Source organism: Cyclobacterium sp. SOCE241, from assembly GCF_056867545.1.
In genome coordinates this window covers 1,557,128-1,787,813 of the sequence record NZ_CP149779.1, presented here as the reverse complement: position 1 = coordinate 1,787,813, position 230,686 = coordinate 1,557,128, and the positions used below count along the sequence as shown (strand labels likewise).

General features: G+C 37.5%; 194 protein-coding genes, 29 pseudogenes and 1 riboswitch (2 of these 224 cut by a window edge). Of the genes and pseudogenes, 146 read left to right on the top strand and 77 right to left on the bottom strand.

The features are described 5' to 3' along the window. The 5 genes and pseudogenes from WG932_RS08725 to WG932_RS08705 form a co-directional block, all read right to left on the bottom strand. Positions 1-1,086: the 5' portion of a PQQ-dependent sugar dehydrogenase gene (locus WG932_RS08725; RefSeq protein ID WP_149392781.1), read on the bottom strand. It extends 42 nt beyond the left edge of the window; 1,086 of the gene's 1,128 nt are visible here — the first part of the coding sequence; the start codon lies at positions 1,084-1,086; its stop codon lies off the left edge, out of view. 84 nt (positions 1,087-1,170) lie between these two features. Continuing rightward, a pseudogene (locus WG932_RS08720) lies at positions 1,171-3,612 on the bottom strand (ligase-associated DNA damage response DEXH box helicase). A 513-nt stretch (positions 3,613-4,125) separates the two neighbouring features. Further along, positions 4,126-4,467, bottom strand: a complete 342-nt coding sequence (locus WG932_RS08715; RefSeq protein ID WP_339675307.1) for a zinc ribbon domain-containing protein YjdM — start codon at positions 4,465-4,467, stop codon at positions 4,126-4,128. A gap of 438 nt (positions 4,468-4,905) precedes the next feature. Further along, on the bottom strand, positions 4,906-6,012 hold the full coding sequence (locus WG932_RS08710) for a PepSY-associated TM helix domain-containing protein (RefSeq protein ID WP_483087669.1): 1,107 nt from the start codon (positions 6,010-6,012) through the stop codon (positions 4,906-4,908). A 187-nt stretch (positions 6,013-6,199) separates the two neighbouring features. Continuing rightward, positions 6,200-7,201 (bottom strand): 3-keto-disaccharide hydrolase, encoded by a 1,002-nt coding sequence (locus WG932_RS08705; protein WP_483087668.1) that lies wholly within the window; start codon positions 7,199-7,201, stop codon positions 6,200-6,202. A gap of 300 nt (positions 7,202-7,501) precedes the next feature. Between WG932_RS08705 and WG932_RS08700 the strand changes: the two genes are divergently transcribed. The 11 genes from WG932_RS08700 to WG932_RS08650 all read left to right on the top strand — a co-directional run bounded on the left by WG932_RS08700 (position 7,502) and on the right by WG932_RS08650 (position 17,740). Continuing rightward, positions 7,502-8,830, top strand: coding sequence for a Gfo/Idh/MocA family protein (locus WG932_RS08700; RefSeq protein ID WP_483087667.1), 1,329 nt, complete (start codon positions 7,502-7,504; stop codon positions 8,828-8,830). 251 nt (positions 8,831-9,081) lie between these two features. Beyond that, positions 9,082-9,648, top strand: coding sequence for an RNA polymerase sigma factor (locus WG932_RS08695; protein ID WP_014022808.1), 567 nt, complete (start codon positions 9,082-9,084; stop codon positions 9,646-9,648). A gap of 129 nt (positions 9,649-9,777) precedes the next feature. Continuing rightward, on the top strand, positions 9,778-10,725 hold the full coding sequence (locus tag WG932_RS08690) for a FecR family protein (protein WP_483087666.1): 948 nt from the start codon (positions 9,778-9,780) through the stop codon (positions 10,723-10,725). A gap of 113 nt (positions 10,726-10,838) precedes the next feature. Further along, a complete protein-coding gene (locus WG932_RS08685) occupies positions 10,839-11,924 on the top strand; it encodes a TonB-dependent receptor plug domain-containing protein (protein ID WP_483087665.1) in 1,086 nt (361 codons plus the stop codon). Between the two features lie 11 nt (positions 11,925-11,935). After that, positions 11,936-12,931 (top strand): hypothetical protein, encoded by a 996-nt coding sequence (locus WG932_RS08680; protein ID WP_483087664.1) that lies wholly within the window; start codon positions 11,936-11,938, stop codon positions 12,929-12,931. Continuing rightward, complete coding sequence (locus tag WG932_RS08675) at positions 12,901-14,001, top strand: TonB-dependent receptor domain-containing protein (protein ID WP_483087663.1); 1,101 nt, start codon at positions 12,901-12,903, stop codon at positions 13,999-14,001. The genes WG932_RS08680 and WG932_RS08675 overlap by 31 nt, the downstream gene beginning before the upstream one ends. Further along, positions 13,998-14,297 carry a hypothetical protein gene (locus tag WG932_RS08670; RefSeq protein ID WP_483087662.1) on the top strand — a complete coding sequence of 100 codons (300 nt, stop codon included), beginning with the start codon at positions 13,998-14,000 and terminating at the stop codon, positions 14,295-14,297. The genes WG932_RS08675 and WG932_RS08670 overlap by 4 nt, the downstream gene beginning before the upstream one ends. Positions 14,298-14,342: 45 nt before the next feature. Continuing rightward, positions 14,343-15,821, top strand: coding sequence for a RagB/SusD family nutrient uptake outer membrane protein (locus WG932_RS08665; protein WP_483087661.1), 1,479 nt, complete (start codon positions 14,343-14,345; stop codon positions 15,819-15,821). Between the two features lie 26 nt (positions 15,822-15,847). Next, positions 15,848-16,798: a sulfatase-like hydrolase/transferase gene (locus WG932_RS08660; protein WP_483087660.1), complete on the top strand. Its 951-nt coding sequence runs from the start codon at positions 15,848-15,850 to the stop codon at positions 16,796-16,798. A gap of 8 nt (positions 16,799-16,806) precedes the next feature. Continuing rightward, a complete protein-coding gene (locus WG932_RS08655; RefSeq protein ID WP_483087659.1) occupies positions 16,807-17,184 on the top strand; it encodes a hypothetical protein in 378 nt (125 codons plus the stop codon). A gap of 181 nt (positions 17,185-17,365) precedes the next feature. Next, positions 17,366-17,740: a DUF3703 domain-containing protein gene (locus tag WG932_RS08650; RefSeq protein ID WP_483088605.1), complete on the top strand. Its 375-nt coding sequence runs from the start codon at positions 17,366-17,368 to the stop codon at positions 17,738-17,740. A 287-nt stretch (positions 17,741-18,027) separates the two neighbouring features. On the opposite strand, the gene WG932_RS08645 is transcribed toward WG932_RS08650, so the two are convergent. After that, positions 18,028-19,617, bottom strand: coding sequence for a protein adenylyltransferase SelO (locus tag WG932_RS08645; RefSeq protein ID WP_483087658.1), 1,590 nt, complete (start codon positions 19,615-19,617; stop codon positions 18,028-18,030). A 226-nt stretch (positions 19,618-19,843) separates the two neighbouring features. Here WG932_RS08645 and WG932_RS08640 point away from each other — a divergent pair, with 226 nt between their 5' ends. The 9 genes from WG932_RS08640 to WG932_RS08600 all read left to right on the top strand — a co-directional run bounded on the left by WG932_RS08640 (position 19,844) and on the right by WG932_RS08600 (position 28,655). Next, positions 19,844-20,440 (top strand): RNA polymerase sigma factor, encoded by a 597-nt coding sequence (locus tag WG932_RS08640; RefSeq protein ID WP_483087657.1) that lies wholly within the window; start codon positions 19,844-19,846, stop codon positions 20,438-20,440. Positions 20,441-20,703: 263 nt separating this feature from the next. Further along, positions 20,704-21,762: a FecR family protein gene (locus WG932_RS08635; protein WP_483087656.1), complete on the top strand. Its 1,059-nt coding sequence runs from the start codon at positions 20,704-20,706 to the stop codon at positions 21,760-21,762. 151 nt (positions 21,763-21,913) lie between these two features. Continuing rightward, positions 21,914-22,249, top strand: a complete 336-nt coding sequence (locus WG932_RS08630) for a hypothetical protein (RefSeq protein WP_483087655.1) — start codon at positions 21,914-21,916, stop codon at positions 22,247-22,249. Next, entirely contained in the window at positions 22,201-22,785 is a 585-nt protein-coding gene (locus WG932_RS08625; RefSeq protein WP_483087654.1) for a carboxypeptidase-like regulatory domain-containing protein, read from the top strand. Before WG932_RS08630 ends, WG932_RS08625 begins: the two co-directional genes overlap by 49 nt. 5 nt (positions 22,786-22,790) lie before the next feature. Beyond that, positions 22,791-25,355, top strand: a complete 2,565-nt coding sequence (locus WG932_RS08620) for a SusC/RagA family TonB-linked outer membrane protein (protein WP_483087653.1) — start codon at positions 22,791-22,793, stop codon at positions 25,353-25,355. Between the two features lie 18 nt (positions 25,356-25,373). Further along, the gene (locus tag WG932_RS08615; RefSeq protein WP_483087652.1) at positions 25,374-25,889 is read left to right on the top strand and encodes a hypothetical protein; all 516 of its coding nucleotides are present in this window, start codon (positions 25,374-25,376) and stop codon (positions 25,887-25,889) included. Continuing rightward, a complete protein-coding gene (locus WG932_RS08610; protein WP_483087651.1) occupies positions 25,882-27,054 on the top strand; it encodes a RagB/SusD family nutrient uptake outer membrane protein in 1,173 nt (390 codons plus the stop codon). Before WG932_RS08615 ends, WG932_RS08610 begins: the two co-directional genes overlap by 8 nt. Positions 27,055-27,330: 276 nt before the next feature. Continuing rightward, a complete protein-coding gene (locus WG932_RS08605) occupies positions 27,331-28,422 on the top strand; it encodes a sulfatase-like hydrolase/transferase (protein ID WP_483087650.1) in 1,092 nt (363 codons plus the stop codon). An 11-nt stretch (positions 28,423-28,433) separates the two neighbouring features. Next, the gene (locus WG932_RS08600) at positions 28,434-28,655 is read left to right on the top strand and encodes a sulfatase/phosphatase domain-containing protein (protein ID WP_483087649.1); all 222 of its coding nucleotides are present in this window, start codon (positions 28,434-28,436) and stop codon (positions 28,653-28,655) included. 120 nt (positions 28,656-28,775) lie between these two features. Here the strand turns inward: WG932_RS08600 and WG932_RS08595 are convergent, their stop codons facing one another. From WG932_RS08595 to WG932_RS08540, 12 genes and pseudogenes are all read right to left on the bottom strand, one after another. Then, positions 28,776-29,180, bottom strand: a complete 405-nt coding sequence (locus WG932_RS08595) for a response regulator (RefSeq protein ID WP_014022795.1) — start codon at positions 29,178-29,180, stop codon at positions 28,776-28,778. Next, positions 29,146-30,897, bottom strand: coding sequence for a sensor histidine kinase (locus tag WG932_RS08590; RefSeq protein ID WP_483087648.1), 1,752 nt, complete (start codon positions 30,895-30,897; stop codon positions 29,146-29,148). Before WG932_RS08590 ends, WG932_RS08595 begins: the two co-directional genes overlap by 35 nt. Further along, positions 30,888-31,163: a hypothetical protein gene (locus tag WG932_RS08585; RefSeq protein ID WP_483087647.1), complete on the bottom strand. Its 276-nt coding sequence runs from the start codon at positions 31,161-31,163 to the stop codon at positions 30,888-30,890. The genes WG932_RS08590 and WG932_RS08585 overlap by 10 nt, the downstream gene beginning before the upstream one ends. A 478-nt stretch (positions 31,164-31,641) precedes the next feature. Beyond that, positions 31,642-31,767, bottom strand: coding sequence for a hypothetical protein (locus WG932_RS08580; RefSeq protein ID WP_483087646.1), 126 nt, complete (start codon positions 31,765-31,767; stop codon positions 31,642-31,644). A gap of 5 nt (positions 31,768-31,772) precedes the next feature. Beyond that, positions 31,773-32,045: a response regulator gene (locus WG932_RS08575; RefSeq protein WP_483087645.1), complete on the bottom strand. Its 273-nt coding sequence runs from the start codon at positions 32,043-32,045 to the stop codon at positions 31,773-31,775. Next, entirely contained in the window at positions 32,038-32,268 is a 231-nt protein-coding gene (locus WG932_RS08570) for a sensor histidine kinase (protein ID WP_483087644.1), read from the bottom strand. The genes WG932_RS08575 and WG932_RS08570 overlap by 8 nt, the downstream gene beginning before the upstream one ends. Continuing rightward, positions 32,225-33,763: a sensor histidine kinase gene (locus tag WG932_RS08565; protein ID WP_483087643.1), complete on the bottom strand. Its 1,539-nt coding sequence runs from the start codon at positions 33,761-33,763 to the stop codon at positions 32,225-32,227. Before WG932_RS08565 ends, WG932_RS08570 begins: the two co-directional genes overlap by 44 nt. Before the next feature lie 972 nt (positions 33,764-34,735). Beyond that, a pseudogene (locus WG932_RS08560) lies at positions 34,736-36,201 on the bottom strand (potassium/proton antiporter). A 290-nt stretch (positions 36,202-36,491) separates the two neighbouring features. Next, positions 36,492-37,603, bottom strand: a pseudogene (locus tag WG932_RS08555) (Gfo/Idh/MocA family protein). Positions 37,604-37,643: 40 nt separating this feature from the next. Further along, on the bottom strand, positions 37,644-38,084 hold the full coding sequence (locus WG932_RS08550; RefSeq protein ID WP_483087642.1) for a sugar phosphate isomerase/epimerase family protein: 441 nt from the start codon (positions 38,082-38,084) through the stop codon (positions 37,644-37,646). 40 nt (positions 38,085-38,124) lie between these two features. Continuing rightward, positions 38,125-38,502, bottom strand: coding sequence for a sugar phosphate isomerase/epimerase family protein (locus WG932_RS08545; RefSeq protein WP_483087641.1), 378 nt, complete (start codon positions 38,500-38,502; stop codon positions 38,125-38,127). Positions 38,503-38,523: 21 nt separating this feature from the next. Beyond that, positions 38,524-42,016 (bottom strand): annotated as a pseudogene (locus WG932_RS08540) (PVC-type heme-binding CxxCH protein). Between the two features lie 153 nt (positions 42,017-42,169). Between WG932_RS08540 and WG932_RS08535 the strand changes: the two are divergent. Continuing rightward, on the top strand, positions 42,170-42,646 hold the full coding sequence (locus WG932_RS08535; protein WP_483087640.1) for a cupin domain-containing protein: 477 nt from the start codon (positions 42,170-42,172) through the stop codon (positions 42,644-42,646). Further along, complete coding sequence (locus WG932_RS08530) at positions 42,607-43,047, top strand: helix-turn-helix domain-containing protein (RefSeq protein WP_483087639.1); 441 nt, start codon at positions 42,607-42,609, stop codon at positions 43,045-43,047. The genes WG932_RS08535 and WG932_RS08530 overlap by 40 nt, the downstream gene beginning before the upstream one ends. A gap of 83 nt (positions 43,048-43,130) precedes the next feature. Here the strand turns inward: WG932_RS08530 and WG932_RS08525 are convergent. The 6 genes and pseudogenes from WG932_RS08525 to WG932_RS08500 form a co-directional block, all read right to left on the bottom strand. Continuing rightward, positions 43,131-43,531, bottom strand: a pseudogene (locus WG932_RS08525) (GlcG/HbpS family heme-binding protein). A gap of 117 nt (positions 43,532-43,648) precedes the next feature. After that, positions 43,649-44,623, bottom strand: coding sequence for an NAD(P)-dependent alcohol dehydrogenase (locus WG932_RS08520; protein ID WP_149392802.1), 975 nt, complete (start codon positions 44,621-44,623; stop codon positions 43,649-43,651). 690 nt (positions 44,624-45,313) lie between these two features. Further along, positions 45,314-46,270, bottom strand: coding sequence for a DUF4625 domain-containing protein (locus WG932_RS08515; protein WP_014022783.1), 957 nt, complete (start codon positions 46,268-46,270; stop codon positions 45,314-45,316). 93 nt (positions 46,271-46,363) lie between these two features. Then, complete coding sequence (locus WG932_RS08510) at positions 46,364-48,742, bottom strand: TonB-dependent receptor (RefSeq protein WP_483087638.1); 2,379 nt, start codon at positions 48,740-48,742, stop codon at positions 46,364-46,366. A 96-nt stretch (positions 48,743-48,838) separates the two neighbouring features. After that, positions 48,839-49,051 (bottom strand): DUF3820 family protein, encoded by a 213-nt coding sequence (locus tag WG932_RS08505; RefSeq protein WP_014022781.1) that lies wholly within the window; start codon positions 49,049-49,051, stop codon positions 48,839-48,841. Between the two features lie 12 nt (positions 49,052-49,063). Continuing rightward, a pseudogene (locus WG932_RS08500) lies at positions 49,064-49,494 on the bottom strand (hypothetical protein). 304 nt (positions 49,495-49,798) lie between these two features. Here WG932_RS08500 and WG932_RS08495 point away from each other — a divergent pair. Both WG932_RS08495 and WG932_RS08490 read left to right on the top strand, forming a co-directional pair. Then, positions 49,799-51,079, top strand: coding sequence for an MFS transporter (locus tag WG932_RS08495; protein ID WP_014022779.1), 1,281 nt, complete (start codon positions 49,799-49,801; stop codon positions 51,077-51,079). A gap of 116 nt (positions 51,080-51,195) precedes the next feature. Beyond that, entirely contained in the window at positions 51,196-51,417 is a 222-nt protein-coding gene (locus tag WG932_RS08490; protein WP_149392804.1) for a hypothetical protein, read from the top strand. 68 nt (positions 51,418-51,485) lie between these two features. On the opposite strand, the pseudogene argH reads toward WG932_RS08490, so the two are convergent. The 8 genes and pseudogenes from argH to WG932_RS08450 all read right to left on the bottom strand — a co-directional run. After that, a pseudogene (gene argH / locus WG932_RS08485) lies at positions 51,486-52,747 on the bottom strand (argininosuccinate lyase); the annotation flags it as partial. Further along, positions 52,744-53,828: pseudogene (locus WG932_RS08480) on the bottom strand (M20 family metallo-hydrolase). The pseudogenes WG932_RS08480 and argH, both read right to left, overlap by 4 nt. A 42-nt stretch (positions 53,829-53,870) precedes the next feature. Then, positions 53,871-54,656 (bottom strand): acetylglutamate kinase, encoded by a 786-nt coding sequence (gene argB / locus WG932_RS08475; RefSeq protein WP_014022775.1) that lies wholly within the window; start codon positions 54,654-54,656, stop codon positions 53,871-53,873. Positions 54,657-54,668: 12 nt separating this feature from the next. Beyond that, positions 54,669-55,610, bottom strand: a complete 942-nt coding sequence (locus WG932_RS08470) for a Rossmann-fold NAD(P)-binding domain-containing protein (protein ID WP_483087637.1) — start codon at positions 55,608-55,610, stop codon at positions 54,669-54,671. Positions 55,611-55,617: 7 nt separating this feature from the next. Beyond that, entirely contained in the window at positions 55,618-56,763 is a 1,146-nt protein-coding gene (locus WG932_RS08465) for an aspartate aminotransferase family protein (RefSeq protein WP_149392807.1), read from the bottom strand. 52 nt (positions 56,764-56,815) lie between these two features. Continuing rightward, positions 56,816-57,782: pseudogene (gene argC / locus WG932_RS08460) on the bottom strand (N-acetyl-gamma-glutamyl-phosphate reductase). Then, positions 57,769-58,974: an argininosuccinate synthase gene (gene argG, locus WG932_RS08455; RefSeq protein WP_149392809.1), complete on the bottom strand. Its 1,206-nt coding sequence runs from the start codon at positions 58,972-58,974 to the stop codon at positions 57,769-57,771. Before argG ends, argC begins: the two are co-directional and overlap by 14 nt. Positions 58,975-59,030: 56 nt before the next feature. Beyond that, positions 59,031-59,720, bottom strand: coding sequence for an N-acetyltransferase (locus tag WG932_RS08450; protein ID WP_014022770.1), 690 nt, complete (start codon positions 59,718-59,720; stop codon positions 59,031-59,033). 556 nt (positions 59,721-60,276) lie between these two features. On the opposite strand from WG932_RS08450, the gene WG932_RS08445 reads away from it, so the two are divergent. The 6 genes from WG932_RS08445 to WG932_RS08420 are packed head-to-tail and all read left to right on the top strand — an operon-like array spanning position 60,277 to position 64,648. After that, the gene (locus tag WG932_RS08445; RefSeq protein WP_483087636.1) at positions 60,277-60,999 is read left to right on the top strand and encodes an ATP-grasp domain-containing protein; all 723 of its coding nucleotides are present in this window, start codon (positions 60,277-60,279) and stop codon (positions 60,997-60,999) included. Further along, positions 60,996-61,496 (top strand): hypothetical protein, encoded by a 501-nt coding sequence (locus WG932_RS08440; RefSeq protein ID WP_483087635.1) that lies wholly within the window; start codon positions 60,996-60,998, stop codon positions 61,494-61,496. Before WG932_RS08445 ends, WG932_RS08440 begins: the two co-directional genes overlap by 4 nt. Positions 61,497-61,504: 8 nt before the next feature. Further along, entirely contained in the window at positions 61,505-63,499 is a 1,995-nt protein-coding gene (locus WG932_RS08435; protein WP_483087634.1) for a hypothetical protein, read from the top strand. Continuing rightward, a complete protein-coding gene (locus tag WG932_RS08430; RefSeq protein ID WP_483087633.1) occupies positions 63,493-63,867 on the top strand; it encodes an alanine racemase in 375 nt (124 codons plus the stop codon). Before WG932_RS08435 ends, WG932_RS08430 begins: the two co-directional genes overlap by 7 nt. Then, the gene (locus WG932_RS08425) at positions 63,831-64,133 is read left to right on the top strand and encodes an alanine racemase (RefSeq protein WP_483087632.1); all 303 of its coding nucleotides are present in this window, start codon (positions 63,831-63,833) and stop codon (positions 64,131-64,133) included. Before WG932_RS08430 ends, WG932_RS08425 begins: the two co-directional genes overlap by 37 nt. Continuing rightward, positions 64,130-64,648, top strand: coding sequence for an alanine racemase C-terminal domain-containing protein (locus tag WG932_RS08420; protein WP_483087631.1), 519 nt, complete (start codon positions 64,130-64,132; stop codon positions 64,646-64,648). Before WG932_RS08425 ends, WG932_RS08420 begins: the two co-directional genes overlap by 4 nt. An 18-nt stretch (positions 64,649-64,666) precedes the next feature. Here the strand turns inward: WG932_RS08420 and WG932_RS08415 are convergent, their stop codons facing one another. The 7 genes and pseudogenes from WG932_RS08415 to WG932_RS08385 form a co-directional block, all read right to left on the bottom strand. Further along, the gene (locus WG932_RS08415; RefSeq protein WP_483087630.1) at positions 64,667-65,323 is read right to left on the bottom strand and encodes a PA14 domain-containing protein; all 657 of its coding nucleotides are present in this window, start codon (positions 65,321-65,323) and stop codon (positions 64,667-64,669) included. A 146-nt stretch (positions 65,324-65,469) separates the two neighbouring features. Continuing rightward, on the bottom strand, positions 65,470-65,709 hold the full coding sequence (locus WG932_RS08410; protein WP_483088604.1) for a sulfatase-like hydrolase/transferase: 240 nt from the start codon (positions 65,707-65,709) through the stop codon (positions 65,470-65,472). A gap of 60 nt (positions 65,710-65,769) precedes the next feature. Next, positions 65,770-66,234 (bottom strand): alkaline phosphatase family protein, encoded by a 465-nt coding sequence (locus WG932_RS08405; RefSeq protein ID WP_483087629.1) that lies wholly within the window; start codon positions 66,232-66,234, stop codon positions 65,770-65,772. 35 nt (positions 66,235-66,269) lie between these two features. Next, positions 66,270-66,983, bottom strand: a complete 714-nt coding sequence (locus tag WG932_RS08400) for a glycerophosphodiester phosphodiesterase (protein ID WP_242067739.1) — start codon at positions 66,981-66,983, stop codon at positions 66,270-66,272. A gap of 202 nt (positions 66,984-67,185) precedes the next feature. After that, positions 67,186-67,573: pseudogene (locus WG932_RS08395) on the bottom strand (VOC family protein). A 21-nt stretch (positions 67,574-67,594) separates the two neighbouring features. Beyond that, a pseudogene (locus WG932_RS08390) lies at positions 67,595-68,649 on the bottom strand (homoserine O-acetyltransferase family protein). A 10-nt stretch (positions 68,650-68,659) separates the two neighbouring features. Further along, entirely contained in the window at positions 68,660-69,964 is a 1,305-nt protein-coding gene (locus WG932_RS08385) for an O-acetylhomoserine aminocarboxypropyltransferase/cysteine synthase family protein (protein WP_014022762.1), read from the bottom strand. A gap of 182 nt (positions 69,965-70,146) precedes the next feature. Then, a riboswitch (SAM riboswitch) is annotated at positions 70,147-70,256 on the bottom strand. Positions 70,257-70,752: 496 nt separating this feature from the next. On the opposite strand from WG932_RS08385, the gene WG932_RS08380 reads away from it, so the two are divergent. The 5 genes and pseudogenes from WG932_RS08380 (at position 70,753) to WG932_RS08360 (ending at position 76,485) form a co-directional block, all read left to right on the top strand. Further along, the gene (locus tag WG932_RS08380) at positions 70,753-72,405 is read left to right on the top strand and encodes a S8 family peptidase (RefSeq protein WP_483087628.1); all 1,653 of its coding nucleotides are present in this window, start codon (positions 70,753-70,755) and stop codon (positions 72,403-72,405) included. A gap of 22 nt (positions 72,406-72,427) precedes the next feature. After that, entirely contained in the window at positions 72,428-73,582 is a 1,155-nt protein-coding gene (locus WG932_RS08375) for a cysteine desulfurase family protein (protein WP_483087627.1), read from the top strand. Between the two features lie 9 nt (positions 73,583-73,591). Continuing rightward, positions 73,592-74,075, top strand: a pseudogene (gene moaC / locus WG932_RS08370) (cyclic pyranopterin monophosphate synthase MoaC). Continuing rightward, positions 74,035-75,243, top strand: coding sequence for an NTP transferase domain-containing protein (locus WG932_RS08365; protein WP_483087626.1), 1,209 nt, complete (start codon positions 74,035-74,037; stop codon positions 75,241-75,243). The pseudogene moaC and the gene WG932_RS08365 overlap by 41 nt, the downstream one beginning before the upstream one ends. Positions 75,244-75,294: 51 nt before the next feature. Further along, on the top strand, positions 75,295-76,485 hold the full coding sequence (locus WG932_RS08360) for a THUMP domain-containing class I SAM-dependent RNA methyltransferase (RefSeq protein WP_149392816.1): 1,191 nt from the start codon (positions 75,295-75,297) through the stop codon (positions 76,483-76,485). 277 nt (positions 76,486-76,762) lie between these two features. Here WG932_RS08360 and WG932_RS08355 read toward each other — a convergent pair whose 3' ends face one another. The 6 genes and pseudogenes from WG932_RS08355 to WG932_RS08330 all read right to left on the bottom strand — a co-directional run bounded on the left by WG932_RS08355 (position 76,763) and on the right by WG932_RS08330 (position 84,489). Continuing rightward, positions 76,763-78,868, bottom strand: coding sequence for a M28 family peptidase (locus WG932_RS08355; protein WP_483087625.1), 2,106 nt, complete (start codon positions 78,866-78,868; stop codon positions 76,763-76,765). A 7-nt stretch (positions 78,869-78,875) separates the two neighbouring features. Next, entirely contained in the window at positions 78,876-80,036 is a 1,161-nt protein-coding gene (locus WG932_RS08350; RefSeq protein ID WP_149392818.1) for a C40 family peptidase, read from the bottom strand. Between the two features lie 69 nt (positions 80,037-80,105). Then, positions 80,106-81,338 carry an amidohydrolase family protein gene (locus tag WG932_RS08345; RefSeq protein WP_483087624.1) on the bottom strand — a complete coding sequence of 411 codons (1,233 nt, stop codon included), beginning with the start codon at positions 81,336-81,338 and terminating at the stop codon, positions 80,106-80,108. Between the two features lie 108 nt (positions 81,339-81,446). Continuing rightward, positions 81,447-82,815: pseudogene (locus tag WG932_RS08340) on the bottom strand (amidohydrolase family protein). Beyond that, a complete protein-coding gene (locus WG932_RS08335; RefSeq protein ID WP_483087623.1) occupies positions 82,808-83,863 on the bottom strand; it encodes an amidohydrolase family protein in 1,056 nt (351 codons plus the stop codon). The pseudogene WG932_RS08340 and the gene WG932_RS08335 overlap by 8 nt, the downstream one beginning before the upstream one ends. Then, entirely contained in the window at positions 83,863-84,489 is a 627-nt protein-coding gene (locus tag WG932_RS08330) for a hypothetical protein (RefSeq protein WP_483087622.1), read from the bottom strand. Before WG932_RS08330 ends, WG932_RS08335 begins: the two co-directional genes overlap by 1 nt. Before the next feature lie 269 nt (positions 84,490-84,758). Here WG932_RS08330 and WG932_RS08325 point away from each other — a divergent pair, with 269 nt between their 5' ends. The 6 genes and pseudogenes from WG932_RS08325 to WG932_RS08300 all read left to right on the top strand — a co-directional run bounded on the left by WG932_RS08325 (position 84,759) and on the right by WG932_RS08300 (position 88,473). Then, entirely contained in the window at positions 84,759-85,025 is a 267-nt protein-coding gene (locus tag WG932_RS08325; protein WP_483087621.1) for a hypothetical protein, read from the top strand. Positions 85,026-85,340: 315 nt separating this feature from the next. Beyond that, entirely contained in the window at positions 85,341-85,817 is a 477-nt protein-coding gene (locus WG932_RS08320; RefSeq protein WP_483087620.1) for a radical SAM family protein, read from the top strand. Continuing rightward, positions 85,796-86,119, top strand: a complete 324-nt coding sequence (locus WG932_RS08315) for an SPL family radical SAM protein (RefSeq protein WP_483088603.1) — start codon at positions 85,796-85,798, stop codon at positions 86,117-86,119. The genes WG932_RS08320 and WG932_RS08315 overlap by 22 nt, the downstream gene beginning before the upstream one ends. Continuing rightward, positions 86,104-86,397: a hypothetical protein gene (locus WG932_RS08310; RefSeq protein WP_483087619.1), complete on the top strand. Its 294-nt coding sequence runs from the start codon at positions 86,104-86,106 to the stop codon at positions 86,395-86,397. Before WG932_RS08315 ends, WG932_RS08310 begins: the two co-directional genes overlap by 16 nt. A 1-nt stretch (position 86,398) precedes the next feature. Beyond that, positions 86,399-86,665 carry a hypothetical protein gene (locus WG932_RS08305; RefSeq protein ID WP_339675208.1) on the top strand — a complete coding sequence of 89 codons (267 nt, stop codon included), beginning with the start codon at positions 86,399-86,401 and terminating at the stop codon, positions 86,663-86,665. A 138-nt stretch (positions 86,666-86,803) separates the two neighbouring features. Beyond that, positions 86,804-88,473 (top strand): annotated as a pseudogene (locus tag WG932_RS08300) (DUF6909 family protein). On the opposite strand, the gene WG932_RS08295 reads toward WG932_RS08300, so the two are convergent. From WG932_RS08295 to WG932_RS08280, 4 genes are all read right to left on the bottom strand, one after another. After that, entirely contained in the window at positions 88,470-89,177 is a 708-nt protein-coding gene (locus tag WG932_RS08295; RefSeq protein WP_149392824.1) for an SIMPL domain-containing protein, read from the bottom strand. The pseudogene WG932_RS08300 and the gene WG932_RS08295 overlap by 4 nt on opposite strands. Before the next feature lie 136 nt (positions 89,178-89,313). After that, positions 89,314-90,534, bottom strand: a complete 1,221-nt coding sequence (locus WG932_RS08290; RefSeq protein ID WP_483087618.1) for an exo-beta-N-acetylmuramidase NamZ family protein — start codon at positions 90,532-90,534, stop codon at positions 89,314-89,316. A gap of 411 nt (positions 90,535-90,945) precedes the next feature. Next, entirely contained in the window at positions 90,946-91,587 is a 642-nt protein-coding gene (locus WG932_RS08285) for a GlxA family transcriptional regulator (protein ID WP_483087617.1), read from the bottom strand. Then, positions 91,548-91,922, bottom strand: coding sequence for a type 1 glutamine amidotransferase family protein (locus WG932_RS08280; protein ID WP_483087616.1), 375 nt, complete (start codon positions 91,920-91,922; stop codon positions 91,548-91,550). Before WG932_RS08280 ends, WG932_RS08285 begins: the two co-directional genes overlap by 40 nt. A gap of 388 nt (positions 91,923-92,310) precedes the next feature. On the opposite strand from WG932_RS08280, the gene WG932_RS08275 reads away from it, so the two are divergent. The 4 genes from WG932_RS08275 (at position 92,311) to WG932_RS08260 (ending at position 95,945) form a co-directional block, all read left to right on the top strand. Continuing rightward, entirely contained in the window at positions 92,311-92,736 is a 426-nt protein-coding gene (locus WG932_RS08275) for a VOC family protein (RefSeq protein WP_149392826.1), read from the top strand. Positions 92,737-93,483: 747 nt separating this feature from the next. Continuing rightward, the gene (locus tag WG932_RS08270; RefSeq protein WP_483087615.1) at positions 93,484-94,353 is read left to right on the top strand and encodes a polysaccharide deacetylase family protein; all 870 of its coding nucleotides are present in this window, start codon (positions 93,484-93,486) and stop codon (positions 94,351-94,353) included. A 497-nt stretch (positions 94,354-94,850) separates the two neighbouring features. Further along, on the top strand, positions 94,851-95,375 hold the full coding sequence (locus WG932_RS08265) for a TonB family protein (protein ID WP_483087614.1): 525 nt from the start codon (positions 94,851-94,853) through the stop codon (positions 95,373-95,375). Positions 95,376-95,621: 246 nt separating this feature from the next. Further along, a complete protein-coding gene (locus WG932_RS08260) occupies positions 95,622-95,945 on the top strand; it encodes a YbjQ family protein (RefSeq protein WP_014022741.1) in 324 nt (107 codons plus the stop codon). A gap of 187 nt (positions 95,946-96,132) precedes the next feature. Here the strand turns inward: WG932_RS08260 and WG932_RS08255 are convergent, their stop codons facing one another. Both WG932_RS08255 and WG932_RS08250 read right to left on the bottom strand, forming a co-directional pair. Next, on the bottom strand, positions 96,133-98,103 hold the full coding sequence (locus WG932_RS08255) for a monovalent cation:proton antiporter-2 (CPA2) family protein (RefSeq protein WP_483087613.1): 1,971 nt from the start codon (positions 98,101-98,103) through the stop codon (positions 96,133-96,135). A gap of 4 nt (positions 98,104-98,107) precedes the next feature. Then, the gene (locus WG932_RS08250) at positions 98,108-98,692 is read right to left on the bottom strand and encodes an NAD(P)H-dependent oxidoreductase (protein ID WP_014022738.1); all 585 of its coding nucleotides are present in this window, start codon (positions 98,690-98,692) and stop codon (positions 98,108-98,110) included. Positions 98,693-99,515: 823 nt separating this feature from the next. Between WG932_RS08250 and WG932_RS08245 the strand changes: the two genes are divergently transcribed. From WG932_RS08245 to WG932_RS08085, 33 genes and pseudogenes are all read left to right on the top strand, one after another. Further along, positions 99,516-100,112, top strand: a complete 597-nt coding sequence (locus tag WG932_RS08245) for a Pvc16 family protein (RefSeq protein WP_483087612.1) — start codon at positions 99,516-99,518, stop codon at positions 100,110-100,112. A 241-nt stretch (positions 100,113-100,353) separates the two neighbouring features. Continuing rightward, entirely contained in the window at positions 100,354-100,971 is a 618-nt protein-coding gene (locus WG932_RS08240) for a hypothetical protein (protein WP_483087611.1), read from the top strand. An 11-nt stretch (positions 100,972-100,982) separates the two neighbouring features. Then, positions 100,983-101,684, top strand: coding sequence for a hypothetical protein (locus WG932_RS08235; protein WP_483087610.1), 702 nt, complete (start codon positions 100,983-100,985; stop codon positions 101,682-101,684). Next, entirely contained in the window at positions 101,669-102,955 is a 1,287-nt protein-coding gene (locus tag WG932_RS08230) for a phage tail sheath family protein (protein WP_483087609.1), read from the top strand. Before WG932_RS08235 ends, WG932_RS08230 begins: the two co-directional genes overlap by 16 nt. A 34-nt stretch (positions 102,956-102,989) precedes the next feature. After that, on the top strand, positions 102,990-103,418 hold the full coding sequence (locus tag WG932_RS08225; protein WP_014022733.1) for a phage tail protein: 429 nt from the start codon (positions 102,990-102,992) through the stop codon (positions 103,416-103,418). Between the two features lie 2 nt (positions 103,419-103,420). Continuing rightward, the gene (locus WG932_RS08220; protein WP_483087608.1) at positions 103,421-103,684 is read left to right on the top strand and encodes a phage tail protein; all 264 of its coding nucleotides are present in this window, start codon (positions 103,421-103,423) and stop codon (positions 103,682-103,684) included. Further along, positions 103,665-103,859, top strand: a complete 195-nt coding sequence (locus tag WG932_RS08215; protein ID WP_483087607.1) for a phage tail protein — start codon at positions 103,665-103,667, stop codon at positions 103,857-103,859. Before WG932_RS08220 ends, WG932_RS08215 begins: the two co-directional genes overlap by 20 nt. Positions 103,860-103,950: 91 nt before the next feature. Continuing rightward, on the top strand, positions 103,951-104,007 hold the full coding sequence (locus WG932_RS08210) for a hypothetical protein (RefSeq protein WP_483088602.1): 57 nt from the start codon (positions 103,951-103,953) through the stop codon (positions 104,005-104,007). Positions 104,008-104,012: 5 nt separating this feature from the next. Then, a complete protein-coding gene (locus tag WG932_RS08205) occupies positions 104,013-104,711 on the top strand; it encodes a CIS tube protein (protein ID WP_149392833.1) in 699 nt (232 codons plus the stop codon). Positions 104,712-104,720: 9 nt separating this feature from the next. After that, positions 104,721-106,442 (top strand): type VI secretion system tip protein VgrG, encoded by a 1,722-nt coding sequence (gene vgrG / locus WG932_RS08200; RefSeq protein WP_483087606.1) that lies wholly within the window; start codon positions 104,721-104,723, stop codon positions 106,440-106,442. A gap of 7 nt (positions 106,443-106,449) precedes the next feature. Beyond that, on the top strand, positions 106,450-106,743 hold the full coding sequence (locus WG932_RS08195) for a PAAR domain-containing protein (RefSeq protein WP_014022728.1): 294 nt from the start codon (positions 106,450-106,452) through the stop codon (positions 106,741-106,743). Positions 106,744-106,757: 14 nt separating this feature from the next. Beyond that, positions 106,758-107,168, top strand: a complete 411-nt coding sequence (locus WG932_RS08190; protein ID WP_014022727.1) for a GPW/gp25 family protein — start codon at positions 106,758-106,760, stop codon at positions 107,166-107,168. 229 nt (positions 107,169-107,397) lie between these two features. Beyond that, the gene (locus tag WG932_RS08185; protein ID WP_483087605.1) at positions 107,398-107,745 is read left to right on the top strand and encodes a hypothetical protein; all 348 of its coding nucleotides are present in this window, start codon (positions 107,398-107,400) and stop codon (positions 107,743-107,745) included. Next, a complete protein-coding gene (locus WG932_RS08180; protein WP_483087604.1) occupies positions 107,705-108,088 on the top strand; it encodes a hypothetical protein in 384 nt (127 codons plus the stop codon). The genes WG932_RS08185 and WG932_RS08180 overlap by 41 nt, the downstream gene beginning before the upstream one ends. A gap of 107 nt (positions 108,089-108,195) precedes the next feature. Continuing rightward, positions 108,196-110,361, top strand: coding sequence for a hypothetical protein (locus WG932_RS08175; protein WP_483087603.1), 2,166 nt, complete (start codon positions 108,196-108,198; stop codon positions 110,359-110,361). A gap of 3 nt (positions 110,362-110,364) precedes the next feature. Further along, positions 110,365-110,904, top strand: a complete 540-nt coding sequence (locus WG932_RS08170; protein WP_483087602.1) for a hypothetical protein — start codon at positions 110,365-110,367, stop codon at positions 110,902-110,904. Continuing rightward, the gene (locus tag WG932_RS08165) at positions 110,901-111,659 is read left to right on the top strand and encodes a hypothetical protein (RefSeq protein ID WP_483087601.1); all 759 of its coding nucleotides are present in this window, start codon (positions 110,901-110,903) and stop codon (positions 111,657-111,659) included. The genes WG932_RS08170 and WG932_RS08165 overlap by 4 nt, the downstream gene beginning before the upstream one ends. Then, positions 111,653-113,047, top strand: a complete 1,395-nt coding sequence (locus WG932_RS08160) for a hypothetical protein (RefSeq protein ID WP_483087600.1) — start codon at positions 111,653-111,655, stop codon at positions 113,045-113,047. The genes WG932_RS08165 and WG932_RS08160 overlap by 7 nt, the downstream gene beginning before the upstream one ends. An 11-nt stretch (positions 113,048-113,058) precedes the next feature. Next, complete coding sequence (locus tag WG932_RS08155; protein ID WP_483087599.1) at positions 113,059-115,191, top strand: hypothetical protein; 2,133 nt, start codon at positions 113,059-113,061, stop codon at positions 115,189-115,191. Between the two features lie 53 nt (positions 115,192-115,244). Next, positions 115,245-115,571 carry a hypothetical protein gene (locus tag WG932_RS08150; RefSeq protein ID WP_483087598.1) on the top strand — a complete coding sequence of 109 codons (327 nt, stop codon included), beginning with the start codon at positions 115,245-115,247 and terminating at the stop codon, positions 115,569-115,571. Between the two features lie 384 nt (positions 115,572-115,955). Continuing rightward, positions 115,956-116,582 carry a contractile injection system tape measure protein gene (locus tag WG932_RS08145; protein WP_483087597.1) on the top strand — a complete coding sequence of 209 codons (627 nt, stop codon included), beginning with the start codon at positions 115,956-115,958 and terminating at the stop codon, positions 116,580-116,582. Between the two features lie 231 nt (positions 116,583-116,813). Beyond that, complete coding sequence (locus WG932_RS08140; protein ID WP_483088601.1) at positions 116,814-117,428, top strand: contractile injection system tape measure protein; 615 nt, start codon at positions 116,814-116,816, stop codon at positions 117,426-117,428. Positions 117,429-117,438: 10 nt separating this feature from the next. Continuing rightward, a pseudogene (locus WG932_RS08135) lies at positions 117,439-118,196 on the top strand (eCIS core domain-containing protein); the annotation flags it as partial. A gap of 135 nt (positions 118,197-118,331) precedes the next feature. After that, complete coding sequence (locus WG932_RS08130; protein WP_483088600.1) at positions 118,332-119,288, top strand: peptidoglycan-binding domain-containing protein; 957 nt, start codon at positions 118,332-118,334, stop codon at positions 119,286-119,288. 64 nt (positions 119,289-119,352) lie between these two features. Beyond that, the gene (locus WG932_RS08125; protein WP_483087596.1) at positions 119,353-120,174 is read left to right on the top strand and encodes an eCIS core domain-containing protein; all 822 of its coding nucleotides are present in this window, start codon (positions 119,353-119,355) and stop codon (positions 120,172-120,174) included. A gap of 47 nt (positions 120,175-120,221) precedes the next feature. After that, positions 120,222-122,819, top strand: a complete 2,598-nt coding sequence (locus tag WG932_RS08120; protein WP_483087595.1) for a DUF4157 domain-containing protein — start codon at positions 120,222-120,224, stop codon at positions 122,817-122,819. Positions 122,820-122,828: 9 nt separating this feature from the next. Continuing rightward, a complete protein-coding gene (locus WG932_RS08115; RefSeq protein WP_483087594.1) occupies positions 122,829-123,536 on the top strand; it encodes a tetratricopeptide repeat protein in 708 nt (235 codons plus the stop codon). A 193-nt stretch (positions 123,537-123,729) separates the two neighbouring features. Continuing rightward, complete coding sequence (locus WG932_RS08110) at positions 123,730-124,398, top strand: hypothetical protein (RefSeq protein WP_483087593.1); 669 nt, start codon at positions 123,730-123,732, stop codon at positions 124,396-124,398. Further along, positions 124,377-125,033, top strand: coding sequence for an ATP-binding protein (locus WG932_RS08105; protein ID WP_483087592.1), 657 nt, complete (start codon positions 124,377-124,379; stop codon positions 125,031-125,033). Before WG932_RS08110 ends, WG932_RS08105 begins: the two co-directional genes overlap by 22 nt. A 46-nt stretch (positions 125,034-125,079) precedes the next feature. Beyond that, the gene (locus WG932_RS08100) at positions 125,080-125,862 is read left to right on the top strand and encodes a M15 family metallopeptidase (RefSeq protein WP_483087591.1); all 783 of its coding nucleotides are present in this window, start codon (positions 125,080-125,082) and stop codon (positions 125,860-125,862) included. Between the two features lie 327 nt (positions 125,863-126,189). Then, positions 126,190-126,408: a DoxX family protein gene (locus WG932_RS08095; protein ID WP_483087590.1), complete on the top strand. Its 219-nt coding sequence runs from the start codon at positions 126,190-126,192 to the stop codon at positions 126,406-126,408. A gap of 135 nt (positions 126,409-126,543) precedes the next feature. Next, a pseudogene (locus WG932_RS08090) lies at positions 126,544-127,894 on the top strand (DEAD/DEAH box helicase). 25 nt (positions 127,895-127,919) lie between these two features. Continuing rightward, complete coding sequence (locus WG932_RS08085) at positions 127,920-129,161, top strand: protoporphyrinogen/coproporphyrinogen oxidase (protein ID WP_483087589.1); 1,242 nt, start codon at positions 127,920-127,922, stop codon at positions 129,159-129,161. Positions 129,162-129,307: 146 nt separating this feature from the next. On the opposite strand, the pseudogene WG932_RS08080 reads toward WG932_RS08085, so the two are convergent. Then, positions 129,308-131,049 (bottom strand): annotated as a pseudogene (locus WG932_RS08080) (ABC transporter ATP-binding protein). Between the two features lie 290 nt (positions 131,050-131,339). On the opposite strand from WG932_RS08080, the gene WG932_RS08075 reads away from it, so the two are divergent. Next, on the top strand, positions 131,340-131,750 hold the full coding sequence (locus WG932_RS08075; protein ID WP_483087588.1) for a DUF6428 family protein: 411 nt from the start codon (positions 131,340-131,342) through the stop codon (positions 131,748-131,750). A 375-nt stretch (positions 131,751-132,125) separates the two neighbouring features. Continuing rightward, entirely contained in the window at positions 132,126-132,548 is a 423-nt protein-coding gene (gene arfB, locus WG932_RS08070) for an alternative ribosome rescue aminoacyl-tRNA hydrolase ArfB (protein ID WP_483087587.1), read from the top strand. 97 nt (positions 132,549-132,645) lie between these two features. Here the strand turns inward: arfB and WG932_RS08065 are convergent, their stop codons facing one another. Together WG932_RS08065 and WG932_RS08060 are read right to left on the bottom strand one after the other, a co-directional pair. Beyond that, complete coding sequence (locus tag WG932_RS08065; protein WP_483088599.1) at positions 132,646-133,152, bottom strand: aminotransferase class IV; 507 nt, start codon at positions 133,150-133,152, stop codon at positions 132,646-132,648. Next, entirely contained in the window at positions 133,056-133,685 is a 630-nt protein-coding gene (locus WG932_RS08060; protein ID WP_483087586.1) for an aminotransferase class IV, read from the bottom strand. The genes WG932_RS08065 and WG932_RS08060 overlap by 97 nt, the downstream gene beginning before the upstream one ends. Positions 133,686-133,890: 205 nt before the next feature. Here WG932_RS08060 and WG932_RS08055 point away from each other — a divergent pair, with 205 nt between their 5' ends. Beyond that, positions 133,891-135,369 carry an aminotransferase-like domain-containing protein gene (locus WG932_RS08055; protein WP_483087585.1) on the top strand — a complete coding sequence of 493 codons (1,479 nt, stop codon included), beginning with the start codon at positions 133,891-133,893 and terminating at the stop codon, positions 135,367-135,369. Between the two features lie 27 nt (positions 135,370-135,396). Here WG932_RS08055 and WG932_RS08050 read toward each other — a convergent pair whose 3' ends face one another. From WG932_RS08050 to WG932_RS08040, 3 genes are all read right to left on the bottom strand, one after another. Then, a complete protein-coding gene (locus WG932_RS08050) occupies positions 135,397-137,856 on the bottom strand; it encodes a TonB-dependent receptor (protein WP_483087584.1) in 2,460 nt (819 codons plus the stop codon). 78 nt (positions 137,857-137,934) lie between these two features. Next, positions 137,935-138,204 carry a helix-turn-helix domain-containing protein gene (locus tag WG932_RS08045; protein ID WP_483087583.1) on the bottom strand — a complete coding sequence of 90 codons (270 nt, stop codon included), beginning with the start codon at positions 138,202-138,204 and terminating at the stop codon, positions 137,935-137,937. Positions 138,205-138,221: 17 nt separating this feature from the next. Beyond that, positions 138,222-138,683, bottom strand: coding sequence for a cupin domain-containing protein (locus tag WG932_RS08040; RefSeq protein ID WP_483087582.1), 462 nt, complete (start codon positions 138,681-138,683; stop codon positions 138,222-138,224). 552 nt (positions 138,684-139,235) lie between these two features. Here WG932_RS08040 and WG932_RS08035 point away from each other — a divergent pair. The 6 genes from WG932_RS08035 (at position 139,236) to WG932_RS08010 (ending at position 145,883) form a co-directional block, all read left to right on the top strand. Continuing rightward, a complete protein-coding gene (locus WG932_RS08035; RefSeq protein WP_483087581.1) occupies positions 139,236-139,397 on the top strand; it encodes an RNA polymerase sigma factor in 162 nt (53 codons plus the stop codon). Between the two features lie 47 nt (positions 139,398-139,444). Beyond that, positions 139,445-139,774, top strand: coding sequence for a sigma factor-like helix-turn-helix DNA-binding protein (locus WG932_RS08030; RefSeq protein ID WP_483087580.1), 330 nt, complete (start codon positions 139,445-139,447; stop codon positions 139,772-139,774). 184 nt (positions 139,775-139,958) lie between these two features. Continuing rightward, the gene (locus WG932_RS08025) at positions 139,959-140,300 is read left to right on the top strand and encodes a hypothetical protein (RefSeq protein WP_483087579.1); all 342 of its coding nucleotides are present in this window, start codon (positions 139,959-139,961) and stop codon (positions 140,298-140,300) included. A 14-nt stretch (positions 140,301-140,314) separates the two neighbouring features. After that, positions 140,315-140,920: a FecR family protein gene (locus tag WG932_RS08020; RefSeq protein ID WP_483087578.1), complete on the top strand. Its 606-nt coding sequence runs from the start codon at positions 140,315-140,317 to the stop codon at positions 140,918-140,920. Between the two features lie 195 nt (positions 140,921-141,115). Beyond that, complete coding sequence (locus WG932_RS08015; RefSeq protein WP_483087577.1) at positions 141,116-144,250, top strand: SusC/RagA family TonB-linked outer membrane protein; 3,135 nt, start codon at positions 141,116-141,118, stop codon at positions 144,248-144,250. A gap of 19 nt (positions 144,251-144,269) precedes the next feature. Then, positions 144,270-145,883, top strand: coding sequence for a RagB/SusD family nutrient uptake outer membrane protein (locus WG932_RS08010; RefSeq protein ID WP_014022703.1), 1,614 nt, complete (start codon positions 144,270-144,272; stop codon positions 145,881-145,883). A 275-nt stretch (positions 145,884-146,158) separates the two neighbouring features. Here WG932_RS08010 and WG932_RS08005 read toward each other — a convergent pair whose 3' ends face one another. From WG932_RS08005 to WG932_RS07995, 3 genes are read right to left on the bottom strand one after another with little or no spacing between them, the layout of a single operon-like run. After that, positions 146,159-146,935: a heparinase II/III family protein gene (locus tag WG932_RS08005; RefSeq protein ID WP_483087576.1), complete on the bottom strand. Its 777-nt coding sequence runs from the start codon at positions 146,933-146,935 to the stop codon at positions 146,159-146,161. Continuing rightward, complete coding sequence (locus WG932_RS08000) at positions 146,896-148,107, bottom strand: heparinase II/III family protein (protein WP_483087575.1); 1,212 nt, start codon at positions 148,105-148,107, stop codon at positions 146,896-146,898. Before WG932_RS08000 ends, WG932_RS08005 begins: the two co-directional genes overlap by 40 nt. A 35-nt stretch (positions 148,108-148,142) precedes the next feature. Continuing rightward, positions 148,143-150,095 carry an alginate lyase family protein gene (locus WG932_RS07995; protein ID WP_483087574.1) on the bottom strand — a complete coding sequence of 651 codons (1,953 nt, stop codon included), beginning with the start codon at positions 150,093-150,095 and terminating at the stop codon, positions 148,143-148,145. Between the two features lie 427 nt (positions 150,096-150,522). Between WG932_RS07995 and WG932_RS07990 the strand changes: the two genes are divergently transcribed. The 21 genes and pseudogenes from WG932_RS07990 (at position 150,523) to WG932_RS07890 (ending at position 172,259) form a co-directional block, all read left to right on the top strand. Further along, a complete protein-coding gene (locus WG932_RS07990) occupies positions 150,523-152,817 on the top strand; it encodes a SusC/RagA family TonB-linked outer membrane protein (RefSeq protein ID WP_483087573.1) in 2,295 nt (764 codons plus the stop codon). Positions 152,818-152,843: 26 nt separating this feature from the next. Continuing rightward, positions 152,844-153,668 carry a hypothetical protein gene (locus WG932_RS07985; protein WP_483087572.1) on the top strand — a complete coding sequence of 275 codons (825 nt, stop codon included), beginning with the start codon at positions 152,844-152,846 and terminating at the stop codon, positions 153,666-153,668. A gap of 5 nt (positions 153,669-153,673) precedes the next feature. Further along, positions 153,674-155,211, top strand: a pseudogene (locus WG932_RS07980) (RagB/SusD family nutrient uptake outer membrane protein). Between the two features lie 315 nt (positions 155,212-155,526). Then, a pseudogene (locus tag WG932_RS07975) lies at positions 155,527-156,473 on the top strand (DUF1549 domain-containing protein); the annotation flags it as partial. Positions 156,474-156,776: 303 nt separating this feature from the next. Next, positions 156,777-158,366, top strand: coding sequence for a DUF1553 domain-containing protein (locus WG932_RS07970; protein WP_483088598.1), 1,590 nt, complete (start codon positions 156,777-156,779; stop codon positions 158,364-158,366). 26 nt (positions 158,367-158,392) lie between these two features. Continuing rightward, positions 158,393-158,668: a hypothetical protein gene (locus tag WG932_RS07965; protein WP_483087571.1), complete on the top strand. Its 276-nt coding sequence runs from the start codon at positions 158,393-158,395 to the stop codon at positions 158,666-158,668. A gap of 67 nt (positions 158,669-158,735) precedes the next feature. Continuing rightward, positions 158,736-160,180 (top strand): annotated as a pseudogene (locus tag WG932_RS07960) (DUF1501 domain-containing protein). A gap of 40 nt (positions 160,181-160,220) precedes the next feature. After that, positions 160,221-160,544 (top strand): hypothetical protein, encoded by a 324-nt coding sequence (locus tag WG932_RS07955; RefSeq protein ID WP_483087570.1) that lies wholly within the window; start codon positions 160,221-160,223, stop codon positions 160,542-160,544. Further along, complete coding sequence (locus WG932_RS07950; protein WP_483087569.1) at positions 160,532-161,497, top strand: Gfo/Idh/MocA family protein; 966 nt, start codon at positions 160,532-160,534, stop codon at positions 161,495-161,497. Before WG932_RS07955 ends, WG932_RS07950 begins: the two co-directional genes overlap by 13 nt. 679 nt (positions 161,498-162,176) lie before the next feature. Continuing rightward, positions 162,177-162,983, top strand: coding sequence for a Gfo/Idh/MocA family protein (locus WG932_RS07945; protein WP_483087568.1), 807 nt, complete (start codon positions 162,177-162,179; stop codon positions 162,981-162,983). Between the two features lie 128 nt (positions 162,984-163,111). Continuing rightward, entirely contained in the window at positions 163,112-164,143 is a 1,032-nt protein-coding gene (locus tag WG932_RS07940) for a Gfo/Idh/MocA family protein (protein WP_149392851.1), read from the top strand. A 477-nt stretch (positions 164,144-164,620) separates the two neighbouring features. Next, positions 164,621-164,935: a hypothetical protein gene (locus WG932_RS07935; RefSeq protein ID WP_483087567.1), complete on the top strand. Its 315-nt coding sequence runs from the start codon at positions 164,621-164,623 to the stop codon at positions 164,933-164,935. Then, positions 164,908-165,894: a PAS domain-containing protein gene (locus WG932_RS07930; RefSeq protein ID WP_483087566.1), complete on the top strand. Its 987-nt coding sequence runs from the start codon at positions 164,908-164,910 to the stop codon at positions 165,892-165,894. Before WG932_RS07935 ends, WG932_RS07930 begins: the two co-directional genes overlap by 28 nt. Beyond that, positions 165,869-166,654 carry a PAS domain-containing protein gene (locus WG932_RS07925; RefSeq protein ID WP_483087565.1) on the top strand — a complete coding sequence of 262 codons (786 nt, stop codon included), beginning with the start codon at positions 165,869-165,871 and terminating at the stop codon, positions 166,652-166,654. The genes WG932_RS07930 and WG932_RS07925 overlap by 26 nt, the downstream gene beginning before the upstream one ends. A gap of 16 nt (positions 166,655-166,670) precedes the next feature. Next, positions 166,671-166,994 (top strand): annotated as a pseudogene (locus WG932_RS07920) (PAS domain S-box protein); the annotation flags it as partial. Between the two features lie 27 nt (positions 166,995-167,021). Beyond that, positions 167,022-168,644 carry a PAS domain-containing protein gene (locus WG932_RS07915; RefSeq protein ID WP_483088597.1) on the top strand — a complete coding sequence of 541 codons (1,623 nt, stop codon included), beginning with the start codon at positions 167,022-167,024 and terminating at the stop codon, positions 168,642-168,644. Further along, positions 168,644-169,504, top strand: coding sequence for a PAS domain-containing protein (locus WG932_RS07910; RefSeq protein ID WP_483087564.1), 861 nt, complete (start codon positions 168,644-168,646; stop codon positions 169,502-169,504). The genes WG932_RS07915 and WG932_RS07910 overlap by 1 nt, the downstream gene beginning before the upstream one ends. Next, positions 169,468-169,755: a PAS domain S-box protein gene (locus WG932_RS07905; protein WP_483087563.1), complete on the top strand. Its 288-nt coding sequence runs from the start codon at positions 169,468-169,470 to the stop codon at positions 169,753-169,755. The genes WG932_RS07910 and WG932_RS07905 overlap by 37 nt, the downstream gene beginning before the upstream one ends. A 204-nt stretch (positions 169,756-169,959) precedes the next feature. Then, positions 169,960-171,504 (top strand): annotated as a pseudogene (locus WG932_RS07900) (PAS domain-containing protein); the annotation flags it as partial. Positions 171,505-171,522: 18 nt separating this feature from the next. Continuing rightward, positions 171,523-171,954, top strand: a complete 432-nt coding sequence (locus WG932_RS07895; protein ID WP_483088596.1) for a sensor histidine kinase — start codon at positions 171,523-171,525, stop codon at positions 171,952-171,954. Next, entirely contained in the window at positions 171,849-172,259 is a 411-nt protein-coding gene (locus tag WG932_RS07890; protein WP_483088595.1) for a sensor histidine kinase, read from the top strand. Before WG932_RS07895 ends, WG932_RS07890 begins: the two co-directional genes overlap by 106 nt. 295 nt (positions 172,260-172,554) lie before the next feature. Here WG932_RS07890 and WG932_RS07885 read toward each other — a convergent pair whose 3' ends face one another. The 5 genes from WG932_RS07885 to WG932_RS07865 form a co-directional block, all read right to left on the bottom strand. Continuing rightward, positions 172,555-174,024, bottom strand: a complete 1,470-nt coding sequence (locus WG932_RS07885; protein ID WP_483087562.1) for a Gfo/Idh/MocA family oxidoreductase — start codon at positions 174,022-174,024, stop codon at positions 172,555-172,557. Between the two features lie 177 nt (positions 174,025-174,201). Continuing rightward, the gene (locus tag WG932_RS07880; protein ID WP_187770891.1) at positions 174,202-174,363 is read right to left on the bottom strand and encodes a hypothetical protein; all 162 of its coding nucleotides are present in this window, start codon (positions 174,361-174,363) and stop codon (positions 174,202-174,204) included. 1 nt (position 174,364) lies between these two features. After that, positions 174,365-174,775 carry a hypothetical protein gene (locus WG932_RS07875; protein WP_014022694.1) on the bottom strand — a complete coding sequence of 137 codons (411 nt, stop codon included), beginning with the start codon at positions 174,773-174,775 and terminating at the stop codon, positions 174,365-174,367. After that, entirely contained in the window at positions 174,772-175,608 is an 837-nt protein-coding gene (locus WG932_RS07870) for a hypothetical protein (protein WP_483087561.1), read from the bottom strand. The genes WG932_RS07875 and WG932_RS07870 overlap by 4 nt, the downstream gene beginning before the upstream one ends. Positions 175,609-175,907: 299 nt before the next feature. Further along, the gene (locus tag WG932_RS07865) at positions 175,908-176,615 is read right to left on the bottom strand and encodes a class I SAM-dependent methyltransferase (protein ID WP_483087560.1); all 708 of its coding nucleotides are present in this window, start codon (positions 176,613-176,615) and stop codon (positions 175,908-175,910) included. A gap of 187 nt (positions 176,616-176,802) precedes the next feature. Between WG932_RS07865 and WG932_RS07860 the strand changes: the two genes are divergently transcribed. Beyond that, complete coding sequence (locus tag WG932_RS07860; RefSeq protein ID WP_483087559.1) at positions 176,803-177,732, top strand: ketopantoate reductase family protein; 930 nt, start codon at positions 176,803-176,805, stop codon at positions 177,730-177,732. Between the two features lie 178 nt (positions 177,733-177,910). On the opposite strand, the gene WG932_RS07855 is transcribed toward WG932_RS07860, so the two are convergent. The 11 genes and pseudogenes from WG932_RS07855 to WG932_RS07805 all read right to left on the bottom strand — a co-directional run bounded on the left by WG932_RS07855 (position 177,911) and on the right by WG932_RS07805 (position 188,945). After that, positions 177,911-178,408, bottom strand: a complete 498-nt coding sequence (locus tag WG932_RS07855) for a Pr6Pr family membrane protein (RefSeq protein ID WP_483087558.1) — start codon at positions 178,406-178,408, stop codon at positions 177,911-177,913. A gap of 280 nt (positions 178,409-178,688) precedes the next feature. After that, positions 178,689-180,384 (bottom strand): annotated as a pseudogene (locus WG932_RS07850) (DEAD/DEAH box helicase). A gap of 259 nt (positions 180,385-180,643) precedes the next feature. Continuing rightward, positions 180,644-181,930, bottom strand: a complete 1,287-nt coding sequence (locus WG932_RS07845) for a citrate synthase (RefSeq protein ID WP_014022688.1) — start codon at positions 181,928-181,930, stop codon at positions 180,644-180,646. Between the two features lie 295 nt (positions 181,931-182,225). Then, entirely contained in the window at positions 182,226-182,642 is a 417-nt protein-coding gene (locus tag WG932_RS07840; protein WP_014022687.1) for a BrxA/BrxB family bacilliredoxin, read from the bottom strand. 23 nt (positions 182,643-182,665) lie between these two features. Continuing rightward, on the bottom strand, positions 182,666-183,016 hold the full coding sequence (locus tag WG932_RS07835) for a DUF59 domain-containing protein (RefSeq protein ID WP_242067737.1): 351 nt from the start codon (positions 183,014-183,016) through the stop codon (positions 182,666-182,668). Continuing rightward, entirely contained in the window at positions 183,009-183,440 is a 432-nt protein-coding gene (locus WG932_RS07830) for a SufE family protein (protein WP_014022685.1), read from the bottom strand. Before WG932_RS07830 ends, WG932_RS07835 begins: the two co-directional genes overlap by 8 nt. Next, positions 183,400-184,694 (bottom strand): annotated as a pseudogene (locus WG932_RS07825) (SufS family cysteine desulfurase). Before WG932_RS07825 ends, WG932_RS07830 begins: the two are co-directional and overlap by 41 nt. Continuing rightward, complete coding sequence (gene sufD, locus WG932_RS07820; RefSeq protein WP_483087557.1) at positions 184,669-185,976, bottom strand: Fe-S cluster assembly protein SufD; 1,308 nt, start codon at positions 185,974-185,976, stop codon at positions 184,669-184,671. Before sufD ends, WG932_RS07825 begins: the two are co-directional and overlap by 26 nt. A gap of 25 nt (positions 185,977-186,001) precedes the next feature. Continuing rightward, positions 186,002-186,763: a Fe-S cluster assembly ATPase SufC gene (gene sufC, locus WG932_RS07815; protein ID WP_014022682.1), complete on the bottom strand. Its 762-nt coding sequence runs from the start codon at positions 186,761-186,763 to the stop codon at positions 186,002-186,004. Positions 186,764-186,775: 12 nt separating this feature from the next. Then, complete coding sequence (gene sufB / locus WG932_RS07810; RefSeq protein ID WP_014022681.1) at positions 186,776-188,221, bottom strand: Fe-S cluster assembly protein SufB; 1,446 nt, start codon at positions 188,219-188,221, stop codon at positions 186,776-186,778. Between the two features lie 252 nt (positions 188,222-188,473). Beyond that, positions 188,474-188,945 (bottom strand): annotated as a pseudogene (locus WG932_RS07805) (Lrp/AsnC ligand binding domain-containing protein). Between the two features lie 416 nt (positions 188,946-189,361). Between WG932_RS07805 and WG932_RS07800 the strand changes: the two are divergent. The 4 genes from WG932_RS07800 to WG932_RS07785 are packed head-to-tail and all read left to right on the top strand — an operon-like array spanning position 189,362 to position 192,138. Beyond that, positions 189,362-189,877 carry a hypothetical protein gene (locus WG932_RS07800; RefSeq protein WP_483087556.1) on the top strand — a complete coding sequence of 172 codons (516 nt, stop codon included), beginning with the start codon at positions 189,362-189,364 and terminating at the stop codon, positions 189,875-189,877. After that, on the top strand, positions 189,840-191,066 hold the full coding sequence (locus WG932_RS07795) for a TolB-like translocation protein (protein WP_483087555.1): 1,227 nt from the start codon (positions 189,840-189,842) through the stop codon (positions 191,064-191,066). Before WG932_RS07800 ends, WG932_RS07795 begins: the two co-directional genes overlap by 38 nt. Beyond that, complete coding sequence (locus WG932_RS07790) at positions 191,030-191,848, top strand: alpha/beta hydrolase family protein (RefSeq protein WP_483087554.1); 819 nt, start codon at positions 191,030-191,032, stop codon at positions 191,846-191,848. Before WG932_RS07795 ends, WG932_RS07790 begins: the two co-directional genes overlap by 37 nt. Further along, a complete protein-coding gene (locus WG932_RS07785) occupies positions 191,812-192,138 on the top strand; it encodes an alpha/beta hydrolase family protein (RefSeq protein WP_483088594.1) in 327 nt (108 codons plus the stop codon). Before WG932_RS07790 ends, WG932_RS07785 begins: the two co-directional genes overlap by 37 nt. A gap of 53 nt (positions 192,139-192,191) precedes the next feature. Here WG932_RS07785 and WG932_RS07780 read toward each other — a convergent pair. Further along, a pseudogene (locus tag WG932_RS07780) lies at positions 192,192-193,216 on the bottom strand (LacI family DNA-binding transcriptional regulator). Between the two features lie 367 nt (positions 193,217-193,583). On the opposite strand from WG932_RS07780, the gene WG932_RS07775 reads away from it, so the two are divergent. From WG932_RS07775 to WG932_RS07615, 33 genes and pseudogenes are all read left to right on the top strand, one after another. Continuing rightward, a complete protein-coding gene (locus WG932_RS07775; RefSeq protein WP_483087553.1) occupies positions 193,584-193,991 on the top strand; it encodes a hypothetical protein in 408 nt (135 codons plus the stop codon). Beyond that, positions 193,961-194,830 carry a DUF6807 domain-containing protein gene (locus tag WG932_RS07770; protein WP_483087552.1) on the top strand — a complete coding sequence of 290 codons (870 nt, stop codon included), beginning with the start codon at positions 193,961-193,963 and terminating at the stop codon, positions 194,828-194,830. Before WG932_RS07775 ends, WG932_RS07770 begins: the two co-directional genes overlap by 31 nt. Positions 194,831-194,867: 37 nt before the next feature. Continuing rightward, a complete protein-coding gene (locus WG932_RS07765) occupies positions 194,868-195,740 on the top strand; it encodes a ThuA domain-containing protein (RefSeq protein WP_149392861.1) in 873 nt (290 codons plus the stop codon). A gap of 56 nt (positions 195,741-195,796) precedes the next feature. Continuing rightward, positions 195,797-197,220, top strand: a pseudogene (locus WG932_RS07760) (Gfo/Idh/MocA family protein). 19 nt (positions 197,221-197,239) lie between these two features. After that, positions 197,240-198,372, top strand: a pseudogene (gene uxuA, locus WG932_RS07755) (mannonate dehydratase). A 419-nt stretch (positions 198,373-198,791) separates the two neighbouring features. Next, positions 198,792-199,706 (top strand): glycerophosphodiester phosphodiesterase, encoded by a 915-nt coding sequence (locus WG932_RS07750; protein ID WP_483087551.1) that lies wholly within the window; start codon positions 198,792-198,794, stop codon positions 199,704-199,706. A 307-nt stretch (positions 199,707-200,013) separates the two neighbouring features. Further along, the gene (locus tag WG932_RS07745) at positions 200,014-200,580 is read left to right on the top strand and encodes an RNA polymerase sigma-70 factor (protein WP_014022672.1); all 567 of its coding nucleotides are present in this window, start codon (positions 200,014-200,016) and stop codon (positions 200,578-200,580) included. 161 nt (positions 200,581-200,741) lie between these two features. Then, the gene (locus WG932_RS07740; RefSeq protein ID WP_483087550.1) at positions 200,742-201,710 is read left to right on the top strand and encodes a FecR family protein; all 969 of its coding nucleotides are present in this window, start codon (positions 200,742-200,744) and stop codon (positions 201,708-201,710) included. Between the two features lie 134 nt (positions 201,711-201,844). Beyond that, complete coding sequence (locus WG932_RS07735; protein WP_339675114.1) at positions 201,845-205,354, top strand: SusC/RagA family TonB-linked outer membrane protein; 3,510 nt, start codon at positions 201,845-201,847, stop codon at positions 205,352-205,354. Positions 205,355-205,366: 12 nt separating this feature from the next. After that, complete coding sequence (locus tag WG932_RS07730) at positions 205,367-207,364, top strand: RagB/SusD family nutrient uptake outer membrane protein (protein WP_483087549.1); 1,998 nt, start codon at positions 205,367-205,369, stop codon at positions 207,362-207,364. A gap of 813 nt (positions 207,365-208,177) precedes the next feature. Further along, the gene (locus WG932_RS07725; protein ID WP_483087548.1) at positions 208,178-208,537 is read left to right on the top strand and encodes a carboxypeptidase-like regulatory domain-containing protein; all 360 of its coding nucleotides are present in this window, start codon (positions 208,178-208,180) and stop codon (positions 208,535-208,537) included. Then, positions 208,521-209,996 (top strand): TonB-dependent receptor plug domain-containing protein, encoded by a 1,476-nt coding sequence (locus WG932_RS07720; RefSeq protein WP_483087547.1) that lies wholly within the window; start codon positions 208,521-208,523, stop codon positions 209,994-209,996. Before WG932_RS07725 ends, WG932_RS07720 begins: the two co-directional genes overlap by 17 nt. Positions 209,997-210,112: 116 nt before the next feature. Then, positions 210,113-211,198 carry a SusC/RagA family TonB-linked outer membrane protein gene (locus WG932_RS07715; RefSeq protein WP_483087546.1) on the top strand — a complete coding sequence of 362 codons (1,086 nt, stop codon included), beginning with the start codon at positions 210,113-210,115 and terminating at the stop codon, positions 211,196-211,198. A 29-nt stretch (positions 211,199-211,227) separates the two neighbouring features. Next, entirely contained in the window at positions 211,228-211,701 is a 474-nt protein-coding gene (locus tag WG932_RS07710) for a hypothetical protein (protein WP_483087545.1), read from the top strand. Continuing rightward, positions 211,686-212,927, top strand: coding sequence for a RagB/SusD family nutrient uptake outer membrane protein (locus tag WG932_RS07705; protein ID WP_483087544.1), 1,242 nt, complete (start codon positions 211,686-211,688; stop codon positions 212,925-212,927). The genes WG932_RS07710 and WG932_RS07705 overlap by 16 nt, the downstream gene beginning before the upstream one ends. A 299-nt stretch (positions 212,928-213,226) precedes the next feature. Beyond that, entirely contained in the window at positions 213,227-214,414 is a 1,188-nt protein-coding gene (locus tag WG932_RS07700) for an alkaline phosphatase D family protein (protein WP_483087543.1), read from the top strand. Between the two features lie 8 nt (positions 214,415-214,422). Continuing rightward, positions 214,423-214,707: a hypothetical protein gene (locus tag WG932_RS07695; protein WP_483087542.1), complete on the top strand. Its 285-nt coding sequence runs from the start codon at positions 214,423-214,425 to the stop codon at positions 214,705-214,707. Between the two features lie 21 nt (positions 214,708-214,728). Then, positions 214,729-215,283: pseudogene (locus WG932_RS07690) on the top strand (DUF7800 domain-containing protein); the annotation flags it as partial. Positions 215,284-215,507: 224 nt separating this feature from the next. Continuing rightward, positions 215,508-216,257 carry an alkaline phosphatase D family protein gene (locus WG932_RS07685; RefSeq protein WP_483087541.1) on the top strand — a complete coding sequence of 250 codons (750 nt, stop codon included), beginning with the start codon at positions 215,508-215,510 and terminating at the stop codon, positions 216,255-216,257. Positions 216,258-216,574: 317 nt separating this feature from the next. Continuing rightward, complete coding sequence (locus WG932_RS07680; RefSeq protein ID WP_483087540.1) at positions 216,575-217,078, top strand: carboxypeptidase-like regulatory domain-containing protein; 504 nt, start codon at positions 216,575-216,577, stop codon at positions 217,076-217,078. Beyond that, positions 217,045-218,994, top strand: a complete 1,950-nt coding sequence (locus WG932_RS07675) for a SusC/RagA family TonB-linked outer membrane protein (RefSeq protein ID WP_483087539.1) — start codon at positions 217,045-217,047, stop codon at positions 218,992-218,994. The genes WG932_RS07680 and WG932_RS07675 overlap by 34 nt, the downstream gene beginning before the upstream one ends. Positions 218,995-219,140: 146 nt before the next feature. Then, positions 219,141-219,614 carry a hypothetical protein gene (locus WG932_RS07670; RefSeq protein ID WP_483087538.1) on the top strand — a complete coding sequence of 158 codons (474 nt, stop codon included), beginning with the start codon at positions 219,141-219,143 and terminating at the stop codon, positions 219,612-219,614. A gap of 12 nt (positions 219,615-219,626) precedes the next feature. Continuing rightward, positions 219,627-220,205 carry a RagB/SusD family nutrient uptake outer membrane protein gene (locus WG932_RS07665; RefSeq protein ID WP_483087537.1) on the top strand — a complete coding sequence of 193 codons (579 nt, stop codon included), beginning with the start codon at positions 219,627-219,629 and terminating at the stop codon, positions 220,203-220,205. Next, complete coding sequence (locus WG932_RS07660; protein WP_483087536.1) at positions 220,109-221,263, top strand: RagB/SusD family nutrient uptake outer membrane protein; 1,155 nt, start codon at positions 220,109-220,111, stop codon at positions 221,261-221,263. Before WG932_RS07665 ends, WG932_RS07660 begins: the two co-directional genes overlap by 97 nt. A gap of 574 nt (positions 221,264-221,837) precedes the next feature. Next, the gene (locus WG932_RS07655) at positions 221,838-222,572 is read left to right on the top strand and encodes an alkaline phosphatase D family protein (RefSeq protein ID WP_483087535.1); all 735 of its coding nucleotides are present in this window, start codon (positions 221,838-221,840) and stop codon (positions 222,570-222,572) included. A gap of 325 nt (positions 222,573-222,897) precedes the next feature. Further along, entirely contained in the window at positions 222,898-223,245 is a 348-nt protein-coding gene (locus WG932_RS07650) for a hypothetical protein (RefSeq protein WP_483087534.1), read from the top strand. A gap of 77 nt (positions 223,246-223,322) precedes the next feature. Beyond that, entirely contained in the window at positions 223,323-223,610 is a 288-nt protein-coding gene (locus WG932_RS07645) for an RNA polymerase sigma factor (RefSeq protein WP_483087533.1), read from the top strand. Beyond that, a complete protein-coding gene (locus WG932_RS07640) occupies positions 223,603-223,908 on the top strand; it encodes a sigma factor-like helix-turn-helix DNA-binding protein (protein WP_483087532.1) in 306 nt (101 codons plus the stop codon). Before WG932_RS07645 ends, WG932_RS07640 begins: the two co-directional genes overlap by 8 nt. Positions 223,909-224,020: 112 nt before the next feature. Further along, positions 224,021-224,509, top strand: coding sequence for a hypothetical protein (locus WG932_RS07635; RefSeq protein WP_483087531.1), 489 nt, complete (start codon positions 224,021-224,023; stop codon positions 224,507-224,509). A 20-nt stretch (positions 224,510-224,529) separates the two neighbouring features. Further along, positions 224,530-225,006, top strand: coding sequence for a FecR family protein (locus tag WG932_RS07630; RefSeq protein ID WP_483087530.1), 477 nt, complete (start codon positions 224,530-224,532; stop codon positions 225,004-225,006). 102 nt (positions 225,007-225,108) lie between these two features. Then, positions 225,109-228,471 carry a SusC/RagA family TonB-linked outer membrane protein gene (locus tag WG932_RS07625; RefSeq protein ID WP_483087529.1) on the top strand — a complete coding sequence of 1,121 codons (3,363 nt, stop codon included), beginning with the start codon at positions 225,109-225,111 and terminating at the stop codon, positions 228,469-228,471. A gap of 18 nt (positions 228,472-228,489) precedes the next feature. Further along, positions 228,490-230,073 carry a RagB/SusD family nutrient uptake outer membrane protein gene (locus WG932_RS07620; protein WP_483087528.1) on the top strand — a complete coding sequence of 528 codons (1,584 nt, stop codon included), beginning with the start codon at positions 228,490-228,492 and terminating at the stop codon, positions 230,071-230,073. A gap of 277 nt (positions 230,074-230,350) precedes the next feature. Next, positions 230,351-230,686, top strand: the start of a protein-coding gene (locus tag WG932_RS07615) for a sulfatase-like hydrolase/transferase (protein ID WP_483087527.1). It continues 1,098 nt past the right edge of the window; 336 of the gene's 1,434 nt are visible here — the first part of the coding sequence; its start codon is at positions 230,351-230,353; its stop codon lies off the right edge, out of view.

The following is a 230,686-nucleotide window of genomic DNA, read 5'->3' as shown; positions in this document are numbered from 1 at the left end:
TATGCCGGCATATATGATACCATCAGGGCCTAAAACAACATTTCTTACGCGTCCTAAACCATCAATGATTTTTTCTCTTTTGGTAACTTTATTGTTTTTAATTGTGAGTTTTTCTAAACGACTAAACTTCAAAGAACCTACCAAAAGGTCTCCCTCCCAAGCAGGGTATTTACTATTCGTCACATAGGCAAAACCACTTGGAGCAATGGATGGAACCCAGTAATAAAATGGTTGTTCCATTCCCGGTTTTGCTGTTTCTTCGGACAATATTGTTCCGTCATAATTGATACCATAGGTGATTTCAGGCCAACCATAATTGGCGCCTTCCTTTACGATATTGATTTCATCACCTCCTTGTGGGCCATGCTCATTTACCCAGATTTTCCCGGTTTTTGGATGTAAAAACATTCCCTGCGGGTTTCTATGACCATAAGAGTAAATGGCTTTCTTTGCTCCGGATTCATTGTAAAAGGGATTGTCTTCAGGTACTCTTCCGTCATCATACAGCCTGTAAACTTTTCCGCCATCACGAGTAATATCTTGCGGGTTTTCAAATTTAGCCCCTCTTTCTCCAATGGTAAAAAACAAGTAACCATCTTTATCAAAAGCTATTCTTGAGCCAAAATGCTGACCAGCTTCAGAATTTGGACTGGCTTTATAAAGCCTTTCAAAGTTAACCAACTGGCTGCCTTCTAATTTGCCTCGACCAATGGCAGTATGAGAACCTTTTCCGGTACCCCTTGCAGAAGCATAGGAGATGTAAACCAATTTGTTATTTTTGAAATCAGGGTGCAATACAACATCCAATAATCCACCTTGGCCTTTTGATGAAATTTCAGGCAAGCCTCCGATTTTCGTTTTTTGACCATTTTTAAAATGGATCAATTCACCGGATTTTTCTGTAATAAGCATGCTTCCATCCGATAAAACTGCCAATCCCCATGGGATATTAAAGCCTTCAACAACTGTTTCAATGTCGTAGGCATTCCATTCCGGATCCGTTACTTCGGGGCCATTGGGTGGTGTTTGACCCAAGCAGGTCATAAATGAACTGATCACCAAAAAGGTAACTAATAAAGATTTCATAAAGGCTAAATAAATAATGGGATATAATTAATTTAATTGGAATATTGTAGCGAATTTAAATTTAATAATGCTCCAAAACAAGTTTTAATCCAGCAGTTCAATCTGTAATTTTAGTATTCTATCGGTGAGATTTTCCGAACTTATAGTGTTTCTACTGAGGCGGTCAACCATAATAGGAAAGGCAAAAGGAGTTATTTTTTTGTTTTAATTAGGTGAATCTCACTTTTATTGATCCGGTCTATTACCTTAAAAAGCCTGTTTTTTTCCATTTGAATTTGTATTACTTCTTCTCTGGCTTGGGCCAAAAGTAAATTGTCAGCATCATAAGTCTCAAATACTCCATACAAAATCCCGGAACTGGCTTGTAGGTGCCTTGTGGGTATATTTTTCCCAGGGTACCCCTGAAAAACCAATCCGGCAATGGCTGCAATTTCTCTAAAGCGTCTCTTGCCCATTTCCGTTTCATTGATGCTAGCAAACAAATCATCCATTAGATTTTCTGTTCCGAATAAATCTTCCTCCAAGCTTTCCTCAATTGGTATCGGGCTATCCGAGAGCAACTCAAAACCATAGTCGTTCATGGCTATGCTAAGGCTTATAGGATTACTGACACTAATTCTGTAAGCGACTAAGGCCGCTAATACTTCATGGACAAAACGTCCCTCAAAAGGAAAAATAAAAACATGATACCCTTCTCTACTTTTACATTCTTCTATGAGAAGTGAATCTTGATCCGGTATCCTCGATAAAGCACTTTGTAGCTTTAAAATGGGCTGAATGGTTTTTAATTCAATGGCATCCAAATTGTTTTTGGATGCATTTTGCAATTCATCTCTGATCATTTCCGATAACCTTGATGATAGGGGCATTCTTCCTCCCATCCAGCGAGGAATGGTTCCTGTCTTCTTTTTTGACCTCCTTACCAATGCTTTCATTTCCTTGATTTTTACAAATTCTAGGTTACGACCCGCAAACCAAAAAGCATCTCCAGGCTTTAACTTGGCAATAAAGCTTTCCTCTACTGAACCTATGTACCCACCTGTAATAAATTTAACCTGAATCATAGGGTCACTTACAATGGTGCCCATAGACAATCGGTGACGCATGGCAATTTTTTTATCAGTGACGCGATAAAGTCCATCCGTCATTAAGTTTATTTTCGAAAATTCTTTATAACTGCCAAGGGCCTTTCCACCCACTGTTACGAAATCTAACATCCACTGAAATTCCTCTCGCGATAGGTTTCGGAAAGCATAGCAATTTCTTAGAATAAGGTAGGCTTTCTCCGGCTTGAAACCCTCACCCAGTGCGAGTGTGACCAAAAACTGAAGACCAACATCATAACAGGCTTCCATGGGGATTTGGTCTTCAAACGCTTCATTATTTATGGCCTTTCTCAATGCGCTTGCTTCTATCAATTCCAAGGAATGGGTAGGAACAAAATACACCTTACTTACAGCCCCCGGAGAATGGCCTGAACGGCCAGCCCGTTGGACAAATCTGGTAACTCCCTTTGGACTTCCTACCTGTATCACCGTGTCTACAGGCCTAAAATCCACTCCAAGATCTAAACTGCTTGTACACACCACAAGTTTTAACTTTTTTCGTGCAATGCCGTCTCTACCCATTCTCGGACTTGAGGGTCTAATGATCCATGGTGCATGGCCATAGTTCCAGCCCATTCCGGCTTGGTTTCCAGAATTTTTTGGTACCAGATTTCTGTTTGAGACCTTGTGTTGGTAAAGAGCAATAAACTTTGACTTTTTTCAATAATGGGAATAATTTTGGGTAATAATTTTATACCTAGATGACCAGCCCAAGGGTATTTTTCCACTTCATCAGGAAGGATTGAGGCTACCTTTATTTTCTTTTTAATTTTACTTCTTATAATTAATTTTGGAGTGCTAGGGCCTAATAAAACACCATGTGCCTGAGACAGGTTACCGATAGTTGCAGAAATTCCCCAAACTTTAAATTTTAAGCTGGCAATGGTCTTTAAATATTCAATGGCTAACTGTACCTGCACACCACGTTTATTGGCCAAAAGTTCATGCCATTCATCTACAACTACAGCTTTTAGGTTACGGAAAAGCTCTTGATTTTCTTTTTGAGCGATTAATAAATGTAAACTTTCAGGAGTGGTTATCAAGCATTCAGGCATGGCTCTTTTTTGTTGCTGCCTCTGGGATGCCGTGGTGTCACCATTTCTAACAGCAATTCGCCAAGGTAATCCTGTTTCAAGACATACCTCTTGCATGGCTTGACATAGGTCTTGCGCAAGAGCCCGTAATGGGGTAATCCATATCACTTGTAAACCATTTTTTCTCTTTTTTTCCAACTGTCTGGGTATTGATTGACATACTCTTTTAATATGGGTATCCATAAGGCCATGGTTTTCCCACTCCCGGTAGGAGCATTTAAAAGGCCGCTTTTCCCTTCAAGATAACTTTTTAAACAATCCTTTTGGAAGTCATAAGGTTTTCTGTTTTTAAAAGTATACCAATTATTTACCCAATCATTGTTCATATGTTAAACACCGGAAAATAAGAATTTATAAAAATGTTGATTGTCTTCATTCATTTTAAACCGGGTTATGAAATAGTACTAGGGTTTTAAATGATTTTAGAACCTGAAGAAAGTCTATTGCATAATTCGGCTTTAAGAATTTAACGATAATTCCTTCCTGTTAAGTCTTAGGAAATTTACCATTTAATATAAACTCAATCTAAAAGTATTTGTTTCCCGGAGGGAACATTCTTGTTAAGGCAAAAATCAAGCATTTTTTGTTTTTTTTAAAGAACCCAAGGTCTGTTTGAGCTAATATAGAGAGATAATTCTATGAAAAATTAAAGTTCGGGATATTTAGCATTGTTTATCATTGCTAAATATCCCGAAAATGATGTCAATTAAAAAATGGATTATCTGAAGGGATTCAAACCTAAACCTTAGAGAATTTAAAGTGGATTAATTGGGTCAACAATCCATTGAATCTTAATAAGTAAATGTCTCTATATTAAAAACTCAAAGTTGTAGCATTGCTTATCCTTTTTTCACAAATTCAGATTTTAAAGCCATGGCTCCAAATCCTGTAATCTTACAATCAATATTATGGTCTCCATCCGTTAAACGAATGTTTTTTACTTTGGTGCCAGCTTTTATGGGTTGAGGATAACCTTTCACAGGTAAGTTTTTCAATACAATTACAGTGTCTCCATCCACGAGAATATTTCCATTGGCATCTTTAACTTCAGTACCTGAATCCTCAACTTGGGTTTCTTCAGGGTTCCATTCATGTCCACATTCGGGACAAGTTAGGAGCGGCCCCCCGGTGGAATAAACAAATTCAGATTGACATTTAGGGCATGGTGGGAATTGTGACATTTTTTATTAATTATAGTTTCAGCGCAAATAAGGAATTTTTTTGAACAGGTGATCGTGAAGGCTTACAAATTGGTCCCCGTGTAGGCAATTTAAATAAAATCTAATCTAGGTTATAAGTCAAAAAAATAGTCATTTCATTAATTTTTAATGCCGAATTTTTTCATTCGGGTCCGTAGGGAGTGGTAATATCTAAAGAAAAATCAGGTTTTTTGGAGACTTAATTATGGCATTGGTAATTTGAAGTCGAAAATTAAAGTAGAGCGACGTGTATTGAAGTAAATTCTTCAAGTAATAGAAGAGCTGAACCGTATTTCCGGTTAAATATCCTTTGCATTGACAAGTAATACATGTAAATATGGGTAATAAAAGGGGGTAATTGGTGGATTATCAAATTAATAACACCAATGTATTTTTTCAGAGATTGATTTTAATTCTTGTTCAAAAAGATTTCTTTCCTTTTTTATTTTTACCATACCAGAAGATAAACCCGGTTATCGGTAATGAAGCCCCGATCAAAGAAGCTAGGAATACCAAAATTCTTCCGGGGAGGCCTAGAATACTGCCAAAATGAATGTCATAAACCATCCCATTGATTGTTTGGAAAGTACTATTGTCCTTAGACAAACCATTCTGAAAATTACCCTGAATTGGTTGGCCACTGTATTGGTCATGGAAATAATGATCAATTGCATTTAAGCCTTTATTAGGTTGAATCACCGTAAGGTTTATAGCCTCATCTTTTTTATGAGGGATACCGATGCGAACATAAGATTTAGGGAAACTTTTGTGGTATTGAGCAATTAAGGAATTTAAAATATCATCCTTATTTAATTGTTCGGTTTTTTCGGGTAGGGTGGATTTTGGGCTTTCGTAGGTAATATTACTTTCTCCACTAACTGCTTTTGTTACTTCCTTTACTGATTCAAATCCCCAAAAAACACCGGTCAACACACTGAAAATTAGGATCCATGTAGCATAAAATCCGAGGATATTGTGCAAGTCATAGTTGAGTTTTTTGGGAGAAACAGCCCATTTTATTTTGAATTTATCTTTTTTAGGCAAACCCTTAATTGGCCACCACATGACCAAACCGGAAATTAACATAGGCAGTGCCAATAAAGTAACCCAGTGTACAATTTTCCTTCCAAAATCCCCTAAGAGCAAATTTCTATGCAAGTTTTTTAGATGATTTAACCAACCTTTCTTCATGTCTTGCAAGTGGATAATTTCTGCATTATATGGATTAAGTTGAGCTAAATAGTATGTGCCGGGAACATAAAGCAAAACCTCAATACTGCTGCCACTATCTCGGTATAGAGCCGTACGAAAATCTCCTTCCGGAAATGAGGATTGTAAACTTTTTTTTATGTCCGAGATGGAGATAAAAGGCTTTTCTTGGACCGCTACTTTATGTTTGTAGATGACCCTGCTAATTTCAGGTTCCCAGGTATATAGTGCACCGGAGAGGGCTATGATGAAGAAAAGAAATCCTGTCCCTAAGCCAATTATTAGGTGTATTTTGGCGAGGAATTTTCTGATTGGCATTGATGGAAATTTTATAAAATAGGTGATTACATTACTAGCATTAAATGTAGAAAAAATATTTATAAAATTTTTGTGTTTAGGTGTGTATAATGAGGTAAAAGTCCGGATTGACCAAATTATGGGCAATCCGAACATTTAATTTAGAAATATTCTTAAGAGAATAAATAAAAAAAGGAAATGTTATGGTCTATTTATGAACCGGGGTTAAAACAATGTTTTTATAGCTTACATTACCATGGTCACCTTGTAAATATATAGGTCCGGGAGCAAGAACATCTGCACTCATGGCTCCTCCTGTTGGGCCCCAAGCAGGCTGATTGTCTATGATTGTTTTTCCATTTAAAACAACTGTTACATGTCGATCCACAAGGGTGATGTCCATGGATTGCCATTCCCCAGCTGGTTTTTCAGCAGCTTGGCTTGGTTGGATGCGGCTGTAAAGAGCCCCCATATTATGAGAATCCAAAGGCTTTCCATAAGAATCAACCACCTGAATTTCATAAATTCCTCTCAGGTAAACTCCGCTGTTATTCCCTTTGGGGACATTTACCTCAAGTTTCAAGTTAAAATCATTAAATTCTTCACTTGTCCTAATATTACCATAGGATATATGTTTGCCATTTTCGGGTTGAACGGGGTCATTGACCAAGATGCCATCCTCCACCTTGAATCCGTTTTTTTGTTTGGGGTTCATTAACACCCACCCACTCAAGTCTTTCCCATTAAATAAGGCTATGGGCTTGCCATATTTCACCTTGGAAAGATCCGGTTTAGCAGGCATTTCAGGCATTCTTTTTCCTGTGAAATTAGCGATATATTCACTGTCTCTCCTAGGACCTGACATGGTTCCTTTTAATTCATCCCCATTTTTTTCAATCCTTAAAGTATGGGTAATTGTATGCGTTCTATGATCAGTTTTTTTGGATTGATTTGTTCTCGTAACCACCAAAGTGTTTTCGTTGGCTAAATACACATGAGATACCGGCAATACACTACCGCCTATCCACAACAATTCAGCATCTAGAAATCCTTGGTCCTCATTTACATAAAGCCATCCCACTCCTCCGCCTTCAATCTGAAGTCCCCACTTTCCAAGAAATGGGTTAGCCTTTTGGTTCCTTGGTAGGTTACTAGCAAAAATGCCGGTAGTTATAAAAAAAAATAATACTGAGCTTATAATTGTTTTCATTTTGAGTTATTGTTATTGGTTTCATTCATTTTATCGATAATATATTGAATGTAAAAATTTATTTTTACTCTAAACTTCTTTTTGGAGTAAATGCATTTGTAAGTCTTTAAATCAATAAAAAATAAGGAGTTAATAAAAAGCAAAATATATCAATCAAGATGGAAAGAGTGGATGTTTTTTGTTGGATTGTTTTATAAAATAGGTGTGTAACAAAATAAATATGTGAAATTATTTATATCTTCAATCATAATGTCGGTTAGTTCAGGTTTTACAAGGTAATAAATTTTTAACACGATAGGTATGAGACAATCAAGAAGAGATTTTTTAAAAAAGAGCAGTGCCTCGGCAGCAGGTTTGGGTTTAATAATACCTGATTTTTCATTTTTTCGTAAAATTTCTCCCAATGAAAAAGTGAACATAGGTTTAATTGGGGCCAGGAATAAGGGGTATAATATTTTGAGTCATATGATGGAAACTGGTCAGGTAAACTGCCTTGGTATCTGTGATGTGGATCGGAATATACTGGAAAAAAGAATAGAGGATGTAAAGAAGTCTTTCGGGCAAATTCCAAAAGGATACGGTGATTTTAGGAGATTACTGGAAGATGATGCAATTGACGCTGTAATTATTGGTACCCCCGATCATTGGCATTGCTTGATCATGGTACTTGCCTGTCAGGCAGGGAAAGACGTTTATGTGGAGAAACCACTGGCAAATAGCATTGAGGAGTGCAATTTAATGCTTGCAGCCGCTAGGAAATACAACAGGGTCGTTCAGGTGGGGCAGCAGCAGAGGAGTGGTGAGGTTTGGAACAGCGCTATGGCTCATATTCATTCCGGTGGAATCGGAGTAATCAAGCGAGTCAATGTATGGGCTAATTTTCCTTATGGTATGGGTGCATCTAAAGTTCCTAATGAAACCATTCCAAAAGGTTTGGATTATGATTTTTGGCTGGGTCCTGCATCAAAAAGAACCTATAATCCCAATCGGGTGCATGGGAATTGGAGACATTTTTGGGATTATGGTGGTGGTTTGATGACAGATTGGGGAGTGCACCTTTTGGATATGGCACTTTGGGCCAAAAATATACAACAGGAACCAATGTCCGTAATTGCTTCCGGTGCCAATTATAATCTTGCATCCTATTGCCGAGAAACCTATGAAATAATGGATGTTAGTTACCCAATGGAGGATTATTTCATTCATTGGACGCATACTGCCGGCCTTGCCATTGGGCCTTATGAAAAGCCGTATGGTGTAGAATTCATCGGTGACAAAGGTGCAATTATTGCTGATAGGGGGGACTGGAAAATCTTACATGGGAATAAGGATGAAAGTGAAGAGGCAAGCAAACTGGCTAAGGCAAATTTTAATTTCACCGGAAAAAGCGCAATGGAAATACATGTGTTAAATTTTTTAAGAGGAGTAAAAGAAAGAATTGCTACAAACTGTCCTGTTGAAATTGGTAGAAATGTTGCCCTTTATGCGCATATGGGTAATATAGCTGTGAGAACAGGTGAGAATGTGCTAGAGTGGAACACTAAATTAGGCAATTTTAAAGGAAATAGTAAGGGGAATTCCTTGATTCAATCTGAATATCATGGGGGATGGGAACTTCCATCTGTTTAACCCAATTATAAGTAGCTTACTTTGAAATTTGCAGTGGTTTTGGAGGTGTGTTTTTAAAATGATCAGTAGCCTAAAAGGTTTTGTTGGATTACTATCTTTCAGGTATTCAAGGGTGTATTAAATTTCGGAACGAGGTTTTGTTTGTACTCGTTGTTCTCCAATTGTTTGAAATTCAGTAATATAAAAATCTTTATTTGAATTATGCATTAAATTCTTTTAATTAGCGTATTACAAGTTATCATAACCCAAAATTGACCAAAATAACATTCTATAATGACCGAGAACTTCTGCGGTTGATAATGGAACATCAAAACCACGGTGCTTTTGAAGTTCTCTATCAACGGCATTTTGATTCCATTTATCGGTATGTATTCAAAGTAATGCAAGATCGGGAGACAGCTGAGGACGTCGCTCAGAATATTTTTATTTCGCTTTGGAAAAAACCACCAACCTTAACATATACTAGCCTACTTCCTTACTTATTTGGAGCAGCAAGAAATCAGATTTCCAAAGAAATACGAAAAAACAAATGGAACCGGGAGCAACTAGACTATATTGAAAATAGTATAGGAATATGTTCCACGGATGAATATTTAGAAGAAAAAGATACCCGTTCACTATTGGAAAATGCAGTCGAGAAACTACCAAAGAAGTGTAGAAATGTTTTCGAGCTAAGCAGGTTTGGTTATCTAAGTAACAAACAAATTGCAAAGAAGCTGGGAATTTCAGTTTTTACTGTTGAAAACCACATTAAAAAAGCATTGTATCATTTAAGACAATCCTTAGAGCTTGTAGTTATACTTATTTTTAGCTGGTAGTAAATTTACTTTTTATTTCAGCTTGAATAATTTTAATTGTCCTATAGAATAAAAAATAGATTTTTTTACCACCACACTAGCTGATCTTTTGGGTTTGAGGTACTCTACTGTATAACCCTTTGGTATTTTATGCAAATTAGGCAATTATTTAACTGGGCAAATAAGTATAGGAAAGCTAAACCTTCGACCAAGGAAAGGAAAGCATTTGATTCGTTTTTGGATGATTTGGCAAAGCTGGGAAAGGATCCTAATCCAATAGATTTGGAAAAATCTAAAACGAGGGTTTGGGAAAATTTAAAAAAGGAAAGCCAAAACGAAAGGTCTGTAAGACAATTAATTCCTGTTTTAAGAAAAGTAGCGGCAATATTTTTACTCTTTTCTATGCTTGGTTTGCTCATTTATCACACAATGGACAAAGTTGAGCAACCTATTCTTTTGGTGAAAAACACAGGAGAAGGTATGCGGTCCATGGTGACTTTGGTAGATGGAAGCACTGTTAGACTCAATGAAAACAGCAAGCTTGAGTACCCTAAAGATTTTGCGGATGATAATCGAGTGGTGTATTTAACAGGAGAAGCATTTTTTAAGGTAACGCCCAATACCAATAAACCATTTAAAGTGGTGATGGATTCTTCTGAGATTACAGTATTAGGGACATCATTCAATATAAATACCCATAAAAATACTGAGGTAACTGTCGCAAGTGGTAGGGTGAAGGTACAGGATAAAATTTCCAATAAAGACGTGGTATTAGATCAAGGGCAGCAAGCTTTATTGAGGGCATCAGAAATTCAGGTAAAGGAAGTCAACCCCGATTATTATATAGGGTGGCATACACGAAAATTAGAGTTTGAGGAAGAATCTATTGCTTCGGTCTTTTCGATTTTGGAACGGGCCTATGGTGTAAATATTGAATTAATAATGCCGGATGGGGATATTGACTGTGCGATCACAGGTGCCTATTCCGGAGAGCGAATAGAGACAATACTATTGGGATTTCGACATATTTTAGATTTTAGTTATCAAACGGATATTGAAACCAAAACGATAATAATAAACATGAATAAATGTAAATAATAACTATGGAATAAAAGAAAAAAATGATCCAGAAACTGCTGGAACAGTCCTGGATCATACTTAAAACACTCATCAATTAACTAACCCGAAAAGAATTTTAAGCATTTAAAATTATGGAAATTAATTTACTAAAACTATTGATCATGGCATCAAAGAGGCTTCTGTATGCCTTCCTTGTTCAGGTGATTGCAATGCAATTTATTATGGCTACCCCTTCAAAGAGTCAAAATTTGGAAGATGTAGGGTTAAGCATAAGCGTTCAGTCCAAAACCTTTGAAGAGGTATTGGGTATAATCCAAGAAAAAACCCTATTTAACTTTACTTATAATCAGAAGGTGGGTAGTATAGAAAACCAGTTTACCTTTTCCTTTCAGGAAAGTAATCTAAAGGAAGTACTACAACACCTTGCACAGCTTACGGCATTTGAATTCAAAAGGGTAAACAATACCATCTATGTAAAGCCTGGACTTTCTCCGGAAAATATGGTGGTAGAACTTTCACATCAACCTGCGGCAGTAAATGATGCTGTGGATGCATACATTCCTATAGAAGGTACTGTAGTTGATGAAGAGGGGAATCCTATACCCGGCGCCACAGTAATCATAGAAGGAACAACCAATGGGACTGTTACAGATATTGACGGTAAATTTATTCTTGATGTAGGGCAAGGAAACGTAATCAAGGTTTCCTTTATCGGTTACAAGAGTCAATCCATCACTGTTGGTAACCAAACGGTATACGAAATCACCTTAATTGGAGATCAAGCGGCACTTGAAGAAGTGGTAGTGGTGGGATATGGTACCCAAAAGAAAGAAGATGTAACCGGTGCTGTGTCATCTGTTAATCAAGAAGCGATTAAAAATTTACCTGTGTCATCCTTGGACCAAAAAATGGTAGGCCAGGTAGCCGGGGTTCAAATCCAGCAAGTTTCCGGTGCTCCTGGCGCAGGAACCTCAGTTAAAATTCGAGGAAGTGGTTCTCTTGGAGCAGGTAATGAGCCACTGTATGTTATAGATGGGATGCCTTACTCTTCAGGGATGAACCAAACCCTCAATCCATTGATGTTTATCGATCCTAATAATATTGAGTCCATTACCATTTTAAAAGATGCCTCATCAACAGCCATCTATGGTTCAAGAGGTGCCAATGGAGTGATTATGATCACCACTAAAAGGGAGAATTTGAACAGACCAATATAAACTTCTCTTCTATGGTAGGGGTTCAGCAAGTTCCCCAAAAAGGACGGCCTCAGTTATTGGATCAACGGGAATTTGCGGAATTTCAGAGAGACAGAATAGATATAGGGGTTAGGCAAACAGAAGGCAGAGAACCCACCTTGTCCGATTACCCGGAAGAATATAGAGATTTGGAAGCTTTGTCGGGCCGGGGAACAGATTGGTATGACTTAGTCTTGCAAACTGCGAAAATTCAAGACCATAACTTCAGTATGCAGAAGGGTACCAAAGATTCTAAAATAAACTTTAGCTTGGGATATTTCAAGCAGGAGGGTGTGCTAAAACATACCGGTATAGAAAGGTTTAGCAGTAATTTAGGAATTGAAAGTAATGTGACCAATAAGCTCAAGATTGGTGCTACTATTCAACCGACCTTTATCAAACAGGATCGGGCCAGTACTAATCTAAATAGGAATGATATTTTGGGAGTGAGTATTTGGGCAAATCCAATTTCTACCCCTTATGACGCAAATGGAAATTTGAAACCTTATATCGTCGCCCCTCAGAGTCGGTTTCATTCTGCTTGGAGCTTTGTAAATCCTTTGTTTGCTTTGCAGGAGATCAAAATGCAGCAAAACACTTTTCAAAACCTTGGTTTGGCATTTGCTGAACTTGAGATATTGCCAAATTTAAGGTTCAGGTCGTCACTTAATACAATTTTTGAAGTATCAAAATACGAACAATACATTCCTAGTACAATAGGCGCTTCAAATAGGCCTCCAACAGCCGGTACCGGTGCGTCAAGCAATTCTCGAAGCAATAGCTTTGATTGGCTGATTGAGAATACATTGAATTATGACTTAAATAAAGGTGATCACAGAATTAATGCCCTGGTGGGGTATACTACCCAAAAGTTTACCTCCAATACTATTTCTTTGGGAGCAAGTCCTTTTCCAAACGACTTAATTACTACGATCAATGCTGCACAAAGTATTACCAATTGGGGGAAGCCATCAATGATTGGAGCATGATATCCTATTTGGGAAGGGTCAATTATGCGTTTAGAGACAAATATTTATTGACAGCTACTTTTAGGTCAGATGGATCATCACGCTTTGGAGATGAAAATCGATTTGCCATGTTCCCTTCCCTTGCGGCAGCTTGGAGGGTTTCTGAAGAAGACTTTTTTCAGAATATCAATTGGATGGATGAATTTAAGATTCGAGCAAGTTATGGTAAAAGTGGGAACAATAATATAGGTAATTATGCCCATCTTGCCTCGATAAGCGCAGGCTCTTATGTTTTTGGCAACAATCAGGTGACAGCTTCCTCTGTAGGCTTGTCTAATCCTTTCCTAACCTGGGAAGAATCCAATCAGTTTGACCTAGGACTTGACTTTCAATTTTTAGACAGTAGGTTAAGTCTATTGGTAGACTTGTACAGAAGAGAAAGTAATAATATGCTTCTCAATGATGTTATTCCTACCATAACAGGCTTTAATTCTCAAACAATTAATCAAGGAAATGTAAGAAATATGGGGCTGGAAATTGCCTTGGGTGGATCCCCTTTTGTAGGGGCATTTAACTGGGACATCAATGCAAATATTGCCTTCAATAGAAACAAGGTTATTTCTTTGAATGACAATACAGTACGAATATTGGCAGGTAATAATGATGGAAACCCTACACATGTGTCTGTAGTGGGTAAGCCTATTGGGCAGTTTTATGGATTTGTATTGGAAGGTGTGTATACACCGGAAGATATGGAGAATCCTGACATCGTTAAAACACCACAAGTCTATGAAGGGAATGTTAAATACCGAGATGTTAACGGAGATGGTTTGATCAATGATGTGTTGGATTATACCATTATCGGTAATCCCCATCCGGATTTTATTTTCGGTTTAACGAACAATTTTGCTTATAAAAATATTGACCTAGGTTTGATTATTAATGGGCAGAGTGGAGGTCAGGTAATGAATGGATTGCGCCAAACGACAGATAACCTTCAAGGTTTTTTTAATGTGGATGAAGATTGGGTAAACCGTTGGAGAAGTACTGAAAATCCGGGGATGGAATTCATTCCGGCATACCACAAGTGAGGCCAAGTTGGGGGCATAGGGTTTCCACACTTTGGGTTGAAGATGCATCTTACCTAAGGATTTCAAACCTAACATTAGGTTATACCTTGCCAAGTAAAATAATGGAGCGTTTGAAGGTAGTGAAGGGTTCGAGGATATACATGACCGTTCAAAATTTGGCCATGTTTACCAACTATAAAGGGGCAAATCCTGAAGGGCAAGCAGCCAACCAGAACAATACCTTAGTCCCAGGATTTGACATGACATCCTATCCACTGTCGAGAACCACATCGATAGGCATCAATCTATCTTTTTAAACGCAATTCTAATTAAAATTCAGCGTCACAAAAAAATAATCAGACATGAAAAAGCTATTATATATACTTGTCTTTTTGGGAATGAGTGCCTGTTCAGAGGATTTTCTGGAGATTTTCCCGGAGACCACTTTAAATGAGGGCAACTTCTATCAGACCCAAGAGGAATTTATACTTCTTGCCAATGGATGCTATGTACCAATGAGGGATTATGAGAAGGATTTACATTGGGTATTGGCAGAATTGATATCAGACAATACGAGTTTTCAGTACAATATCAGGACCGGAGAAGCGGTAAGAGGAGTTATTGATCAATTTATTATTACTTCAGACAATAGAGGATATGCTCAATTTTGGGATGGTTCATATAATGGAATTACCAGATGTAATAAATTATTGGCTGAAATCGATAGGGAAGGTGTCACCTGGACCGATCAAGCTTATAAAGAAAGGTCCACAGCCGAAGCCTTGTTTTTACGTGGGCTTTACTACTTTAACCTTGTAAGGCAGTTTGGTGGCGTACCTTTGGTGATAACACCTATTACTGCACAAGAAGCAGTTAATATTGATCGGGCTACCGAGGAACAAGTTTATCAACAAATCATAAATGACCTTGAAAGTGCTGTGAACCACTTCTCCAATGCTACTTCTGTGGATGAGGATGGCAGAGCGAATAAATATGCAGCTCAAGCTTTATTAGGTAAAGTGCAGCTCACTTTAAAAAATTATGGTGCCGCAGAAAGTAGCTTAAAGGCGGTAATAGATGCCAACCAATATAGCTTACTTCCAAATTATGCTGATCTATATGATCCGTCTAATCCCGACTTCACTGAAACTCTATTTTCAATACAATATTCAGAGAATAACAGAGAGCTATCCAATAGGTTTATCTTTATGTTTGCTCCTTGGAGCTCTGAAGGTGAAATCACCAATAGACCTAATATAAGTATGGTATCTGCAGGTTGGAATATCCCCACCCGCGACCTTATCATGGCGTTTGAAGAAGGAGATAATAGGAAAGCAGTATCAATTAATACCTGGACGGGGCCGGATTGGGATGGAGAAATAAGAGAATTGTCATATATTGGAAAGTTTAAACCACCTGTTTCAGCTCCTGATGATCGCTGTGGGGACAATATGCCGGTGTTACGTTATTCCGATGTATTATTGATGTATGCAGAGGCCTTAAATGCTCAAGGTAGAACTGGTGAAGCCATTCCTTTTGTAGAAATGGTAAGGAACAGGGCAGGTTTAACCGAACCGCTACAGGGATATAATCAAGAGAGTTTGCAGGACTTGATATTGAAAGAACGTCAGGTAGAATTCTGTTTTGAAAACCAAAGGTGGTATGACCTTAAGAGAACGGGCAAAGCTTTGGAAGTAATGGCTGCACATGGCCAAAGGGAAAAAGAAATGAAGTCTTTCCTTTTTGATGCATCCTTTGATGTGGCTAACTATAAGCTGTTGGCTCCTATACCGGCAGAACAAATCTTAATCAACCGGCTGGAACAGAATTCAGGTTATTAATTTTAGAAAAACCAAAATAATTAACAATGAAAAAAACAAGTAGGACTCGTCCTTTAAAGTGGGCATTTATAATGTTCATTTTGATGTCAGTTACAATATTGACATCCTATGCCCAAGAAGAAAAACCCAATATAATTTATATCTTATCCGATGATCAAGCGTGGAATGATTATGGTTTTACTGGTCACCCACATATTGAAACACCGAATATTGACAAATTGGCTGAGGAAGGCCATACCTTCACTCGGGGTTATGTGACCGCCCCACTATGCAGTCCTTCATTGGCAAGTATAATAACTGGTCTTTATCCTTATCAACATGGGATCACCGGGAATGATCCAGAATTTAATTTTGAGGGTAAGCGATACAGCAATGATTGGCAAATCGCCAGGTCTCGACTTTATAAAGACTATTTAGATGAATTTCAAAAACACCCTACCATCCCAATGATTCTTAAAAAATTAGGATATTTATCATTTCAAGCCGGAAAATGGTGGGGTGGAAACTATAAAGAAGGAGGGTTTACACATGGTATGACCCACGGTGATCCAAGCCGAGGTGGAAGACATGGAGATGTAGGCCTAAAAATTGGACGTGAAGGAATGGATCCTATATTTGATTTTATGGATCAAGCAATCGATGAAGACAAGCCCTTCTTTGTATGGTATGCACCATTTTTGCCTCATTCTCCCCATAATCCACCGGATTCTTTGCTTCAAAAATACTTGCCATTGGCTCCAAGTCAATCTGTAGCTTCATATTGGGCAATGTGTGAATGGTTTGACATCACCATTGGTCAGCTTTTGGATAGGGTAGAAGAAAAGGGGCTTTCAGAGAATACCTTAGTGGTATTTGTTACTGACAATGGATGGATTCAAGATCCTGATACTCCTAATAAATTTGTGAAGGGGTCCAAGCAGGCTCCTCAAGACATGGGAATAAGAACTCCTATTATTTATAAATGGCGAAAAAAATAAAGCCTAAGATGGATCATTCTAATTTGGCAAGTAGCATCGATATGGCGGTAACCACCATGGCGGCTGTAGGGCTGGATCCGCATCCTAATATGCAAGGAATTAATATAATGGATAAAAAAGCCTTGAAAAATAGAAAGGAAATCTACAGCATGGATTTTGCTCATGATATGAAAGGTGTTGAGGTACCGGAAAAGACTTTGGAAAGTAGAATTCTTATCACCAGTCCTTGGAAAATTATTGTACCGGGAGTAGCCAATGAGGACACCCAAGAAGTAATGTTGTACAATATCTTAAAGGACCCTCTTGAAGAAAATAACCTGGCGGAGAAACATCCTGAGGTGGTGGCAAAACTTACTGCTTCACTGAATAAATGGTGGAACAAATAATTGTCATTAGGAAAGGGAATCATACCCTTTCCTATTTTTTTGGTTTACCTTATTTTATTGGTAGACCGATATGAGTTAAATGGAGTAAATGGCATTACCTTAGGATATGGCCATGTTAAGTAAAATTAAAAACTATTAAGGTTTTATTGCCGTTTGAAATTTGTAACCACCTATGTATGATATGAAATTTTACACTTCTATGCCTTCAGATTTAGCGCCTTATTTTAATGAAGCACTTGAAAGTTACAGAATGGAATTTGCAGCCGGTCATCTTGGCAAAGCCTGGAAACATCTGGAAAATGCCCACATAATAGGCCAAAGGTATCCTTATTCTCACTCCTCTGTCCATTGGAAAATGCTTTTGTTTGGGATAAGAATTAAAAGTAAAAAGGAGATAATCGGTCAAATCCCCCGTTTGGTATTCGGAGTAGTAAAATCTTTTGTGGGAAAAGTTCCTTTAGGTAATCCCGGTGGCGCTAATGTCCCTGCTTTAAAATCATTTCCAATCGAGAAAAGCTTACAGGAGATCTTTAAAAAAAGCGGAGTAAATCTATAATCTTGAAGCCGAAGAGAAATATAACAAAATTAATTATTCTAAAATCATAAGGTTTTTTAGAAAGTGTATTACTTTTTTGTCAGACATTTCGCAGGGCTTTAACAAATCTTGCTTATTGGTTATATAATAATTTAAGCTAATAAAATTCTTTCCTCCCAATTCTCTGGCATAAATTTTAATGCTGTTACCCCTATTGAAATCGGCTCTTGTTAGCCCATATTTTTTATTTTCATAAATTACCTCCGAATACCCGATTGGTAATTTATATATACGATCCAACAACATAATTATGAACTGCAGGAAAGCATGGAACAACCTACTTTATGCCTCGCCCATTCAGGTCGTTTGGCAAACCATTTTTCCTGATCGGCTTGTTCTGAATAAGGGTTTTTCAATAGGTCAAACAATTCCTCCAATAGGCCATAATTTCCATTTTCTGCATCATCAATCGCCAATTGAGCCATGTAATTCCGAAGTACATATTTCGGGTTAACTAGGTTCATGTTTTTCTTTCGCTCGATGTCAGATAAAGATTCTTCTTGCAAACGGTTTCCATAAAATTGGAACCAAGCTTGCCAATCTTCTCGCAGGCTCGATGATAACTCAGAAGGAGTGTAGAAGGCTTCCATTACCTGTTCTAAACCATTTGAGGTGTCGGCTTTCTCTATTTTACTTAGTAACCTGAAAAATATTGTCATATCTGTTTCTGCTTCCTGCAATAGCCTTTCCAATTCTTGAATTAAAGCAATGTCTTTCCCTTTTTCTGTGGTTAAACCAATTTTCTCCCGCATCATTTGAACCATTGCTTTTGGAAAACCTGATCTGTATTGATCCAGAGCATCTTCCAAAGGTGCTACTTCTTCAATTAAAGGGTACAATGCATTGGCCAATTGATATAAATTCCATAGACCAATATTGGGTTGGTTTCCATATCGGTATCTCTTTTGGTGTAGGTCTGTAGTATTGGGTGTCCAACCTTCTTCGAAACCCTCTAGCCAACCGTAAGGACCATAATCTATAGTCAAGCCTAAAATTGACATGTTGTCTGTATTCATTACACCGTGAACAAAACCCACCCTTTGCCAATGCACAATTAGGGCTAACGTACTTTGCACCACCTCATTGAAAAAAGCTATATAAGTCTCTTTTGAAGGAGTCCCTAAGTGCGAGAAATGATGTTTTATGGTAAAGTCTACAAGGGTTTTAAGTGTGCTGGTGTCTTGGCGGGAGGCAAAAAGTTCATAATTTCCAAAACGTAAAAAACTTGGTGAGACTCGGCTGACGATAGCTCCTTTTTCATAGGCGGGATTTCCATTGTACAACACATCTCGCATCACTTTGTCACCGGTTAAGGCTAGAGACAAAGCCCTAGTGGTAGGTACTCCCAAGTGATGCATTGCTTCACTGCAAAGGTATTCGCGAATGGAAGAGCGCAAAACAGCAAGCCCGTCTGCTGTTCTCGAATAAGGTGTCGCTCCCGCACCTTTAAGCTGTACCACCCATTTCTTTTCCTTATGCACTACTTCAAATAAATTGATAGCTCTTCCATCACCCAATTGCCCTGCCCAATTTCCAAACTGATGACCACCATAGCTCATGGCATATGGTTTGGTTTTATCCAGAACAGAATTGCCTGTAAAAACTTTTAGAAATTCAGTGGATTTACTGTCTTCTATTGTTAATCCCAGATTATCCAACATTTCCTTTGAAACATGTATCAGTTTAGGTGCTGCGGTTGGACTTGGATCTACATAAGAAAAACATGCATCTGTAACCTGTCGCCGTTGTTTCCCCATAATAGGGTCTTCAGGTAATTCACTTGTAAAAGTATCTTGAATGTTAAGCTTCATTTCTTGGTCAAATATTTTATCCTTCATTACCTGGTCTCTGAATTGGTTCAGGAGCCATTAATAAGGTTTTGTATTCCTTTATTCAAACAGTATTATCTCTAAAGTAGTTCTTTTTTTATTATTAGCGAGAATTGTGAGTTGTTGAAAATAGGTTTAACACAGGTTTAAAAGGTTTTTTATCCTGATAAATGGATAAAGTGTTGGATTTAATTATAGATTGAGTATTTTTGAAGAGCTTAATAGACCCGAAATATTGAATAATTATACCCACAAGACTGAACTTCTGGCACTTTTGAAGAAAGGTGATATGGTAGCTTTCGATGCCATCTACAATAGGTATTGTCAAAAACTCTACAGATTTGTGTTTCGGTATTTGAAGCAAAAAGAAGATGCAGAGGGAATAGTTCAGGAAGTGTTTATTAAAGTTTGGGAGACAAGAGAAAAAATAGACCTTTACCAATCATTTGATTCTTTTCTTTTTACAATTGCCTACAATGCTACCATAAGTCTTCTTCGAAAAAGAATGACCGTTTCCAAGTCCAAAGAGTTTCTGAGGAATGACCAGGAAATAAGCAGCTCAGATTATATCATTAATGAAATTCATTACAAAGAACTTAAGGCCAATGTAGAGCAATTATTGAGTCAATTAACGCCGAGGCAACAGGAAATTTATCGATTAAGCAGGGAGAATGGATTCAATCACGCAGAAATTGCGCAAAAATTAGGGATTTCATGTAATACAGTAAAAAACCATTTGGTATCTGTTTTAAAATTTCTGAGAGCTAAATTAAACAATGATTTAACCCTTAATATTTTTTTATTTGCTTTTTCTTTAGCCCCTGTAAATTAAAAAGATTAGTTTACTCTGCCCATTCCACGATAAAGACAAGTAGGTATATTGCCAGTCATGGTAACTTGGACAATATTATTTTTTCTCAGTTCTACTCAAATATATGACTTTAAAATAAAAGGTTATAAAGTATTTTTTGTTCTCTCTAGTCCCTGAAATTCAGTCATGCGTATTACTATTATGAGCGGATGTAAAATTAAATTTTATTTTGTTCTTAAAATAGAATAGGTTACTTACTTCACTTTGGTATTAGCTTCGGTTGAATGGATAGAAAGATATTTAATAATTACATAGACAATAAGTGTACTGAAGAGGAGTATGAAGTTATCTCTAAGTGGATAATTTCGGGCAAAGATAAGGAGAAGATTAAAGGTTGGTTACGAGAAAGTTGGCAAAATTTAGCTGTAGAGGATAGTTTGGAACCTTCAGTTGATTTTCAGGCGATTCTGGATAAGGTTCATCATGAAATAAATCTTAAAAACCTACCTCAAGAGACCAAGGATAATAAAATAAATAAAATCAAGGGATGGTACAGAAAAATGGCTGCTACTTTATTGCTTCCACTTATTGGAACTCTTGGTGTATTATTGATTAAGGATTTTTATCAGGAACAGAATTATTTTAAAGTAAAACCCGACGAAATAGAGATAATTGCACCGATAGGAGCTCGAGTTTTTGTTCAATTGTCAGACGGAACTGAGGTTCATTTAAATTATGGGAGTAGCCTAAAATATCCCAGAATTTTTACAGGGGATAAAAGAACAGTTAGTCTGAAAGGAGAAGGGTTTTTTAATGTCGCCCACGACCCGGAAAACCCATTTATAGTCCACACTTCCAATCTTTCTATTAAAGCTTTGGGAACTTCCTTCAATGTATCTGCTTACCCCAATGATAATTTTGTCTCCGCTACACTAAAAGAGGGAAAGGTTGTCCTTGAAAAAAATAGTAAGCAAAAGGAAGACCTCATTCTTGGGAAGATGGTGCCGGGCCAGCACGTAAGGTTGGATAAGGCTACGGGTAGATTGAGATCTTCCAAAGGCAATATAGAACGGTATTATGCTTGGAAAGATGGGAAAATGGTATTTGAAAATGCCACTATAGGAAGCATTGCAGATAAGCTCGGTAGGAAGTTTAATGTAGTCTTTGATATTTCTGAGGAGATTAAAGACTTAACCTATACAGTAACACTTGAGGACGACCCATTGGAAGTTATTCTAGATCTTATGAAGGAGGTTACTGCTATTCGTTATACCATTTACCCCAGAAAAAAAGCAGCTGACGGCAGCTTTTCCAAACAAAAAATAAGCATTGAAAAGCGATGAAATATAATTATAAAACTAGCTATAAATGAAAAAAACAGATGCCTATGATGAAGACCTATTACTAATAAGCTAGCATGCTAGCATAAAATTAATTAATGATAAACCATTTAAAATTACCCAAGGTAATTTTAAATCCTAATACTTTAAGAGTATGAAAAACAATAACCAAAATAATAAAGAAAAGGATAAGCCCGGCATAAATAGGGCATTTAGGGTCATGAAATTAACCATGTTTTTGCTGGTCTTTTCTGTGATAACCGTTCTTGCCGAAAAAACCTATTCCCAGACCGAAAAGCTAAATTTGGCTTTTAATAATTATGAAATTAGGGAGGTGCTTCATGACATAGAAGCACAAAGTGAGTACTACTTTATGTTCAGTGAAAAAATCGTGGATGTAAAAGAAAGATATCCATCGATGCAAAAAATGAATCAATTGATGTGGTGTTGGATAAAATGTTTTCCGGAACCAATGTGGAGCATGCGGTAAGGGATCGTTACATAATTTTGACAACCAATGAAATTTCGGGTAACAACATTTTGGCCCAGGAGGAAAAAGTTATATCAGGTACAGTTACAGGTGAAGACGGGGAAACAATTCCCGGAGTCAATGTCATTGTTAAAGGGACCGCTATCGGAGCAGTTTCAGATCTTGATGGTAAGTATACAATTCAAGTTCCAGATGAAAACTCTATACTGATTTTTAGCTATTTGGGTTATGCTCCCCAAGAAGTAGAAGTAGGGAACAGGTCGGTGATTGACTTGGTGCTGACGGCAGATATTGCATCTTTAGAAGAAGTAGTGGTTGTCGGTTATGGTACTGCCAGAAGGAAAGACATTAGTGGTGCAGTGGGTACGGTTAAACTGGAAGATTCTGAATTGGCTTTGTCGGCCTCCAGTAATGCTTTACAATCCTTGCAAGGCACAGTGGCCGGTGTAAATGTTGCGCCACAAACTTCTCCGGGATCCACTCCCGGAATCTTAGTTAGGGGCAAAATTCCATTAATGGCTCAAATTCACCTTTAATTGTATTGGATGGTATTATTTATCTGGGAAGTTTAACAGATATAAATCCTGATGATATTGCTGTTATTGATGTTTTAAAAGATGCTTCAGCAGCTGCTGTATATGGATCCAGGTCTGCTAATGGAGTAATTGTAATTACGACCAAAAGCGGAAAATCCAATAAGCCGATTATAAAATATGATGGCTCCTTTGGGATAAATCGCTGGCAAAATCAATTTGAAATGATGAATTTGGAAAGGTGGACAGAGAAATATGTTGCCCAAACACCTTCCATAGAATCGCCATCTGAAATCGTATTTGATGATGTAACCAGAACCAGGCTTTTTGCTCAAGGAGTGGATACCGATTGGATGGATCTTATTTCAAGAAATGGTGCCATTCAAAACCATCAAGTGTCTGTATCCGGGAAGTCCGATAAAATCAATTATTATTTTTCTGGTGGATACAACACCAATGAAGGAGCCATAGTAGGAGACGATTATCAGCGGATTTCAATCCGATCCAAATTGGATGCTGATGTAACAAGCTGGTTAAAAGTTGGGATTGACGGTGCTTACAATAACAATGACTATTCCGGTATTGGGGCCAATGTAGCCAGAGCCTACCAAATGGCTCCAATGAGTTATCCCTACAGATGGGATGCCATGCCTGAAAACCCGGAGTCGAATACAGGTACTTTGTTAGAAAGATATCCTACAGGATCTTCTATACCAAGTCCTCTATGGGATTTATCAGAAGGAGTGGATGATATTGATAAGCGGAATTTTTATCGTCTTGCCACCTACGCCTTGGTAAAAGTGCCCAAAATTGAAGGCCTTACTTATAGGTTTAATTACTCTATCAATGCCAATAATAATGTGCAAGACAGGTTCTATCATGAGAATTATTATATTCAAGAGCAACTAGTTGAGCCATTTATACAGAGGTATTCCCCTACAGAGGTCGCCAAGACTTTGGCGCAGGCAAATGGGTATAATCGCCGTACAAATTACCATACCTATGTAATGGATAATATCATCAATTATAACAAACAACTCGGGGAACATTACTTGGATGCCACCTTAGTGGCCACAAGGGATTTTTCATACACCAAAACTGTGGAAGCAAGAGGGAATGATTTTTCTGATAATGGCAATACCTTGTTGGGAGTGAATGGTATTCATAAAGCTACTGTTCAAAGAAATAATTTGACGATAGTAGAAAGAGCGAATATAGGCTATGTTGGTAGGATTGGCTATAGTTATAGAGACAGGTATAATTTAACCGCAACTGTTCGAAGAGATGGATCATCAGTTTTTGGAGCTGAAAAGAAATGGGGTAATTTCCCATCTATTGGAGTTTCATGGACAATTTCTGAAGAGGAATTCCTTAAGGGGGACCAATACCTAGATTATCTAAAAGTGAAAGCATCCTATGGTCAGAATGGGAACCAAGGTGTTTCTCCGTATGGAACATTGGCACCTTTTGCTAGTGGAAGTGGCGGTGGAATACGCTATGAGTTTGGAGATGCTCCTTCCACAATTTTATATGGAATTTCTCAAAGTGGGCTGGGCAATCCAAATTTAGGTTGGGAAACAACCACAGCTTTTAATGGTGGGTTCCAGTCTGCTTGGTTGAATGGAAATGTGCTCTTCGATCTTGATTTCTATTTTTCTAGTACTACAGATCAAATATTTGTCCGCCAAATTCCCATCATGACAGGCTTCAGCTCTATTATATCGAGTCTTGGTCAAGTTGACAATAGAGGAATTGAAATAAGTCTTCGTACTACTAATATCTCAAATAAAAATTTCACCTGGACTTCCGGTTTAATGTTTTGGAAAAACAGGAATAAACTAGTTGAGCTCTATGGAGACGATAATGACGGTGATGGTGTAGAAGATGATGATTTGTCCAACGGACTGTTTATAGGCAAACCACTGAATGGTATTTATGGCTATGTATATGATGGAGTTGTTCAGGAGGCTGATACAGAGTATATCGAAAACACAGGAGCTGTACCCGGGGATGCTAAATTTAAAGACCTAAGTGGGCCGGAAGGAGTTCCCGATGGGATTATTACTGCAGATTATGATCGCCAAATCCTTGGGTATAGGCAAGAGAATTTTAGATTGAGTTCATCCAATACCTTTAAATACAAGAACTTTAGCTTTTACGTTATGCTTTCCGGTATTTTTGGTGGAGGTAAAGACAATTACTATCAAAGAGAAAATCCCAGACATAATTCTTTCAATAATAGATTTGATACCAATGAAATTGATCATGATTGGTGGACACCGGAAAATCAAAGCGAATATTATTTAAGACCTGATTTCAATGGAAACCGGTATTTAGGTCTAATGTCAAGAGGCTTTTTAAGGATTCAGGACATTAATTTGTCTTATGAGCTTCCTAAAGGTATACTTAGCGGCATTAGTGTATCTTCAGTAAAAGTCTACGGCAGTATTTACAACTTATACTCCTTCACAGACTGGTACGGAGGTGGTGATGCAGAATCTGGTATTAGGCCGGGAGACAATGCCTACCCTGTGCCTACAACCTATTCAATGGGTTTGCAAGTAGGGTTTTAAAAAATAAAGACAGATATCATGAAAATATTCAAATATAAAATTCAATTTTTCGCGCTATTGTTTTTAACAATAGGGTGTAACGATGAGGAATTCTTACTTGAGGAACCAAAAACCTTTTATACGTTTGAGAATATATTCTCTTCGGAATCTCAAGTAGATCAGCTTTTGATAACCATGTATTCCAGGGTAAGAAACTTTAGGACCACCAATTATCAGGCTAAGGGTTTTAGCACAGATGTTATGGATGCCCCGGAATTTAGGCTTTCGACAACCTTTGGTGATTACAGCAGAATCAATCCGGAAAGGGGAGAGTTCAGGAATACCTATACTTTCTATTATCAGTTGATTGCTACAGCCAATACGGCAATTTATGCTGCAAATTTAGATGAAATTACCTTTGAGTCAGACGAAAAGAGAGCTTATACCAATTGCACCAAGCTTTTTAAGGGTTTATGCTCATGTATGCTCCATGAGTTTTCTCGTGTGCCTTTGTTTGATCCCCAGCAGAAGTATGTGATTACCTCTTGTGACTGAAATCGCCACAGAACCAAAGTATGATTACCAAAGGGCAACAAGGGAAGCCACTTATCAGTTTGCAATAGATGAGTTAGAAGCTATATTAGTTGACCTGCCTGAAACTACTGTTCAGGATGGTAGGATTGTAAAAGGAGCAGCTCAGCATTACCTTGCTGAGTTTTACCTTGGGTTAGGGATAGCATCCACTGATGCATCAGCTTATGATCAGGCAATAAAACATGCTTCTGATGTGATAGATGGAGGAACCTATGCCTTAATGACAGAACGCTTCGGTGAACGAATGAATGAACCGGGGAAAGATGTTTATTGGGATTTGTTCCGGATAAACAACATCAATTATAATGATGGAAATATGGAAAGTATTTGGACTTTTCAGGTAGATTTTGATGCCTATTTGACAGAAGATAGGCAATCGGTTTTAAATTACCCAAGGTACTATATGCCGGTTTACAGGGCCATTCTTGGATTTGATGGGGTGGCAGAAGATGCAGGAGGTAGAGGTGTTGCTTTTTATAAACAAACTCCCTATGCCGGGGATTTGATTTGGGAGGATCCGATTTCAGCCAATGACCAAAGAGGAGCTGAACACAATATCATTCGGACAATTATATACAATGACCCTAATTTTCCAGAATTGTTTGGTACAGTAGTTCCTCAAGATGTAATTGATGAAACAAATGCCGGGCGTGGTTGGGTTTATCCTATAATTTTTAAGCTTACTACGGATCAATTTGTTGGATTGGATCAAGGTGAAAATAGAAGTAATTTATTTAGGGATGATTATGCAATACGTCTGGCAGAAACCATATTGCTACGTGCAGAGGCCTATCATAGAAAAGGGGATAACCAAAGCGCAGCCAATGACATCAATAGCATTAGGTCTAGGGCCCAGTGTGATGTGTTGATTTCTGCTGGTGAGGTTGATATTGATTTTATTCTTGATGAAAGAGCCAGAGAGCTATTTGGCGAAGAGTGCAGGTGGAATACCTTATTACGCATGGGTGGTACTGTGGCGGTGGATCGCATAAGAAAATATGCGATGCACGAAATTACACCTTTGACACTGAACTTTGATTATAACTTGTGGCCAATACCACAAAGTGTGATTGATAGAAATAAAGATGTGGTTATGGAGCAAAACCCTGGTTGGATAAACAGATAAACCAAGCTTCAACAATTGAAGGCCCTGATCAAAATTCTTTGGTCGGGGCCTTTTTGATAAAGTGACATTTGGGTTTGGGTGATAAATCTACCAGTAGTGTGAAAGGAAGTGTAGATTTTAATTTAAACAAAAACAAGTATATTCAACCTTTGATTGATTAACCTTTGAAAAGCAAAAATTAACTCCATGAATAAGTTAACTAGTCTTTTGTTTTGTTTTATGGTGCTTTTTTCATCTTGTCAAAGCCCTCGAAAGAATCCCAACATTATTTTAATTATGACAGATGACCAAGGATGGTATGATGCGGGGTTTAATGGAAATACCCTGATAAAGACGCCAAACCTTGATCTATTGGCATCCAATGGAGTTGTTTTTAATAGATTTTACTCAGCATCAGCAGTGTGCTCACCCACTAGAGCAAGTTTGATTACAGGAAGGAATCCATTAAGAATGGATATTCCTTATGCAAATACAGGTCATATGAAACCTGAAGAAATAACCATCTCAGAGTTACTTGAAGAAGAAGGATATGCAACAGGGCATTTTGGAAAATGGCATTTAGGAACATTGTCAAAAGATGTTCCTGACGCTAACCGGGGAGGAAAAGCAACGTTTCTTAAAGATTATTCAATTCCTTCAGAACATGGATATACCACATTTTTTAGTACGGAATCAAAAGTGCCCACTTATGATCCTATGGTTTATCCTAAGGAGTTTATTGAAGGAGAAAGTATGCGTTTTGGTTGGAGGGCAGTGGAACAAAATGATAGTACGAGTGATTATGGCACGTTCTATTGGAAAGGTGAAAACCAGAGAGAAACAATCAATTTAACCGGTGATGATTCACGTGTTATAATAGATAGGGTTATCCCTTTTATAAACGGAGCGCAGGAAAAGAATCAACCTTTCTTTTCAACAATTTGGTTTCATACCCCTCATTTACCGGTTGTTACTGATAGTTCATTTAGGAATGAATATCCGGATATGAAATTGCCTGAGCAATTGTATTATGGCTCTATTACCGCCATGGACCAGCAAATTGGCAGGCTCTGGGAAGCATTGGAGAAGGCCGGAATTGCTGAGGAAACCATTATTTTCTTTTGCAGCGACAATGGTCCTGAAGAACGAACCCCGGGAAGTGCAGGGCCTTTTCGTGGTCAAAAAAGAAGTTTATATGAAGGAGGAGTAAGGGTTCCTGCATTTATGATTTGGAAAAATAATATTAAAGGTGGCAGAAAGATAGATTTTCCCGCATTTACAAGCGATTACCTTCCAACCATTCTGGATGTATTGGAACTTGACTATCCCGATACCAGGCCACTTGATGGAGTTAGTATTTTGAAGGCCATTCAGGGGAAGAAACCATAAGACAAAAACCTATGGGGTTTATTTGTAAACCACATACTTCTTGGGTAACACATCAATATAAACTTATCGGCAATGAGGATCTTCAATCATTTGAACTCTATGATTTGTTGAAAGATCCCTCCGAAAAGAACAATGTCATTGATGTGTTTCCGGAGGTTGCCCATACCTTAGAGGCAGAACTAGTTGAATGGCATAGGTCTGTCCAGAATAGCAAAAGTGGATTGGATTATTAATAAATAAGATAAGCTTAAATTATACCCATCCTTGTTTCAATAAAAGATTGAGGTTTAGTCCTCAATCTTTTATTCATTTTAAACACTTAAAATCTAGAGAACTTAATAGGCAAAGATTTTTTAGAAATTTTCATCAATCACTCTTTCTATCATTTCAAATGTCAAAGGTTTATTAAAAAAACCATTGATTAATCCTTTGCTTTTTGCTTTATCTTTGTCATCCGGGTTGACTGATGTGGTCAACATGACAACCACAATTTTAGCTTTTTTCCCTTCATCCAATTTATCATATTCCTCAAGGAATTCCCATCCGCTCATGGCAGGCATATTGATGTCTAGAAAAATAATATCAGGTTGAGGGTATTTACCGTCTTCCATCTTTTCTAAATACTCTAATGCTTCATATCCACTTAGTACTTCAACTACCCTTTCCACCAAATTTGTTTCCATAATAATTTCATTATGAAGGAAATTAGTCGCTTTATCATCATCAATCAATAGGATGCAATTGATCTTTTTTCTCATTATAAACTGTTTTTATCGTAAAACTAAAAGTACTTCCGCTACCTGGAGTTGAATCTACCCATATTTTGCCACCATGCAAATCTACTATTTTCCTGCAATGAGCCAGGCCTATTCCAGAGCCATCATATTCATCTTTACTATGGAGTCGCTTAAAAATTTCAAAGATTTTCTCTTGATGATTAGCAGATATTCCAATGCCATTGTCTTTAACCATAAATAAAAAACCATCTGCCATAGGTCTGGCAGTTATTTCTATATAAGGTTTAACTTCTTTACTTCTAAATTTAATCCCATTCGAAATTAAATTTTGAAATAACAACCTTAATGGAGTTTCATAACCTATTATTGTAGGTAAGGTGTTAACAATAACAGTTGCATCGGCATCTGCAATTTTTTTATCAAGGTCAATTTTGATTTCTTCAATGAGTTCATTACACGCGATCCGTGAAAGTTTGCTGTTTTTATCTATTCTGTTATAGTCCAAGAGGCTTTTGATTAGTTGACTCATTCTTACTGTTGCTTCTTGAATGAAATCTAGACTTTTAATACCAATGTCATCAAAATGATGTTTTTGCTTTCTGGCAAGAAGATCTGTGAAATTAATAACTGTACGCAAGGGTTCTTGAAGATCATGGCTGGCGACAAAGGCGAATTGTTCTAATTCTTTGTTTTTGTACTCTAGCTTTTTTAAGTATTGTAACCGATCCTCCTCGGCATTTTTTCTATCAGTAATATCTTGCCTTAAAGCCATAAATTCTGTTATTTGATTGTCTTCATTCTTAAAGGGAACAATGGCTGTTAATACCCAATAATATGAACCATCCTTGGCTTTATTTTTAATTTCATCAATCCAAATTTCTCCGGACCTTATGGTTTTCCACATTTTGGTAAAAAATTGTTTATCATGGTGACCCGAGTTTAGGATGGAATGGGTTTTACCAATCAATTCATTTTCGCCATATTTTGAAATTTTACAGAAAGTTTCGTTTACTTCAGTGATCACTCCATATTTATCGGTTATTGCCAAAATAAAAGCTTTATCTATTCCATTTTTAAATTGTTTTAAATACCTATTGCTCTTTCTAAAGTCATTTTCTACCAATTGCTTTTCTATATCAGTTTTATTTAATCCCAGAGCAATGTAAGTGATATAAAATATGCTTAACGGTATAAAAATCGTAGCGTAGGCAATCAAGCCAAAATCGAACGAAAATAATTCTTTTTCAATTGCAATTACCAAAAGGTAATTGAAAATAATTGGAAAGAGTATCATCAATGGCAATACCTTTCGAATCAATTTGCTACCTGCAAAATTTCCCCAAATCAACGGGAGAAGCTCATGTTTTGTATTTTTTAAAATTTTTAAAATGGAAATTAAAAAGAACAGTAGAGAAGTATGAATGGCCATAGATTGAAAAAGTATTCCTTTATGCCCCATTGGAATAAATAAAATGTAAGCGGTAATGGCAAGGATAGAAATAAAGACGATCAAGGCATTTAAAAATCCCGCTGCTTTCTTAAAGAAATTGTTAGCTGAAATTTCTGCGATAAACCCTAACCCAAGAAATACTGAACAAACTGCTGTGGCCGGAGACATTCTTCCGGGATACTTTGAAGAAAATTTATCTGATACAAATAAATTGTCAATTGAAAATACTGACCACCCGGTATATTCTAATAAGGTAAATACTCCTATAATGACAATGATTAGAGCCAATGAGTAATAAATAAATAGAATTGCTGTTTTTTTGTTTTTTGGATAACTAATAATATGCCTGTCAGTAGAAATACCATAGCCGTGTTAAATTTCATTGTGGCACTGCCGGGAATTATACTTAATATTTGTTTTTCCTCAAAATACCAACCTAGCAATACAGTGAAGCTTAAAAATAAACTAATAATTATTGCCAAACCTTCAATATTTTTAATTATTGATTCAGATAATTTTGGGTTTAAACTGTTATTTGTAACAGATTTTTTCATGAATTATGGGTATAGCTCTGGCTAAATGAATTGCTGAATAAATTTTGAAAATATAAAGATAAATAAATTCACTATTTAAATTAAAAAAATAGTCGATAATGTAATGGTATGGGTTACGGTTAAATTAAATTTTTGTTCAATAAAAAAGTTAATTAGTTGAATTGAAAATAGTTTTTATAAGTTAAAATAAGGAATCTTCGAAAGAAACTAAATGTTCAATTACTGTAATTCACAGGTTAATAGAGTGGTGATATCTACTTAATATTAACCTAAATTAGTTAATAATATATGGATTATTAATTAAAATTGATTATTTATTTGGTAAAAAACTGAAAAGGAAAATAAACCAATACTAAATTTGCTTTTATTTAAATATTTAGGAGACTTACCGGTTTATGATCTAGATAAATGTAGACCTGCCAATCTTTTCATTAGCAGGTCTCGGATTAGTTTATTATTTATTTAAAATAGAAGTAAACTAAAAATTTTCATCAATAACTTTTTCTATCATTTCAACAGTAAGGGGTTTATTAAAAAATCCGTTAATAAAGCCTTTGCTTAATGCTTTTTCTTTATCATCGGGGTTAATTGATGTGGTTAACATGACTACTACAATTTTACCTTTTTTCCTTCGTCCAGTTGATCATACTCTTCGAGGAATTCCCATCCATTCATTGCCGGCATATTTATATCAAGAAAGATTAATTCTGGCTGAGGGTATTTTCCGCCTTCCATTTTTTCTAAATATTCCAGCGCCTCAAAACCACTATGAACGGCAACTACTTTTTCAGCCCGACCTGAATCATTTATTATTATTTTATGTAAAAAATTTGTTGGTTCATCATCATCAATCAATAGTATGCATTTAACTTTCTTAGTCATGTTCTTTAATTTTTATGGTAAAATAGAAGGTGCTACCTTCATCATCTATCGAATCTACCCAAATTTGACCTTGATGCAGATCTACAATTTTTCTACAATGAGCAAGTCCAATACCTGAGCCTTCGTACTCGTTTTTGTTGTGGAGTCTTTGGAAAATTACGAAAATTTTATCCTTATATTTAGTAGGAATGCCAATGCCATTGTCCTGAATAGAAAAAGCCATTCATCGCCATTAAGTTTAGCATTAATTTCAATAATTGGTTTGGTGTCTTTTTTCTGAACTTTATTGCGTTGTTGATGAGGTTCTGGAACAGCAAACGCAGTGGGGTTTCATAACCCAATAAAATAGGTAAATTATTGTAAATTATGGTAGCCTCAGCATCTTTGATATTCATGCTAAGGTCTTTTTTTACATCTTTAACCAATTGGTTGCAATCGATCTTAGTCAAGATATTGTCTTTGTCCAACCGGTTATAATCTAATAAATTTTTGATAAGCTCACTCATCCTGCTCGTAGCGTCTTGAATGAATTGTAAGCTTTTCAACCCCAATTCATCAAAGTAATCGGTTCGCCTTTTTGCAAGTAATTCCGTAAAATTGTTTACGGTCCGTAAAGGTTCTTGGAGATCGTGACTTGCTACATAAGCAAATTGCTCAAGTTCTTTGTTTTTATATTCTAACTTTTTGAGATATTCACCTTTTGACTCTTCGGCGGTTTTTCTATCAGTAATATTTTGACTCAAAGACATGTATTCAAAAATTTCGCCTTTCTCATTTTTAAAAGGGATAATTGCCGTTAATGTCCAATGATAGGAGCCATCCTTTGCTTTGTTTTTAATTTCATCAACCCAAATTTCTCCTGATTCAACTTTTTTCCATAAATCAGTATAGAATTCGACGTTATGATGACCTGACCGTAGAATGGAAATATTTTTATTTAATATTTCATCTTTATTATATTTCAATACCTCGCAGAATAGATCATTTACGTAAGTAAAGTTTAGGTTGGTGTCCAATGTACCAATGAGTGATACCTGATCCACTCCCTGCTGGAATCGTTTGAGGTAATACTTATTGCTTTCCTCCAGTTCCTTGGCAAGTTTTCGTCTTTCTTTCTCAGATTTATTAAGACTTACAGCGATATAGGATACATAAATTATACTTAAGGGAATAAAAACAGCTGCATAAGCTACCAAGCCAAATTCAGTTGAAATGACTTCCTGATTAATAGCTAGAATGAGTATAAAACTAGAAAGTATAGGAAACAGAATTATTACCGGCAGAATTTTTCTAGTTAACTTACTTCCTTCGTAATCCTCATTTACTATCTGGTGAAAAGAAGAATTTGGGTTGTTAAATAATTGTAAGGTTGAAATCAAAAGAAATAGCCCGGAAGTGTGAATGGCCATTGATTTATAGAATGAAGATTTGCTAGAAAGTGGTATTAAAAGGATATAGGAAATGATGGCTATGAGAGAAATTATAGCTGTAAACTTGATTGCATACAAGCCCACTTTGTTGGTGTTCTTTTCCGTAGATAAACCAGCTAAAAAACCAACACCGATTAAAATTGAACAAATGGCGGTAGCCGGAGACATTCTTCCGGGGTTTTTTGCTGTCAATTCATCCGGAATAATCAGGTTGTCTATTGATACAATTGACAAACCCAAATGCTCAGCCAAAGTAAATGTCCCAATAAAAATTATTAGATAGGACAATGTCTTATAAAGGGGTTTTGATCCGAAATGTTTTTTTCTGATAGGAGTAAAATGATTCCCGAAAAAGAAAGATTAATGCTGTATTGAATTTCATTGTGGCAGCCTGAGAGATAATGCTCAATATACCAGCCAGTTCTAAAATCCAACCTAAGATTACCGATATGCTAATAAGTAAACATAAAGCAACCACAACTTTGCTAAATATGCGTCCTTCGAGTTTAAATGTACTATTAGATACCATAAGATAAGGGTATTCGATTAATTATATAGTCGATTGGCTAATTATCATCCTTAATTTTATTTAATAAGCTTTAAATTAAATAACAGTAATTCTATAAAATAGTTTGCATTATGGATTTTGTTTATTCATCCCATTAAATGAAACCTGAAAATCTAAAATAAATATAAATATATTAATAATTGATATAATAAAATAAATAAGGTGTGTAACTTATTTATTTTTCGGTCATGTAGGAATTATGTTGTTGCAATCGAACCTAAGAATGGAGACATTATGCAAGCATTATTCATTTACAATTTACTAAGGGATCGTATTAACAAGGGATTATCTACCTCTGCTAAACTATAAATAAAACCATTCTCAAATTCTGCTAAGGCCTACAGAATAATTATTATGACTGCTAAAGTGAAAAGGTCAAAAACCTTTTTGGGTGATTTTAGCAATAATAAATTTTAAAACTATTTTGGGTATAAAGAAACCTAGTTAATTCGGATTTCCTGACAATAAGATTGCTATAAGCTGTTAAATTATGGTTCTAATCTCACTATCACTTTTCATTCAATTTTTAAAGATAAATAAATATGTCAATATTCAATTGTTGAAATTTGTTTTTATTGAAATATGAACGTAAAGGGTTGATTCACAATCAAAAAAATAAAATTCACTAAACAAAATATGATGATTTTGTAGTTATACTAAGATAATAAATGGTCTGTCAGTATCCTACTTTCCTACCCTTCATCAATATTTAGGCAAGCGTATACATCTTTTATATTTTCTATTTTATCGGTTAAAACCACTAATTTATCATTTACTTCCAATATGGTAGATCCATTAGGCATGAGGTAGTTGTCGTCCCGTTCTATCATTGCAATGATGGCGTTTTTAGGGAAATTTAAATCTACAATTTGTTTCCCTATTGCCTCCGTATTTTTTGATTTTTATCTCTCTCAAAATGGTCTTGGGATGTTCTTCCATGAACTCATCAGTGAGTTTAGGTTTTTTTGCGCTTTCCGGAAGACCTACTTTGAGCCATTTTGCTACCAGGGAAATGGTGGTGCCCTGAATCAAAACAGAGCTAAGCGCCACAAAGAAGACGATGTTGAAAATTACATTGGCTTTTTCAATACCTGCGAGTAATGGATAAGTAGCAAAAACAATAGGAACAGCTCCCCTTAATCCCACCCAAGAAATATAAAACCTGCGCCGAAGTTTCATTTTAAATGGTATGAGAGAGATAAATACTGCTAGCGGACGAGCAATAAATATCAAGAATAATGAAATGATTAGTCCAATGCCTATATATGGAATTATCTGTGTGGGGAAGACCAGTAAGCCCAGAGTGAGGAACAATACAATTTGCATCAACCAAGCCAAGCCATCAAACATTTTTAGTATGGTGTTTTTATGAATAATGTTTTGGTTGCCTAGGTAGACTGAACATATATAAATGGCCAGAAACCCATTACCATAAACTGTATTTGTAGCAGAAAAAGTTATGAACATCAAGGCAATGGTCAATGCAGGATAAAGCCCTTCAAAATCAAGTTTAATATTATTAATAATCCATTTGCTAAGTTTACCAAAAAGAAGTCCTGAAACACCACCTATAAGCATTTGTAAGATAAAAAGTGGTAGGATTGAGGCAATACCTTTATCAGGCTCCTGTACCAATGATAAAAATGCGATGGTCAATACATAGGCCATGGGATCATTACTTCCGCTTTCCAATTCCAATGTGGGCCTTAAATTCTTTTTCAAGGCTAGATTTTCCCCTTAATATCGAAAATACTGCTGCAGCATCAGTGGAAGAAACTATCGCCCCCAAAAGCAGACTCTCAAATAAAGTAAAATCAGTGATCCAATAAACGAAATATCCCAGACCTAGGGCTGTTAAAAAGACTCCAAGTGTGGAAAGTACTATGCCTTCCTTTAGAACCGGTTTGACCGAAGGCCATTTGGTGTCTAAGCCACCAGAAAAAAGGATGAAATTGAGAGAAACAATACCTATAAATTGTGCAACTTCAGGATTGTCAAAATAGATACCACCAATACCATCTGAGCCGGCTAACATTCCTATGGTTAGGAAAAGCAATAAAGTTGGTATCCCAAAACGGTAACTTGGCTTTCCGACAATGATGCTAATAAATAATAGCACAGAGCCTATCAATATGATATTCTCAATTGTTATGTTCATTCAATTTTGTTTAGTTATTTGAATAGGTGAAAAAATACCTTTACCCTGATAAATTTGGCGTAATATTTAGTGCTGTTTTGCAAAATTAAAGAAATCTTGATGGTTTCTTTTAAATACTTTAAAAAATAGTTTAAACTTCTGGTGTAACCTTGAATACAACTATATTAATCCAAGCTAATGGATGAATTGACCTTAATCATAAAATATCATTTATTTAAAGGATGTTTGAAAATGTTTGGCATGAAAAGGGCTCGGACATCATCTGTTCAAGCCCTTTTTTAATAATTCCTTTATCTATTAAAAGTGAAGGATGGAAGTTTGATTTTTCTCCACCTTTCATGGCCGATTCATGCGCTAAAATACCTACACAAGTAATGTTGGCAGATTGTCTGGCATTCGGATAAGGATCCCGCTTTTCTTGCAAAGCACTGATAAACTCATGTACCAAGTGGGGGTGCGATCCTCCATGGCCTGCCCCTTGAATAAAGGATAAGTGTTGATTGTCCTCTTCATCATATACTCCAGAAGTAGTGAATGGAGCAATTTCTTCAGGTAGTAAATGCGCATAATCAGGGATTTTAATTTTTTCAGGGACTTCTCCGGTATGCACTACGCTGTCCTCGTGTTCAATCAATGTCCATTCAAAAGATTTTTCTGATCCGTAGGCATCAAAGCTCTCTCTGTACTGCCGGGCAGTATTGAAAAGAGAGCGAGTTACTTCTGCAGAAAGGTCACTGTCTTTTAATTTGATATGGCAACTCTCAATGGCAAAAGGAGAGCCGTATTTTTCTATCAGCTTATCATCTATCCTTCCTGAACCAAAGCATGATACATATTCTGCCTCTGCCTTAGGTAAAGCCAATACCGGCCCTACACAATGGGTGGCATAATGCATGGGAGGCAGGCCTTCCCAGTAGCCTGGCCAACCTGCCATTTCTTGTTGATGACTTGCTCGCAAAAATTGAAGTTTTCCCATGGCCCCACTTTCATACATCTCCTTAACAAATAAGAACTCCCGACTATAAATTACTGTCTCCATCATCATATAAGTAAGACCCGTTCGCTCGGTTTCTTCCACGATTTGACGACACTCTTCCACTGTTGTAGCCATGGGAACAGTACAAGCTACATGTTTGCCGGCCCGTAAAGCTTTAAGGGATTGTTCTGCATGTGCTTGTATTGGTGTGTTAATGTGAACCGCATCGATTTCAGGGTCTTTTAGCAATTCATCATAGTCAGAATATCTTTTTTCTATCCCAAATGCATTACCTATCTCATTCAATTTTTCTTTATTCCTTTGGCAAATGGCATATATATTTGCTTCAGGATGTTTTTGATAGATAGGGATAAATTCTGCACCAAATCCCAGTCCTATGATTGCAATGTTTAGTTTTTTATTCATTTCCACAAATTTTGGGTTTATACTTATGATTAATTTTGGTTTATTGAATAGACCAATTCTTTAAAAATTTATAGCCCTCAGCCGCAAATTTGTCCTGGCTCTCTGCAAAATTACGCCATATGCATACCGCCCCGGCCAATTCTTTTATTTCAGGTGTGAAACTTTCTATCGTTACTGCTCCTTGATAATTGATTTTTTCGAGTCCTGTCCTAAATTCTTCCCACCGAGTTTGCCCGGTTCCCGGAGTTCCTCGGTGATTTTCAGACACCTGCACATGGATGAGTTTTTCACCTGCCTGTAAAATTGCTGCTTCGATGCTTGGTTCTTCAATATTCATATGAAATCCATCAAGCAGTACTCCGGCAGCAGGATGATTGATGTCTGCTATCAACTTCATCAAATCAGAGGTAGTGTTGATCAGGTCGGTTTCAAACCTATTTAAAGGTTCTAGAGCAATTTTTTGACCTGAATTCTCAGCCATCCGACAAACCTTCTCCAAATTGGATACGGCTCTCTGCCATTCAATTTTTTTGCTCAGGAGATACCAAGCGAGCTTTACCTACAGCTGAATACATTGGTCCGGCTACAAATTTAGCTCCTAGGGCTGCACTGGTATCGAAACAGGCCTGAATATAATCTAAACTGGTTTGATGAAATGAAGGGTCATCATGGGTTAGGTCTCTATTTGTGCCGAAAGCAGCACAAATGATAGGAGAGAGGCCATTGTCTTTTAAAGCCTTGCTTACTATTTTGGTGTCTATTAAGTAGGGATCTTCTACCGGTATTTCTACAGTGTCAAAACCCATTTCCTTGATTTTAGGGAATAGAGAAACAGTTGCTGTGTCAAATGGAGAGGTCCAAAGCCAAGTGCTTACCCCTAATTTAATGTTTAAAGCCATATCTTATTTATATTTTTGCGCTTATTCTACAATCATTATTCCATTCATTATTCTCCAGTGCCCCGGAACAGTACATAAAAATGGGTATTCTCCCGGGGTTCTTGGAGCAATGAATACCAAGCTTTCATTGCTGTCTGGATTCACTAATGGAGTAGCAGCAATTATCTCTGGTATCTTTGGGATAAAATTTATGTCGATGCCCTTGGGATCCCTCGCCAATTCATCTGCTGCTTTGCCTATGACCTCCAAACTTCCGACTTTTCCTATCAATAGATTATGCTGCATAAAATCATTGTTCACGAAATCAATGGTTACCTGTTGACCTGCTTTCACCTTAAAGCTGGCTTTATCAAATTTCATTTCATGGGCGATTACTCCCATCTTGATAGTTACTGGATTACCACTGCTTGTTGGAATCTGAGTTTGTTCTGATCCAAGGGATTTAAGTTCATCCCCTAATATTGGTACTTTAAGGTTGAGGTAAGATGACCTTGAATTCATTCTCCCATTAAAGTAAAAACGATCCTTGTATTCTCCTACCTGAGAAGAACCCATGTTATCATGCCCAATTCTAACCCTATCTTGGTCAAAATTTTCAGTAAAAGGCCTTGGGCATTGCTTTTTGCAAGTGCAATGTCATCAATGCTTATTTCCATTGTTCCACCCTTCTTCAGGCTTGCTTTCAATACAAATTGTTGATTGGGTATTTTTCCTCTTGAAACAGCTTGGTAGGTTTTTCCATTTTGTTTTACCAACCAGTATATTGAATTGTTTTGAATATACAAACTATAACCATTGGTCTTGTTACCTTGTGCCACGATTATCCCTTCCAAAGGTTTATCTGTTTTGCTTAAGGTGGCCTGAATTCTAATTTCCTTTGCGGCTATTTGGGGGGAACGGAACTCCAGATCTTCTATCTAAACTGTATTGTTCTTCGAGAAGGCTCTTGGCTACTCGCTCTTCTAAAGTCAATAATGAATCGGCTTTGTCAATCTGCTGAAGTGCAGTTGAAGAAGCATCAAATGCAGAAGGATGGGTGATCGTTGCAGCGAATAAGGCTTGAGGAATATATTCATCAACAGCATTTTCATCATCTTGACAGGCAGTTAAAAGTAAATCTGAAACATCAGATGAAGAAGGCATTTCTGCAAGGGCAAGTATTGCTTCTTTTCGGGTGTTAAGATCTTTATCCTTAATCAGATTGGCGCCTAAAATGGCTTTTAAGGCCTCTTTGCTCTTAGGTAATACCCGAATGGCATTTTTTCTAACTCCGGCAGCAGGGTGTTTCAGCGCCTTTGTTGCTCCTTCTATAGCTTTAGCATTACTTCCATCCAAAGCACCTATTCCATGTAAGGTCCATAAAGCATGTATGGCTGGTGAATTTAATCCGATTTCATCTACTGATTGGTCAGCTATGAGTTGAAGTAAATCGTCTATTATCGAGGTATTTTGGTTTTCTACAATAAGCTTCTGAGCGGTCATTCTCCAGAACATATTACCGCTTTTCAAGCCACTTATAAGGTCTTTGTTATTCGAAGGATCGATGTTCATGGTTTTGTAATCTCCTCCTTGATAGATTAGGCGGTATATTCTGCCGTGTTTGGAATCTCGGAGTGGATTAATATAGGCATTGCCCTCGCCGTTTTCAAATCCCTTAGGCGTAGGGTTGTGTTGAATGATAAAGTTGTACCAATCGGCGATCCATACTGCGCCATCAGGTCCCACTTCGGCATGAACAGGAGAAAACCATTCATCCGAACTTGCCAACAGGTTAAAGCCATTTTTCTCCTTAAAACCAGACCCTTCAGGAGTTATAATAGCATTGTGTAAAACCCTACCCGTAGGTTCTGCTACAAAAGCGACTTTGTTCCAGTATGTTTTTGGGAAGCTTCTAGCGGTGTAAAAATTGTGTCCGGCAGCGGCCGTATAACTGCCATGCCAATCTACCTGACGTAAAAAAGGTGTAAGGTGTGGCATGTCGTAATGGCTGTCTATACCATGAACAGCATTGACAGAGCCTCCATTTACTGGTCGTTTTACAAACTTATTGGGCATGGCAAGATAAGCGCTGTGCTGGCCATTTGCAGTGGAAATAAAGGTGTTAAATTCTTCAGTGAAACCTAAACCCCAAGTATTGTTGCTGGTATTGCCGAGGAACTCAAGGTTGCTGCCGTCAGGAGAAAATCGGTAAACTCCCTGACTAAAGGACAAGGCTTTGCCCTCTGTTTCTCCTTTAAAACCGGAGTAACCTAAAACACCCCAAATTTTATTGTCAAAACCATATTTTAAATTCGAAGGACCAGCATGAGTGTCACTTTTTCCCCAACCTGTAATGATGGTTTCCCTAATATCTGCCTTATCGTCCCCATCGGTGTCTTTTAGAAATAGGAAATCTGGAGCCATGGAAAGCAATATACCTCCATTGACATAGACCATGCTAGTAGGAATATTTAGGCCATCTGCAAAAACAGTAATTTTGTCGGCTTTTCCATCTCCATCGGTATCTTCTAAAATTTTGATTTTATCATTGCCCCCCTTTTTCTTACCTCATTGGGATAGTCTGATGTTTCAATGGCATAGAGCCGTCCTTTATCATCCCAGGTAATGGCCATTGGGTTGACAATGTCCGGTTCTGAAGCAAAAAGCTGCAATTCAAAACCTACAGGGACCTGCACCAATTTCATTGATTCTTCAGGTGAAAGTGGAAGTTGGTATCTGGGGGCAGGTTCATTGTTTTCATAGTTGGGGATTTCCGCATCCTCAAATTGAGGTTGAGGTATATCAAACTCAGCCACCTGTTTAGCCACCTTGTCTCCAATGGCCCATAATACACCATTGGCAACTAATTTTTGAAATTCAGGTTGATTCCATGTCCTTTCGTCATGACCATAAGCAGTATAAAAAACACGTCCTTTTCCTTGTTCTCTTACCCAGGTATAGGGTTCTTTTCTATCTCCCTCAGTCCTTTCCATCAAGATGGTCATATCTTCGTTTAATTGACTGTGCACATAGGTTTCATCCCAAGTGGTGAAAGAAGATATCCCCCCATCACAGGATGGGAAGGATCTGTAATAGTCGTACTAAATTCACCCGTTCCATGAGAAGAAAATTGACCTCCCACAGTCTCTATAAACCAATCAGAATTTTGAAAACAAAATGAGGCACTGTGAATAGGGATCAAAGCCTTACCACCTTCAACATAATTTTTAAGCGCTACTTCTTGTTCTGCTGAAATAGCCTCATGATTGGCATAGATGATAAGCCCATCATAAAGTCTTAATTTTTCTTCGTTAAGATCTTTAAGGTCATAGGTGTAAGTAAGATTGATACCTTTCTGAAATAGATGCTTGGCAAGAATAGGCATTAATTTTTCTGAATCATGGTGAGTATTGTCATGGCCAAGAAATAATATTTCTGCCCTTCTAGGACCATCAAATAATTCAATTTCCTTGTTTTTTGTGCCACATGCCATCCAAAACAGTATAAGAACGGCAAATATTCCTAGGTTTTTCATTGTTGCTAATTGGGGTATTGTTATTTAAATTCTATCAAAATACTAAATTGAAGGTTTTATAATCTCCATGCTTACTGTTTTTTGCCTGATAATGACTGTTTATTGTCATTTTTATCTACTTTTATCGATTTATTTAACATTATTTAATTACTAATGAAAAAAGCTTTTCAAAAATCTCGAATACCTGAACACAATGCCTATATAATAAAGGAGTTGGTGGCACCGAGTTTTGATAAAAACTGGCATTTTCATCCTGAATACCAATTATTTTTAGTCCTGGAAGGACATGGAACCAGATTTGTAGGGGACGATATGCGACCTTTTCAGCCAAATGATATGGTACTTACAGGGCCTAATTTGCCTCATTTATGGAGAAATGACCAAACATATTTTGAAAAGGATAGCGTGCTGATGACTCGTGGAATTGTCGTTTATTTTCCTGAAGATTTTTTAGGTGAAAAAATGTTGGAGAAGGAGGAGTTTGAAGAATTTAGAACCTTACTGAAAAGGGCTGCACTGGGACTTCAAATCATAGGTAAAACCAACCAGATACTTAAAGATAAACTTATTCGGTTGGTACAAAAAAAGGAATGGATAGGATTATTGGTTTGCTTGAAATTTTACTTTTAATTTCTAGGTCTACCGAGGTCAAAACAATTGTTCAGGCTGGTTATATAAATGCCAATAAGGAATCAGAAAAAGATAGAATGAGCAAGGTGCATGCATTTGTTATGGATCATTTTCAACAAGATATTAAACAAGAAAAAGTTGCTGAGTTAATCAACATGACCAGTACCTCTTTTTCCAGGTATTTTAAATCTCGCATGAACAAATCCTTTTCCGATTTTCTTTCAGAAGTTAGGATAAGCCATGCCTGTAAATTGTTGCATACGGAAAATTTAAATATTAGTGAGATAAGCTATGATAGTGGTTTCAATACGCTTTCAAATTTTAATCGGCAGTTTAAAAACAAAATGGGAGTAACTCCTAAAGTGTATAAAAGAGACTTTCAACCTAGATTTGATCAATAGTTGGTTAATATTCATTTTAGGTTGCGTTCTAAATGTCAAAAGGTGGCTGGCTAACCCATTGAATTTGCCAGCCACCAGAGATTTTATTTTAATGCAATAGCTCCGGCCTCAGCAACCGCATGATCGTTTTCTACAGAACTGCCACTGACCCCTATAGCCCCAACAATTTCCCCTGAGCTATTTTTGATGGGAACTCCTCCGGGGAAAGTAATTAAGCCATTATTAGAATGTTCGATATTGTATAAAGATCCCCCGGGCTGGGACAGCTCGCCTATAGCCCCGGTATTCATATCAAAATAACGTGCGGTTTTCGCTTTTTTATCGATATGTCTAATGAGCCCAACCAAGCCCCATCCATTCGGGCAAAGGCAAGAAGGTTGGCTCCGGCATCCACTACGGCAATATTCATTTTGGTTTTAAGAGCCTGGGCTTTACTTTTAGCAGCTACAATGATCTTTTCAGCTTGATTGAGATTGATATTCATTATTTTTGGGTTTAATTATAAATTAAATATTTAAAATTTGTATTATAATGTAAACATAATGAATAATTATAAATTAAAATTTAATAATATTTATAAAAAATTATCCTGAGACCATGATTAGGTACCCAATGATAATATTATTTTACCTATATGGTAGCCATTTCCAAATTCTTGGAGTTTTTCTGGTCCTAATGAGAGAGGGTAGGGACCATCTATCACAGGTTTTATCTGGTTATTTACATACATCTCCTCAATCTCTTTTAGGCCTTGATTGGGTTTTAAACTTAAAATTTCGAACCTTTTAGAAGAAAATGCAGATAAAGCCTTTCCTATTATGAGTGTTGAAAGCAAGTAGGTGATTTTACCGCCGATGCTAACGTAAACCCCATTGGCTGTGAGGGATCTTGAGTAAGAGAAAGGTGATTTATCTGTCTTACAATCTAGAATTAAATCGTATTGAATACCATTTTCCGTAAAATTTTCATGTTGATAGTTGATAAGATGATCATATCCTAAATTAGATAAAGCCTCGAATTTTTCCTGAAGATCAACTCCTGTAACTTCACAATGATGGGTTTTTGCCAATTGTAAAGCTAGGGTTCCTACACCTCCTCCGGCACCATTGATAAGGACCTTCATTCCATTCTTTATGCCTCCAATGTCTTTCAATCCTTGTAGTGCCAAAAGAGCAGCATGAGGTAAGGCCGCAGCTTCCTCAAACGACATATTTTTTGGTTTATGAACCAATGCATTTGCAGGCAATGCTATATATTCTGAAAATGTTCCAAAACCGTAAGCAGAGGTATCACCATAAACCTCATCCCCAATATCAAATTCAGTAACTTCGGACCCCACTGCTTCCACAGTTCCCGATAATTCCATTCCCAAACTTTTTGATTTTGGTTTAACCAATCCAAACATTAATCTGTAAATGAATGGCTTTCCCCTAACCAAACTCCAATCATAATCATTAATAGCTGTAAAATGAATTTTTACCAATACTTCATTTTTCTGATAGGTTGGGATTTTCTGATTTGTGAACCTTAAGACTTCTTCGGGTAAACCATATTTCTCTAGGGTCAGTGCTTTCATTGGAAATAAGTTAGAATGGTTCAAAGGATAAAAATACTATATATAATGAGATATCTATGGAAGAAATAGGTAATTAAAAAAAATCCACTGGTTAAAATCTGAGTGATAAAATAAATTTTAAAAGGAATGACCTATTGCCAGTAAATTTGGAGATGACCTATCAAAATTACCTCACACTTTTTATTTTTCAATAGAGACTGTAAGTGACCGGTATTTCAAAGCCTTTCTCGGGTTGATAAGTGCGCTATCGATAATCAATGTTAACTCAAATGGTTTTTTTGCAATTATTTTTCGCCGAATTGAATTTTTTGCATCGTTTTTGTTTAGTTACCAAAACAAATATGTTTAACTTTTGTTGGGTATATATTAAACACTATAAGTATGAAACTTTCTTTTAAATATATCGCAATTATTTTATTTTTCTGTATTCTGAGCTTCAATGATTCGCTTTTTAATAGTGGAGATAGAAGTGATGAAAAAATTAAAAAGATCGAAAATCTTTTTATTCAAGCCCAAAATTTGCTGGTTGATCAAGTGAGACTTGAATTGAAGTAAGTTTATGGTATAGGGTGATGCTAATTTATATTTTGATGATCAATTTTATTTATGTTTATAATTGATTTCAATTGAATAAACAAAAAAGCATATTGTTGCCAATATGCTTTCCTGTCAATGTCTTGATTTTTTTAATTAATCCATATGTACCTCATATGTTTTTTCAATGGTATTTCCATTGACATCTTCTGCTCTTATTGTCAAATCCAAATGATCACCACTTTCAGGAAGTATAATTTTATTATCACCTGAAAGGAGGGTAGACAGGTCTATATTTTGTGTGTCCGGCAAATCTGCTCCAGTACCCTCTGCAATCCACTGTGAACTTCCCCACATTTTATCAAAAACATATTCATCATTACTGATTCTGCTATTTTCTTCATCGTGATCATGATCGTGGTCCTCATCTTCTTCTCCTAGTTTAATCCAGATAAATGCCAGATCTCCACTAAGTTCGTGATCAGGTTTACTAATTTCACCGGTTACAGTAAGGGACTCTCCCAATGTTCCAACTAATTCTCCATCATTAAGATTGCTTACAGTAACCTTTGGTGCGTATTCAGTTCTAATGTGAATTGTGGTCAAATAACTTGATCCATCTGCAAAAGTGGTTTGGTTTCCATAAATATCAGTTGCTGTGATAGAAAAATCATACATACCTGCCAAAACTGGACCGCCAAGTCTAGAGTTATCTCCCGACCAATATATATCTGTTGCTTCAGTTCCTACCTCTACCCTGGTTGAATTTTCAGGAAATTGAAAATCAGGGTTACTTGCATCTACTGCATATATATCATCGATGGCTAGTGTTTCAAAATTCGTCAGGACCCTTGCATGGCTGTGGCCATCAAAATTCGCATGAACATTGACCTTTATTTGCCCTATACCTGAAGGGTCTTCAACAGAAAAGCTTACTGGGATATGGTTCATCATTTCTGTAAAAACTTCACCATGGTCAGGACTGATTTCATCCGTTGATGATGCATGGTCAATGATTGGTGCTTCTAAGTCTTGGGGATCTTCAGAGGTGTTTTCACACGAGGAAATACCAATAGCTAAAATGCATGCTATTAGAATGTTGGTTGATTTCATCTATAATATTTTAAGATACAATAATATTGTAATTGCACGAGTGTTGCAATTGTATATGGTTAATAACGGATTAACGTGGATAGGGGTTCAATCTTACTGATTTTTTATTTGAAAAGGGATTTTAAGGTTGATATTAAAATTTCTCCCTTGTTCCGGTAAGTTTAATAATCTGTATCTGCTCAAATGATTAAAGTAATATTCATTGAGTAAATTTTGTCCACTTATGCGTAGTTTAAGCATTTGCTTCCCAAGCTGAAATTCTAAACCTAGACCGGCCTCTAGTAGCCCATATCCCTCAGTAACTCTCTCATTTCTGTCTACCCTGTTTTGTGCAGCTACTTGGCGGTACTCAACATATAAAGTATTGTTATCCAACCAAAAGGTCTCTAAGGGTAATTTCCACTCAATACCGGTTAATATACTTGCAGGAGGAGTAAGAGGAAGGGGCAAACTTGTATCTAGGTTTTGGTTATAAACGTATTCTGCAGCAATTGTGGATTGTAAAGCAGGGGATATAGACCAGTGAAATTTAATTTCTCCTCCTGCAAAAATCGCATTGTTTTGTCTGTATTCCCAGAGTGTGCCGGCGCCCGGTAAGGTGGAAAATTCGGCAGTAGGGGAAAGGTAAATGTAATTATTATAATAGGCGAAATAAGGGCTGATCCCAATCAATATATTCTCTTTGGAATAGGTGTAGTTTAAATCCCCTTGAAAACTACGTTCACTTTCTAAAGAGCTATTTCCTAATTCATGTCTAAAATTCCCATGGTGAATCCCGTTGGTTGCCAATTCTATAGGCGTTGGAATTCTGTAACTACTGCCTAGGTTAAATTTCAAGTTACTTTTTCTACTGAAGATCCATGAAAAACCGGTGGAACCACTAAGGTTAGAATAGTTGCGGTCAATTTCCGGATTTCTCAGAATTTCATTCCCCGTAGCTTCTCCGGAACTGTTATAGATAGGTTGAGAGTGCGATTCAATTTGATGTTGAGCAATGTCTAGCCTAAGCCCTGCATTGAGAATGAAATTTTCTTTCACACGGTATTCATGGAAATAAAAAATCCCGGCAGATTTTGATTGAAATTCAGGCAAAAGAAATTCAAAACCACTAAAATCATTGTTCATCAGGCTGGATTGAAAGCCAATTATCACCTGTTGTTTTTCATTTACCTGTCGGTTATACCTCAAGTTTGCGGTATAAGTATCCAGATAAAGGCCTAAAGCAAGATTTCCATATTCTGAGGAGTTAATTCCATGTGCATGGGCTAAGGAATTTTCTTGTCGAACATTCCGCTGATAGGCCAAGTCGATTTCCAACCAATTTTTATTCAGTTGAATTGTTGTATTAGAAATTATTTTAAGATGGGAGTTATCTTGGTTTGGTAATTCTATATTGCTATAATCTCCATTGTGCCCTAAATTATAGCTACTTGGTATTCCTACTGCTCCTGTAAATAGACCCGCTTGTTGGCCAAACCTACTTACTGTAAGGGTGGATTTTCCCCAATTTTTCCGTATCCCGGTCATAAAAGAAAAGTGTCGCTCCTTTCCAGCTGTATTTTTCAGTCGATTATCATAGACGGGCAAAACATACCCGGCATAAGTAAATTCATCAGCAGGAACCCTATAATCTTGATAATCTTGAAATGTTACCCTTCCTTTAAATATGAAGCCATCTTCATTTCCTTCTACCATGGCAGAATGGCTTCTCATGGCATTATTTGTTTGATAACTATTGATCAAATGCCCTCTAATTTCGCCTTCCATAGGTAAAGGTGCCGGAGAAATGTTAATTACTCCTGACATTCCATCTGATCCATATATCAATGAGGCCGGGCCTTTTACTATTTCAACTCGGTCCACATCAAATGGATCTATTTCTAAGCCATGATCGGCACCCCATTGTTGGCCCTCTTGTTTGATTCCCCTGTCGTTTACTTGAATTCTATTGGAACTCATACCCCTAATCACAGGCTTACTAATTCCAACCCCTGTATTTATGGTGCTGATACCCGGCAACTTTGCCAACGCATTAGAAAAGGTACCGGAGTTGTTCTTTTCAATGAAATTTCTATCAATTACATCGATTGTTTGAGACTGTTCCACAGGTCCGTTTTTAAAGGGGTTGGCCTCAATGGTCAGGGATTGAAGAGTAATGGCTGAAGGTTCCATTACCCAGTTAAATTCCAAATCCTTGTTTTCCAAGTGTACGGTTTGGGTAATAGATTTGTATCCTAAATGGGAAATATGAAGGTGGTAATTACCCGGATTTAGGTTGTTCAATTCAAAATGTCCATTTTCATCGGCATAGTCCCCTGATCCAAGTTCATGAATAAGGATGGTAGCCATCAAAGCTTCTCCGGAGGGATCTGTAATGTAACCACTGATAGTAAATCTTGGGCTAGCTTGTGCAAAGAGGAAGGAATCGCCAAAGGTTAGCAGTACGAAAATTGGGAGAAAAATAAATCTCACTATTGTATATTGAATGATTGGAATACTTTTTCACAACAAAGGTATCCTTATCAAACAATAATTGCAACATAATGGCAAAGATTGACTTATTCTTAGTTAGGATTTTTTGAGCGGGTCTAGAAGGTATTCAAGTCCATTGACACGGATTTCATACATTGTTTCTAGCCACATTCCTAATTTGCCCTTTGGAAAGCCGTTCCTTTTAAACCAGATTAAATAATGTTCAGGCACATCACAAATTAACCTGTCTTTGTACTTTCCAAAGGGCATTTTTTTAGATACGAGATCTAAAAGTATATTTTTATCCATTGGGCTAGTCAATTAATTTAACCAAGCATCCCATGGGATTCTACTTAATATCATTACGAAAGCTATTCCATAAAACATATAAATGCTTCTAAACCTACTCTTACTTTCTGTTAATTTCTTAGCCCTGCTATAGCCTATTGTAATTAGTGCTATGGCAATAATATTGATTAGTGGGTGTTCAAGGGCGTACAATCTGCTCATGGAATCACCCATGGTTTCACCACTTAGATTCGATAATCCGAGGGGCTTAAAAAATAAACTCCTATACCTACCAATAATTGAATGTGAGCTAAAATCATTCCTATTAATCCAAATTTACGGTCTTTTTCAGTAAACTCTTTGCCACTCAATGCACCGATAAGTGCAGAAATAAAACTGAATATTATACCTGCCAAAACGATGTAGGCCAGAAATGAATGAAGATGCTGAAATCCGGTAGTCATGATGCTTTTGATTTTCTTTGTTTAAAAAGGCTAAATAAGTAAAAAAAGCGATTATTCCATTAGTTTTATGTGGCTTTGTGCTAATTATTCTCTTACCCTTAGTTGAGCTATACAATTTTAAAACTTGGATAATATTACCTTTTTTCCAACAATTTGGGTTATTATAAATTTATATTTTGCATATATCTTATTTTCATTCGGTTCATTGGTTTTAAAACCTAATTAATTACTTAATTTTGGGATTCATAAGCATGCTTGCACACCCGACCGCTTGAATTTTTCTACTTTAAAATAATTGCCTGAGATGAGTTATTGGAGTTTTGTATTTGAGAACAAAAAGTTATTGATTTTTGGCTTGCTGATGACTTGTCTTTCAGGGTATGGTCAAACCTACTTATTGGCGCTTTATGTACCTTATTTGATAGAAGAGTTTTCTCTTCAAAATGCACAAATAAGTGTTTATTATATGATTGCCACAATCGCTAGTGCCTTTATTCTGCCACAGGTAGGCAAGTACATAGATAAAGTAAGCCTGGTGAAGTATACCTTGCTTACCACAGTGGTATTTATTCTATCCATGATTTTGATGAGTTACAATCAGTATTGGTATTTATTGCCGGTAGCTTTTTTTGGTTTAAGGATAGCAGGGCAAGGATTGTTTAGTCATATCGCGATAACTTCCATGTCCAAATACTTTGTTAAAGGAAGGGGAAAAGCCATAAGCATGGCCTCTTTAGGGCATCCTTTTGGTCAAGCTGCACTTCCTATCATTGTGGTGGCACTAATTAATGTTTTCGGATGGAGACAATCTCTTTTGGTCAATGCGCTGATTGTGCTTATTCTGGTGCCTTTGTATTTGTACTTTTTTATTGATGAGAAAAAGCTCGTAATTTATGAAGAATCAGTGGGAAGCAATGATTCTGAGCCAAAGAAGGAAATCTCTCAGTGGGAAATTATGAAATCTAAAAGTTTTTGGATCTTGGCTCCCAATTTATTTGTCTTGGCTTTTATTGTAACCGGCCTGTTCTTCTATCAATTTGCAATTGCAGACTATAAGGGATGGAGTCTGGAATGGATGGCTGTAGGGCTTACATTTTATGCCATCGCAGGGTCTATTGCAATTTTGTTTTCAGGACCTTTGATCGACAAGTATTCAGCAAGGACTTTTTTTCCTTATTATCTTATCCCTTTTCTAATCGCCATTATTTTTATTTGGAAGGTGGACAATCCATTGGTGATTTTCCCCTATATGATTTTGATGGGAGCTTCTGCAGGTGTAGGTAATTCTATCATGTCTGCTTTGCAAGTGGAACTTTTTGGCACAACTTATATAGGTAAGGTAAGAAGCATATTTGCCTCTATAATGGTGCTAAGTTCAGCCATAGGACCGGCTATTTATGGTGTTATCGTAGATGCAGGATATGATTTCCAGTATGTTTTCATTAGCTCAGGAATATTGATGACAGTAGCCATTTTACTTTCCTTTCGAATTATCCCTAATTATACCTATGCAAAAATGAAATATAAATTTAAAAAACGTGATAGGAGATTCGATTTTTTTAATATTTTTACGCTGAAACGTTAATCCTGTTTTAAAATTTTAATTACCCATTTTCTCCGAGTAAATTGCTTAAAATTAATCTGCATGATCGTTTGTAGGCTATATTTAAGACTTTATATTTGCATTTAATCCAGTGAGTTATGCAGACACTTGTCACCTTGTTAATCTTCACCATTTGTTATGGTTTGTTATTCCTTTCCTTTTTTCCTGTAAAACCACTTAAAAGAATTAGTAATTTTACCCATAAAACGAAAAATGCCATGTACAAACAATATGATTTGACATGGCCTTATTTTTTCTCTTTTCTTGGAGGGTACCTACTTGCTTCAATGATGGTTTACATCATTCAAGACTCTATTTGATTCTTATATTGTCCAAAGCTTTTCTTCAGCTTTTTCCGCTTCTTCAAAGTTTACCTTTGATTTTTCCATTTATTTTTGATAGCAGGCAAACAAAGTTGTCCAATGCTGCCTTCATGGCTGTGTTTGATTTTTTTACCCGGAGTAAAATCCCCTTTTTCAATATCCATTCCCACTTTTTTGTAGGCATCTCTAAATGGCATACCTTCCAATACCAACCTGTTGACTTCTTCTACACTAAATAAATATGCATAAAATTTATCATCCAAAAGATCCTTTTTGATGCTGATGTTTTCAAGCATCAATTGAGTTATTTTCAAACAATCATTCAGTTGTTCAAAAGCAGGAAAGGTGGTCTCCTTGAGCAATTGTAAGTCTCTGTGGTAACCGGTACTCAGGTTTGTAAGCAACATCATGATTTGCTGAGGGTAACTTTGGATTTGATTGGTCTTTGCACGGATTAATTCAAATACATCAGGGTTCTTTTTATGTGGCATAATGCTAGAACCTGTGGTTAGCTCATCAGGAAAACTTATGAATCCAAAATGTTGGTTCATAAACATAATCGCATCTGTAGCCAAGCGGTTGAGAGTGCCGGCAGTACCTGCCATTGCAAATGATAATGTTTTTTCTGTTTTCCCTCTACTATTTTGAGCATTGATCACATTGTAATGCATGTCCCCAAAACCTAGAAGTTCTGTGGTCATTGTTCTGTTAAGAGGAAAAGAACTACCGTATCCTGCAGCTGAACCTAAGGGGTTTCTGTTAGACAGGCGATAAGCCGTTTGCCATAGTTCCATATCTTCTGCCAAACCTTCAGCCAATGAGCCAAACCATAATCCAAAAGAGGAAGGCATAGCCAATTGGGTATGGGTATAACCCGGCATTAAGTCATCTTTGTGTTTTTCGGCTAGCTGGGTTAGTAAATTGAATAGATTTTCTATTTCGGTTACTGTCTCTTTTATTGCCTTTCTATAATAAAGCTTTAAATCCACCAAAACTTGGTCATTTCTGGATCTTCCGCTATGTAATTTTTTCCCTACATCTCCATACCGCTCTGTAAGCAAAAACTCCACTTGACTGTGTACATCTTCTACCCCGGGAGCTATGCTAAACTTTCCCTCTGCAATCTCATCACGGATTTCTGTTAAGCCTTTTTCAATACTTCCAACTCATTTTGGGTTAGCAACCCAATGGATGCCAACATGGTGGCATGAGCCATGGATCCTGTAACATCAAATGGGGCAAGTAAAATATCAAATTCAGGATCTCGGCCTATGGTAAAAGTTTCTACTTCTTTTTTACTGGTTTTATCTTTTTGCCAAAGTTTCATTGGGTGTTTCTTTTGGTATTTGAAAAATAGTTTTTCAAGAGTGATACATATAATGATATTCCCTCCTTAATTTCTTCAACGAAAATAAACTCATCTGCTGTATGAGACCTTGCAGAATCACCGGGTCCGATTTTTACAGAAGGAAAAGGAATTAATGCCTGATCCGATAATGTGGGGCTACCGTATAATTCTAACCCCATCTCTTTTGCAGTGCTTACCATAGGATGGTCCTCCTTAATGGAAGAAGAATTTAATCGTAGTGACCTAGGGGTTAGTTCGGCTTTTAAATTGCTTTTTAATTCAGCAAAAGCTTCTTCCAAAGTATAGGCATCAGTTACCCGAACATCGAGCGTATAGGTGCACTTGTCGGGAACCACATTGTGTTGACTTCCGGCCGTGATGATGGTGGCCGAAACCTTATTTGGCCCTAAGAATGGGGACTCTTTTTGAATTTGAAATCTCTAATCGTTAATAAATCTTCAAGACTTTCATAGATTGCATTGGTACCTTCTTCACGGGCAGCATGGCCTGCTACACCACTGATCACGGCATCTATAACCATTAGCCCCTTTTCTGCAACGGCCATCTTTAGTAAGGTTGGTTCACCTACAATGGCAACTTCTAAATCTGGAAGTTCACTGAGAACAGATTCAATACCTCCTCGACCACTTATTTCTTCTTCTGCAGAAGCCACAAGCACAAGGTTTACAGGTATAGTTTGATCATAGTAAAATGCAAAAGTAGCCATTAGGCTAACCAAGCAACCACCTGCATCATTTGATCCCAAACCAAATAACTTTCCCTCCTTTACTAAAGGTGTGTGTGGGTCAAGGGTATAACCACGGTTGGGTTTTACGGTGTCATGATGCGAATTCAGCAAAATTGTTGGCAAGGAATCATCAAATTGCTTATTATAGGCCCATATATTGTTCCCTTTTCTATGCGTTTCAATTCCTTTTTTAAAGAAAAATTCTGCGATGAGTTCAGCGGTTTTATCCTCTGCTTTACTTAGCGATGGGGTACTGATAAGGCCCTTAAGTAATTCAATCGCCTCAATTTTTAATTTTGCTAAATCTTCCAATTTTTTTATTAATAAAGGGGTAAATGCTGTTCCAAGATTAATTTACAAAGGTTTGATGATGGTTCCGGCCTCTTCTCCTTTGGCAGCCAACAATAAGTTTTCGGGTAAACCCATCCAAACATTGGCCACACCTTTGTTCAATGCATTGAGAGCATTTTCCAATTTTGGAATCATTCCGGAATGGATCACCTTTTCTTCAAGTAATTTTTTAAAAATATCTTCATTGATCAACGGGACCAAAGATTCAGGTTTGTCAGCATCCATAAGTACCCCTTTCTTATCAAAGCAAAAGTAGAGCCCAACCTTGTGTTTGGTAGCCAATGCTGTAGCCAATTCAGAGGCGATGGTATCTGCATTGGTGTTTAGCAATTGCCCTTTGTTGTCATGGGTGATGGCGGAAAATACCGGTGCGATATTTTGTTCCAATAAAGTTTCTAATAATGAGGTGTTTACTTTTGTAACATCCCCAACAAAACCAAAGTCGACTTCCTTAATAGGCCTTTTAATAGAAGTGATGGCATTGCCATCGGCTCCGGTAAGTCCGATGGCATTTTGACCATAGGATTGAAGTTCAGCTACCAAGTTTTTATTGATCAGTCCAGCATATACCATGGTCACAACGTCCAAGGTTTCCTTGTCTGTAATCCTTCTGCCATTGTGCATATTAGGTTTGATGCCCAATGAACTACCCAAACGGCTAGCCAATACACCGCCTCCATGTACAAGTATTTTTACTCCGGGGAAATGAGCAAATAACTTAAGAAATGCTGAACAGTTCTCCTGATGGTCAATTACATTTCCCCCGATTTTAATTACGCTGATATCCATTAAGAAATAGTATTAAAGCATGCTGTCGATTACTGATTGAGCAGCGAAAATTCTGTTTTTAGCTTGATTTTGAACAAGGCTACGCTCACTATCCAAAATTTCATCACTTAGTTCCAAGTTTCTTCTAACCGGTAAGCAATGCATAACTTTTGCATGTTTATTGTCACCAAATTTGGCGTCATTGAGCAGCCAGTCTCCTGGTACGCTTAAAATTTTACCGTAAGGGCTAAAAGCACTCCAATTTTTTACATAAACAAAATCTGCCTCCGCAAGCGCTTTGTTTTGATCATACTCGATTTTAGCTCCTTTTGTAAATTTGCTGTCCAATTCGTATCCATGAGGATGTGTGATTGTCAAGTCATGTCCGCAGCCAATGGACCATTCAGAAAAGGAATTTGCCACAGCATGTGGAATTGCTTTGATATGTGGTGCCCAAGTAAGTACAACCTTAGGTTTCCTTTTTTCTTTAAAATTTTCCTTGATGGTCACCATGTCTGCCAAACTCTGCAAGGGGTGCCTGATGGCGCTTTCCAGACTAACAACGGGCACACCTGAGTATTTTATAAATTGATTGATAACGAAATCATTGGTGTCCTCATCCTTATTAGTAAGGGTAGGGAAGGCCCTGATGGCTAAAATGTCAAAATATCCACCCAAAACAGCTGCGGCATCCTTTATATGTTCCACCTTGTTCTGGTTCATGACAGCCCCATCCTGCATTTCTAAGGCCCAACTTTCTTTGTCCATATTCAAGACAAAACTCTCTACGCCGAGATTGGATGCAGCGAGTTGGGTGCTCATTCTTGTTCTAAGGCTCGGGTTTAAGAAAATCAATCCAATACGCTTGCCATTACCTTTGACTGCGTTTACCAGTGGGTCTTTTTTGAAAGCCAATGCTTTGTCAATCAATTTATTGGCAAGGTCAATATTTTCAAATTTTGTGAAATTTTTCATGACTGTTTTAGGGATTCATTCGATTAATTACCTCTCTTAAACTCTTAAGAAAAAGCTGCAACTCTTCCTTCTTCACACAGAGAGGGGGAAGGATGCGAATGGTATTCTTTGAAGCGGCACTTCCGGTAAAAATGTGATGACTTTTGATTAACTCAGACCGGTAGGGGGCAGCTTCATTTTTTAGGTCTAATCCTATCATTAACCCTTTTCCCCTAACAGCAAGAATTTCAGGAAAGCCTTCATTTAATTCTTGAATAAGAAAATCTCCCAATTGTTCAGCATTGGCCATTAGGTTTTCTTCTTCCAAAATTTCCAATACTGCAAGGCCCGCAGCACATGCCAGGTGATTTCCACCAAAGGTGGTGCCCAAGAGGCCAAATTTAGCCTCAATATCCGGATGTATCAATACGCCCCCAATGGGAAAACCATTTCCCATACCTTTAGCTATTGTAATCAGATCAGGGGCCAATTCTGCTGTCCATTGATGAGCGAAAAACTTACCTGTCCGCCCATAGCCCGACTGCACTTCATCAAGAATCAATTTGGCACCGTATTTTTTGGTGAGTGTGGATAGTCCACTGAGGAATCCGGGTTCAGCGACCTGTATACCATTTACACCTTGAATTCCTTCTATGATCACCGCTGCTATTTCTCCATCCTTCAGCCTCTGTTCTACCGCATCTAAATCCCCCAATGCTTCAAAGAAAACTTTATGGCCACTATTAAAAGGGGCCACAATCTTTTGGTTATCCGTAATAGCAACGGCTCCGGAAGTTCGGCCATGGAATGCACCGTGAAAGGCAATAACACCCGCTTTCCCTGTTTCAAAGGAGGCCAATTTTAAAGCATTCTCATTGGCTTCAGCTCCTGAATTGCAAAGAAATAATTTATAAGCATCATAGCCTGAAAGCTCTCCTAGTTTGCTTGCCATCTCCCTTTGTAAAGGGATTTGAACAGAATTGGAATAGAAACCTATCTTGTTCAGTTGGTCACTTATTCTTTTGACATAGTGAGGATGTGAATGTCCTATTGAAATTACAGCATGCCCACCATATAAATCCAGGTACTTCTGCCCTGTATTGTCCCATAAGTGAACACCACTTGCTTTTTCAGGGGTGACATTCATTAGAGGATAGACGTCAAACAATTGCATATTGTATGTAATTTGTAGGCAGCCGGTTCTGGTTGCCAGATAATCGTTTTATTTAAAAAGCTGTACTTTTTAGTTGTAAACCTGTTTTTTCATCCAGACCAAAGGCCAGATTCATGTTCTGTACAGCTTGCCCTGATGCACCTTTTAAAAGGTTGTCTATGGCGGAATAAATAACAAGTTGGCCTGCTTCCTTTTTCAGATGCACCAAACACTTGTTGCTGTTAACCACTTGCTTTAAGTCAATGTCATTTTTGCTAACATAGGTATAAGCTGCATCTTGGTAAAATTTAGAATAGGCTTCATAAGCTTCTTCCAAACTTCCATCAAACGGGAAGTACGCTGTAACCCAAATACCACGAGAAAAATTACCCCTGTAAGGTACAAATAATACCTGCTGGTCAAATCCTGAGTCAGCTGCTTGAAAGTTTGGTTGATCTCTTTCAGGTGCTGATGGGTAAATAATTTATAAACCGAGACATTTTGGTTTCTTTGACTAAAATGAGTGGTTTCTGAAAGCTTTTACCGGCACCGGTGCTTCCCGTAATTCCTGTGACATGCAGTGAGCTTTTAATCCACTGCTGCTGAATAGCAGGTACTAGAGCCAGTTGAACTCCGGTAGCAAAACAACCGGGATTGGCTATTTTCTGAGCACCTTTAATTTTTTCCCGGTTTACTTCGGGTAAACCATAAATAAAACCATTGCTTTCATTCCTATAATCCGTACTCAGGTCAATGATTTTTGTTTCCTCAACAAAAGCATGTTTTTCTAAAAACGGTTTGGCCTGTCCATGTGGTAAGCATAAAAAAACAAGGTCAAGATTATTGGGGTCAATCTCATCAGTAAAGGTAAGGGAAGCATCCCCAATTAAATCCGGATGAACCTCTTCTAATTTTTTACCTTTTTGGCTGTTGCTATGAATCCATAGCAAGTCCACATTTGGGTGATGTACCAATAAACGTAACAGTTCTCCTCCTGTATATCCCGCAGCACCAACTACAGCTGTTTTAATCATTTTCATGGCCTAAACTTTCATTTACTTTATGGAAAATAGCAGTTTGATTACCCAATATTTTTGTAAAACCTTTTACATCCTCAGCAGTATAACCTTTGTTCATTTCACCATAGCTACCAAACTTGGAAGACATTAGGTCATGTTTTGAAGAAACGCCTATCATGCTGAATCTGTATGGGGCAAGTAAAACTTTCACTTCACCACTTACATAAGTTTGAGTGTCCGTCATAAATGCTTCTAGGTTTCGCATGACAGGATCCAGATAATGACCTTCATGCAAATGATTTCCATAAAACTCAGAGATTTGGTTTTTCCAATAGCTTTGCCACTTGGTTAGGGTATGTTTTTCTAATAGCTGATGTGCTTTAATTATTACCAAAGGACCTGCTGCTTCGAAGCCAACTCGTCCTTTTATGCCTATGATGGTGTCTCCAACATGGATGTCTCTACCAATGCCGAATGGACTTGCCAATTCCTGAACTTTCAAAATAGCTTGGACAGGGTGATCAAATTTCTCCCCATTTACAGCTACCAATTCACCCTTATTAAAGGTCAGTGTTATGGACTCAGGTTGCGTTGCGCTTACTTGAGTTGGGTAAGCACTTTCCGGCAAGGCTTGATCAGAGGTAAGTGTTTCCTTACCACCGACAGATGTTCCCCAAATCCCTTTATTTATTGAGTAAGCAGCTTTTTCAAAATTCATGCTTACTCCATGTTTTTTCAAGAATGAAATTTCTTCTTCTCTACTTAATTTTAAATCTCTAATTGGAGTGATAATTTCAACATCAGGAATGATGGTTTGGAAAATCATATCAAACCTTACCTGATCGTTTCCTGCGCCTGTGCTACCATGAGCAATGGAAGTTGCCCCTATGCTTTTACTGTATTCAGCCAAGGCTTTGGCCTGTAAAATTCTTTCAGCACTTACAGACAAAGGATAGGTTTGGTTTTTTAATACATTTCCAAAAATCAAAAACTTTATGACTTCATTGTAATAAGTAGAAACCACATCAAGCACCTTAAATGAAGCAACACCTAGTTTTTTTGCCCTTTCACCTATATTGTCTAACTCCTCCTGTTCAAATCCTCCGGTGTTGACCAATACTGCATGTACTTCATAGCCTTTTTCTTTGCTAAGGTGAATGGCGCAGAAAGTGGTGTCTAAGCCTCCGCTATATGCTAAAACTACTTTTTTCATATTATAAAATTGTCTTAATTAAAATGTGTTGCCCAGAGGAAACACATTTATTATTTTTAGTTTACTTTATCTTTAACTTTTTCAATTGCTTTTTTCCCTTTTGCAAAATTAAGAAACATGGCCCGTTTGATATTGATTAATCGCTCAAAAAGACTCAGATTCTTTTTGAATTCGGAAGAACGTTTCTTTTGCTCTGCCTTCTTTACATTTTTGGGTTCGTAGAGCATGGCCGTACACAAACAATTAGACCTGTTCTTGCTCATAAGTATGGGATAATTAACGCAGCTTTGGCATCCCTTCCAAAATTCCTCATCTGTGGTGAGGTCGGAATAGCTAACCGGATAATACCCTAATTCTGAATTTATTTTCATTACGGCAGCTCCAGTTGTCAACCCAAATATCTTGGACTCAGGGTATTTTTTGCGACTTAATTTGAAAACTTCCTTTTTAATTTCTCTGGCCAAGCCGAATTTTCTATAGTCGGGAGACACTATTAAGCCGGAATTGGCAACAAATTTCCCATGGCCCCAAGCTTCAATATAACAAAAACCTGCCCAGTCCCCGGTTTTGGTAAGCGCAATAACAGCTTTACCTTCCCGCATTTTAGTTTTTATGTATTCGGGGGATCGTTTGGCTATTCCGGTGCCTCTGGCCTGTGCAGATCGCTCCATTTCATCTGTAATGGTTTCTGCATATTGGCAATGCTCCTCTCCCGCAGGTTTTATTATAAATTTTTGGTCAAACATTGTAGCATTTTTTTGGCTGCCCGTCATCTCCCATCAAATTGCAATTGACAGTGTCAGCCTTAAGAGAATTAGTTGAAATAAATGATTGAAATGCTTCTGGAAATAGAAATATCCACATAGGATATAATGAAAGAGTGTAGGGACTAAGCCCTAAATAAGGTCCTGTAGGTTTTAATAGGACACAATATCCGATACTCAAAAAGGTAATTATGAGCCGGATAATTTTTTTGATATGTTAACTTCTTTCTTCATGCTAAACCGTGCAAATATTTATTTATTTTATCAGAAATACAAGTAAAATAAGGATATAATGTGAATGAATTGCGATTTGGGTTGAGAACGATTTGATCATAAGACTAAAATTTTTAACCTACCTCTTATTTATTGGAAGTTGAGGTGCCGTTGTATTTGGTGTTAAATTTGACCTTTTCCGTTACAAATTGATTATTTAAAGATTTTAATGAAGTTTAATAGGATATTTTATTTATATCTGAAAATAAATTGACTTTAGCCTATTTTTTGTTGCCTATTGAAATTGAACCAAATAACAATAAAAATGGCAAAATGTTTTGCACTAATGGGTTGGAGTTTACCTGTTATAGAAAGTATGCAAAAACTCAACAAATCATTTGTGGTTGTTTCATTTCCGGACTTTGAAAATTATGCCCAAGAAAATAATATACCTTTTGTTCCGTACCAGTTTGACGAATGGAGCGATTCATCAAATTCTTTGGATTTAAAGGACAAACTTGAACCTTATCATGTGGATGTGGCGGTTCCTCTTTTTGAAGAAACAGTGGAATGGGCCGGTGCATTGAACTCATTGTACAGAGATGATCCTAAAGTTTTGAATAGGGCATTTCTCTTTAGAAACAAGGCAATGATGAAGAGGAAAGCCTTAATTGGGGGTTTAAGAGTTGGTCTTTTTGAAGAGGTTTACAATAAAGAAGGTGTTGTGAATTTTATGAATAGGCTTAACCAGGCCAATTTGCAAGTAGACGGTGAAGAAGATAGTTGGGTCCATATCAAGCCTTTTGCCTCAGCTGGAACCGTAGGGCACCGCCTTCTAAAATCTAAGGCAGATATTGAAGAGAAATGTCAAGACGATGATTTCCCTTGCTTGGCAGAGAGTCACTTGCCTGGAAAAGAATTCTCTTGTGAGGCTTTTGTTCATGGAGGTAAAATCAGATTCTTAAATATCACAGAGTATGTGAAATTGGGTTATTCTAACTTTATTCCGGAGGGAATTACCTTCATACCAAAAGGGAGAAGATTATGAAGGAGATGCAGAAGTTGGTGGATCTATTTGGCATCCAATATGGAATGATTCATCCGGAATGGTTTTTAACTGAAAATGATGAATTAAGTTTTGGTGAGGTGGCCTGCAGAATTCCCGGCGGACATATCTTGGAACTTTGCAGTCAAGCTTACGGGTTTGATGCATTGGCTGCATTTGTTTGTTGCCATGACCCTGAGCTAACCGAGGAAGAGCTTAATGAACTGTTACCTCCATTAGATGCAAGACCAAAAACATTTTATGGAAATGTAATGATTTATCCCCACAAAAATCAAATTTCACGTTTGGTGATTCCTGAAGAACTTAAAGAAGAATCTTTCTTCTTAGACCATAATTTGGTCCCTCCATTAACAAGTCAAAAAGTTAATTCAAGAGATGGTTTTGGCAACCATTTTGGTACTGTGAACTTTAAAGGGGATGACCCGGATCGTATGGCAGAACTATTGTTACATTACGAAAATGTAGATTTTTACCATTAATGAATTGTATGCAAGATAATATAATCTCAAAAAATAAACTTGAATCCTTTGATGAGTTGTTTGAGAGCTATCAATCAGCCACAGTGCTGACAAGGGAAGAGAAAGTAAAGAAAGTAGTTGGACAACTTGACGCTTGGTGTGGAAACAAAGAAGGTATTCTTCAAATTTACAAACGAATAGCAGCCCTAAACCAAGCCGGGATATTTAAAGGAACGCCTTGGGAAAACCCCTCGAAGTTGGTACCGCAATTGGTGAACGGTACATTTAAGAGTGGACATCCTAATTCTACCTATGAACTGCTTAGTGAACTCAGGATGCTTGCCATTGCACGTGGTGAAATTCAGGCTTCCGAAAATTCAATGGAAGAGGCTGAGATTTATTTGCAAGAGGTGTTGGTATTGAACCTTGAGTTTGTTTTTAACGAACCCCAGGAAGAAACCCGACTATTGATGAGTGAACATGAGCTAAACAAGGTGCATTCCTTGTTTGGCTTTATTTCAGACCAAATCCAATTGTCAAAAGTGAAGGCTTCTTTAGTGGATGAACTTGTGTTGATTTGCGAACAACGGCCTGTTGTTACGGAAAAGCAAAGGCGAATCATAGCCTTAGTCAAAGAGAAAATAGACCTTGATCCCAAAGACCCTGCTGATGAAAACTTATTGGCTTTTCAGCGGTCTATATATCGCCCATCAATTGGTACAGAAGGAAAAACCTATCAGGAGTATGAGGATTATTTAAAAACTTTGTCTGAAGCTCAGCTCATCGTTGAAGCAGATCAGATGAGCGAGGGGATGCTTTCCAATGGATTGGTGAGTAGCTATCATGCCAGTCTTCTTTTATTTTTAGTAAAAAATAAGCATTATGAAGTGGTAGGCAGATGCTTGGGACTCAATGAATCCGGATTGGCTTTGTTTAGTGAGTATCAAGAGTTTGTTTGCACCTTAATTGTAGATGTAATCCATCCTAGCAATGCCCAATGTATCTATGGCTTGGCCAAAAGTCTGGAAAATGGCGTTTTGTCCCGATCAGCTGTCAGGGCCGGTTTGCATAATCTTCAGACCATCTCCTTACATCCAAATGTTAAAGAACGAATTATAAAATCTGTTGGGAGTGCAAAGGCAGAGGTAAGTCCAAAACAATTTTTAATTGGGGCTTTGCTAAGAATTTTAGGTCAGCCGCTTGGGGTTGGCCAAGGGAATAATCCCACTTGTCAAAGTGCCAGAGGAATCAGCATGTGGAGTCAACATGCACCGGCGAAATTGATTCATATGGTACATGCTGCTGCAGTCCATAATGATTTGAGTTTTCGGTTTGAAGGCAAAGAGATAAAGTATTCGGAAACAGCTTTAGGGTTGGTTCAAAACTTGGATCATCAGTTGGATGCGGTATCTGTAACCTTGGTGCCTATGCTGGATAAAATCTACAATGAAATGATGAGAAGGGCTTCAGGTAGGGGTGAGGATCCACACAAATGGGTTAATCCTGGCTTATATGGGCAGTGGATTCAAATTGGTTTTGCATCTGCCTATGATTATCTGTCCAATGCAATCGTTGATTTCGAAGGATTTGTCAAGATTTTTTATGCAATGTGTCATCCTGAGTACAATGGAGGGCACCGCCTCGTATATCCAAATCCCGTGGGGATTTTTATTACCTCTGCTAAAGGAGAGATGCTGGGGTTTCATGCGATCTCTTTACTTCGTGTAGAAAAAGACCCCCAAGGAATAACAAGGGCTTACTTCTTGAATCCTAACAATGAAGGACGACAAAATTGGGGGCAGGGAATTTGCCCATCAGTTTATGGTAATGGAGAAAATCACGGTGAATCTTCTCTTCCTATTCATGAATTTGCCGGGAGGATTTACGCTTTTCATTACAACACACTTGATGCTACCGCAAAAATGGAAGAGGTACCTCAAAATGAGGTGGATAAAGTAAAAGAACTTGCTAAGAATAGTTGGGGAAAATCCTATACCTGGCTGGAAATAAAAAAACAATGGTAAAACATTCCTCAAGAATAGAATTAAATCAAGTTGCCTATAAAGGCAATATCAATTTTATCAGAAAGAAGATTGGAGACAAGCCCATTCTCTCATCAGTGGTTAAAGCCAATGCTTATGGACATGGGATTGAAGCATTCGTCCCTATGGCTGAAAGATGTGGAATCAATCATTTTTGTGTTGCTTCTTCCTTTGAGGCGGAACAAGTTATGAGTGTATGCAAAGCAGAAAGTCAGGTACTGATCATGGGAATTATCTATGAAGAAGATTTGGGGTGGGCCATATCTAATGGGATTTCTTTTTCGTTTATAATTTTAATCGACTTGCTAAAGTTTTGGAGGAAGCCAGAAAGGTGGGTAAGCGTGCTTTAGTACATTTGGAAGTAGAAACCGGTGCCAACCGAACAGGGATGCATGCCCAAGAATTCCCAAAGGCCCTGGCTTTTTTAAAACAGCATGCTGAATGGTTAAAATTTGAAGGACTATGTACCCATTTTGGTGGTGCCGAAAGTGTCTCCAATCAATTTAAAATTGACCAGCAACACAAGAGATACAAAGCGTTTTTAAAAACATGTAAAGAGAAAAAGTACTGCCTGAAATTCGACATATCGCCTGCTCAGCTGCTGCCTTGGCCATGAAGGATACGGTTTATGATATGGTACGGATTGGAGTGGCTCAATATGGGTTTTGGCCTAGCCCTGATATTTATTATGCTCACCTGCACCAAACCAACAAAAGCTCAGACTCTACGATGAAAAGAGTTTTTAACTGGAAAACAGATATCATGGATATAAGAACAGTTGATCAAGGTGAATTTATTGGTTATGGTACTGCCTTTCAGGCAACTCAAAATATGAAGATTGCTGTACTTCCATTGGGATATTCCAATGGGTATCCCAGGGCACTATCCAATAGGGGGCAAGTACTGATTCATGGGAAAAAAGCTCCAATTGTAGGCCTAATTAACATGAATTTATTTATGGTAGACATCACGCATATTAAGAATGTGGAAGTAGGGGATGAAGTGGTTTTGATAGGAAGACAAAAAAACAATGTAATCAATGTTTCAAGTTTCACCAATGCCACACAGCTTTTAAACAATGAAATGTTAAGTCGCCTTCCTGCTGCTATTCCCCGATCAGTTATCAAATAGGTTTGCCTAAAAAGTAAATCATTGGATAAACTCATCCGTAATAATTTGTTTGGAAATATTTGGTCCTTCGATATATATTTCAAGTTCTTCACCGGCATTGTCTTCAAAGTACCAAACCTCAATAGAATGTAGGCCTTTTTGCAATTCAATAGGGTTGCTTTTTGAGGTACTTGAATGAGAGCCATCGTTGTCCACGAGGACCTTATTATCTATTAAGATTTTACTTCCATCATCTGATTGGGTATAAAATCTATAGGTACCTGAAACAGGAAGATCCAAAGTACATTTAAACCTAATCGCAAAATGATCTGGTCGATGAGGGATATGTGTTAGACTCAATTCTTTACTTTTCCCCGATTTTAAAACTTTCAAAAGTGTGAAATCTGGAATTTTAGTAAAATTCCCTTCAAAGTATTCCCAAGAAATTTTACCGTCTTTACCGTTCCCTATACGATAATGGTTCACTTCTGCACGGCTATAAGCTCCATTTTTATAGGTTACGGCAGTTACAATAGAGTTTTTCAAAATTTGAATGGGCTTGTCATAGGGTATTCCTGATTCTTTGCTAGGTATGGATCCGTCTAAAGAATAAAATATTTCGGCTTCAGCATCATCTACATTTATTTCTACCGAAAGAGGGGATTGTGGAAACAAACCGGAAACCGGAGAAACCATAGGCATTGGAACATATGGAGCAGAGATACTATTGGTGTCAAAAGCTTCAAGAATGGGTCTACCAATCCCTGCGAGGGGAGGAGTAATGCCTAGAGCATAGGCTAAGGTAACCGGAACGTCATAAATATAGCATGGCTTGTCGATGATTAACCCTTTTTTACCCCGGCCCCATAAAGGATTATGGGTATTTCTAATTCATTTAAAGTGGTGCCTCCATGTCCTTTATTGATACCTCCGTGGTCACCCGTTATCATAATTAAAGTTTCATTTAAAAGCCCTTCCTCTTCAAGTCTTTGGGTGAAATTTCCAATTAGACTATCATAATGCGTGATGGCATTGAAATAAGCTTTGGAATCATGGCCATCGTGGTGCCCATGATGGTCAATTTCATCGATGTTTAGAAATAGAAAATCCGGTTTTCTTCAAAAAAAGCATCTACTGCTTTTTCAAAAACAATATCTCCTTTTTTCCATGGTAAATTTTGTCGACCTCACTGAGGTCAAATAATCTTGCCAAGCCTTCCCATTCATAAAAAAATGAACCTTGGAAGATGGAATTTGTTCCTTTACCCAGTTAACTAAACTTGGGTAAACAGCTTCTTTCGTAGTTAATACAGGAGGCCACTTTATTTTATCTCTTTCCCAATCGTTGTCATAAACGCCATGTTGCAAAGGCCCTACTCCTGTAAGCATTGCCGTCCAGTTTGGAGAACTGTTTGTTGGGAGCAAACAACGAGAAAACGGAGCCATGGCTCCGTTTTCTGTCATATTATTCATATAGGGAGTGGAGGCTTTTTGAAAGCCTCTCGTTCCAAAAGCATCTAATCCTATTAAGATAATATGATTAACTTTCTTAGTAGACTTTGGAGGTTCATTACAGGAAATGGCTATAAATGCAGCAATTGTAAACAAGAAAAAACACAACCTATTCTACTGATCGATTTCATCTATTGATTGATAAGTGAAAATAATAATTCTGGTTCGTCAGTAGAGATGAATTCTACATTTTGATCCATTAACCATTTCATATCCTCTTCTTTATTAACTGTCCAAACATTAACAGTTAAACCCAGGTCATGAGCCTCCTTGATCCATTGAGGATTTTCTTTCACTTTTTTGATATTGTAATCAAAGCCAAAAAAACCATTGTCTTTTAATTCTTGGGGTGTTTTGTCGCCCATTAGGTAGGCAACATTAGCGTCCGGGTCTAAAGAAATTACTTTAAGTCCCATTTCATAACCAAAAGTGATATAATCTACCCAATTTTCGGCACCTAGTTTTTTCACGGCAGCTACAGATTTCTCTGCAAGTTCGATTCCTCTTTCCTTGGATATACTTGAAGGCTTTATTTCAAAAATAAGTTTAGTCTTATTTTGTTTCATTCCATAAGTTAAATATTCTTCTACAGTAGGTATTTTCTCCCCATTTGACAAGGGCTCTTTGAGTAGGTCTGCATAATTGGTTTCTTCAATGACCATTCCATGATGATCAGCATCATGATTGACTACAAGGATGCCATCTAATGTCATCCAAACATCGAACTCTGATCCTGTGCAACCCAAGTCAAAAGCTTCTTGCAATGAGGCCAAAGAATTTTGGGGATGAGGTTTGGTTTTCCAAGCCCCTCTATGGGCGATTACTTGGTTATTATTAAAATTCATATTTTGATTTGAGCAAGAAAAAAGGCATGCGCAAAGGCCTACTATTAACAGAAATTGTTTCGACATCTAAGTGTAATTATTGGTTTTATTGCAATATTCTAAAAGTTAATGCAATCCACAACTCCTAAATAAAATTTATCATTAAAATAATATGGCGTTTGCAATAAAAAGTTGGTGCAAAATTAATTTAGCAAAAAAATAATTATTCCCACATACCTGTGGGGACAATTTCTAGGACATTTCCAAAAGGATCTTCAAAATAAAAACTGCTGATATTCTTTTTCCAATCCTGTTGGTGAGTGATGGAGATTCCTTTATCATTTAATTTTTTCTTAATCTCGGAATAATCTTTATGCTCCACTTCAAAAGCTATGTGCTGCTTTCCATAGGCATAATGTGGAGGCAAATTGCTATCATGCTTGGTTACTTCAGGTAAGAAGCAAAGCAAAACACTGTCTCCACATCTAAAAAACATGCCTCTGATCCTCCTTAGAAATTAATGGCATTTCTAAAACATGATGATAGAATCTTTCTGCTATATCCAAATCATCTATGTACAGGCATGTTTCTTTTATCCTAGTGTATGGGATCATTCTAGGGGATTTCTAGGGTTAACCGTTGTTCTCCAAATAAAACGATTTTAAAATGTATTGCAACTGTTCGTATTCAATAAGGAAAGCATCATGCCCATAAATAGAGGATATTTCTCTGTAGGTTCCTTTTGGAACATGTTTGCTGATATACCTTGATTCTTCACTTGTAAATAGGATGTCGGTATCGACCCCAATTGAAAGTACTTTGCATTTTATATTAGATAAGGCTACAGGTGTTCCGCCTCTTCCTCTCCCGATATCGTGGCTGTCCATGGCTTTGGAAAGAATCCAATAAGACATTGCATTGAATCGATTGGCCAATTTTAGTCCTTGATACCTTAGGTAACTACTTATTTTAAAGTCGTCTCTTTTTTCTTCTGTTTCGCTTTGGTTTTGAAGGAAAGTCATGGGATGCCTATAACTCAACATGCCAATAGCTCTAGCAGTTTCAAGTCCTTTCTTGCCTGCTTCGGGCTGCGTTTTTCCCCAAGTGCTATCCGATTCGATCGCCATCCTTTGGGTTTCATTGAAACCAATAATCCAAGGGAAGCCTTCGCATTGGACGCTACAATTATTGCATTTTCAAGCTTTTCCCCTAAAGAAACAGCCCATTCTAAACCAACTTGACCACCTAAAGAACCTCCAATAACCGTATTGATTTTTTCTAATCCCAGATGAATTCTCAACTTATCCAATGCCGAAGCAATATCCCTCGTTGTTATATTGGGAAAGTCATAGTAATAGGGCTTCCCATTATTAGGGTTATTGCTCAAGGGTTGGGTAGACCCATAGCAAGAACCAAGGAAATTTGCACAAACAATGAAATATTTGGAGGGGTCAAAAAATTTGTCCTCTCCAATTAATCCGGACCACCATTCATGTGGGTTGGCATCTCCAGTTAAGGCATGCAGGACCCATATGACATTGTCTTTATTTGCGTTTAATTGGCCTTGTGTTGTAAAGCTCAATTGGAATTCCGGAAATGATTCTCCGGATTCCAATGATAATGCTTCTTGGCAATAGAAAATCTCCTGCGTCATTTCAATAGTCAAATGCGGCGATTGAAGGTTCATTTTAATTGTTTTATATTTTATCGAAAGCGGCGGTTAAGTCTGCTTTCAAATCCTCAATATGTTCTATTCCTGAAGAAATTCTTAATAAAGATGGAGTCACTCCGGCTGCAATTTGAGCTTCATCAGATAACTGCTGATGGGTGGTGGCAGAAGGTTGAATAATTAATGTTTTGGCATCACCAACATTGGCCAAATGGGAGATTAACTCTAAGTTATTAATGAAATTAGAAGCTGTTTCTTTATCGCCTTCAATTTCAAAGCTTAAAACCCCTCCAAATCCATGCGTTAGGTATTTTTTTGCCGTAGCATGATATGGGCTATTTGTTAAGCCCGGATAGTTCACGGACTTTACTTTAGGGTGTGCTTCCAACCACTTTGCCAATTCTAATGCATTGTCTACTGTTCGTTGTACACGTAGAGAGAGGGTTTCCAATCCTTGTAACAATAAGAAAGAGTTGAAAGGACTGATTGCGGGGCCAAAATCTCTAAGCCCTTCTACTCTTGCGCGAATAGCGAAGGCAATATTTGGTAATCCTAAAGGATTATTATCACCAAAGGTCTCCCAGAAATTAAGTCCATGGTATCCTTCAGAAGGTTCAGAGAATTGAGGAAATTTGCCATTGCCCCAATTGTAATTTCCACCGTCTACTATTATACCACCAATTGAAGTTCCATGTCCACCTATCCACTTTGTGGCAGATGAGGTTACTATGTTAGCTCCATGTTTAATTGGTTGACACAGGTACCCTCCGGCACCAAAAGTGTTGTCAACTACCAATGGGATGTCATGTTTTTTAGCCAATGCTGCGATGGCTTCAAAATCAGGGACATTGAACTCAGGGTTTCCAATAGTCTCTACATAAATGGCTTTGGTTTTATCATTTATTTCTGCTGCCAAGTCATCTACCTTGTCAGATTTTGCAAATCTAGCTTCTATACCTATCCTTTTGAAAGACACCTTGAATTGATTGTAAGATCCACCATACAGAAACGGAGAGGTGACAAAGTTATCTCCTACACTTAGGAAGTTATTTAATGCTAGGAACTGTGCTGCTTGTCCGGAGGCTGTAGCCACAGCTGCAACACCACCTTCCAAAGCTGCCATCCTTTTCTCAAATACATCCGAGGTAGGATTCATTATCCTGGTATAAATATTTCCAAATTCTTTTAGGGCAAATAAATTGGCACCATGTTCTGCAGAATTGAAAACGTAAGAGGAGGTCTGATAAATAGGAACAGCTCTTGAATTGGTTGTTGGGTCTACTTCCTGCCCTCCATGAACCTGTAATGTTTCGAAACGATAATTTTTAGACATGTTTTTTATGTTTTAGGTTTGTTATCAATTCTGTTTGATTTTTTCCTGTAGGAGAAATCAGCATAAGCTAAACGCAATTTTGCCGGTTTGTATTTCCATTTAAATAGAAATCAAATAATTGTTGAAAATTTTCGGGGTTGTTATCCTTTATTGAATGGTGTATGAAGCTCATATAAGTTTTGAATTTATATTCCCAGATGTAACCTATTTCATCTGGCAGGAATTGGCACCTTGGATTTTCCAGGTTGCCAGAGGGTCACCGAGCCTGTCTCTTGCCTCTTCTATATAAATCCTAACTACTTTAGAAAAAGTAAAAGGATTGTACAAAATAAAGCCACATTGTCAAATTTTCCAATAGATGTCAATGTTTTTTTCTGTTAAAATGTAAATGAGTCAAATAATCAATGAGTTAACAGTACTTGAAATTTGGTATTTTGACTGAAGTTAAACGAATACTATAACAACGGGCTCAAGTAGGTATAAATGCTTTTGTCCATTTCTGCTTTCAGTAATAAATAATGCATTGATTGTTTAATTTATCTTTTAACCTATTTTTTACAGGTTTTAAAGTTTTTTAACAAACGATTCTAGCCTTCTTTCGTTGCATGAATTGCCAAGTATATTGCTTGGTTTCAATGACCAACTTCAAAATAAACCAACAAAAGGATAATCTTACCGTAAAAGTTTTTGAAATTTGTTATAAACTTAATCTTTGGTACCTTTCAATCTTGGTTTTTAGAGTGGCTGGTATTGATGAATGCCATTTTATTTTATATACATTCAAATCTATGGAAAGAAATTTCAAAAAGTATTTTTACGCTTTTTTACTGGGGATTTTTCTCAGTGGCTATGGGTCTAGTTATGCATTTTCAGGAGAGGCTTATTTAAAAGATAGTCTTAAAACTCCTGACAATTGGTTTTTATTGGATCCTATAGATGATGGGATTATGGGTACCGGTACTGAAAAAGCCTATGAAAAATTACTTCAGGGAAAGTCTCCTAAAGCTACCATAGTGGTAGCAGTTATTGATTCAGGAATAGACATAGAACATGAAGATCTCCAGGGAAAAATATGGACCAATGAGGATGAAATAGCCGGAAATGGAATTGACGATGATAATAACGGCTATATTGATGATGTACACGGTTGGAATTTTATTGGAGGAGCAGATGGTTCGCAGGTAGATAATGATTCTCATGAATTGACAAGAGAATATGTAAGATTAAAGGCCCTCTATGGAGACATGAAAAAGGAAGATGTGAAGCGCCGTAATCGGGAAGAATTTGAATATTGGGAAAATGTTAGCAAAAACTTTGAAGAGGCCAAGGAAAAAGCTGCATCGAATTACAATATGTACAATAATATGATGGAAGGCTTCTCTAGCATGGCAGACTTGGTTAAAGAAGAGTTTGAGGTTGCAGATTTTAGCTTGGAGGACTTAGCAAATTTTGAGTCCGAGGATGAAAAAATCACTGCAGCCATTGACATGCTAAAGCAAATGTTTGGCATGATCAGACTTGAAGACGCAAGCATCAATACCATCCTTGCTGAGCTTGGGAAAGCAGTCAAACATTTTGAAGTGCAGGCAAAGTATGCGTATAATACAGATTTTGACCCTAGAGGAATTGTAGGAGATGATCCGGATAATTATAAGGAAAAGTTTTATGGAAACAATGACCCAACAGGTCCTGACCCTTCTCATGGCACACATGTAGCAGGTATAATAGCAGCCAATAGAGGAAATGATTTAGGAATTGAAGGTATTGCCGATCATGTATTAATCATGCCTATACGGGCAGTACCAAACGGTGATGAAAGAGATAAGGATATTGCCAACTCCATCAGGTATGCTGTAGATAATGGTGCTCATGTAATCAATATGAGTTTTGGGAAATCTTATTCTCCAGGCAAGAAATACGTAGACAAAGCTGTCAAGTATGCAGAAAGAAAAGGTGTATTATTGATTCATGCAGCAGGGAATAGCTCCAAAGAAGTTACTCCCGGAAATAATTTTCCTAATAGGTGGTTTGCTAAAAGAGGAGTATCAGATGCTTGGATTGAAGTAGGCGCTTCCGGACCTAGAGAAGATGAAAATCTTGCTGCTGAATTTTCAAATTTCAGTAAGGAAGGTGTGGACTTATTTGCACCTGGTGTAGATATTTATTCTACTATTCCTGATTCGGGGTATGAAAACAATAGCGGTACGAGCATGGCAGCCCCTACTGTGGCCGGAGTAGCAGCGCTTTTGCTGGCTTATTATCCGGACCTTAAACCTAAAGAAGTAAGAAAAATTCTAACTAGCTCTGTTTATAAAGTTGGAGACGATAAAGTTCATCAACCGGGAAATGAAGAATTGGTTGGTTTTGGAGATTTGAGCCAAACCGGTGGGATTGTAAATGCTTATCAAGCCATTAAAATGGCAGAAGAATTGGCACAATAGTCAGTACGCAAAAGCCTCATAGATGGATTTACCCATTTATTTTGATTACAATGCAAGCACACCTTGCTTTCCGGAGGTAGTAGAGGCAATTTTACCCTACTTTACCTCGGCTTTTGGCAACGCATCTAGTATCCACCATCCATATGGATGGTTGGCTGAAGAAGCTGTTGAAACGGCTAGAGAGCGAGTGGCAACATTGATAGGAGCAGAGGCTAGTGAAATTTTATTTACGAGTGGAGCCACGGAAGCAATAAACCTTGGAATAAAAGGAATTGCTCAGATGGCAGATTCCGGTAAAAATCACCTGATTACAATAGCTACTGAGCACAAGGCTGTTCTAGACACTTTGGAAGGTTTGACAGATCAAGGTTTTGAGCTGACCTGTTTGCCGGTAAATGCTGAGGGTGAGGTTTCTCTTGACCAATTAAAATCAAGTTTTAGAGAGAACACTTTGTTGGTGGTTGCGATGCTGGCCAACAACGAAACGGGCAATTTGCACCCTATCAATGCAATGGCTGCCTTGGCTAAAAATCATGGAGCTATCTTTTTAACGGATGCGGTTCAAGCAGTAGGAAAGATTCCGGTAAATGTCAAGGAGTTGGGAGTGGATTTATTGGCACTTTCAGGTCATAAAATGTATGCCCCAAAAGGTGTAGGGGCATTGTATATAAGAAAAGGGCTGCCTAAAATCAAATTAAAAGCTCAGATAACAGGTGGCGGACAGGAAAGAGGCCTTAGAAGTGGTACCCTAAATGTTCCTGGAATTGTGGGATTAGGGGAAGCTGCTGTGCGTTGCCTAGACGATTTGCAGGAGGAAGGTCAAAGGCTTCTAAATTTAAGAAATCAAATAGAAAAAGCTTTACTTCAAATAAAGGGAAGTCAATTGAATGGTAGCAGCCAACGTCTGCCGCATGTATGCAACGTCTCATTCAATAATATATCTGGAAAATCCTTGATGATAAGGGTGAATAAAAAAATAGCGATAAGTTCGGGGGCTGCTTGTAGTAGTATCTCGGACAAACCCTCCCATGTATTAACTGCTATGGGCTTGGATCAAGCAACAGCTATGGCCACTTTACGCGTGTCTCTTGGCCGATTTACAACTGCCGCTGATATAGAATTTGCTATTGAATACATCAGTGGTGTTGTAAAGGATTTGCGAACGCTAGCATCTTAATTTATTATTATGACAAAGAAAGACTTTACCCACCTAGATAAGGCTACCGGTAATCCGGCAATGGTGGATGTAGGAGAAAAGAAATTAACACAGCGCTTTGCTAAAGCTTCCTGTAAAGTGGTTCTTGGAAAAGAAATAATGCAATCTCTTAATGATAATTCAGAGCTGATTACGAAAAAAGGACCTGTTTTTCAAACTGCGATTATCGCAGGAACCATGGGAGCAAAAAACAGCTGAGCTAATTCCGCTTTGCCATCCCTTGGGTATGGATGATTGTAAAGTGACCATAGAAGCCATTGGGGAAGAGGAGATTTTAATCACCTGTACTACGAAGGTCACTGGGAAAACCGGAGTGGAAATGGAAGCCATGACCGGAGCTTCTGTAGCGGCTTTGACCATCTATGACATGTGCAAAGGTTTTTCTCATGATATTTTAATTAAGGAAGTGAAACTTGAAGAAAAAACTGGAGGTAAACGTGACTTCAAAAGATAAACACCAAAAACATGTTCATCTGGCTAAGCCCGATATGGGGGATTATGGTCGGATTGAATTGGGATTCCTAGGAACTTCTTGCGGGAACATCCAAAAATTAGCCCAACTTGTTATCGAACGATTGTCTTTAACTTACAAAATAGCATATGTTGATGCTGACCATAAAGAAGGTGATGCCTTGTTGGCCGGTAAGGGAGATAAAGAAAGCTTGATGGAATTCCCCAATACAGTTGAGTTGAGGGATAAGATTGTATTTAAGCGTATTGATAGAAGACAGGAAGAAGTCTCTGTTTTTGAACAACGCGAATGGCTCAATAATCAAGAATTGGTGTTAATCAATGCCAATCATTTTAAAGCGAAAGATCAAATATTGGTTATTGATCCGAAAAAGCCAATGGATAAAAAACTCAGTAAAATTACACATGTACGATTACTGGTTTTGCAAAAAGGACAATCTGATATTCCGGAATATATTAAGGACCATATCCCCGATTGGGATCAATTACCTGTGATTAACATTTCAGAGGTGGATAAAATCATGGATTTTATAAAAGAATTTACAGATTCAAACCGAGCAATAGTTAATGGATTGGTTTTGATAGGTGGTAAAAGCAGTAGGATGGACCGGGATAAATCCGGATTGACTTATCATGAAAAAAGCCAGAAAGACCATGTAAACGACATGTTGCAAAAATATTGCAAGGATGTATTCTTGTCTTGTAATCAAGAACAGCATGAAAAATTCAATGGAAATTACTTAATGATCAAAGATAAAATTACGGGTTTAGGTCCAATGGGTGGTATTATATCTGCATTCATGGAAAATCCGGATGCAGCATGGCTTTCAGTCGCTTGTGATTTACCCTTTTTATCTGAAGAAACTATCGCCTACTTGTTGACAAATAGAAACCCCTCAAAATTAGCTACCGTGTTTTTGGATTCAGAAGGCAAGTTCCCTGAGCCCCTGATTACAATATGGGAGCCCAGGGCTTATCCGGTATTATTAAGATATTTGAGTCAGGGGTATAGTTGCCCTAGAAAGGTTTTGATCAATTCAGATGTGGAGGTTTTGAAAGCACCGGATGTGCAAGAATTTCAAAATATAAATGATCCTGAGGCCTATGCGTCTGCCATAAAAACAATAAAAAAGAAAAGATATGAAAGGTAAGGCTGGTTTCGTTTTGCGTTCCAAGCCAATTTTTTAAGGTATATTTGTAGCATGATAGATTTTACTAAGGAAGGAAAAATAGTCATTACTTGTTACGATAGGAATGCGCCATTTTTAGAAGCAGAATTAGAGGCTTTAGACTTTAAAATCGATGGGGTTTTTCGTACCCATGTGGCGTTGAGAGGTAGCCTAAATGATTGTATTTTTTTGAACATGCATTTAAGGACTGCCAGTCATGTGCTGTACGAAATTCATAGCTTTTCTTTAGATCACATTAAGGACCTTTACAAGGTTATCAATGAATTACCATGGGAAGAATATATAGAAACTGATGGGTATTTCTCAGTTATCAGTAATGTAAAGCATGAAACGGTTGACAACCCATTGTTTGTCAATGTTAAAATAAAAGATGCTATTGCCGATAGGTTTAGAGATAAATTCGGTGAAAGACCGGATTCCGGATCAGATTTAAATGAGGCAGTTTTTCAGTTTTTTTGGAAAGGAGATCAAGCAAGCATTTATATCAATACTTCCGGGGACACCCTAATCAAACATGGATACAGAAAAATACCGGGAAGTGCTCCCATGATGGAGTCTCTTGCGGCTGCTTCCTTAATAGCCTCCGGTTGGGACCAAAATAGCCCCTTTGTCAACCCTATGTGTGGTTCAGGGACAGTTGCCATTGAAGCGACTTTAATGGCGACTAACAGGTATCCCGGATTATTTAGAGATGATTATGCTTTTATGTACATCAATGGTTATGATGCAGGTGTTTATTATGGCTTAAAAAAGGATTTAGAGGCGAAAATTAAACCAAGTCCTGATTTCCCTATCATTGCTTCAGATATAAGTGAAAGAGCCATAAATGCAAGTAAAGCTAATGCTAGGCAAGCAGGAGTAGCAGAATACATTCAGTTTGAAGTTTGTGATTTTAGAGAAGCTACCATACCGGAAGCGGATAAAGGAGCGGTGTTTTTTAACCCTGAATATGGCGAAAGGTTGGGAGAGGAAGATGAGCTTGAATTGACCTACAGAGAAATCGGTGATTTTATGAAAAAAAGTTGTGCAGGATATACAGGCCTGGTTTTTACAGGGAATCTAGATTTGGGTAAACGGATAGGGCTAAAGCCTAAAAGAAGGATTCCTTTTTATAATGGGACCATCGACTGTAGACTTCTGGTTTTTGAATTGTATAAAGGATCTAAAACGGTGTCCTACAAGAGCCCTGAGAAAAATAGTTAGTTTATCCTAACGACTGTCTACAATAAAGCTGCTTTGAAGGTTGGCTTACTCAAATTGGCCGGGGATTTACGGTCAAGTACGGTGTAAAAGTGGATTATGATGAATAATTGAGTTTTATGGAAATGGATCTTTTGTTCCAGTTTCTCACAAATAAAGACGGAGTTGTTGGCATAGGTAGCTACAACCCCGTCTTTTTTATTTTTAACCTCGGGTAAACCGACGCATAATTAGGACTAATAGAAAACAAGCCTTAAAAATTACCCGTACTCAAATTCGCTTAAAGATTTTTTAACTTTTGACTGATGTTGATGACTTTTTGGTTCAGATCTAGAATGGCTTTTGCATATACTTCATCCCAATGGTCCAAATTTTCCGTTTTGCTGTTTGCTATCTGATATTCTATGGCAGGAAGAATCCAAGATGCATAGCCACTATAAGGATCAGAAGAAGCATATAATGAGAGATACCAAGGGCCATATGGCATTCCTTCTTGATAAATAAAACTTTTTTCAAGTTGGATCAATGCTAAATTGATTTCCTTTATTTCTTTTTTATTGAAATTTCTGTGTTCCAATACTTGGGGCATTAATTCGCTGAGTAAATTGGTGGATTCAGCTAAGGATTGGATGGCATCTTCAGCATGCTGAAAGCCGGAAAAATCAGGGAAGTAGGTTTTTATTTTTTTTGTGGAAGTGGCGAAATGTTTACTTAGATCTTCAGCGTACCTAGGTATATCATAAGGTATGAATGTGGCATTAGCCAATTTCAAGGCCATTATTCCGGCCCATTGAGCAACAGCACCACCCATCTTTAAACTGGGATCAATAAATTTCTCATAGAAATTAAAATCATCGTAATTGGTATGATAGAGTGTTTTACCCCCTGTCCCTCCACTTAATGAAGGGATGCCTGTATGCATATAAAAACCGATATGATCTGATCCTCCTCCGAGATTTCCAATAGAAATATTTTCACCATTTTTGGACCACATGTCAAAGACTGTTTTGGACGAGTCAGGGTAGGTTACTCTTTTGGCAGCATCTTGCATTATTTTCTTTAAGGTAGGAGCTGCAGCTCCCCCAAAATTTCTTCCGGAAACACCAGCATCAAAGTTGAGGTAAGCGACAGCCTTACTGCCTAACTCTTCTTTCATCTGTTCTACCCATTCTGTGGAACCGATAACACCATATTCTTCACCATCCCAGTGCGCAATCATTATAGACCTTTTAGGACTTAACCCTTCTTCTACCAATTTACCCAATGCCTCAGACAAGGTTAATAGCATGGCGGTTCCGCTCCCCGGGTCGGTGGTACCAAATGCCCAAGCATCGTAGTGACAACCTAAAATGATCCATTCATCCGGATACATACTGCCTTTTACTGTACCTATTACATTATTAATTCGGACAATTTCCTTTGGTTGAGAAACGGCTAACCTTACCTTTAATTCAGCTCCTCCCTCTAGTCGGTAGGTAAAAGGCAGGCCACCCTGCCATCCGCCCGGCACGGGTTTACCTTTCATTAACTCCATAATTTCTTTGGCAGCTCCATAGCCGATCGGGGTTACAGGAATTGAATGTAAATTTGTTTCTTTGGGATCGAGACGCTTTACCTTAATTTTACCATCCAGAGGAAGAGCAGGTTCAAAGGGTGTCAAAGGATCTCCTGTAAAGGTTTCAGTTAATACAGAGCCTCTTTGAATAGCACTCTCGCTGTAATTATTACCCTCCGGATAAACTAACCCTCTGCTATATCCATAATCTTTCGGGTCTGTGTAGATGAGTACTCCGGCGGCTCCATATTGTTCTGCATATTTTGCCTTAAAACCGCGGAAGTTCTTTCCATACCTGGCCATTACTACTTTTCCCTGGATGTTAATGCCAAGCTCTTCCAGTTTTTCGAAATCTTCTTTGGTTCCATAGTTTGCATAGACGACCTCGGAGATAACATCTCCCGAACCTGAATAAGCATTCCATCCTTTGTCAAGGTTTGGGTGGGATGAGTAAGGATTTTCAGGTATCACATCCTCCATCTGATTCAATGGTTTCCTTTTGGGAGTGACAATTTCTACGATTGAGGTACCGGGACTTTTAGGAATATAAACATCATAAGGGTATAGCTTGGTCTCTAAGTTGGCTTTGGTCATCACCTCAACAAGGTAATCTCTTACCTCTTCATTGGCTTTAGAGCCTGCGGTGTGTGGGTTGGAGGTAATGGTTTTAAGGTGGCTTTTAAAGCTTGGGAAATCCACCATCTTTAGGAACAGCTCTTCTAGGTCGGTCTGTGTTCTGCTTCCACTTTCTGAATAGCCATCCAGTGGGCTTTGGGCCTGCAGCTTAAAAATCAATCCTAGAAATAAATAAATTAAAAGTATTTTTTTCATGTTTAAATTATTGTAGCACCTGTTCAACCGTTAGAATATTCTCACTTGGTTGATTTCTGATACGTTTGGTTCGTAAATATCTATTGAGTTCAGCAGCATCAAAGTGCTCATCTTCCGGATCAAAACTGCTGATTCTAACTCTTCCTCTTGAGTGAATGAATTTTCCATCACCTATCCACATGCCTACATGGACGACGCGCTCTTTACTTGTTTCTGTGGCGGGAACACCAAAAAACAATAAATCTCCCACTTGTAAATTTTCCCAGTTTTTATCCTCATCTATCAGTTCACCTTCATTTACTTGTTGTGAAGCATCTCTTGGGATGACCATGCCATTAAGAAAATAAATGGTTTTTGTAAACCCACTACAATCTATACCCTTTGGGGAAGTCCCGCCCCATAGGTAAGGTGATCCCATCATTTTTCGTGCGGTTTGAATAAGGTTAGCATCACTGGTATTTCTGCTGTTTTTCCAGACCTCATAATTAATGGCATGGTCTCCTTGAATAACACCTTTCCTTTGATCCGGAAGGGTCACCAAGTAATTCCCATTTTCATAGCCATTAACCTCCAATACATTTCCTGCAGTGATATCGCTTACAATATCCTCAAAATTGTCATTGGTATAAACACTGCTTATCATTTCTGTGACCACAACTTTTTCTTTTTCAAACCATTCATTCAAGGTGGCTTGGTCCACCAATACAATGGCTGCAGCATCTACCCATGAGATATAATCGTCAGGAGTCTGAACTAGATACCAACTCCCATTTGATTTTAAAACCTTTAAGGGGGTGCCCATTAAAGCTTGAGTGGCTAATTCTGCAGAATGTTTGGGTGCACTTCTTATATTGGCTACAGAATTGGTAACCAAAGCTAAATGCTTGGATCCAAGTTCGGGGCTAGGCAGAAGTTGGATAGAGTCACTGAATTCAATATTATTAGCTTTTAACTTTGATAGCAAAGCATCATGGGCTTCAGGTAGATTGGTTTCTCCTAATAACTTACCATCTTCCCATTGCACCTCAAATAAGGCCACGCGCTTATCCGGAGCAAAATTTTCTTTTACTTCGGCAATGGCATTGTCAATTTCTAATTTCTGGTCTTCACTGTTACAAGCAAAGAACGAAGTCATCAAAAATAAATAGATATAAAATGGGTATTTCATAGTCAAATACGCTTGTTATCTCTAGCACAGAGAAAGATTAAAATCAAATAATTAGGAAGAGTTCTCGATTTAGGGTTGCATTTCCCTATTCAAAAATTCTTGATAAAGCCGAATGTGCCTATTGGTCATAGGTATTCTATAACCTTTTATAAATACTTGCTGAATCTGAGTTTTGGGTTCAAAGGGATCTCCATCTGAAATAAAGAGCGTGGCATTTTTTCCTTCCTCAAGAGAACCTATTTGCTCACTCAAACCAAATATTTCAGCGGAATTTATGGTAATGGCTTTTAAAGCCTCCTCTGTACCCATTCCATAGGCAGCAGCAAAACCGGCATGAAAGGGTAGGTTCCTGACATTTTCAGCCTCCATTGTTCTTAAGGCCACTTTTACTCCTGCTTTTTGGAGTAATGCAGGGTTATTGTAAGGGGCATCGTAGTTGTCTGAATTTCTAGTAGGTAAGGCCAATACCGGTCCTGTTATGACTGGAATCCCGGCAGCAGCAATTTTATCAGCCACTTTCCACCCTTCAGCTACTCCTGTTAGAATTGGTGTGATCTGCTTTTCTTTTGCCCAAGCGAGGGCTGAAATGATATCTTTGGCAGCATTGACTTCAATAAGTAAGGGTAATTCATTAGCCACTACTTGTGAAAGTTGCTCCATCTCAGGGTAATATTCCAATTCACCACCTCTATTCTTTATGGCAAGATAAGTGGAGGCTTTTTCCCAAAGTTCGTCGATTTCTTTTAGTGATTTTTCGGCTGCCTTTTCCAAATCTGACAAGGATCGGTTGTCATAATTTCCGGACCTTGCTGCTGAGGGGAAGTTCATATTTAATCCCTTAAATCCTCCATACATTTGTTCAGGAGTGTATCCGTTTAAATTGATAAGTGCCGCAGTCCCGGGGAAGTAACCACCTCTAGGTTGGGTTAGTACTGTAGTGACTCCACTAACTCGAGTAACCGGAATGGCTACCCCATTTGGGTTTACCGCGGTAAGTGCTTGCATTTGTGGGGTCACTTTACCCAATTCCATATAATCTTGTGTCTCACGCAAAGAGTTTATTTCTACTATTCCTAAACTCGTACCTCCATCAATAAATCCCGGGTAAATAAATTTGTCAGTGCAGTCAATGACAGTATGATTTTGCTCAGGAAGATCTATTCCTATAGCTTTTATAAGTCCATTTTCTATTAGTAAGTCATGGTTTTCTAAAATTCCGTTTGTAACCGTATGGATTGTTGCGTTGGTTAGCAAGAAATTGGCCTTGAATGGTTTGATAACTTCTCCTTCAATTTGGGCCATAAGGCTTTGATTTAGGAATAAAAAACAGATCCCTAATAACAACTTAAACTCTTTCATTGAAATTCTATTTTTGCAGAAGAAATTGAGCAGTCTTTTCATTTTAAGCAATTAATAGTGTTGGTTTTCAGTAAACAACATGTCAACATCCTGCATGCAATTATGTGTACCTGTACTTAAACGAAACGGATCAAGGGATCTATTAACGTTGATCTTTAATCTTTGGTCGGCATCATCAGATGCTCTATCGAAATATTTGACTCCATCTACCCATGTCATTTGTGGGATGGCATATATGGAAAGTGGGTGCTTGTCGAACAATACCAAATCAGCCTGTTTCCCCACCTCAATGGATCCTACAAATTGGTCAATGCCCAATTGTTTTGCAGGATTAATGGTTATCAAAGCCAAGGCTTCTTCATCAGAAAGCCCTCCGTATCTTTGGGTCTTGGCAGCCTCATGATAAAGGTGGCGAATCAGCTCATCTGAGTCTGAATTAATGGATGTCACTACGCCGTTTTTGGTTAGTATGGCCGCATTATAAGCCGTGGAGTAATACACCTCAAACTTGTAAGCCCACCAATCCGAAAATACTGAAGCTCCCATAGTGTATTTTGCCAGCTCCGGAGCCACTTTAAACCCTTCATTTACATGTGAAAAGACAATATTCTCTATGCCATATTCCTGACATACCTGTATAAGCATATAAATTTCATCTGCTCTATAAGAGTGACAGTGAATAATTATTTCACCCTCCAATATGTCAACAAGCGTTTGCAACCTGGAATTGTACTTTGGTGGGGCTGAAACAATTTTTTCGTCTTTTTTATCCCTTTCCCATTTTTCCCAGGCTCTTTTATATTGTAGTGCTTCTTCAAAACCATTACGAATTACGGCCTCTACGCCCATTCTAGACCTAGGTTGTAGGTTTTTGCCAATTCCATGCACCCTAGTCGGGTTTTCTCCTAATGCAAATTTAATGGTACGTGGTGCCTCATCCATGATCAGTTTCCCGGGATCAGCTGTTCCATAACGGTGTTTCAAAGTTACATTTTGACCTCCGATTACATTGGCAGATCCATGCATGGCATGGGAGATGGTGGTTCCTCCGGCCAATGCCCTGTAGATAGAAATATCAAAAGGGTCAATTACATCCCTCATTTGAACTTCTGAGGTGATTGGGCTACTGGCCTCATTGATGATTTCAAGTGCCAGATGGGAATGTGCGTCAATAATCCCCGGCATTAAATATTGACCTTCAGCATCTATAATAGGGATGCTTTTTTTGCTTTAAGATCGGCTCCGATTTCTGTTATTATACCTTTTTGAATGAGTACGTCCGTATTTTCTAATGTGCCATTCGTAATGGTAAGGACTTTGGCGTTTTTATCAAAACATCAGCAACAGGGTTTTCCTGAGCGAAGCCCTGGCTGCCCAACCAAATTAGTAAACCAGCAAGTAGTAGTATTTTCTTATTCATGGTTTTTATTCGGTTTTTCTTCTTTTGAAGCTTTTACAATAAACTGACTATAGCCTTTAATATTCATCTTGCCATCGAACTTATTTTGATCAATGTCTCCGGATACCGTTACCTCAAGGACTTCCTCGTTCGTCTCAACTGTAAATGAAAAAGACAAACCTTCTTCGGTTTTCACCAAGTCCTTCATTTCGGATTTTTTATTTCCGGTTCCTTTAGGACTGTCATAAGAAACGGTCCCTTCCCATTTGTTGTCTTTTTGAAAAAATTCCCATGTTCCTTTAGATTGTCCCACAGGAGTTTCTGCTGCATAATTCCAAACTTGGCTTTTAGCATCGCTTAACTTAGTATCTTCACTGTAATCAAAAAGGTAACCATCACTAATGACCATTTTCACCTTTCCTTCCTCCGTGAAAAGACTATCAGTCATCACTACCATATTGGCCATTTTTCCGGGAGAAATGCTACCACTAATTTCATCTATTCCCAAAAGTTTTGCCGGGTTGGTAGTCAAAGCAGCTAGTGCAGCCTCTTTAGATAGACCATTTTCTATCATTAAACTTATGTTTTTAAATAAGTCTTTTTTGTCAACCCCAAGGCTGCTAAAGGCAAAGGGAATATTTTCTTTTTCGTACTTAGAAGCCAGGCTTAGCGCTTCTTGAAAGGCGTTTTTGCCACGTTTGATGAGGGCGTCGTAATCTTCACCTTGCTCGGTTTTGGGTAGGGAATCTGTAAAGTTATCCTTGGGAAGATCCAAGCTTAAAACAACACCAATTTCTTTAGATTTTATTAAAGGGATTACTGAACTTCCTTCATTTACACCAAGTAAGATAAGCTTAAGATTGTTTTCATCTTTCATTTTGATGGCCCTTCTTTGATCCAATTCACTATTTACCAAAACCAATAAAGATTTGCTGTTTTGTGTTACAGGAATCAGCGCATCCAATACAGGATCTTCCTTTATCCGCCCAATGTGCTTATTTTTCCCATAAAGCTTAAGGCTTTCCTGGTACAACACAGTGTTTTGATACAAGTCACGCCACTTTGCCATTACGGCAAGTTTGGTGTGAGGATAAAGCCCCTGATGGTGCTGAATTGGAAATATTGTGATTGCACGGATGACAATAGGTTGTTGTTTTCTGCATTGCCATAAATTACAACTGCCGTTGAACCGGGCAACATTCCTTGACCTTCGGGAAGTTTTTGCCCCATACTAAAACCAAGCTTTCTCCACTCTTCTTCAAGGTTTTCATCAAATTTATAATGTTTAGTTGTTGAAAAATGTGGGTGGATGCCAGCAATTTCCGGACTTGGATTGGAGGTATCAAAATTACTGGGTTTCTCGGGAAGTTCAGGTGCTTGAACCCCGGTTTTATTTCCGAAATCTATAAATCCGGGATATACAAAGAGGGACTTGCCATTGATCTCTTTTGCATTTGAAGGAGGTTGAAGATTTTTTCCAATTTTCACAATAACTCCATTCTTAAAAAGAATGTCATATTCGCTAAGTATTTTACCAGGATAGGGGATTATTGTGGCCCCTGAAAGGAAATAACTTGTCGTTACCCTCTTGGATCCATTATTGTCACTCTGGGCCTGTGATAGGCTGGTATTTATAAGCAAACCTAGAAGAATGGCAGTAAAATAGAGTAAAATGAGTTGATTTTTTGACTTCATTTTTAAGAATTTGTACTGAACTAAAAGCTAAAATTAAGCTTTTAAACTCAATTTAAGAATAGATGTTCGTTAAATATTAGCATCCTATATTGAATAGCTTTTCTTTCACAATTGCCGGTTTATCAAAATGAATTTTTCTTTTTTTGAATAAAAATGAATTATATGAAGTTGATTTTAGTAACTTTGAAATTTGTGATGGTAATTAAATATTTATAAAATTCAGTCACAGAAGGTTTTAAAGCTAAACCCTGGTTTAATTCAATTAACTAATGAGTAAAAGTTCGCTTTTTAAAGAATTGTTTGTCAATATTAAAACTACTGGCGCAGTAACATTTAGTTCAAAGTCTCTTGTGAATAAAATGTTATCTTTTGCCGAGTTTAAAGGTGCAAAGGTCATTGTAGAACTTGGTGGAGGAGATGGTAGTATTACCAAAGGAATCATTGAAAGGATGGACAAGGATGCCACGCTGTATGTTTTTGAAATTAGTGAGCACTTTTGTGAAAACCTAAAAAAGAATTTGCCTCAGACAACGTAGTAATTATTTGTGATTCTGCAGAAAATATGGACAAACACCTGAAAGGGGAGCCTGTTGATTTGATCTTATCTTCTCTGCCTTTTAGTCTTATTGCCAAAGAGTCCAGAACTGCTATTTATGAAAAAAGCAGCCTGATGCTGAAGCCAAGTGGATATTTTATCCAAATTTGTTATTCCTACCTATTGCGTTTCCAATTTGCTAGTCATTTTAGCACCATAAAGACAGCCTTTACCTTAAAGAATTTTCCTCCGGCTTTCATAATGGTCTGTAATAGCTGATAAGGTTTTTTCCACTTAATTTTATAAATTGCTTCTGATGAAAGGAGCGATTTTTAAGGGAAGAGGCACTAGTCAACAGCCGGGTAATGTATACGAAAAAAATGACTTTGTTCAAGAACATATTGAGGGAGTAGACCTTCCTATATATGAAGAAAATCCTCGAACAAAGTTTATTAAAATCAATACTAAGTCAGCACTTAGTGTAAATGATAGTCCCGATTTACCACTTAGCTACTCCATAAATCCTTACCAAGGTTGTGAACATGGCTGTATCTACTGCTATGCAAGAAATTCACACCAATATTGGGGATATGATTCCGGTTTAGGATTTGAAACTAATATATTGGTAAAAGCCAATATTATTGAACAGCTTAAAAGACAATTTGAAAAGCCAACTTATCAAGCCCAAGCAATCATGCTTTCCGGAAACACTGATTGTTATCAACCGGCAGAAAGTAAATTTAAGCTGACGAAAAAGTTCTTGAGACATGCCTGGAATACAAACATCCCGTAAGCATTATCACAAAGAATAGTTTGATAGAAAGAGATTTTGAACTGTTGAAAAAATTAGCAAGTAAAAATCTAGTGCACGTCTATCTTTCTATTAATCATTTAGATAATGAATTAAAACTGCTTTTAGAACCTAGAACTGCAATTGCAGGGAAAAAAATTGAAATCATTCGGAAATTTTCTACAGCAGGCATTCCTATTGGCATAATGGTTGCACCAATTATTCCCGGAATTAATACAGATGCTATTCCGGAAATAATTAAGTCGGCAGCTAAAGCAGGCGCCAAAAAGTGGGTTATACCGTAGTTAGGTTAAATGGGCAAGTAAAAGATTTGTTTCACAATTGGTTATTGGAACATTTTCCTGACAGGGCAGAAAAGGTTATGCACCAAATAGAAGCGCTGCACGGTGGGAATGTAAATGATTCTGATTGGGGGAGGAGGCTTAAAGGTGAAGGGGTGTTGGCTCAAACAATTTCAGACCTGGTCCAGATTTCCATAAGGAAACATCTCCCTAAAGACGCAAAAATGCCTGCTTTTGACTTTAGTCAATTTATAGGTAATGGACAAACAAAACTTTTTTAGTATGGACTATCTTGAGAATGGAATATTGGTACAGGCCACTATGGAAATGGCGAAAAGAAAAAGGGGAAACGCATTTTGCCCTACTGATGTACTGAAATGGATTTATCCAACCGACTGGCAAAGTTTCATTGATGAAGAGTATAAGGCAGTCAATTGGTTGCATGAAAGAGGTTGTATTGCCTTAGAAGATGAAGGAGCCAGTTTAAGTAAAAGTGCAATGGAAGGAGGAAATAAAATCAAACTTGGTGTGAATAACATTGGGCTTTAGGTTTAATTTTCTTTTTTATTATAAGGTCCTGATTCATTTTCTCAGATTAGAGAATGGATATATTTAACGCTATACCCAAAGCTTTTTATAAGGATCATATATTTTGTAGCTTTACCCTAATTTTTAAATCATGACAATATGAAAAGGACCAAAGCACAGGAATCCAGAGCAGCCATAGAACGTTTGTACATCACCATGCGACACCTTTTTATGCGTGGCAATTACAAACCAACCGGGGTTTCAGGGGAGTCCTTGGTGGATGCTTTGCTTACCCTTAGCCCTGAGATTTATGGTTTGGTTAACGACCCTGAAAAACTTGAATTAGAGGGCCTGTTGTATGTGATGGAGCGCCTTCCTCAAGGGATTGAAGAATGTAGGTACATTCGGCTAATTAGTCGAGAAGGTTATGAAGACTCAGGGTTCTTACCTTTGGTGCCATCCAAGCGTAAACGCAATTGTTATAGGGTGGATGAGGAACAGATGTATGTGGAGATGACTCGCGGGAAGAGTGATATTTACGACATCCTTACACACCTAACTTTTTTATACATTGAGTCGGAAAAAATCCGAAAAAACAGTACAGACCCCAAGGGAAGAATTAACCTCAATTGGAAAAAATTGAAGGAAGTTGTAGAAAAGGAAATTAAAGGAGAAGAGTACAATAGGGAAGCTGCTTGTTCTTATTTAAGTCACATCACTGGAAGAACATTTGAAGAGACAAAGATGGCTGTACAAAAGTTTGGCAATTCCCAAAATAGCAACAGTCTTTTTTCTATTATTTATCACATGGGGAGGTTATCTATGGAGGAATTGATAGAAGACCGGGACAGAGAGATTTCTTTTTCAGCCACCTTGAGAGAGAGGGTAGGTCATCATGTGTATGGTGAGTCGTGGGCCAACACTATTAAAACAGTTTTGCAGGAACAAGATTTATTGGCAAGGCCTATACATGTGATAAGTGCCAATTTACACAGTGTACTCAATACCATCTATGGTTACCAAGCTTTCGGGCTAGAGGATTATGAAACCATAGAGGAAATGGCTTTAAAAATTAGTGTCAATGGAAAGGGCAATAAGGGAAAGGAAGTTTTAGCTTATGCCCTAAAGCACGGATTGACACAATTACCTGATTCTTCAGGTACCAATATTGGCGTTCAAATTATAGATACAGATAAGATGGTTTCCGATGCGCTGATACCTGGAGTGAAACTTCCTGAAAATAAAAAGAAGAAGCCGGTTTTAATTGTGATGGACTATGCTTTTGGAGAACAAGCCTACGAATGTTTTGATGAATTATTAAAACCATATGAAGTGGGTGAGAAAAAGGTTCCTTTAAATATTATCAGTACCTCAATAATGGGAAAAGCAGGGATATTGGAAGGAAAAAAGGGGATATAATGATTCCAAATGCTCACGTTTTCGAGGGAACAGCTGATAATTATCCATTTAAGAACGAATTAAATGCCAGCGATTTTGAAGGTTATGGACTTGGTGTTTATGATGGGCCAATGATAACGGTACTGGGGACCTCCCTTCAGAATAAGGAGGTATTGGGCTATTTTATGGAGTCTTCATGGAAAGCCGCGGGCTTGGAAATGGAAGGTGCCCATTACCAAAAAGCCATTCAATCTGCCAGCAAAATTAGAAACAGCATCCGCAAGAACGTTAAAGTGATGTATGCCTATTATGCCTCAGACAATCCTTTGGAGACAGGAAGTACTTTGGCATCGGGTGCCTTGGGAATGGATGGGGTCCGACCTGCCTATTTGATCACCTATAAAATACTTGAAAAAATAGCAGAAGTTTAGTCCTCCAATTGAAAATCAATGGTAGTTACCACCCTCACCGTTTTTATTTGAGGTGTGTTTTCGTCACGGTCGTTGATTGTGAACAACCCTTGTCTTGCAGTTCTGATTTTTCCAACATTGGCATCAGAGTCCCGCGCAAATTTCTCAGCTACTTCTCTAGCATTTTTTGTTGCTTCTTCGATCATTGACGGTTTTAGGTCATTTAGCCCGGTAAAAATATATTCAATGGGTCTCCAAGTGTTTTTTGATTCCAAAAGTATCCCCTTAGACATTAGGGTTAAGGATTCAGAAAGGGCTTTTTGCAGTTTCGGCAAGTCATTTGTTCTGACGGTAAATTCGGATTTTGCTAAATAGCGAAAAGGACTGTATTGTGCATTAGAATTGTACCTGTCTGTTTGAACATCGCTAATATTGGTGCTTCCTTTGGTCAATTCTTCTTCAGTAAAACCTTGGGCAATAAAAAAGTCATAAACCTCCTTATTTTGTCTTTCGATGTCTCCACTTAAAATGTTAAGGTCATTTGCCGCTAAAGAAATATTAATAGGCCATACTGCTAAATCGGCATCAACTTCTCTTTCTGACAAGCCTTTGACTTGAACTGATCTGTCATATTGCTTGCCTATTTTGTGCATATTTCCAATAAAAAAACCTGCAATAATCACAGCAATACTGAAAAGAAGTGTTTTTAACCAATCAATTTTCATGACCTAAATTTTTTAAAATAAAATATTATTAATGCTTAATATCTAATAATAAGTAATATTATTACTTTCAAGGGTCACCTATCAATATCAATGCCATCTTGACTTTTTTATTAAGACATATTTTCCTAGAGATGCCTTATGGATAAAGCAGGTATTGCTTTCTCATAGATTTATAATTTGATAAACCCGGTTCCCAACTTGCCCTAATTTCACTTTCAGGTACCCCATCAATAATTTGTTGTCTGAATAGCCCTGAGCCTATTTGGATCTCAATATTATTCATTTGATTGCTAAGACTTCCATCAAAGAACTTTTCCTTCTCAGGGCTGTTTTTATAAAGTTCCATGATCCATTTTAAATTAATTTGTCCTGTTTTCCTCAATAAGTCTGTATCGTAGTCACGTAGATCAAGACCAAAACATATTTGATCCATAAACAATGGAGTCAGGGACATACCTTTGATGCTCTTGGGGGTAAAAGAAAATGAATAAATACCTTTATAGGCCGGACTACCAAAAACTGTAAACGGAAAATAAGTACCCCTACCATGGTTGATATAGGTGCCCTCAAACATACAAGTGGATGGATACAATAGCACCGCCTGTTGAGTGTTTAGATTAGGAGAGGGAGAAACAGGTAAGGTGTAAGGCATATCATGGGAATAATTGGCTACAGGAATAATTTTCAATTTGCATTGCACCTTATTTTTTAACCAACCTTCTCCATTCGCCATCAAAGCAAACTCGGCCACAGTTAATCCATGAGACATGGGCAGAGGAAACTGTCCTATACCGGATTTGTACTTCATATCTAAAACCGGACCATCTATCAAATAACCATTGGGGTTAGGCCGGTCAAGGATAAGCAATTCCAAATCATTCTCCTCACAGGCTTCCATTAGTCGTGCCAGAGCATTGATATTGGTATAAAATCTGCAGCCAACGTCCTGCAAATCATAAATAAGAAGGTCAACTTCTTTTAAATCCTCTTTGGAAGGCTTTCTTTTGGCACCATAGAGCGATACTATAGGAATGCCTGTTTTACTGTCTATTTCATCTTTTACATGAACTCCTGCCCCCACATTACCTCGGAAACCATGCTCAGGCCCAAAAACTTTAATTATATCTACACCTAGGGATTGCAAACTGTCTACTAAGTGCTTCTGCCCAATAATACTTGTGGGATTGGCCATAATGGCTACTTTTTTCCCTTGCAGATAGGGTAGGTATTCTTCAGTTTGATCGGCCCCTGTTAAAATTTCACCTTCTTTCTCCCAACCTGCTTGTGCATCTGCCTTAATAAAAGTAATTGTAAGCAAGCAAAAAATAAAGCAAAGGTTTTTAAATGCAAAGTTCATAAATAAAATATTTTTGATTGAATATAATAAGGAAAAGGGGAAAGCCCAACATAAGAGGACTGTGGTTTTTCGGATGCATGTCCTTGGGCTAAAATTAGGGGAATGTAACCCGAACCATGATATAGGCTAATTTTTATACTTGCTGAATTCATTTCTAAATCAACCATTTCTTTGCTGTTCTCAACACCGTCTGTCGGCAGATAGGTTTACATGAGCTATGCTTTAGTCATAGCTTTAAACCTACTGATTCACAACATTCGTTGCTGATCCTATTTCAAAATTTGGGTTTATTTTTTTAACTTTCCCTATGTTTCAAATGGCAAATCACACCATTGACAATTATGATAAAAGGCTGCTAAACTGAAATAAAAACCACCTATTTTAATACCGATATTTTAGACGGACTTTATCTTATATTGCTTGTTTACTGTATTTGGTCATATAGTTTAATGGAGTCATATCGGTGATTTTTCTAAATACATCTCGAAAGGCTTTAGGGTCATTGTATCCAACATCATACATTACTTCGTTGATGTGCTTTCTACCTGTTTCCAATGCTCTTTTTGCTGCCTCCACTTTCACCCTTTGGTGGTACTCAACAACTGTATTGCCTGTAGCTTTTTTGAATCTCCTTTCGAAAGTACGCCTGCTAATTGCCAATTCTTTACAGAGCTCGTTTACCACCAATTTCTCATTAAAGTGTTTCTCTATATGCTCTTGTGCCTTTAATATCTCCTTGTCTTGATGCGATTTTTGTCCGGAAAAGACCATAAAAGGAGACTGACTGTTTCTGTCTATATCAATCATAAACCCTTTGGCAGCCGCAACAGCTGTGTCCCTTCCCGCAAATTTTTCTATTAGATATAAAATAAGGTTGGTAAAAGAATACGCCCCACCACTGGTATAGATACCATCGGCTTCAGTCATTATTTTATCGTCTTTTAATGTTGCTTTGGGGTATCGTTTTCTAAACTCATTGGCGAATTGCCAGTGTGTCGAACATTGTCGACCATTCAATAGTCCGGTTTCGGCCAAAAAAATGAAGCCACGCAAAGGCTGACTACTTCTGCGCCATGGTTATGTTGGTCGATAATCCAAGGAAGAAAAGGGCTGTTAATTTTAAGGTTTTGATTAAAATCCCCATGGATTGCAGGGATGATAATAAGGTCTGTTTTGCTTACTTGGTCAATTAATATTTCTGGATTGACAATGAAAAGCCCATGGGTTTGTTTGGTTTGTTTTTCAAGCCCTACCAGTTGAATTGTAAATAGCGGCTTTCTTCCACTTTGTATAAAGAATTCGTTCACCCAATTTAACATTTGATGACTGCCGCTAATATTTACCATGCTTGTATGACCTCTTGGAATAAGGATGGATACATGTTTCATCTTCTCTCTCTTAAAAATAATAAATTTTGTCCCGGTTTTCTCATTAGAAAGATAAACAAAGAATATGTCGCAATCAACCCGTTAGATTGACGGATTCTACCATCATTTTAATGAATCTATTCAGGTAACTTTGAATAAAGCTATAGTGAAAGTGGATAAAGCTCATCCATAGGGAAGCAGTTCTGGGATATAATTTTCAAGTAAAGATTTTACTTGAGAAGAAAATTGGCTTGAAATGAAATAAAATGAAAAATTTTAAAACTAGATTTCGTATTGTTAATCTCGGAATTGATCCTATGTTAAATGATAATGAAGTGGATGTTGTTGACTTGTATACCTTGAAATAAAAATGCTTCTTTAATTTTACTAAATATAAATATACTACATCATGAAAATCAATCCTTATTTAAATTTCGACGGAGATGCTGAAGCGGCATTCAATTTTTACAAATCTGTTTTTGGTGGTGAATTTATCGCCCTAATGAAAATGAGTGAGGCCCCTGAAGCTGAAAAATTGCCCAAACAAGAGCAAAACCGAATAATGCATATTTCTCTGCCAATTGGAAAGGATACTATTCTGATGGCTTCTGATATCATGCCTTCCATGGGACAGACCCTTAAAAAAGGAAATACCAATTATATTTCCATACATCCGGCAAGCAAAGAAGAGGCAGACCGACTCTTTAATGGCCTATCAGAGGGAGGGGAAATCGAAATGCCAATGGAAGATCAATTTTGGGGAGATTATTTTGGGAGTTTTACTGATAAATTTGGCATCAATTGGATGGTGAATTATAACCCTGAAAATGTTTAAAAATTAAAATAACTCAAAAAGCATAAGCATTAACTTTTTATGGCAATAAGTGGTTGATGGTTAATTCATCAATCCACTTATTTGTCTATTATATAAAATATGGTCATATGGCAATGCTGTATTTATTTCTAATTTAAATCTCCTTATTTTACCCGAAATACCTAGTATTATAGCATCCCTTTCTTAACCAGTCACTTCATTGCTGTTGCTAATCTTACAATAAAGAAGCTATGTGAGATTAATACTTAGGCTGATTTTCTTTCGTGCCCTGGCTATTGTCACGGCAGAGAAATTCTATTACCTATTCATAATTCATAAATAATGTGTGAGGGCAGGAAAAAATTCTAATAATTTTCACCACTACTTCTTTTCTTAAGTTAGAGCGTACTCTAAACAGAATGTTATTTCATATTCATTCTTTATACCATTTGTCTATATACATGATATCTCGGTCCATCTATTGTTTTTTAAAAGATCCTTTTCAGGGTTTTTCTATGGTTTAAGTGCGGATTTTGGCTATTTTAGCACAATTATTTTTTTAGTTGCAAGGGATTGAAATTAACTTGTAGCCAATTAAATCCATAATCACCCAATAACCATTTTCTAAGAATAGGGAAATCACCAATAAAATTCTATTGCTGATGTCACTGCGAATAGGTGGTAATATGAAGCCAATTAGGAGCCAAAACCCTGAGGTTTTTTCCTGATTCAATAAATGAAACCTTAATCCAACAGAACTTATTTAAAATGAATGCAGCACAAAAATTAGGTTTTACAGAATCTACTAAGCTATTAATTATCCATGCAGATGATGCAGGACTTGCTCATGCTGAAAACAGAGCAACCATTCAATCCTTACAAAAAGGGATTGTAAATTCGTACAGTATTATGGTGCCTTGTCCATGGTTTTATGAAATGGCTATTTTTGCAAAGAACAACACTCAATTCGACAATGGGGTACACCTGACCTTAACCTGTGAATGGGAAAATTATCGGTTTGGACCGGTTCTGCCTATTTCAGAAGTTCCAAGTTTAGTGGATGAAAATGGCTATTTCTTCAAAAAAAGGGATAAGTTAGCCCAAAATGCAAAGGCTGAACACGTTGAAAAAGAACTTACCGCACAAATAGAAAGAGCCTTGAAATTTGGAATTAAACCTACCCATATAGATTCCCATATGTATAGTGTTGGTGCAAAGCCTGAATTTTTAAATGTCTATCGAAGGATAGCAAAAAAATACAAACTGCCTCTGGTGCTTAATCAACAGTTATTTGAAATGGTAGGTTTAGAAATGGATCTTTCCGATTTTAAAGACGAGTTATTGATCGATAATGTATTTATGGGAGAGTTTAAGTATTTTGAAAAAGGAGAATTAGCAAATTTTTATGCTACTGCCTTGGATAAAATGGAGGGAGGGTTAAACTTGATTTTAATTCACCCTGCTTTTGATGATGATGAGATGAAAGGAATAACTATAAATCACCCTAATTTTGGTTCAGAATGGAGGCAGATTGACTTTGATTTTTTTACTTCTGAGGAGGCCCAATCAAAACTCAAAGAGCAAAATATTCAATTGATTACCTGGGATGAAATTAGGAAAAAAATATATAAAGACTAAGACATACAATACAAAATTGTAAGCTTGCTTCTAGACATATTTGAGCCTATTCATACAAGCTTATTTTCAGATTTCAGCGCTGTACTTGATCCGAAGTAAAATTAGCCGGGATCTTCTATTGCCCTGAAGTTAACTTTTTATGTAGCCTTATAATATTAAAAGAATTTTATTATTAAGGCTGCTTTTTTAAAGATCCTCAAAACCTGAAATTCATCTTATCCCATAAAATCTCTTGACCTAATTTGAGGTTTTATGGGTATTTCCTTTGTGAATTTCTGTCCGTTCCTGAGTACCTTGGCATTTTTTTCTTTTGTAAATGAGTAAATCTATTTTCAGGTAGGTCAGCGATTAATACATTAATATTAACTTTTCTCATGCAAATGTTCGATAAGTCTTAGATTTATAGAAGATTTGGTTAAATTGGAATATAAAGTAGTTGTTGACATTCAGGAACTATAAATAATGTAGTTTAAACAATCAAATAAATAGTTCTTTCAATGAAAATCACCCATTTTTTTATTGTGCTTGTACTGGGATTAATTATTATATCTTGCTCCTCAAATCCACAAAATAGTGAGCATACTGAACCGAATAAAGATGAAGAGGTTGATGCAATTGCTGATACAAATATTGATACTGCCTCTACTAAAGATATGCTAGACACAAATGTGTTAATAGATAAAGAAGCCTCTAAAGATACCTTGGACGTTGAGCCTTCAATAAGTGCTATTATTTTGGTAGATGAAGATCCAAAACCATTAAATTTAGGCGAAATTTATCAAGCTATTGGCTACCCTTCCAAAGCCAAAGAAGCAGGAATTGAAGGCAGTGTAGTTGTCAGCGTCCTCGTGGGGGAAAATGGCGAATATTTAAAGCATAAGATTATCACACATGCACACCCTTTGCTGAGTGATCCGGTAGATCTTGAGGCGAAAAATCTTCGATTTACTCCTGCAATGAAAGCAGGAGAAACTGTAAAAGTTTGGATAAATTTACCTTTTAAATTTAAATTGGTGAATTAAGTTGAAAATGATATGAATGCATTTTTTTCCAATTGAGATAGCTTTCAATTGATTCATTATTAGAGATTATACTAGCATACGACCTTAACTGCTGGTGTTAGGTTAACTTATTTCCCAACTGCATAAGAAAACAGTCAAAAGAAGGACACCTTAGGGAAAAGTATAAATATTAGAAAATACAGGTAGCGGCTTAATCGAAGTCTATAATTAAAGTTGATATTGAAGATCCAAAATACAATAAAGAAAATGAATAAAATAATTATTACCACCACAGACACAGTTCCGGGAAAAGAAATATCCGAAATTTTAGGAATTGCTAGAGGTAGCACTGTTAGATCTAGAAATATAGGCCGAGATATTTTTGCAGGACTGAAAAATATTATTGGCGGGGAAATTGAGGAGTATACCAAATTACAGGCTCATTCAAGGGAACAGGCTATGCAAAGAATGGTCCATGATGCACAACTCCTTGGTGCAGATGCAATTGTTAGCGTTAGACTCTCAACCTCTATGGTAATGGAAGGAGCATCAGAAATTTTAGCTTATGGAACGGCTGTGAAATTTACTTAATCAAAAACCTTATTTTTAAAATAACATGGGTATTCAGTCATTTTTTTGGGTTGTTTTTCTAATAATCTTCATTTATCTGATTTTTAGGCGGATCAATATCAAAGAAAGGGAAGACTTTGAAGACAGAGATAACTAAAGGCTTGTTTTATTTAATTGTTCCTAAACCCATAAATCCTTGCCTTTCTATTTAAGCGATTGTTAAAACTGGACCAATGCTTCCCTCACCAACAGGAGGATTTTTTGGTTGACGTCGGGCTTTTAAAAACCGCAGCTTCATATTTGAACTACTCTTTATTCTTTTCTCCATTCTTTTTCCTTCCGAATCCCATGCATGATCGTTGATACTGAAGCGCCGGTTTAGCTCAAAAGAAAGGAGGTTTTCTTGCATTTCTATAGACCTTTTCATTGTGGTGATAAAGGCATTTTTGTCATGTTTTACCTTGACCAATTCTTCCAAAGAATCTTCGTCATATTTAATAAAATTCTGTCCTAACACATGTACTGTGTGGGCACGAAAACCAAGTTTCACCAAAACATCTTTTCCCATTTTTACTGCACTTTCCAAATTTTGTACATAAACGTGGGAGACCTCTAACTCTTTTAACTCTACGGCTTCCTTCTTGTCTTTGGCTCGTACCATTAGTTCCAAGTTTGGGAAATGCTTCTTGACTAATGACACCAACCGGTAATTGGTTTCAGGATTCCTGATGGCGGAAATAAGAATTTTTGCTTCTCCTGCACCGGCCATTTCCAGAAGATCAACCCGAGTAACATCCCCATAATATACCTCAAAGCCCATTTTCCTTAACAGGTCTACTCGGTCTGAATCGTTGTCCAATATGGTAGCTTTTATTCCATTTGCTCTTAAAAACCTTCCTACTGTACTGCCATAATTAGAAAAACCTGCTAGAATTACCTTGTTGGTTTCATCCATTTCATCATGCGGTTTATCATCTTTCTCTTTGGTGCCGATATAGGGGAGTAAGAGCCGCTCATTGAACAACAATAGCAAAGGAGTAAATGTCATGCTTATGGCAGTCACTGCCATAAAAATCTCCGTCGTTTTGGCATTCATGATATGTAATTCAGTGGCAAAGGAAAAAGTAACAAAGGCAAATTCACCTACTTGACTTAGACCTAAAGCAAAAATTAGGTTTTGATCCGTACTAATTTTATTCACCTTACCAATACCAAAAAGTACAAGACTCTTAATTAATAATACAGAAAGGGCGATCGCAAAAACCATCAATGCATTTTCACTTATCAACCCAAAGTTAATGGAGGCGCCTACAGCGATAAAAAATAATCCTAATAGTAAACCTTTAAAAGGCTCTAGATCACTTTCAAGTTCATGTTTGAATTGTGAATTGGCCAAAACCACCCCACCAAGAAAAGTACCTAAGGCTGGACTTAGGCCCACCATTTCCATAAGGAAAGCAATGCCCAACACTACCAGCAAAGCCCCTCCCACGAAAAGCTCTCTAAGTCTGGTTTTTGCAACTAAACTTAGCATGGGGATAATCACATAGCGTCCCGCCACCACAATTAATATTACTGCGCCGAAAACCAAAATTGTTTGCAACCAACCGGGAAATTGAGAGATTGGACTCATGTGCCCCATGTCTCCATCAGAACTTGCAGCCAGAGCAATTAATGGTAAGATGGCCAGAATTGGAATCACAGCAATGTCTTGCATCAAAAGCACCGCAAAAGAATTTCTTCCTGCAGCAGTATTCATTTGATCTTTTTCTTTCAGGGATTGCAATGTAATGGCTGTAGAAGAAAGGGCTAATGAAGTACTTATGGCTAGGGATTGTCTCCAACCGGTACCAATTAAATACAGGATACCAAAAAATATTAGGGTGGTTAACAAAACTTGAGAAAGCCCTACCTTGGTAATCATCTGTCTCATCTTCCATAGTTTGGAAGGCTCTAGTTCTAGGCCTATAAGAAATAACATCATGACGACTCCAAATTCAGCAAAGTGCATTATGTCTTCTCCTTCCTCCCCAATAAAACCAAAAACATAAGGACCAATGATAATGCCGGCTAGCAAATAACCCAAGACTGAACCCATCCCTACTTTTTTGGCTAGGGGTACACATATTACTGCCGCAGAGAGATAAATAATGGCCTGAAATAAAAATCCGTTTTCCATGATACTATTGGTTGAAATCGTTTAAAAAGTTAAGCTTCACTAAACTTTCTATTTCATTCTTATCCCTTAGGTGAAGGATAAGGGACTTAAAGTCGTCAGCTTCTTTTTGCAAATTAAGTATGCTTAGGTTATGTGTTCCAGCAACGTGAAATGGTGGCAAGTAGGTCATGTTACAAAGGCTTGCTGTTTGCTTATAAGGCAGCAGAAAATCCTTTAGAGGATAGCCATGATGACCTTTGTCACTATATGCGTCCGGGGAGCCTCCTGTACTAATGGTATTGAATAGGTATTTTCCTTTGAGGTAGATACCATTGTGACCATATGCCCAATTGTATTCCAAGACCAAGTCCATCCAATGTTTCAACAATGGAGGTGCTGCATACCAATAGAATGGATGCATCCAAACGATAATGTCGGCCCCAAAAAGAGATTCTTGTTCGTGCTGAACATCAATATTAAAATCCGGATAGCGCTCGTATAGATCTGTGATTTGGACATTCTCCAAATCCTTAATGGAAGCCAGAAGGTTAGCGATTACCTTTGAATGTTCCAATTTGGGGTGGGCTATAAGGACCAATATATTTTTCATATTCTATTTAAATAAGGAAAAACAACATTTTAGGAATCTGAATTAATTGCATTCAGTGAAAGTTTCCAAGTCAATGGGCTGGTTTTGTTTGGGAACTAATCTTACAAGATTAGGATGGATTCCATAATCATAGCTTCCACCAATCTTTTCGAAGGCCATCTAGTACACTGATAGTAGTTAATTATGGCCTAAAGAAAGTTTATTATAGACAAAGCTAGTTATTTTTTTGAATAGATTAGGAAAGCTTTACCTGTAACGGACAAGTATTTAATTTGAAATTAGCTACTATTTGAATAATTCAGAAATCCGAGAATTATTCAAAGATTGGATGAAAATACTTAAGAAATAGAAGAGATTGGAATCTAAAAGGGGCGGATTTTTAAATATTGCATGACACAAAAACGAGACCGATAGTTCTATTTTGAAAGTTTAAATAATATTTGAAAAAAGATGTCTTGCTTTATCTTTATAGTAGGAGTCAAATAGTATGTATTTCTCAATTTTTCATATAAAATTAAATTATTTATAAAATTACTTATTATAATCAAATCAATATTTCAATAGTATATTAATACCTATTTTTTTAATTGAATTTTTACTCTTAAAGGTTTGGAATTATTATAAATTTCACGCAAATTGGAGAAGAGTTAAAAATAAGGTTTTGAGATAGCCAACTGTAACAATTAATCTTAGTTCGGGTTAATTCGATATTTTTCCCAAGCCTTTATAAATACTTTTAAACTAACTATTATTATTTCAATCTGACAATTGGGGGATTTTTTAATTCCTATTGTTTATTATTTCATTTCTGTTTTACTGACTGATGATTTTTGAAGTTTTTCAAATATTAAAAGAGCAGATTAACCATTATTTTGAGGAAGAAGGGTTGGAGAATTCTGATGTGGTGATAGACAATATCGCTATGGCCGAAGGAACCTCTGATGCGGCTGATGCAATGCGAGACAAAATGGTTTTGACACTTGTAAATTTGCACGAGGAAGGTGCCTTAAAAAACTTTCCTAACCATCAATTTAATGATGGGAAGGTGCAGTACAAAAATAGGGTAATCAATCTTCATTTATTCTTGCTTTTCTCTGCCAATAGAAATCTTTATAGCAACTCTTTAAAGGACCTGTCTGCAGTAATTAAGTTTTTTCAGGGAAAGAAAAGATTTAATCAATACAATACTGTATTTAACAGAGAATTGGAGGCAATGGAGAATGTTAGTGACTTTGATTTTACCTTGGAGTTATATACTCCCACCTTTGAAGAGATGAATTTTATATGGGGAACATTGGGAGGTAAACAATTGCCTTCAGTTTTATACCAACTCAATATACTTTCGATAGAGAGGGATTTGACACATAGTGAAGGACCTTTGATAGAAAGTGTGTACTCAGAAGTCAAAAAGAAAAACTGACCATGGTAGCTGCCCAATATAAAAAACTGTTTTTTTTAAAGGTGTATCATGCATACTTCCTCAATAGTGGAATGGTCTCCTTTGAGGATTTAGATGAAAATGAAAAGCGGACTAATTTAAGAAAATACAACTGGCAGGATTTTTAAAGATAACACCAACTCAAGCAACCTTAAAAAACTTCAAGAAGTATCAATTACTTTTTAGAAATACCAGCGAAGGAATAATCATTTTTTCTCGGGTCATGGAAGAGAACGTTCAAGAAAGCTTTATCAGTTTAGATCAAGATTTGGTGTTGTCTTTTCTTATTGCTTATAAGGATCCCTATTTTGAAAACTATACTGCCATTGGACCCTTATCGAATGAGAAGATTTTACTTTCAAATTTTCTACCGGTGCATTTTCAAGAGGAGAGTTTTAATTTAATGCCTATAGAAAGTGATAACGCCATTTTTTCAGATTCCTTTGTTGTTTCCAGAGAAAGTATAGACTCTTATTTTGCTGACGGCCTAAATCCCGGAGAAAGTAATTTGGCAAAAGGGCTCCTATTGTTTAGAATGCAAGGGGAAAATGGAAACTTAAATATTACAAATGTAAATGGTACCCTCAAAATTAACCCAACGGTTTTCAAAGTTAATTTTGATAATAGGAGTACTTTTTGGACTTACCACCGGCAAGCGATTAATACCAGTGTAACAACCAACTCTCCAAAGCCACTGACTAAAAACGGTTTCGTTCAGATCCACCCGGATTCAGATTTTGATGAACCCAATGATGATTTGAGTGAATTACAATTTCCCAACCCAAGTGTTGAGCGTATCAAGATAGAAGAAAACAATTATTATTCAGAAATTTATATTTAACAGGTTGAACCATGGCAGCAAATTATAGAACCCCAGGTGTATACATTGAGGAAATATCGAAATTTCCCCCATCCGTAGCCCAAGTAGAAACCGCAATTCCGGCTTTCATAGGCTATACAGAAAAAGCTAGAGAAAAGGAGGCAGATACTAGCGAGACATTGTTTTTGGAGCCCAAACGCATTGTTTCATTGTTGGAATATGAAACATTTTTTGGTGGACCGGAGCCGGAGACCGGTTTAAAGGTTCAAGTAACTGAAGAAGCAGGAGAGAAATCAATTTTGGTTGAGGCTCCAGACCCGGAAGACAAATCTCCTTTTCTGATGTATTATGCAATGCAGGCATATTTTGCTAATGGTGGTGGCCCTTGCTATGTGATTTCAGTTGGGGTTTATGATGATGCCGAACTGGCGACACCTGTAACCATGGCTGCTTTGAATACAGGTTTGCAGGAGTTGGAAAAGGAGGATGAACCAACATTAATTTTGTTTCCTGATGCCACTTCTCTACCTGAGGCTGCAGAATTTTATGCGATCTATAACAATGCCATGGCTTTGTGTAGGAAGATGAGAGACAGGTTTACTATCATCGATACTTACACCAATAATATGGAAACAGAGATATCCTTAGAGTCAGGAATCAGGGAGTTAATAACTTCAGATATTGAAGAAAAAAATATGGTGCTGTATATTTCCCTTATTTGGAGACCATCTTAAATTACAGTTATGATCCGGAACAAACCGAGGTTTCACACCTTATCACAGACGCCTCTCCTGTTTCCGATATCTTGGAAGAAGTGGATGATATTTTGGTGGAAGCAGAAGGTATCATGACAGACTTACCTACAGAGGTATCAGGATTAACTGCTGCTGATTCGGGGATCCAAGGAGGTACAGATGAAGAAGCAGTGACCAATAAAAGTACGGTTGTTGACCCATTGAATGCAATAGTGGAGGCATTGAATGAATTTGTAGGCCTTATGGCTGAAATTGTAGAAGATACCAATAATGTGGCAGCCATGGCACAGGAGCAAGATGAATCTCTTGCCAATACGGCTACGGAAGCAGCCGATGCTCTAAACGCCGAACTTGAAGAAGGGGGAGATGTCCCAGCTTTTATTGCCTCACTACAAGGGCACCTGGATGTATTAAATCAAGATATTGATGGAACAGCTGTAAAGCAGGCTTCAGGGGATGCAAGCACAGCGCTAAACGGTACAGATGTAAGTGTATTGCTCCAGTCTGTTTTGGATTTAATTGATCCTGCTATTTTGGATGCAATGTTAGATATCGAAGAATTGGATATGGAATCAGACGGTGCACTGAATGGACTAGCACTTAGTGAGGTGGAAGCCATTGACAGTGCTACATACAATAAGATTAAGGCAGAAATTAATAAAGTTAAAGTGATCTTACCCCCATCCTCCCTTATAGCTGGGGTCTATGCCAAGGTAGATAGCAATATTGGCGTATGGAAAGCTCCTGCCAATATCTCGTTAAATTATGTGGTCAAACCAACTGTTAAAATCACCAATGATATGCAGGATAGGTTGAATGTGGATACCATTGCCGGTAAGTCAATAAATGCCATTCGATCCTTTACGGGTAAAGGAACCTTAGTTTGGGGAGCCAGAACTCTTGCCGGAAATGACAATGAATGGCGTTTTGTTTCAGTGACCAGATTTTTCAATATGGTTGAAGAATCGGTAAAAAATGCTACCCAACAGTTCGTGTTTGATCCCAACGATGCCAATACGTGGGTTAAAGTTCGAGCCATGATTGAGAACTTCCTAATTCTTCAATGGAGGGCAGGGGCCTTAGCCGGGGCCAAACCTGAACAGGCTTTTTATGTCCGAGTAGGATTGGGACAAACCATGACAGCAATGGATGTTCTGGAAGGAAAAATGATTGTTGAGATAGGCATGGCTGTTGTTCGTCCTGCAGAATTTATCATTTTGAAATTTTCACATAAAATGCAGGAATCCTAATTAATTGTTTTAACCTTTTAAATGTAATAATATCATGAGTTATCCATTATCTAAGTTTCATTTCTCCGTTGATTGGGGAGGAACAATAATAGGTTTTACAGAAGTTTCTGGTCTTGATGTGGAAACGGAAGTAATAGAATACAGGCATGGTGCTAGCCCTGAATACAGTAAGATAAAAATGCCCGGACTTCAGAAGTACAGCAATATTACTCTGAAAAGCGGGACTTTCGCCGGGGATAATGAGTTTTATGAGTGGTGGAATACGGTTAGTTTGAATCAAATAGAGCGTAGAGACATCACCATTAAGTTATTAAACGAAGAGCATGAACCGGTCGTCACATGGAAGGTTAAAAATGCTTGGCCAACCAAGATCCAATCTACCGATTTGAAAGCAGATGGCAATGAAGTGGCTATCCAGACCATGGAGTTGGTGCATGAAGGCTTAAGCATACAAAATGATTAACAATGGCTGATAACTATCCGTATGTTAGCTTTCATTTTAAAGTCTCTATTGCAGGATTGGAGGATACAGAAGACAGCTATTTTCAATCTGTGTCAGGCTTGGATGTAAGTATGGATACTGAGGAATATGCAGAAGGTGGAGAAAATAGGTTCAAGCATAAACTACCTGTAAAAACCAAATACTCCAACTTGATTTTAAAAAGGCTTAGCCGGTTCTACCGGCTTAACCGACTGGTTCAAGGAATCTATGGAGAATTTCAATTTTGAGTTGAAGACCATCACCATAGATTTGTTAAATGAGAAACATGAACCTTTGATTACGTGGAATGTAGTCAATGCATTTCCGGTAAAATTAGCCATTGAGCCCTTCAATTCGATGGAGAGCAAAATGGCCATAGAAAGCATGGAATTTTCTTACCAATATTTTACAAGAATCAACTAATGGCAATCAATATCAAAGAGATGCATATCAAATTCCATGTGGAAGAAGCAGGGAAAGCAAAAAAAGTGAAGGTGTGGACAAAGAAAAGGTTGTGGCAGAATGCGTTGAACAGGTGATGGAAATCCTTAAATCCAATAAAGAAAGGTAAATATTATGAGTGAAGGGAAATTAGAAAAACTTAAGTTGATCGCTTATAGCGATCCTGAATTCAGTGAAAAAGTAGCTGATGGAGAGTTTTCCACTTTGCTTAATCCGGAAAAATATGCCTATCAATATAAAATTGAGCAAAATGAGGATCAAGCACCAGGCACCAGTGCTGCTCCCATCAAATTTAATAAAAAGCTTCCTGAGGAACTCGATTTAGAATTTCTTTTTGACAGAACAGGAATAGTCAAAGGAAAGGAGAAAGCTGAAGATGGGATAATCGATGATATCGAACATTTTAAAAAGGTGGTTCTTAACTACAATGGTGAGGAACATAAGCCGAATTATGTAATGATTTCTTGGGGTAGTCTTTTATTTAAAGGCAGTTTAGTGGAAATGACAGTGGAGTTCAAACTTTTTAGGCCTGATGGCACTCCACTGAGGGCGGTAGCCAAGGCAAAGTTTAAAGGTTTTGTTGAGGATGATTTAAGGGTGGCAAAGGAAAACAGAAGTTCCCCGGATTTAACCCATTATAGAATAGTCAAGGCAGGAGATAATTTGCCTTTGATGACGCAAAAAATTTATGGGGATCCTAAATATTATTTAGAAGTGGCTAGGGTTAATAATATGGTTAATTTCAGAGATTTGAAGCCCGGACAAGCCATTTATTTTCCGCCCATTGAAAAGCAGGGTTCTCCCTCAAATTAAAAGATACAAATGATAGATATTGGAGATATAGTTACGGTTACTGTTAAGGTTTCAGGGAGTGAATTGCCTGATACAGTTCAAATAATTAATGTGCTAGTTCATAGAGAATTTAATAGAATTCCGTATGCGAAAATAGTGATGTTGGATGGAGATCCTTCTTCAGGTAATTTTCCACTTAGCAATGAGGCCACCTTACTTCCCGGCAGCGAAATTGAGATATTAGCAGGATACAATGCTGAAATGGTAACGATTTTTAAAGGAACAATATTGAATCACAAAATTAAGATTAGGGATAGGGGAGCAGTTTTGGTAGTTGACTGTAAGGATAAGGCTTTTAAGATGGCAAGTAATCGAAAATCCGGTTACTTCTATGATTTAAAAGACAGTGATTTAATAGAGGAATTAATAAGCAGAAATGGTCTTGAAGCATCAGTCTCTACCAGCAATTATACTCATCCTGAGGTAATACAATATCAGTGTTCTGATTGGGATTTTCTTGTTGCCAGAGCACAAGCCAATGGCATGGTGGTAAATGTAGAGAATGGAAAAATTCATGTAACCAAACCTGATCCTGAACAGAGTAGCATCAGGACTGTACAGTACGGAGTGGATATTATGGAGTTTGATGCCGAAATGGATGGAAGGAATCAAGTTCCAGGAGTTACATCTTTTGGTTGGAATCCTACTGATCAAGAAATGATAAAAGTTGAAGCCAATAAACCAGGCTTTAATCTCAATGGAAACCTTTCTCCGGATGAGTTGGCAGGCATGATGGCACTAGACCCCGTTGACCTCAAAAATGGAGGAAAAATAGCCGATGCTCTATTACAAGATTGGGCAGATAGCAAATGGATGTTTCAGCAGCTTGCCAAAACCAGAGGGAGGGTGAAAATTCAAGGAAATTCAGAACCTGTTCCAGGCCAATGTCTGTCCCTGTCCGGGGTTGGGAATCGATTTTCAGGTAATACTTTTGTTTCAGGTGTGAGGCATCAGATTGCCGAAGGCAATTGGACCATGGATGTGCAATTTGGGATGGATCCGGAATGGTTTACTGAGCAATTTTCCATTGACTCCCAACCTGCTTCAGGGTTACTGGCAGCAGTAAAAGGTTTGCAAGTAGGTCTAGTTTCACAGTTGGAAGGTGACCCTGATGGGGAGGATAGGATCATGGTAAAGTTTCCTGTGATCAATGCAGATGAGCAGGGGGTATGGTGCAGATTAAGTTCCCTAGATGCAGGGAAGGAACGTGGCTTTGCATTTCGACCTGAAATCGGAGACGAGGTAATCATAGGCTTTATCAATGAAGATCCCAATCAAGGGGTGGTTTTGGGGATGTTGCACAGTAGTAGCCACCCTAGTCATTTGGAGCTTTCTGATGACAATCATCAAAAAGGTTATGTTTCTCGATCAGGCATAAAGGTAATGTTTGACGATGATTTGAAAAAGTTGGAGATGGAGACTCCTGCAGGAAAGAAAATTGTGATGGACGAAGATGGAGATTCCATAAACATTACGGATGATCATGGTAATTCCATTACCATGAATGGAGAGGGGATTGTGATGGAAAGCGGGTCGGATATGACCATCAAAAGTACAGGTGATATCAATATTGAAGGAGTTAATATAAATATTAAATCTCAAGCTGAATTAAAAGCTGAAGCAAGTGCTGCTGCTACATTGTCAAGTAGTGGTACCACCACTATTAAAGGATCATTGATACAAATTAACTAACAATAGTATGGGAATGCCGGCAGCAAGAATTACAGATATGCATGTTTGTCCGATGGTAAGTCCGGGAGGCGTACCACATGTGGGAGGGCCAATCTTACCTCCCGGAGAAGCTACCGTTTTGATTGGTGGAATGCCAGCCGCCAGGGTTGGAGATATGGCAACTTGTACCGGTCCTCCGGATACCATTGTAGCAGGATCGTCCACTGTATTAATCGGCGGAATGCCAGCAGCTAGAATGGGAGATAGCACCACCCACGGCGGGTCTATTGTGGCAGGTTTGCCTACAGTACTTATTGGTTGATAAAGAATAAAGTTATGGAAGATGATTTAGATTTCTTAGGGAAAGGTTGGAGTTTTCCACCAACTTTTGATAAAGATTCAGCTTCAGTAAAGATGAGTTCTGGGCTTATAGATATCCAGGAAAGTTTATGGATCCTGTTGTCGACCAGATTGGGAGAAAGGGTAATGCAACCTAAATATGGTTGTCAGCTAGATGAGTTGCAGTTTGAAAACTTAAACCGTACTACCATAACCTATATATCCGAGCTGATTCGGACAGCTATTTTATATCATGAACCAAGAATAGAAGTAGAAAAGATTGAAATCCTTGAAGAAGAAATGGTTTCTGGAAAAGTGTTGATAAAGTTAAATTATTTGGTTAGAAGTACCAATTCAAGAATGAATATGGTCTATCCTTACTACTTGAATGAAGGAACATCAATTTAGTATATATGCAGCCGGATAATCTAAACATATTAAAAGTTTTGTGGAGGAAAGGCACCTCCCAAGCAATGAGAATCAATCCTGCACTTGATCCATCAACATTAAAGTTAATGGATTTGGAGCTGGGTGACTGGCTGCTCTTTGCCAATAATTTTGCTAGATTCATTCCCTTTTTCCGGCAGACACTTCAAAGGTTACCATAGACAATTGGCAGCTTTTTTTTAATGATTTATTGGAAGAAGGAAATTTGCCCGAGAAAGGAACTTTTGCCTATGCAAAATTATTGCAATCGATTCATGATAAACTGGAATTTTTTGAACAACAGGGAAGCTTAAAGCCTCAGTTGACCTTGCTAGTAGCTTTTCTGAAGCTTTTAGAAAATTCTAGTCATAGCCTGAATAATCTTACAAAAAGACACTTAGACTTTTATTATAAGAAGATTTTGCGCTTCTCAAAATTAGCGGCAGTACCTGATTCCGCCTTTCTTGTCATAGAAAGTGGCAAGGGGACAAAACCAATTTTGACTAAAGGGACCACATTTGACGGGGGTAGATGCCAATGGAAAAAAACGAACCTATAGCTTAGAATATGACTTTATCCCCAACCTTGCTCAAGTTAGTCAATTAAAAAATCGATACATTGACTTCAACCGGAAGAAAATAAAGGTGAGCCAGATTGCCAATTCTCTTGATGGAAGAGGGGAAAGATTTATAGATGAAAATCATGGTTGGTGGCCTTTTGGACACCCTCTAGCAAATGCTAATTATCCTGAATTACAAGATGCTTCATTCGGATTTGGGATTTCTTTGGCATCATTGTGGGCTTCGGCTGACTCAGATAAGTATTTAAGTTTTTTGTTTACGTTTAAAAAAACTTACCATTTTCAGGTACCGCTTCTGATATTCATCAGCTTTTCTCCGTAGATTATACTGGGGAGAAAGGTTGGGTTTCCCTTTCTCCAAGTGCTCATCCGGAAAAAGACAACTTTAAATCTAGTATATCGGGAAAGCAACTGAAAATTGTCTTTTTTGTGGGTAAGTCCCAACCTGCTATAGTAAATCAAGAAGAGAAGATTCATGGCAATATTAAAGGGAAAGGTGCCCCATTGATATGGTTTGATATATTATGCAATTCTACCAAAGCCTTTCAATGGATAAAGGGAATTGGAGAGACACCGCTTCAAAACCTTAGTATTCACACTAGTTACAGTAATATTAATACACCAATAATAGAGTCAGATTTAGGAGTCTTAAACCCTGAAAAACCTTTTCAACCCTTTGGAAGTATTCCTAAAAAAGGAAGCAGTTTCTATGTCAAGTATCCGGAATGGGAAAAGAAAAATCCTAAAAAGGTGACCCTTAGTGGGAAATGGGCAAATACTCCTGAAGACTTCAAAGAATGGTATTATAGCTATAGAGACATGGGCAACCAATACCTTAGTAAAGACAATTATTTTTCACAACATTTTGTGGCCAATGCAAGTTTGGATCAACCAATCAAATCCTTTTTACTACAACCTACAGGTTTTAGAGCCCCCTTACTTGAAAGTAAAATCATTGTCAATCCTGATCCGGATAACCTAATTGTCAAAAGCAATAATCACTTCAAAGCCAGCCTTTCATTAAAGGAATACCAAGGGTGGAAGGCCAAGTTGGCGGAAGAGGTTTTATTTGAAGAGGATGGAGATGGGTTCAAAACCAGTTTTGATATATTACCCGAAGGAGGAAGCTCTCATCTAGAGCTTAAGGAAGGAATTAAAATAACCTTATTGCAATCTTTTCTCTCTGAAATGTATCCTAGGATTTATGCCTTGGCTATGTCCAGTGATCAACCTGAGACCCCAATCCCCAATGAACCTTATATTCCTCTATTGGAAAATATGTTGGTAACGTACGAGACTGATGAACAATTTAACTTTAACAGCTCCAATGAATTAGATTTACAATTATTTGTTAGGGATGATTTTGGTTGGTACGAAGAAAATAAAAATAGTAAAACAGCTTTGACGCACACACCTGACAATGAATTGTATGCTTTTCCTGTCTCACAATCAGCCGGTGAAATGTTTATTGGAATTTCAGGCCTAGTTCCATTCGAACAGCTTTCGTTGTTGATTCAGGTGCTAGAAGGTAGTGAAAACCCCTCTCAAAATATGGGAGGTGAAGAAGAGGGGTTAAAATGGTCGGTGTTAGCCGGTAATTATTGGCTGGAGCTAAAAAGGGAACATATTATTTCAGACCAGACAGATAACTTGCTCAAATCAGGAATCATCACTTTCTCTTTACCTGAAGAATCATTTTCCTCGCACGAGAGAATGGATAAGGCATTGGTTTGGATTAAGGTAAGCTCAACAAAAGTATTCAATGCTACCAGTCGTGTAATGGGGGTTTATGCCCAAGCCATTGAGGTAGTTTTGGTCGACAATGAAAATGAATTGAGTCATTTAAAGGAAGGCTTGCCTGCCCAAAGCATCAATAAAATGATAACAAGAAAAGCAGGAGTTAAAGGTGTAAGCCAACCTTACAATTCTTTTGGAGGAAAAGCAGCTGAACAAGATAATCAATTTTATATCAGAGTGAGCGAAAGGTTACGGCACAAAAACAGAGCAGTTTCGTTGTGGGATATAGAGCATCTTGTATTACAAACCTTCCCTCAAGTATATAAAGTCAAATGTCTTAACCATACCTGTTCAAGTTCTTTTTTATCCCCCGGTCATTTGATGGTTTTGGTAATCCCTGACACCATCAATAAAAATGTTTATGATATCTTTCAACCTACTTTTAGCTCAGCCAAACTCAATGAGATAGCAAGTTTTTTAGCGGAGAAAGCTGCACCAAGACTTGCAATTAAAGTGGTTAATCCACTTTATGAAGAGGTAAGGGTTAGGCTTCAAGTAACCTTTTACCCGGGGTTAGATAAGGCTTTCTTTATGAATCAGTTAGAGAAGGATATCATAAATTACCTTTCACCATGGACAAGTGGAGAGAAGCTCGCTATAGATTTCAACAGTCATTTCAATAAAAGTAGCTTGGTTTACTTTATTGAGAAGTTGAGTTATGTTGACTTTATTCAAGAACCAAGAATATTTAGAAACAATGTAGAGATGGGCAAAAACATTCTACCAAGTAGCCCCATGCATGTATTGGTGGCAGCAAAGTCTCATGATATTTCAGTTTATGCCCCTATTAGTGATTGACAAATGATGGATCAAAACACATATCGTCCCATTTCCAAAGATGTTCATTCGAAAGATGACCTGGACTTTCATTTTCTCAAAGAAGAGGGGATAAAGGTTATTCAGCGATTAGGAAATAAACTTTGGACGGATTACAATACTCACGATCCAGGTATTACTATTTTAGAAATTTTAGCCTATGCAATTACAGACCTTGGTTATAGGCTTACCCTGCCTGTAGAAGATTTATTGCTTGGAAATGATAAATCCAATTATCTTAATAAACATTTTCATTTGGCCTCAGATGTTATGCCATGCAAGTCCTTGACTGAATTGGATTACCGTATGCTATTTATGGACATAGAAGGTGTCAAAAATATTTGGCTTGAGCCTTATGAGAAAGAAGTTTTTATGGATTGCAAAAACCTAAAGATGGCTTATGAACCTGCAATATGGCAGGGGATTCCGGAGCGGGATAAAAAGTCATTTGAGTTAAAAGGTCTCCATAAAATATTGGTTGATGCCTCAGACGAAATTCCATTTGAACAAATTAGAAAGGGGTGATTCGGTCATATCATCAGAATAGAAATTTATGCGAAGACTTGGTAGAAGTGGTTCCTGTAGAAGCTCATCCAATTCAGGTTTGCGCCATAATTGATTTGAGTCTTGATGCAAATGAAGAGTTGATTGCTGCAACAATTGAATGGAAAATAGAGCAATACTTTTCGCCGAATCTACATTTTTACTCTTTTGAAAATATGCTGGATAAGGGGTATTCTGCTGATGAAATATTGGAGGGGCCTTATTTAAAACACGGCTATTTAGATCCGAAAGAAATGCGGGCTGCTAAACTTAGAAATACAATCAGCCAATCTGATATTATTCAATTGATTATGGATATTGATGGCGTGGAATCCATAAGGGATTTAAGCATCAACCATTGTGACGAATCTCATTCTTTCAATGGCTGGGTAATTGAGATCCAGGAAGGTAAAAAACCGGTGCTATGTAATAAAAGTAAGTTTAATTTTTATAAAGGATTGCTACCTCTTAATGTTAACCAGGGAACTGTATCGAGTTACAAAAAAGACATTGTTAATCAAAATAGGGAAGAACAATATGAGACCAAGGAGAAAGGTTTTTCATTACCTGAACCTTATGATTACTCACTTGAAAATTATACCAGTATAAGGAATGATTTCCCTGAAGTATATGGTGTAGGCCCTTTAGGAATTCCCGAGAGTGCCAAAGGTATTGGACGCCAAGAGAAAGCCAATCAATTGAAGGCTTACTTAACTTTTTCGATCAGATTTTGGTAAGCTATTTTAAGCATTTAGGCCAAGTCAAAAATCTTTTATCTGTTTTTGACAGCCAGGAGAGAACTTATTTTACTGGTAAAGTAGCCGACATAGGAGATCATCAAGAGTTTTTAGGTGAGTTTTATGATGCAGGAAACTTGTATGAAGACCTTATGGCTCCCTTTGATGAACGTAATAAAAGAAGCCAACAACTTAAAGACCACCTTTTGGCGCGATTTGGAGAAAAATTTTCAGACTATGCCTTTCTAATGAAAAAAATTTATGGCTCTGGTGTGGATGAACAAGTGTTGGAAACAAAATCCTATTTCTTAAAAGAGTACGGAAACATTAGTGCTGAGCGTGCCACAGCCATGAACTATTATAGGCAATCACCAAAAAATTTGTGGAATACTACTAATGTTTCAGGCTTTGAAAAAAGGGTAGCTTTATTGGTAGGGATAAAGAATTATTTGAGAAAAAACCTTTCCAAGTCTTTTGTTGAGATTTTCCCTACAACTAACTCAGAAGGAGAGTCAGTTTTTAAATGGAGAATTTTTGATATTGATAATAATGTCCTTTTAAATTCCAACAAATCATACAAGGGTAGAACTGCTGCTCACAAAGATATCTACCTTGTGATTCAACAAGTTAATGCTGTTTCTCTCGAAATGATTGTCACAGCGCTTGGTCAATTTGAAGATATACCTGATGAAGGTTTTTATTTCGCTTGTTTTCAAGTGAATATTACAGCTTCAGGAAGATTTTCATTTGGTATAACTGATCCCGAAATTGATGATTTGGATAGTCCGGACTATATAATTGCAAGTCAACAGAAATTCTTTACCTTTCCTAATTTCAAGAATGCACTGGTGAACTTTAAAACATTTATGACTGAGCACATGGATGATGAAGGAATGTTTGTAGTCGAGAATATTTTGTTAAGACCCGATTTCAATGAGAAAAACCCTGAAAACCTGCACTTTCTTCCTTTTTGCAAAGACGATTGTGGAGAAGGAAATTGCTTGGACCCTTATTCTTATAGACTCACTATTGTGCTTCCGGGCAATTCCTTTAGGTTCGCAGATAGGGATTTTAGGGATTTTCTTGAAAATTTAATCAGGGAAGAATTGCCTGCCCATATTTTAGCCAAAATTTGCTGGATAGGAAGGGCCAACATCGGGGACTTAGGGCAGGAAGATCAAATGAGCCCTTTCGAGCAAGCATATGCCAATTTTCTTTCCGGTCTTTCAGCTGGAGATTTCCAATACCACGAAGAATTTATAAAAATATTATCTGAATTGCATTCTATATATCCAACTGGTACACTGTATAACTGTGAGGATGAAGACGAAAGTAATGCAATGAGGGATACCATAATTTTAGGAAGATCTAATTTAGGAACCATTTAATCCCGTAGGCCATGTCAAATAAACTAAGTTCCGTAACCTACCAATACAGAAATTATAAGCCTGATCAGGTGCTTACACATACCCAGCTAAATGAGACCATTGCTTATTTTGAAGACCAAAATAGGTTGTCTCGGGTGGCCCTTACCGGGGTGGGCATCATTCATGGTTTGACTATAGCCAAGCGGGCTACTGAAACAGGGGACCAATTTGTGGTCCACCAAGGAGTAGGGATAACCACAGATGGTGATTTGATCGTACTTCACAAGCAACTGTCAGAAGAGCAGCCTAAAGAGAATATTATCTCTATAGAGGAATTGTCATTTACCCATTTTAGGGTGTTTTCTGACGAAAAAGCAAAATATTCTCCTTATTTCTATGAGGATGAGGAACAAATACCTATCTGGGAATTTTGCAATGAAGAAGATAATGATGCCCTACCATTGGCTGAACAGGAAAATTGGGAGAACATGAATTTTTTGGTTTACCTGGAGAGCTACCCCAAAAGTGAAGATATTTGCGGCGATATCAATTGTGATAATCAAGGAATAGAACAGGTTTCCAAATTACGTTTTTTAATGTTAGAAAATGAAAGGATCCAAGGTTTGGTAAACCAAGATGAGATTTTATCTAAAAGTTTGGGGATTCAGCAGCTTATTGGAGAATTGTCTCCAATCCAATTCATGAAGGTGGTTCACAATGGCCAAAATACAACAAGTTTATCACAAATTGACAAACTATACAGCGCGGCTTTAGAAAATGGCAATACTTTGGAGGATTTGGGTAAAGGACTACATCTTATTATTGAAGGTTTTGGCTCAATCCTGGAACAAGATGAGGATACAATAAACTTAATTGAAATATATAATGAACATGTTATAGAAATTTTTAAAAATCCTTCAGAGGATTACAACTTCTTTCAATACCGATATCAGTTGGCCAAAGACCTTGTAAACACCTACAATGAGCTAATAATAGCAATAAAAAAGTTTGATTATTTTCCTAATCCAAAAATAACGCCATTTCCAAAGCACCTACTTCTAGGGAAATTGGATGGTTCAGGATTTCGCCATAATTTTTATAGATCACCTGCATTGGGCAGCTTTGAAAAGGGGAAAAAAGGCATCAATTCTTTAATTAAAAAATTGATTGCTTTATTAAGATCTTTTGAAATTAAAGTAGACCAAGGTTTGAGGATTATACCGAATGGAAAGCGGAAGCACAATGATATTTTTCCTTCCATACCATTCTACTATGTTAACAACGAGGTTTTAATACAAAATTGGGGCTTAGCAGCGGAAGTTATTAGTTTTTATTACGGGATGGGAAATAACCCATTGCTGCTAGAATATGATGGGGTCGATAGTTATTTGATAGGTGGGCATTTGGGCATGGAAGGGGAAGATACCTTTCAAGCCATTCAATCAATGGTAAGTCAGTTTGGGTTGGAATTCAAAGTCTATCATTTTGATCTATCAGTAAATCAGAATGAGCTTAAAAAGCTTTTTAAAGATCACCCTGCTTGTACTTCCACTGGAGGTGTTCCGAAAGCCGGTACCTATATCTTGCTGAGTCAAGAGAACAAAGTATTTGCTGACCTTTCATTGCCTTATCGAATAGTGGATGAAAGCGGGCTGATTGGGTCCAGTCACATTAAAGTAGCAGCTTGTAGTTATCCTTGGATCAGTTCTTTAAAATATCTCAACAACTTATCTAGGAGCATAAAAGGCTCAGTTAGAAGATCGGGTATCCAACCTAGAAATTATCGTTTGGTTGTTAACAGCTATAGTATTAATGAAAATCCACTAATTACAGGTGCGGTAACTCTTGAAATTCCATTTGAAGAAATCCATAAAAGAAGAATGCATGCCATCACTGAAGCCTTGAATGAAAGGTTTCCCAAAGGTTTGGTGTTTGATTTTGATGAGTCTTTAAAGCGATTGGTTATTACTCGTCCTTATGATGACGAATTCAAGATTAGTTTTTCTGACAATACTTTAAGTATAAACTCTCCTTCCTATACCTACACTCAGGAAGGTATGGAGAAATCGGATAAGACCTATAGAATTGATTCAATCCGCTGTGAAGAGTTAAAAAATACAGAGAAAGTACTTATGTACAACTGCAAAACGAATTTGCTCCCATAGAAAAAGATGATGATTATGGAGCTTATACCGGCAAATGGAAACTTTGGTATGAATTGATAGATGATTTGATGACGGATTCGAGGTTTACTGGAGAAAATAAACCAAGGATTCCGCAAAGTATAGAAGATCTTCCCAGTTCAGTTTCGAGAATTATCGCTCGAGTACAGCGAAGTCTAGAAGGGTCTCAAATACCTCACGATCTTTATTTAACAGGTGATTGGGTAAATGGAAGTTGGGCCAGTATAGAAATGATTAATGAATACAAAGATTCTACCAACACCAATGATACAATTTTTAGGTTTTTAAATTTGAGGAGTAGTCTTCACAAAAAGACCAGGCTACAAAAGCATCGCTTGTCGTGGTTTTGGATAGGGAGATAGATAGGGAGAGAATGGTAACAACACTTAGTCCTTTTACGGAGTTGGTAGATGTTTACATTGAGGTTCCAGCTGTAAGAAATCAGCCACGAAACATAGACACAGTTATTAAGCTTAAACTATAGGACATGAAAAAGGACCAATCATACAAATTCCGGATGATGATTGGTCCTTTATGGGCTTCTTTCCTATTCCACAAACTTTAATCTCTAATCTAGTAGTATAAGCGACTCAAAAGTGATGTAAACAACACGTAACGAACGCAAACTTCTAAACATTTTGACTTAATCGACTGCTTCCTATTCCATACTTATTGCCAGTAAAATCAACTTTGTCTTGCGACTTAGCGATTAGAAATATAATAAAATAATTGAAATAAAAAAATTCATGAAGGAAATCGGCGATCATTTTATAGAAAAAATTTCTGTCGATATATATTCCAAATCTGTGGAGAATGCCAAGTCCATAGAAAAAAATATTGACGCTTTTATAACGGAATATATAATTCCCTCTGTCGAAAAATACCTTGATGAACTGGAAAAGGAATTGCATTACGCTTCCATTCAAATTCCAAATATTAGTATCTCATTGGATCTTATGGAAGAGGATTTTTCAGATCTCAAATTTGTTCAACAGGCATTTATAAATCAATTTAAAAAAGCAATATCAGAATCAATCTCCACCAATGCCCAAAATGATTTCAAAGGTAAACAGGATGGTGATCCCATGCAACAAAGTTGGGTGGAGGAATCTTTGTCAAAAGTTAGTCGTGAAGGAAACCTGACTTTTAATTCAGCTGAAAACACGTTGAAATCGTGGATCTACTTTTTGGAATATGGAAGTCTTCCTTGGTGGTATAGTGTAAACCAAGCAAAAGAAAATTTCACTTGGAAAAGAATCAGCACCTTATTAAATAACCCTTTAGATAAGGAAGGGTTGCTTAAAAGGTTCCAACATTCTTCCTTTTTGAAAGAGTACTTAGCCAATATTCAAACGAGGATATCAGTCAACTGATTTGGATGTTAATAGAGAAAAATGCTTTAATAGATAAATCACAATATGGTCAAATTTTAGAAAGATTGGATAATGAACTAAAGATTAGTTTCTTTAGGTTGATCCTAGGATTAAGTTTGAAAAAAATATTGAATGAAAGAGAATATATTGTATTTCAAGTTTATTATTCTAAAGTCATTACGTCAAAGAGGGAAATAGTAGAGAAAATCTTCAGAGAAGTCATAAAATTTGATGATATTAAAGGTAGAAAAAGTAACACCTGTGGTGTACGAATTTTTAGAAGGAAACAATGTTTTCACCGGTGAGTTACCGGCTATGAAAAAAGAGAGGGAGGTTACACCCGAGGATTCTATAGATGCCTACTATATAAGCAATGCAGGTCTTATTTTACTGCATCCCTTTTTAAAGGCATTTTTTATTGATTGCCAATTGATGGATGAGAATGCCAATATAGTTGATAAAGATTTGGCAGTCCACACGTTGCATTTTCTATCTACAAAAGAGGAAAGAGCATTTGATTTTGAATTAGTATTTGAAAAATACCTGATAGGTTTAAGCCCGGAGATAACTGTAGCTAGGGAGGTAAAAATCTCCAATGAGATTAAAGAAAAAACCGAAAAACTAATTTTGGCCTTGAAAGAAAACTGGAAAAGGTTAGGGAATACAGGTATAGATACCATTCGAAATGAATTCATTAAAAGGGATGGTAAACTGGTGATTGAAGAACAATCAAATCGCTTATTTGTGGAAAGAAAAGTACAAGATATTTTGCTGGACAGTATTCCTTGGAATATTTCTTTGGTAAAACTTCCTTGGCAACATAGACATTTGTTTGTAGACTGGTAACAACATTCTTATGAAAAGACATGGTTTTAGAAAGTCATCGGTAGGTTTGATAAATCCCACATTTCAAAGCAAAGAAGGCAATGGTTTTTTTCGTCGACAAGGGGATAGAAAGGAGGCATTAATTCCAAATGTAGCCAATGAACATTTTTTTGATCCCATTTTACAAAGCGCAACTGAAGAAAAAGAATCAGCGGAAGCGGTACAGAAAAAGGGTGAGGATGAGAATAAGGTAAACAAGAAGGAAAATACCGAGGAAGAAATAAAAAAACAAGAAGTCTCGGAAGAAGATTCGGTGCAAAAGGTTGAAGAGGAAGAAGCTGTTCAATCCAAAACCAAAGAGGAGGAGGGTTTGCAAAAAGTAGCAGAAGAAGAACAAGTAAGTGCTTCGAGTGAAGAAGAAGAGGCTGTCCAACAAATGTCGGAAGAGGAAGCAGCGGTCCAGTCCAAAACAGAAGAAGAAGAAGGTGCTTTACAAGCAAAAAACGATGAAGAAGGCATTCAAGCAAAGGAAGAAGAATCGAAGGTGATTAATACGAGACAAAGTCAGGCGGATAGCATAGAAAGCACACTATACCAAGAAAAAGGTAAAGGCATGGGCATGGCTCCCGATATCAAACAAAAGATGGAGAATAGTTTTGATTCAGATTTCAGCAAAGTTAGAATTCACACAGGAAAAAAGCTCAAATGATGTGTGAAAAGATCCAAGCAAAAGCCTTTACCCATGGATTTGATCTGTTTTTCGGTCAGGGTCAATACCGTCCGGATACCAAGGCAGGAAAACATTTATTGGCCCATGAGCTTACGCATACCATACAGCAGAAAGGTAAAGTAAAGAAGGCAATACAATCAAAATTAAATGATGGACACGATTTTCATCCCACAAGTAGATTTTCTGCGAATGAAATGCTTGAAGATATTTTTGATAATAATGCAGTTTTGAAAATAGGCTCTAGCGGTACTGCAGTGATGTTATTGCAACATGCCTTAATTGGCTTAGATTATCGTTTACCTACATTTGGTGCAGATGGCTCTTTTGGTGGGGAAACAAGCAGAGCTGTAAAAGCTTTTCAAGCAGATATGGGTTTAACAGTGGATGGAATTGTTGGAAGAAATACAATTAGATACCTTGATAGGCTTGATAGAGGAGTGGAAGTAGCAGTGCCTGAATTACCGATTACCATTGATACAAAAATCAACTTAAACAATGTAATTGCACAAGCAGGAGCAATTCCCTCTACCTCATTAAGCCCCGTAGATATGGGGAGAGTATTTCCTGAAAATATTGAGGTTAGATTAAAATTGGTAGATGACGGGCTAATGTGGCACCCGATAATTATCGGATTAACAGGTCATTATTCGGTTCAAACACGGTTGCTTCCGGGAATGAAGGAAGTCACAGGGCCTGGAGGAAACACAACAGAAGAAAATTATTGTGCTCAAATTAAGGATTTAAATAGTATGGCACTTTCAAAGGTAGATTGGTTTATGGAAGATGTGGTTTTAGCCCATGAAAGATTTCATGCCTCTAAAATACGAAGTGCTTTAATTTCACCACTTGTAATTAAACCTTTAGAAAAGTCAATAACTGATTTGGCATTTCAAAAAAGTAGCATGGCATTCAGTGAACAGATTGCTGAAGTGATGTTAAGATTGGATAAAAGGTTTGATGAGGCAGTTTTTGAAGCAGAAATTGCTTGGACAGATCAATTTATTAGCCTTATAAAAAATGACCATGGAGACCCTAAGGGAACCGGTCCTGCATATAGGGAAGGTAAAAAAATCGCAATGCCAATGATTAATAAAATTAGAAAGCATGCCAAAGCAAACAATTGGTCTTCATGCCCTCATGGCATGACTTGAGATGCAAAGGGTTTCGAATAATTTTTGAAATGTAGTCAAAAAATGAATTGATGTAAGCAGTTGTATGAGCCACTTTAGTTCCAAATCTAAAACCAGTAGAGGGCATACCTCTCAAAGTCAGCCTGACCGATTTTTTCAGGCCAAATTAACGGTTGGACAGCCCGGTGATCAGTATGAGCAAGAAGCTGACGCCATGGCGGACAAGGTGGTGCAAGAAAAGGCTCAAGAAGATAATATTCAGTCTCAAGAAAAAACGAATATTCAAACACAGCCAATTGCAGAAAAGGTGACACCATTCGTTCAAAAAAATTCTATTAATCATCAAGTTCAGGCCAATGAAGACGGAGAAGAACAACTTTCTAAGGAAGCGATAGAGGACGAAAGTGAGGAAGTTGTTCAAATGAAACAAGAAGAATCGGCTGCTCCACCTCCTGGGTTTGAAAAAGAGCTGGAGCAGAATAACGGTGGTGAATCAATGGATCAGGAGATACTTTCAGGAATGGAGGGGTCATTTGGTGCTGATTTTAAGGATGTAAGGGTTCATACAGATAGCAAAGCAGTCCAAATGAGTCAAGCAGTTGGTGCGCATGCCTTTACGCATGGAAATGATATTTATTTCAATGAAAATCAATACCAGCCCAATGAGCGCTCCGGGAAGCATCTTTTAGCTCATGAGTTGACCCATACGATTCAACAAGGTAGTAGTCCGGCCATACAGAACAGTACGATTCAAAAGGAAGGCGATGAGGAAGCAGCTCCCGAAATGGAAGGAGAAACAGGGATTTTGGATGAAAGTGCAAAGACCATAACTTTCGACAGTATACCAATTCCAGGGTTTAAGCTTCAGGAACATAGGGGAACTTTGTTTAGTGGTAAGGCCCCCTAAAGAGGAAAAACAATTATTTACGAGGTAATACCAATCAAAGAGAAGGGGTGTGGCAGACAGAAATCAATACAGAGAACATTACCAATAGGCTTAATACACTATATGAAAATCATCACAAAACCCCTCCTACAGCCGATACAACACATGTGTTTAAAGCTAACACAAATGGGAGAGGAGTAAAACCAACATATATTGGAAGTGCAGATGTAATTTCTAAAGAGTTGACTACTCCTGGATGGGGGAAAGATAAAAATTATAGAAACTTTCATGTAGATCATATAGTAGAATTACAATTGGCTAACTGGAATACAGCAACTTGGCCAAATACCCTTGAAAACATGGAATTATTGGATGCCAGTAAAAACACATCAAGTGGCTCCGTAATTAAGGGTCAAATAACGGAAAAACTTAATGTATTTAGAGAAAGACACGGCGCTCAATATCCCGGTGGTGATGCCACCTTTAAAAATAATTATACCTTGGTTTTTAACCGGGCAGAGGCCTTAGCTGGAGGAGATGGGAATGCCACCGAAAACGAATTTTGGACCAAAACCCAAATAGAAAGCGGAGATCATCTGGAGCCCATTGAAGTTGGGAATTTAGCGGACATAGGTAAAGATGGAGAAGTGCGTATTTTCCCCAATCAATCCGGTGGGATAAGTAAAAAGTTTGTTTGGACCGGAGAGGGTAGCAGGTTGGGCAGTTCTGAAAAGACCTGGTTAGGTAATCCTTTCAGAATTACTGCCAAACAATTTGTTACTGAGGGTGAAAATGTAGAGAATACAGAAAATCTTGGAAGTATTTCTGTAAACATACCTTCTTCAGACAAAACGTGGGCTCCGTGGGCAGAAGACAAAGTTTTTCCAGTCAAACGCTATCCCGGTTCTAAATATGCAGGATACCTTACTAAACAATCGATTAAGTCAGGTTTGTATGGGTTACGAATTAAGAAGGCAAGTCCTGTGGAAATCCTTGAGTTGGACTTATTGCCAACAGGGATAGAGGCTTATGGTCAAATATTGCCCAGTATTCCTATTTTCGAGGGCAGCCCTATTGAACTCTTTATTTCCAATGGAGAGATTCGCGTTTCTAAAACCTTTGCCATTGAGGAAATAAATGTTCCTGCCCCTTTTGAGATCAGTGATAGTTCATTGACAATTTTTGCAAGTTCCAGAAATGGCTTAGGGTTGACCGGTCAAACAAATTTTGCTATCAATCAGGTAGGCGAAGGTCATATTAGTGCTACAGCTTCTACAGCCTCAGGGTTTGCATTGGAAGGGGCTTTTAATTTTGATTCTGAATTGTTTGATCCGGCGGAGATCAATATGGAATACAAGGAAAATATCTGGACTATTGGTGGAGAGATAGGAATTCCGGAGGGCAAATTAAGGGGGATAAAATCTGCCACCATTACTGCCAGTTATAGTGAGAATAATTTTTCAGCCACAGGAGAAGCACAATTGGATGTTCCGGGGGTAGAGCGTGGTAATATGGCCTTTAACTTTGGGGAAGATGGTTTTTCTTTCAGTGGTGATTTTAACCTAAACAGTGATATACCTGGCATCACCGGAGGGAATATAGCTGCTAGGGTTGCCAAGCCTGCAGGTGCAGAGAATTATGAAATAATGGTATCTGGTACTGCCAATCCGGATATCCCGGGAATTTCAACCACCCTTTCGGTTACTTATGAAAATGGAGCCTTGACCATTGAAGGCTCAGCTGCTTATAGCCGTGGTATGCTTAGTGGAAGCATAGAAGTTGGGGCAACCAACCGTGCCATTGGTGAAGATGGCCAACCCGCAGGCGATCCGGATGAAACCATGCGTGTGTATGGCGGAGGAGAGTTAACTCTTCAACTTACTCCCTGGCTCGCAGCTACAGCAGGTGTAAAGCTGTTACCCAATGGGGAAATAGAGGTAACAGCAAGGCTTGCTTCTGAAAGTTATGAAGTATTTCCAAGAAAGGAGTTCAATAGAAATTTGTTTAGAGCGCCAACCATCGAAATCCCTTTGTTTGCTATACCTATTGGCCCAAGGAGTATAGGGTTGGTAGCTCAAATTGGTGGGGGGTTGGATTTTACCGCGGGCTTTGGTCCGGGAGAACTCAGAGAGATATCAGCGGAAATTACCTATAATCCTGAAAGGGAAGACGAAACTACCATTAGCGGACATGGGGAGTTTGCCATCCCGGCAGATGCAGGACTTACTTTAAGAGGCGACTTGGGCTTAGGTGTCAGCGTAGCCATTGCTAGCCTTACCGGTGGGATAGAATTAACAGGGGAGCTAGGTTTAGAGGGAGAAGCGGCAGCAGAAGTAGATTTAAATTGGGGACCCCAAACAGGCTTGTCTTTAGATGCCACCGGGAGGATAACCGTAAATCCTAAGTTTATCTTTGAAGTGAATGCTTTTGCAAGAGCAAGTCTTGGGGTAGGGCTCTTGTCCGTGTCGGAAACTTGGCGTCATAATTTAGCTGGTTTTGAATGGGGGCCTGACATTCAATTTGGATTGGTTTTTCCTGTCAATTATCGAGAAGGGGAAGCTTTTGACATGTCTTTTGATGACATTGAAGTGATTTATCCTGACTTGGATATCGCCAATATGGGAAAAGGACTCGCCCGAGATATAAAAAATGATTTATTCGATTAAATGAGTATTATGGAAAAAGAGAAGGCAGTAGCTTTAAACAATGAGGGTGCCAGGCATTTTTTAAATCAGTCCTTCGTGAAAGCAGAGGAATGCTACCTAAAAGCCTACGCTATAGACCCCGACAATATCTCTTTATTAAATAACATGGGGCTATTTTATCTGCAACAAAAATCCATAAGCAAAGCCATAAACTATTTTGAAAAAGCAATAGCAATAACTGTAAAACCTCATTTTTTAGTTAATCTAGGGAATGCCCTGTCCATGGATGGCAATTATGAGCTGGCTTGGAAAAAGTACTTAGAAGCCAGTGAGCGTTTTCCTGAACATGAAAATGCAAAGGTTAGTATGGCCAAATTGGCCACACATATAGGTAAATTGGATCAAGCGGTTCATCTATATCAAAGCATTTTAGAATCCAATCCAAGTGAAAAACATAAGGTTCAGCTGGTAAAGGTTTATATGAAAATAAAGGCTTGGGAAAAAGCCATCCAATTGTTAAATACCTTGGATTTTGATGGTGGGGAAGGGGAGTTATGGTTTTTAGTGGGACAATGTGAATTGCAGTTGAAAAATTTCGGATTGGCCCTAAATTATTTTAAATCCGCGTTAGCGGAAGAACCAGATAATACTAGCTTTCGACATTATTTGGCCATTACTTACCTTGGTATGGGGAATGTGGAGGATGGATTGGATCAATTGAAAAAAATGAACGCCTAGCTCCGGAAAATCCTGCCATATTAACAGATATAGGTATAGTTTATTTAAGTAAAGGAGATGTAGAAACAGCCTCAAATTATCTCAAAAAGGCATTGAATATTGCTCCGGATTTAAAAAGCCTTGTATTACAAGTCCCAAATGAATTCTGCTCAACAAAAACAAAATTGAAAAAAGTAAATACTTCTCAAGATTTATGAAACAATTGTTGAATTTTTTGGAAATGGTGATAAAAAGCAGAATGGACCATGAGCTAGGGAAAACCGAAACCCTGGTAAAGCCGAATCTGGATTTATTCTTTGATCAAAATAATTATTTAGGAAAAATGATTAAAGCTCTTGATATTAAGAATCAGGAGTTGTTGCTTTTGTCATTGGCGATGGTGCCTTATATTAATCCGGGATTTTTAAGTAAAATGGTTCAGGAATATTTCCCTGATGGGACTTCCCTTCCGGAGTTTGGAGGATATAAAACGAAATACCATAGGGGAATCATTCCTACTGGAGAAACCCTCATGTATCTTTTGGCGGGGACTGATCCTGTCTCCAGAAAGAAGTATTTTTCTATATTTAGAGATTCTACATTGTTAAAAAAGGGGCATATTATTCTTGGGGAGGCACCTGAAGAAGAACCCTTTTTTGCAGCCCCTTTGTATCCTGATCCGGAATTTGCGGATAAAATTTTAATGGAAAGTATTAGACCCCCAAAGCCAAGCCCAAATTTTCCGGCTGAGAGGATTCAAACCGACCTTGAATGGAATGATTTGGTTTTGTCTGAGAAAACACTCACTCAAATTAGGGCTCTAGAAGATTGGCTGACTTATAATGATCAGCTAATGGAAGAATGGGGTTTGAAAAAAGTGTGAAACCGGGCTATAGAGTTATGTTTTTTGGTCCACCGGGAACTGGTAAAACCTTAGCAGCGGGTTTATTGGGAAAACACACCGGCAAAGAGGTGTACAGGGTTGACTTATCTTTAGTAGTTTCAAAATACATTGGAGAAACAGAGAAAAATCTTTCCAGACTTTTTCTAAAGGCATCTGGTAAAGGATGGATTTTGTTTTTTGATGAAGCTGATGCACTTTTTGGGAAAAGAACCAACCTTAAAGATGCTAAAGACAAGCATTCCAATCAAGAAGTGGCTTATTTGCTACAACGAATTGAAGCCTATCCGGAAATGGTAATTCTTGCATCCAATTATAAAAGTAATTTAGATACTGCTTTTATTAGGAGGTTTCAAACGATTATTGACTTTGAGCCTCCGGGTGTAACAGAGCGGTTGGCATTATGGAGACAGTATTTACCCAAAAACATACAGCTAGAAAACAAAATAGTCTTAGAAGATTTGGCACGTAAATACCAATTGACCGGGGCCAATATTGTGAATATTATTCAACAATTGGGATTGAAAACATTGGCAGGCAAGCAAAATCAAATCAATGAAGATTTATTGATCCAATGTATTCGATACGAAATTCAGAAGGAGGGTAAAATACATTGATTGCCATTTTACCCAAAGTTTATTAGAAGTGTAACCAACAACCACAATGAAACAAAAAATAAAAGTAGTTCAACAGCTCTTGGCAGAAAAAGGCTTGTACAATGGAGCAATTGACGGTGATTTTGGACCTAAAACCCTAGCTGCCATGGACAAAGTAGCAGGTATATCTCAAAACCTCCCACAAGTTAGAAAGATAACCATGATGATACAGTTAGGGGCAAGGGAGAAGGGCTTCAATTCAGGGGCAATTGATGGAATGTGGGGCCCACAAACCCAATTTGCCTATGAAGAATTGGTTTACTTGCAAAAATTTGGTAGGGCAAGTGATCCTTGGAGGCCTGAAGATATTAACCCCATGAACCGATGGCCAAGGCAGAATTCCGCTGCTTTTCATGAGTTTTATGGGCTTAGAGCTAAAAACCTAGTAACCATGCCCGTGCCTTACGAAATGAAAATTGCCTGGGACATGAGGTACAGAGCAAGGAAAATTACTTGTCATAAAAAAGTGGCTGAAAGTTTATATTTGGTTCTGGAAAATGTCCTTAAAATTTATGGGGAAAATGAAATTGACAGGTTGGCACTGAATAGGTTTGGGGGCTGTTTCAATAATAGGTTGATGCGAGGAGGGACCCAATGGTCTACACACTCTTGGGGGGTGGCATTGGATTTTGATCCGGCTAGAAACCAATTGAAATGGGGTAGAAATCAAGCGGCATTTGCCCACCCGGTATACAATGATTGGTGGAGATGCTGGGAAGAAGAAGGTTGGGTTAGTCTCGGAAGAAGAAGAAATTATGACTGGATGCATGTTCAAGCAGCTGAAATTTAGCCCTAACTCCTATAGAATAATTAATTGACATCGCTACAATATACTTTGAATTAGGCCATTTGAGAATCCAACCTAAATAATGGACATGCCTTGCTCCGAAACATTTGGCATTATGTGAGGCAACTATATAAAACCTAAGGTTTATTAATTGTGGCTAGCTCTATTTTTAAAGTTATGGAATTATTCGATAATTATTTATTCAGAGGGTCTATCCATCATGTTTTTCCTTAAAAGGAAATTATTTAAGCTATTAAGGCTCAAAATATTTGATATGCAACTTTGATGTTCTAATTTTAGAGGATAAAGAAATTATTGCAATTGATTTTTATGGATGAAGCATTTCTTTATGCAATGGCAATTTTTTATTTAACAATGGGTGTGATGCATTTTGTAAAACACCGTTTGTTTACAAGTATTATTCCGCCCTTTATTCCTGTACCCAAATTGATTAATATATTAGTAGGGAGTATTGAGCTGGGATTAGGGATTGGCTTGTTTTTGAAACAAGTCGTACTGAAGCTGCCTATGGAATCATCCTTTTGTTAATTGCAGTATTTCCAGCCAATCTATACATGTATCAAAAAAGCATTTAGGTATTCCAAAGTGGTTGTTGTTGATAAGACTACCGATACAATTGGTATTAATTGGTTGGGCATATATGTACACTTAAATTAGAGAAAATTGACTTTTAGTGAATTTAATTTTGTTCCCGAACTGCAAGAAGGTTTGGATGCAATGGGTTTTGAAAAAGCAACCCCAATACAAGAACAGGCAATACCAATTATTTTGGAAGGCAAAGATATCATTGCCACCGCACAAACAGGCACGGGTAAGACGGCTGCTTTTATTTTGCCGGTACTTAATAAAATAAGTAATAGCCACGGAAAAGGGGTGAAAGTTTTGATCATTGCCCCGACTCGAGAATTGGCCATTCAGATTGATCAACAAATTCAAGGTTTAGCTTATTTTTTAGGAATAAGTTCAATCCCTATTTATGGTGGAGGTGATGGAAAAGTGTGGGAACAACAAAGGAAAGCTTTGGAAATGGGAGCGGATATAGTTGTTGCTACACCCGGAAGACTCATTGCTCTGTTGGCAGGAGGGAAGGTCAAATTTGATAGTCTGGAAAATTTGATTTTGGATGAAGCAGATAGAATGCTAGATATGGGGTTTTCAGATGATATTTTAACCATCGTCAAACATCTACCTCAAAAAAGACAAACCCTGTTGTTTTCTGCCACTATGCCTCCGAAAATCAGACAGTTTTCGCAGCAAATTTTGAACAAGCCTGAGCAAATATCTATTGCGCTTGGTAAAACTGCAAAAGGAGTAAGTCAATACGTTTACCATGTTTATGACGGACAAAAAGAAGCTCTGGCTAACCATATTCTCAAATCTCAGGACTATCAGGCTGTCATCATATTTTGCTCTACAAAAGATAAGGTGAAATCCTTATTTAAAGCCTTAAAAAATCTTTTATGGTTGAGGCTTTTCATGCTGATTTAGATCAAAATGAGCGGGAAAAAATTATGTCAGCTTTTAAAAATAAATCGCTTAAAATCTTGGTCGCTACAGACATCTTGTCCAGAGGTATAGATGTGGAGGATATTGAATTAGTAATCAATTTTGATAGTCCAAATGACCCGGAAGATTATGTTCACCGAGTAGGAAGAACAGCTAGGGCAGAGAAGAAAGGAAAGGCTGTGACCTTTGTTAATGAAAAAGATAGGTACAAGTATAGAAATATTGAGAACCTTATCGGCATGGAAATTGAGGTATTGCCTAATCCGGAAGAAATCGGTTCAGGTCCTGATTTAAATAAAAAGCATGCTAAGAAAACTTCCGGTGGAAATAAAAATCTTCTTCAAATTACAAAAAGAAAAAGCCTTTTAGAAAACAGTCTAAACCTAAAGAAAATAGAAATTCAAATAGCCCTGAAAGTGAAAGTCAGGAAACCAAGGCAAAAGCCAAACCCTCAGCTGAAAAAGGGAAGTTTCGTGAACGTAAAAACATTAAAGATGGGCTTGATTAATTGAATGTTAAATTAATTCATACCTATGTTTGCATCTGAAAAATCTGTTTATATAATTGGCGCTGGAATATCCGGATTAGTGGCTGCAATTGAATTAGAAAAAGTCGGTTATTTCCCGGTTATTCTTGAGGCTTCAGATGGTATAGGAGGAAGAGTTAAAACAGTTGAAGCATACGGGTATTTACTCGATCAAGGTTTTCAGGTGTTACTTACGGCATACCCTGAATTAAGCAGATACCTCGACCTAGATAAACTAAATTTAAAGAAATTTAAACCCGGGGCAATCATATTTGAAGGAGGGAAAGGTTCTTTTGCTGTGCATGATCCACTCCGAAACCCATTAAAGCTGTTTTCTATGGCTTTTTCTAAAGTGGGTACAGTATGGGACAAATATAAAATGTATGCCCTCACCAAAGAACTTAAGGAAAAGTCAATTGAAGAAATCTTTGACAGTCCCCAGCAAACAACTTTAGCCTATTTAGAGGGATATGGCTTTTCAAAACGCATTGTACACAATTTTTTCAAGCCTTTCTTTAGTGGGATTTTTCTTGAAGATAAATTATCTACCTCTTCGGCAATGTTTGAGTTTGTGTTTAAAATGTTCGGAGAAGGTTATGCTGCTATTCCCCAAAAAGGGATGGGAGAGTTAAGCCAACAACTTTACTCGCAACTTGAGCATACTCAGGTAAGGTTTCAAACAAAGGTAAGTTCCATAGAAAAAAATACCATACACTTGGAGTCCGGTAACCAATTGACCGCAGACCAAATTATTATAGCAACAGCTCCAAATGAAATCATTGGCAAAGAAATATTGAAATACAACAAAGTGACAAATCTGTATTTTACTTTGCAACAATCCTTTATTGGTAAGCCAATGATTGGACTTGTTCCTGATGAGCAATACTTGATTAATAACTTTGTTTTTATGACAGATGTAAGTAAGAGCTATTCTAGTGATGGTCGAGCACTACTTTCTGTTTCTATCATCAAGGATGTTGAGGGCATTGATTCTCTTGAAAATATGATTGCTAAGGAATTGGAAGCCTTAACAGGTATAAATGCCAATCATTTTGAGCACGTTAAAACCTTTTCAATTGACAAAGCATTGCCCATACTTTCAGAAGTTAAAAACACCCTCCCACTACAACATGTTAAATTGTATGACAATGTTTATTTGGCAGGGGATCATTTATTGAATGGTTCGATAAATGCAGCCATGACTTCGGGAAGGCTTGCCGCAAAAACCTTAATGGCCAATGACTCCTAGTTGATATTGTTTAAAATATATTATATAAACAGCCAAAAAAGAATTGGTTAAATCCGTATGGGTTCACTCAGTTTCGTAGTGATTGATTCTGAACTGATTGCCTCAAATATTAAAAGACCTGTTAGGAACTTTGTGTTAAATTGGCCTTAAATTCTTGCTTGGAATGTGTACAAATCATGGTATCGCCCCTTGGATTGGATCAGCTCATCATGTTTCCCTCGCTCTACTATCTGACCTTTCTCTATAACCAATATTTGATCAGCCTGTCGTATGGTGCTTAGCCTATGTGCGATAACAAATGTAGTTCTTCCGGCCATTAGACTTTTTAAGCTTGATTGAATAAAATGTTCACTTTCTGCATCAAGGTTACTGGTGGCTTCATCCAATATTAATATGCGTGGATCAGCCAATATTGCCCTAGCTATGGCTAATCTTTGTCTTTGTCCCCCGGAAAGTTTTACCCCTCTTTCACCTATTACTGTTTCTAGGCCCTCTTCAAATTGATCAGTAAATTGATTCACGTATGCTGACTTTACTGCTTCCTGAAGCATCTCCTCAGTGGCATTCGGTCTAGGAAACATGATGTTTTCCCTAATTGTACCTTCAAAAAGAAAGTCATCCTGAAGAACTACTCCCAGGTGTTTCCTAAAGGAATTCAAATCTACTTTACTCAAGTCCTGTCCGTCTATGCTAACCGTGCCTTCGGTAGGAATAAGAAATGATGCAACCAGCCCTGAGATGGTTGTTTTTCCTGAACCGGAACTACCTACCAAAGCAGTAACACTTCCAGGTTCGGCAACAAAATCTACACCTTTTATTATTTCTGCTCCAGGTTCATATTCAAAATGAACATTGTCAAAGGATACCCTACCTTTTATTTCCGGTAGCAATATATTCCGATTGGCAGGGTCGGCCTCCAGAGGAATATTCATCAATTCTTGCGTTCTGTCCAATCCCGCAAAAGCTTCTGTAAGCTGGCTGCCTATATTACTCATTTGAAGAATTGGTGCGATCATAAAACCCAATAATAAGGTAAAGGCTAGAAAATCTCCGAAAGTCAATTGGTCCTCCATGATCATGTACCCTCCAATTCCCATAATCCCTGCTGAGGCTAAACCGAGTAAAAAAGTTGCGGCACTTGTAACGAAACTAGTGGCGGTTAAGCTGCTTTTCACATTAAAAACAGTTTTTTTACCCCTGATTCAAATATCTTGGTTTCTTGATCTTCTGCATTAAAGCCTTTGATAACCCTAATTCCTCCTAAGGTTTCTGTTAATCTGCCTGTAACATCAGCATTTATTTTACCTCGCTCCCTGAATATGGGACGGATTTTACCAAATGCTTTTAATGAAATTACACCAAATATTATGACTGGAACCAATACATATAAAGTCATTTTTGGACTGATGTATATCAATAGCACAAGACTTATTAGCGATGTTAATAGTCCCCCTACCATTTGAGCAAGCCCTGTCCCTACCAAATTACGTACCCCTTCCACATCTGTCATTACTCTGGATACCAATTCGCCGGTTTTGGCATTGTCAAAAAATCGAATCGGCAATCTTATAATGTGGGCTTGAACTTCAACTCTTAGTTTTGCAATAAGGTTTTGGGCTTCAACACTTAATATTTGGGTCAAGCCAAAGGAGGTTATAGCTTGTACTGTTACAGCTATTACCACTGCAACAATTAGCCATTTCAGTAATTCAAAATTGCTGGACGGGATTACATCATCCACTAAATATTTACTCGCCCATGGTAAGACTAATCCGGAAAGCCTACTGATAATAATTAAAACAAGTCCAATGAAAATGTATTTTCGCCTTGGCCAAATAATGGTTTTAAAAACACTATTTAAACTAACATTACTTTTATTTTTTGCCATAGATTTTCTATTAGAGTGGTCGAATTATAAACAAATTTTCACCAAAAACATTCCTTTTAGTGAATTCTATTTAATTAGGACTTGTTAAATTTTGAATAAGCGTTGAGAAGAATGGTTTTGCATGAGATTTTACCTTTAAAACATAAATAATTAAACTACGTCTTTTACTTTTAATTAATTAATCGTAATATTGCAATGAAACGATGATTCAATTCAAGGAGTGATTTAAAAATCTCCTTTTTATTAGTAAAACATCGTGGTACAATCGTTTTTATTTAAAAAATAAGGATATGAAACTTTCAGAAATTAAGCCCCTATTGACAGAACAGAAAGAATTATTATTTCAATTACCTGATGGATCTCTGGTTCCGGAGCATTTTCATGTGACAGAAGTAGGAAAGGTAATTAAACATTTCATTGATTGTGGGGGTACAGAACGAAAAGAAGAAGTGATAAATTTCCAACTTTGGTCTGCAGATGATTACAACCATCGTTTACACCCAGAAAAGTTGCTTCATATTATTGAATTGTCAGAAAAAGTTTTAAAACTATCTGATTCAGAAATAGAAGTAGAATATCAGGGCCAGACCATCCAGAAATTTGGTTTAGCATTTAGTAATAATCGGTTTTTACTTACAAGTAAACAAACTGATTGTTTGGCCAAAGATCGTTGTGGTATTCCTGAAAAAAACCTACTTTGAAAATGGTTTCAGCTGAATCTGCCGGGGCATGTACTCCCGGAGGAGGCTGCTGTTAATGAATAGAAAATAATTAAAAGTTAAATTGCCTTTCATAATTAAACCTTAATTTCAGGTATTATGGAAGGTAATTTTTTTGCCTCTTTTTTTATTCAAATAAACCCCAAAATATAAAGTTAACAGCTTTTATTTCGGTTTTTTGACCAAGCCTGCCAGTAGAGAGCTTTAATCTTAGCCTTCAATGCTTAGGTGAGAAAATCACCTCATTCTCTTAAAATCATAAAATATTAACCGGATACCAGTACAATATTGGGTTTTACTTATTGGTATCGAAAGGGTTAATTTTTCTTACTTTTGTATTGAACCCACTTCTGTTCCATGACAATTAAAGATAAAATAAAAAATGAAATTTTTCATTCTGAGTTTAACTTTCAGGCCTCAAGAAGTAGTGGGCCGGGAGGACAGAATGTGAACAAAGTAAATTCAAGAGTTACTTTGTTTTTTAATGTACCCATTTCTCAGTTCTTATCTGATGAAGAAAAAGAACTATTGATGGCCAAGTATTTTAATAAAATGGACAAGGAAGGTAATCTTCAATTTGATGCCCAATCTTCTAGGTCTCAACTGGATAATAAAAAAACTGTACAAAGAAAGTTTTATGAATTTCTCGAAAAAGCATTTGAAAAGAAAAAGAAAAGAAAAGCCACTCGCCCCAGTAAAGCCGCTAAAGAAAAACGATTGAAGGCCAAACGTGTTCGTTCAGAAAAAAAGCTATGCGAAGTAAAGATTTCTAATTATTGATGGCTTTACTCCGCCTTTATCATGAATAAATACTTTAAAAAATAGGCCTAAAACTATTGGATTTAGGCCTATTTTGAGAAATTATAACTGCCGTGAACTAAACCAGATCAGACCAGCCGAATTTGTCTGGACTCAGACCTCTACGGATGTCAGCAAGTTTATTTTTTATACGATACATGTCGGCATTTTCGTTGACATATGTTTCAAAGATTTCATCTTTATATGAGATTTCTTTAATAGGCGAAATTACAGCTGCAGTTCCAACCCCAAAGGCCTCTACTTTTTCTCCTGAACGAATTCTTTCAAGAATCTCTGCAACTTCAATGGCCCTTTCTTCAACTTCAAGCCCCAATTCCGGAGCAATATTAAGGATAGAGTCACGAGTAATTCCATCCAATATACTGTCGCTCAAAGAAGGGGTAAGCAGGGTTTTTCCATTGAGAATAAACATGATATTCATGGTGCCGGACTCTTCAATAAACTTTCGCTCCTTGGCATCCAACCATATTATTTGATCAAATCCATTTTCCTTGGCTTTTCGTTGTGGTAAAAGGGAAGCGCCATAATTTCCCCATTTTTTGCTGAGCCTGCACCACCTCTTGATGAACGGATATAATCTGTTTCCACTTTTACCCTTAAAGGTCGAGAATAATAGGCTTTCAAGGGGGAGAGTACGACCATAAATAGATACTCTCGGGAGGCATCCACTCCTAATTTGCTTTCAGTTGCTATGGCAAATGGCCGAATATAAAGGGCGTATTCGGGGTCGTCAATAACCCATTTACTTTCTTTACTAAGCAGTTCACGTATTCCATCGATAAAGCAGGAGGCAGGCAAGGGTGGCATTGCCATTCTTTCTAACGACCGGTTCATTCGCTTATGGTGGCTTTCCAAACGGAAAATATTGATTTTGCCATCCACTGTTCTAAAAGCTTTTAAGCCTTCAAAGACAGTTTGGCCATAGTGTAAGCACATGGCTAAAGGTGATAAGGAAATGTTTTGAACCGGTCCAATTTTAAAATCAGACCATGTTCCATTTTCATAGCGAGCTACCAACATTCGGTCAGTTGCTTGTAATCCGAAGGTGAAATTATCAAAATCAAAATCAGGCTTCTGAGTTATCGTTTCGTTCATCATGGGTAATTATAATTTATTGAAACTTTTTTCTTTTAAGAAAAGAGTAGTACTTTTTAATGTATTGAATACCAATTGTTTGTTTAGGTACTGATAAAGACTGCTGGTTCCTGATTTTCCCTTAGTAATTTTTTTACCTATAATTTAATAGGCTATCCGATTGTTCTACAAAATCAATTGATTGTGATTGCAAAATAAATAAGAATCTTTGATTGGTTACAGATACAATTTATTTAATTTTGAAGGGTACAGTTTAAATAAGGGTGCAGTTTACAATATTACTTCAATGACTTTATTCGAAGAATTGGCTGAGAATTTCGAAAACCTGATTACAAAAAAGACTTTAAAATTGGGTGATAAAATGCCTTCTATTCGAACGGTTAGTAAGGAATATGGAGTCAGTAAAAACACAGTAATTCAAGCCTATTTACTTTTGGAGAGCAGATCCTTTATTGTTTCCAGGCCACAGGTGGGGTTTTTTGTTTGCCAGAGAGAAGACCAAATCTTGCCCATGCCCATGGCAAGTAGCCCCAATATCAATGGAATGGTGGGAAAAGAAGATGGCTTAATCGGTAAAGTTTTTTCGCATTTTGTAAACAAAGACATCACGCAGATGTCTTTAAGTGTACCTGATGAATCCTTTTTTCCAGTAGCCCGATTGAATAAATGTATCCAGACGGCTACCAAAACCTTAGGTGCAGGGGGAACAGCTTACGATGATATCCAAGGGAATATGAGATTACGAAAAAATGTTTCCAAATGGTCATTTACATGGGGAGGGAACTTGGGGGTGGATGAATTGGTGACAACTTCCGGTGCCATGCACGCCATTTCTTTGGCATTTATGGCTTTAACCAAGCCCGGTGATCGAATAGGAGTAGAAAGTCCTGTTTACTTTGGTATTCTACAGTTGGCCAAAAATATGGGGCTTAAAGTAATTGAACTTCCAACAGATCCGGAATATGGGGTTCTACCCAAAGATTTAGAAGAACTGGTCGATAAAATAGACATTTGTTTGCTGGTTAGTAATTTTAATAATCCTTTAGGTAGTTGTATGCCGGATAAAAATAAAAAGGAAGTAGTAAAGCTCTTGACCAAGCATAATGTTCCACTCATTGAAGATGATTTGTATGGAGATGTGTATTTTGGGCCATCTCGTCCAAAGCCATGCAAAGCATTCGATACAGAAGGTATAGTTTTGTGGTGTGGCTCAGTTTCCAAAACCCTTGCTCCGGGCTACAGGGTTGGTTGGATGGCTCCAGGGAGATTTATGAAGGCTATTTTAAAGCTTAAACTATTTCACTCCGTATCAGGAACAACGATAACCCAAGAAGCCATTGGTTTGTTTTTAGAAAATGATTACTATGAAAAGCATCTCCGACAATTAAGGGCCAGATTATATAGCAATTCCTTGCATTTTATTCGGGCAATTGCAGACTATTTTCCCAAAGGTACTAAAATAAGTAGGCCTCAAGGTGGTTTTGTGCTATGGGTAGAATTGGATAAAAAGTGGGATACTGGAAAACTATTTGATAAGGTCTTGTCCAGAGGGATAAGCATTGCTCCGGGTAGGATGTTTACCTTGCAAAGTCAGTTTCACAATTGTCTCAGGTTAAATTATGGGCTGCCCTGGACGGAAAAGTTGGAACAGGAACTAAAATTACTTGGGCAGATTCTAAAAGAGTAAATCATTTTAAAACCTGCCCAAAAGGTGCTAAAATTCTTTTTCTCCAAATTCACTTTTTACAAATCGAGATTTGTTTTTACCAGGATTAATGGTGTAGCTAAGATTCAATAGAATCATATCAACTTCCAACACATAGTTGGTAGTTGTGTAGAAAGCATCTTTTCTCCAAGTAGTAATTCTTTGTTCGTTTGTCGGTAATAGCCCCATGTCCATATTTAACCATTGTAAACTGGCGGTGAGTCTGTCTCCCATAAATGTTTTTTTTGCTACCAGATTCGGGGATAAAAACCTTGAATCCTCTCCTTGGGCAGTGATCCTTTTAGACAAGTAGTTTAGGGACCATTGTAGGCTAAAGGTGGAAGAGAAAGCATAACTTGTATTGGCATTGATGGAGTAAACCCATGCTGAATTATCAATCGGGCGATCATCAAACTCTCCGGTAATTTGATATTGGTATAAGTTACCACCTGCAAATAATTTCCATTTGCTGTTTGGGTTGATCTCAAGTCCCGCTTCCAGTCCAAGAGATCTTCCTGTGCCCACATTAGAATAAATGCGATTCAATATGGTGTCGTTATAAATGGTGTTTACTCTATTTACTAGGTTTTGGACATTTCTAAAGTAAGCCGTGGCATAGAAACTATTTTCCCCATAGTTTTTAACTAAACCCGCTTCAATAAGGTCGATAAATTCAGGCAATAATGTAGGGTCTCCTTGTTCCAAAGTTTCAGAATGCTCTCTTTCAGGAAAAGGATTCATTTTAAACGTTGTGGTACGGTCCACTCTTCTGCTGTAGGCAGCTTTAAAATCTAACCCTTCATTTACACTGTATTGAATATTAGCTGAAGGGTATGGTTTTAAAAAATCGTAGGTATAGGTGCTGTCAACAGTATTGCCTTTGTCTTTCAGGTGTAGTGAACGGTCCATGTATTCAAACCTTAATCCTGCAGAATAATTCCACTTTCCTTTGTGGCCATTGACCTGACCGTATACGGAATGGATCAGTCTTTTTAAATCTACATTTGAAGAGAACTCCGGAACCAACTCAAATTCTCCTTCAGTATTTTTTCTTTCGTAGACAAAGTCCCCCAAATGGTTTAGGCTTCTAAATTGATACCCTCCTTCAAATATTCCCCAAGACTTGGGTTTTGCCTTATAATCGATTTTCCAACGAATTCCATGCAAAGGGTTATCATTGGTATTGTACTCATCTTGGTAGATAACATCTGGGTTGAAGTAGCCAAGGTTTCTATTTGTGGTTGGGCCTCCCAGCATGGTATATTCATAGAGAAAGGAAGAAGAAATCGTTGCCTCATTATCAAATGTGTGGGTGTAATCAAAACTGCCCAAAGCAAAATCACTTTTACGGATCCTCAAATTCTCATTGAAATATTGCATGGTGTACAGTCGCTCACCATCAACTTCAGCATGGTTGTCATAATAAAGAATATCAGCAGTACGGTCTTTACTTCTTATACCTCCATAAAAGCCAAGGCTGAAATTGTTCTTGTTGTTAGGAGTAAATCCTAAGGTTAGCCTTCCTGAGTAGGCCTCTTCATCAAACCCTCTTTCACCATCTGAAGGAAAATAAGTTGTAACACCATCAATTATAGTGTAAACTTCTCCTTCCCTGCGCCCATTAATGTCGTTTCTTAAATAGCTCGCACCAAAAGACAGGTCCCAAGCATCTTTTTTGTGATTGATAGTGAAATCTGCACCGTATCTTTGCGGTTTTTCTTTGTTGTTATAGTCTTGAATACTAGGGAGTCCAAGTCTCGTATTCACTTGGATATAGGTGCCATCAGTTGCTCCTTTTTCAGTAGTTATATTAATTATACCGGCCTTTCCTTCCGGATCGTATTTAGCTGATGGGGCGGTTACCAGTTCTATGTTTTTTATGGCATTGGCCGGCAATTGACTGAGAATTATCGAGGGGTCAGATTGCACAGGTTTTCCATTGACCATGACCACAAAACCCGTTGCACCCCGAACAGAAAGTTCTCCTTCTGCATTAATTGAAACTGAGGGTAGATTCCTAATAAGATCTATAGCGTTGCCTCCTTTTCCTGATAAAAAATCTGAGGATGCAAAAACCTGGCGGTCTATTTTGTGCATGGTTGTAAACCGAGAACCTGAAACTTCCACCATGGCCAATAATTGCTCATCAGGGGAGATTAACAAGGTGCCTAAATTTAAAGCCTTACCTTTCTCCACATTCACAGGGCTAATAATTAAATTTTTATAACCCATAAATTGGGCACTTAAATAATATTCACCTGCTTTCAATTCCTCCAAAACAAATGTGCCGTCTGGTTCGGAGATAGTGCCAGTCACAAGACTTGAATCTTTAGGATTATAGAGGCCGATGCTTCCATACTCTATGGACGTGTTTTCATTGGCATCATTCAAGGTCCCTTTTATCAGGGTCTGTGCAAATGAAACATTGAAAAAGAATAAATAAAATACGATTAGATGGGCTTTTTTCATTTTCTTATTTTGTTAAGATGCAAAATAAGTAAGGAAAATAGCCAATACTGCGGTAGATTTTTACCAATAATGGTGAATTTAGGCCAATAATCGGGAACGATACTCTAATGGGGTCAAAGTAGTTTGAGATTTAAAGAACTTTATGAAGTTGGAAGCGTCAGAAAAATTCAATTGATAAGCAACTTCTGTAACAGGGAGATTGGTATGTGTTAGCAAGTTTTTGGATTCAATTAAGAGTTTTTCTTTGATGATTTCAATGGCATTACAACCGGCAGCTGCCTGACAAATTTGATTTAATTTTCTACTACTTATTTTCATAAGATTAGCATACTCTTCTACCGTTCTCAATTTTAAAAAATTTTCATTCAGAAGTTTTTTAACCTACTAAATTCACTCACAAAGCTTGGGTGGACTTGGTCTTTTACCGCTGGGAGGTAGAGTGTTTTTAAAATAAGTGTATTGAGGTGAGCCGACAGCAGCTCCAAGGGTTCATTGGCTTTAAAATCTCTATAAAATAGGTTAAGTTGGTCCATTAAATTAAATTCCTGCCTTGGAAGATTAAACTTATTATGTAGACGAAATAAGTTGTCCAAAGCAGAAGGATAGTTGGCGAGTGCTTCTTCTTTAAACATCACCACAAAACCTTCAGGGATTTTAGAAAAGTCCCAACAGTGGACTTGTCCAAGATTTAAATAAAATCCAACAGGAGGGCGGACTTCATGCTTGATGTCATCTACTACGTGGTAACCGGATCCCTTACTTAAAAATATCAGTTCATGGTACCCCTCATGTCGATGAGGTATAGTTGGCTTAATAACAGGTTTCATTTTAGAAACTTTTATCACCAATTCCTTCTCAATTTTATTTTTTTCCGATTTCCTTCACTTCTTTTTCCATAGCTTCTGTGAACTTTCTATTATTTTTCCCTAATTTACATTAAGCAAACTTACTGAAGCATTTTAGAGAATTTACTACTTAAATGAGATTAATTTCGACTTAAGAAGTTAATTCATAACCTACCCAAATATTGCCTACTACTTCTTTTAGCTAAAAGAAAAAAGAATTGTCACCTGTAAATCAATAGCAATCAATAAGTTTGTCTGCTTGTAAAACCTTAAACTTAATTGGAATAGCGGTCCTAACATTACTTACTAACCTTATAATTTATAGTGAATAAAAATAATTTTATTATTAAGAGGTTTAGTTATATAATTGGCCGGGTAGGGGGATGTTTTTAAGAAAATACTAGATAATTTTATTGTTAAAAAACCATTAAATTATTAAAATTTCTCCTTTGAAATGGAATGCTTAATTGGAAACTAGAAAATGTTCCCATAAATTCGAAGGGTGTAGTGTTATTTATCCTGCTAAATAATAAAATGAAAGATTCCGATGTACTGTTGTTAAAAGCTATGGCCATGGACAATGTGAAAGCATTCGAAGCCATATACAATAAATATTGGGAGCGATTAGTAAGGCAAGCATATGCCAAACTAGGGGACTCTTCAGAAGCGGAAGATTTGGTGCAAGATATTTTTTAACCCTATGGAATAACAGAAAATCCCTTTCCATTCAAAAAGACCTCAAAGTGTATTTGCTCACAGCTGTAAAATACAAAGTTTACCGGGTTATTTATAAAAGGAAGGTATTATGTGATATTGCAGGGATTGATGAGGTTCAAATTAAATCCGAAGCCCCCAGTATCTTGGAATTTGAAGAATTATACGAAAAAATTGAGGTTGCCATTAATAAATTACCCAAAGGGCAAAGAGAAACTTTTAAACTTAGTAGGATTAATCAGCTTTCAACAAAAGAAATAGCTTCAAAATTACAGATCGCTCCACAAACAGTGCACAATAAAATTCACATGTCCTTACTTTTTATCAGGGCAGAAATTAAGAATTATCTTTTTGGTTAATTAAAAATTCAATATAAAATTTTGAATTTTTTAGTTTTATTCTTTCGATATCTGTAAAATTTTCAGGTATTATCCATTATAATGTTAGCCCCAATAAGTATTTTTAATAAAAATTTAAAAAAATTCCATTTTTTTAGGTAGTGTTTTAAGTTTATTGACACTTAGTATATATAGAAGAGATATTATGAATTTCCCAAATCATATTTTGCGGCTTATCAAGAAGGAACTAGAAGGAGATCTAAGTCCTGAGGAAAGATTGATCTTGAATGAATGGTATGAAAATCTTGAAACCTCAGAGGAGATAGATTTTGATTCCAGAAAAGAGAAAAATTTAGACAAATTAAGAGCTGCTATTGCACCAAAGCCAAGGTATAAAGTTGATTTCAGTTGGATTGGGTGGGCAGCTGCAGTTGTAATTGTCTTTATCGGAATGTTTGAGGTTTATAACAACAAAAATCTTACTGAGCCAGTAATGGAAACTGTGGTGGAAGAACGTTTTGAAGAATTTGTAAATCCACGAGGGTAAGGCGCCAACTTACGTTGCCGGATGGATCTAAAATTTTTTTAAATGGGAATAGTAAAGTAAAAATAAGCAAGCAATTTTCAGCCAATAGAAAAGTATTTTTAAAAGGAGAGGCATTTTTTGATGTGGAGAAAGATTCAGCAAACCCTTTTGTGGTGGTTACAGAGGGGTTAGAAACAAGGGTATTGGGGACAGCTTTCACCGTTAGCGCATACGAGGGTAAACTACAGACCGTAGCTGTAAAAGAAGGTAAGGTTAAAGTGTCAGAAGCCAATAAAGAAAAAGCTACAGAAAGTGATTTTTTAATTGCCAATGAGCAGTTGACTTATAAGGAGGGGATAGGTTTAGGTAAGAAACAGCGCATTAATCCTGATAAAAAGTTTGCATGGATCAATGGCAAAATAATTTTTGACAAAACTCCTATCAATGAAGTGTTTTCAGTGTTATCTGAATGGTATGGTTTAGAATCTGTTGAATTAAATGATGAAAATATGAACTGTCAGGTAACCGGCAGTTATACCCGAATGACCCTAGAAGATATTATGGAATCAATTAAATACGCTACAGGAATTGCCTATGAGATAAACGGAAAACAATTAAAAGTGAAAAAAGGGAATTGCTAAAAGTGGCGCTAGGTCGAAGTAGCGCCACTATAGAAAAGCAATTCATTTAAAAATGAATTACATTTAACCATTACAAAATTATGAAAAAAGTTACTCATCCTTTTTATGAGGATTACTATGCGGATATTTTCCATTGCTTGCCTATTTTATTTAGGCTTAGGGGTAGGTTGGGCATATAATTCAGATGCCCAAATAATGAAAGAGGCCAAGGTCGTTCTTTCTCCTGAAGCCGAAACTTTGGTTGACATTTTCGATCAGATAGAACGCCAAACTGATTTTAACTTTGTGTATGAAAATGCGCTAAGGAAGGATGATGTTTTGAATATTGATCTGGGAAAATCGAATGTTGAAGCTATACTTGAAGAAATTTCAAGGAATAGCAACCTAGTATTCAAACAGATAAATCACACCATTACTGTTGCCGATAAGACGCCGGCAGATCATTCTGCGGAGTTAGCTGATGTTATGAAAATTATCACCGGTACCATTGTTGATGAAAATGGAAGTCCAATACCAGGAGCCACCATTTTGGTGGAAGGAACAGGGATTGGTACTGCTACAGATTTAGATGGTAATTTTTCCATTGATGCACCTTCTGGTGCGGTTTTATTAGTTTCATTTATTGGCTATGAGTCGCTAAAGGTAGAGGTAGGAAACCAAACCAAATTAAATATCACCTTGTCGGAAGATGAGTCTGCTTTGGAAGAGTTCGTTGTGGTTGGTTATGGTTCAGTAGAACGAAGGGAGATCACCGGTTCTATTGCTTCTATTGGTAGACAAGATATTGTAAGCGAACCCACTTATTCTTTCGAAAGCTTGCTACAGGGTAGGGCTGCAGGTGTAGATGTGGTGGCAGATAGTTATAGACCTGGAGCCGGCGCCACGGTAAGGATTAGGGGTGCACGATCTTTGGTTGCAGGAAATGATCCTTTGATCGTTATGGATGGAATTCCAATTGCCGGTAACTTAATGGACATTAACCCATCTGATATTGAATCCATAGAAATTCTTAAAGATGCCTCCGCTACTGCTATTTATGGATCTAGGGGTTCGAATGGAGTTGTTTTGATCACTACTAGAAGAGGTTATTCAGGAGGAACACAAATTGAATACAGTGCTTTTGCAGGGATTCAAAATATTGCAAATAAGGTAGATTTGATGGATGCGGAGACCTTTACTGAGATGCAGCGAGATGCGGCCAGACAACAAGGGTCTTATACCACGGATGAAGCTTTGTTTTTGGATTGGGAATTAGAAGGTATCCGAAATGGTGTAGATACAGACTGGCAGGAAGAAGCGTTTAAGACAGGTTTTCAACAAAATCATCAGTTAAGCGTAAGGGGTGGAACAGAAGATACCAAATATGCTATATCAGGTACCTATTTGGACCATAAATCTATTGTTTCAAACAATGATTTCTCTCGTTTCGTGGGAAGACTAAACTTAGATCAAGAAGTCAGTGATAGGTTCAGGGCCGGAGTATCTGCTCAAGTAACAACTAGTGAGGAATACCAAGGTGGTGATTTTGGAAGTATTATTCTGAGAAGTCCTTTGGATTGGCCGGCAAGAGCGGAAGGAGCTTTAACTAGTGAATTTGCAGTAGGAGAGAGTTTTCCAACCTTAGCATTGGATAGAGATGTATACATTGATAGAAGAGACAGAACACGTATTATTACCAATATATATGCTGAAGCGGATATAATCGAAGGTTTGAGTTATCGATTTAATTTTGCGCCGGATTTGACCTACTATGACAGGGGAACCCATACTTGGCAAACTTCTACTGCTAGTGTTGCCAATAGCAAAACAAGTAATATTCTGTATGAAAACATTGTTAACTATTCCAAAGACATAGGTACAGATCATAAAATTAGAGCAACTGGATTGTACAGTGTGCAGAACTTTAGAGAAACAGGTTCTGGCGTTTCTGTAAGGGGGTTACCTTTCGAACAACAACGTTATCATAATATTGGAACAGCTGAAGAAACAACTTCTAGAAGCTCCTATCTAAGTGAGTGGGCACTTGAGTCATATATGCTTCGTTTGAATTATTCAATGAAGGATAAGTACATCGTGACCATGACAGGAAGGGTAGATGGTTCCTCTAGATTAGCTGAAGGAAATAAATATGGTCTTTTTCCATCCATGGCCTTGGCTTGGCTGTTGGATAAGGAAGGTTTTATGGCAAACAATTCAACATTTGATGAATTAAAACTTCGTGGAAGTTATGGTGATGTAGGTAACACAGGTATTGATCCATACCAAACTCAAGGAAGGGTGCAAAGAGCCGGTTATGCGTTTGGAGACCAATCTGTTTATGGATTTCAAAGTGCGGAATTGGCCAACTCTGAATTGAGATGGGAAAGGACCAGACAAATAGATATAGGGGTAGATTTCTCTCTATGGAACAGCCGTGTGATGGGTACATTCGGGGTTTATCAGCAAAGAACAATTGATTTGCTTATGAACAGACAATTGCCTCCAACCTCAGGTTTTGCAAGTACCTTAGAAAATGTTGGTGCAACCCGAAACAGAGGGATTGAATTTAATGTCTCGGTAGTGAATGTAGAAGCCAAAAGACCGGGTGGATTTAAGTGGACCACAGATTTTGTTTTCCATGCCAATAAAAATGAAATTACTGAATTATATGGTGGAAAAGAAGATGATCCGGGTAACTTATGGTTTATTGGACAACCTATCAATGTGTATTATGACTGGGAATTTATCGGTATTTGGCAGGAGTCCGAAAGAGATTTAGCCACTTCATATGGTGCAAGCCCAGGTGATATGAAATTGAATGACATCAACAATGATGGTAGAATAGGTGCTGACGATAGGATCTTATTAGGGTCTGATGTTCCTAGTTGGACAGGTAGTTTAAACAATAGAATTACTTATAATAATTTTGATTTTGCTTTTTTCATTTATACCACTCAGGGGATAAATATTTTCAGTGAGGCTGGTGGAACTTCTCTCGGAGGTATGCTTAACCTTCGTCGAGGGTATAACCTGAATTCTAGAGACGTGGATTATTGGACACCGGATAATCCAAGCGATGAATACCCTCAACCTCGGGTAAGAGGCCATGATTATTCTACACCTATGGGGTATTTTGATGCAAGTTTTGTTAGGGTGAGAAACATAACACTAGGTTATAGTCTTCCTGATAAGCTTTTGGATCGATGGGGTTTACGTAAATCCAGAATTTATTCCGGAGTACAGAATCCTTTTACTTTCACCTCATTTCCGGGACTTGATCCTGAAGGGGCAAGAGATCTTGATATGCCAAATTACAGAACCATTTTGTTCGGTATTGAACTTGGATTTTAAAACCACTAATGTCTAAAAGATGAAATCAATAATAAAATATATACTTGGATTGGCTGTCTTCAGTACTTGCATAAGTTGTGCTGACTTGACAGAAAATATGATTACAGATACTGTTGCTGATGTTCAATTTTCGACAGCAGAAGGATTAGATGAAGCTTTGGTTGGAGCATATGTGCCTTTAAGGTGGTATTATGGACGTGAACCCGGACTATTAATGAACCTTTTTGGAACGGATATGTTCATGGAAGGTCAAAGTTATAACTCTGAGTGGGATAATTATGGACCGGGTTTAAATCCCTCTACAGTACTTTCTCCTTCAGGTGATGTGTTGGTTTGGGAGCATTTCTATGCAGGTATCAACTATGCCAACACAGTAATATCCAGAGCAGATGGAATAGAAGGGATGAATGAAACGACTAAATTGGAAAAAATAGCTGAGGCAAAATTTTTACGTGCTCACTATTATTTTGTTTTAGTACAACATTTTGGCCCCATTCATTTAACCTTAGAGGAAACAACAGGAGTAGAATTGGAAGCCTACAGAACCTCAGAAGAGGAAGTGTATGCAGCCATTATTGCGGATTTGGAATATGGAATGGAGCACCTTCCTTTAGAACAAGTGCAGTATGGTAGACCTACCTATGATGCAGCTACCAATCATTTGGCTAAAGTTTATCTTACCATAGGTAATTGGGAGAAAGCATCTGAGTTAGCAATTCAGGTAATTGAAGGTGGAAGACATCGATTGTTGGACAACTACGCTGATGTATTCGATCCTTTTAATCAAAGACATGAGGAAGTGATTTGGTCGGTACAATGGGGTGATGACACAGAAGTAAACAATCCGGGAAATGAGCTTCAAAGGTTTTTGGGTCCTAGACAATGGTTACTTCCAGGTTTAATTGGTGATGATATGTACCATGTTGGGATTGCCCGATTCTGGCCAACTGATTTTACCTTGACCACCTTATTTGGGAATGATTACAGGAATGAAGGCTTGCATATCAGAAATGATTCTCGTTATAGTGTGACTTTCAAGGAAGCTTGGCTTTACAATGATGAGCCTAATGTTCCTGAAGGATTTTCTATAGGTGACACTGCGGCTTGGTTTACCAATGACCCTATTCGAAGGGAATTTACCCAAGAACAAATTGATGCAGCTCCTTATACTTTGGTAATTATTGAAGATAGGAATGACGTTTATTCTCCAACTGTTCAAAAACACCGTTACCCTTATCTACGAAACAATGGTAGAGATTATATGTACATGCGTTTGGGTGAAACTTACTTAATCGCAGCTGAGGCTTTGATGATGCAGGGCAAGCTGGATGAAGCCACCTACTATTTCAATATTTTGAGAAAAAGAGCGGAATTTCCGGGTGGGGAAGAAATTCCTTTGATCACTCCTGATGAATTGGATATTGATATGATTCTTGATGAAAGAGGAAGAGAACTCGCCGGAGAATTGCATAGATGGCCTGATTTGAAAAGAACAGGAAAACTTGTAGAAAGGGTTAAAATGTACAATCCAAATGGAGCGGCTAATATCAAAGAGTACCATAATCTACGACCAATTCCTCAAAGTCAAATTGACAGGACAAAAAATGAATTCCCTCAAAATGATGGATATTAATAATTTTGGTCGGTAGGGATTTGATCATAATAGTGTTTGAAATGTGATTTAAAATTCCTTCGTTAGTATAAAAATGCCCCTTGTCTTAATAAAAGCCAAAGGGGCATTTTTTTAACCTGGATTATGGTATTAGGATTTTTCCACTTAAAGGATTGGCTATTGCATATTTTGGGATTATCGATTAAACAGAAACATCAGCTAATAATAAGTATCGTCAAGTGGATTGTAGAGAAAACGCTAACAACGTTAATGTCTATTAATGGCTCCAATATTTATTAGAAGTGGTAGCTAAGGGTTTCTTTTTCTCCATTTATAAATATTTCTAACGTTACCTTATTACTACCAATTTTTGTCTTTGATCCCAATTTAATATCTAGTTGTGGGGGTGTTTTCCCTTGAAAAGGCACCAAGCTCGTAATAAATCGCATTCCATTTTTTTTACCATCCCATTCTTTACTAAATGAAAATGCCGGACGAGGCACTTTAACTGTGTAAACAAAAGAAACTTGTCCTTCTTGCCTTTCCAAGTCCAGTTTTGACATTTCATGGGCTTTAATAGAAAGGTTATAACCCTCTTCAAATAAAGTTTGGACCGCAAGGTTTTCTTTGTCAATTGATACCTTACCGGGGGCGAGTTGAAAATTTAAATCGAGTAAACCTTTCTCATTTCCAATGGCCTCATCCACTAGAATAAAAAATGATTTGTTGTAGAAAATTACCGCTCTACGGTGGGCCATTCCCTCATAATTTTGGTTTTCTACTACTAAAATATCGTGCTTTTCTCCGGGTTTCCATAGTAATAATTTGGGGGCATAATTTATATTTTTCCCGTCCAAAGTTAAGGTTTGATGTACTTTGCTTTGCCTGAACCAAGCTCTTCCTTCAGGATCACCACTATAAATAAAACTCCCTGAATCAGGCGTTAAATTTCTCCCTCCGGCATATAGAGAGAAGGTATTGTTGTCAGGTTGGCTATGACCACCTCCATTGGGTCCACACTTTATTACCATGGCTATGGCTTCAGGGTCCCAAGAGCTTCGAACGGAATACAAACCACTCTGGGGGAAGGCATATGCTGTCTGATTGGGTTTAATTCCTTTTTTCCTTCTGTTGCCACATAAAGGAAATCTTCTCTGTCAAAGAGTTTTGCCCAAGTTTCCAATTTATTGTAATATTGGCCGGGCTCTCCAGTCCATGCATCTCCAAATTGAGGGGTGGTACCATTCGGAAATGCAAGCTTCATTGGCACTTCAGTCATTTTCTCAATCATTTTCAAGTAATCTTCAGAAAAAAGATCAGCTTTATTATTCATTTGGGCCAACTCATAGGTTCTTAAAAACCAACTGATGCTTCCCATATGATATCCGAATGCCAATTCCCTTTGGTGACCATCAGGATATACCTGTTCATGAATCTCGTTGTTAAAACGTTTAATCGCTTCTGTTAGCCATAAGTCTGAATCTTTAAATTCAGGGAATGTCATGGCGATAAAAGCCATTCCTTCAGCCTCCATCAAAGCCCAATTGCTACCTGAACTATATTTGGTCATTAAGTAGTCAGCATGATCAAATATGCTGCTGAGGTAAAATACCAGTGCCTCAGGACTGAAATTTGGAGAATGAAGAAAATAATTGAATAGATGAGTCCATCGGTTTCCCCTAATACCGGCTTCTATAGACCGCCAAGCCAGTTGATGCCTATCGTCTCTTGGATTTTTAATTACCCAGTCTATAAGTTGTTTGTTCCATTCCCTGGCATACTTTTCATCTCCCTGGTCTTTGTATACTTTTCCCATACTTTGCCAAAACACCATTCTGTTAAGTTGCCATACCCATTCTTTATCTTTTACCGGTTGGCTTTCCCAATTGATATCCCTACCTACGAAAAAGGAGGGATAGGCAGGTTGACCTACCATCACATGTTTTAAAGCATTTTCGGCATAGGTATAATCCTTGGAAGAAGGGATTTCATTATAATTGTTGTTGTCTGAAGGATGAGCTAACCCTTTTCTATGCCTAAAATATTCCAGTAAATACCTAGCAGCTAGTAAAGGGTTTGCACCATTGACTTGTACTTCTTGAGGAAGGTTCAGTTTTTCTGAGACCTTCTTCCATTTGCTCAGAAAATGGTTATTCGGAAGGGAGGTAGAAGCATGAATTTTATTGTGTTGAATAAAATTATAATTTCTCTTTTGTGTTTGGTTATCAGGAGAATTGACTCCCATTTCCCCATTTGTTCGAATGGTATTTTGAGCGATGGTTAATTGACTATTTCCCTTAAAAGATTTTCGAAGTGCAAACCGTTGCGGTCATTGCCTTCCAAGAGGTTGTATTTAATTTCCACAGAACGAGATTCATTAACTTGGATTCCATCGCGTTTGTTACGGCTACTTTCGTTGTTGACGATTTTGATGTTTTCACAAAGGCTCGCCATAATACCTGAGCCCCAAGGTGAATTACTAAATCGGCTTTTGGAAATATTGACATTGCTCGATTGAAAAAGATGCAAGTTATGATGAAGTCCTTTACCCGGAACGACATTAGAACCATTATCGCTAAAATCACAATTAACGATAGTCACTCTTTGAGCTCCGCGGAGTGATACACCATTTTTGGTGAAGTTTCTTACCGTTAGGTTTTCAAGGTGAATGTTTCGGATTTGGTTTATTAAATCAGCAGCCAAAACCAGGCCTTCTCTTCGAGGAGCTGATTGCCTGGCTCGCGTCCTTCTTCCCTGGTTAGGGTCATATTCTGGTTGGGCACTTTCCCTCCCTTCAATCACAAAATTCTTCAATGTAATGTTTTCAGCCACAGGGTTTAGGTTACCCACGGTAAGGCCACTTACTTTCTCTTCAAGTAAAAGAATGGTTGCTAAACCGAAGCCTTCCAAATGGATGTTGCTCGGTAATTTTAAGGATTCCTTTAAAAAATGTTGGCCTTTTTCGAGTAAGATCTTTTTCCCAGTTTTGCTTCCATTATCAATAGCCTTCTGAATGGATTGTCCTGGTTTTACCTTTATGAATTCATCTTCATTCAATTGATTTAGACTATTCCTTGCACCAGTTTGTTCTCGGGCATTTTCCAAAGGACCATTTACATTTTCGGGTATTGCTGATAGTTGAACCGGCGCTCTTTGAGCTACTAAAAATCCCCAAGTAGAGTTTGTCCGTGTAAAAGCAACGGCTTCTTTGGTATAAGGCATGGCTATTTTTTTCACGTTGGTGTAATGCGAAAAAACGGACTCATAAATGTCTCTGAATTCACCTCTTCCTCTCGTAGAAATGTCTCCGTAAACAGGTACTTCCTCACCAAGCATATATTTTGCTGTGTATTCAAAACCCAGAGCTAGTCGGTTATCCGCCACTCCATATAAATCTACCCCTTGGGTCCATGCAATTTGTGCTGCTTTTGCAAACTCACCTAAACCCAATTGAACATGGGGCCAGTCTCTGGTTGTTTCTTGAATTTGGCCATTGGGGTATATGTATTTGGTAATACCGCCATTATTTGGTCCCCAGAAATAACGATTGACGGCCCTTTTAAATATATCTGGTCGGTCTGTGAAAATACCTATTCCTAACATGGTATTGATCATGGCAGCATCCCAGTTTCCGTTGGCTTCTGTGAAAAAGTCCCTGATATAAGGATAAAATACGGTAAGCATTAATTGTTCAAATTTTTGAATTTCTTCCGGAGCCCAACCCGAATTGCTATGCCTTAATATTTCTGCAGCGTTTAAGAAGTGTTGACCGGTTAGTGCTGCTATTAGTTTCGCATCGTTGTCATCGAAGTCCCATAATCGCTCAGACCAAGCATTAATGATTTGAATGGCTTTTTCCGCATGAGACGCTTCACCTTTCACATACCAAAGTAAGGCTTGCCTATATGCCTCTTTTGCGCTTGCTGAAAGCTCCTTATGTCCTTGCCCTTGGCGTCCATAAGAACCTCTTACAACATGGGTGAACGCTTGTACTTTAAAATTGAAATTTGCCTCTTTTTGAAGATTTTCAAAGGCTGTTTTCCAAGGTTCTTCTCCTTTAAGGATTTGTGATTTCATATAATCCAAATCTGCTTGGTTCTGTAAGATTCCCGGATGAATAAAAGTAGTTGGATAAACCAAGTCAGATGTGACCTCAGTAGGTTGAGCAAAACTGTTGTTCCCTAACAATAATGAAAAAGCAAAAATTTTCAGAGACAAGAGGAATGAATTCATGGGTTATTTTGAGTTTAATATTGCGTGAAAATATACGGGTATACAATCAGAAATGAAAGTGAATTTTGGATGGGGGGAGCAATATTAGTAAGAAGAAAATAAAGCAATCGTAAATTATAGTAGAATTATGATTTTTTCTTGATCATGGACATCATTGAATAATTCTGTGGTGAATAATTTTTGTTGAAAGCCCAGTTTGTTGAAATTTATTTATGGTAAAATTGGTGATTTTTATTATAGTATTCATACCCTAGGTAAGTGTAATTAATGAAAATGTAAATTAAAAAGAAATTTTTTAAAATATATATAATATTTTAAAAAATAGTAGTATTGTTAATTGCTATTTAATTAAATAGATGTAAATTAAGATATGGCATAAATTTATTTTAATATTAATTAAATAATTTATTCACTAAACCACAAATCAATGAAAAAAGCATCAATTGAAAGTTGTTGGGGTTTTTATCTCCCCACTAAGAAAGCCATTGCAAGCCTATATTTTTTAATTGCATTTCTAATGATATCCCATTTCGGGTACGGTAACAATTCCACTTCAAAAAAATTACAATCTATTAAGGAATCACTAAGAGTTGAAATTATCGGTACGGTTGTGGATATAAATGGTGAACCAATACCTGGAGTTACAATATCTGTACCCGGCACAGGTAGAGGCACTGCCACCGATTTGGACGGAAAATATATGGTAAATGTAGATAAAGGAGAAACATTAGTTTTTTCATTTATTGGATTTGTTTCCCAAAGGATCCAGATTTCCGACCAAAGTATTGTTAACATTACTTTACTAGAAGATACCTCTTCTCTAGATGAGGTGGTGGTAGTAGGTTATGGCACCCAAAAAAGAGAAAACTTAACGGGTGCAGTTTCTTCAGTTAACTTTGATGAGGAGCTTCAGAACAGGCCAATTACCAATGCTTCTCAGGCATTAAGTGGACAGGTGCCGGGTGTTTGGATAAGTCAAAACTCAGGAAAACCCGGGAGTGATGGTGCCCAAATTCGTGTTAGAGGATGGGGTACATTAAACAATTCAAATCCATTGATACTTGTAGATGGCGTAGAGGCTTCAATAAATGAAATCAATCCTAATGATATCGAAAGTATGACGGTATTGAAGGATGCTGCTAGTTCTGCCATTTATGGATCTAGAGCAGCAAATGGAGTGGTTTTAATTACCCTTAAATCGGGGAAATTTGGAGAAAGGACCAGTGTGAATATAGGTAGTTATGTTGGGCAGCAAAGTCTTGGAAGGCGCTATAATATTATAGAAAATAGTGCGGAATATATGGGGATGTGGAACCAGGCCTTAGCCAATCAAGGAGGTAGCGCATTGTTTCCTGAGTCAGTGATAAACGATTTTAAAAACGGAAGTGATCCATACGTTTATCCCAATACCAATTTCTTTGATGAAGTGTTTAGAAAGGCTCCCATTACAGAACACAATGTATCTGTTAAAGGTGGCTCAGAGCAGACCAAGTTTTATGTATCCATGAACTACCTTAATCAGGATGGAATTATGCTTAATTCCAATTCAAGTAGATACGGACTTACTTTAAATCTGGAATCGAAATTAAAAGACTGGTTAACCATCGGTGGTCGTATTAATGGTATCAAAAAATCATCTGAAGAACCATTTAACATAGGACGAATGATGTATATTTTCGCCAATGGTGGCTATCCTTTTACAGCGCCATATACTGAAGACGGTAGATTTGGGTCTGTCCAGGCAATTAACAGCAGTGGAAATACAATTGTAGGCAATAGAAATCCATTAATAGAAACAGCCAATGGGCTTTCTCTCACAGAAAACAATTTTTTCAAAATGAATGTTTTTGCAGACATTGATTTCACTGATTACTTGACTTTGAAGGCCAATTTTACTTCACAGTACAATAGTAATTTGAGAGACCGACACAACAATTTGGTTTATGGATATACCAATACAGGGGTAGAAGGAAAAAACCTGGATTACCTTACCATTTTGGAGGCTAGTAGAGAGAACGTTCAAAGCAATTATAACACCTTATTCTCTACCTTGAACTTTAACAAAACCTTTAATGAAATTCATAATATCTCTGCCATTGCTGGTATTCAAATTGAGAGCACTGTTATCAAAGACGTTTATGGTAGAAGGTCAGATCCACCTAAGGAGGGAATGATACAAGTCGATGCCGGAACCGCAGGTTTCCAAGCCAATGGAAACATGAGTGAACTCAGAATGATGTCCTATTTTGGCCGTGTAAATTACGCCTTATCAGACAAGTATCTATTTGAAATGAATCTTAGAGCTGATGGTAGTTCTAGGTTTAAAGAAGACTATCGATGGGGTGTATTTCCGGCATTTTCAGCAGGTTGGAGACTAGGTGAAGAAGCCTTTATGAAAAGCCAAAATTTAATTTCAGACCTTAAAATACGAGCTTCTTGGGGGCAACTGGGAAATCAGAATATTAATTCCTACTGGCCATACCTAGCTGTGGTAAATCAAACGAATGGACTTAGCTACAATTTTTCTGGAAGTTTTGCACCTGGTGCAGGGATAACGGCTCTTGTGGATGAGAGAATTGGATGGGAAACTTCGGTAACAACAGATTTGGGAGTTGAATTTGGTTTGTTAGACAATAGGATTTTTGTAGAAGCAGATTACTTCATGAAAACGACGAACGATATCATAGTTCAATTGCCTATACCATCAATTCTCGGGGGGTAAGTGCACCTTTTGAAAACGTAGGAGAAATGACCAACAATGGTTTTGAATTTAATATCAATTACTCAAAGTTGGCTAAAGATAGAGATGATGTAGGTTATAATATTGGCGTCAACATGACCTATATCGCAAATCAGGTAACCAAATTCAGAGAAAATTCACCAGATCAATTGTACCTGATTCGCGAAGGGTTTTCCTACCGTGAATTGTATGGTTATAAAGCCATAGGGATTTACCAAACTGACCAGGAAGCATCAGAACACATGTCTGCCAATGGGTATATTCCACAAGCAGGTGAATTGAAATATGAAGATGTTAACAATGATGGTCGTCTGGGTTTTGAGGATAAAATGGCTTTGGGGAATACCATCCCTAAATACACTTTTGGTATTACACCAAGTGTTAATTATAAAGGTTTTGATTTAAGTACTGTGATCATGGGAATAGCTGGGGCAAATGTTTATACCCAGAATGCCTGGACCCAACCTTTGGGAATTTCCGGAGGAACAATCACTGAAAAATGGAGAGATGCCTGGACGGTTGACAATAAAAGTACAACAGTACCAAGGATTTCAATAAGTGATACGTGGAGAAGTGAAGCATCTTCTTATTGGGTAAGCGACATTTCATTTGTTAAACTCAGAAATATCCAGTTGGGTTATACTTTCTCTTCTGCTTTAACAGAAAGACTTGGACTTCAAAAACTATATGTTTATGGGAATGCCCAGAATATAGGTTCGTTAGTGTCCAAAGACTATGAGGGATTTGACCCCGAAAGAAACACGTTTGATTCGGGGGATAATTTTTATCCTTTACCAAAAATTCTTTCCCTTGGTGTCAATATTAATCTATAAGCATTATGAAAATGATAAAGATATTTAAAATAAATTTTGTAGTCCTGGGCATGCTTCTTTTTAGTAGCTGTGGTGAGGAATTTCTTGCAGTATATCCTACAGACAGGATTACAACGGTTTCATTTTGGCAAAATGAAAATGATGTTAAATTGGCTTTAAATGGTATCTATAGTGTTTTGAAACATAGAGGAGTATATGGGTCAGGGCCGACTTTTGATGCCATCACACCCTATGCTTACCAGTGGGCCCACTGGAATGGTTTGGAAAAGCAAATTGGTAACGGTTCAATTACAGCAAGTACTACAGGCGGTTTAGTAGATGAGCGATGGACGATGTGCTATAGGATCATTAATTTCTCCAATGATTTTATTGCCAATTTAGAAAATGTTGATCTTCCTGCAGATAAAAAAGCCACTTATTTGGGGGAGGTACACTTTCTCAGAGGAATTGCTTATGCATTATTAGCGGATGCTTATGGTGGTGTGCCCATCATATTAACCAAGTTAAATACTCAGGAAGTAACCGAACTAAGTAGAAATACCCTTGAAGAGACATGGGCTCAGGCCATTTCAGATTATGATATAGCGATTCAAAATTCAGAACCTGTAAGCTATGAATTGGGTAGGGTTACCAAAGGTGCTGCATTGGGTATGAAAATGAGGGCTTATTTGTATCAAAATAAATACACTGAGGTCTTGCAGATGGTCGAGCAAATTGATGCCTTGGGAATGTATGATTTATTTCCAAGCTATGAAGGACTCTTTAAGTTGGACAATGAGAACAATGAAGAGGTTTTATTTGATATTCAGTACATAGCTGGTGAACAAGGTCAGGGAAATTTCTTTGCTTGGTTGGCCCTTCCAGGTGGTGTGGCTGCCGCAGGAGCGAGTGATCCTGCACCTACACAACATATTATAGACGAATATGAAATGATCGATGGTTCAGCCGTTGATCCTAACAATGAGTTTGAGGGAAGGGATCCAAGATTGGATTTTTCGATATTAAGGCCTGGAGCAACTTTTGAGGGAAGGTTATATCCTTCAGAAGTTCCTAATCATACAGGACAAAGGGTAGGATTTGGATTACGAAAAAATGTTGGAGAAGGAATTCCTTTACTTAGTCCTAGGGTTTCACCATTGAATTTTATCGTATTACGATATGCTGATGTGTTACTGGCAAAAGCTGAGGCGCTTATTGAGACCAATCAAAATATACCTGAAGCCATTGGCATTATCAATAGAATAAGAACGGAACGAACCGATGTTACAATTACTTCTTTGCCAACTGATCTTTCTCAAGAGGCTGCCAGAGAGAAGTTAAGACATGAGCGCGTTGTTGAGTTTTTGGAGAAGGAATTTTATGGGCTGATATTAAAAGATGGAAAATTGGTCAAGACCTTTATCCTGTAGATATTAAGGCTGCTGATGGAGGTTTGATTGAAGTAAAATTTCCAAATGGCTATGAAGATAGACACAACCTATTGCCAATTCCAGACAATGAAATTTCTTTCAATAAAAATTTAGAACAAAATCCAGGTTGGTAAATAATTATCCGCATGGATTTATACCCGTTAAGTATTAAGATCGATTATTTGCTTATCGGATAATAATTGTCATGACCGGAAGTTTTGTGCATTGTCCTTACAAACACAAATACTTCAGGTCGTGACATTTTCATTAAAAAATATAAAGGCAATTCGTATATTAGAAAGAATAATTTTGTCAATCGTGTCAAAAATGAACAAAGGTCTTATACTAAAAATAGCTATATTTTTAACCATTTTTTGGTTGTTATTTGGGTTGTCCCTTTTAATCGGACCATTGAGTTTTCGGAAGAAGTGGAAGAACAATTACCAGAAATGGTGGATTTTAACTTACACATCAAACCCATTTTGTCTGACCGGTGTTTTGCCTGCCATGGGCCGGATGTCAACAAAAGAGAGGCCAATTTAAGATTGGATGTGGAAGCTGATGCACTTGACTTAATTGGTGAGAACAAAGACCATTATGCTTTAGTGCCTGGAAATCCTATGAAAAGTGGTGTCTACCTACGGATAGTTTCAGAAGAGGCAGACCTGAAAATGCCACCTGCTGAATCTAACTTAAAACTTTCTGAAACGGAGATCGCACTAATTACTCGATGGATCGAACAAGGTGCCAAATACAAGCCTCACTGGTCCTTTATTCCCCCTCAAAAAACACATACCCCCACCCTGGATGATAAAGCTTTGTCATGGGCTGAAAATGAAATAGACCATTTTGTCTATGCTAAAATGCTTACAAAAGGACTGGAACCATCAGAAAAAGCGAGCAAGGAAACCCTGATCAGAAGACTTTCTTTCGACCTTACTGGTTTGCCACCCTCCATGGAAGAAGTGGAGAGTTTTTTAAACGATAACTCCAAAAAGCTTACCTAAAGTTGGTGGATAAATACTTGGAATCCCCACATTATGGCGAAAGGTTGGCCTCTAAATGGTTGGACCTGGCCAGATATGCCGATTCTAATGGGTACCAAGATGATGGAATGAGGAATATGTGGCCTTGGAGAGATTGGGTAATAAAAGCATTCAACGAAAACTTATCCTATGATGATTTCATTCTCTGGCAATTGGCAGGAGACCTATTGCCAAACCCAACTTATGACCAAATTCTCGCAACAGGATTTAACCGCAACCATCCACAGAGCCAGGAAGGAGGGATTATTCCTGAGGAGTATAGGGTAGAATATGTCGCTGACCGTACCAATACCCTTGGTAAAGCATTTTTAGGATTGTCTACAGAGTGTGCTAGATGCCATGACCACAAATATGACCCTATTTCTCAAAAGGAATATTTCCAGTTATATGCATTTTTTAACAATATCAATGAAACGGGTCAAGTGCCTTATGTAGGTGATGCAAGCCCTACCTTGATCCTGAAAGACGATGAAGAGGTGGAGAAAAAAATCGCCTATATCAATGAAGAAATTCGGAAAAAAGAAACAACTATTGATAGTGTTAAAAATCAGGCTTCAAAATCCTTTGAAAAATGGTTGGCTAATCTGAATGCTCAATCAACTTCTCAATTTACTATAAAAGGCCAAATCGGGCATTATCCACTTGATAAACCAATGGATAATAAATTTAAAAACTTAGCCAATAAGAACAAGCCGGCAGACATGGTGGTTATTCAAAAGGACAAAGAGATATTGACAGTGGATGGGAAATTTGGCAAAGGAATACAATTGGTAGGGGATAGTTATGTTGACTTAGGTCCAGATATAGCTTATTTTGAACGGAGTGACCCTTTTTCTATAAGTTTATGGTATAAAGCAATAGAGGACAGTTTAAATGGACCGATTTTTTCCAAGACCGGAGGTTTTGCAAATGGTTTTAGAGGTTACGAATTGTTGATTAGAGAAGATGGAAGTTTGGCCGGCTTGATGAGCCATACTTGGCCAGCAAATGCCATTGAAGTCCATACCGAGGAAAAGGTGCCAGTAGGGGAATGGGTTCACCTTGTTATGACTTATGATGGATCAAGTAAAGCTACTGGTTTGCAGATTTATATGAATGGGAAACGTCTAGGACGTAAGGTTGTTACCGATCATTTGAAGCAAAGTATTTTGGCCTATGGCAAAGAAAAAAGAGGTATTGGTCATCCTGGGAATTTACAGATTGGAAAACGAGGAACCAATTTTGCAGAAACATTAGACCATTCCCTTGTGGATGAAATCCGGGTTTTCGATCGAAAACTAACAGCTATTGAAACCCAAATGTTGGCAGGAATCCAAGACCCAATATTGAACAATTTAAAGGAGGGAAACAATATAGCTTTACAGGACTATTATTTTTCTGTGGTAAATCAACATTACCAAAATCAAACACAATCCTTGCACAAACTTCGGAAAAAAGAAAACGAATTATTAAGCGCTAAGCCTGAAGTCATGGTTATGCGGGAGAGGAATGAAGAAAGAAAGACTTTTATTCTAAACAGAGGGGTTTATGATGCCCCTACTGAACAGGTTTTCCCAGAGACTCCAGCCGTATTGTTTGCTTTTCCTGAAGAGCTTCCTAAAAATAGGTTGGGACTGGCCAAATGGCTTCTTCATAAAGAAAATCCATTAGCTGCTAGGGTAGTGGTCAATCAATATTGGGAAATGATCTTTGGAAGAGGGATCGTAGCAACACCTGATGACTTTGGAAACCAAGGTGAGTTTCCTTCTCACCCTGAATTATTAGATTGGCTTGCAGTAAATTTCATGGAGTCAGGATGGGATCTTAAGCAATTACTTAAATTGATGGTAAGCTCAGCTACTTATCAGCAATCATCTATTCTAAAAGAGAATGTTAGAGAAATAGATCCTTCAAATATATGGCTCTCAAGAGCCAATGCCTCCCGTATTCCAGCAGAAATGGTTCGGGATCAGGCTTTGGCTTCAAGTGGTTTATTAGTTCCAAAAATTGGTGGAGAAAGTGTGAAACCTTACCAACCCAAGGGACTATGGAGGGAGTTGACTGCTGAATATGCAAATGAATACATTGAAGATACAGGAGATAATTTGTACAGAAGAAGCCTTTATACCATTTGGAAACGAAGTGCACCTCCTCCTTCAATGATCAATTTTGACGCTTCTGATAAATATGTGTGTATCATCAAAAGGCAAAATACCAATACCCCACTGCAGGCGCTAGTACTTATGAATGCCCCCAGTACATAGAAGCCTCTAGGGTCCTCGCAGAAAAGATGTTAATAGATGGAGGAGTTGAGACTTCAGATCAGTTAAAATATGGTTTTAGAGCAATCACAAGCAGGAACCCTGAACCTAAGGAATTGATGATTTTGGAGGAATTGTACCAAAATGAGCTTGCTGAATTTCAACGCACTCCTCATGAGGCCGATAGTTTGCTTCAAGTTGGGGAATATGGTAGAGATAATAGCCTACCCAAGGAAAAATTGGCGGCCTTTACGCTGGTTAATTCCACTTTAATGAATTACGATGAAGCCATCTATAAACGATAAGCAGATTTTAACGAGTGGAGACACTATCTTGGAAATGCATAGGGTTTAGAAATAATAAATTAAGGATATGAGTTTATTACATGATCCAAATATGGATCGCCGTCAGTTTTTAACTAAAACTAGCCTAGGTTTAGGAAGTGTGGCCCTGTCTTCCTTATTGGATCCTGGAAATCTTCTGGCCAATATTGGAGTTGATAAAGAGGCTGGCTTAGGCAGGCTTCCTTTAGTACCGAAAGCCAAGCGGGTTATCTTTCTTTTTCAAAGTGGAGGTCCCTCCCAAATGGAACTGTTTGATTATAAACCATTGCTAAATGAGCGTTTTGGTCAGGAGTTGCCTGCATCAATAAGGGCTGGGCAACGGTTAACAGGTATGACATCAAGTCAAAATTCATTTCCTCTAGCCGGCTCAGTGTTTGATTTTGCTCAATATGGACAAAGTGGTGCCTGGGTAAGTGAATTGATGCCACATACAGCAAAAATTGTAGATGAATTGTGTTTTGTGAAATCCATGCACACGGAGGCAATAAACCATGATCCTGCCATTACCTTTTTCAAACTGGATCACAGTTAAGTGGTAGACCTTCTATGGGCTCCTGGATAAGTTATGGTTTGGGTAGTGACAATAAGAACCTTCCTGAATTTTGTGTTTTACTTTCGAGAGGCAAGGCTGGGGGCCAACCGCTATATGCAAAATTATGGGGGAGTGGGTTTTTACCATCTTTGCATCAGGGAGTGCAGTTTAGGTCTGGAAAAGACCCTGTGCTTTATCTGAATAATCCCAATGGGCTAAGCGCTAAGAGCCGTAGAAGGATGCTAGATGCACTGAAGGACCTTCATGATATAAAGTATGACAAAGTGATGGATCCGGAAATCAATTCCAGGATTTCTCAATATGAAATGGCTTACAGGATGCAGTCCTCTGTACCTGACACAATGGATATATCAAATGAGCCGGATTATATTTACGACATGTATGGTCCAGATTCCAGGAAACCTGGAACATTTGCTGCCAACTGCCTTTTGGCTAGAAGGTTGGCAGAAAAAGATGTCAAGTTTATTCAACTCTACCATCAGGGCTGGGATCAACATGGGAATTTACCCCGTGACATTAAAATCATGAGTAAAAGTGTAGATCAGGCAGGTGCTGCTTTGGTAATGGATTTAAAACAAAGAGGATTGCTAGAAGATACTCTAGTGGTATGGGGAGGTGAATTCGGTCGAACCAATTATTCTCAAGGAAAATTAACATTAGACAATTACGGAAGAGATCATCATCCAAGGTGTTTTACCATGTGGATGGCTGGTGGTGGTGTAAAAAAAGGGTACACTCACGGAGAAACATGCGAATTTGGGTACAATATTGTGAAAGATCCGGTTCATGTGCATGATTTTCAGGCAACAATGCTCCACTTGCTGGGAGTGGACCATGAAAAATTAATTTTCAAACACCAGGGAAGGCGATTTAGGCTTACAGATGTAAGTGGGCATGTCGTTCATGATATTATCAGTTAATCTCTAGATTTTTACAAAAACAAGATAAACAAACCACCAAATGACGAAAATAGAAAGAAGGTCTTTTATTAAAGGCGCGGCAGCAGTATCTGCCATTACAATTTTGAAACCAAGTACGGTTTTTGGCACAAAAGCCAATTCAGCAGTTCAGCTTGGTATAATCGGTTGTGGAAATAGAGGGACATCTGTAATCACTGCGATGTCAAAACATACAAATGTTAATATCATGGCGATGGCTGATCTGTTTGATGACCAGCTTAAAGTGGCCAAAGAAAAACTGGACGGACTAAATAAGGACAAGGGATTTGGGGAAATTGATCCAAAAACATTTACCAAGGGTCGAAAGCTTATATGGAGCTTTTAAACAATAATGAGGTGGAAGCGGTATTAATCTCGTCACCAGCCTATACCCATCCTGAATTTGTAGAAGCTGCTATTGCAGCAGGAAAACACATTTACTGTGAAAAACCTGTAGCTATAGATGTAGCAGGGGTAAAGCGAATAGAGAAAGCTGGAAGTACCATTAACGGGAAATTGAGTATGGTCGTGGGTTTCCAAATCCGACATGCCACTGCCTACCAAGAGATGGTTAAGAGAGTCCAGGAGGGGGCTATAGGAGATGTGGTAACGGCTCAATTGTATTACCTTGCTTCAGGACTTCCACTTAAACCTATAGACAATATGTCTAAATCAGAGGCAATGATTCGTAACCAGTTTCATTTTAGATCCCTGTCTGGAGGGATTCTATTGGACCAAGGAATCCATATGCTTGATGTTTGTAGTTGGGCCTTGCAAAGAAAACCTATTATGGCCATGGGTTCTGGAGGTAGAGATCACAACGATGCTTTTGGTGATGCTTGGAACAATTATCAAGTGATTTATAAATATCCAGACAATATCAGGGTGAGTTTTCATTCAACGCAGTTGGGACCTACTTTTGGAGATGTTTGCGCTCGTTTTATTGGTAGCAAAGGAATCGCAACGGCCCATTATAGCGGAGGTGTATTTATAGATGGAGAGCAGGCTTGGGATTCTGGAGTGATTCGACATGAAAGTGCCAACGAAGATCGAAGCCAACGTGCGGCTGGAGTTTTTACTTCCTCTTTGCATGATTCCAATGAAAATAAAGTCAAAAGTTTCATAGGAAGTATAAATTCAGGTAAATTCTTAAATGAATCAGCCTCAGGTGCGACTTCTACCTATACTGCAATTTTGGGTAGGATGGCAGCTGAAAAAGGTGAGCCTGTTTCTTGGGAAGCTATGCAAAACTCCAATGAAAGTATTGATCCAAATCTAAATTTACCTCAATTTGGTTGAGTTTCACCTTACAAATGGTGGGCGCTTAAAGGGAATTTAGGCCTATAAAAGCATGCAACAAGTAACTTAAGTATTGAAATGCACATTCTTAATTGAAGGGATGTGAATATTTTTTATTTTAAATAACCTTCCAAAGGTTAACTATTGAACGTAATAATGTATTTGAAACAAAGGGTTTTAACGATATTTTTTAACAATAAAAGATCATGAACCACCGAATGGTATAAATTTGGATTATAACCGTAATTATAGGGTTGAAGTACTCTCCATTTCTATGGTAGAATCAGGACAAGGTTGAAGTAAGGGTATCTTTTAGGTTAGTTTCACCAAGTAAATGGTATAGATGTTAATTACAAATTTTAGGTTCAAGCAATTGCAGGTGAAAAATCAATACCGTTCTTACTTGAATAGGGTAACTTGACCAAAAAATAGATAAGGTTTAGCATTCACACCACGGCTTTTGTCAAAAAAAAACTAATTTTGAATATGACCCGAGAAATCAAAACACCGTCAAAATAGAGGGACACTTAAAGTAATAAGTAGAAAATAGGATTTTTATAAATTTAGCAACAATTAATAATTAAGGCGAATTATTATATATGAAGAGATTTAACTCAAGTAATGTACGTTGGGGAGTGATTGGAGCAGGGAGTGTATGTGAGAAAAAAGTGCCCCTGCAATGAATAAAGTAACTGATTCATCAGTAGTTGCCGTGATGCGTAGGAATGCTGAAAAGGCTAAAGATTACGCAGAGAGGCATGGAATACCAAAATGGTATGCAGATGCAGATGAATTAATCAACGACCCGGAGGTAAATGCAGTATATATTGCTACTCCTCCCAATTCCCACTTGGAACTAACAAAAAAAGCTGTTGAGGCTGGAAAGCCTGTGTATGTTGAAAAGCCAATGGCTAGAAATCATGCTGAGTGTTTAGAAATGATAAAAGTTTGTGAGGATGCGGGCCTGCCATTGTATGTTGCTTATTATCGCCGGACCCTCCCCAATTTCTTGAAAGTTAAAAGTCTAATTGAAGAAGGGGCTATTGGTGATCCAAGGTATGTACATATTACAATTAATCAATCCAAGCACCCAGATGTAATCAAAGATGAATCCAATTGGAGAATAGATCCGGAAGTAGCAGGAGGCGGATATTTTTATGATTTGGGCTCCCATCAATTGGATTACTTGGACTTCCTTTTTGGCCCGATGAAAGAGGTTAATGGGGTGGCAGCAAACCAATCAGGAGATTATCCTGCTGAAGATATTGTATTGGGAAATATTACTTTTGAAAACGGTGTATTAGGAAGTGGTAATTGGTGTTTTACTACTGGTGAAACCTCACAAAAAGATGAAATCGTCATTATTGGGAATAAGGGAGAAATTAGATTTCCTTGTTTTTGGGGTACTTCGGTCACACTAAAAAAGATGGAATGCCCGATGAGGTTTTTGAATTTGAAATGCCCGAAAATATCCAATTTTATTTAATACAGTCCATTGTAAATGAGTTGCTTGAAAAGGGAGGAAATTGCCCAAGTACCGGAGTTTCTGCTGCAAGGACCAACTGGGCTATGGAACAAATGACTAAAAATTTTAATTGATTAAATACTTTAAAAATGTCTAAACAAAAGCCATTGAAGTTTGGAATTATAGGAACAGGAGCAATAGCCGGAATGCATGCGGCAGCCATCAATGCCAGTGAAGAAAGTGAGCTTATTGCTGTTTTAAGTTCAACCGAAGAAAGAGCAAAGTTGGCTGAGGAAAAGTTTAAAGTTCCTGCCTACTTTGAAATAGATAAATTTTTAAGTACAAGTGAATTGGATGTAGTTTGTATCTGCACTCATAGCGGTAACCACCTAGAACCTGCACTTGCCGCAGCAAAAGCAGGTAAACATATATTGTTGGAGAAACCTATTGAGGTAAGTATTGAAAGAGCCGATTTACTGATTAAAGCTTGTGAAGAGGCAGGGGTGAAGTTAGGAGTCATTTTTCAAAATCGACTTAAACCGGGCTATCTAAAGCTAAAAGAAGCTGTGAAGTCAGGGAAAATAGGGAAATTATTAATGGGTACAGCAGCTATTAATTGGTACAGAGATCCGTCCTATTATAGCTCAAGTGATTGGAAAGGTACTAAAGAGGGTGATGGAGGAGCAGCATTAATCAACCAGGGTGTGCATACCATTGATTTGCTTTTGGATATTATGGGAGATGCTGATGCTGTTTATGGACAAGTTAGAACCATGGTTCATAAGATTGAAGGAGAGGACCTAGCTTCGGCAATTGTGAATTTCAAAAGTGGTGCACTTGGAACAATTACCGGTGGCACTTCACTTTACCCGGGGAATCCTGAAAGGTTGGAGATTTATGGTGAGAATGGAAACATAATATTAGAAGGAGGAAAAATTATCGCTTGGAATATTAAAGGTGAGGAAGATAAGTTGATTCCCGGTTCGGATATTGGAGGAAGTGGTGCTTCAGACCCTATGGCCATAGATTTTAAGCTACACCAAGTGCAGATTGAAGACATGGTAGAGGCCATTAGAAAAGATACTAATCCGGTGGTAACCGGGCAAGATGCCAAAAGATCACTCGCCTTAATTTTAGGGGTGTATGCATCCTCAGCAGAAAATAAGAAAGTAAGTTTGTAAATATTTTATGGTTTAGAAATAGACCGTGTAGATGTAAATCCCCTCAATCAAAGGATAGTTTATAGATCTCTTAAAACCGAATAATTATAATAAAATTGTTCGCTTTTAAGAGATTTTTTTCTAGAATTTACCTTTATACTACTGTTAAATTTTTTAAGAAGGAATCGAGAACCAGAATGAGGCAAGTTGTACTTATTTATTGCCTAAAAAAGCCAAATCAAACTCTGTCTACTTTATTATTATTGATATTGATTTTTTTAATTTCTGAACTTTAAGAAGTGGTCCTTTCCGGTTTTTTTGGGGAGCATCTGATCGTTTTTCTATTTCATTGCTTACCTAAATTAATTGATGAAACGTTAATGTAAATGTTCCAATTTTAAACATAAACTTAGTTTTTAGAATAGGTTTAATTTTATTTGATTATTTTTAGATAGATTGGAGAATTTGGGAGAGGGCTGATCAAGTATTTATAATACCATGGAAGAAAAAAGGACAGATGAAGATCGTGGAATAGTAGATAATGGAATCACAGATGAATTGGATTCAATAACTGATTTAGCTGGGATTTTGACCGGTGCTCCTGTTAGTTTTCTATTTAAAATTAATAAAGGTAATACCGCTATAGTTTCTTGTATTGGATTAGATGATTCTAAGTCTCTAGAGGAAATAGGCTTAATGGAATTAGTTAGCCATTTCTCTGAAGAGGTGCATGTAGTGAATGATTGCAAAAAGATCCGGAACTTTCACAAATTTCTTTTCCGGAAATGTATTTCTATGCAGGAGTACCACTAAAAACCTCATCAGGTGAAATTTGGGGCATGTTGTGTGTCATTGATTTTGAGCCAAGGGAATTGGATGAGAAGAAAATTAAAGCGCTTAAACTTTTAGCGACACAAACAACCAAATTATTTGAGATAGAGCAAAGTAATAGTGAATTAGCAATAACAAAAGAAAAGCTAAAAAGTGAATCAGATAGGTTGAATAATATATTAGAGGCAACCCAATTAGGTGCTTGGGAGTGGGATATGGAAAAGAATATTGTCTCTATTAATCACCGATTTGCATCTATGATAGGGTATGAGCTTGAGGAGTTGTCACCATTTACAATGGATGACTGGTATAAAATTTTACATCCTGAAGATAGAGGGAATTCTGACAGCGTTTTAAAAGCTTGTTTCAATAGGGAGTTGGATTTTTATGACATAGAATGCCGGCTGATTCATAAGGATGGCCATGAGGTTTGGGTCAATGATAAAGGAAGGGTGACCAAGTGGTCACCTACCGGAAAACCATTACAAATGTCAGGTACCCATGCGGATATTACGAATAGGAAGATTAATGAGATTCAGTTTCAGACAGTGTCTGATAATATTCCAGGAGTAGTTTACCGATATAAAAAGCTACCATCAGGTAAAAATCGCTTTGAATGGGTAAGTAATGGTGCCAATCAAATTTTCGGATTTTCTCCTAATCAAGTTATGGAAAATAGCAATTTGGTTTGGGATAGTGTATATCAGGAGGATGTGAAAAGCCTTAGCGAATCTATAGATAAATCCGCTGAAAGTTTAACCTTTTGGTTAAAAGAGTACAGGTATCTACATTCAGACGGTTCCTTGCGTTGGCATAAAGGTGCCGGTACTCCTCACAAATTAGAAGATGGTAGTATTGTGTGGGATTCCATCATCATGGATGTTACCAAAAGGAAGAAAATAGAAGAAAAGTTAGGTGAGACTTTGTTTTTTACAAAATAAAATTAAAGAACAAGAATGTATATTCAATATTAGTAGACTAGACTATTCTTGGGATCAAATTGATTCTTTGTTTCAAAATGCAAGCAATATCTTTCCTTTGGCTTGGCCAACCCCTGAGGAAACTCATGCAAAGATCACGTTTCAAGACAAAGTGTATTTAAGTTCAGGATATCAACCTTCAAAATATATATTAAAATCTGAATATATATTACACGATGGTAAATCTTTGGAACTTGAATTAGTACTTCCCAAAAACACCTTTGGTGAAAATAGATCTAGCAATTTAAAAAATGAATCCAGGCTAATTGATAACCTAATGTATCATTTAGGTACTTATTTAGACCAGTTAAGTAGCCAAGAAGCATTACGGATATCGAATGAAAGAATAGGAACGCTTATTCAAACCATCCCCGGAGTATTTTGGGAGTCTCATTCCGATAGTTTTAAACTTAGTTATATAAGTCCTCAAGTAAAAGATATTTTAGGTTACATGCCGGAAGAATGGTGTGAGGATTCGGAATTTTGGGTGAATCATATTTATAGTGATGATAAAGAAAAAGTTCTTAAAATAATTTCGGAAAACTCCAAAACTAATAATGACTTCACAATCGAATATCGGTTTATAAAAAATAACGGTTCCATTGTATGGGTCAGTGATATGATTAAAGTAATTGTTGATGAAAAAAATGGAATAATGTACAGGGGCCTTATGGTAGATATTACCAAAAGGAAAGAAGCAGAAATAGCCCTAAAAAAATGAGAAGAGATTTAAAGCGCTTGTAGAAAATGGTAGAGATGCCATTGTTATTTTTGATGCTGAAGGTGTCCAGAAGTATGTTTCACCTTCAATTTCACAAGTTCTCGGTTACAGTGAAGAAGAAGCGTATGGATTGCAATTGAATGAAACCATTCATCCGGAAGATATGGCACTGTCTTTGGCAAAAATTCAATGGGCTATGGCTTCACCTGGGCTACCAATTGAAGGGGGGATTATAAGAACGAAACATAAGGATGGTACGTGGAGATGGGTAGAATCTACGATTACAAATTTTTTAGATGATCCTGACATTAATGGATTGGTTGATAACTTCAGGGATATAACTGAGAAAGTAAAGCTTAATAACCAAATGGAGAAAAGGGAAAAAAGATTCCGGTCTCTGGTTAAAGAAGGCTCTGACTTGACAGCTATTATCTCGCGGACAGGAGAGTATTTGTACGTAAGTCCAAATTATCCCCAAATTTTAGGGTACAAAGAAGAGGAACTAATCGGCGATTATCCTGTCAATTATTTTCACCCGGAAGACAGAGATCGAGTTATAAAAGAGTTTAGTAACCTTCCATTAAGGCAAAGAACCAAAGGCCACCCTTACCGATACAAACGTAAGGATGGCTCTTACTGCTGGCTACTAACAGTAGCTACAGATTTATCGGATGACCCTAGTCTTGGAGGGGTTGTTGTGAATAGCATGGATATTAGTAAATTAATAGAGGCTCAAGGAAAACTAATTACTAGTGAATCCAGGTATAAAAGCTTTCTTGACTCCCAAACCACATTTGTCATCCGGATTGATCTTGAAGGTTACATTAGCTTTGCTAATACCAAATACATTGAGACTTTCAATTGGCTCTTTTCTGACAATGAAAAAATTAATGTTATCAATACTGTCCCGGATGAAGAAAAAATCAAATTAAAGCAAATTATTAATAAATGCATACAAGAACCTGAAAAAGCACACAAAGTAGAACTTCACAAATTAAACCCTAAAAAAGGTACTTATACCACAATATGGGACTTTGTTGGTATACTTGGGGTTGATGGAAAACCCCAAGAAATTCAATGCAATGGAATAGATATTTCCGAACGAATTGCTTTTGAAGAAGAACTTAAAAAGAGTAATGAGCGCTTTGAGTTGGTTATGCAAACAGACTCCGGAAGTATATGGGATTTTGATCCCAGTACTGGTGATATGTTTTTAGGGGAAGGGTTTGCTTTAAACTTCGGTATCAAAATTCAATCTCTATCAAATAATTACGAAGTTTTTTCCAATAGCATCCATCCTGATGATCTCGACTCATACAGGGAAAAAGTGAGGCAAATTATATTTAACAGCTTAGACAATCAATTAGAAACAGCATATCGCCTTATTAAAGAGAATGGGGAATGGGCATATGTAAAAGAGAAAGCAGTTATTCTAAGAGATCAAAATGGGAAAGCTTATAGGGTGGTCGGTGCTATAAGGGACATTACTTTGGAACATTTTTATGGTGAACTTGAAACCATTGAAAAAGAGCTGATGGAGATGAGCATGGAAAAGGACGCAAACCTACCCGATTTATTGATCAGTTTTCTTTCCAATTTAGAAAGACTGTTTCCCTCCATGAAAATGGCAATTTTGAAGGTTTCAGACAACCGTTTATTGAATTTGGCCACACCTTCTTTTCTTGATTTAAATAAAGTTAGCGTCAAAGATTTTGAGTTGTATTTGAATGAGTTAACTAGCCAAGAAAATTTTTCAGATTTATTAAATAAGGAAGTTTTTATACCTGAAATTAGAAAAGACAATAAATGGAAAGGATTGATGAACTTTTCGAACGAAGAAAAAATTCGATCTTGCTGGTTATTACCAATTAAGAACTCAAATGAGAGGTTAGATGCAGTTTTAATAAACTTTTTGAATATGCAAGAAAGCCTAGCGGTTATGAATATTATGCTATTCGAAGGAGCCAAAGAATTTTCCCTGTATTGTTAATGAAATTTGAATATTTTGAAAACTTACATAAAAGTAATGAGCGCTTTACCTATGTCAATATGGTTACCAATGATGCCATTTTTGACTGGGATTTTAATAAGGACGAGTTCCACTGGGGAGAGGGATTTTATAGGATTTTTGGCTACCAAAAAGGTGAGGAGATCAATAAAATTTCAGAATGGGCTTCTTTTATGCATCCGGTAGATTCCATAGAAACCGACAAAGTGTGGGATGATTTTGTTTCTGATTCTAAAAGTAATAGATGGCATAAGGAATATAGATTTCGACATAAATCCGGTCAATTTCTTCATACAGAGGAGATTAGTTATATGATTAGAGACAGCCAAGGTAAACCTTTAAGAATGATTGGTGTCTTACGAGATAAAACTGATGAAAAGGAGAATTTTTTCCAAAAAGAAGTACAGCAACAAATTGCTGAATACTTCAAGGATGATTCAGCATTGAAAGTAATTTTAAAAGAGGTCTTGAAATATATTTCTTCTATATCAGACTTTTCAGGGTGTGAAATTTGGCTATTAAATAGAAAGGAAGTTGGAATAAATTTACTTCAAGATTATTGGGCTATTAAAAACCCGAATTTGAATGATATAAAGAAGATAAATAAAGGTTTAGCTAATCATGCTTTAAATTCCGGTTCATTTTTAAAGTTCAATGAACTGGAAATGGAGCCTAGTTTTGCAGGGATAAATTCTGATATACACCAATTTATTAAGGAAGTTATAGGAATACCATTGTTTCAAAATAACATTCAGGTTGGGGTGTTGCTATTATATGTCAATGACATAGTTACATTGCCTAAGGATTGCCAACAGTTTTTGAACCAATTGGCGTCTTATTAGGAGGAGAAATTAAACGGAAACAGCAGGAAGAAGAAATGAGGCTTCTTTTTGAAAGCGCTCCTGAAGTGTTGACTGTAATTGATACAAGTGGATATTTTGTAAAAGTTAACCCCTCATTTTGCAAGGTATTTGGATATAGAGAAGAGGAGGTTTTAAACAAAAAGTTTGAGGACTTTATTCATCCTGAGGATAAAAATTTATCAATGAGGAAGTTTTCTTTAGAAAAGGGGGGAAGTAAAAAACCTAATTAATAGATACCAAACCAAACCAGGTCAACACAGATGGATTTCTTGGAATACTTCCGATAAGTTTGGAGAAGAAGGTTTGGTATTTATTTTTGGCCATGACATTACGGAATTAGTGTCTTTACAAACCTTACTTGACAATGCTTCTAAACTCTCAAGAATGGGTAGTTGGGAAATTGACTTGGTAAATAATGAACTTTTTTATCCTCCACGTCCAAGGAAATTTACGGTCTTCCTCAAGATAGTTCTCCTTCCCTAGAAGAACTTTCGGCATTTTATGATATAAAAACAAAGGATACAATCGAAAATGCACTTAAGCAGGCAGTAAGTAAGGGAAAGTCTTGGGATTATCAGATTCTATTAAAGCATTTGAGTGGAAGTGAAACTTGGATAAGAAGTATTGGTAAGCCTGAATTTAGCAATGGTAAATGTGTTCGTATATCCGGATCACTTCAGGACATCCACAATCAAAAGATAAGCGAAATTGAATTAGCGAAAAACAATCAACTTCTCGAAATAATTTCTAGAGTAATTGAAAAATTTCTGTTAGTTGAAGATTGGAAGGATGCCATAGAGAAGGTTTTTCAACTTACGAGTGAAGCAGTTGAAATTGATAAAATTAATTACTTTCAAAAAAATGAAGTTGGAGATGATGGGGAAGAGTATGTTACAAAGATGATTGAATGGACGCTAGGGGAGGATATAAACTTTACAGAAAATGTTGCTGTCCAAAAGCTAGCTGTTGATGATTTTCCTGAGATAATGGATGTCTTGAAAAGAGGAGAATTGTTTATCGTAAATACAAGTGAATTACCTTATTGTAAATTGAAAGAGAATTTTGAAAAGCTAGGGGTTTATTCTAATGTTTCAATTCCGATCACAATTAAAAATAAATTTTATGGATTTTTAAGTTTCAAAACCTGCCACTCGGAACGGAGTTGGACAGAGAGTGAAATTTCATTTTTACAAACCATTTCTTCCAACTTATCTTCAGCGATACAGCGAACCAATAGCCAAAAGGCCCTTTTGCAATCCTTTAAAGAAAAGAATGCCATTTTGGAGAGTATAGGAGAGGCATTCTTTGCTTTGGATAATGATTTTAAAATCCTCTATTGGAATCAGCGTTCAGAAGAAATTATCGGCATAAGTAAAGAACGAGCACTCAATAATGTGATTTGGGAGGTGATTCCGCGAATAAAAAATTCCAAAGTTCAAAAACAGCTATTTTTCGCTCTACAAAATCAGGTGAATGTTCATTTTGAGATGTTTTCCGATCGAAGAAAAATATGGTTGAATGTAAATGGTTACCCTTCCGAAGATGGCATTAGTGTTTTTATTAAAGACATAACCCAAGAAAAATTAATATCAGAAAAAATTCAACTTTCTAATGAGCGGTTTGAGAAAATAGCTGAAGCCACCAATGATGCTATTTGGGATTATGATATTGAAAACAATGAGGTTTTTCGAGGGGTGGGATTTCACACCCTCTTTGGATACGATTTGAAGGATAGCTCTCCGGATATAGTAGCCTTACAAGAATTGATTCATCCAGAAGATAGGGAAAGAATCACGGTGAAATTTAAAGAATTTATTAATAGTGATGTTCTTACCAATTGGTTCGAAGAATATCGTTTATTATGTAATGAAGGACATTACGCCTTTGTAATTGACAGGGCAATTTTTATTAGAAATAAAAGCAATAAAGTTACTCGGGTGGTAGGTGCCATAACTGATATTACCTATAGAAAAGAGTATGAAGAATCCCTTCAAGCTATGAATAATCAAATGGCTCAGCATGCCATTGAGCTGGAAAGGTCAAATAAAGAGCTGGAGCAATTTGCCTATGTAGCTTCTCATGATTTACAGGAACCTCTGAGAATGGTGAGCAATTTTATGGGATTGTTAGAAAGGAAATACCGAGATGAATTGGATGAAAAAGCGCACCAGTACATAGGGTTTGCTGTAGACGGAGCTATGCGGATGCGCCAAATTATTTTAGATTTATTGGAGTTTTCAAGAATAGGAAAACATGAAGACAAGCTGAAAATATTAAATATTAATGAATTAGTTGATGAGGTCTGTGTGCTACAAAAAAGAGGATTAAAGAATCCAAGGCAATTGTTAACTTCAATAAACTTCCTCGAATTGTTTCCTATAAAACACCACTATTTCAGGTTTTTTATAACCTTATTGGAAATGCTTTAAAGTACAAGAATGAAAATGAAGAACCAGTAATAGATATTAGTTTTGAAGAAAAGGATGGGTTTTGGCAATTTTCTGTCGAAGACAATGGAATTGGAATAGATCCAATCCACCACGAAAGAATTTTCACTATTTTTAAACGTCTTCATGGAAAAGGTAAATATGAGGGCACCGGGATGGGATTGGCCATTGTAAAGAAAATCATAGACAACTTGGGAGGAGAAGTTTGGGTAAATTCGGTAAAAGGTGAAGGTGCTAAATTTTATTTTACTATACCTAAGGCCAATCCGGAGATGAATATGGAGTGAAAAATCGTTTTAATATAGAAGGATTCAAATTTAAAAGATGGGTAAATTCTTTCTTAAAAAATAATGAAATGGGTAGCTTCGAGAAAAATCATCGTGATATTTAATCAAATTTTTTTTGATTAAATCTATTAGTAACCTCATTAGAGGGTTATTAATGTTGTTGAAATGATTAAAATAGAAAAGCCCCGGAAGCGGAATTCCGGGGCAAAAACAATTTAATTCTATTTAAAATACCACCACTAAGCACTAGTGTTCATTTTAAATGCTTAAGTGCTATATCTAATAAAGGTTAGGTTTATATTTTTGGAAGTTCAAAACCTTCTCTGTATTCTTTCGATACAAACTGATTGGCAGGTTCAAAATTGGTAACCTTCATGTTTTCACCATCCCACAATAGTTTAATGCCTCTACCAGGATAATCAAAGCCCTTACCATCGGCTTTAGGTGTTCTCAAGTCATAACTCTTTATGGCCAAATTGCCCATAAGTACGGATTCAGTCAAAGGACCCGCAATAGAAAAAGGAGAACTTAGCTCATTGTATTCTTTACTTCCATGACCTGCAATACATGCATTAACCCACTGTGCATAGTGACCTCCCACGCCACCTTCTACACGTGGTAAAGTGGGAGCTACATTTACGCTATCATTGATTGAAGAAGGTAATAACTTAGGATTCATACCATAGGTAGAACACATCATTTTACCCCTTGTTCCTTCAATTATAACGCCATTTCCACCATCACCCATTTCTTCATTAGGACCAAGCTCTTCAGGCCTGCTAGGTTGGATACCACCGTCCATCCAGTGAAATTCAATATTACCTCCATTAGGCCTGTCAAAACCCAAGGTGATATGAGAGGAAGGAGGACAGCTTTCAGGGAAATAGCCTTTTGTAAATTCTCCTGTATATACGGAGCCAACACTACATTCTGCACCGGTAGGGTATCCTAAGTCTAAGGTACGGAAAGCAGGTTCCATCAAGTGACATGCCATATCTCCTAAGGCACCTGTACCAAATTCCCACCAGCCTCGCCAGTTAAAAGGGTGTAAATTTTCCACATATCCCATTTGCCTTGCCGTTCCTAACCAAAGGTCCCAATTAAGATTTTTAGGCGCTTTTTTCCCTGATTCCCCAGGCCAAGGAACACCTTGAGGCCAAACGGGGCGGTTGGTCCATACTTGGACTTTGGTCGCCTCGCCTATTAGCCCTGCAGCATACCACTCACGCATTTTCCGAACCCCGTCTCCTGAAGCCCCTTGATTACCCATTTGGGTTACTAACTTGTATTTTTCTGCTGCCTGAGTAAGTACTCGTGCTTCGTGTATGGTATGTGTCAATGGCTTCTGAACATATACATGTTTGCCCATTTTCATAGCCGTTAAAGCCTGAACAGCATGATTATGATCTGGTGTGGAAACAGAAACAGCATCTATATTGTTATTTTCCTTTTCCAGCATTTCTCTATAATCTTCATAGAACTTTGCTTTAGGATGAGCTTTGATCCTTCCGGAGGCCCTATTTGGATCCACGTCGCATAGCGCAACTATATCTGCATTTCCACTTTCGTAGAAGCTCCTAATATCACTTCCACCTTTACCGCCGGCACCTATACCTGCAATTCTAAGTTTGTCACTCGGTGCCTTAAAACCCGGTCCTCCAAGTACATGTCTAGGTACAATGTAGAACCCGGCTGCTGCCATAGCAGAGGCTTTCATAAAATTCCTTCTGGAATTGTGTTTTGTGGATTTACTGATATCTTTCATTGGTAATTTTTTAAATTATTATAAAGGTCTAAAATATTAAAAATTGACGAAAGTTTCTTGTTTTTTTATATAGAAAAATAGATTTTGAAAAGCCCCCTTTATATAATACAATATGTGGCATTAAAATATACCTTTCCCTAACTTATATTACCATTAATCAATGGAAAAGACCAATAATTATTGGTCTTCTTTTTTTGTATCTACGTGAATGGTCTTTTTTGATTTTTTAATTTTAGGATTGGGCAAAAGGTAATCCTCTTGTATGTCAGGCTCATTTTGATAACATACTGGCGAAGAATTTACAGGGAGGTTTGCATTTTTCTTTTTTTGATCTGCCATTTTAACTGGTTGTTTCTTTTAATAGCTCACCAATGTAAGAAATATTATTGCCGATGGCAGCAGGATTTTTTTCTACAATTGCTAAACCTATATCACCCAAGGCTCCGATAAAATCAAAGGCCTTTTGAATATCTATCAATGAATTTATGCTGCCCTTAATCTCCTGATTAATACTGCTCAGCTTCGATAGGGCTGTTGCTGTCTCTTCTCCCACAATTAAGGTAGACAAAAGCTTCATTTCTCTTGCAGTTTTCATCAGTTGATTTGACTTCTTGCCCATTTCTAGAAAAGTGTCATGGCTGATTTTTTGTTGACTTATTTTTTCGAACCGATAGTCATTGAATTTTTTTGCTATCTCTAAAAATTCATCTGCCAATTGGCTTATTTGTTCACTGTCGAATCTATCTTTCATTTTTTAAATTGCTCATAAGCATGATGTAGTGTACGTAAATCTTTGGACATTCTCCCAATTTCTGCTTTGAAATTCGTACTATTGAATTTAAAATCAGAGGCGACCAAACTATGGTGTTCTTCAGAAATAAGCGCTATAGCTTCTATTAATACCTTTATTTGGTTAGCTTGAGCTTTATGTTCCCCTAATAAATTATAGTATTCCCTAGCCGCATAGGCTTTGTTTATGGTGTTTAAAGTTGGGTCATAGCTCATGGATTTGTAAAAAGAATACCAAGCTTCGTTTTGAATCTCCATCAGGCCCAAAAGATTTTCTTTTAATACAAAAACTAGCTTTTCACTGATAATTTGTTGGTAAGGATCTGCTTCTTTCATATAGCTTTTAATCCTATTTTTTCTATATTGACCTGTAACCGCTTTTAGACTTAATTCAGATAATTTTTGAAAGGCTAATAATTGGTCCTCCTTGAACGCAATTAAATTAGACGCTGCTAGTGTTGAAGCCGGCCTATTTAAATTGTATTGATTCATTTCCATAGATGACAATTGATAAAGCCCTTCCCAATAATCCATTAGAGCGAAATATAGGTTATTTACCTCTTCATCTGCCATCAAGTAAGTATCACAGGCACAATTTTCTTCTCTTTCAATTTCAAATTGACTTACTTTACTAAAAGTGCACTCCTCTAGACATGCAGTATGGAAATTATACCCGATTTCCTTGAACATGCCAATTCCATTAAGGGCTTCCCTAGACAAATTTTGCACAGGTATTAGACTACTACAGGAAAATGACAGCCATATGACAAGAATACCGGTTATCTTTGGAATCATTTGCATATGCTAAATATACCGATATTTCCGGTATTTTGGAGATAAGTTTGATGGCAAATAATGGATTTTATTTAACAGATTGATGGTTTCTGTGTCAAATAGGTCATGTAGCAAATAAAGTTTAATTTAAGGGCTGAAATTCTATGCTTACCTTTTTTTGGAACCTTTATATGAAATAGTGCTGAACCCTTTTCCGTGAATTTTTAAAGATTAAAAATTGAAAATAAAAGGTTTTTCAATTTCAATTGGTAATACTTTGCATTAATCTTGGGAGTCATTCAGGTATCAGCTAAAACAGATTAATTTGATTGTCCGGATTTTTCACAATAAAATTTTTTAAGCAATCCATCTTGAGTTTCTTCTTTTTTGATAATAAAACCCGCATTGATAAGTAATTTTTTCATGATCCAATCCAAAGTTGAAAACTCTTCCTTAAAATGGATAATGGTATCCTCTCTCATAAAATCACCACCTTTTATCCCTTGGTTGGCGATGAAGGCATTGATGGCACCGCTTGGTTGGTGATCTGGAATAACTACATCATATAAATAAAACCTACCTTTGGGTTTCAAAACATTGAATATTCTTTCCAAGGCAATACTTTTCCAAAAGTCGGGAAGGTGATGTAAAGATAGTGAACTGATTACCCCATCAATGCTTTGGTCAGGAAGATTAAAATTTAAGTAACCGCTGTGGGTAAAAGATATGTTTTTGATTTGCTTGGAAATCGCTTTTTCTTGAGCATATTTTAACATTGCTTTTGAAATATCTATTGAATAAACTTTTTCGCAAATTCTTGCCATTGCTATAGAGAAGTTGCCTGTACCGCAACCTATGTCTAATACCTTCGATCCCTTATTTGGCCTAAACCATTCTATTACAACTCCGATTTCTTTGACTAAATCCCTGAAATCATTATGTGAGGGATCGTAAACTTCCACTTCCTCTTGCAATGAGTAATCTTTTCCGGTTTGTTGAAATTCGTTGTAAAGCCATATAGTGTTCATATTATTTTGAATTGGAGGTTGTTTCTGTGGGTATCATTAATTTTCAAGGTAAATATCCGAATTTAAAAGCAGTTTAAGTTGTGTTTTCTACTTTTAAAATTAATTGATTTTTCCAATTAATAGGCGGAAATTGAATCGGAAGGCCTCTTGGTCTATTTATTGGAAAATTATATGTTAAAAAAAGATAATGAAAGGTAAATCAATAGCTATCCTTGGGGTAGGAGGAGTAGGTGGTTTTGTAGGGGCTAAAATATTAGCAAATCGACCGGATGATTCAGTTAAACTTGACCTGATTTCGAGAGGAGCCACCTACAATAATATTAAATCAAAAGGCTTGATCTTTAGTAATCCTGATTCGGAGCAGGTTTTACAACCCGATGGACTTGTTTTAAGTGGAGAGTGTGAAAATACCTATGACTTGGTAATTTTGGCTACCAAATCCCAATCCATAGAGAAAGCTGTTTTAGAAAATTCTAAAATTTTTGGTGAAAGGACTTTGGTTTTACCTTTGCAAAATATGGTAAATGCTGCAGACAATATTCGCTCATTGGTTGGAAAGGCTACGGTTTTGGATGCATGTATTTATCTGATTTCAAACGTTCAAGAACCAGGGCATATCAAACATCTTGGGGGGCCAGGAAAAGTGATTGTTGGTTCACCAACGACAGATATCTATGATGATATTTTTAAATTTTTAAATCTGTGTGGAGTACCACTTGAATTGGTTTCTGATGCGAAATTACATCTTTGGAAAAAGTTTTTGTTTATTTCAAGTCTTGGTACATTAACTGCAGCAAAAAATGTCACTTTTGGAGAAATTAATACAAATGAGGATTTGAAAAAATTATGGATAGGCTTAATGGAGGAATTGGCTCAGTTGGCACAAAAACAGGGAGTTTTGCTTGATGATGCGGCTATAAATAATGCATTGACTATGATTTCAAATTTTCCTCATAATGCCAAATCTTCCTTTCAACTAGATATTGAAAGTGGACATATTGGCGAAAAAAAGACATTGGTTGATGATGTTATTACTCATTCAAAAAACTATGGTTTGAACTGTACCCACTACAGGGAATTGGAAAGCGAGATTATTAAGAAATTAGCAAAAAATTAGTAAATGTACTACTGATAATCAGCCCCAACCTGCTCGTTTTAATTGTAGGTATGTTCAACATTTTGAATTCTTGGTAATTTCTTACCCAAGAAAACCAGTAGGATTAGGATGGATAGGCACAAAAGAACTATTAGACCAATATTCTTAAAGGCATTCAAATAACCAATATTCGAGATGTTTAAAAAGGGTAAGGATAAAATCCTGAGAAATGTCCTCTTATTAATACAAATAGTAAATAGAAAATCGGATATAATATCCACTTGGATACAGATTCAAATTTTAAGTCTAATTTAGAAACATAGAAATACCAATAAATTAAAACCAAAAGGGGAATAATGCTGTGTAATAATTCATCAACAATATATTGAAAGCCGGTAGGTTGCCATATTCCTCTCAAAGCAATTTGATAGACCAAACCTACAATAAGTATAAATGTGGTTATGGCAGTAAGTGCTCCCGCCTTGTTAAAAATTGTAAATGGAAATGTCTTTAATTTAAAGGCTTTGGTTGAAAAATACAAGGCAACCAAGGTGTTGGTTAAAATAGTGAAAAAACTAAAGAATCTCACCGTTGTTTCTAAAATTTCAGTTTGTCTATTCATAATCATTAAATAGAACTGAGAAATAACTGTAAACCAGATGATAATTGAAGCTACTATTTCACTATATCTTTTCATAAAAATTTGGTTATAAAGTTTCCAATTACCAAATATAATCAAAAGCAATGGCTAGTGAATTAAGGCTCTTAAAGGTTTTAAGCAAGTAATAGGCATTAGACAATCAATTATGTACTGAAATTGTAAACAGCGTGATTTTCTTTTGATAGAAACAATCCATGAGATGACTCATGGTAAGCATAGTGAGGCGGATAACCGAATCCGGGTTAAACGAAACAAGCCTTCCAATTTTGGAAGGCTTGTTATTAATATTAATTAAGTTATGATTAAATACCTGTTCTTAAGGTTTAGATATTTCAAAATTTACTGACTTTCCTTTGATGGTATTGGTATTCATAACATTAATGACATGACTTGCATCTTTTTTAGGGATGTCCACAAAAGAGAAGCTATCATAAATATCAATTTCACCTATACTACCACCTGATACTCCAGTTTCTCCTGCGATAGCACCAACGATATCATTAGGACGAATTCGGTCTTTCTTTCCTAAATTTAAAAAGAGACGAGCCATATTTGGTTCTCTTTCTTTTTATTACCCCTTCTTCCGCTGCGATCGCCTCTTTCTCCATTACGGCCTCTAGATGATCCTCTATCGTTGCGGTCTCTTTTTCTTCTATCGTCTCTACCACCTCGATCCTTATCAGGGGTGAAATTCATTTCTTTAAACTTATCAATGGCTTCACCCAATTGCATTTTCACCAAACTTAAGGCGACTTGCTCAATAGAAATTCCTTCTGCAAGAAGGCTTTCTACTGCCTGCTCGTATATGCTATTGTCTTCTTCTTTTGCCAGTTGCCTGTGAATATCTTTGGTCAACTGATCTTTTTTCATTTGAATCAGCTGGTCTACGGATGGAGGGGCAGCTTTCTCAATGGTGGTTTTGATAAACCTTTCAAGATCTCTTAGCCTTCCTGAATCTCTTCTTCCAGACACAAAACTAATGGCAGTTCCTGACCTTCCGGCTCTACCTGTTCTACCAATTCTATGTACATAATTTTCCTCATCAAGGGGAAGGTCATAATTGAAAACAGCTTCAACGTTTTCTACATCTATACCCCTTGCAGCTACGTCTGTAGCTACTAAAACTGAACAATGTCCTTTACGGAACTTGTTCATAACTTTAGTTCTTTGTGCTTGAGACAAATCTCCATGCAATGCTTCAGCAGGGATACCTTTAGCTGTTAACTCTTCGGTTACTTCATCTGTAACCCTTTTAGTATTACAGAAAATTACACTAAGCTTATATTGGTGAAGATTAATAAGTCTGCTTATCAAATCTGTTTTTAATCCCGATCTTACGTCAAAATACAATTGAGATATGTTTTCAACGGTAAGCTCTTTTCTTAAAACCTTGATGATCTCCGGATCTGTTTGATATTTTCTAGTAAGTTCTAGAATTGGCTTAGGCATGGTGGCAGAAAAGAATACCGTTTGCCTTTCGATTGGCATAGAACTTAGTATTTTTTCAATATCATCCCTAAAACCCATGTCCAGCATTTCATCAGCTTCATCCAACACAATGATGCCAACTTGACTTAAGTCTAAGGTTCTTCTATCCATATGGTCCATAATTCTGCCGGGAGTACCCACCACAATTTGAACACCTTTTTTAAGCTTCTAATTTGTCTGTCAATTGATTCGCCACCATATATACAGGTAGAAGATATTTTTCTATTGTATTTGGTTAGTTTAACGATCTCACCTTCAACTTGTACAGCAAGTTCCCTAGTAGGACACAAAATTAGGGCTTGCGGCTTCTTGCTATTAGGATCAATACTGTCAATAATCGGGATGCCAAATGCAGCGGTCTTCCCTGTACCCGTTTGAGCTTGGCCGATGACATCAGCTCCTTGCAATAATAAAGGAATGGTTTGTGCTTGAATTGGGGAAGGTTGGGTATAGCCCATATCTTCCACTGCCCTTAAGATTTCTTCCGAAACCCCAAGGTCTGAAAATAATATTTCTTTTTCCATGAAATGTTCCTTACTTCTCAAAGCCACGGTATTCCCAAATATCCCAGTGTCGATCAACAATAAGGAACCCCACGGCGTAGGAGAAAAATGTATATTTTAAATAAGTTGCAAAGGTATAAAAAAATAGCTTAGCTTACAACTATTGTTAAGCAGTTTATGAAATAAATTCTAATTTTCAGCGGATTTCGCTAAATTATATTTTGCATAAATAAAAAAAGGGTCGAAAGACCCTTTTTTTATTTAATTAATAGATTTTGGATTACCTTTTGTCGATCGGTACGAAAGGTCTTTCTGTACTGCCTACATATACTTGTCTTGGTCGACCAATTGGCTCATTGTTTTCACGCATTTCTTTCCATTGTGCGATCCAACCTGGAAGTCTTCCCAAGGCAAACATTACTGTAAACATATCGGTAGGAATACCCAAAGCCCTATAAATGATTCCTGAGTAGAAATCAACATTAGGGTAAAGTTTTCTATCTACAAAGTACTGATCATTAAGGGCAGCACTTTCAAGTTCTTTTGCGATGTCTAAAACCGGGTCGTTGATACCTAATTTCTCTAGTACATCATCAGCAGCCTTCTTGATTATTTTGGCTCTTGGATCAAAGTTTTTGTAAACCCTGTGTCCAAAACCCATTAATCTGAAAGGATCATTTTTGTCTTTTGCTTTTTCTAAATATTTCTTAGAATCACCACCATCTGCTTTAATAGCTTCAAGCATTTCAATTACAGATTGGTTGGCACCTCCATGGAGAGGACCCCAAAGTGCATTGATACCTGCAGAAATAGAAGCATATATGCTGGCTTGCGAAGATCCAACAATTCTTACTGTAGAAGTAGAACAGTTTTGTTCATGGTCTGCATGTAGAATTAATAATTTATCTAAGGCTTTAGAAATAACTGGGTCTATTTCGTATTTCTCTGAAGGTAAGGAGAACATCATTTTCATGAAATTACCACAATAATCAAGGCTATTGTCGGGGTAATTTACAGGATGACCCATTTTGTTTTTATACGCCCAAGCAGCAAAGGTTGGCATTTTAGCCAATAACCTCACCATACTTAGTTTGATCTCTTCATCAGTATTGTTTGGATCCAAAGAATTTGGATAAAATGCGGTAAGAGAACAAATCAATGAAGAAAGAACTCCCATGGGATGCGCTACAGATGGAAATCCATCAAGAATTTTCTTGATGTCTTCATGCACCAAAGTGTGGTTTGTGATTCTCCCAGCAAAGTCATTGTATTGCTCAGTAGTTGGTAATTCACCATTTATCAACAAATAAGAAACTTCTAAGAAATTAGAATTCTCTGCTAAGTCTTCAATATTATAGCCTCTATACCTTAAAATACCTTTCTCCCCATCTAAAAACGTAATGGCACTTTTGGTCGATCCAGTATTTTTAAAACCCGGATCAATGGTAATTAACCCTGATTGGCCTCGTAATTTTGCAATATCAACCGCAATTTCATTTTCTGTACCTTCGGTGACTGGAAGATCATATTCTTTACCTTTAAAGGATAGTTTAGCAATATCCGACATGTGTTTATTATTAAATGATTTTATAAAGTTCCTAACTTATTCAGTTAAAATAAATTTGAATACAATTTAGTAAAATTTACGCAATATTTTTTAAAAATATGGCGTAAATGCTGTAGGAAAGTGCTTTCACAATTAAAATTATATTTGGAAAAAAGTAATACCTTCCTAATTATAGCAATTATTATATTCAAAAATTCAGCAATTCAAATTTATTATCGGTTGAATTGACCAAATTTATTTTAAGAGTTGATTATTGTTTTCTACTCAAATGAAAAATGCCCTAAAAGGGCACACTTTAACAAAAATGTTCGAAAACCTCAACCAAGTGATCTCCGATCATTTGGGCATTTCTTCCTTCAATGTGATGCCTCTCAATGAAATGAACCAACTCTCCATCTTTGAATAATGCCATGGCTGGGGAAGAAGGAGGATAAGGAAGTACCAATTCCCTAAATTTGGCTACAGCATCTGCATCGTTACCGGCGAAAACTGTGGCCAAAACATCAGGTTGCTTGGAAGCTTTTTCCAAGGCAGCCCTAACACCCGGCCGGGCAGCTCCTGCTGCACATCCACACACTGAATTAACCACGATAAACGTAGTTCCTTTATGCTCGCTAAGGTGATCTTCTACATCCTGAGCGGACTTGAATTCCTTAAAACCTGCTTCTGTAAGCTCTGCACGCATCGGTGCAATCAATTCTTCTGGATACATATTACTTTTGTTTTATTGTATTTTTATAAAAATCCCAGTTCCAACTTTGCTACTTCCGACATCATGTCTTGAGAATAGGGTGGGTCAAAGGTGAGTTCTACTTCTACATTATTTACTCCCTCAATATTGCCAACACTCTCTTTTACCTCTGAAGGGATAGATTCAGCTGCTGGACAATTGGGGGATGTAAGGGTCATTAAAATATATACATTGTTCACCGGGTAAACCGTAATTTCATAAATAAGGCCGAGCTCATATACGTCTACAGGGATTTCCGGATCATAAACATCTTTTATGGCGTTGATCACCTTTCCTTTTAGGGCTTCTTGATCGTCCGTTGATTGCTCTTTATTTTCCATAGCTGGGTTATGCATTAATTTTGGCTTTGTAAGCTATTGCAAATAATTTCATTTGTTTGATCATCGCAGTAAGACCATTGGAACGCTGTGAACCGATGATATTACCCATGCCGATCTTTTCAATAAAGTATAAGTCTGCATTGATTATTTCATTGGCAGGTTGCCCTGATAGAACCCTAATCAAAAGACTGATTAATCCTTTCGTGATATCGGTATTGGAGTCAGCCTGGAAATGAACCTTTCCCTCTTCTAAACTACTTGTTAGCCAAACCTTTGATTGGCAACCTTTGATAATATTGTCCTCTACTTTATCTTTTTCAGGAAATTCAGGCAATTGGTCTCCAAGTTCCATAATGTAATAAATTGTGGATTCCTTGTCATCACCTAGAATTTCAAATTCACCAATTATTTCTTCCTGAATACTGTTTATTTCTGCCATTAATTTTTCCTTTTTGAGATTCTTTTAAGCTCTCAATTAGCCTATCAATTTCTTCTATGGTATTGTAAACAGCAAAGGAAGCCCTGACAGTTCCCTCAACTTGTAACCTATCCATAAGTGGCTGGGTGCAATGGTGACCGGTTCTAACAGCTATACCTGAAGCATCCAACATTAAGCCCACATCAAAAGGGTGGATATTGTTGATTCCAAAACTTAGAACACTAACTTTTGCTTTAGCCGTACCTATAGGAATAAAGCCTTTTATTTCGGCACTTCTCTTAACTGCATGCTTCAACAGGTGATTTTCATGATTCCTAATGGTTTCTTTTCCGATATTGTTTACAAATTTGATGGCCTCACCAAATGCAATTACATCCCCAATATTAGGTGTTCCTGCCTCGAATTTATAGGGCAAATCATTGAATGTCGTTTTTTCAAAGCTGACCTCTTTGATCATTTCTCCTCCTCCTTGATAAGGAGGCATGGCTTCCAAAAGTTCTCGCTTCCATATAAAAAGCCTACCCCGGTAGGACCATAAACTTTGTGTGCAGAGAAAGCGAAAAAATCGCAATCCAAACCCTGAACATCTATGTCCAAATGGGCAGTACTTTGTGCCCCATCCATAAGAAATTTTGCTCCATATTTATGGGCTTGCTGGATCATTTCTTTGATCGGGTTGATAGTTCCCAATGCATTGGATGCATGAACTACAGCCACTAGCTTTGTTTTTTCAGAAAGCAATTGCCTGTAAGCAACTAAGTCCAACTCACCAGTGTCGTGAATTGGGATTACCTTTAAAATTGCACCTTTTTCTTCACATAAGAGTTGCCAAGGCACAATATTGGAGTGGTGCTCCAAGGTAGAAATGATAATTTCATCTCCCTTTGCAATAAATTTCCTACCAAAAGTACTGGCTACCAAGTTGATGCTTTCTGTTGTTCCCTTGGTAATAATTACTTCTTCAGAAGAAGGAGCATTGATAAATTCCTTGACTAATCGACGGGTGTTTTCAAAATAGTCTGTAGACCTAGAAGCCAAAGTATGTGCTCCTCTGTGTATATTTGAATTGTCTAATTCATAGTACTTTCGCAAAGCTTCAATCACTTGAATGGGCTTTTGCGTGGTTGCAGCATTGTCAAAATAAGCCAAAGGTTTTCCATTTACTTCTTGATGAAGTATTGGGAAAAATTCTCTGATCTTATCTTCAACTAGTATTCCTGAGTTATTTTTAATGGCCGCCTCCAAGTCGTTCATGTACTATTTTTTCACAGTAATTTTTAAAGGATTCATTGGTGATATGGTCCAGCACTTCTCCTGCAAATGCATAAAGCAACAATGATTTTGCGCTTTTCTTGCCTATTCCCCTTGCTCTAAGGTAAAAGAGGGCCTCTTCATCTAATTGGCCCGTAGTACAACCATGAGAACATTTTACATCATCTGCCCATATTTCAAGTTGCGGCTTGGTGTTTAAAGTCGCATCCTCTGACAATAATATATTGTTGTTTTGCTGAAATGCATTTGTTTTCTGGGCATCCTGCCTTACAAATATCTTTCCGTTGAAAACTCCTCTGGATTGGTCAGTTAAAATGCCTTTGTAAAGTTCATTTGATTCCGAATGAGGCATTTTATGATCCACATTAGTATGGTTGTCAACGTGCGTTTTTCCATTCAGTAAATAAAGTCCGTACATATTACCTACACAATTACTTGCGTTGATATTCAGACTTAGATTATTTCTTAGCATTTCTCCACTTAAACTCAACAAAACAGAGGTGAAGGTAGCGTCCCGAGCGATTTCCGACCCGGAATTGCTTACGCCAAGTTCTGCGTTGTGACCATCCTGAAGTTTATAATGCCTGATATGAGCATTGTCTTCTACATTCCATTCAGCAACTTCATTAAGAAAGACAGTTGATTCATTCAAATAAACGGTTATTTCGATGACAGTAGCTTGGCTATTTTTGCCTGCATGGTAATAGGTTCTTGGTTGAACACATTGGCCGTTAGCATCTGGATTGACAAAGTCTACCAAAACAATGGGCTGCTCCACTATTAATCCATCAGGAATGTCAATTCGAATCCCGGACTCAAAGGAATAAGCGTTTAATGCAGCGAAAGCGTCTTTGTCAACTGATTCGATGGATCCTATTTCACTCGCTTGTTCTTCATCCAATTCAGAAAATGCCTTAACTGAAAATCCAGCATCTTTATAATTGGATAATTCAGGGTCAAATACTCCATTGTTCCTGAATAGCCTATACCCATCAAGTGTGTTGATCAATGAATTGCCTTTGATTATTTCAGCAAGGTTATCAATTGATTGAGGAGAAGAATAGTTTTCTATCTTATCAATGATCCGCTTGGTGATATTAGTATATTTATACTCCTCTTCTTTCAAAGTAGGAAAACCGGTAGCTTCAAGCGATGATTTCGCAACAGTCTTCAAATCCTTGAAAGGGTTTGAATCATTTGAATCCGTCTGCTTAGAAAGGAATAATTCTACCAGTTTATGATCTTTCTTTGTCGATAATGTCATTAGAAATTATAATCTTGGATTAAAACTAAACCGTTGCTCCTGATAATTCATCTTTGATCCAGTCGTAACCTTTGGCTTCAAGTTCTAAGGCCAATTCTTTAGTTCCGGATTTTACAATTTTACCTTTGTACAATACATGAACATAATCCGGTACAATATAATCCAACAAACGCTGATAGTGTGTAACAACTATCGTTGCATTGTCCTTTGATTTTAGTTGGTTGACTCCATTGGCTACCACCTTTAGGGCATCAATATCCAGACCGGAATCAGTTTCATCAAGAATAGAAAGGGAAGGTTCCAGCATGGCCATCTGAAAAATTTCATTCTTTTTCTTCTCACCCCCGGAAAAACCTTCATTCAAAGCCCTGCTCAATAACTTCTGATCAATTTCAACCAATTTCATCTTTTCTTTCATCAAAGAAAGAAATTTTACTGCATCCAATGGGCTTTCACCCCTATATTCTCTGACTTGATTTACAGCAGTTCTAAGGAAATTAGTGGAACTTACACCTGGGATTTCTACAGGGTATTGAAATGCTAAAAACACTCCTTCTCTAGCCCTGTCTTCAGGACTAAGTTCCAATATGTCCTTTCCTTTGAAAGTTACAGAACCTTCGGTAACCTCATATTCTTCACGTCCGGCTAAAACAGAAGCCAAAGTTGATTTTCCAGAACCATTTGGCCCCATAATGGCATGTACTTCCCCCGGTTTGATTTCAAGGTTTATACCATTCAGTATTGGGCTGCCTTCTATTGCAGCATGTAAATTTTTTATTGATAACATTTTTCTAATTTTTTAACCTACGCTTCCTTCCAAAGTAAGGGCCAATAGTTTTTGGGCCTCAACGGCAAACTCCATTGGAAGTTGATTGAGTACTTCTTTTGCATAACCGTTCACAATCAATGCCACAGCATCTTCAGAACTTATTCCTCTTTGGTTACAATAGAAGATTTGATCCTCTCCAATTTTTGAGGTAGTAGCTTCGTGCTCTACCTTGGCGGAAGAATTTTGAATGTCTATATATGGGAAAGTATGGGCACCACATTTATCGCCCATCAATAGTGAGTCACACTGAGAGAAATTACGTGCGTTGCTGGCACGTTTCATAACCTGCACCTGACCCCTGTAAGAATTTTGAGACTTACCTGCGGAAATTCCTTTTGAAACGATTCTGGAACGTGTATTTTTTCCAATATGAATCATTTTAGTGCCTGTATCAGCTTGTTGGTAATTATTCGTAACAGCAACAGAGTAAAATTCTCCTATCGAATTGTTTCCCTTTAATATACAGGACGGGTATTTCCAAGTAACTGCAGAACCTGTTTCAACTTGAGTCCATGATATTTTAGAGTTGTCGCCGGCACATATACCTCTTTTAGTAACAAAATTGTAAATGCCACCTTTTCCTTCTTTGTCTCCCGGATACCAATTTTGAACTGTAGAGTATTTCACCTCTGCATTCTCTGCAGCATAAATTTCTACCACCGCTGCATGAAGTTGGTTTTCGTCTCTTTGGGGCGCAGTACAACCCTCCAAATAGGATACATAAGACTTATCTTCTGCAACAATTAACGTTCTTTCAAATTGACCGGTGTTAGCTGCATTGATTCTGAAATAGGTGGACAGCTCCATTGGGCAACGCACACCTTTGGGTATATAACAAAATGAACCATCTGAAAATACTGCTGCATTTAAGGCAGCATAATAGTTGTCAGTAGCAGGCACAACGGAACCTAGGTATTTTTTAACCAATTCCGGATGCTCTTTTACAGCCTCACTGAATGAACAAAAGATTACGCCAAGTTTTGAAAGCGTCTCTTTAAAAGTAGTACCTACGGAAACTGAATCCAACACCACATCAACAGCTACTCCTTGAAGTCTTTTTTGTTCATTTAATGAAATACCAAGTCTTTCATATATTTTCAAAAGTTCAGGATCTACTTCACTGATACTTTTTGGCTTGCTTTTTTGTTTTGGAGCTGAATAAAACCTTAATGATTGAAGGTCTACTTTAGGGTATTGAACATTTGCCCAAGTAGGTTCTTCCATCTTACTCCATTGTTCAAAAGCTTTAAGGCGCCAATCCAAGAGCCATTTGGGCTCTTCCTTTTTTGAAGAAATCCATCGAATGATGTTTTCATTTAAACCAATAGGAGCCTCATCAGTTTCATAATCAACTGACCAGCCATGCTCATATTCTTTGGATGTTAATTCTTCTAAGATTTCATTGTCCTTGCTCATAAAAAAGAGTTATTTAGACTAATTATATTTTGAACCACAAATATACAACATTAATCTATTTTTTATTGTTCTAAATGTGGTTGAATAATCTAAAATAACTTTTACTACGGGATGCAATTAATTGATTGTCAAGTAGTTAAAATTCTAAAAATACCATTGTTTACAATAGTAAATATTGAAAAAACCATATACTATATATGAAAATCTAAATAAATTTTTTATTTAGATTTAATCTTAATAATTAATTTGAAGTTATTTTTTATCCGTTATTAAATGAATAGGCCTATTGATACTTTCTTCAAGAACAATGAGGGTTTCAGTTCTATCAATTCCTTCGACCAATTGAATTTTGTTAAGTACGTCTCTTAAATGATTGGTGTCTTTACAAATGATTTTGGCGAATATGCTGTAATTACCGGTAGTATAATAAGCATTAATTACTTCAGAAATGTCTTTTAGTTTTTCTATAACCGTATCGTATAAGGAGCTTTTTCTAAATAAATCCCAAGGAAAGCCGAAATATCGTAACCTAGTTTAGAATAGTCAATGTTCAAAGTTGCACTCTTTACGACACCAAGGTCTTCCAACTTTCTCATTCTTACATGAACAGTTCCGGAAGAAACGAAAACCTTTTTGCGATCTCGGTATATGGGGTTTTAGCATCTTTGTTAAGTAGTGAAATAATTTTCAGGTCTACATTGTCAATATCTAAAATTTTGTCCATTTTTTATTAAGTTAATTGTTAATTCCAAAATAAAGATCTGCTTAAATTATTAAATTGTCAAAGAATTTAATAACTATTTTTGTTTTTACGAATAAGAATTCCTGTTTTTAAAATAATAAACGGCTATTTTTTGACCTTTAATTTCACAAGGTAGAACTTTAGAGGGCCGCCATTGCCAAATAAATTACTACTATTTAAGTTTTAAATAAACACAAATGATAATTATTTTTAGAAATTTCTTCTTAAAAGGTAACTTCACTGCTTGCTTCCATGGTAGGGTTTATTCTGCTAAGCAAGCTTCATCATTTAAGGAATGGTTAGGCTGATTTTATCCTAAAATTCTTAGTTTTTATGGAAACAAATAAGGAATAGATTATCTTAGGTCCAAATTGTATAACCCTAAATTTCTTTAAAAATTGAGATTCTCCTTTATCCTTGTTTTCCTTTTATTATTTCAAAATTTAAATGCTCAAGAAAAACGCTCGCTGAGTCATCAAGATTACGATGATTGGGAGTCCATTGGTGATAAGCAAATATCAAATGATGGAAATTGGGTCACAATTGAAATTTCTTTACAAGATGGAGACGGAAGGCTTGAACTACTAAAGGAAGGTTCTAATAAAAATAAAGTGTCCTTCCCCCGGCTTACTAATGCTTCTTTTTCTTCCAATAGTGAGTGGTTGATCGGGCTGATCAAGCCAGAAAAGGACAGCCTACGGCAACTTAAACTGCAAAAATTAAAGAAAGATGATTTTCCAAAGGATAGCTTATTTCTACTTGAGCTAAAGAGTGGTGAAAAAGTAAAAATTCCTGAAATCAATGGTGTTAAATTACCTAAGGAAGAAAAAGGATGGTATGCTTACCATCAAACCATCAGTGTAGAGCTTGATTCAAGTGCCAATAATAAAGAATCCAACGAAGAAAAACTTTGATTTAAAGGTTCATGAATTTGGGACTGAAAGGGCTTATAACTTTAGTGAAGTATTGGATTATGGTTTTTCTGACAATGGTGAGCGCCTGTTTGTGGTAAGAAAAGAACTAGACTCAGTAGCCACCTCAAAATCTGTGACCATTCTTGATTTAGAAACCGGTGATACATCAAAACCCATTGAAAATTTTACTTCATATAAATTCCCTGTTTTTTCATTCAAAGGGGATCAATTTGCCATTTTGGCTAGTAAAACTGTTCTTGAGGAAGAGTTAAAAATGTATCAATTGTTATTAGTGGATGATCAGGGTAACCTGAAAGTTTTAAAGGAGGTTCCCAATGTGCCTGCCCATAACATAAGTGAACACTACTCTCCTTCATTCTCAGAATCAGGCAAATACTTGGTATTTGGATGGCAACCTTTGCCAAAAGATTATCCTTATTTAGAAGATACTACCATTCTGAAGGAAGAAAGGGTAGAAATTGATATTTGGGGCTGGCAAGATGCTGAGATTCAGCCCATGCAAATAAAGAATCTTAAGGATAAAGAAAAAGAAAGCAAGCTAGCAGTTTACCATATGGAAACTGATGAAATCGTTGATCTCGGTGAGTCTAATAGTTCTCAAGTACATTTCAATAGATTTAAAAGGGGAGACTGGGCCATCAAACGTGACAATAGCCCTTACAGGAGGAATTACAGTTGGGACATTCAATCCGGAGAAGACCTTAGTAAGATTAATTTAAAAACCGGAGAGGTCGAATTATTAAAGGAAAATTTAATTGGAAGTCCAAGGGTTTCACCTTCAGGTAATTATGTTTATTGGTACAATGCTCCGGACAGTTCTTGGAGGGCAATAGATTTGGAAAGTAAGATGGAAATTAAACTTACCGCAGAGATTGATGATTTATTTTACAATCAATTGCACGACAGTCCGGCTTTACCAGGAAGTTATGGGAATGCTGGCTGGACCACAGCAGATGAGTATTTTCTAGTTTATGGCCAGTACCACATATGGAAAGTGGATCCATTGCAGACGCAAAAAGCTCAAAATCTTACAAAGGGTGGAGCTGAAAAGGTTCACATGATCTATCGATTTGTAAATTTAGATACTAAAAAAGACTATTTCGAGGTAAATGAAGAAATGGTGCTGAGGGGGTGGATCAAAACACTAAAAGTAGTGGTTATTTCCTAGGAGACTGGAAAGGAGTAAATTTACCTAAGAAATTGGTTTTTGGAGATGCCAACTATAGTGGATTGAAAGTTTCGAAAGACAAAAGTCATTTCATCTACCAAAAGTCTACCTTTAAAAATAGCCCTAATGTATATTATACGAATGCTGCCTTCCGAAAACATGAACAACTAAGTGAAATAAATACCCAACAGAGTAGTATTAAATGGGGGAATGTAGAATTGGTTGACTTTCTGTCAAATGATGGAGATGAGATGAAAGGCTTACTATTTAAACCTGAAAATTTTGATCCTCAAAAGAAATACCCCATGATGGTATATTTTTATGAGCGTAGATCCGATGCTTTACACCATTATTATTCTCCGGTACCATCAGCCTCCATAATTAATATTCCTTATTTTGTAAGCAATGACTATTTGGTTTTTGTTCCGGATATAAAGTACAAAATAGGGTTGCCTGGACCAAGTGCATACGACTGTATTGTTCCGGGAGTTCAAGCAATGATTGCAAAAGGATTTGTTGACAAAGAGAATATAGGCATACAAGGACAAAGTTGGGGTGGATATCAAGTGGCTTATGTAATTACTCGGACCAATCTGTTTAAAGCCGCAGGAGCAGGAGCGCCTGTCGTCAATATGACCTCAGCTTACGGTGGGATTCGCTGGGGATCGGGAATGAGTAGAATGTTTCAATATGAGCAAACACAGTCAAGGATAGGGGGACATTATGGGAAAAACCGTCTCATTATATTGAAAATTCGCCTTTATTTTTTACAGATCGAGTAAAAACACCAACCTTAATCATGCACAACGATCAAGATGGAGCGGTTCCCTGGTATCAAGGAATTGAGTTTTTTATGGCCTTAAAAAGAAATAATGTCCCTTCATGGTTATTGGTTTACAATGGCGAGGACCATAACCTTAAAGAAAGAAAAAATAAAAAGGACTTGAGTATCCGCTTGTCACAGTTTTTTGATCACTACCTGAAAGGAGCAAAAGCTCCTTTATGGATGACCGAAGGGATTCCGGCCATTGAAAAAGGCAAAACTTTAAAATATGAATTAAGTGAGGAATAGTAGGCCTCTTGGATAAATCATTAGTGCTCATTTTAAAAAGGATTGAAAATTATTTATTGCCTTTTTGAAGAGCCACGGATTATTAATTCATGCCTAAGGGTAATGGTATTGGTTTTTTGAAGGATTTCATGGTCCTCATCATCCAGGTGGTTGATTAGGTTTTTCATGGCTACTTCGCCCATGTGGTAGCTTGGATAGTTAATTGTGCTAAGGTTGGGCTCTACCATTCTAGATATTAGGTCATTGTTGAAACCAACAATAGCGATATCCTCAGGGATTCTAATATTCTTCCTTTTCAAAGCCATTAGGCAACTGGCTGCACATGCATCATTTGACACGAGAAGACCATCCGGTTTTGGGTTTAATGTAAGTATTTGTTCGACAATCCTATCACCTGACTCTTCTCCCAAGTCACTGTTGATTACGTTTTTTCTTCAAACACAATACCGTGATCTAAAAGTGCATATTTGTATCCTTTTAATCGGTCGGCATAAACATTTATTTTTAGGTTGCCTAATACATGGACAATTCGCTTACAGCCTTCTTTTATTAAATGACTGGTTGCATCATAAATGGCTTGGGTATTGTTGATCACTACTCCGGTACAGTTATTGTTTTCGGGCACCCTATCAAAAAATAAGACAGGGATATGCTTTTTAAAAAACGGAGAGAAATGTTCGATATCATCAGTAGTTCCTGCTTTTGATACCAAAAGGCCATCTACTCTGCTGTTAAACATCGTTGTAGCGTTGGTGATTTCTTTTTCCAAAGACTCGGTGGATTGACTGATCACCAAGTTATACCCTGCCTGAGTTGCTATTTCTTCCATTCCTGCCATTACTGATGATTGGAATGGACTATTTAATTTGGGAATAATTACGCCTATACTTTTTGACCTTTTTTTACGAAGACTGGATGCGAAAATATTGGATTGATATCCCATTTTTTTTGCGGCAGTAAGAATTTTCTCCTTCGTGTTTTCTTTGACTCTAGGGTGGTTACTGAGAGCCCTACTCACAGTGGTAGGGGACAATCCAACTTCTTTGGCAATGTCGTAAATCGTTATTTCTTTATCCATTTATTAGGTTACTTGGCGGTAATTAAACATAATACTACTTAAAAAAATAGAATAATGCAACCGATTTCAATTGTCAGGAATTTAAGTGTACTATTTCTGTGGAAAGATTTCCTTTTTGTAAATAAAGGTAATATTTTAAAATAAGTATAAAAATAAAATTTTATCTATCCATTTACTGACTGTTAAATCATTATTCTTTCTTTTATTCAATGTTTCAATAGATATTGGGCGTAATAAATTGCTTTTTTAATGGTTTTTATACATTAAAACAGATAAAATAATTTATGAAATCGGTTGTATTGAATTAAATATATTGATATGTTTACGGAAAGAGACGTTTAATGCAATATCCCAATAACACTTCAATATGAAATTTAATCTACTCATCTGCGCTTTGATAGCTTGTTTGCTTCCATTGGTTGGAGTAGGGCAAACCATTGCGAAGATATCATTGGAGGAAGTGGAGCCTTCAAAATTTGCTTACCCTGTTACTATAGATCTCAATTCCATTACAGAATTGCAGGATTCACTTTTGATAATGGTAAATATAAGTGAAGAAAAGCCCTATGAGGTACCTTTTCAATTAGACAATTTAAATGGCCGGAAGTTGACCTGGATGGTAAAACCAAAAGAAGGACAAACCAGCTATTCCTTTGAACTTCGCAAAAAAATAGAAAGAGAGTTTCCGATGTGTTTTTCTCTTTGGATCTTAATGAGACAGCCCTTGTCGTCAAAAAAGAAGGATTGGATTTGTGGCAATACAACCATGGGTTGACCATGCCACCTGAGGGTGTGGCCCCTGCATATGCTAGAAGTGGGTTTGTGCATCCAATGCGTACCCCTGAAGGGCTGTCCTTAACAAGAATACAACCTTCGGACCATTACCACCATTATGGATTATGGAATCCCTGGACACGGGTAGGTTATAAAAATGATACGATTGATTTTTGGAACTTGAATGATAAACAGGGGACTGTAAGGTTTGCCAACTATGTCAATAGAACTTCAGGTCCGGTTTATGCAGATTATAAAGTTTTGCATGAACATGTGGTTTTGAAAGATAGAACAGAACCGGAAGTAGCTTTTTCTGAGGTACAAGGAGTAAGGATTTTCGCAGAAAAAGAGAATGACGAATATTATTTAGCCGATATTAGTATTGTGCTAAATACGAACCCTGATGATTCAATTGTATTACAAGAATACAGATATGGGAGCTTGGGTTGGCGAGCTACTGAATTGTGGAATCGATACAATAGCGAAGTGATTACCTCGGAAGGTTTAGATAGAAAATCGGCAGACGGAAGTCTAGCAAGATGGTGTATCGTTCAAGGTGAATTAGGCGATGACTTTGGGGCTGTGGTGATGATGTCTTTTCCTGCAAATTTCAACCACCCTGAACCTTTAAGGATTTGGCCGGAAGACATTTATGACAAAGGGGATATGTATGCCAATTTTGCACCTACAAAAAACAAAAACTGGGTGTTGGTGGCAGGAAAGGCCTATCAGCTAAATTATAGGTTTTTAGTATCTTCAAAGAAAATTAGTCCTGAAGAGGCGGAAGCAGCTTGGAATCAGTTTGCTAAACCTCCAAAAATTACCATAAATAAATTATAGTATCCAATTACAATTCGTTCTAAATCAACCAAAAATAATGTTAAGTAGTACAAGTAAATCAATCTTAAAAAAACAAGTTCAATTCGCCGTTTTTATGGCAATTATTGTCTTGTTTAGCAATTTTTCAGCTGAAGCCAAGCCACCTAAAAATCACTTAAAGAATAAAAACGTCTTGGTTTTTTTCAAAAATGGAGAAGGCTTTGTCCATGATAATATTCCTTTTGCTGTTGCAAGTCTTGAGAAATTGGCGGTGAAGTATAATTTTAATGTTACGGTGACGGATGACGCGGCTTATTTCACCGAAGAGAACCTTAAAACAGTAGATTTAATGGTCTTTCCTAGTACCAACAATGAGGTCTTCACCGATAATAACCAGAGATTGGCTTTTAGAAGGTACATTCAATCGGGAGGAGGAATAGTAGGCATCCATTCTGCTGTTGGTACTGAGCGAAATTGGGAGTGGTTTAAAATGCTCATTGGTGGAAGATTTGTGTGGCATCCAAAATTCCAAAAACTTGCCATCACCAAAATTGATCCTAGCCATGTCTCTATGGAAGGATTACCTAATATTTGGGAAAAGGAAGATGAATGTTACTTAATGAAAGAACTATATCCGGGAATTAAAGTAGTGATGGCTCATGATTTGACTTCTTTGAATGGAGATCAGAATGACAGGGTAAAAGAACTAACTGCCTCTTTTCACAGGTATTATCCAGCGGTTTGGCACCAAGACTTTGATGGAGGCGTTGCATGGGTAACGGCTTTAGGCCACCATAAAGATGATTACGAAGATCCTGTATTTTTAAAACATATTTACCAAGGGATGAACTATGTGGCTGAACGTGTAACCAAGAAGGACTATTCCAAAGCCTATGCTAAAGCTTGGGATAGTCCGGTACAATTCAAATAAATAAAACTATTCAATAAATAGCTATAACTCAATAGAACGATAACAAAAATGTTTCTATGAAAAACCTCAAAAATAACAGTGAATCCAGAAGGAACTTTATAAAATCTACCGGTAAAGGTGCTTTAGCAGCATCTTTGGCCGCCACAGGGTTTCCAACCATTGTTCCCGCTTCAGTATTAGGAAAAAATGCTCCAAGCAATAAGATCAATATTGGTCAAATTGGCTTTGGAAGGATTGCCATGACCCATGATTTGCCTGAAACATTAAAGAATGACATTGCAAGGGTAATAGCTGTGGCAGATGTGGACAGCAATCGTGGTGCACAGGGTAAAAAATGGATTGAAGGAGTTTACGAGAAAAAAACCGGAAAAGCCAAGTATGTTGACGTAAGTGTTTACAACAATTTCAAGGAAATGATTCAGCGCAAAGATTTAGATGCGGTGATTATCAGTACTACTCGGATCATTGGCATGCACAACCGGCAATGGAAGCAGCGCTTGCAGGTAAAGACATTTATTTACAAAAACCCACATCTTTAACCATTGAAGAGGGTAGAATGCTGAGTGATACAGTTCATAGAACGGGCGCTATTTTCCAAATGGGTAGTCAGCAACGATCTCAAAATCCATGGCCTCAATTTAAAAGGGCATGTGAATTGGTTCGTAATGGCCGTATTGGAAAGGTTAAAAAAATCTTTATCGGTTTGCCTGGTGATCCGGCAGGAGGTGTAGCGACAGAAATGCCAATACCAAAAAACCTCAACTATGAAATGTGGTTAGGATCAACCCCTTGGGTACCTTACACCCTCGATCGGGTTCATTCTCAAGATGACATTACTTCAAGACCCGGATGGTTGCGTTGTGAGCAGTTTGGCGCCGGGATGATTACAGGTTGGGGAGCCCACCATTTAGACATTGCACATTGGGCGATGGGTAAAGAATATTCTGGTCCTATTGAGGTTGAAGCGACAGCTTCATTTCCTACTGAAGGCTTATGGACTGTTCATGGTGATTTTCACGTGAAGGCCAAGTATGACAATGACGTGATCATGGAAGTGAGCGGAGATTACCCGAATGGTGTACGATTTGAAGGAACTGAAGGATGGATTTTTGTTGCCAGAGGAAATGTTGGTGTGACTGCCAGCGATCCCGTTCCCGGAGGTAAAGCAAGTGATGCGTTTAAAGCAAGCGATCAAAAAATACTTACTTCTGAAATTGGTCCTGATGAAGTCCATCTTTATGAAAGTGAAGAACAACATAAAAACTGGCTTGACTGTATAGTTTCAAGGGAGCAGCCAATCGCTCCAGTAGAAGTCGCTCACAGGTCTTGTAGTGCTTGTCTGGTTTCTCATATTGCCATGAAGCTGCCTAGGAAACTTTACTGGGATCCTGTAAGGGAAAAGTTTAAAAATGATGACGAGGCCAATGCAATGCTTTCTCGGCCACAAAGATACCCTTACGGAACAACTAATGTTATATGATTAAATCATTAGATATAGTATGACATTGATTCAAAGCTGGCGTTGGTTTGGACCCAATGATCCCGTAAGTCTTAGAGATATTCAGCAGGCAGGAGCTACAGATGTAGTTTCTGCCTTGCATTATATACCACATGGAGAAGTCTGGCCATTGGAAGAGATTTTAGAAAGGAAATCCTTGATAGAAGCTTCAGGATTAAAATGGTCCATAGTAGAATCTGTTCCTGTTCATGAAGCCATAAAAACAAGGAGTGATGCAAGCGAAAATTACCTTGATAATTATAGGACAACATTAAAAAATCTTTCTAAGGCAGGTCTTAAACTTGTGTGCTATAATTTCATGCCCGTTTTAGATTGGACTAGAACCGACCTTTCTTATGGTCTTCAAAATGGGGCCAAAGCGCTTTATTTTGATTGGGCAGATTTGGCAAGTTTTGACCAGTATATATTGGAAAGAAAAATGCTTTCGCCTTCTACTCCGATGAAGTAGTCGAGTTAGCAAAGCAAAGGTGGGTTGACATGAATGAAGAAAGGAAAAAGGAGCTTTCCGATATCATTCTCATGGGTGTGCCCACTGAAAAGAGCATGACAAAAGAAGACCTTATGAATAGTATTGCTATTTATAAAGAAATTGGGAAAGATGGACTTAGGGATAACCTGGTTTACTTTCTTAAATCCATTCAGCAGACCTGTGAAGAAGAAGGGATTACCATGACCATTCATCCTGATGATCCTCCATTTCCAATATTGGGTTTACCAAGGATTACTTCTAATGATGAGGACCTATTGTACATTCTGGATAAAGTTCCGGAATCTTTCAACGGTGTCTGTTTTTGTACCGGATCTTTAGGTGCGGGAGCACACAACGATCTACCGGATATTTTGGCTAAGGTTGGAGAAAGGGTTCATTTTGCACACCTTAGAAATGTCAAAAGGAACAATAGGGGAGATTTTTATGAAGCGGAACATTTGGATGGAGATATAGATATGGTTTCTATTATGCAACAATTAATTAGGTTGAATAAAAAGCGAAATACTCCTATCATTTACAGACCGGACCATGGTCATCAGCTTTTAGATGACCTCGACAAGCAAACAAACCCAGGTTATTCTGCAATAGGACGATTAAAAGGCTTGGCAGAGCTGAGGGGTTAGAAAAAGGTTTGGATAGGTAGTTTTTTTTAAATTAAACTTGAGATTTGCATTAGCGCTTCGTTTATGTGCCGGAATTAATTTAAAACCATGCTTTTTTATTTTTTTGGATCATTAGATCCAACGGGTCGTAATAACATACTCATGGCTCATAGCCATTTGGGGAATTAACAAGTATATCACGGATTTATCAGTATTGTTGCCTTTTTATGCAACAATACTGACAAAACCGCTCCATTTGGGTTCAAATCATAAATCAAGCTCAAATTCCTCACTCCTGATTAAATAATTGTCAAATCCTTGTTATCAATTTGATTTGGGGCTTTATTACTAGGACTAATGGTTTGAAATTTTCGGTAAAGGGAATTACCTTGTTAATCGATCGCAAACAATAAATTTGATTAAATTCATCAGAAGAAAACATGCCCTTACAAAATTCAATTAAAAACAGGATTTCTATTAATGTAGTTAGTGGAAAAGGTGTTTCAGCACTTATCATTCTATTATTATTGATGAGTGTAACTCTGCTACAAAATACCATTGCTCAAAATGTAGAAATGCCGAGCAAAGGCTTTTGTGCGCACAGGGGAGCGATGACTAGTCATCCCGAAAATACCATTCCGGCATTTGAACAATCCATTGCTTCAGGAGCGCAGATGATTGAATTTGATGTTCAGTTTAGCAGGGATTCTGCATTGATTATCATGCATGATGGGACATTGGACAGAACCACCAACGGAAGTGGGGAAGTGGCCTTAACCGATTCGAAAGTAATAAGAAGCTTGGATGCCGGGAGCTGGAAAGACAAGGCTTTTGCCGGTACCCAGGTGCCTGTTTTAAGAGAGGTTTTGGAAATGATGCCGGCTAATATTTGGTTAAATGTTCATTTGAAGGGTGGATATGAGCTAGGTAAAAAAGTTGCTGAGGTTATTCTGGAAATGGAAAAAACCCACCAGGCAGTAATGGCTGTACGAGAAGGTGCAGCAAAGGGGGCAAGGTCTGTTTCAGATAAAATTTTGATCTGTAATATGGAGAGACAATCCGGAGGATTGGACTATGTGGAAGGGACCATTGCAATGAAAGCGAATTTTATTCAATTGAAAGGCCCTATTACGCCGGAATTTCAAAATTATACCAAAAGCCTTCATGAAAAAGGTATAGGTATCAATTATTTCGGAACTGATGATCCTGAGATTATGAAGCAATTGTTTGATTTGGGAATAGAATTCCCTTTGGTCAATGATATTGTAACAGCCATGAAACATGCCGATGAATTTGGAATCAAACCCGTGGTTCCCAGTTATAGTACATCGAAAAAACCTTCAATAATAAATTAATTGATATACAATAATTTTTTTGGTGAAAAGGAATGGTTTATCAATAGTAAAGGTAAAAGTAAGGATATAGGTGATTAATTTTTCCCGAAATTGATGATAAATTAGATTTACAAATAGCTTAGACCGTATTTTTATTGAAGGAAGTAATTTATTTGAAATCAGGTATTAAAGACCATATTTTTCATTATAAAAGGGGTGGGATATGCATTTACTTAGTCATTTTATTTCATTTATTTCATGAAATTTTAATTTTTTTGATAAATAAAAAATAGCTTTATTTAGCGGTCAAAATATCCTATAAAGCTAATTGAACTTAACTGATAAAGATCTTAGTCGACTCCTTTATAAAGGAAAAGAGGAGGCATTCAATGCTATTTACGAAAAGTATTGGAAGCAGCTTTTTGTATATGCCTATAAAATCTTTGAAGATCAGATTGTTTGTGAAGATATTGTGCAAGAGGTATTTGTGAAATTATGGGAAAGAGCTAAGTCCAATAAAATTGAAAAATTAGAGAGCTACCTGTTTAGGGCGGTTAAATTTCAGGCGATGAACGCTATTAGGGATTTAAAACCGACAACTGATCTTGATCAGTTTTTTAATCATCTGCCGGATAATTTGGGGGTTGACTTGCTCTTGGAAGAAAAAGAGATGGCCTCTAATTTAAAAATTATAATAAATCAATTACCTGCGAAGTGTCGAGAAGTTTTCATTCTAAGTAGGGAAGAACAACTTTCAAATAAAGAAATTGCAAGCCAATTGAATATTTCAATCCGCACAGTTGAAGCCCATTTGAATAAAGCCTTAAAATTTATTAAAAAAAATGTGAACGGAATATTTTTTTGTTTTTACCAATTTTTCACCTATTTAATTTAATAAATTTTTTAGTTTATCCAATATTTAAAATTATAATTTAAAAATATTAAATTAGTTTGATTAATAAATTATTAAAAGTAGGTAATTGTTTAAATAAATTTTTTACTTTCTAAGTGTAAAACGGGTTTCATGTTACTTTTATTATGACAAGCATGAAATCAATGAACAAAGAAATATTTATAGCTTTATTAAAGAAGCAGGCCAATGGAAAGGCTAGTCCCGAAGAAATAGATCAAATAAAACAGATTTTTGATCTGATTCAGAGGAGAGAAATAGATTGGCCGCTATCTCCGGCTGAGGAATTGGCATTGAAAAACAATGTCAAGCGAAAGATTGATGAAAGGAAAAAGGGTAATCAGGTTTCGTTTAATCCTTTGATCATTTTCAAATGGGCGGCCGTTTTATTGATAGGTTTTTCCCTGACTTATTTTTTGTTTTCTTACGGCCTTGGAAGTAAAGCTGATCAGGAATGGGTAGAAAAAGTGACCAGTCAAACCCAGAAAGGAACATTTACCTTACCTGATGGTTCGACAGTATTTTTGAATACCAATTCTCGTATCCGATTTCCAATAAATTTCTCCGGGGACAAAAGAGAGGTGATCTTGGAAGGAGAAGGGTTTTTTAATGTAGTTAAAAATAAGGAAAAACCATTTGAAGTGGTTACCAATGGTGTTTTAACGCGGGTATTGGGAACTTCCTTTAATATAAATGCTGCCAATGAGGAGTTGGTTGAAGTGGTGGTTGCAAGTGGAAAGGTTGGCGTGACAAATGATCTCACTAAAGGAGCAAGTTTAAATTTAATTGATCCAAATCAGAAAGCAACCATCAATCGAATCAACAAGGAAGTTTATGTGGAAGAAATTGACATAGAAGAAGAACTAGCTTGGAAAGCTGAAAAGATGTCATTCGACTTTGTTCCATTCGAAGATGTTATAGCCACTATTGGATCCATGTACCACATTGAAATCGAAATTAGAGGGGACGTTGATGAATCCTGTACCATTCGTTCTACTTATTCCAATAAAAGCCTCTATTCAATCCTATATGGATTAAAAAACATAGTTGATTTTGACTGGGAAAAGGTAGATGAAAGAAAGATTATTCTAAACTATAAAAGTTGCATCAATTAAATGAAACTGCCTATGTAAGCTTTAAAACTTTAACAAAAAGATCCGGAACTGCTGCAACAGTTCCGGGATTAAATCAAAAGGAATTATCCGAGTCCGGCTAAAACCTACATTTATTAATTTAACCTTATAAAAGTATGAAAAATTATTTACTGAGGATAATTGTGCGTATTTCAAAACAAACTTTAAAACTCTTCTTACCCATGTTGTTGGGAATCCAGACCTTGGTGGCAGAGCCTTCTACCAGCCAGAGTTTGGAAGATTATCAGGTTCAATTGTATGCCAACGGAGAATCGTTGGTTGATGTTCTAAGTAAGTTAGAAAAGCAAACTGATTTCATTTTTGCTTACAATCAATCCGTATTGACAGATAAAACCAAAGTTAAGCTTAGTGTTTCCAGTAACCTGAAAGAGGCACTTGAAAGGTTAGCGACCATAGTCCCTTATGACTTTAAAAGGGTTAACGAGAATATATACGTAATAAAAAAGTCAAAGGTTAATAAACTGTCACCGGTTTTAGCAAAAAATAAAATTGAAAAATTTGCTATAGATATTAGGGGTACGGTTGTTGACGAAAGCGGCGCACCTATACCAGGGGTCACAGTTTCTATACCGGGAACTTCCATAGGTACGGCCACGGATTTGGATGGCAAATACTCCATCAGTGTACCTGAAGGTTCTGAATTGGTTTTTTCATTTATAGGTTACGAAGCTCAACAGATTAAGGTAGGATCCCAAAGCGTAATAAATGTTACCCTTGTTGAAGAAATTTCTTCACTAAATGAAGTGGTAGTTGTTGGTTTTGGAGAGCAGAAAAAGGCTAACTTAACTGGAGCGGTAACTACCATAGACGCAGCAGTAATTGCAGAGAGGCCGGTACAAAATGTGGGGCAAATGCTTCAAGGTGTTATCCCGGGGCTAAATTTGCAAACCGGTGGTCTTGGAGGCGAATTGGATCAATCTTTAAACTTCAATATTAGAGGTGCCGGTACTATAGGACAAGGCTCTACCTCTTCCCCTTTGGTATTAATCGATGGAATGGACGGAGATTTGAATGCCCTTAATCCTCAGGACATTGAAAATATTACGGTGCTAAAAGATGCAGCTGCTGCATCTGTTTATGGGTCAAGAGCGGCATTTGGTGTGATCTTAGTAACGACTAAAAGTGGTAAAGAAGGAAAGGCCAAAGTAAATTACAACAATAACTTCCGTTTTGGACAGCCTAGGGGTTTGCCCGAGATGATGGATTCACATACTTTTGCTTTGTATTACAATGAAGCGGCATACCATGCGGGAAGAAGCCCCATATTTGACGATGAAACCATAGATCGCATTGTTCAATACCAAAATGGTACGCTAGAAACTTCTACCATTCCTGATAATAATGGAGAACGTTGGCAATATTATTCTGCATCCAATGGAAATACGGATTGGTTTGCAGAGCAATATAAATCAATGACTTTTAGTCAAGAACACAATTTGAGTGTGAATGGTGGGAGTGAAAATGCCAAATACTACGTTTCGGCCAATTACCTGGACCAGGGTGGACTTACCAGACATGCAGACGATAATTTCAACAGGTATGGCATCACTGCGAAAGTTGACCTTAAAATTAACGATAAGCTTTCCTTTTTATACAACAATAGGTTTGTGAGAGAAAATTTCACAAAAGCGATGCATTTGAACAACTTGTTTTATCACAATGTTGCCAGAAGATGGCCAACTGTGCCGGTAAAAGATCCCAATGGCTATTATTCTTACCCTTCTGAAATCAATCAGATGAAAACAGGAGGTAGGGTAAACAACCTGAAAGACTTCTATTATATGCAGGGTCAATTGACTTATACCCCAAAAGATAACTGGAATATCATTGCCAGCATTAACTACAGGTTGATCAATACCAATAATGACACCAACGTTTTACCCGCCTTTGCTTATGATGTTGATGGAGAAGCTTATCCGGCACCTGTATTCTGGAATGCCGCAGGACATACTGCAGTAAGTCAATTCAACCAGAAAGAGGATTTCTTTACCACAAATATCTATTCTGATTACAGCTTTGAGATTGGTGAAGGCCATAACTTTAAGGTAATGGCAGGTTTCAATTCTGAATTGAATAAATACAGAAACATCAGTGCTAGTAGAACGGGTTTAATTACTCCTACTGTAATTTCTATCAATACGGCTACTGACAATTTTCAAAATGCAGGTGCCCTTAATCATTGGGCTACCGCCGGTTTCTTTGGAAGATTGAACTATAACTACAAAGAAAAATACCTTTTTGAATTCAATTCAAGGTATGATGGCTCTTCAAGGTTTATTCAGGACTTGAGGTGGAATTTGTTTAACTCTGCATCAGTAGGTTATAATTTAGCTCGAGAAGACTTTTGGACTTGGGATGACAAAATTCAGATGTTTAAAATCAGGGGCTCTTATGGAGAACTGGGCAATCAGAATACTTCAAGCTGGTACCCATTTTACCTTACGCAGCCTTTCTCAGTTAATTCCGGAAGTTGGTTAGTAAATGGTGTAAAGCCAAATACTGCTACTGCACCCGGTTTAATCAGTAGGTTCATGACTTGGGAAAGAGTAAGAAGTTACAATATAGGTTTGGATATGGGGATGTTTGACAATCGCCTGACCATGAATTTTGATTACTTTACCCGATTGACTTTGGACATGGTGGGCCCGGCACAGGAATTACCTGCAATTTTGGGAACAGGTGTTCCTCTGATCAATAATGCTGATTTAAAATCTTGGGGATTTGAATTTGAGTCTACCTGGAGAGATAATATTGGTGACTTTAATTATACTGTGAGAGGTGTTCTTTCAGACGATCAAATGAAAGTGACAAAGTATCCAAACGATACTTATAACCTTAGTCAGTGGTACGAAGGTGAATTGAGTGGCAATATCTGGGGTTATGAGACAGTGGGGATTGCAAAAGATCAGGCAGAAATGGATCAGCACCTGGAAACCACCAACCAAAACCAAATGGGTACCAATTGGATGGCCGGAGATATCATGTACAAAGACTTGAATGGGGATGGAACAGTTAACGCCGGAAGCAATACCCTTGGGGATTCAGGAGATCGAAAAATAATAGGTAACTCTACTCCTCGATTTAGATATAGCCTGGATCTTTCCGGACAATATAGAAATTGGGATTTCAGAATCTTTATCCAAGGTGTGGGTAAAAGAGACTGGATGCCAAACGGACCCTATTTCTGGGGTACCGGAGGTCAAAATATGTGGCAGGCAGCTGGATTTATGGAGCACATGGATTTTTACAGAGACGAGAACTCGCCAATGGTACAAGCAGGACTGGCAGATGTGAATCTTGATTCCTATTTTCCGAGACCTGTATTTGATAATAGTAAAAACAACCAGACCCAGACAAGGTTTTTGCAAAGTGCAGCCTATATGAGACTGAAAAACTTGCAAATTGGTTACAGCCTCCCATCTGAAATTGTTTCCAGAATTGGTGTAGGAAACGCCCGCTTTTATGTATCGGGAGAAAATCTTTTGACCTTCTCTAAAATGTCTAAAATATTTGATCCTGAATCAGTAGGATTATCCGGTTGGAATGATGGTAAAACCTATCCTTTCTCCACTGTTTATTCATTGGGTCTAAATGTTAACTTCTAAAGAGAATTTGTGATGAGAATACATATAAAATCTAAATTATATATAGCCTTAGCAATGGTATTGCCATTGTTGAACATGTCTTGTAATGAGTTTCTGGAAAGAGAGCCTTTATCCGTAGTAACACCTGAAGCTTACCTGCACTCAGAAGCCGATTTAGCGGCTTATACCATTGCTAATTATGCTTTTCCTACGCATTCAGGTTGGAATGTAGGTACCTTTGGCTATGACAACCATACAGATAACCAAGCCACCACCAATGCCAGTAATAGATGGATACCTGGTGAATATAGAATTAGTCAGACAGGTGGTTCATGGAATTTTGGACAAATAAGGGACATGAATTATTTCTTGGAAACTGTTGTCCCTCGTTGGAAAGCCGATGGGATTTCTGGCAATACTTCCAATGTGGAGCATTATATCGGGGAAGGCTATTTTCTTAGGGCCTATGAATATTTCAATAAGGTGCAAAGTTTAGGTGATTATCCAATAGTTAAAAACACACTACCTGATGATTTAGAAACCTTAACTGAAGTTTCAAAACGTAAACCAAGAAATGAAGTAGCGAGGTTTATTATTTCTGACCTTGATTCTGCCATCAACCTATTATTGGTAAGCCCTCCGGGAGGAAAGAACAGAATCAATCAAATGGCAGCATTGACTTTCAAGTCTAGGGTTGCTTTGCATGAAGCCACATGGTTGCTTTACCATAAAGGTACAGCTCATGTTCCTGGTGGTCCCGGATGGCCTGGAGAAGGTGATAACCCTAATTTCAGCCTTGATATAGACCAAGAAATTGATTATTTTCTTGGTGAAGCCATGGAAGCTGCTGAATTGGTTGCTGATCAGGTTTCATTGACCACCAATACCCTGGATAATGGCTATGATTCCTCTGAAAATCCATACCATAAAATGTTTGGAGACTTGGACATGAGTCAGTATGATGAAGTATTACTTTGGAGACAATATGACCATACCTTAGGTATTCGTCACAATATCAATGCTTATATCAATTCAAACGGTGGGAATACAGGTTACACTAAAGGACTTGTTGAAAGCTTCTTGATGGCCAATGGACTACCAATCTATGCAGCGGGTTCAGGATATCATGGAGACGATTTTATTGCCGATGTAAAGGCTAATAGGGACAACAGGCTTCAATTATTTATGAAGGATGCAGGTGAAGTTAGGTTAATAGGCCAAACCAATGCAGATGGATCTCCTGTTCTTATAACGGAGCCGGAAATTATTGGTAACCAAGAAACCAAATATGTAACCGGATACGGTATAAAGAAAGGGTTTAGTTATTTGCCATCTCAGACAGTAGGTGAAGCAGGTACCGTTGGTTCAATAGTGTTTAGAGCAGCAGAAGCATACCTGAATTATATTGAAGCTTCTTACCTAGCCAATGGAAGCATTGACGCAAAAGCTGCCGCTTATTGGGAAGCCTTAAGGGTGAGAGCCGGCGTTAGTCCTGACTTTAACCTTACCATTGCCAATACCATTATTAGCAAAGAAGCTGAAGGGGATATGGGCGCATATTCTTCCGGAGAAATGCTTTCAGATCCAATTTTGTACAATATCAGAAGAGAAAGAAGAAATGAGTTGATTGCCGAGGGCATGCGGTTCTTTGACCTGAAACGTTGGAGAGCTTTGGATCAACTTAAATCGGATCCTTATATCGCAAAAGGTTTTAAATTGTGGGGACCTATGCAAAGTTGGTATGTGGATGAAGAGACCAATGAAACATTATTGATTCCTGCAGGAACAGATGATTCAGCGACTCCAAATGTTTCTAATCCTGATGAAAGTGATTACCTACTTCCTTACAGAATTATGCTTGGAGGTACCAATTTGGTGAAGGATGGTTACAAATGGGCTACCGCTCATTACTTGGAACCAATAGCCATTCAGCATTTTATTATCACTTCCACAAGTGGAGATCCTTCAAATTCAGTTATTTACCAAAATCCGGGATGGTCACTCCAAGCGAATGAAGGTGCATTGGAGTAATTACTTACTCGTATTAAACTAGAATTTTTAAAAAGCAATACCCTTTTGGGTGTTGCTTTTTTATTTCCAATTGTAGATGGAATTTTGTCAGTTTCTTCAATAAGCATACCCATACTGTCCCAAAAATACCTGTAGCTGCTAAGTATTTATATCCGAAATATGCAATAGACAATCTATTTCTTGCTGAAATCGCTTCAAAATCAGCCACTTCGTTGCTGTTTTCAATTTCACCATAGCGGTGCTATGCTAAAATCTCCAAACAGCCTGATTTTCTTTCGATTGCAACACTTCCCGTAAACACGGGAAATCCTATTACATATCCGGGTTGAAGCTGCTAGAATGGATTCAGATCGTTTAGTTAGGTAGGTTAGTATTTAAATCATCACTCTTTATAGGCAAACTAATTCGCTAATCTTTTTACCTAATAGGTTCCAAGGCAGTAACCTGTAACAGTTACTAGGAGCGAAAAATTAATGATTTTTTATTTGATTAACTAGGTAGTTTCATAAAAGGTGTCAATGGCTCTTTAGATGAATATTAAATCATGATTAAATGTTTAGTAATATCTTTTGTATATGAAATAATCAAAAAATTATCTTTTATTTTATATATTGTTGACCTGTAAATTTAAAGGTTATATTCAATTTCAATAAAATTGTATGCAGCCAAATAATCCCAAATATCTTGTATTAATTATTGCAGGGCATTTATCAATTATTCAATAACCCAAAACAATAAACCCATGAGAAAAAGTCTACAACCTCCCGGTTGGTATGGCTGTCTGCGTTTGCTGTATTCTTATTTTGTTTTCAAGTGCAAATAAGAACTTACGCAGGGACAACGATCTTCAATTCAACATCAGAAATTGATCATACCAACTCCAAAACCGATCTTCCTGCTTCTATTAGTGGGACGGTAGTCGATCAAAATAATGTTCCCATTCCCGGTGCTACAGTAATTGTGGTAGGAACAAGCATCGGAACTGTTACTGATATTGATGGTAAATTTAGTATTGAAGCCGGTTCCGGACAGGTGCTTAAAATTTCTTTCATTGGCTTCGAGACCGAGGAAGTAATTATTGCTAATCAAACAGTAATCAATGTCATTTTACAAGAAGATATGGCCTCCCTTGAAGAGGTTGTTGTTGTAGGCTACGGTGTGCAAAAAATCTGACCTAACCGGGGCTGTGGTAAGAGCTGACATTGAGGCTTTTCAGGAATCTCCAAATGTCTCTATTATGCAATCGCTGCAAGGTTCAGTTGCCGGTTTAAATGTGGGACAAGTGAACCAAGCCGGTGGTGAACCTGATATTCAGATTCGTGGACGAACCTCACTTTCAGGTGAACAAAGCCCTTTGATTGTTATAGATGGGGTCATTTATAGGGGCAATATCAATGATTTAAATCCGAATGATATCAAATCGATTGATGTACTCAAAGATGCAAGTGCAGCCGCCATCTATGGTTCCCAAGCTTCTAATGGTGTCATTATTCTTACCACTAAGAAAGGGGTGGATTTAGGTAAGCCCACCATTAACTATTCCAATAGCTTTACTTTTCAAAAGCCGATTAAAGAATTTAGAACAGGTACGGCAGCCGATTATTTAAAGAAAACTGAGGAATCTGATTTGTACAATAGCCGTACGGAACCATCAGGATATTTGGAGCCCAACCCTAACTGGGAACCTTCCTCCAATTTTAAAACAAGTGATGAAATATTGGCTTATAATCAAGGTCGATCAGACAATTGGTATGATTTGATGACCAATGACAACCCCTATATTCAAAATCATAACTTGTCCTTGGCAAATGCTACCGAAAGATCCAATTATTACATATCACTGGGTCATACAGATCAAAAAGGTCATATGGTGAACGAAGGTTACAATAGGATCAATGCAAGGGTTAACTTGGAAACCAATGTAACTGACTGGCTAACCTTTGGGCTACAATCCGCCTTTACCAGGAGCAATTATTTGGGGCCTACACCAAGCTTAGGGAACAGGTATCTATCTCCCTTTGCGACGGTAAGGGATGAAAATGGAGAGTACATTCAAATTACCGGGGGAAACACGATAAATCCTATGGTGCAATTGGAAGCAGATCTGGTAGATAAAAGGCTTAATTTCTTTGGAAACTTTTATGCTCAGATTGACTTTCCCTTTTTGGAAGGCCTAAGTTATAAGGTTAATTATCTCAACAATTATACAACCAATCAAGATTACTACTTTAGAGAATATGCAAGTAATTTTCAAGGTGGAGGTCAAAAGATGTATCAATTGAATTACAATTGGTCTAGTGACCATATTCTAACGTATAATAAAACCTTTAAGGATGTTCACAATGTATTTCTAACCTTGCTTTACGGCTCTGAAAGCCGTGAATCTGAATACACCCAAGCCAGCTCATTTATCTATGCCAATACAGCCCTAGGGTACAATAGCCTCCAATCAGGAAGTGCAGACCAACAGCGTACCAGTTCAGGGGCCTGGGATGAGTCCAGCCTTTATCAAATGGCAAGATTATTTTATGGATATGATCATAGGTATTTGTTTACAGGGACCATTAGGAGGGATGGCTTTTCCGGTTTTGGAGCTACCAATAAATTTGGCATTTTCCCTCCCTATCTTTAGCTTGGGCTGCCAGTGAAGAAAGATTTATTGCAGATAATACAGATTGGCTAAACAATCTTAAGCTAAGAATTTCCTATGGTTCTAATGGTAACAGAACGGTAGGTAGGTACCAAACATTGGCCACAGTGGCAGGTGGGTTTAATTATATAACCGCAGATGGAACTCCACTTTATACCCAAGCAATAAATAAATTGGCTAGCCCAAATCTAAAATGGGAAACCACTACGGGGATCAACCTAGGGGTTGATTTTGCAATTCTCGGAAATAGGATCAGTGGATCTATCGATTATTACAACAACGAGACCACCGACTTATTGTACCAAGTAGACATTCCGGGAATCAGTAGGTTTGAAACTTTTCCGGATAATCTTGGCCGAATTCATAATCAAGGACTGGATATAGCCATTACAACTGCCAATATTAGGAAAAATGATTTGACTTGGGAAAGTACTTTTATGTTTTCAAGAAATAGGAACGAACTTAGAGAATTGTTAGGTTTTGATCTTGATGGAGATGGGGTAGAGGATGATTTGGTTTCCGAAGGTTTGTTTATCGGGTATCCCTTGGATGCTATTTTTGATTATTCCATCAATGGTTTATGGCAAATTAATGATGAAATTCCAGTCTATTCGGACTTGGGGGCCTACAAAGTAGTGGACATCAATGGAGATGGAGAGATTGATCCGGCAGATCGTAGCATCATTGGCTATGAAGAGCCTTCTTACCGTTTTAGTATCAACAATACCCTAACTTATAAAAATTGGACCTTTAGGTTGTTTATTAATTCTATTCAAGGTGGCAATTCAAGGTATTTAGGGATGGACAATATCAATAGTTGGCAAATCATTAACCAAGAAAATCACTTTAATAATGATTTTCCATTGGGCTTGGATTATTGGACACCGGAGAATACAGATGCAATTTATGAACGCCCAAATATTAATATTTCCAGTGGAATAGCAGGCACAAGGTATATTCCAAGGAGTTTTGTTAGACTTCAGGATGTTTCCTTGGCTTATAATTTCCCAAGGGAATTGTTAACCAAGTTAAAAATTCAAAACCTTAAGGTATTTGTGAGTGGCAAAAACTTATACACTCTTACCAAATGGCCCGGATGGGATCCTGAAACCGGCCAAAATATTAACCGTACCGGAAGACCTGTACTCAAGGGATACTCTGTCGGATTAAATCTTGGTTTTTAATGATTTTTTGGCCGTTAAACTATAAATACATGAAAACGATAAAAAATAAATTCCTGATATTAATCGCATGCTTTCTTATTCTCGGCTGTAATGAGGATAGTTTTTTGGAAGAGATTCCTAAGGATTTTCTTTCTCCTGAAATTGCTTATGTGACAGTCAATGATTTTGATGCTGCTGTGTTAAACCTATACGCTCAGGTAAGAAACGAATTTTATACAAGCGATAACCAAAACAGTTTTCCGGCCATTTCATGGGATGGAACGGACATGGTTTATGCGCACAAGAATTTTGGAACGAGACCTGATTGGGGAGGTTCATTGCTTTTACCTACCAATACAAGTCTTGTTTATGAAGCCATGTGGAGACCTGCCTATCGCATCATCTATGATGTCAATGTGATCATAGGTAGATCTGAAGGCCCACAGAGTCAATTGACAGCTGAACAAAAGAAACGTGTGCAGGCTGAAGCCGCTTTTTTAGAGGCTTTATGTACAAGATGTTAGCCAACCTTTATGGAGATGTACCCATAGTGTTGGAAGAAGTAACTTCCCCTAGGAGAGATTTTGTTCGCTCCAGCAGAGAAGAAGTATACCGGCAAAGTGCAGCTGATTTATTGTTGGCAGCCCAGGAATTACCTGATGTGGACGATGTTGACAATTCCAGAATCAATAAACTGGCAGCTTACCATTTATTATCTGAGGTTTATATTTCTTTAGGTAAATGGCAGGAGGCGGTAAACGCGGCTTCCCAGGTTATTGATCATCCTCAGACTGCATTAATGACCGAAAGGTTTGGCTCAATGGTGGACCATCCTACATTTGGAGGTGATGTATATTGGGACTTATTCAGACAAGGAAACCAAAACAGAATGTCCGGAAATACGGAGGCCATATGGGTATTGCAGTACGAATTTAATGTTCCCGGGGGGAATGATGGTTTTCAATTGGAAAGGACTGTAATTCCAAGGCTTTGGCAAGCAAAAATTGCCAATAATGATGGGTCAGTTCACCCATTGATCCCTTATCCAAATACCAATTATTACGGCAGAGGATCAGGATTTATGAGCCCTACTCGGTATTTGTATGACAATATTTGGAGGAAAAGTGGTTATGATCAAGACATGAGAAATTCTGAGTACAATATCGTAAGGGATTTTATAGTCAATAACCCAAGTTCGGATCACAACGGGAAATGGGTTTTCAAAGACAATGTACCCATTGCCCTAAGTTCAGTAAATGATACAACTCGGAATTTCTTTCCTGTATTTGCAAAAGCTTCCGTTGTCGGCCAACACCCAACGGAATTGTACCATAATGATCAGACTGTTCCAGGCTCACTTACCAATTCAGCCCAGCGAACATTTAGAGATAGATACGCTATACGCTTGGCAGAAACTTATTTATTAAGGGCAGAAGCTTACCTTGGAATGGGGGATAAGGATAATGCTGCTGCAGATGTAAATACGGTAAGGAATAGGGCTCAGGCCCCGGTCATCAACCCGGCAGATTTAGACATTGATTATTTATTGGATGAGCGCTTGCGTGAATTGCATTATGAATCCTTTCGCTTGTTAACCCTTACTAGATTAGGGAAATTGGTGGAATGGACCAAAGCCAAGAACCCATGGGTCGGAGAACTGTATCAAGCTCACAACAATTTATGGCCTATACCTTTCAACGAAATTGAAAAGAATATTGAAGCAGATTTAGGGCAAAATCCCGGCTATTGATCAAATTTATCGAGATTGAAATAGCAGTATTCATTAATAAGCCGGTATTATTCTCGAATCAAGGAATAATACCGGCTATACCATTTGCAGTCATACAACTAAAGTTAGTTTATGTAATAGAATTTTCTGAGCTTTCTCAGAGAATTTAGTAACCGCAAGAAATTCAAACTGATTGGAGAATCTAGTTTAGGTAGTCGATGTTGAACCTGCCTACCCAATAGTAAGGTTGATAACAGTAGTGAAGGGCTGATTTTGAATTGCAATCAAATGCTGATGTTGTAACATATAATTAGATAAAAATGGAAGTGAAAGTGTCCAAAAGAAGATCCTTTTTAGGAAAGTTTAGTTTCTTTTTAATTTCATTTTTTGTGGGGAGGGTGAAACCCTTGTTGGCCATGAAAAATCTCTTTGGCTTGCCTAATAACACCGGAAAGTTGTATTTCCCGAATGGCTTTAAAGTAACCGAAGTATCTACAACTGAGGCAGTCGTATGGACCAGGCTTAGTCATAGTAAAAAGCCTAAACCGATTATTCATAAAAAGGCCAAAACAAAGCCTAAAGCCAACAATTATTACCCGGTAGATTTTGATGAAAATCAGCCGGTGAAAAATATGGATGGTGCCATTGTTGGGGCTAAAGGAAAAGTTAGAATTAAATACAAGGCAAAGGGGAAAACTGTAGTAACAGATTGGTATAAAACTGAATCGGTCAATGATTTTACTGCCCAAATACCTTTGACAAATTTAAAATCAGGTGAACATTATTCCTTTGAATTGGAGGCCATGCCAGCGGATAGACAGGTTCATTCATCTTTGTCAGGTAGTTTTAATACTGCTTCTGACCCAACGGAGATTAAGTCGGTAAACTTAACCACTTCCACCTGCCAATACTTCTGGAATTATGATGATGCCAAGCGGGGTTTCCAGACCTATGATGCCATGGCAAAGTTAAAGCCGGATTTTTTCGTCCATACAGGTGATTATGTGTATTATGATAGAATAGGTCCTTTGGCTACGAATTTAGAAAAGGCCAGGCACAAATGGCATGCAATGGACGGTTGGCCTTCATTGAAAGACTTCTATAAACATGTGCCTATTTATATGCTTAAAGATGATCATGATTTGCTGAAAGATGATGTATATCCGGATTCCAGTCCCTTGGGTGAGTTAACTTTGGAAAATGGTTTAAAGGTTTGGAGAGAAAATGTTCCCTTAAAAGACAAACCTTACAGGACTTTTAGATGGGGTAAAGATTTACAGGTGTGGCTTGTGGAGGGGAGGGAATACCGAAGTCCTAAAGAGATACCTGCAGCCCAGCCCAGAACGATTTGGGGTGAAGAGCAAAAGAATTGGTTCATGGAAACCTTTGAAGAATCAGATGCCACTTTTAAAATTTTGTTTTCTCCCACCCCCGTAGTTGGTCCGGATAGAGAGAAAAACGAGACAACCATGCCAATAATCTATTTGAAGAAGAAGGCAATTGGTTAAGAGGATTTTTGTCCGATAATAAGGGGGTTTTTGTAGTCAATGGAGACAGGCATTGGCAGTATTATTCTATAGATGAAGCAACAGGTTTGAGAGAGTTTGGTGCGGGTCCTGTATCAGATGCACAATCCGGAGGCTGGTCTCAAGATGATAAAAGGCCGGAACATCAGTATTTAAGAGTAAATGGTGGTTTTTTGGGTATCAAAGTGTTTCGTGAATCCAACAATCCTAAAATTAATTTCACCCATTATGATGTCCAAGGAAGTGTCATGAATCAAGAAGAATTCGAGAATTAGATTACATAAATAATAAATTAAATGTCAAGATTTACTATCCAAACCTTTGTAAACAATATGAATATAAGCCTACAAATAAAAGCAATGTCAAATTGTCTTTTTCTATTTCTCCTTTTGTCTTCTACTTTGAATGCGCAGAATTTTGGTGAAAAAGGGCACCCCATGAACAAGAGCACAGATAGTCGGGAGATTTTGAAATACTGGGGCACAACACCTTATGGTGAAATAAACCTTTATGAATCGGCTTATAAAATTCTATCAGCCGAAAAAAATGCCTCCTATGCTGATTTAATAAAAAATTCTTCATTTAAAGACCTGCTTATTCAGCAAAACCGCGAAATTCTTGCCGGCCCCATGCTTGGACAAATTAAATCCAATGGTGCTTCAGTCTGGCTAAGGACTTTAGAACCTGCAAAAGTAGAAGTGTGGATTGAGAAAACTGGAGAAGGGAAAATCTATGGGCCAGTATTTACTGATGAAAAAACCGAGTTATCAGCTGTTGTAAAAATTGATAATTTAAAACCTTCTACAAGCTATCCTTATAAGATCATTGTAAACGGTATAACCCTTTCGCCAAGCGTTGAACAAATCATCAAAACCTTGCCAGAAGACAACCAATATGAAGAGGTAAAAATAGCATTTGGTTCCTGTCCTCACCGTTGGGGATTAGGAAACCATACTTTGCTGGAGCAAATTCAAGAGAGAGGAAATCAAGCGATGCTGTTTTTAGGTGATATTGCTGTTCAAGATAGGAATGATCATTTGGGCATGCATAGGGCTGATTACTTGTTAAGAGATTTTTGCCTGCCTGGCAAAACTTTGCTGCACAGACTCCTGTTTATGCTTCTTGGGATGATCATGACTATTTTGATAATGACAAAGCCGGGATACCTGAAGGATACTCAGAAAAGGGTCGAAATGGTGTCAGGGAAGTATTCAAGCATTCATGGGTCAATCATTCCTATGGGGATGAAGCCAATCAGGAGGGGATTTTTACAAGAGATAGAATAGGCCCATTTGATATCCTTATGACAGACAATCGGTATTTTAGGACCGGAGAAAAAGGCTCATTTTTAGGCCCTCAACAGATGAATTGGTTAAAAGAACAATTATTGGATTGTGAAGGGCCATTTATTGTCCTGTCCTGTGGATCTATGTGGAGTGATTATGTGTCCAATGGTAAAGATTCATGGGGAGTAAACGACCCGGAAGGAAGGGAAGAGTTGTTTAGTTTTATCGAAGAAAATAATATCAGTGGTGTCTTGCTTATTTCGGGAGACAGACATGGAGCCAGGGGGTTTACCATACCTAGAAAATCTGATTTCGGTTTTTATGAATTTGAAGCCGCAAGTTTGGGGGCGAGAATTGGTCCACCCGCCATAGATCCATCCTGGGATACCCAACTCTATGGGACTGATGGACAATTTGCCTTTGGAGAATTTACTTACCTTCATGCTGAACAAGACCCTGCCGTAGTTTTTCGCTTGGTGGGAGAAGCAGGCAATATTATCTATGAAAAAACCATTCATAAAAGTGAATTGACACCTTGAGGCTCCTTCCTAATTAAACAAAAGTTTCTCTAGTTGACCCTATACTGTTTAGAATCGCTCCTGCTATAGGTATGGTATATTTCCATTTAATTAATTATAATAACCATTGACAGGATTAAGTGTAATAATATATTTATTTTTTTATAAATTACAAAGTTAAAAATTAATTTTATTAACTAAAAATTCAAATATCATCGAAAAATGTAAAGTCAAATTTATTGGTTTTTAAAAAGGAGTAGGTACAAATTCTCTTTAAAAACCATTTAGTTATTCACTCAAAACAATAAACCCATGAGAAAAAAATTACAAGCTACCGGTTGGTATGGCTGCCTGTATTTGCTGTGTCTTTTTTGTACACACATTTTCAGTCAAGTGCATATGCAACAATCCCAGGTCTTAATTCATCCCATAAACTTGAGACCACCATTAATAAACTATCTATTCCTGCCTCAATCAGTGGAACTGTAGTAGATCAGGACAACACTCCCATTCCCGGGGCCACCGTTATTGTGGTTGGAACCAATACCGGAACAGTGACGGATATCGATGGTAAATTCACCGTGGATGCAAGCCCCGGTCAAGTGATCCGCATATCTTTCATCGGTTTTGAATCTGCAGAAGTAACTATTGGTAATCAAACACAGTTAAATATTTCCCTAATAGAGGACACCTCCTCCCTTGAAGAAGTGGTGGTTGTGGGGTATGGAACCCAGCGAAAAAGTGATTTGACGGGAGCCATCTCTTCTGTTACTAGTGAAGATCTAAAAGAAACTCCCGCAGGCAATTTTTGGAACAATCTCAAGGTAGACTTGCGGGTGTAGATATCGTTAGATCAAATGGTTCTCCCGGTTCTCCAGTTCAAATTAGAATTCGAGGCAATCGATCGATTAATGCAAGTAATGAACCGCTTTATGTAATTGATGGGATTCCTACCAATGCAAATATCAATGATTTTAACCCCAATGATATTGAGTCAATGGAGGTTTTAAAGGATGCAAGTTCTGTAGCTATCTATGGTTCCAGAGGAGCCAATGGCGTGGTTTTGATTACGACCAAAAGAGGAAAAACAGGGAAGGCAGTTATTAGCTACGATGGCTATTATGGGGTAAAACAACCCATAGAAAACCTCAATCTTATGGATGGGAATGCATTTGCGGCCTATTCCAGAATTGCCAGAGGGCATGATGGAGACGATTCATCATTCGACAGTAATTTTCTTGCACCTTTAGAAATTGAGAATTTGCAAGCGGGAAGATTTACAGATTGGTTGGATTTAGCCATACAGACGGGCAGTCAACAAGACCACCAAGTTTCCGTTAGTGGTGGAACCGATAAAGTAAATTATTATGTTTCGGGCTCTTTTTTCAAAGAAGATGGTTATATACCGGGTACTGATTTCGAAAGAACAGCCATAAGGGTTAACCTTGAATCTAAATTAACGGATAAGCTTAAAATGGGGCTTAGTGCTACGGTTAGCCTAAGTGAAAGAAATCAAATGTCTAGCGCTCCCTTTTCAAATTCTTTGGGATATTCACCGCTAGTAGGTCCTTATGATGAAGAAGGAAACTTCTTGGCTTTTCCCAACCCTAGGGAAGGACTATTGTCCAACCCTTTGTTAAATTATCAACCTTACCAATATGTTGATGAAACAAGAGGGCATAGAATCTTTGCCAATTTATATGCAGAATACCAATTCAATGATCATTTAAAACTTAGGGTAAATTATGGCCCTGATTTCAATCTAACCAGAAGAGGGACCTATGGAGGTATGCTAGATGGCAACATTAACCAAGGGGAGATAAACAATCAAATGGATTTTGCTTATACTCAGGAGAACATCCTTTCCTATGACAAAAGTTTTGGTAAACATGACCTTAACTTGGTTGGCTTATTTTCAGTACAGTCAAGTCGATTTGAAACATCCTCACTCTCAGGTCAAGACATTCCTATAGAAAAATCCTTGTTTTATGATTTGGGAAGCTCTTCTACAATCACTGGAATTGGTAGCTCTCTAGGTGAATGGGGACTTACCTCCTATATGGGAAGGGCTAATTACCGCTTTGATGACAAATTTCTGTTTACCCTTACAGGTAGAGCTGATGGGTCTTCAAGGTTAGCAGAAGGCAATAAGTGGGCCTTTTTCCCCGCATTTTCTGCAGGTTATATTTTATCTGAAGAAGAATTAATGCAGGGGTCTAAAATTTCCTTTTTAAAGGTTAGAGGTGGATATGGTGAAGTGGGCAATACTGCCATTTCTGCTTATCAGACCCTCGGTGGACTTGAAAGAACCACATATGTTTTTGGGTCTACTGCTGCCTTTGGTTATGCCAATAACTTAATCCCAAACCCTGATTTGAAGTGGGAGATTTCAAAAACCATGAATTTAGGTCTTGATTATGGTTTATTTGAGGACCGTATTAACGGTAGTCTAGAATATTATATTACAAATACCAGTAATTTATTGTTAAACAGATTACTGCCCATCACTTCAGGTTATAACTCTGTACTGCAAAATATAGGGAGTACTAGGAATTCAGGTTGGGAATTATCCGTGAATGCAAATATCATCAATCAACCTACAGGGCTTAGATGGGATGTAAACATGAATGTTTTTTCAAACAAGGAACAAATTACAGAGCTTTTTGATGGAGACAGTGATGATGTAGGAAACAGCTGGTTTATAGGTGAGCCTGTTAATGTGTTTTATGATTTTGAGCAAGGGGAATCTGGCAATTAGATGAGGCAGATTTAGCTGCAGATTATGGGCAACAACCGGGTGATATCCGTATCAATGATGTAAATGGAAGAGGTGAAGATGGTGAACTTAACAAGCAACCCGATGGGAATATTAATTCAGATGACAGAAAGGTTTTAGGCTCCACCGTGCCTAGCTGGTCTGGTGGCTTGACCAATAGATTTAGCTATAAAGGCTTTGATTTATCTGTGCTCGTGCACGCCAGAATGGGCCAAATGCTGAATAGCGGCTATCATAATTTAGGAGGAAACAACTGGCAAGGTAGATACAATGCCATTACAATGGATTACTGGACAGCTGATAATCCTACCAATGCGATTCCTAGACCAAATGCCGGTGAGGCCCCATTGTATGCCTCTGCCGTTAGGTATTTTGATGGTTCTTATATTAAAATAAGAAACATTGCCCTGGGTTATAATTTTAATTCCGGTTTGATCAAAAAATTAGGTTTAAACTCAGCAAGGGTTTATTCTACTGTTAACAATGCGTTTATATTTTCTCCTTATAAAACAGTGGATCCCGAAACTTCCAACGGCAGTGTAGGTGGAGGTAGCCCACTCACTACTGCCTCTTATATTTTTGGAATTAATTTGAAATTTTAAATTGACGAAAACATGAAATATTTTCATATTATTATTTGTTTCATTTTGGGCTTGTCAATAAGTTCGTGTAATGAGATTTTGACGGAAGACCCTGTAAGTTTGGCAACCTCTGATAGTTATTATGTAACAGAGAGAGGAATTGAGGATGGCCTCAAGGCGTCCTATACGACGCTCAGGGATTTTTACGGCCAGCAAAATGGGTTTTTCCTAACCGTAACAGGAACCGATATTTTCACCAATGGTTTTGGAGGGATTGCCAATAATCCGGATATTAATAACTATTCTTCAAATTTTCTAGGTACAAATTCCACGGTAACCAATGTTTGGAATGCCCTTTATGTGGGGGTAAACCAATGCAATACCGTAGTGAGTAAAATCCCTGATGTCACGGGCATTTCTGAAGAGCGAAGGAAAGAGGTAGAAGCAGAGGCTCGATTTCTCCGCGCGCTATATTATTTTCATTTGGTACAGCAGTGGGGGATGTGCATTTTACTTTGGAGGAGACAAAGGGTGTGGAAACAGAAGCCAACAAAACACCTGCATCCACTATTTATGATAATGGGATACTCCCGGATCTTGAATTTGCTGTAGATAATTTACCACCAAGTGCTGCGGAACAAGGTAGGGCTTTTAAAGGAGCTGCTGAAGCCATTTTAGCAAGAGTTCACTTGACCTTGGGTAATTGGGCAGCTGCCGAAGCCTTGGCTTCTAGTGTGATTCAGAGTTATGATTTTGAACTGGTAACTCCTTATGCTGACTTGTGGGATATCAATAATGATAGCAATAAGGAATTTATATGGTCCGTGCAATTTACTGAAGATCCGCTATTGAATGGTCCGGGAAATTCGGGGCATTTGTATTTTATCTTTGATTATACTTTCAATCCTGCCATGGTTAGAGATGTCGAAAATGGTCGACCATTTCAGCGGTTTTTACCGACCAATTACTTATTTAGCCTTTACGATAGAGACATTGATGCCAGGTGGAACGGCTCATTTAAAACGGTTTGGTATGCCAATATCTCAGCTGAAATCAATGGACACCAAGTAAATCCCGGAGATACAGCAATCCTTATAGTCATGGAACCTGTTCCTGATGAAGTCAAAATGGCTGCTCCCTATTGGATCATTGATTACAAGGGAAATTGGATTGGAGATGTGAATGCTTACCAAGAGATTGGAACAAATCAGAGAAGGAATTACCCTTCTTTATTGAAGTTTTTAGATCCACTGCGTCCCAGTACCAATGAAACTGCAGGACGTAGAGATTTTCCTGTGGTCAGGTTGGCAGAAATGTATCTGATTGCCAGTGAGGCTGCCTGGAGACAAGGAGATGCAGGTACTGCGGCTGATTATATGAATGTATTAAGATCCAGGGCAGCTATACCCGGCAAGGAAGCTGAAATGTTGGTTGATGCCAATGACATTAATCTGGATTTTATATTGGAAGAACGGGCAAGAGAATTGGTAGGTGAGAAGCACCGCTGGTACGACCTGAAAAGGACAGGTACTTTGCTCGAAAGGGTTAGGCAATATAACCTCGATGCAAGTCCAAATATAAAAGAAATGCATTTGGTGAGGCCAATTCCTCAAACACAGATAGATCGGGCGAGTAATCCTGATGAGTTTGTGCAAAATCCCGGGTATTGATCTACTTAAAAAAGCCTCTCGTAGATTAAGCGAGAGGGTTTTTTTCTTTATTAGAAATAAGCTATTTTTAACCCGGATTATGAAATAGGATTCGTAATGAGTGTTGCAATCGCAAGAAAATCAGACTGTTTGGAGATTTTAGCATAGCACCGCTATGGTGAAATTGAAAACAGCAACGAAGTGGCTGATTTTAAAGCGATTTCAGCACGTAATAGAATGTCTATTGCATATTTCGGGTTTAACTGACACTTCCAAATACCCTTGTCATATGATGGGAATAGAGATTCAATAGCGCACAATGTTTCTTTGAGTTTAAAAAAGACAATAGAGTCATTCCTATCGATACTTTAGGTAGCATAGAAAATGGCAGGGAAGTGTTGAGTTAAGATTAGTTTTATTAAGTAAAAAATGGTTCATAGCCTATCGTTCGCATAATTAAGGAATGTCTAGATCAGCCAACTCATTAATAATTTAGAGCTAAAGTTTATCAATAGGTTGCAATCCAAAAAAATAATCATTAAAATATGAATTTTAATAGAAGACGAAGTTTTGTCAAAAAGTCCTTGCCGGGCTTGTGACTTTTACTTTAAGCCCAAAAGTTGTTACCAAGGCAGGTCCTACAACTTTTAATTTTAATACCAAAGGACCTTACTTTACCAATGGGTTTAAAGTCTCAGAAGTTGGGGAAAACCAATGCATGCTATGGACGAGATTGTGTGCTCAAGCTACTCCGAACCCGGTGAGACATGAACGAATAGAGAAAGTCTTTAGACACCCCATTGATTTTGATGAAAATCAGGAAGTGAGTAAAATGGATGGGGCCGTGGCAGGAGTAGAAGGTGAAGCAAGGGTAATAATAAAAGATAAAAAAGGGAAAACTATTTTCACTTCACCTTGGGAGAAAGCCACATCGGACAATGATTTTACCGTAAAAATACATGTTACAGGACTTAAAGAAAATAACGATTATTCAATTATATGGGAAGCCAAGGAATTGGATGAAGGGAAGGTGACCAAAGAAAAAGGCTCCTTTTCGACTGCCCCTGCCGATAGTAAAGCGGTCCCAGTACTTTTAACCACATCTACTTGTCAATATTTTTGGAGTTTTGATGACAAAAATAGAGGTTTCCATACTTATGACAGCATGGCCAAGCTAAAACCTGACTTTTTTGTTCATACGGGTGATTATTTATATTATGACAAACCGGGGCCTTTGGCTAAGAATATGGAGAAAGCCCGCCACAAATGGCATGCGATGAATGGCTGGCCTTCCTTAAGGGACTTTTTAAGAAAGTACCTATTTTCATGATAAAGGATGATCATGATGTTTTGAAAGACGATGCCTATAGAGGTAAAGGTCCTTATGGGGATTTGACCTTTGAGGAGGGGTAAAGCTTTGGTATGAAAATGTTCCAATTGAAGACAAACCTTATCGAACCCTTAGGTGGGGAAAGGACCTACAATTATGGATGGTAGAAGGAAGAGAATACAGGTCTAGGAATGATATGGAAGACGGAAAAGATAAAAGTATCTGGGGGAAGAACAGATTGATTGGTTTACAAAATCTGTAGATGCATCTGATGCTACTTTCAAATTGCTGTTTACAGCAACCCCGGTAGTGGGACCGGATAGGGATGGAAAAAGACAATCATGCCAATAGTAATTTTAGACATGAAGGGGATTGGCTTAGGCAATACTTATCAGAGAAGAAAAATTTGTTTGTAGTCAATGGAGACAGGCATTGGCAGTACGTTTCCAAAGATTTAGAGACGGGATTGATGGAGTTTGGCTCCGGACCGGTAAGTGATTTCCACGTCCAAGGATGGGATGCTGATGACGTTCGCCCTGAACACCAATACCTTAATTTGATAGGAGGTTTCTTGTCTATCCAAGTAGATCGAAAAACAGGTAATCCTAAAATTAGTTTCATTCATCGAGATGTAAAGGGGGAAATTTTGCATGAGGAATCCTTTACCGGATAAAGAATAAATGGATATTATTTTTAATTTTAGACCTGTCAATTAAAGCAACACAAAATTAAAACGATAAAAAAGTTAGGGTGAGGAAGCCAAGTCAACATAAAGAAGCTGAGTTAGTTCTTCTGTTAAAACAGGGAGATAAGTCAGCATTTGAAGAGCTATATCATAGGTATATAGACAGAATGTTGACCTTTGCCTCCTCCTTTCTTTTTAACCCTCTGGAAGCAGAAGAAGTTGTGCAAATTGTATTTATAGCGGTGTGGGATAACAGGAAGAATCTAGATCCCAGTAAGCCTTTCTCTGCATACCTATTTAGGTCTATCAAAAATAGAATATTGAATCGAATAAGGGATCAAAAAAATGTGTGATTTATCTAATGTTTCGGAAGAAAAATCACTCTATGGACTTGATATAGAAAGAGAAATTTGCCTAAAGGAAACCACTCGGGAAGCTTTAGCAATTGTTAGCAAAATGCCCAAAATTCAGCAAAAGGTTTTTATTTTAAGTAAGGTAGATGGTTTTTCTAATTCGGAAATTGCAGAAAAATTAACAATTTCTACGCGTACGGTAGAACATCATATTTATAAAGCAAAAAAGTCTTTTAAAGTTAATAATTTTGAAAAATTTGGGGTTATTATACTTATTTTTAATGAAATTTTGTTGTGATCATTAAACCTGTTGCTTTTTTTAACCTATCTTTAATGATTTTTTAACATTTTTTAAATAATGAGTACGTGTTTTTGCTTTTGCCTGTGTATTATAAAAAAAGGCAAAGCAATTGGACAAAGAAAAAATAAAACGTTTCCTGAATGGTTTATCTTCTAAAGAGGAAGAATTAGAAATAGCCAAATGGTTAGAAGAGAACAATTCAAATAAAGAAATCAATACAATATTTGAGGACTCTTGGGAAGAGTCGGGAAATACCATCCATGCTGATACAAGCAAAAAGCACCTATGGGAAAAAATTGATCAAAAGACCGGAAACAAAACCAATGTCAAGAAGGGTCAACGTAAATTTTCATTTTTAAAATCAGCTGCCGTTTGGTTACTATTAGCAGGCTTCTTAGTGTTATCTGCCAAGGTTGTTTGGGAAAACAACAAGGAAGAAGGTGAGCAGGTGGTCCTAACGGAATGGGTTGAAAAATCTGTTCCATCCGGAGAAAAATTACTTTTAACCTTACCAGATAAAAGCAAGGTATTGGTGAATAGTAACTCTAAAATTAAATTCCCCACATCATTTGAAAAAATTCAAGAGAGGTCTATTTAGAAGGTGAAGCATTTTTTGAAGTGAAGAAGGATAGTGACAGACCATTTTTTGTTTTTTCCGGAGAACTTACTACGGAGGTGTTGGGAACAAGCTTTAATATTAATAGTCGATTAGAGCGTACCAAAATAGCTTTATTGGAAGGCAAAGTAAAGGTGAAAAATGGTACTGAAGAGGCTTTTTTATCACCGGGTGAAATGGTGGATGATGGCTTCAATGGCTCCGGAAAATTGGAAGTAACATCATTTATATATGCCAAGGAAATGGGATGGAAAGACGGTCAAATAAAATTCCGAAAAAAACCGCTTAAAGCTATCTTACAGCAGCTGGAGGATTGGTATGGGGTGAAATTTGAACACGAAAAAAATATCAATTTAGACAGAACTGTTACAGGAACCTTTCAAAATGATAATTTGGATAATTTACTATCCGGATTAGGCTTTACCATGAACTTCAACCACACGATTGATAATAAATATGTGAAACTTAATTCTAATTAGCCTATGAGTTAAAAAATTACAGGATAAACCCTCCATCGCCAAATGTCCGGGTTTACCCTGTCCGTTCTTATAAAATTTTATCCTATAAAAACATACTAAAATATGAAAACAAAAATACTTCACCTAATTAAAATGGTATCACGTCATATCTTATATGGTTTGCTGTTGCAGGTGATCTTCCTAAGTACCTTACTTGCGAATGATACAAATGCACAAATTAAGCCAATAGATGAAACTTACCTTCAGGTCGACCAATCAGAATGGCAAATAATAAAAATTATCGATTTGGTTGAAAATCAGACTGAGTACAGGTTGGTTTTTGCAGATGATCAGCTGAATGCTGACAGCAAGATTGTATTAAAGCCGGGCAGAAAGTCTGTATATGAAATTCTGTATGAAATTTCAGCCAAAACAGCACTCAAATTTAAACAGGTAAACAATACCATCTATGTTGGTAAAATGCGTGAATCAAAAATTTCGCCTGAAGAAGAGGTCGAATTAATGGCTCCAATTAAGGGGGTGGTCAAGGATGTCAATGGAGCTCCCATACCGGGAGCCACTGTAGTTGTAGAAGGAACTACCAAAGGAACAGTGTCTGATCTAGATGGAAATTTTAGCATTGATGTTCCGGAAGGCAAAGCCCTTCTCATTAGTTTTATAGGTTACGAATCTCAGCGTATTGTACCCGGCTCACAGACCCAACTTTCCATCGTATTGGAAGAAGACCAGACTTCTCTAGATGAAGTAGTAGTGGTAGGATACGGTGTTCAAGAGAAATTATCTGTTACCAACTCATTGGCACAAGTTGACGGAGAAAAGTTAGAAAGAAGACCGGTTGCGGATTTTCAACAATCCCTACAAGGACTTGCACCGGGAGTAACCGTGGTAGATCAAGGTGGCAGACCGGGCAACAGTAATATTAATATCCGAATTCGGGGAATCACTACCCTTGGCAACAATAACCCCTTGATAATTGTAGATGGGATTGAGCAAAGGCTCAATGATATCAATCCGAATGATATCGCTTCTGTGACAGTACTTAAAGATGCTTCTTCTGCAGCAATCTATGGGTCAAGAGCGGCAAATGGTGTTATTTTGGTTACCACCAAACGTGGTTCAGAAGGAAAAATTGCGGTAAGTTATGATGGGTACTTTGCCCTGCAAGAGGTAACCAACCGACCGGAACATATGGATTTAGAGAGCTATTTTTACCTAGAAAATGACGCTTATGCCAATGCCGGAAGAAGTATTCCTTATACGGATGAGTACATTGCCAATTATGTAGCCAATGCACCGAGTCCAGAATATCCCCTTCCTTTTCCTTACTGGAGAAAAGACGAACTTGGCATGTTAAAAACAGCTCCACAGCAAAATCATACACTTTCTGTTAGTGGGGGTGGAGAAGATTTTTCAGGCAGATTTAGTGTAAGACACCAGGCAATTGATGGGGTAGCACCTAATTTCAGTGATAAACTGAATGAATTCAGAATGAATCTGGACCTTAAAGCATCTGAAAAAATTAAATTTTCAGGGGATTTAAATTACCGTACCAAAGAGTCAATGCAACCAGCAGGAAGGTCTACCTCAGGAAATGGAGAGTCACTGGTATTTCAATACATGCTTCATGCAAGTAAGTTCTCATGGCCACAATTTGAATCAGGTGAATATGGGCTTGGGCCACAGGTTAATAACCCACTATTGTTTGCAGAACTTACCGGAGATAGCAAAACAATTAATGATTACCTGACAGGAAGTGTGAAGTTTGATTATGAAATCCTTCCTGGATTAAATTTTTCTACCCAGTATGCCGTTAGAAATACGCATGTTCAGGTGAAAACTTTCCTAAATAAATACAGGAATGAAGATCCGCTTACCGGCAGGGTGGCTCAGCGTGCTTTCAATAGCCTAAACGAATACAGATCCAATACTCGCGAAGGAACCTTAAACAGTCTATTGACTTACAACAAGGTTTTGGACAATCATAAATTTACGGGCTTGTTAGGTTATTCCACTATTGAGCATGAGACCAACTTCATTACAGGATACCGTCAAGAGTTTTATAACAATGATGTACAGTCTTTGAGTCAAGGTTCAAATGAAAATCGTGATGCTACAGGAGTTGACAGTGAGTGGGGTTTAAGGTCTTATTTTGCAAGATTAAATTACAATTACAATGATCGGTATTTCGTTGAAGTAAATGCCAGGTATGATGGTTCTTCCCGATTTAATAAAGACAATAGGTACAGTTTTTTCCCTTCTTTTTCTGCCGGGTGGAGGCTTTCTGAAGAAACTTTCTGGATGGAATGGAAAGATTTGATCAATGAATTTAAGTTAAGAGGTTCTTATGGTGGTACAGGTAATCAAGCAGTAGGATTATATTCTTTCTACGAAACCCTAAGTGCGATCAATTATTCATTCAATGAAGCACCGGTTCAAGGTTTTACACAAACCAATCTTGCCAATCAGAATTTGACCTGGGAGACCACCTACCAAACCAATTTAGGTTTTGATATGGGGGTATTGGATGATAGAATTTCTTTGACTTTTGACTATTATGATAAAACCACAGATGGAATATTACTTCAGTTGCCTATTCCTGCTTTAATTGGCTTGGGAGCACCTGTGCAGAATGCCGGGGTTGTAAATAACAGGGGATATGAAATTGGATTGAATTTCCGTGGGGGTAATAAACTAAGCTATGACCTGGGACTTAATTTCAGTCAAAATAAAAATGAGGTGATTGATCTGGTTAATTCAGGACCTTATATTTCCGGAGGTACTACAGCTCCTCGATTTATTATTCAAGAAGGAATGCCTATCAATTCTCATTGGGGGTATATCACAGATGGAATTTTTCAGACCCAAGAAGAGGTGGATAATTATCCTACCTTAAGGCCTAATAGTGCTCCGGGTGATGTGAAATATGTAGATGTTAACGAGGATGGAATCATCAATGAAAATGACCATCAGTACCTGGGTTTGTCTTTTCCTAAATTTGACTTTGGAACCAACGGTACTTTCACTTATGGTAATTTTGACTTGTTTTACCAATTTCAGGGGGCCGCAGGACATAAAACCAGATTAGATGGTGCTTTTCAGCAAATCGCTACCTATGAAACTTTTACCCACGCCATTTATACCGACAACTATTGGACTCCGGAAAACACAGATGCAGAATTTCCGAGACCAATTAAAGGGGATCCTAGGAACTTTCAAACCTCAGACACCCAGTTGATTGATGCCTCGTATTTAAGGCTAAAAAATATAGTATTAGGTTATACTCTGCCTGAATCTATAATCGAAAAAATCTCTGTAAGTAGTATTCGTGTTTTTGTAGGGGCTACTAACGTGTTAACCTTTTCAGAGTTAAACAGATGGGATTTGGATCCTGAAATACCTTCGGGAAGGGGACAGTACTACCCACAAGTGAGTATGTATTCCCTCGGAGCAAATGTTAAGTTTTAAGATTGAATCGCTGATAAAATGAAGAATTTTAAATATATATTGCTATGCTTCACCATCGTATCACTGGTGGCATGTCAGGAAGATCTATTGGAAACAATTCCAAACGATAGGATTTCAAAAGAGATCTTTTGGAAAACCCTCGAAGATGTTGAATACGCCTCAAATGCAGTATATCCTGCTCTAGATGGGACTAATATTTTCTACTATGATGGAATAACAGATCAATTGATGACCAACCATCCTTTCAATTCAAATACAGATATCCAACGAGGATTTGGCACCATTGCTTCAGGAAAATTTTATTCAGAATGGGAAAATGCCTACCAAGGAATACGAAGAGCCAATGATTTTATGGATAATGTAGACCTTGTAGAAGAGGATGATCAAGAGGCTATAAATAGGTTTAAGGGCGAAGTAATGACCCTTAGGGCTTACATTTACCTTAAATTGATTATGTTGTATGGAGATGTTCCATTGATTACTTCTGGCATAGACATAGAAGAAGGCCGTACGGTTACCAGGACACCAATTGCTGAGATTTGGGACTTTATAGAAGAAGAACTTACCCAAGCAGCAGAATGGTTGCCTTATGAAAACAATGGTAGGATAGGGAAAGGTGCAGCCTTGGCACTCAAAGCCAGAGCGATGCTTTATTCCGGGAAATTCAATGAAGCTGCAGAAGCCGCCAAAGAAATTATGGATAGCGGAGTCTTTAGTTTATACCCTGATTACTTCAACTTGTTTCAATATGAAGGAGAAAATAATTCTGAGGTTATTCTCGCGAGAGAATTTGCAGTGGATGTAAACGCACATAATATTTATTCGAGCGTAGCACCATGGAGCCAAACCTCAGGAAGTAGTGGGAGTTTGTATGTACCCACCAAAGCCATCATTGATGCTTATCCAATGGCCAATGGATTGCCTATAGATGATCCGGAAAGTGGCTATGATCCATACAATCCTCATGAAAACAGAGACCCAAGGTTGGCCCAATCAGTATTTTTAACCGGAATTACCCCTTTGCCTGATGGTGGGACTTATGGAACTATTCCCGGCACAGATGGCTCTGATGCAGTTCAAATAACTGTTTATTCCACTGCTTCGGGCTATAATGTGAGAAAGTATGTGGATGCCGCAGATTATAGCAACCCTTCAAATTCGGGTTTAAATATCATGTTGATTCGATATGCTGAAGTATTATTGACTTATGCTGAAGCCAAGATAGAAATGGGCGAGCTGGATGAAACGGTGTATGCTGCCATTAATGAGGTGAGACAAAGAGAGAGCGTTATGCTTCCTTCTGTTACTCCTGAACAAGCAGCCACCCAAGAAAGTATGCGGGAAGTTGTTAGAAATGAACGTCAGATTGAGTTGGCTTTTGAAGGCTTCCGCTTATTTGATATTCGAAGATGGAAAATTGCTGAAAATGTGATGCCCGGCGTCCCACTTGGGATGCAATACGTAGATGGCGATGGCAATTTGGTTCAAATATCCCTTGATGGCTTTGATAGGTCTTTTGATCCTGAAAGAGATTACCTGTGGCCTATCCCAAACAGGGAAAGAGAATTGAATACAGCACTGACCCAAAACACAGGTTGGTAATGGTAAGCACTCCCGGATTTTCCGGGAGTGCTTATTTTTTATCCATTTTGTAAAAGGATAACAAAACTTAAGGAGTCTTTATCAAGTGATAAACAGGGGCATATTTTGAAAATGGTGCTGCCATTGGTAAGCGATAAATCCTTTCATGGCATCAAATCAATACCTTAACTAGATTAGTCTTGTAGGCTTCAGGAATTTTGACTAATATCCCTTATCAAAAAGATAAACTTGATTTTACCATTTAATTCCATCTATTGATTGCTTACAACCACCACCCATGCAAAGACCTTATATTAAGCTTAAAAGTATCCCCTTTATTCTTATAGGAGTTTGTTTCCTAAACAGTATTTCTTCCTACGGAAGACAAAATTCCAATTCAAGTGCTCCTCCCAATATTCTTATCATTACTGTTGACAATATTGGTTATGGAGATTTTAAATTCCTTAATAAAGACTCTCCGATCATAACACCAAATTTGAATAAATTGGCCAAACAAGGAGCTGTATTAACCAATTTCTATACCGGATCTCCTACTTGTACAGCCTCCAGGGCCAGTTTACTTACCGGTAGGATTCCACAAAGAAACAAACTGGACTATCAACTTGGAGGCCTG

Excerpts from the sequence above, each read along its gene's own strand:
- WG932_RS07870 (WP_483087561.1), bottom strand. The coding sequence starts at position 175,608 with ATGATTCCAAAGATAACCGGTATTCTTGTCATATGGCTGTCATTTTCC.
- WG932_RS07765 (WP_149392861.1), top strand. The coding sequence starts at position 194,868 with ATGTTAAGTAGTACAAGTAAATCAATCTTAAAAAAACAAGTTCAATTC.
- WG932_RS07885 (WP_483087562.1), bottom strand. The coding sequence starts at position 174,024 with ATGAAAGATATCAGTAAATCCACAAAACACAATTCCAGAAGGAATTTT.
- WG932_RS08345 (WP_483087624.1), bottom strand. The coding sequence starts at position 81,338 with ATGGCCCAAATTGAAGGAGAAGTTATCAAACCATTCAAGGCCAATTTC.
- WG932_RS08170 (WP_483087602.1), top strand. The coding sequence starts at position 110,365 with ATGATGGATCAAAACACATATCGTCCCATTTCCAAAGATGTTCATTCG.
- WG932_RS08255 (WP_483087613.1), bottom strand. The coding sequence starts at position 98,103 with ATGGAAAACGGATTTTTATTTCAGGCCATTATTTATCTCTCTGCGGCA.
- WG932_RS07910 (WP_483087564.1), top strand. The coding sequence starts at position 168,644 with ATGAAATTTGAATATTTTGAAAACTTACATAAAAGTAATGAGCGCTTT.
- WG932_RS08685 (WP_483087665.1), top strand. The coding sequence starts at position 10,839 with ATGGAAATTAATTTACTAAAACTATTGATCATGGCATCAAAGAGGCTT.
- WG932_RS08600 (WP_483087649.1), top strand. The coding sequence starts at position 28,434 with ATGGGGTTTATTTGTAAACCACATACTTCTTGGGTAACACATCAATAT.
- WG932_RS08435 (WP_483087634.1), top strand. The coding sequence starts at position 61,505 with ATGCAAGATAATATAATCTCAAAAAATAAACTTGAATCCTTTGATGAG.
- WG932_RS08550 (WP_483087642.1), bottom strand. The coding sequence starts at position 38,084 with ATGGCTGAGAATTCAGGTCAAAAAATTGCTCTAGAACCTTTAAATAGG.
- WG932_RS08385 (WP_014022762.1), bottom strand. The coding sequence starts at position 69,964 with ATGTCTAAAAATTATCGTTTCGAAACATTACAGGTTCATGGAGGGCAG.
- WG932_RS08060 (WP_483087586.1), bottom strand. The coding sequence starts at position 133,685 with ATGATGAACGAAACGATAACTCAGAAGCCTGATTTTGATTTTGATAAT.
- WG932_RS07970 (WP_483088598.1), top strand. The coding sequence starts at position 156,777 with ATGGATAATAAATTTAAAAACTTAGCCAATAAGAACAAGCCGGCAGAC.
- WG932_RS08530 (WP_483087639.1), top strand. The coding sequence starts at position 42,607 with ATGGATAGGATTATTGGTTTGCTTGAAATTTTACTTTTAATTTCTAGG.
- arfB (WP_483087587.1), top strand. The coding sequence starts at position 132,126 with ATGACAATTAAAGATAAAATAAAAAATGAAATTTTTCATTCTGAGTTT.
- WG932_RS08105 (WP_483087592.1), top strand. The coding sequence starts at position 124,377 with ATGGGGTTTGAAAAAAGTGTGAAACCGGGCTATAGAGTTATGTTTTTT.
- WG932_RS08635 (WP_483087656.1), top strand. The coding sequence starts at position 20,704 with ATGGATAGAAAGATATTTAATAATTACATAGACAATAAGTGTACTGAA.
- WG932_RS08430 (WP_483087633.1), top strand. The coding sequence starts at position 63,493 with ATGGTAAAACATTCCTCAAGAATAGAATTAAATCAAGTTGCCTATAAA.
- WG932_RS08330 (WP_483087622.1), bottom strand. The coding sequence starts at position 84,489 with ATGAAGTCAAAAAATCAACTCATTTTACTCTATTTTACTGCCATTCTT.
- WG932_RS08270 (WP_483087615.1), top strand. The coding sequence starts at position 93,484 with ATGAATGCAGCACAAAAATTAGGTTTTACAGAATCTACTAAGCTATTA.
- WG932_RS08645 (WP_483087658.1), bottom strand. The coding sequence starts at position 19,617 with ATGAAGGATAAAATATTTGACCAAGAAATGAAGCTTAACATTCAAGAT.
- WG932_RS07730 (WP_483087549.1), top strand. The coding sequence starts at position 205,367 with ATGAGAATACATATAAAATCTAAATTATATATAGCCTTAGCAATGGTA.
- WG932_RS07990 (WP_483087573.1), top strand. The coding sequence starts at position 150,523 with ATGAAAAAAGCATCAATTGAAAGTTGTTGGGGTTTTTATCTCCCCACT.
- WG932_RS08265 (WP_483087614.1), top strand. The coding sequence starts at position 94,851 with ATGAAAATCACCCATTTTTTTATTGTGCTTGTACTGGGATTAATTATT.
- WG932_RS08280 (WP_483087616.1), bottom strand. The coding sequence starts at position 91,922 with ATGAAACATGTATCCATCCTTATTCCAAGAGGTCATACAAGCATGGTA.
- WG932_RS08115 (WP_483087594.1), top strand. The coding sequence starts at position 122,829 with ATGGAAAAAGAGAAGGCAGTAGCTTTAAACAATGAGGGTGCCAGGCAT.
- WG932_RS08505 (WP_014022781.1), bottom strand. The coding sequence starts at position 49,051 with ATGGATAAAAATATACTTTTAGATCTCGTATCTAAAAAAATGCCCTTT.
- WG932_RS07750 (WP_483087551.1), top strand. The coding sequence starts at position 198,792 with ATGCCCTTACAAAATTCAATTAAAAACAGGATTTCTATTAATGTAGTT.
- WG932_RS08205 (WP_149392833.1), top strand. The coding sequence starts at position 104,013 with ATGAGTGAAGGGAAATTAGAAAAACTTAAGTTGATCGCTTATAGCGAT.
- WG932_RS08025 (WP_483087579.1), top strand. The coding sequence starts at position 139,959 with ATGAATTTCCCAAATCATATTTTGCGGCTTATCAAGAAGGAACTAGAA.
- WG932_RS08290 (WP_483087618.1), bottom strand. The coding sequence starts at position 90,534 with ATGAACTTTGCATTTAAAAACCTTTGCTTTATTTTTTGCTTGCTTACA.
- WG932_RS07830 (WP_014022685.1), bottom strand. The coding sequence starts at position 183,440 with ATGGCAGAAATAAACAGTATTCAGGAAGAAATAATTGGTGAATTTGAA.
- WG932_RS08655 (WP_483087659.1), top strand. The coding sequence starts at position 16,807 with ATGGATCATTCTAATTTGGCAAGTAGCATCGATATGGCGGTAACCACC.
- WG932_RS08715 (WP_339675307.1), bottom strand. The coding sequence starts at position 4,467 with ATGTCACAATTCCCACCATGCCCTAAATGTCAATCTGAATTTGTTTAT.
- WG932_RS08295 (WP_149392824.1), bottom strand. The coding sequence starts at position 89,177 with ATGAAAATTGATTGGTTAAAAACACTTCTTTTCAGTATTGCTGTGATT.
- WG932_RS08145 (WP_483087597.1), top strand. The coding sequence starts at position 115,956 with ATGAAGGAAATCGGCGATCATTTTATAGAAAAAATTTCTGTCGATATA.
- WG932_RS08495 (WP_014022779.1), top strand. The coding sequence starts at position 49,799 with ATGAGTTATTGGAGTTTTGTATTTGAGAACAAAAAGTTATTGATTTTT.
- WG932_RS08420 (WP_483087631.1), top strand. The coding sequence starts at position 64,130 with ATGAAGGATACGGTTTATGATATGGTACGGATTGGAGTGGCTCAATAT.
- WG932_RS08690 (WP_483087666.1), top strand. The coding sequence starts at position 9,778 with ATGCAAATTAGGCAATTATTTAACTGGGCAAATAAGTATAGGAAAGCT.
- WG932_RS08010 (WP_014022703.1), top strand. The coding sequence starts at position 144,270 with ATGAAATCAATAATAAAATATATACTTGGATTGGCTGTCTTCAGTACT.
- WG932_RS07945 (WP_483087568.1), top strand. The coding sequence starts at position 162,177 with ATGAATAAAGTAACTGATTCATCAGTAGTTGCCGTGATGCGTAGGAAT.
- WG932_RS08490 (WP_149392804.1), top strand. The coding sequence starts at position 51,196 with ATGCAGACACTTGTCACCTTGTTAATCTTCACCATTTGTTATGGTTTG.
- WG932_RS08710 (WP_483087669.1), bottom strand. The coding sequence starts at position 6,012 with ATGCCAATCAGAAAATTCCTCGCCAAAATACACCTAATAATTGGCTTA.
- WG932_RS07940 (WP_149392851.1), top strand. The coding sequence starts at position 163,112 with ATGTCTAAACAAAAGCCATTGAAGTTTGGAATTATAGGAACAGGAGCA.
- WG932_RS08050 (WP_483087584.1), bottom strand. The coding sequence starts at position 137,856 with ATGAAAAAAGCCCATCTAATCGTATTTTATTTATTCTTTTTCAATGTT.
- WG932_RS08040 (WP_483087582.1), bottom strand. The coding sequence starts at position 138,683 with ATGAAACCTGTTATTAAGCCAACTATACCTCATCGACATGAGGGGTAC.
- WG932_RS08450 (WP_014022770.1), bottom strand. The coding sequence starts at position 59,720 with ATGTTTGACCAAAAATTTATAATAAAACCTGCGGGAGAGGAGCATTGC.
- WG932_RS08195 (WP_014022728.1), top strand. The coding sequence starts at position 106,450 with ATGGGAATGCCGGCAGCAAGAATTACAGATATGCATGTTTGTCCGATG.
- WG932_RS08465 (WP_149392807.1), bottom strand. The coding sequence starts at position 56,763 with ATGCAATTGTTTGACGTCTATCCTCTAATGAATGTCACCCCTGAAAAA.
- WG932_RS08700 (WP_483087667.1), top strand. The coding sequence starts at position 7,502 with ATGAGACAATCAAGAAGAGATTTTTTAAAAAAGAGCAGTGCCTCGGCA.
- WG932_RS08400 (WP_242067739.1), bottom strand. The coding sequence starts at position 66,983 with ATGAATTTTAATAATAACCAAGTAATCGCCCATAGAGGGGCTTGGAAA.
- WG932_RS07700 (WP_483087543.1), top strand. The coding sequence starts at position 213,227 with ATGGAAGTGAAAGTGTCCAAAAGAAGATCCTTTTTAGGAAAGTTTAGT.
- WG932_RS07710 (WP_483087545.1), top strand. The coding sequence starts at position 211,228 with ATGAAAACGATAAAAAATAAATTCCTGATATTAATCGCATGCTTTCTT.
- WG932_RS08110 (WP_483087593.1), top strand. The coding sequence starts at position 123,730 with ATGAAACAATTGTTGAATTTTTTGGAAATGGTGATAAAAAGCAGAATG.
- WG932_RS08515 (WP_014022783.1), bottom strand. The coding sequence starts at position 46,270 with ATGAAATCAACCAACATTCTAATAGCATGCATTTTAGCTATTGGTATT.
- WG932_RS07665 (WP_483087537.1), top strand. The coding sequence starts at position 219,627 with ATGAAATATTTTCATATTATTATTTGTTTCATTTTGGGCTTGTCAATA.
- WG932_RS08615 (WP_483087652.1), top strand. The coding sequence starts at position 25,374 with ATGAAAATATTCAAATATAAAATTCAATTTTTCGCGCTATTGTTTTTA.
- WG932_RS07740 (WP_483087550.1), top strand. The coding sequence starts at position 200,742 with ATGAACAAAGAAATATTTATAGCTTTATTAAAGAAGCAGGCCAATGGA.
- WG932_RS08575 (WP_483087645.1), bottom strand. The coding sequence starts at position 32,045 with ATGACTAAGAAAGTTAAATGCATACTATTGATTGATGATGATGAACCA.
- WG932_RS07955 (WP_483087570.1), top strand. The coding sequence starts at position 160,221 with ATGACGAAAATAGAAAGAAGGTCTTTTATTAAAGGCGCGGCAGCAGTA.
- WG932_RS08035 (WP_483087581.1), top strand. The coding sequence starts at position 139,236 with ATGAAAGATTCCGATGTACTGTTGTTAAAAGCTATGGCCATGGACAAT.
- WG932_RS07625 (WP_483087529.1), top strand. The coding sequence starts at position 225,109 with ATGAAAACAAAAATACTTCACCTAATTAAAATGGTATCACGTCATATC.
- sufC (WP_014022682.1), bottom strand. The coding sequence starts at position 186,763 with ATGTTATCAATAAAAAATTTACATGCTGCAATAGAAGGCAGCCCAATA.
- WG932_RS07895 (WP_483088596.1), top strand. The coding sequence starts at position 171,523 with ATGAATAATCAAATGGCTCAGCATGCCATTGAGCTGGAAAGGTCAAAT.
- WG932_RS07840 (WP_014022687.1), bottom strand. The coding sequence starts at position 182,642 with ATGTATCCAGAAGAATTGATTGCACCGATGCGTGCAGAGCTTACAGAA.
- WG932_RS08240 (WP_483087611.1), top strand. The coding sequence starts at position 100,354 with ATGGAAGAGAACGTTCAAGAAAGCTTTATCAGTTTAGATCAAGATTTG.
- WG932_RS08225 (WP_014022733.1), top strand. The coding sequence starts at position 102,990 with ATGAGTTATCCATTATCTAAGTTTCATTTCTCCGTTGATTGGGGAGGA.
- WG932_RS07930 (WP_483087566.1), top strand. The coding sequence starts at position 164,908 with ATGTATTTCTATGCAGGAGTACCACTAAAAACCTCATCAGGTGAAATT.
- WG932_RS08665 (WP_483087661.1), top strand. The coding sequence starts at position 14,343 with ATGAAAAAGCTATTATATATACTTGTCTTTTTGGGAATGAGTGCCTGT.
- WG932_RS08660 (WP_483087660.1), top strand. The coding sequence starts at position 15,848 with ATGAAAAAAACAAGTAGGACTCGTCCTTTAAAGTGGGCATTTATAATG.
- WG932_RS08535 (WP_483087640.1), top strand. The coding sequence starts at position 42,170 with ATGAAAAAAGCTTTTCAAAAATCTCGAATACCTGAACACAATGCCTAT.
- WG932_RS08415 (WP_483087630.1), bottom strand. The coding sequence starts at position 65,323 with ATGGTTTCTCCGGTTTCCGGTTTGTTTCCACAATCCCCTCTTTCGGTA.
- WG932_RS08705 (WP_483087668.1), bottom strand. The coding sequence starts at position 7,201 with ATGAAAACAATTATAAGCTCAGTATTATTTTTTTTTATAACTACCGGC.
- WG932_RS08350 (WP_149392818.1), bottom strand. The coding sequence starts at position 80,036 with ATGAAATACCCATTTTATATCTATTTATTTTTGATGACTTCGTTCTTT.
- WG932_RS08380 (WP_483087628.1), top strand. The coding sequence starts at position 70,753 with ATGGAAAGAAATTTCAAAAAGTATTTTTACGCTTTTTTACTGGGGATT.
- WG932_RS08650 (WP_483088605.1), top strand. The coding sequence starts at position 17,366 with ATGAAATTTTACACTTCTATGCCTTCAGATTTAGCGCCTTATTTTAAT.
- WG932_RS08235 (WP_483087610.1), top strand. The coding sequence starts at position 100,983 with ATGGCAGCAAATTATAGAACCCCAGGTGTATACATTGAGGAAATATCG.
- WG932_RS08015 (WP_483087577.1), top strand. The coding sequence starts at position 141,116 with ATGAAAGAGGCCAAGGTCGTTCTTTCTCCTGAAGCCGAAACTTTGGTT.
- WG932_RS08000 (WP_483087575.1), bottom strand. The coding sequence starts at position 148,107 with ATGGGAGTCAATTCTCCTGATAACCAAACACAAAAGAGAAATTATAAT.
- WG932_RS07985 (WP_483087572.1), top strand. The coding sequence starts at position 152,844 with ATGACCAACAATGGTTTTGAATTTAATATCAATTACTCAAAGTTGGCT.
- WG932_RS07865 (WP_483087560.1), bottom strand. The coding sequence starts at position 176,615 with ATGAACACTATATGGCTTTACAACGAATTTCAACAAACCGGAAAAGAT.
- argG (WP_149392809.1), bottom strand. The coding sequence starts at position 58,974 with ATGAAAAAAGTAGTTTTAGCATATAGCGGAGGCTTAGACACCACTTTC.
- WG932_RS08360 (WP_149392816.1), top strand. The coding sequence starts at position 75,295 with ATGATAGATTTTACTAAGGAAGGAAAAATAGTCATTACTTGTTACGAT.
- WG932_RS08100 (WP_483087591.1), top strand. The coding sequence starts at position 125,080 with ATGAAACAAAAAATAAAAGTAGTTCAACAGCTCTTGGCAGAAAAAGGC.
- WG932_RS07620 (WP_483087528.1), top strand. The coding sequence starts at position 228,490 with ATGAAGAATTTTAAATATATATTGCTATGCTTCACCATCGTATCACTG.
- WG932_RS08630 (WP_483087655.1), top strand. The coding sequence starts at position 21,914 with ATGAAAAACAATAACCAAAATAATAAAGAAAAGGATAAGCCCGGCATA.
- WG932_RS07875 (WP_014022694.1), bottom strand. The coding sequence starts at position 174,775 with ATGAAAGATAGATTCGACAGTGAACAAATAAGCCAATTGGCAGATGAA.
- WG932_RS07950 (WP_483087569.1), top strand. The coding sequence starts at position 160,532 with ATGGAGCTTTTAAACAATAATGAGGTGGAAGCGGTATTAATCTCGTCA.
- argB (WP_014022775.1), bottom strand. The coding sequence starts at position 54,656 with ATGGATATCAGCGTAATTAAAATCGGGGGAAATGTAATTGACCATCAG.
- WG932_RS08320 (WP_483087620.1), top strand. The coding sequence starts at position 85,341 with ATGAAAGGAGCGATTTTTAAGGGAAGAGGCACTAGTCAACAGCCGGGT.
- WG932_RS08440 (WP_483087635.1), top strand. The coding sequence starts at position 60,996 with ATGAAGGAGATGCAGAAGTTGGTGGATCTATTTGGCATCCAATATGGA.
- WG932_RS08190 (WP_014022727.1), top strand. The coding sequence starts at position 106,758 with ATGGAAGATGATTTAGATTTCTTAGGGAAAGGTTGGAGTTTTCCACCA.
- WG932_RS08245 (WP_483087612.1), top strand. The coding sequence starts at position 99,516 with ATGATTTTTGAAGTTTTTCAAATATTAAAAGAGCAGATTAACCATTAT.
- WG932_RS08470 (WP_483087637.1), bottom strand. The coding sequence starts at position 55,610 with ATGAAAAATTTCACAAAATTTGAAAATATTGACCTTGCCAATAAATTG.
- vgrG (WP_483087606.1), top strand. The coding sequence starts at position 104,721 with ATGATAGATATTGGAGATATAGTTACGGTTACTGTTAAGGTTTCAGGG.
- WG932_RS07915 (WP_483088597.1), top strand. The coding sequence starts at position 167,022 with ATGGAGAAAAGGGAAAAAAGATTCCGGTCTCTGGTTAAAGAAGGCTCT.
- sufD (WP_483087557.1), bottom strand. The coding sequence starts at position 185,976 with ATGACATTATCGACAAAGAAAGATCATAAACTGGTAGAATTATTCCTT.
- WG932_RS07860 (WP_483087559.1), top strand. The coding sequence starts at position 176,803 with ATGAAAGGTAAATCAATAGCTATCCTTGGGGTAGGAGGAGTAGGTGGT.
- WG932_RS08355 (WP_483087625.1), bottom strand. The coding sequence starts at position 78,868 with ATGAAAAAAATACTTTTAATTTATTTATTTCTAGGATTGATTTTTAAG.
- WG932_RS07650 (WP_483087534.1), top strand. The coding sequence starts at position 222,898 with ATGGAAAAAGACAATCATGCCAATAGTAATTTTAGACATGAAGGGGAT.
- WG932_RS08085 (WP_483087589.1), top strand. The coding sequence starts at position 127,920 with ATGTTTGCATCTGAAAAATCTGTTTATATAATTGGCGCTGGAATATCC.
- WG932_RS08580 (WP_483087646.1), bottom strand. The coding sequence starts at position 31,767 with ATGTTAACCACATCAATTAACCCCGATGATAAAGAAAAAGCATTAAGC.
- WG932_RS08445 (WP_483087636.1), top strand. The coding sequence starts at position 60,277 with ATGGCAAAATGTTTTGCACTAATGGGTTGGAGTTTACCTGTTATAGAA.
- WG932_RS08250 (WP_014022738.1), bottom strand. The coding sequence starts at position 98,692 with ATGAAAAATATATTGGTCCTTATAGCCCACCCCAAATTGGAACATTCA.
- WG932_RS08570 (WP_483087644.1), bottom strand. The coding sequence starts at position 32,268 with ATGGCTTTTTCTATTCAGGACAATGGCATTGGCATTCCTACTAAATAT.
- WG932_RS08075 (WP_483087588.1), top strand. The coding sequence starts at position 131,340 with ATGAAACTTTCAGAAATTAAGCCCCTATTGACAGAACAGAAAGAATTA.
- WG932_RS07935 (WP_483087567.1), top strand. The coding sequence starts at position 164,621 with ATGGAAGAAAAAAGGACAGATGAAGATCGTGGAATAGTAGATAATGGA.
- WG932_RS08375 (WP_483087627.1), top strand. The coding sequence starts at position 72,428 with ATGGATTTACCCATTTATTTTGATTACAATGCAAGCACACCTTGCTTT.
- WG932_RS07845 (WP_014022688.1), bottom strand. The coding sequence starts at position 181,930 with ATGTCGGATATTGCTAAACTATCCTTTAAAGGTAAAGAATATGATCTT.
- sufB (WP_014022681.1), bottom strand. The coding sequence starts at position 188,221 with ATGAGCAAGGACAATGAAATCTTAGAAGAATTAACATCCAAAGAATAT.
- WG932_RS08585 (WP_483087647.1), bottom strand. The coding sequence starts at position 31,163 with ATGAAAAAATCTGTTACAAATAACAGTTTAAACCCAAAATTATCTGAA.
- WG932_RS08095 (WP_483087590.1), top strand. The coding sequence starts at position 126,190 with ATGGATGAAGCATTTCTTTATGCAATGGCAATTTTTTATTTAACAATG.
- WG932_RS08520 (WP_149392802.1), bottom strand. The coding sequence starts at position 44,623 with ATGAAAGCACTGACCCTAGAGAAATATGGTTTACCCGAAGAAGTCTTA.
- WG932_RS08545 (WP_483087641.1), bottom strand. The coding sequence starts at position 38,502 with ATGGCTTTAAACATTAAATTAGGGGTAAGCACTTGGCTTTGGACCTCT.
- WG932_RS08130 (WP_483088600.1), top strand. The coding sequence starts at position 118,332 with ATGCTTGAAGATATTTTTGATAATAATGCAGTTTTGAAAATAGGCTCT.
- WG932_RS08220 (WP_483087608.1), top strand. The coding sequence starts at position 103,421 with ATGGCTGATAACTATCCGTATGTTAGCTTTCATTTTAAAGTCTCTATT.
- WG932_RS07735 (WP_339675114.1), top strand. The coding sequence starts at position 201,845 with ATGAAAAATTATTTACTGAGGATAATTGTGCGTATTTCAAAACAAACT.
- WG932_RS07775 (WP_483087553.1), top strand. The coding sequence starts at position 193,584 with ATGAAATTTAATCTACTCATCTGCGCTTTGATAGCTTGTTTGCTTCCA.
- WG932_RS07835 (WP_242067737.1), bottom strand. The coding sequence starts at position 183,016 with ATGCATAACCCAGCTATGGAAAATAAAGAGCAATCAACGGACGATCAA.
- WG932_RS08125 (WP_483087596.1), top strand. The coding sequence starts at position 119,353 with ATGAGCCACTTTAGTTCCAAATCTAAAACCAGTAGAGGGCATACCTCT.
- WG932_RS08275 (WP_149392826.1), top strand. The coding sequence starts at position 92,311 with ATGAAAATCAATCCTTATTTAAATTTCGACGGAGATGCTGAAGCGGCA.
- WG932_RS08605 (WP_483087650.1), top strand. The coding sequence starts at position 27,331 with ATGACAGATGACCAAGGATGGTATGATGCGGGGTTTAATGGAAATACC.
- WG932_RS08335 (WP_483087623.1), bottom strand. The coding sequence starts at position 83,863 with ATGGCAAAGTGGCGTGACTTGTATCAAAACACTGTGTTGTACCAGGAA.
- WG932_RS07965 (WP_483087571.1), top strand. The coding sequence starts at position 158,393 with ATGTTAATAGATGGAGGAGTTGAGACTTCAGATCAGTTAAAATATGGT.
- WG932_RS07705 (WP_483087544.1), top strand. The coding sequence starts at position 211,686 with ATGTACAAGATGTTAGCCAACCTTTATGGAGATGTACCCATAGTGTTG.
- WG932_RS07640 (WP_483087532.1), top strand. The coding sequence starts at position 223,603 with ATGTGTGATTTATCTAATGTTTCGGAAGAAAAATCACTCTATGGACTT.
- WG932_RS08680 (WP_483087664.1), top strand. The coding sequence starts at position 11,936 with ATGGTAGGGGTTCAGCAAGTTCCCCAAAAAGGACGGCCTCAGTTATTG.
- WG932_RS07880 (WP_187770891.1), bottom strand. The coding sequence starts at position 174,363 with ATGGCAGATCAAAAAAAGAAAAATGCAAACCTCCCTGTAAATTCTTCG.
- WG932_RS08325 (WP_483087621.1), top strand. The coding sequence starts at position 84,759 with ATGAGTAAAAGTTCGCTTTTTAAAGAATTGTTTGTCAATATTAAAACT.
- WG932_RS08140 (WP_483088601.1), top strand. The coding sequence starts at position 116,814 with ATGATATTAAAGGTAGAAAAAGTAACACCTGTGGTGTACGAATTTTTA.
- WG932_RS08595 (WP_014022795.1), bottom strand. The coding sequence starts at position 29,180 with ATGAGAAAAAAGATCAATTGCATCCTATTGATTGATGATGATAAAGCG.
- WG932_RS08305 (WP_339675208.1), top strand. The coding sequence starts at position 86,399 with ATGGACTATCTTGAGAATGGAATATTGGTACAGGCCACTATGGAAATG.
- WG932_RS07855 (WP_483087558.1), bottom strand. The coding sequence starts at position 178,408 with ATGAAAAGATATAGTGAAATAGTAGCTTCAATTATCATCTGGTTTACA.
- WG932_RS08260 (WP_014022741.1), top strand. The coding sequence starts at position 95,622 with ATGAATAAAATAATTATTACCACCACAGACACAGTTCCGGGAAAAGAA.
- WG932_RS08215 (WP_483087607.1), top strand. The coding sequence starts at position 103,665 with ATGGAGAATTTCAATTTTGAGTTGAAGACCATCACCATAGATTTGTTA.
- WG932_RS07995 (WP_483087574.1), bottom strand. The coding sequence starts at position 150,095 with ATGAATTCATTCCTCTTGTCTCTGAAAATTTTTGCTTTTTCATTATTG.
- WG932_RS08155 (WP_483087599.1), top strand. The coding sequence starts at position 113,059 with ATGTCAAATAAACTAAGTTCCGTAACCTACCAATACAGAAATTATAAG.